This is a genomic window from Rhodanobacter sp. FW106-HT46G03, assembly GCF_058789895.1.
Window position 1 is genome coordinate 1,667,883 of record NZ_JBYTCC010000001.1, and the last position, 227,083, is coordinate 1,894,965.

The window sequence follows — 227,083 nt, forward strand, 5'->3', positions numbered from 1 at the left end:
GCGGCTGCTTGACGGAAGCGATTGCAAGGACTTGGCGGACATACGCCAAGACTCTTCCTCTACCGTCTTGCAATCTACAGAATATTCATCTACTGTGTATAGTATACATACGGTTGTGGCGATGAGGCTGCAACGGGCCGGCTATTGCCGTTCGTGCAACTGGCCCAAGACGGGTGCGTTTGAGGGCTTTCACCAATCCGGGGTAGGGGCGGATTGCGTGTTGACAGAAGGACCAAACCAAGGGGAGTAACGGATGAAGACACGTACGCTACGCAACGCCATTTCCATCGCCTTGCTTGTCACTGCCGCCGGCGCGACCTTGCCGGTTCTGGGGCAGGGGGAACTGCCCGGTGCGGTCGTACCGGGCGACGCTTCGGCGAGCAACTTGGCGGTCAAAACCGATTTCGATCTTCCCGCAGGCGAGCTTGCCGCGGCCCTCGATGCGCTGGGCAGGCAAAGCGGCTTGCGGATGCGCTATCCGCCCGAACTGGTCGCGGGTCGTACGGTGCGGGCAGTCCAGGGCCGCATGGGCTGGCGCGATGCATTGACCCGGCTGCTCGCCGGGTCGGGTCTGGAATATGAATTGGTCGACAGCCGGACCGTGGCTATCCGGCGCGGCGCGGGGCAGGCGAGGGCGACGGGTTCCAAGGCCGCTCCAACTGCAGCACCCGGCTCGGCATCCCCGGCGCCAGCCGTCACGAACATGGCGAGCGTGCAGGTTACCGGCACGCGCATCCGTGGCGGCAGCACGCCATCGCCGGTCATCACGCTCAGCAGCAAGCAGATCCAGCAGGAGGGTTTCTCGGACCTTGGTGAGGTGATCCGCAGCGTGCCGCAGAACTTCTCCGGGGGTCAGAACCCGGGTGTCGCTGCAGGGGCAGCGCAAGGTGGACCCAGCGACCAGAACATGACCGGGGGTTCGGGCCTCAACCTGCGTGGCCTGGGGCCGGATGCGACTCTCACCCTGCTCAATGGGCACCGCATGTCGTACGGCGGCTTTGCGCAGTCGGTCGATATCAGCGCAATTCCGGTCGAGGCCGTGCAGCGCCTCGAAATCGTACCGGACGGTGCGTCGGCCATCTATGGCTCCGATGCGGTGGGCGGCGTGGCCAACGTGATCCTCAAGCGCGACTTTGATGGCGTGACGGCGGGCACGCGATATGGCGGTGCCACCGAGGGTGGACTGACCACGCGTGAGTACAGCGTCACTGCCGGAACGACTTGGGCCACCGGCGGCTTCATCGTGGCAGGGGAGAAAACCTCCAACGATCCGGTCTACTCGGACCAGCGAGACTATACCCAGTCGATGTACCGGCCTTCGACGCTGTGGCAGGGCAACGATCTTCGCAGCGGTTTGCTCAGCTTGCATCAGTCGCTGGGAGATTCCACCGAACTGCACCTGGACGCGCTCAGGAGCGAGCGGAACATTCTCACAGATATGGCGTACGCCAGCACGTACAGCCCGGCCAAGATAAAGAGCGATACCACCCTGCTGGCGCCCAGTTTCGACATATGGCTGCCCGGGGACTGGACACTCACGCTAAGCGGTGCGCTGGGGAAAGAAAAGAACATTGTATCTGCCACGACGGTGAACAGGGCGAGTGGAGTGGTTACCGCGCACAGCCCCGTCACGTATAGGAACAAAAGCCTGACTTACGAGATCGGCGCGGAAGGGCCGTTGGTCACGTTACCCGGTGGCGAGGCGAGGCTGGCTGCAGGAGCAGGTTATCGGTACAACGACTTCCTGTACCTGAGCGGCAACGCGGTCAAGGCCGATGGCGAAGAGAGCAGCCGCTTTGCCTATGCCGAGTTGAACCTGCCGCTGGTGGGACCGGAGCAAAGTGTCGGAGGGATCGAGCGGCTTGCGCTGACAGGTGCGGTCCGTGCGGAAGATGGCGATTATGGAAGGGTGACCACGCCCAGGTTCGGAGTGGTCTACTCGCCCAGCGCCGATTTCTCGTTGAAGGCTTCATGGGGGAAGTCATTCAAGGCATCCACGCTCGAGCAGCGCTATTCCGCCGGGACCGCCATCTACTATCCGGCATCGACATTCGGCGTTGGTTATCCCGTGGATGCTGCGGCGTTGTGGCTGGCGGGGGGTAACGTAAACCTTCGTCCTGAGCGGGCTCGAACACGGAGTGGCTCACTGGCGTTCCATCCGGAGGCGTTGTCCAGCCTCGAGTTGGAGCTGACGTGGTTCGATATCGACTACACAGAGCGCGTCCTCAAGCCCATAAATACCGTCGACGTGTTCGGTAATCCGATCTACGCGGATTTCGTCCATTACAACCCGACCGAGGCCGCGCAAATGGCGGCGCTTGCAAGCGCCGGCACCTTCTACAACTACGTTGGCTCACCCTACGACGCCGGCAAGGTGGTAGCAATCATTGATGGGCGGTATCTCAATGCGGCCCGACAGCGGATCAAAGGGAGCGATCTGTCAGGGTCGTACCAGGTCGGCTTGGGCCTGGGCCAGTTGACGGTCCGTGGTTCAGCCAGCTGGCTGGACAGTACACAATCCTTGACAGCGGCGCAGAGGCCCTACGACCTAGCCGGCACGTTGTTCTACCCGGCGAGGGTCAGCAGCAGGCTTGGGGCGGTCTGGCAGCAGGGTGGTTTTACCGCTTCGCTGTTCGGAAACTACAAAAGCGGAGTAACCAACGTCGCCAACGGCAGGAAAGGGGCTTCATTTACCACCTTCGACGCCACGCTTCGCTACGACACCGGTGCGCGCGATGACGCATGGTCAAACTTGGCACTGGAGTTGTCGGCGCAGAATCTGTTCAACCGTGCGCCGCCGTTGTACGTCGTTACCTCTTTGACTTATACGCCTTACGACTCGACCAACTATTCAGCGGTCGGTCGCTTCCTGAGCCTCTCCGTATCCAAGCATTGGTGATGGGCACCGGGACGAGCCGGGCCGATAGCGCCGAGATCGGGGGATGGAAACCATGTTCGTGTTGAAGCGCGGCATGCAGCGTTTTTTCGTTGCGGGTGCCCTGCTGGCGGCCTGTGCGCCTGGTTGCCATGCGTCTGCTGTTTCGCCGCGCCAGCTTCTGGAGGTAGTCGATATCGCGGGTCCGACGATGTCGCCGGATGGGCGCAGCGTGGCGTTCCGGGTTGAGCGGGCGTCGGTGGCGCGCAATACCTACGACACTGCCTGGTATGTGCAGGGTCTCGATGATCCCTGGCCCAGGCGTGTCGCCGATGGCGGCGTTCCGCTGCGCGATTCGGCAGGCGAGTCGCTGCCTCCGAAGATGGTGTGGTCCCCCGATGATCGTTGGATCTACTTCCGCGCTCTGGTCGACGGAAGGATTGACGTGTGGCGTGCGGCGGTGGATGGCTCGGGCGCGGAACCCTTGACGCATGATGCGGCAGATGTGCGCGATTTTGCCCTAGAGCAGGGCGGGCGTGTCCTCAGGTATAGCGTCGGTGCGACCCGCGCGGAGGTCCGGTCGGCGGAGCAGGCCGAATACGACCAAGGCGTTCATATCGATGCTTCCGTACCGGTTGGCCAAGGATTGTTCCGCTCCGGCTTTGTCGGGGGGCGCATGGCAACGCAGCGTTTCAGCGGGGACTGGTTCGATCGGGGGCCGTTGCTGGCCGATGTGCCAGATCGTTGGATGGAGGTCGATCTCACCACGGGGACAAAGCGGGCGCTTGAGCGTTCGGATGTGCCTTCCGTACCACCATCGGATCCAGCCAAGGCCGGTGTCGAGGGCGATCCTTGGAAATCCGCGCGCGACCCCCAAAGCGGCGGAGTGGCTTGGCTGACGCGTGTTGGTAATGGAAAAGGGCAGGAATACCGCCCTGGTGTGCAGCTGTCGGCACTCCCGGGCGGACACGCCAGGAGGGCCGTCAAATGCGAGTCGGAATTGTGCGTAGGCAAAGCTATCACTGAGATTCAGTGGCGCCCTGGTCGCGACGAAGTGCTGTTTACCATCACTGATCCACGCCAAGGCCTGGGGCAGTCGATCCTTCGATGGAATGTCGATACTGGTGAGGTCGATGTCGTCGTAGCAACCGGGGGATTGGCCAACGGCGGACGCCGTGTGGCTTCAAGCTGTGGTGTCTCGGCCAAGTTTTTGGCGTGCGTGACGGCAGAGGCCAACCGCCCACCTCGACTGGAAAGGATCGATCTGGGAAGTGGGCGGCGCCATGTCCTGTTCGACCCCAATGCGGCGCTCGCCAGCGACATGACCAAGGTCTCTGTGCGTCTTCTACGGTGGAAGGACGAACAAGGACGGTGGTACACGGGGCAGTTCTATCCGGCACGGCGCGAGGATGGCCGACCAGCGCCGTTATTCGTCACCTACTACAGCTGCCCTGGCTTCATCCGAGGTGGGGTAGGGGACGAGTGGCCACTTGCCTCGATGGCACAGGACGGTATTTCGGCGTTGTGTATCAACCGGCGTCCGGGTTACACGAGAGACGCAGTGGCACGCTATGGAGATGGGATGTCAGCGGTAGCGAGTGTGGTCGACCTGCTGTCCAGGAAGGGGGCGATCGATCGCAAACGCGTGGGGATGGGGGGACTGAGTTTCGGTGGGGAAGTGACAATGTGGGTGGTCATGAAATCGGACTTGCTGGCGGCGGCATCGGTCGCCAACCCGGTGGTGTCGCCTCTCTACGACTTGATCGGAAGCATGAAGGGCGAAGCCTTCCTTGCGGGCTTGCGAAAGAACTGGGGGCTGGGATCGTTAGCTGAGACACCGAAGCGCTGGAAGGCGATCTCACCGACCTTTCAGTTGGACAGTATCCACGTGCCAATCCTTTTTCAGCATTCCGAACAGGAATACATGTATGCGTTGGACTACGAGATACCGCTGATTCGCGAACATCGGGCTGACCTCTACGTGTTCCCGAACGAGCCTCACCAGAAGTTTCAGCCGCGGCATAAGTTGGCAGTGTACGAAAGGAACCTTGATTGGTTTCGGTTCTGGCTGCAGGGTTACGAGGACCCATCGCCAACGAAGGAGACGCAGTACACACGTTGGCGTGACATGCGAGCGCGGGCCAGGCGGCGCTCGCCGTCGAGCGGTTGCCCAACAGGAAGCCAGCTTAGGCGTGATTTCTTAACCAGTTTTCGAACAAAAGGGATCAGGTTCATTTAATCCTGAAGCTGCCTGCGATGACGCGCCCCTGCCGGTCTGGGGTTCGCTCGAAACTAGCGTTGCGTGGTTGGAGCGCGTGGCGGGGCGGTGGGATGTGAGGTTGTCGCCGAACTGTGGTCGGTAGATGCTCGGGCTGCCTTTTTTCTTCCGGCGAAGGTGCCGGGGCTTGTGCGGTGTTGATTGAAGCCTTCTTGTCTCCAGCCTACGGCTAGCCCGGCCCCTCACCCCGGCCCTCTCCCCGGCGGGGAGAGGGAGAAAAGCCGCGGTGTGCGGGTGGGGCTGAGGCCAGGTTCACTCCTCACTCTCACTCGCGCTTATCGAGCTGTACGCCTCGCCGCCAAGGGCGCGCTGGACTAGGCGATTGGGCTTCGGTGACCATAGCCCCGTATGTCCGCCGCTTCCATGCCGTCCGTACGTCTGCTGCAACTGCTGCCTGAGGCGGTGGTGCAGACGGATGCGCAGTGGAAGGTCACTTATCTGAATCCGGCCTGGCATACGCTCACCGGCCATCCGGTGGAGACGGCGCTCGGCCGGCCCCTGCTTGAGTTCGTGCATCCCGACGACACCGGCACCTTGCGCTCGGGTATGCCGGTGTTCCGGCTGCGGTTTGCCGATGCGAGCTATCGGTGGGTGCGTCTGCAGCTCCACCCGGAGACGGACGCGGCAGATCGGGTAATCAGCCGCCAGGGCGTGCTGATCGAGATCACCGAGGTGACCGAGCAGGTGCTGGTGGAGGTCCGCCAGCGCTTTCTGCGCCTGCTGGAAACCATCGATGGTGTCGTCTGGGAGGCCGAGCTTGGCGTGGGCAATACTTTCCTGAGTCCCCAGGTCGAGCGGCTTTTCGGCTACAGCGTTGAAGAGTGGCGGGCCGATCCAAGCTTCTGGCGGGCACATGTGCACCCTGACGACCTGGTGGAGGCCTTGGCCGTCGACGATGCCGCATACAACGCGACGCACAGCCATGCATACGAGATGAGTTACCGGTTGATCACCAAGTCCGGCAGGGTCGTGTGGGTGCGCGACCTGTGCCGCGCGGTGGTCGAGCCGGGGCGGCCGAACCGCATGATTGGCCTGATGATCGACGTGACGCGCCAGAAGAAGACGGAACTCGAGCTGCTGCGATCCGACAACCGCTATGCGCTCGCCACCCGCGGATCCAACGACGGCATCTGGTACTGGGACCTGCGGACGGATGTCCTGCATGTGTCCGAGCGCTTCCACGAGATCGTCGGGCTGGGCGACATCCCGCGCGTGCATGACGGCGGCTGGCGCTTTTTCCAAAAGCTGATTGACCCCGATGACCACGGGCGCGTGCAGGCGGCCTATCGCCGGCACCTGGCGGGGAACAGCCCGAACTTTTCGGTGGATTTCCGCGCGTTCCACGGGGCCGGGCGGCTGGTGTGGGTCAACTGGCGCGGGGTCGCCCAGTTCGAGGATGGCGTTGCCGTGCGCATGGCGGGCTCGTTGAGCGACCTGGCCGAACGCGGCAGTTACTACGACGCCCTGACCAACCTGCCTGGCCGGCCATTGTTCCGCGATCGCCTGGCGCACGCCATCGCGCTGCACCGGAACGAGGCCGCGAAAGGCGATGACGAGCCGGCACGCGGTGCGACCACGATGTTCGCCGTGCTGCTGCTGGACCTCAACCGGTTCAAGGCCGTCAACGACACTCTCGGGCACCACGTTGGCGACCAGTTGTTGCAGCAAGTGGCGCGCCGGCTCGAATCCTGCGTGCGGCCGGCCGACCTTGTCGCGCGCATGAGCGGCGATGAGTTCAACGTGCTGCTCGAGTCCATCGACCCCGCTGAAGCAGTCGACCGCGCCAGGCAGATCGCTGCCGCTCTCGAGGTGCCCTACGAGATTGGTGGGCACACCGTGACCAGCGGCGCGAGCATCGGGTTGGTGAGCAGCGAGTCCGGCCTGGCGACCACCGATGACTACCTGCGCGCCGCGGACGCCGCCATGTACCGGGCCAAGAGCAGGTCGTTGGGTGTGTGCGTGTTTTCAGCGGAAGACAGTTGAGGGAATCGGCGGGCAGGGCCTGGCTCCGGTTCGCCTCGCGCCGCTGAGGTCGCACTCGCCTCCGCGGCTCCGGTGTCGGCCGGGGGCGCGTCGCGGGGGAATCGGTGCCAGGGGCAGTTTTTAGGCGATGATGGCGTGGCGGCACCCCGTACCTGGGCGCCGCCACGACCCGATGGTCAGCCCTGGTTGACGGCAACCACGCTGCCGTCGTTGGGGTCGGCCAGCAGATCCACCTTCTTGCCGTCCGGATTCCGGGCGCCCGCTTTCCACAGGCCCCGGTCGAACTTGACGCCGTCGATGTTCCGGTAACCCTGCGCCGTCAGCTTGGCCTTGATCTCGTTCTCGTTGAGCCGGGACGGCGCGTTGGCTTCATAGACCTTGCCGGTGGTCGGACCGATCTTGATGTGGGACCACTTGTCGTTGCCGCCACGTGCCTTGGCCTGCCATACGCCGTCCTTGAAGGTGAGACCCTTCACCTCGCGGTATCCGGCGCCGGTGATGTCGCTTCTGATGGCGGTTTCATCCAGCGCGTCCACCGACGTGCTGACGCTGGTCGTCGTGGTCGTGGTCGTGGTGCGCGTGGTCGTTTGCGCGGGTGCGGCCTGCGCCATGGCGGCGCCGCCTGCACCCAGCAGGATGGCCGCAAGGGCCGCAGGCAATACGTGGTTTCGCATGCCGGATACCTCCGTCTGACAAAGCCGGGGCCAGCTTGGATGGCGGTCTTTCAATGACGGGTGAATGCGGGCGATGCGGCTCAGTGGCGATTCATGCTTGCACGCCCTGAACGGGGACAGGTTCACTTCCTGCTGTCGGCGGTGCTGTGTGCTGGCCGTTGCGCCGCCCGCGCACCGGCAAAGCGTTGCGTTTTGGCCTCGACCGCGGCGCGGAAATCGTCGTGACCTGAGGTGCGCCGTTGCTGGAGGCAGGCGCGGATGATGGTGGGGTCATCGTCGGCCAAGACCTCATGCGCGAGGCGATGACAGGCCTTGGTGTGATCCGGTGTCGTGGCGGCAAGTGCGGTGCATGCCGGGTGGGCGTGAGCAGCGCGTCTTCCCGTTGGCCGCAGTGGATGGCACGGCCTGGCCACGTGTGGGCGAAAGGGGCGTCGTTCATGTGGGCGCGGACCGGGTTAGCGCAGGCATGGCACCACGTGGCTTTCGCCGTCGACCGGACGGGCCTTGCAGCGGCCTTGGGTGCCGTCGGGTGGGCGCCTCACTTCGCTGCGTCCTGCATCATCTTCAGCGCTTGCCCGACCGCCTTGACCACCGCGCCCGGCTGATCGATCTCGATGTCGTGCGAGCTATCCGCAACATGTACCAGCGTGCCGCGGGAGGAAGTGGCGACGATCTGCGCCTGCGTGTGGGCTCGTGCTGCTTCCAGTCCCTTGCGGTCACGCGGCAGCGCATCGGCATAGGTATTGGCCGCGAACAGCACGATCAGGGGTGTCGAGCCGTGCGTCTTCTGCTTTGACACGGGCTGCTTGAACGCCTCGACATTGGTCTGGAGTACCGACAGCACGGTGTGCCAGTACGCCGGCTTCGACTTCAGGGCCAGGTTCACCGCGTTGAGCCTGGCGCTGGCGCGTGGATCGGCTCCGCCGAGGCAGTGGCTCAGTTCCGGATCGGTGGACGGCAGTTCGTGCTTTTCGGCAGCCGCCACGCACCGGTGGATGAACGCGAAGCGCTGCACCGAGAGGGCGTCCTCGTCCTTCCGTCAGCCGGGGGCAAACCGGCCGATGTCCTGCGCGGGTGGATCGAGCAGGACCATTGCGCCCACGTCCGCCGGATAGCGGTTCGCGTACTGCCGAACGATGTTGCTGCCCAGCGAATGCCCCACCATCACCAGCGGGGTCGCGAGGCCGGCATGCTGGATCAGCGCGTGCAGGTCCGACACGTCGGCGTCGAGGTCACGCGGCAACGGCCCCTCGCTGCTGAAGCCGAAGCCGGCCCGGTCGTATGCGCAGACGCGCACGTGGGCGGCCAAGAGTGGCTGCACCTTGAACCAGGCGGGGGAATCGGTGACCGCGCCGGACTCCAGCAGGACGGTCGGTATTCCGCTGCCGGAACAGCGCAGGTTGAGATGGCGGCCATGGCCGAGGTCGATCAGCTGTGCCGCCTGCGCATAGCTGTCCGGCATGCGCTGCAACGCGGGGGCGTGACCGGCTTCGGTGGCCCGGGCCTGGCCGAACATCATGACCAGCAAAAGGGCGCCACCCGCTTTCAGGTGCGTCTTGTTCAAGGCGTGTCTCCCGTCGATGGCCCGGACAGGAGCGCCGGGCAAGCTCTTTCATCGACTTGAGGCAGTGCAGGAAGTTCAGGGGGTTTGGGGGCGACCGCGTTGGCGTAATCGGCAGGTTCCATGAAGGGCGCGCCGGATCGCTCCGGCATGCTTTCGACCCGGAAACGGGGACGAAGTCCCGTTTGATCCGCCTTGTTGCTCCGGTCATGTGGAGCAGGCAGTAAGCACGCAGCCAATCACTGCCAGACAGCAGTGGCGAACGTGGGATATCTGATGCGTACGCATTGATTCGATTGATCATCCGAAGCGAAATAGCTTGACTGATAGATCAATCCTAACGATCAACCGCCGTGAGCTGCTTTGTATTTGTCGACGCGCTCCAGATACGCCTTGTCGCCCGCTTTCGTCGGAGGTGCCCAGCCCATCGCTTCCACGCGTTTCAGGATTCGTGTGTTGGAATCGTAGAGTGCTTGGAAGTCGGCACGCTCGTCCGGCGGCAACCTGTCAGGGGTCAAGTGTCGGTCGAGGTAGCGGTGTTGGAGTTCCAAGAAGAACGCATTGGCCTCGTTGACGTAGCCGCCCGCGTTCTTCGGATCCAGCTTTACGACCAGCATGGCCAAGCCGAGCAGGTCGCCCGGCGTACGCTGGTGGGCGTAGACCGCCTCCAGGGGTTCCAGCATGCCCGCCACAGTCTCGTGCGGCGTCGTGGTGCGCATGTAAATCCCGCTCGCGATCTGCTGTGGCGTGATCTGCATTTCATTGATGTATTTGGAATCGGGCCACGAGGCCGGGCTGGTGCCCTCGATGTTGAACCAACGTCCATTGACGTCCTGGAGCCGTGCAAATTCGTGCTCCGGGGCCTGACTCAGCGTCATGGTGAGCCCGAGCTTCTGACCCAAGATCATCAACAGTGTGGGCATCGACACGCAGTTGCCCTTGCGTGTGCGGAGGTAAGTGGAGACGAGTTTGTTCTCGTAGACCTTCCCGAACGGGTCGTCCAGGTCATACGAGAACGGGTGGTGATCGTTCCACGGGCCGGACTCGTAGATCACTTCGCCCAGTGCCGTCATCACGGCCGTGGGTGGCGCGTCCTTCGGCACCCGCGCGCGCACCACGGCGGCCCAGTGGTTCAGCGTGGCGTTGAAGGCCTTGGCGTCGAACCTGGGATTGGCGGCGCGCTCGATGGCCGTTTGAACCTGCGCATAGTCGATGCGGCCATCCGGTGAGCTCGCCAGTTGCTCGATGATGTGGAGATTCGGATCATCGTGGACGGCGATGCTGCCAGGCAGATGGGCGTGGGCCCACGGGCTGATCGCCAGACACACCAGGGTACCCAGCCAGCGCATCCCCCGATGCGCCCTGCTGCCCGTGGTGGACCTCATGGGGATTTCGGTGGCGACTTGTGGAACCACGCCACGCGGACGACGGTGAACAACCCACGCGGGTTGATCGCCGAGGCAGCAGCGTAGGTGCCGGCAACTTCGGCGTCGAAGCTGCGCAGCGAGAGATCCATGACGTCGCCCGTCAGCGCGTGGTCAAACTTCATGGCCTGCGAGCCCGGCGGCAGGTGATCTGCGAAACGAAAGGGAATGGCCGTGCCCGGCGGACAATGTGGATCCATGAAGATTGCCCCGTGCCGAGGCCCCATCAAGGCGCGAGCCTGGAATCGAACCTCACCGGCGGGTGGGGACTGCCGTTGATCGTAGAGCTGGCAGACGGTCACGGTGCGCAATTCGGTGGCGCGAACGCCGCAGCCGGCCGCCAGGAGCAACACCAAACAGGCGAGTCTGCGCATCAGCATCCGTTCGACTGGCAGAAGGCATCGGTGGAGGTGTTCGCCGCCTGGTCGATGCGCGCGTTGATGTCCGCCGCCGTCGCTCGAGGCGCATAGAGGTCGTTGGACACCCCCAGCCCGCGCGCCACGCCAATCTCGGTGCGATAGGCATTCATTTCGGTGGTGTGCTCGCTTGCCCGGTCGGTTGGATAACGGATCTTGGGGTTCATGTAATCCAGCTGGTGTTGGCCTTCGTGGGCTAGGGCTTCGGCGCCGAAGGCATTGGCCAGCTGCTGCGGGCTCATCGTCGGGTTGAACTTCTGGAACACCGATGAAATCGCCGCGGCTTGCTTAACGTCTACGGTCATGAGCGTCGAGCTGTTCGCTTGGGCAACCGTGTCCTTGGCCAGGCTGCCGGCGGCGAGCGTCACGCCATTGCCGTCGCCAAGGGTGCCAATGTGCTTCGACACGGCGTCCAGGTGGGTATAGGCCGCCGAGTGCGGATTGAGGTGACTCATGGCGGAATGAAGCGTGTTCACAAAGCCGTTGATCCTCGTGCAGGTTGCCTTGTCCTTGCTGCCGCACGCATACATGCCCCTCGGATCAATGTTGATAATCGGGTTGTTGCGCGCGTAGGCGTAGCGGTTGAATGAGAAGAGATCACCAGCCTTGGGTGGCACGGGATCCGGTGTCAAGAAACGTGCTTGCGCGATCGGACAACACACGACGGCAACGGCCAGCACCAGGCCGGTCAACGATCCCTTCATCATCCCCTGCCTCCTCATCCCCTTCCGGGTGAGGATACTCCTCCAAGCTACTGGCGCAACGTGACGCCGGCGCCCTCAAGATCAAGATCGACGGTGGCTACGCATCAATCAAAATGCCCTTCGTCCGCCAGCCGTTCCAAGGTAGGGATGAGGGCACCGTATTCGATGACCTCATGGGTATAACGCACACGAGACGTCCTGACAGAGTCGACCGTCATATACCGTGTCGTTGTCTTCTGCATCGCCGGCACCTCTTCCACGGGAACCGATTTCTGCTGCACAACGGCACCTTTCTTGCGCGCCGCAGGGTCGTACAACATGCGGGCACGGATCACGTCGAAGGTGTAGCCGCGACCCATGCGATTCATGACTCGGGTCAGGCTGTTGGCTGATTCGGTGTAGGCGTTGGTCATGGGATTCTCGAAGTAGTTGAAGATCTCGTCGTGCCAGTTCGTCACGGCTGTCGTTAAGTTCCAAAGGCAGGTTGCCCTGCCAGCGCTGCTACGCCTGCTCGGCTGCCGCGCGATCCCGACTGTCCCAGATCGCCATGAGCCCCTCCTTCAACGCATGGGCCTCACCTGGCTGGGGAAAAAGCGCGAGCCACGCCGTCATCCGATCAAAGCCTTCCGTCGTCAGCTCGTGCTGGCGCTTGAGCAAAAGATGGCGCTCGCCCTTCAACTTGAGCCGTCGCCGATCCGGCAAGGTCTTGCGAAACCGCTTGCGCATCTTTTCCAGCATCTCGTTCGCCATACGCTGGATGTGGAACCGATCAACCACGATACGAGCTTGCGGCAGGGTTTCGCGAGCGACTTGCCGGTAGACGTGGTACATGTCCATCGTGACCCACTCGATAGTCACCTTGTCCGGCAACGCTCCGAAGCGGGGATGGAGGAAATTAAATTCAGATAATTCCCTACGTCTCGTTCGTGCTAATTCCCTCTGCCCTGCCGATTGACCGGTCGTCGTTTCCCACGACTGCAAGGGTTTCTGATACCTTCTACCTTATCTTTTGCGCCATGTGTTGCGTTCGCGTTCGGCGGGGTGTGGCCGCAGTCGTTGGGGCGAAGAAAAAAGCATGGCGCAGGTTGCTGGCGGCCGGTTGAATACCGGAGATACGGTCGTGAAATGCCCGTCTGCATTGCCCGGAGAAGTCGATCGGCTGAAGGCCCTGTCCGATTACGGATTGGGTGAGGATCGTCCGCTGCCCAGCCTGGATCCCGTGGTCCAGCTTGCCGTGCGTTCGTTGGGGATGCCGATGGCGGCGGTCAACATGATCGGCAGCGATCATGTGTTCTTCGCCGCCAGCTCCGGCATCGAGCCCGGCGGCGAAGGCGTGGATATGGGGCGGAGTGTGTCGTTCTGCGCACATACCATCACCCAGGACGGGGTGATGGTGGTACCCGACGCCACTCTCGACGAACGCTTCCACGACAACCCGCTGGTGACGGGGCCGACGGGGCTGCGCTTCTACGCGGGGATACCGTTGTTGTCACCGCAGGGGTATCCGCTGGGCGCGCTGTGCGTGCTCGATCAGCGGCCGCACCATGATTTCTCCGCCGCCGACTGCCAGTACCTGCGTGAGTTGGCGAAGATCGCGTCGGATCGTCTGGAACTGCGCCGTATCGAACTGTCGGCCAACACCATGCGGCCGTTCGACACGTTCGCCCGCAATTCACCGACCGCGGTGGCGTGGTTCGACGGGAGCGGCGGAATCGTCGCGTGGAACGATTCCGCGGCCGTGCTGTTCGGCTACGACCCGTCGGAGGGCGCCGGACTCCAGGTCGATGCGCTGCTGTCGGAGCCGGATCGGGCGGAGATCAAGGCGTTGATCGCACGCGCCGTGCGTGCCGGTTCGGTGGATGGCATGTCGATACCCGAGCGCATCCATGGCCTGCGCAAGGACGGCAGCGAGTTCTTGCTGGGCATCGTGCTGTTCTGCTGGAACGAAGACGGGCGGATGATGTTCAACGCGCACTTGCAGGACCGTACGGCGCGCCTGCTCAAGCAGGAGGAATTGCACCGCCTGGCCAGCACCGACGTGCTTACCGGCTTGCCCAACCGCATGGGCCTCTACCGACGCATGGAGTCGGCCTTGCTGGAGCCACGCGCATTGGCTGTGGTGATGCTGGATCTGAACGGCTTCAAGGACGTGAACGACACCTTGGGGCATGGCGCCGGCGATGGCCTGCTGTGCGAAGTCGCGCGCCGGTTGAAGCTGTGCATCGGTGCGGGAGACCTGGTGGCGAGAATGGGGGGCGACGAGTTTGCGATCCTGCTGGTCGGCGTTGCCGGCGAGCAGCGCGCGGTGGAGCTGGCGCAGCGGTTCGTGGACGCTATCGCAGAGCCCATCGTCGTGGATGGAAACGAGGTGCGGGTGTCGGCGAGTTGCGGCATCGCGATCACCGCGGAGAACGGGTTGGAGGCGCTGGAGCTGGTGGGTGACGCCGACCTGGCGCTGTACGAGGCGAAGAAGGAGCGGCGAGGGCAGGCCTGCATGTTCGTGCCCGCCTTGCGCGCGGAAGCCAATGCGCGGCGCCTGCTGGGCACCGAATTGTGCCGTGCCGTGGGGGCAGGCGAATTCGTGCTGTTCTACCAGCCGCAGATCCGGCTGGGCGATGGTGCATTGATGGGAGCCGAAGCCTTGATCCGCTGGCTCCATCCGCAGCGGGGCCTGTTGTCGCCGGCTGCCTTCCTGCCGGCGCTGGAAACCGGGTCGCTGGCGGCCGCGGTCGGCGCCTGGGTGCTGGACGAGGCCTGCGCGCAGGCGGCCTACTGGCGTGCGCATGGCGCCCCGGACTTCCGCATGGGGGTGAACCTGTTCGCGGCGCAACTGCGCCTCAACGATCTGGTCGCCGACGTCCAGGCCGTGCTGCAACGCCACAGCCTGCCGCCCTCGGCGCTCGAACTGGAGGTGACGGAAAACATCGTGCTGGACGACGACGACCTGATCCTCGATACGCTGGCGGGGCTGCGGGAGGCCGGCATCGGCATCGCCTTCGACGACTTCGGCACGGGCTACGCCTCGCTCAGCCTGTTGAGGAAATACCCGCTGACCCGGCTGAAGATCGACCGCTCGTTCGTCAAGCACGTGCACGACTCGAACCGGGATGCATCGGTGGTCCGGGCCATCGTGGACATGGCGCGCAGCTTCGAGCTGGAGGTCATCGCCGAGGGGGTCGAAAGCAACCGGCAACGCGATCGCCTCTGCGGGATGGGGTGCCAGGAAGGGCAAGGCTATCTGTTCAGCCAGCCGCTGCCGGCGCTGGTATTCAGTAACACGTTCGACATCGGCGGCGCCGGGGCATTGGCGGTCTGCGCCTAGGGCGCTGGTGGTCGCCGGCAGGTCGGCTTCGCCGGGAGCTTCAACGTGCACCGGCCAAGCGGCTGGGCGACTGACCGTGTTGCAGGACGGGGAACGCGCGCCCTCGCCGAGTCCGTGCCGGCGTTTCCAGGGTGGTACGTGACGTGCTCGATGCCCCCGCCGGACACGCACGTCATCCATCCAAGGATGTGCAACCTCATGGCGGACAGCAAGGGCGAGCCGATACCGGGCCCCGGCGGCGTCGGACCATGACGACCATCAAGGATTGCTACGCAGGCGCTTGAATCGTCGGGCCGCCGGTGGCGGCCATGCAGGGGACACGCCCGCTCGCTTCGGGCGGAGCGATCGAATCGCGGGTGGCCCGGGATGCATGCGAACGCGCGACCGGGCAGCCTGTGGGGGTTGCCGGGCGCTGTCGGGTACGGCGCTACACTGGCCGCCCAGCCTTGTGAGCGCCCGGCGATACCCATGCAAAAGCCCGACGACAGCTATGTCCGCATCGCCGTCTTGGTCATGTTGTGGTTGACGCTGTTCGCGTGCATCTACGCCACGCTGATCCACCGGCTCAGCCCGGTCCATCAGATGATGGACCTGATCGTGCCGCCCGTCGGGGGCGTCGTATATGGCGGTTTGATCATCGCCCTGATCCGGCTCCCATGGTGGCTGCAGGCCATCGTGCAGGTGGCGCTCGCCATTGCGGCATTGATGTTGATCGCACCGGCGTGGTTCTACACCCTGCACGCGGTGTCGACGCCCGGCGTACGGCTGATCGACGTGCTGCCGCCGGTGCCGTCGCTGTTCGTGATACTGCTGGTGATGGTGATGATCTTCATCCCCGGCCGCCGAGCCTTTGTGCTGGCGCTGCTTTGCTGGCTGCTGGTCGCACTGCCGGTGCTGGTCTACCTGGTACTTCATCCGCTCGAGATGTGGGCGCCGCGCGGGATGGACCTGCTGATGGCGTACGGGCCGGTCAGCATCATGGTGGTGGTGCTGATGCCGGTGCAGCGCGGGCTGGTCGGCACCATCAGGCGGATGACCTCCGAGCGTGCGCGGATGGAAGTCATGCTGCATCGCGACCCGGTCACCGGTATCCATAACCGCCGCCTGGGCGAGCGCGTGCTCAGGGCGGCACTTGGTGATGCCCGCCCTGCAGGCTTGATCATGCTGGACATGGATCATTTCAAGGCGATCAACGATACCTACGGCCACCCGGTCGGCGACCGGGTACTGCAGGCGGTCGCCGCGCGCTGCAAGGCGCTGCTGCGCGCGGACGAATGCATTTCGCGCTGGGGCGGCGAGGAGTTCATGGTGATCGTGCCGGATATCGATGCGGACGGTTTGCACCTGGTGGCGGAGCGCCTGCAGATGGCGGTCGCGCGGCTACCGGTGGCGCCGGTGCCCCAGGTCACGGCCTCGTTCGGCGCCACGATGATCGCCGGTGCGGACGACTTCGATAGCGCGCTGCGGCGGGTTGACGGCGCGCTGTATGCGGCCAAGGCGCAGGGAGGCAATCGCGCGGTGCTGGTGCCGGTGGACTTGCCTGCTGCCGGGTACGGTGGCGGGGTTGCTGCCTGACGGTCGTGCAAGTGTCGGGTTCCACGTGATTCCCTTCCGCTTCGGGCCTGATGTCTTGGCGTGGCCCGTGATGCGACCTTCTCCGGGGCGCACTTTCTGTGGGGTGGCATGCCCCGTGACAGGAGGCAGGGTCGGGTTCGTTTCCTGATCCACACAGGACGCACAAGGTCGGCGACGCTGTGGAGCGCTGCGGGGCCGATCATATGGAAGCGTCCAGGGCTACCCTCCGGATCCCTCTGTCAGTCGCGCGAATCAGAACCCCGTCGGTCGCTCCCCAGCCACGGCTACCCTTGCCTCCAGCGCCCGCCCGACGCGACCCAACGTGCCTTCCGCAAACAGCCGGCCGATCAGGGTGACGCCATAGGGCACGCGGTGCGGCTTGCTCAGCTTTGGCAGCGGGTGTTTCGGGTCGGGCGCCCAGTCGCTGCGCACCTGACTCACTTCCACGAAGCCGGTGCGCAGGGTGAGCGAGGGCTGGCCGGTCATGTTGGAGATCACCATCATCTCGTCGCGCAGCGAGGGCACCAGCAGCAGGTCCACTTCGCCCATCACGCGTTCCATCTCCATTGCCACCTTGCGGCGCAGGCGGTCGGCCTGCACGAAGTCCACGGCGGAGAGGAAGCGCGCTTCGCGGAACAGGTTGGGCCAGGCATCCGGGGTCTGCATGCGCATCTGGTCGGCGGCGCCGGAGAGCGTGAGCTCCTCGAAGGCCGCCGCGGCCTCGGCGAACAGCAGCAGGTTGAGGTCGTCGTACGGCCAGTCGGGCAGGGACATTGCGGTCGGCACCAGGCCGAGCGCGCGCAGCTGGGTTAGCGCGGCGCGGTCCAGGTCGGTGGCCGGCGCTTCCTGCATCCAGCCGGGGAAGTAGCCGACCTTGAGGCCCTCGATGGACTCGGCCGCGTCGTAGTCCAGGTGCGTGGCCACGCTGGCGCTGTCGCCGGGGTCGGTGCCGCGAATGGCGTCGAGCACCAGCAGGGTGTCCTCCACCGAGCGGGCGATCGGGCCGAGCTTGTCCATGGTCCAGCACAGGGTCATGGCGCCGGTGCGCGGTACGCGGCCGTAGGTGGGGCGCAGGCCGGTGGTGCCGCAGCGCATGCACGGGCTGATGATGCTGCCCTGAGTTTCGCTGCCGATGGCGAACGCCACCAGGCCGGCTGCCGTGGCCGCGGCCGGGCCGGCGCTGGAGCCGGAGGCGCCTTCCTTGAGCAGCCACGGGTTCATGGTCTGGCCGCCGAACCAGACGTCGTTGAGCGCCAGCGCGCCCAGGCTGAGCTTGGCCACCAGCACCGCGCCGGCCGCGTTGAGCTGGCGGGTGACCGCGGCGTCGTCCTTCGGTACGCGGTGGCGGAACGGCTCGGCGCCCCAGGTGGTGGCGATGCCGGCGGTGTCGAGCAGGTCCTTCGCGCCCCATGGGATGCCGTGCAACGGGCCGCGATAGTGGCCGGCGGCGATCTCCTTGTCGGCCTGCGCGGCCTGCGCCAGCGCGTGCTCTTCGCACAGGGTGATGACGCAGCGCAGTTGCGGGTCGAAGCGCTTCAGGCGCTCGAGGTAGATCCTGGTCAGGCGGGTAGAAGTGAGCTTGCGCGCGCGGATCCACGCACCTAGCTGCGCGACGGAGGCGAAGGCGATGTCCTCGTCCTTCGCCGGCAGCGGCGCGGCCGCCACCTTGGATGGCACGAAGCGATCCTGCGCGGGACCGAGATGCGCGCGGCCCATCGCCGGGGACCAGGTGGTGGCCGGGGCCAGCCCTTCTTCCAGCGTCACCTTGCGCGGGCCGGTGCGGCGCTCCAGCAGCGCAGCCATGGAGGTGGGCCAGTTGGCCACCGCCATGTCGCGCTGCGCCTCGCTCATGCTCACCTGCGCCAGCTTCTCCGCCTCGACGAAAGTGGCCGTGCTGAGCTTCGGCCCCACCGGCGGCGCGGTGTTGAACGCCCCCGGCGAACCGGGCGGCGGCGTGCCGGGTGCGGGATTCTGCCCGGTCTGCGCCAGCGTGCTGCCAGCCACCACGGCACCCAGCAGGCCCAGCGGCACCTGGGTGAGGAATTCGCGACGAGTCTTCATGATTCCCCCTGATGCGCCCCGCAGCGGGGGCGCGTTGTTGTGGCATCCGGCGCGGATGCGGCCCGTAGAGGCGTCGGAACCTCTTGTTTGCCGCCAGAAACGGCCCTGGCCCGCCTTGATCCTGATTTTCGGCGGGCGCCGTTGTTTACATCAAGGCCGAGGGGTCTGCTGGACGAGTACCCGAACCTTACCGCCTGCGTCGGCCACAGCGAAGCACGACCGGCCCATCGACGCGCCTTTGCCGCCCAGTTGGCGGTGTACACCGACCAGCCACCGGCCGGGCGCTGAGTGCCCTTCAGCCCCGCAGGTTGCGCACGTGCCGCCACACGTAGGTGCCGGCCAGCAGCAGGATGGCGATGCCGATGGCGGTGTCGAAGCGGTGGAACCAGGTGCCGAGGGTGTCCCAGTGCTGGCCGAGGCGGGCGCCGATCCAGGCGAGCAACCAGCAGTACGGCAGCGAACCGAGGAAGGTGTAGAGCGTGAAGCGCCACAGCGGCATGCGCGACACGCCGGCGGGGAAGGCGATGAACGTGCGCACCACCGGCAGCAGGCGGCCAATGAAGATGGTGAGCTCGCCGTGCTGGGCAAACCAGCGGTCGGCAAGATCCAGATCGTGTTTGGAGAGCAGCAGGTACTTGCCGTAGCGTTCCACCAGCGGCCGACCGCCCCACGCACCCACCGCGTAGGCCATCCATGAGCCGAGCACGCAGCCGAAGGCGCCGGCCACGCTGACCCACCACAGGCTCAGCTCGCCCTTGAACGCGAGGAAGCCGGCAAACGGCATGATCACTTCGGACGGCAGCGGGATGCAGGCGCTTTCGATCGCCATCATCAGGATCACGCCCCAGTAGTGCAGGTGCGAGATCACGGCGATCACGAAGCCCGCGATCGCCTCCATGAGTTGTCCCAGCACGGCACTGTTCCCGATGAAATGCCCGCCATTATCGCACCGGCATCGCGGCGGCCTCGATGGTGGCCCAATTGCCGCTGTCCCCCTTTGTCCCGAACGCAGCGCCGCACCGACCACGCGGCAAGGCAGCGGCGATATGTTCGGCGCACGTTGGTCTGGCGCGGATGCCAGTGGCATTCTCGGCATCGGTGATCGCCGACTGCCCCAGAGGTATTGCATGGATTTCCTGCTGCACCTTGTCGCCGTGTACGGCCTGCTGCTTGTCTTTGCGACGACCTTGGTCGACCAGGGCGGATTGCCGTTGCCGGCGTATCCGGTGATCGTGGCCACGGCGGCGTTCGCGCAAGCCGGGGGCGGGCCGTTGTGGCCGATTGTCGTGGTGGCCACGCTGGCGGCGTTGATCGCCGACGTAAGCTGGTTTGTGGGCGGAAAGCGCTGGGGTGTGCGGCTGCTGCGGCTGATGTGCAAGGTGTCGCTGTCGCCGGATTCGTGCGTGCTGATGACGCGCGGCATCTTCACCCGCTGGGGTGCCCCATCGCTGATGGTTGCCAAGTTCGTGCCCGGCTTTGCGGCCGTGGCGACCCTTCTCGCCGGCGAGGCGCGCATCCGGTGGCGCACGTTTTTGCTGTTCGACGGTATCGGGGCGCTGTTGTGGTCTGGCGTCGGGGTGCTGATTGGTGCGCTGTTCCACAGCGCCGTGCGTGAGGCGCTCGACACGCTGGCAGCGCTTGGCCGCTATGGCGTGGCGGTCATCGTGCTGGCCGCGGCGGTGTTCGTCGGCTGGAAATGGTTGAAGCGCCACCTTTTCCTGCGCGAGCTGCGCCTTGCGCGCATTTCTCCGCAGGACCTGCAGGCGTTGATCGACTCCGATGCGCCGCCGGTCGTGCTGGACGTGCGGCTGCTCGCGCGACGCGCCGAAACCGGCTGGATTCCCGGTTCCATCCACGTCAACACCATGGAAGAGGCCGCCAGCCGCGCCAGCGGCGAGGTGGTGGTGTATTGCGATTGCCCGAATGAGGCTTCCGCCGCGGCGTTGGCCGCGGATCTGCGCAAGCACGGGTTTCATCGCGTGCGCCCGCTCGCTGGCGGGTTCGAGGGCTGGCGCGATTCGGGTCACGTGATTGTCGGTGCGACCCGCAGGTGAGGAGCTGGTCCTGCGACACCCACGACGGTTTCCGTCCGGCAAGGCGTTGCGGGCAGGCGTAGAAGTGAACCTGGCCCCGTTTCAGAACTTCACGTGCGTGCGCAATCCTGCAAACGCTGCCGGTCCGCGCGCCCGGTCGTAGCCGGGGTGGCGAATCCACTGCAGGTCGGGGCTCAGCGTGAGGTGGCGCCTGGCTGTAGTACACGATTTCCTCGTGCGCACAACCCAGTGCGCCATCGCCCCGCACAAAGCCCGGGCCGCCCGGTTCCAGGTATTGACGGTGCGGCTGCGACAGCACGTTGAGCGCCTCGCGCACGATCGGGAAAATCGGCGCACCATGCGTTTCGATGTGCGGCTCGTCCGTCCGTCGCCATCGTGGCCCCCTCGTCAATCACCTGGAGATCCACCATGTCCGGCACCATTCGCTTGTTGCGTGTGTTCACCGCTCCGCCCGAGCGCGTCTATAGCGCCTTCCTCGATCCCGCCGCGCTGGCCAAATGGCTGCCGCCGGATGGCTTCACCTGCACCGTGCACGAACTGGACGCACGCGTCGGCGGCCGCTACCGCATGAGCTTTGCCCACTTCGGCAGCGGCAACGGCCACAGCTTCGGCGGCACCTACCTGGAGCTGGTGCCGAACCAGCGCATCGTCCACGACGACCGCTTCGACGACCCCAACCTGCCTGGCACCATGGTCACCACCATCGCCCTGCGCGAGGTGAGCTGCGGTACCGAGGTGCAGATCGAGCAGGCCGGCATCCCCGACCCGATCCCCACCGAGCAGTGTTACCTCGGCTGGCAGGAATCGCTGACCCTGTTGGAACGGCTGGTGGAACCGACGATTCCGGGCTGAGCCGCTGCCCCACACCAGGAGAATCCTGATGCTGAGCAAGAACACGATCTGCCTCTGGTACGACGGCACCGCCCTCGACGCCGCGACTTTCTACGCCAGCACCTTTTCGGACAGCGCCGTGGGCAAGGTGTATCGCGCACCAGGCGATTACCCGGCCGGCAAGCAGGGTGACGTGCTGACGGTGGAGTTCACGGTCATGGGCATTCCGTGCCTGGGCCTGAACGGTGGCCCCGGCGTGCCGCACACCGACGCGTTCTCGTTCCAGGTGGCCACCGACGACCAGGCCGAAACCGATCGCCTGTGGAACGCGATCATCGACCATGGCGGCCAGGCCAGCGCCTGCGGCTGGTGCAAGGACCAGTGGGGCCTGTCGTGGCAGATCACCCCGCGCGTCCTGGTCGAGGCCATCGGCGATCCCGATCCGGCCGCGGCCAAGCGTGCGTTCGAGGCCATGATGACGATGACCAAGATCGACATCGCGGCGATCGAGGCGGCACGGCGGGGGTGACGATTCCCGTCCGTCCGCGCCGGGCCGTGCTCATGCAGCGGGTGCAGTCGAAGCATCGTCATGCATGGGTGGCCTCGCCAACACATCCTTCGGCCTGCGCTCGGAGTGAACGGAGCCCCGTACCGCGCGCACCCTCCGCGGTGTCGATACCGCACCACCATCCGGAGTCTTCCGATGCCACCCGTCATCACCGCCTTTGCAAGCTCGCCCGATCACGGCCAGGGGCTCGCACGCGACATGCGCGTGCGCTGGGCGCTCGAGGAGGCGGGCCAGCCCTATGACGTCCGCCTGGTTTCGTTCAAGGCGATGAAGGAGCCCGCGCACCGGGCGCTACATCCGTTCGGTCAGATCCCCACTTACGAGGAGGGCGGCCTCGTCCTGTTCGAGTCGGGCGCCATCGTGTTGCACATCGCGCAGCGGCATGCGGGCCTGCTACCGGTCGAGGCGAGCGCCCGGGCACGCGCGATCGCCTGGATGTTCGCCGCACTCAACACGGTGGAGCCGCCCATCCTCGAACTGCAGACCGCCAAGTTCGCAGAAGGCGACAAGCCCTGGACCTCGGAGCGCCTGCCGCTCATCAAGGAACGCATCCGCCACCGGCTGGACGAGCTTGCCGTCCGCCTTGGCGATGCCGACTGGCTCGATGGCGCGTTCAGCGCGGGCGACCTCATGATGGTGCACACGCTGCAGCGGCTGAGACCCTCGGGTCTGCTGGACGAGTACCCGAACCTTGCCGCCTATGTCGGCCGTGGGGAAGCGCGGCCGGCCTGGCGGCGCGCCTTTGCCGCCCAGTTGGCGGTGTTCACCGGCCAGCCGTCTGGCGGCTGATGAGCGCGCGGCTCCGGTAGTAGGTGCTGAGGGTGTTCCAGTGCTGGTCGAAGCGCAGGCCACTCACGAACCGAGCACGCCACCGGCGGTGGCCACGTTGACCGGTTGGAATGGAACCGGGTTCACTTTCCGACCATGCCCGCGTTCGCGGGCAGCGATCGAAGAAGTGGACCCGACCCCGTTCAAACGCCAGCTTTTTCGAGCACCTGCATGATGGCTTTCATGTCGGCGTCGGCGAGCCACGGGCTGTTGCCGATGGTGAGGCTGCGGGCGGCGAAATCGCGGGCATTGGGGGTGTCGGCTTGCGGCACGATACCGGCGAGGTAGGGGTAGTCGGGCAGGGCGTGGATGAACAGGCGACTGACGCCGAGGCCGGCCGTCCATAGCTCGTCGAGCGCGCGGTTACGGGCTTGCGGGCCGGGCAGCAGCAGAGTGAAGAACGGCCAAGTGCCGGTGTCGCCCTCGGCGTCTTCGAGCACGCTGACGCCGGGGATGGCACGCAGCAGCGGCAGGTAACGGTGGGCGCGTGCGGTGCAATCGGTGAGGAAGGCGGGCAAGCGCGAGGCTGCATGGCCGCCGACGGATTGGCGCCAGTGGCCGAGCGTGTGCAGCGGCAGCGGCAGGGCGAAATCGTCGCCCACGGCGCGCACCGGATCGCCGGCGCGCAGGGCGCGGCGCAGGGGGTTGCCGTAGGCGAGGCGCAGACCGTGCGGGCGGTACAGCGCGGTGTAGCCGACGAGTTCCAGGCCGCGGCGCAGCTCCCAGCCGGCGTTGAACGGCGCCAGCTGCGCGGCGGTCCGCGCCAGGCGTTGGCGCAGATCTTCGCTGCGGGTGACGAGCAGGCCGCCTTCGTAGGTGGTGAGGCCTTTGCCCACGGCGAGGCTGAAGAAGCCCAGATCGCCGGCGCAGCCGACGCTTTCGCCGCGGCGACGGGCGCCGAGCGCTTGCGCTGCGTCCTCGATCACGACGGCACCGACGTTGTTGGCGGCGGCCAGCGCGTCGTCGACGTCGGCGATGCGGCCGCCGAGGTGGGTGGGCACGATCGCCAGCGTGCGTTCGTCGCACGCGGCGCGCAGCGCGTGCGGGTCCAGATCGAAATGGCCGCGGCGCACGTCGCAGGGCACCGGTTCCAGTCCGGCCTGATGGATGGCCAGCGGTACCAGCGGGCAGGTGTAGGCGGGGATCACCACGCGGCGGCGCAGCGGCTGGCGCTGGTGCAGCGTGGCCAGCGCAATCATCAGCGCGGCGCTGCCGGAACAAGTGACCACGGGCAGCGGCACATCGAGCTGATCGGCGATGGCTGGCGCCAGCGTGGTGCGACCGGGCAACAGGTCGCGCCAGTGCGCCGGCAGGCCGGCGGTGGGCGGCAACTCGTGGCGGCGACGCGGCAGCATGTGCGATGCGCCTCAGGCCGGGTCGGCGTCGGCTGCAGGTTCGGCCGGCGCTTCGCGGCTTTCGGCAAAGCCGAGGCAGACGATGCCGGCAATGATGAGCGCGGCGCCGATCAGCCGCACCGGCGTCAGGTGTTCGTTGAACAGCCACACGCTGAGCAGCATCACCGACACCACTTCAAGGTGGCTGGCAGCAAATGCCGGGCCGATCGGCGCGTATTTCAGCAGGCTCATCCAGGTGAAGAACGAGCCGATGTAGCCGATGATGGCGCCGTAGATCCACGGTGCGCCAAACACGCGCAGCAGCCAGGCAATGTCCGCGCTGACCGGCAGCGCATGGTCGCCGGCGTACTTGAAGCTGATCTGCGCGAGCGTGTCGAAGCTCATCAGCAGCGCAAACCCGATGAGGTAGAACCAGCCGTGTTTCATTCGGCAAACCCCACGACGGCGACGCCGAGCGTGACCAGCGCGATGCCGATGACGCGCAGACGGGTGAGTTTCTCCGCAAACAGGAACCGCCCGGCAATCATGATGGCGACGATGTTGATCGAACCCAGCAGCACACCTTCGGACAGCGGGATCAGCGACAGGAACGCGATCCACACCAGAAACTCGAAGATGTAACAGCCGATGCCCAGCCACAACCACGGGCGGCTGGCCATGTATTTCCAGCGGGCGACGCCGTCGCCGGCGCGGTCATCGCCGGCCGCCGCCTTGAAGGCGAGCTGGCCGGTGGTGTCGAACATGACGTTCAGTACCCACAGCAGGATGACGAGCGGGGAGATGCCACCGGTGGGCATGTCAGGCCGCCACGCGCTGGCGGGTGGTGTCGGCGGCCGCCACGCGGTCGAAGAAGGCGGCCGAGCGCTCGATCAGCGTGCGCCGATCCTGGTCGATGGTGATCATGTGGTAGCTGCGGTCGAGCAGCAGCAGCTCGGCCGGCGCGCTGACTTCGCGCATCACCAGCTCGGCGTTGTGCAGGCTGGCGACGTCGTCCTCGCTGGCGTGCGCGACCAGGCACGGTGAGGTGACCTGCGGCAGTTGCCGCCGCACGGTGGCGGCGAGCGAATACAGCTCCGCCAGCGAATACCACGGGTTGCCGGGCAGGCCGGCGGCCGCGCTGTCGCCGCCCAGCATGGCGCTGCTGACCTGCGCGCGCAGGCGCTCGTCGCGGATGCCGTAGGGCGGCTGCTCCATGAAACTGCGATGCCGGCCGATACCGATCGCCTTGAGCAGCGGCAGCATGAACGACAAGCGCGCAAGCCGCGGGATGCTCCAGCCGTCATAGCGGAAGGTGGCGCCGTAGACGCCCACGCCGGCCACGTACTGCGGATGGTCGGCGGCCAGCTTGAGTGCCAGCAGCGCACCCATCGACAAACCACCGACAAACAGGTGATCCACCTTGCCGCGCAGGGTTTCGGCGGCCTTTTCCACGCTGGCGTACCAGTCGTGCCAGCCGGTGGCGAGCAGGTCGTCGACGTTGCCGCAATGGCCGGCAAGCTGCATGCCGTGCACGGTGAACCCGGCATGGTTCAAACCCTTGCCGAGCAATTTCATTTCCATCGGCGTGCCGGTCAGACCGTGGATCAGCAGCACGCCGCTGGCGCCGCCTTCAAAGAAGAACTCGGTTGGCTGGATCACGAGATTTGCTGCAAGACCATTGCTGCCGGCGTACCGGCCACTGCGGCAAGCCTCGCAGCAAGCGGTTTCGTCACCCTTTCGCGTGGGGCGGGATTGGGGATTGGGGATACGGGATTCGGCGGGATGCCGGACTGTTCCTATTCTCGATTCCCGACTTATCGCGCCTGCAGGAAACGCACGATCACGCGTTGGCCGATGCGCAGTTGTGGTTGCGCCTGGTCGAAGGCGAGCACGCATTCGACGGTGCGGGCGTTGGCGCGGATCTGCGGGTCGTTTTCCAGCGTGGCGGGGCCGTAGACCTGACCGATGCGCAGCACATGCGCGTTCCAATGGCCGTTTTCGGCGTCGTCGTTGGCGACGACCTGGGCGGCCATGCCGGGTTTGATCGCGCCGACGAAGCTCTCGTTGAGCTCGGCGCGCACGATGCGCGGCTTGTCGGGCAGCAGCGTGAACACGGTGCCGGAGGACGGCGACACGCTGGCGCCGGGCTGTGCGGTGACGCTGACTACCGTGGCATTGACCGGAGCGCGCAGGGTGCGTTGCGCCAGCTCGTATTTGGCGCTGGCGAGTTTTTGCTCGGCGAGGTCGACAGCGGCCTGCGCGGCATCGCGCTCGGCCCTAGCCTGGGCGCTGGCATCACGTGCGTCGTCAGCGCTTTGCCCGTCGCCGGCACCTGCCGCGGCGGCGGCGGTGAGGCGCTCGGCGCGCTGCCTGGCGCCGGCCTGTTTGGCATCGGCAAGTTGCACCTGCGCCTTGGCCTGCTCCACGTCGGCTTGCGCCGCCTGCACGGCAAGTTCGGCCGGATGGGTGTCCAACACGGCCAGCACCTGACCGCGTTTCACCCGGTCGCCTTCGTGTGCGTCGACGCTGGCGAGCGTGCCTTCACGCGGCATCGTCAGGGCGAGCAGCCCGCCTTCGATCGCGATGCGGCCGCGCGCGACGGCGGCATAGGGCGTGGCGTCCGTGGCAGTGGCTGCCGGCGGTGCGGAGCGGGAGCAGGCGAGCAGCGCGCCGCCCGCGGCCAGTACCAGCAAGGCGCGGAACAACGCACGGGGTGAAGTGCGCATCATGATGAGGTTTTCTCCGTGGCGGCATCGCGCCGGCGGTCGCTGAGGATGCGGCCATCTTCCATGGTCAGGACACGGTCGGCGTGGGCGACGAGGCGGGGGTCGTGGCTGACGCACAGTACCGCGGTGCCGTGGTTGTGCGCGATGCGATGCAAGAGGTCGATGATGGTCTGGCCGTTGGCGGCGTCCAACGCGCTGGTCGGCTCGTCGGCAAACAGCAATTGCGGCTGTTTGGCCAGCGCCCGGGCAATCGCCACGCGCTGTTTCTCGCCGCCGGAAAGCTCGGCCGGGCGCAGGCGCATGCGGTGACCGAGGCCGACTTCCTCGAGCGATTGCACGGCGCGCTTGCGCGCGTCGTGGGTGGACAACCCGAGGTGGGTGAGCGGCAGTTCGACTTGTTCGGCTGCGGTGAGCGCAGGGAACAGATTGAAACCCTGGAACACGAACCCGGTGTGCAGCAGGCGAAAGCGCTCAAGCTCGCTGAGGCTCAACTGGCCAAGCTCGCTGTCCAGTGCGCTGACGTGGCCGGCATCCACTTTTTGCAGGCCGCTCAGGATCGCCAGCAGCGTGCTCTTGCCGCAGCCGGAAGGTCCGGAAATCAGCGTGAGTTCGCCAGCATCAATCGTCAATGACAGGCGGTCGAGCACCTGCGTGCGCAGGCGCCCGCTGTCGAATGCCTTGCACACGTCCGTGGCGCGAATCACGGTGGCGTTGGCGGGTTGCGCGCTCATCGCAGCAGGGTCGCCGGGTCGATGCGGCGCAGGCTGCGCATGGCGGCCATGCCGGAGACCGCCGCCTGGCCCAGCACCAGCACGATGCACGCGCCGGCGGAAGCCGGGCCGAGCACGACGGGTACGTCCTGGCTGCGCGCGAAAACAAGCAATAACGCACCCAGCACCACGGCGCCAACCAGTCCCAGCGCCCCCACCCAGAACGCCTGTTCCAGCACCACTTTGCGCAGCGCACTGACACCGACCCCCAGCGCGTTGAGCGTCGCATACTCGCGCGCCGATCCGTTCACCGCGCCGACCAGGGTTTGGCTGGTGATGACCGCGCCGACCAGGAACACGATGCCGGCAAGGAACAGCACGCCGGCACCGGCACCGGTGTCGAACAACCAGTAGCGCACCGAGCGCCGGGCGAAATCGGCCGAACTCCACGCCGTGTACGGGCCAAACGCCGGATCGCCCTGCAGGCGCTGCGCCACTGCCTCCGCTGCCGCCGGGTTACGCAGCTCGGCGACGAGGTAAGTCGGGCCAATGTCGGCGTCGTCGGCATCGAGCCGGCGCGCGGTGTCCAGCGAAGTGATGACGTTGATGCCGCCGAGCCCGCGCAGGCCGTGGCTGACACCGACCACGCGCACGCGATGGCCGTTGATGGTGGCGGTCTTGCCCAGCTGCACGCCCAGCTTGTCGAGGTCGGCGCGATCGACGATCACCGCGTCGGGTTCGGCCAGCCGCGTGCGCAGTGCCGGCGACAGCACCTTGGCGAACAGCAGCCCGTTCGCCGCCGGGTCGATGCCCGAGACGAACACCGATACGCCGCCGGTTTCGCCGGCGCCGCGCCAGTCGCCGTCCACCCACAGGTACGACTCGACGCGCGCGACCGCGGGATCCATCAGCACGCGCGCCTCGACATTGGCGTCGATCGAGCGGCCGGAGCCGACGCTTTGGGTGCCTGGGTAGCCGATCCATACCTCGCCGTCGGAGCCGGTGATGTAGATGCTGGTGGCGCCGAAGATGCCGAGCACCAGTGCCAGCTGCAAGAGCTGCAACAGGCCGGCAAAGCCGACCGCGATGATCGCTGGCAGGAACCGCCGCCATTCGTAGACAAGCGTCTTGCGCGCGAGGGCGACCATCAGCGTGCGGCCTCGTGGGCGGCGGTGTCCTGGTCGTGATCTGGCGTTGGCCGCGGCGCGCCACCCAGCGCCTTGTACAGGGCCACATAGGCGATGCCGCGGCTGGCGCGGGTGTCGATCAGTTCGAGCCGGGCCTGGGCCGTGGCGAGTTGCCGTTCGGCGAGGGTGAGCGGCGAATCCAGTTGCAGCTTGACGCGGGTGGCGGTGGCGGCGTCGGCATGCTCCAGCGCGCGCAGCGCCGTTGCCTGATGCTGTTCGCGTTGTTCCTGCTGCGCCAGCGCGTTGAGCGAGGTTTCGACCTCGGCCACGCCTTCGAGCACTGCCTGTCGGTAGGCGAGCACGGCGGCGCGCAGCTCATGCGATTTGGCGTGATCGGCGGCGGCACGCATGCCCCAGTCGAACAGCGGGATGTCGATGGCCGGCCCGATGGTAGCCAGACCGTTGGATACCGTGCGCTTGCGGTTGTTGTTGAGGTCGGTGGCCCAGACCATCGAGGCGTTCAAGCCGAGCTGCGGAAAGCGGTTGGCCCGGGCAATGCCCAGCTCGCCGGCGGCTGCCAGCACGTTGGCTTCGGCCTTGGCGATTTCCGGGCGCGTGCGCAGCAGCTCGGCCGGTGCGCCGTCGATCTGCCAGGCACCAAGCTCGGGCTGGGCGCCGGGCGCAAGCCAAGCCGGGTCCGGGTGGTTCTGGCCAAGCAGCACGGCCAGCCGTTGTGCCGCGGCCACGGCGGCATGGCGCGGCGCCGCGAGCGCGGCGGCGGCTTCGGCGCTTGCGGCGGTTGCGGTGTCCACGTCGGTGGCCGCGGCCAGCTTGAGGTGTGCCCGCACGGTCACGAGATCGAGCTGGCGGGCGCGCAGGTCGGCGATGTGCTGCAGCAGCTGCTCCTGCTGCTGCGCGGTGCGCAGTTCGATCCAGTTGCGCACGACCTCGGCCACCAGCGTGACGCGGGCGCCGGCGAGGTCGGCGGCGCTGGCATCGAGTTGCCCTTGCGCCTCGCGTTGGCTGGCGGTGGCACGGCCGAACAGGCCGAACTCCCAGGTCGAATCGAAACCGGCAACGAGATACGACGCCGAGGCATCCGGGTCGACCACCTGGTCGGTGCTGGCTTTTAGGCCTGGCCAGTAACGCACGCGGGCCGGGCGCAGCATGGCGCGCGCGGCGCGCAGGTGTTCAATCGCCTGCGCCACGTCCAGGTTGTGTACGAGGGCACGATCAACCAATGCATTCAATGCCGGTTCGTGGAACGCATGCCACCAATCATGCAGGTCGGTGGGAGCCGGCGCCTGGCTGGCGCGCGCTTGCTGCCACTGTGCCGGAATCGGCGGCTTGAGCTCCGGCATTTTCACGCTGCAGCCGGCCAGTACGATGGCCGCTGCCAGCGCAGCGCAGCGCCACGAACGCGCAGACGTGCGACGGCGAAGACGCGGAGGGGGAAGTGCAGCGCGTGCGGCGCCGGGGAGGGAAAACAATGCGGTCACGACGTGAGCAGGGGAAAAAGGATGCGCGGCGACCGTGCCGACTGCTTAGCATACAAGTGCCGGCACATGCTGTCAGGCAGCCGATGCGAGGTCGTCGTGCACCGGCGGGAAGCGCACCGTGACGCGCAGGCCGTGTTCCTCGGCCAGCTCGTAGACGACTTCGGCGTGGTGCCGTTCGACGATGCGTTGCACGATGGCCAGGCCCAGGCCGCTGCCTTCGGCGTGGGTCTCCGGAGCGCGGAAAAACCGCTCGCTCAGGCGCGGCAGGAGTTCGGGCGGCACGCCCGGGCCGTTGTCTTCGACCGTGAGGCACGCGCCGTCGTCGGCGCCGCGCTGCAGGCTGACGGTGACGATGCTGCCACGACCGGCATAACGGATGGCGTTGTCGATCAGGTTGTCGAGCAGGTCAAGCACGCTGGCAGCATGCCCGCGAATGCTTAGCGTGTGCTCAGTGCACTGGTAGCCAAGGTCCACTCCGGCTTCGAGCGCTTCGTGCACGCGCTGGCCGACGGCATCGGGAATCAACTGCGCCAGGTCGATCACGGCAGGCGCCTGGGTGTCGTTCGATGGCGCTTGTGCGCGGGTAAGCGACAGCAATTGCGCCGTAGTGCGCGCGGTGCGCCGGGTCAGGTCGCGGATGTGCGCGAGCGCGTCGTGCACGCTGGCCGGGTCGGATGCCGCCAGCGCGCGCTCGACATGCAGACTGAGCCCGGCCAGCGGCGTGCGCAACTGATGCGCGGCGTCGGCAATGAACCGGTCGTGCAAGGCGAGCATGCTGCGCAGGCGGGAGAACAGGGCGTCGATGGTGCGCGTGAGTGGCAGGATTTCCTGCGGTACATCCGGGGCGCCGATCGGGCTCAGCTCATGGTTGCGGCGGGCGAGGCGTTCGGTGAGCGGGTCCAGCACGCGCAGGCCGTGATTCACGCCAAACCACACCAGCAGCAGCACGGAGATGACCAGCGGCGCTTCGGTGGCGATCGCCAGCAGCAAGATGTTGCGTGCCTGCATGTGGCGATCGTGCAGGGTTTCGGCCACGGTGATGACCAGCTCGTCGCCCGGCCGGTTCGGTGCGCGGGTGGTGAGGGTGACGGCGCGCAGGGCGTGTTTGCCGACGTGGGTGTCGAACAATGTTGGCGGGCTGCCGATAGAGGATGGGGGGCTGGCCGCCGGGAGCCGATCATTGCCGGCGAGCAGCCCGCGCTGGCGACTGACCACGCTGAAGAAGCCCTCGCCGCTCGGGTCGTACTGCAAGAGAAATCGCGCTTGTGGGCTGAGTTCACCGCCAAGCTGCTCGTTGCCCATCATCTTGGCCAGCGTCAGCGCATCGCCGGCAAGGTCGCGGTCGTGCACATGGTTGGCGTAGCCGAGCGCCACGGCGTAGGTCAGCGTCATGTCCAGCAGCAACAGCACGGCGACCGGGATCAGCAGGAAACCGAGCAGACGGCGGCGCAGGCTGGGGCGACGCAGGGGGCGCTTCATGGTGTGGCTTCGCCGCTGGATTCCTCCAGCAGATAGCCCAACCCGCGGATGGTGCGTACGCCGGTGCCGCTGCCTTCGAGCTTGCGGCGCAGGCGGTGGATGGCGATGTCGAGGCCGTTGTCGGTCAGCTCCTCGTCCCAGTTGCACAAGGCTTCCACCAGCTGTGCGCGGCTGGTGACGCGGTCGGCGCGGCGGGCGAGGGCTTCAAGCAGGCCAAACTCGCGGGCGGTAAGTTCGAGTGCGGTGGTACCGACCCAGGCGCGGTGGCCGGGCAGGTCCAGCCGCAATTGGCCGAGCTTCAGTTCGGGCATGCCGTGGGTGCTCGAGCGCCGTAGCAGGGCGCGCACGCGGGCTTCGAACTCGGCCAGCGCAAACGGCTTCACCAGATAATCGTCGGCGCCCAGGTCGAGCACGCGGATGCGTTCGGCCAGCCCGTCACGCGCCGTCACCACCAGCACCGGCAACCCGGCGCCACGGCTGCGCAGGCGGCGCAGCACTTCGCTGCCATCGAGCTGCGGCAGGCCAAGGTCGAGCACCAGGAGGTCGTACTCGTGGTCGCGCAGCGCGGCGTCGGCGAGTCGGCCATCGGTGGCGTGGTCCACGGCGTGGTTGTGTTGGCGCAGCGAGGCGCAGATGCCATCGGCAATCGCGGCGTCGTCTTCGGCAAGCAGGATGCGCATGCGTCGGGTTTCCTCCTGATTTGCGGCAACGCAGACGCACAGCTTGCCATGCCGGGCGCATACGCATGCTTAGCGGATGCAAAGGCTTGCAGCGTGACCTGGCTGATGACGGCCCACGCGCCGCGGGCGCACATTTTGCCAGTCATGGGAGGGGGATGGGATGAGTTTGTCGACGAGGCGCTGGGCACGCTTCGATTTCGTCAAGCCCGGCAAGGTGGTATCGGCGCAGCTCGATCCGGAGCGGAAGCTTTATCTCGATGCCGCCAAGCCCGATGCAGGCCTGACCGCCAAGCCCGAGGCGGCGGGATTCATCCCGACGGGCTGCCGGGAAAACCATCGGCAGCCGGCGACTCAGCACGCCACGTCGGTACTTTCCCGATGCGGCGGGTAATACGCAAACACGCGTGCCCGGTCGCCGTAGAAGTCGATGTCTTCGATCGCCTCCCCGCCGAGCCGTTGCGCGACATGCTCGGCGGCCACGTTGCCCGGGCGGATCAGACTGATGACGCGCGTGGCATGCAGCGTCGTCCACGCAAAATCGAGCACGGCGGCGCCGGCTTCGGTGGCGTAGCCGTGATGGCGGTGATTGGCGCCCAGCATCCAGCCCAGTTCGAGATCGGGCCAGCCCTCCGGGTTCATCAGGCCGGCGCGGCCCACAAAGGCACCGTCGTCCTTGCGCTCCAGCGCCCACATGCCGCAGCCGCGCAGTTGCCAGTGGCCAAGCAGCATGGCGAGCGAGCGCCACGCGTTGGTACGGTCGAGCGGTTGGCCATCGCCGATGTAACGCGTGCTGTCGGCGTCGGCAAGCATGGCGGCGTAGTCGTCGAAATGGCGTTCGGCCAGCGCGGTCAGCCGCAGCCGTGCGGTTTCTATCTCCGGTATTTCCAGCATCAGCGACGACGATCGACAGCCAGCAGCGCAGCCAGTGCGCGCGTGCTGTCGACAAGACTCTCCTGCCATGACCAGCCGACAATACTCTCACCGGTCAGGGCATCGACGAAATCCTCGGCCTGGCCGGGCGGCAGCAGGTGCCGGTAGTCGACGGTGATTTCGGCGCCGGCGGCCAGCGATTGCAGCGCAAACACGAAACCCAGATGCCACAGGCCGTTGGGTGTGAAGCTGTGGTTGATGAAGCATTCGTCCGGCCAGTCGGGCGACAGCGTGTAGCGATCCTCGAACCAGCGCGCGCTGGCATAGAACTGCTCGTGCAATGTCGGCGAGGCCTCGATGTCGGCCAGCCGGTAGGTATGGTCGATCTGGTCCGGTGCCGTGATGATGCTGCCGGCGGCGACCGGTTCGTCCAGGAACAGACCCTTGCCGGCGCCCGGGATGGTGGAGGCGGCAACGTGGTAACGCGGCAGGATCATGGCTGGCCAGCGAGCGGGAAAGGCGCGCGAGTGTAACGCAGGCCGCGCCGTGGCCAGCACGGCGCAGCCATATCGCCCACGGCTTCATGCGGTGTTTTGCGCCGCGATCACGGGTGCTTTGGCGCCGGTTTTGCCGGTTTCGTCGGCTTGGTCGATTGGGCTGACTTGGCCGGCTTGGCTGCGGCGGGCGCAGTGCCAGCGCGGTCGGCCAGCAGGATCGCGCTGCGGTTGCGCTCCAGCGTGGCCTCGCCAATACCTTTGACTTGGCGCAGGTCGTCCACCGACTTGAAGGGGCCGTTGGCGGTACGCCACGCGACGATGGCGTCGGCCTTGGCCGGGCCAATGCCGTCGAGCGATTGTGCGAGGGTGGCGGCGTCGGCGCGGTTGACGTTGACCGGGGTGGCGGCCAGCAGCAGGCCGGGGGCGGCAAGGCCGAGCAGCAGGGCGATGGCAGCAAGTTTGCGATGCATGGTGTGAGCTCCAAAGTGGCAGGCGGCGAGGTGCCGCGGCGCGACTTTGCGATGTTCGCGTCGGGCGCACAGCGGGTGTCGCGGCAGCCGCGGTGTGCGCCGACAACGCGTCACGTTGTCGTCCGACGCCGGGAGGCTGTCGGGCCACTGGTACACTGGCGGTCTCGCATATTTAGGGAGCTGCTCATGGATACCGCCCGTCTTTCCCGCTGCATCAGCGGCCTGTGGGATGAGGAAGTCGTGCCCAAGCTGGTCGAGTACATCCGCATCCCGAACAAGTCGCCGATGTTCGACAAAGACTGGAAAGCCCATGGCCACATGGATGCCGCGCTCAAGCTGATGGCCGACTGGGCGCGCGGCAAGCTGGCCGCACTGCCGGGCGCGACGCTCGAAGTGCTCGAGGTGGACGGCCGCACGCCGCTCATCTTCATCGAGGTGCCGGGGCAGGGCGACGACACCGTCATGCTTTATGGCCACATGGACAAGCAGCCGGAGATGACCGGCTGGTCCGAAGGCCTCGGCCCGTGGACGCCGGTGCTCAAGGGCGATCGCCTATATGGTCGCGGCGGCGCCGACGACGGCTACGCCATCTTCGGTTCGCTCTCCGCATTGCTGGCGCTGCAGGAACAGGGCGTGCCGCACGCGCGCTGCGTGATCCTGATCGAGGCCTGCGAGGAGTCGGGTAGCTACGACCTGCCGTTCTACGTGGACCACCTCGCCAGCCGCATCGGCAGCCCATCGCTGGTGGTGTGCCTGGATTCGGGCTGCGGCAACTACGACCAGCTCTGGCTCACCACTTCGCTGCGCGGCATGACCGGCGGCAATCTTACGGTGCAGGTGCTGGACGAAGGCGTGCACTCCGGCGACGCCTCCGGCGTGGTGCCGTCGAGTTTCCGCATCCTGCGCGAGATCCTCTCCCGGCTGGAAGACTCCGCCACCGGCGCCATCAAGCCGAAGGAGTTGTACGTCGAAGTGCCGGCGCAGCGTGCCGAGCAGGCCAAACACGCCGCGCAGGTGCTGGGCAACGACATCTACGACAAGTTTCCGTGGAAGGGCGGCATGCAGCCGGTCACCAAGGATCTCTCCGAGCTGGTCTTGAACCGCACATGGCGCCCGCAACTGGCGGTGACCGGCATCGGCGGCATCCCCGCGCTGGACAGTGCCGGCAACGTCATGCGCCCGTTCACCGCAGTCAAGCTGAGCCTGCGCGTGCCGCCGACGCTGGATGCGAAACAGGCCGGCCGGTTCGTCAAGGGCTTGTTGGAAAAGGACCCGCCGTACGGCGCTACCGTCACCTTCGATCTGGAAAAGGACGGCAGCGGCTGGAACGCGCCGGCGCTGTCGCCGTGGCTGGACAAGGCGGTGGACGATGCCTCGAAGAGCCAGTTCGGCGCACCCGCCACGTACATGGGCGAGGGCGGCTCGATCCCCTTCATGGGCATGTTGGGCGAGAAATTCCCCAAGGCGCAGTTCCTCATCACCGGCGTGCTCGGCCCGCACTCCAACGCGCACGGCCCGAACGAGTTCCTGCACATCCCTACCGGCAAGAAGGTGTCTGGCGTGGTGGCCGAGGTGATTGCCAAGCATTACGCGCAGGGCGCCAAGGGCTGACACTGGCTGATCCCCCGATCCGGGAAAGAGGGGCGCCTTTTTTTCTTCTTGGGGGATGGCCACTTTCCCCCTCTCCCCCACTGGGGAGAGGGCCGTGGTGAGGGGCCGGGCTCGCGGAGTTGCCGGCAGGTGCCGTCCAGCTTCGCTGTTGCCCTGTCCAACCCCACCTCTCATCTCGACCTTCCGAAAGGAAGGGCGGGCGAACAACGGGGGTATCGATACCCATGGATCAATCCCATCTCGCCGCCAATTGGGCGGACATCCAGCGCCGCGTCGCCGATGCTTGCCGCGCCGCCGGGCGCGATCCGGCCGAGGTCAACGTGTTGCCGGTGTCCAAGACCTTCGGCGTCGACGTGGTGCGCGAAGCGATGGCGCTTGGCCTCACCCGTTTCGGCGAGAACAAAGTGCAGGAAATCCGCGACAAGGCGCGCGCGCTGGCCAACGCGCATCTGGATTGGGTGATGATCGGCCACCTGCAGACCAACAAGGCCAAGGAAGTGGCGCGCTATGCCAGCGAGGTGCAGTCGCTGGACCGACCCGAGCTGGCTGCTGCGCTGGATCACCGGCTGCAAATGGAAGGCCGCGCCATCGACGTGCTGGTGCAGGTCAAGACCTCCACCGAGGACACCAAGTACGGTCTGCCGCCGGCCGAGCTGCCGGGCTTTCTGGACAGCCTGGCCGGCTATGGGACGTTGCGCGTGCGCGGGTTGATGACGCTGGCGATCCACACCAAGGTGCCGGAGGAAATCCGTGCCTGTTTCCGCCAGCTGCGGGAGTTGCGCGATGCCGCCATTGGCCGCGGCCACCATATTCCGCGCCTGTCCATGGGCATGAGCGGCGACTTTCCGATCGCCATCGCCGAAGGCGCCACCGAGGTACGCATCGGCACCGCGATCTTCGGCAAGCGGCCGTATCCGGATTCGTATTACTGGCCCGAGGCACCGCGTTAAGCGTCGGCTTCACTTCCTGAAAACACACAAGTTATTGATTTTTCATGTGTGTACTCGAATGTGACGGGCTTCGCATACCTCCGAAACGGCGGGGTACAGTTAACCTGGATCGAACAAACGCGGGCGCATGTGTTGCTAAGGTCGAACCTTCGCCGTGTCGTTTCCCTGTGAAACGACAGCTACCGAACCCACGCCGGAGGGGAGACTGCCTGATGCAGATTCAGCAATTGACCAAGGTTGCCGCGCTCGTTTCGATGTTGCTCTTGGGCACCACTGCCTTTGCCGAAACGCGTACCGTGGCCAACCCTGCGCCGATTGCTGCCGATGGCTCGGCGGCGCTCTCGCTCAACCAGCTGCCCATCCTCAATGCATCGGCAGTGGCCGTCGCCAGCCAATTGCCCGGTATCGCCGGGGCCATTCCGGCGTTTTCCGCCGGGCATAGTGTGGCGGCGCCGACCGCGGCCAACGTGGCCAAGGCCGATCACGTCCTTGCCAAAACCGACGGCCCGCTTGCGGCCAGCAGCCCGGCGGAAACCCTGACCGACCTGCGCAAGTCGCTGATTGCCGCGGCCATGGGCCTGCGCGATGTGCGTTATGTGCGCGGCGGGCGCAGCCCCACGACCGGCTTCGATTGCAGCGGTTTCGTCCGCTATGTGTTCTCGCACGCGATCGGCGTGCAGTTGCCGGCCAATTCCGCCTCGCAGTTCCTCGCGGGCCTCAAGGTCAAGCGGGCGGACATGAAGCCGGGGGATCTGGTGTTCTTCAGCACCGGACGCCGGCATCACATCACGCATGTCGGCATCTATGTGTCGGGCGACCGTTTCATCCACGCGCCGGCTTCCGGCAAGGCGGTGCAGATCTCCAGCCTCGACGAAGCGTACTGGGCCAAGCGCTTTGTGGGCGCCAAGCGTCCGGAAGGCATGCTGGCGCACGTCGGCGGCTGAACAGGGAGCGTGGGCGGTAGAAGCCGTCCGGGCTGCAAAGCCCTCTGCGCGGCTCCGTTTCCCGCCGCTGCTTGACCCATGGAACCACTATGGGCCGGCGCAGCGTCGGAAAACGATCCTCGCGCAGAGAACTTTTCGCCTCGAACGTTTCTACCGCCCACGCTCCCAGCAGTTCATGGTGAAGGGAAAGCCGCCTGCGGGCGGTTTTTCTTTGGCGCGCGTTGCGGCCGTGACCGTTTGCACATGGCATGCCCGCACCGCACTGGCTACCCTTGTACTTTGCCCACGTTGCGCGGGCGTTGCGAACCTCTTTCATGCCGACGCGCATCCCCCCGGTTACCCGCTATCTCTTGATTGCCAACGTGCTGGTGTTTGCGTTGCAGCTGGCGCTGCATGACGCCACCACGGCGGCACTGACGCGGTATTTCGCGCTGTGGCCGCTTGGGGCTTCGCCCTATGTGGATGTGGCCGGTTTCGAGCCGTGGCAGCTCGTCACCTACGCGTTCATGCACGGCGGCTTCGAGCACATCGCGTTCAACATGTTCGGTCTGTGGATGTTCGGCGGGGTGATCGAACTCACCTTCGGCGCGCGCAACTACACCATCTACTACTTTGTGTGCGCGGCGGCGGCGGCGGTGGCGCAGCTCATCGTGGTCAAGTACTTCACCCACGGGTTCTACCCGACGATTGGTGCTTCGGGTGCGTTGTTTGGGCTGCTGCTGGCGTTCGGCATGCTTTATCCGCGCGAAAAGATGTTCCTGATCTTTTTCCCGATCCCGGTGCCGGCGTGGCTCTTCGTGATCGGCTATGCCGCGGTGGAGCTGGTGCTGGGGGTCACTGGCACCCAGGCTGGGGTGGCGCACTTCGCCCATCTGGGCGGCATGGTCGGCGGCTACGCGCTGATCCAGTACTGGCGCGGCAAGCTGCCGTGGAAGCCTTCGCAGCGGCTGATGCGCTGACGTTTTTTCTCGGGGAATGGCATGAATCAAGATCTGCAGCGTCAGCTGACGCCGCGCCACATCACTTTCATGGCGCTGGGCATGTGCATCGGCGCTGGCTTGTTCCTCGGCTCGGGCACCGCGATCCAACTGGCCGGGCCGTCGCTGCTGTTCGGCTATGTATTCGGCGGCACGATGATTTTCATCATCATGCGCGCGCTCGGCGAAATGGCTGCCGAGGAACCGGTGGCAGGCTCGTTTGGCGCGTATGCGCACAAATACCTCGGCCCGCTGGCCGGATACCTCACCGGGTGGAACTACTGGATCTTGATGATGGGCGTCGGCATTGCCGAGAGCACGGCGGTGGGCGTGTACATGAAAGCCTGGTACCCGGAGGTGCCGCAGTGGATCTGGGCGTTTGCCAGCGTGAGCATGATCGGCGCGCTGAACCTGCTGGCGGTGAAGGTGTACGGCGAGCTGGAGTTCTGGTTCTCGCTGATCAAGGTGCTGACCGTGGTGGGAATGATCCTGGGCGGCTTTGCGCTGATCTGGCTGGGCTGGGGCAATGGCGGCAAGCCGCTGGGGCTCGCGAACCTGTGGTCGCATGGCGGCTGGTTTCCACACGGGGTGACCGGCATGGTGCTGGCGCTGCCGGTGCTGGTGTTTTCCTTTGGCGGCATCGAAACCATTGGCATGGCGGCGGCCGAGGCGGCTGAGCCGAAGCGCACGATTCCGCGCGCGGTCAACTCGGTGATCTGGCGCATCCTCATTTTCTACATCGGCTCGCTGTTCGTGATCATGGCGATCTATCCGTGGAACGAGCTGGATGCGCACAGCAGCCCGTTCGTCACCACCTTCGCCAAGCTCGGTATTCCGCAGGCGGCGGGGCTGATCAATTTCGTGGTGATCACCGCCGCGCTGTCGAGCTTCAACTCCACCACTTTCAGTGGCAGCCGCATGCTGCACAGCCTGGCGATCAAGGGCCAGGCGCCGGCGGCGTTGCGGCGCACGAATGGCTCCGGCGTGCCGTTGCGCGGGGTGCTGGTGACGATGGCGTTCCTGTTGCTTGGCGTGTTGATGAACTACCTCGTGCCGCAGCGCATCTTCGGCATGATGATGTCGATCCTTGCGTTCAACACGGTGTGGACCTGGGGCATGGTGCTGGTGGCGCACTGGCGCTTTCGCCGGCTGCAGGCACAGCCGTTGGCTTTCCGCCTGCGCGTGTGGCCGCTGTCCAGCGCGGTATGCCTCGCGTTCCTGCTGTTCGTGTGGGTGATGCTCGGCTACAGCCCGGACACACGCGTGGCGATCTACGTGGGTATCGCATGGATTGCGCTGCTGGTGGCGGCGTATTACGGCTTCGGCGTCGAACGGCGCATGGGGCGCATGGGCGCCGAGGCTTGAACACCGTGACTTGTGAGTTTTTTGCTTCACTGCACGTCGCAAGCGCACCACGATTCAGGCGGCAAATCAAGCATATGGCGAGTTTCTGCCAGAACAGGCGAATCTGTCGATTCGCCTGGACGTGCCTATTCGGCGTTTGAAAAACTCACAAGCCAGGTTTCCTCGCCGAAGCGTGACTTCCGGCGGTGTCGCGGCGGCGCGGCCGGCGCAAGCATGCCGCTATGTCCGGTTTCGCCGCCGTTGCCAGTGCCCGGTCGGGCGCTGCGGCCATCCCCTGTCGAGAGAACTTCCATGCGCAAGATGCTTGTTGCCGCTATCACCCTGGCGCTCGCTTTGCCCGCCGGCACCGTCCTGGCGGCGCCAGCTGCGGCGCCTGCCACGGCTGCGGCCGAAACACCGACCCAGTTGCCGCGTGGCGTGATGCCCACGCACTACGCAGTGAGCATCGTGCCGCATGTGGATAAGCTGACTTTCGACGGCCATGTCGTGATCGACGTGACCGTGGCGACGCCGACTTCCCGCATCACCCTGAATGCGCTCGGCATGACTTTCTCGTCGGCCACCCTCGCGCCGGCCGCCGGCGGCAAGGCGCTTCCGGCGAAGGCCACGGTGGACGCAGCCAACCAGACCGCACGCTTCACGTTCGCCAAGCCGGTGACCGCGGGCAAGTACCGGTTGACGCTGGACTACACCGGCAAGATCGGCACCCAGGCCAACGGCCTGTTCGCGATCAATTACCCGACCGCCAACGGCCAGCGGCGCGCGCTGTTCACTCAGTTCGAGAACTCCGACGCGCGGCGTTTCATTCCTTCGTGGGATGAGCCCGCGTACAAGGCCACGTTCGACCTGACCGTGACCGCGCCAAAGGGCGAGATGGCGGTGAGCAACATGCCCATCGCCAGCACCGCAGATCTCGGCCACGGCCTGGCACGCGTCAAGTTCGAAACCACGCCGAAAATGTCCACCTATCTGCTGTTCTTCGGCCTGGGCGATTTCGAGCGCACCACGACCGAATCCGATGGCACCCAGATCGGCGTGGTGGCGCAAAAGGGCAAGGCCGCGCAGGCCGGGTTCGTGCTCGACTCGGCGAAGACCATCCTGCACGACTACAACGATTACTTCGGCATCAGGTACCCGCTGCCCAAGCTGGACAACATCGCCGCGCCGGGCAGCAGCCAGTTCTTTTCGGCGATGGAAAACTGGGGTGCCATCTTCACCTTCGAGTACGCGATGCTGCTCGACCCGGCGTACTCCACCCAGGGCGACCGCATGAACGTGTTCAACACCGCGGCGCACGAGATGGCGCACCAGTGGTTCGGCGATCTGGTGACCATGCGCTGGTGGGACGATCTGTGGCTCAACGAGGGCTTCGCCTCGTGGATGGCCGAGCGCGAAACCGAAAAGGTGCACCCGGAGTGGAACACCGTGCTCGAGACCGTCCGCGTGCGCGAGGGGGCGATGGGGCGCGATGCCATCGCCACCACGCACCCGATCGTGCAGAAGATCGCCACGGTGGAGGAGGCCAGCCAGGCGTTTGACACCATCACCTACGCCAAGGGCGAGGCGGTGATCCGCATGCTGGAGGCCTACGTGGGCGACGCGGCGTGGCGGCAGGGCGTGCACGATTACCTGGCCGCGCATGCCTACGGCAACACGGTGTCGGACGACCTCTGGCACGCGATGGACAAGGTCGCCGGCGGCAAGCCGATCACCCAGGTTGCCCACGATTTCACCCTGCAACCCGGCGTGCCGCTGATCAATGTCACGGCCGCCACCTGCCGCGACAACCGGAGCACCGTGAGCCTCACGCAGGGCGAATTCAGCCGCGACCAGCCGCACAAGACGCCGCTGCGCTGGCATGTGCCGGTGATCGCGCAGGTGGTCGGCCAGCCGGCAACGAGCACGCTGATCGACGGCAGCGCCAGCGTGACGCTTGCCGGCTGTGGCCCGGTGCTGGTCAACGCCGGGCAGAGCGGCTACTACCGCACGTTGTACGCGCCGACTCTGCGGGCGTCGCTGGCGAAGGATTTCACCCGCCTGGCGCCGATCGACCAGCTCGGCCTGCTCGGCGACAGCTGGGCCGAAGGTATGGCCGGACTGGAGCCGGTGTCCGATTTCCTCGATCTCGCCCACGCGGTGCCTGCCGACGCCAGCCCGGAGCTGTGGTCGCGCGTGGCCGGCAGCCTGGTCGGGCTGGATGCGTACTACCGCGGCGACAAGCCGCGGCAGACGCGCTTCCGCGCTTACGCTGTCAAACAGTTGCGCCCCGAGTTCGACCGCATCGGCTGGGTGCCCAAGCCGAACGAAAGTACTTCAGCCACGCTCCTGCGCACCCAACTCATCGGCGCACTCGCGCAACTGGGCGACGCGCGGATGCTGGCCGACGTACGCCAGCGCTTCGCCGCCGCCAAGACCAATCCCAAGGCGCTGCCGGCCGCACTGCGCCAGAGCGTCTACATGATTGTCGCCGAGCATGCCGACACCAAGGCCTGGGACGAGCTGCACGCCCAGGCCAAGGCCGAGAAGACGCCGATGATCAAGGATCGGCTGTATCGCCTGCTGGGGATTGCCGACGACCAGGCGTTGGCCGAGCGTGCGCTGGCACTGGCCCTGACCGACGAACCGGGCGCCACCAACAGCGCCGGCATGATCAGCGCCGTGGCCTGGCATTTCCCGGATCTGGCGTGGAACTTCGCCATGGCCCATCGCGAGCAGGTCGCCAAACTGGTGGATTCCAGCGCCAGCAGCCAGTTTTATCCGCGGCTGGCCAGCGCCTCGTTCGATCCGTCCATGATCGACAAGGTCAAGGCCTACGCGGCCAGCCTGCCGGCTTCCGCCCGCCGCCCGGCCGAAACCGCCATCGCCAACATCGAGTACCGCATGATGATCCGCAAGGACCGCTTGCCGGCGGTGGATGCGTGGCTGGCGAAACATTGATCGGCACGTGCGACTGAAGGCGTCCGCCTGACGCCTCGTGTGCAGGCGGAAGTCATTGGGGTGATTCGGGGGGATTGGGGAGTCATCCCGAATCCCCCCAACGCATCACGCCGACTTCAGTGCCGCCGCGATGCGATCCAGCGCCGTCTCGACCATCTTGCGCGGCGCGCCGAAGTTGAAGCGCATGAACCCGCTGCCGCCCTGGCCGTAGTCGGCACCTGGGTTGAGGCCGAGGCCGCAATGCGTGATGAAGAAGTCGCGCAGTTCGGCGTCGGTCTTGCGCAAGGCGCGGCAATCCAACCAGGCGAGGTAGCTGGCTTGGGGTGGCACTGCGTGGATGGCGTTGCTGGCGGGCAGCCGTGCGATCAGGAGATCGCGTGTGGCGCCCAGATACGTTTGAAGTGCATCCACCCACGCGTCGCCTCCGCGCCATGCGGCTTCGGCGGCGGCGACGGCGAAGGGGTTGGCGCCTACGAGGTGCAGGGCTTCGAGCTGGTGGGCGACGGCCGCGCGCAGTTCGGGGTTGGCGGTGGCCAGCACGGCAAGGCCGAGGCCTTGCAGGTTGAAGGTCTTGCTCGGCGACAGCAGGGTAATGACGCGATCTTGCGCGGTCGCCAGCGCGGCCAGCGGCTGGTGCACGTGGCCGGGCAGGGCGAGGTCGCCGTGCACCTCGTCGCTGATGACCGTGATGCCGTATTGGCGGGCGATGCGCAGCAGTTCGGTCAGCTCGTCGCGCGACCACGCGCGGCCGACCGGGTTGTGAGGATTGCACAGCATCAGAGTGCGGGCGCCGGCGCGTGCGCATTGTTCGAGCTGCGCGAAATCCATCGTGTAGTGCCCGGCTTCCTCGTGCAGTTGGTTGTCGACCGGCTGGCGTCTGCACGCGAGCGCCGCCTCGACAAAACCGCCGTAGACCGGCGGCTGCACGATCACGCCGTCACCTGCTTGCGTGCAGGCCTGCAGGGCGGCGGAGAGTGCGGCCAGCACGCCGTTGGCGGGCAGCAGCCAGTCGGTTTCGACCTGCCAGTGATGGCGGCGTGCGCACCAGCCGACCAGCGCGTCCAGCATGCCGGCGGGCCAGGTGGTGTAGCCGTAGATGGGGTGTTGCGCGCGGGGGATGAGCGCTTGGGTGACGCACTCCGGCGCGGCGAAATCCATGTCGGCGATCCATAGCGGCGCTACGTCGGCGCGGCCGAATTTTTGCGCGCGCAAGTCATATTTCAGCGCGTGGGTACCGGCGCGATCCACCGGCTGGTCGAAATCGAAGCTCATCGTGTCTCCCAATGCAAAACCGGGGCAACGCGAACGTTGCCCCGGTACGGATGCAGCCTTTCAACGACAGCTTACGAGCGCCGCCGCCAGAACGTCACTTCCGACAGCGTGTGCTGGAACTTGCGCCGCGTCTCGCGGATCACGAACGGCACCGACTGCGGCTCGCCCAGGCGCTCGAAGTGCTTGCCCAGCACCGCGTCCAGGCCATCGAGCGTGGTGAAGCTCTCGCCATCCTTCTTGAACCCGCCGAGCCAATCCGCGCGTGGCGTGTGTTCGGCCAGCCAGGTGTAGGGCGAGGTGATCATCAAGAGGCCGCCAATGTTCATCCGCTCGTGGATGGTTTCGAGGAACTGCGTGGGGTTGTACAGGCGGTCGATCAGGTTGGCGGCCAGCACGAAGTCGTACTCGGCAAACGTGGGCTTCAGGTTGCACGCGTCGCCCTGCCAGAACTCGACCTTGGCCGCCGTGCGGGCCAGCCCGAGCTCGTCGAGGTTGTGCGATTTGTACTCGACCAGCTCGCCTTCGTCGTGCAGCAGATACCGCAGGCTGTCGCCACGCGCCAGCGCCACGCCCTGACCAATGAAGCGCGCGGAGAAATCGACGCCGGTGACGTGGTCGAAATGCCGCGCCAGCTCGAACGTGGCGCGGCCCGACGCGCAACCCAGGTCGAGCGCGGTATGCCGCGGCGTGTCGCCCAGCTTGGTCAGCGCCAGCTCCACCAGCGCCTTGGAGAAGTTCGGCACCCCGAAGTAGGTGTCGCCATAGTGGAACTCGGCGTACTCGGAGAGCAGCTTGTCGGTTTCGTAGTGCGAGGCCGGCGCCGGCTTCATATTCTTCGACACCACGTAGCGGAAGCCCGCGTGCTGGAAGAAGTGCCGGCGGAACGCGTAGCGCGATACCGGCTCGGCCTCGTTGCCGGTGGCGATCCACGAGCCGCCCTTCATCAGGTTGTGGCGACCGTCGAAGCACGGCGTGGTGAAGTCGTCGTACACCGGGTGCACCTGGAAGCCCTCGAATGGATAGATCGGGGTTTCCGTCCATTGCCAGGCGTTGCCGGTGACATCGTAGAAATCACCCTGGCGGAAATGATCGACCGGGCACGACGAGGCCCAGTGCGCGAGGTTGATGTTGGCGTCGGGCGCGTCGTTGCCGCGCCGGCTTTCGTCGTACAGGCGATACCACTCGTCCTCGGTCGGCAGCCGCACCGGCTGGCCGTCGCGCGCGGATTTCCAGCGGCAGAACGCCTTGGCCTCGTGGTAGTTCACTTCCACCGGCCAGTTCCACGGCATCGCCACTTCCTCGGTCATCAGCCGCAGGCGCCAGCCGTCGGCGGCGCGCCGCCAAAACGTTGGGTGGGTGGCCTTGGCGAACTGTCGCCAGCCGTTGCCTTCCTCGTCCCAGTACTCGGCCAGCGTGTAGCCGCCGGCCTCGACGAAGGCGAGGAACTCCTGGTTGCTGACCAGGTAGCGCCCGGCCTCGAATGCCGGCACCTCGGCCTCGTGGTGGCCATACTCGTTGTCCCAGCCGTACAGCGCGCTGGTGATGTCGCGACCGAGCGCGACGTGGCCCGCTTCGACCTTGACCAGCGCATTGGCCGGCGCCGGACCGGTGTCGCGACAGGGTTTCCAGGCCGGGTCGGACTTGACGTACTTGAGCTGGTGCTGGCGGATCAGCACCGAGGAGGTTTCGATGTGGATGCGCTCGTGCTCGATGCCCATGATGATCGGCCACCACGGGTTGTCCCAGCCCAGCGGCAGCGTGAGCGGTGCGGTATCGATCAGGTGGGTGACCAGCGCGCGCACCTTGTTGCGGTAGGCGCGCACGTCGGCCACGCTCGGCCAGTCGTAGTGCGTGTCGTCCAGGTCGTCCCAGCTCATCTCGTCCACGCCCACCGCGAACACCGACTCCAGATGCGGGTCGATGCGCTCCTCGATCATGTGGGTGAGCAGGAGCTTGTTGACGAAGAACGTTGCGGTGTGGCCGAAGTAGAAGATCAGCGGATGGCGCAGCGTGATCGACGGCTCGTAGTACGCGGCGTCGGTGGCCAGCGTGTCGAACAGCGATTCATAGCGGTCGAAGGTGCTGGTGAAGTAGTCGCGGAGTGTCTTGCGCAGGCGCTCGGGGTCGGTCTCGTGCAGGTTCGGGCTGCGCGCCAAGGGCAGCGTGGTGGTGCCCGAATCGGTTGTCTGGGTGGAAAGTTTCACGGCAAGAACCTCGCGATCGTGAAGTGAAAAGAATGGGGGGCAGGCGCGTGCGGCGCTACGGCGAGACTGCGCGGCGCGACAGGCGATACACCGCGGTGTGGAACGCGCTGAGGCCGCGCGCGCGGAATTTCGGTTCGGACGCGAGGATGTCGCGCCGGTCGAGCACGCTGGTATCCCAGGCGTGGCCAAGCAAGGCTTCCACGTCACCTTCTTCCACCGAAAACGGCGGGCCGTCCATTTCGCGCTGCGGGTACTCGAGCGTGACCATCAGGCCGCGGCAGCCCGCCGGCAGCTTGCCGTACACCTCGTGGGCGTAGCGCTGGCGCAAATCGGCCGGCAATGCCACCACGGCGGCGCGATCGTAGACGCCGGTGCAGGAGGCCAGCGTTGCGGCGTCGAGGCCGAACACGTCGCCCTGGATGATGTCGATGCGGTCGGTGGTGTAACGCGTGCCGAACGGCGTTGCGTGGCGTTCGGGCGCCAGCCCGTGTTCGTCGAAAAACTGCTCCACTGCGATCGGCGACAGCTCCACGCCAAGCACGCGATACCCGTGCGCGACCAACCAGGCCATGTCGGGCGACTTGCCGCACAGTGGCACGAACACGCGGCTGTCGGCCGGCAAGTCGAGATCGGGCCAGTGCTTGATGAGCAGCGGCAGCGGCTCCTTGAGATGGAAACCGATGTGTCCCTCGCGCCAGCATTGCAACCAGAAATCCGCCTGCATCAATCGTGCTCCATCCGTTCCAGACATGCCGCATCACGCCATGCGACCACGATGCGCCGCGCGCAAGCTCTGATTTTCATCAAGCCCGCGCCCGGCGCCGGTCAACGCATCAATACGCCAAGACTGGTGATGAATGGATGGAAATCAAGTGCGCCGGGACGTCAGGCGGCCGCATCCACCAACACCACTTCCGCGTCGGTGGTGGCGACCACGCGCACGCCGGGCTCATCGTGGAGCGCAGCGCCATCGCCGGCATCGATGGTGACCGCGTTCACCGTGGCCTTGCCACGCGCCGGTACGAGGTACGCATAGCGCCCCGTGGCCAACGGGTACTCTACCGTTTCACCGGCGCGCAGGGTCGCGCCCAGCACGCGGGCGTTGGTGCGCAGCGGCAAGGCATCGGCGTCCCCGGCCATGCCGCTGGCCAAGACCACGAAGCGACCCGCGCGATCGCCCTTGGGGAACGGCCGCGTGCCCCACGTCGGCGCCTCGCCGTGCGTATCGGGCATGATCCAGATCTGGAAGATGCGCGTGGGCACGTCCTCGCGGTTGTATTCCGCGTGCCGGATGCCGGTGCCCGCGCTCATCACCTGCACGTCGCCTGCCACCGTGCGTCCATGGTTGCCGAGGCTGTCCTGGTGGGTGATGGCGCCTTCGCGCACGTAGGTGATGATCTCCATGTCCGCGTGCGGGTGCGGCGGGAAACCCGTGTTCGGCGCGATGGTGTCGTCGTTCCACACGCGCAGCGAACCCCAATGCATGCGCATCGGGTCGTGGTAATCGGCAAAGGAGAAATGATGCCTGGTGTCGAGCCAGCCGTGGTTGCCGCCGCCGAGCAGGTTGAAGGGTCTGCGTTCGATCATGTGGCCATCCCCAATGGAAGATGGCCGCCAGCATGCGCGGGAGTGCGGCGCAGCGGAAGCGCCGCGGGGCGAACGGACCGTTTCCGCCCGCGCTCCCAACTAGACGCGCAGGCCGCCCAGTGACAGCGCCAGCCCGACGCAGGCGCCGGCGCACACCACCACCAGCACTGTGCGGAACGCATGCAGCAGCAAACCCGCCTTGCCGCCGCGCACGCCGAGATAGAACGCCACCAGCGAGGCAATGAACAGCGCCGTGCCGACGGTGACGCACAGCGGCTGCGTGCGCAGCGTGCCGACGATCACGCCCAGATTGCCCAGATTGAACAGCCACCATTCACCGGCACGCCAGCGTGCCGATGGCAGGTGTTCGGGCAACAGCCCCTGGCCTAGCGCCAGCACCATTTGCGCCACACCGGTGACCAACACCAGGAACGCCACCATCCACACCAGCGGCTGGGTGGGCGCGCGGGCAATCACTGCAGCGATCAGCCCGCCCGCGATGAGCGCCGATACCGCCGCAAGCGCGAACCAGCGAATGGCGTGCAGGCGCTCGCGCAGCGCCGCGGGAAGGTCGATATGCATCGGTTTCAGTTCCGCCGAAGGGTGCGGCTGGTCATTGTTTCACGGCGTGATCGGACTGGCGGCCGCTGCGACTTTGGGTACCAGTGCGGCAACTTGGGCATGCCAGCGATCCAGCGCGTCACCGTCTTCGTCGTCCACCTCGATGCATGGAAACCACGGCTTGGCGCCACAGGCGCGCAGCCATTCATCGAGCGCGTGACCGAAGCCGCAGAAGTGGTCGTAGGCGCGGTCGCCCAGCGCGAGCAAACCGTATTGCAGGTGTTCCAGCGGCGCTGGATCGATCATGCGCTCTTCGGCAAAGGCCTCGGCCATGTCGGGTGGATCGCCATCGCAGGTGGTGCTGGTGAGGAACAGCGCCTGCGGCGTGGCGGCGAGCTTCTCGATGTCGAGGTCGTTGAGCTCGACCAGTTCGGTCTCGATGCCGGCCGCCAGCAGCTGCTCATGAGTGGCGTTGGCGAGATCCTCGGTAACCCCGGTTTGCGTCGCATAGGCCAGCAACACCGGGCTCGGGGCAAAGTGGGCGGCAGCGACGGCCGGCACGGCGTTGGCATCGCGCTGGATGCTCGATTCGCCGATCAGCGCTTTGACCCAGTTGAGTTGAAACATGCCCATGACGTCGTGTGTGAGTGGCGGCGGCACCTGCGAAGCGATGCGTTGCAGGCAATTCAGCCGTCCATCTTAAGGCCAGGCGGGCGGCGTTTGGTGATATGGGTCAGCGGCGACCGGAATCAACCGACGATGGAAATCTACGCATACTGGCCACATAGTTGCCAACAGCAAGGTTGTGGCGGAGGTTTTCATGGCTACCGGCTGGGCCGGCGATGGCGCCGTGCAGGATCAAATCGATGCCACCGTGGCCGACGGCGTGCAGCGCGCACGTCGGCAGATCGCGCGCGGGCCGGGGCGCTTGCGCTGCGAAGAGTGCGACGCACCGATTCCCGAGGCGCGGCGCCAGGCGGTGCCGGGCGTGCGCCTGTGCGTGGCCTGCCAGGAGGCGCGCGACGCGGAACACGCAGCCAACCTCTACAACCGGCGCGGCAGCAAGGACAGCCAGTTGCGTTGAGGCGAAGCGTGCGATTTGCCGGCGTATTCAGGCAACGCTGGCGTGCATGCGGGACACTCATGGTTTTCGTCCGTACCGGAACCCCTCTTGCCCGAGTCCCCGCACCCGCATTTCCGCTGGCGCCATGCGCTGGCCCTCGCGCTGGCCGGCGCATGTCCGGCCGCGCTCGCTGCCAGTCCGGCGGCCGTCACCATCCATGTGCGCAGCGATCGCATGACGCTGCAATTGGCCAAGGCGCCGCAAATCTATGTCGCCGGCACCTTCAACGACGATGCCGTGGACCAGATCGGCGCGCTGCTGGCATCGGGCAAGGTATCCGCCGGTTCGGACGTCTATCTGGATTCCACCGCGGGCGACATCAGCGCCGGCATGGAGCTGGGCCGGCTGTTTCGCCAGGCCCGGGTCAATACCCACGTCGGGGCCTGGCGCGCATCGAATCGACGTACGCAGCCGGCGCTGCCAGCCACCTGCCTGGATGCGTGTGCCTATGCCTACCTGGGCGGCGTGTATCGCTGGGCACCGAGCGGGCGTGACCGTATCGGCCTGCATGATGATGCGTTGCCGGATGCGGCAACGACGGTAACCGGCGAACCCAGTCCGAAGGGCCGGCTCGATTACCTGGAGGCGATGGATGTGCGCGCCGAGTGGTTCGCGCACGTGTTGACCGCGTCCGACCACGGCACCGTGTGGTGGGATGCCAACGAAATGGCCCCGTGGCTGGTGGCCAACAACGGCCGGCAGGCATTGGAAGCCACCTACCACCCCTCGCCCGCCAGCCCGGAGCTGGTGCTCTCGCAGACGGTCAAGGGCGGCCAGAACCGCATCACCCTGCAGTGCGCGCCGCAGCAAGTGGCGGTGACTGCGCATTACAGCGTTGGTTACCAGCAGGCTACGCATGTGGCGGCGCGGGCCATGTATGCCTATTTCGAGATCGACCGGCAGGCGCTGGAGAAGCGTGCGGGGGCGCTGCCGCAGGTCGATGGCAGCGCGCTGGTGTTCACTCGCGAGCTGCCGTTTGCGGAGCTGGCGACGTTGCTGCACACACTGTCGTTCGGGGCCTGGATCGAAGTGACCGGCAGCCCGGTACGGCTCGGCTTCCAGCTTTCCCCTGCGGTGGCCGCGGCGCGCACGGCGCCGTTTCTTGCCGATTGCGCCGCCATGCAGCCGGGTTACCAGCCGCCGCCTGCCGATGAGCCGGCCAAGCCGTCGTTCTGGGACCGCCTGTTCGGCCGCGTTTCCTGAAGTCCGGGGCGGGAGCGGTCACACCTCCAGGGTGGCAAGGTCGCCTTTCTCTTCGAGCCAGGTCTTGCGGTCGCCGGAGCGCTTTTTCGCCAGCAGCAGATCCATCACCTTGGCGGTGCCATCGTCGGCTTCGATCGTGAGTTGCACGAGGCGGCGGGTATCCGGGTGGATGGTCGATTCACGCAGCTGCGGCGGATTCATTTCGCCCAGCCCCTTGAAGCGGGTGACGGTGACCGCGCCGCGCATTTTTTCGCGCTCCACCTTTTGCAGCATGGCCTGCTTTTCCGCTTCGTCCAGGCAGTAGAACACCTGCTTGCCGACGTCGACGCGGAACAGCGGCGGCATTGCCACGAACACGTGGCCCTCGCTCACCAAGTGCGGGAAGTGGCGCAGGAACAGCGCGCTGAGCAAGGTGGCGATGTGCAGGCCGTCGGAGTCGGCATCGGCCAGCACGATGATCTTGCCGTAGCGCAGGCCGGACAGGTCGTCGGTGCCGGGATCGCAACCAATCGCCACCGCGAGGTTGTGTACCTCTTCGGAGGCGAGCACCGAGTTGGATTCCACCTCCCAGGTGTTGAGGATCTTGCCGCGCAGCGGCAGGATCGCCTGGAACTCCTTGTCGCGCGCCTGCTTGGCGCTGCCGCCGGCGGAGTCGCCTTCGACCAGGAACAGCTCGGTGCGCGCCAGATCGGTCGACGTGCAGTCGGCGAGCTTGCCGGGCAGGGCAGGGCCCTGGGTGATCTTCTTGCGCACCACGTGCTTGGCGGCCTTGAGCCGCGCGGTCGCGCGTTCGATCGCCAGCTGCGCAATGCGCTCGCCGTCGTCCACGTTCTGGTTGAGCCACAGGCTGAAGACGTCGTGGATGACGTTCTCGACCATCGCCGCGGCGTGGCGTGACGACAAACGCTCTTTCGTCTGTCCGGCAAACTGCGGGTCGAGCAGGCGCGCGCTGAGCACGAAGCAGATGCGCTCCCAGATGTCCTCGGGCGCGAGCTTCACGCCGCGCGGCAAGAGGTTGCGGATGTCGCAGAACTCGCGGATGGCGTTGGTCAACCCGGAGCGCAGGCCGTTGACGTGGGTGCCGCCTTGCAAAGTGGGGATCAGGTTGACGTAGCTTTCCTGCACCAGCTCGCCTTCCGGCAGCCAGGCGAGCGCCACGTCCATGCCCTCGGTGTCGCGCGCCACGTGGTGCACGAAGAGATCGGCCGGAATCGCCGTGCTGCCGTCCAGCTCGCCGCGCAGGTAATCCTTGAGGCCATCCTCGTAAAACCATTCCTCATGCTCGCCGCTGGCCTCGTCGGTGAGCTTCACCGTGAGCCCCGCGCACAGCACGGCCTTGGCGCGCAGCAGGTGCTTGAGCTTGCCGAGCGAGATCTTCGGCGAATCGAAATACTTGGGGTCGGCCCAGAAGCGCACCGTGGTGCCGGTCTTGCGCTTGGGCGCCGAACCGATAATTTCCAGCTCGCTGGCGCGGTCGCCGTTTTCGAACGCCATGCGGTATTCGTTGCCGTCGCGCTGGATGGTCACTTCCAGCCGTTGCGACAGCGCGTTCACCACCGACACGCCGACACCGTGCAGGCCGCCGGAAAAGTTGTAGTTCTTGCCGCTGAACTTGCCGCCCGCATGCAGCCGGGTGAGGATCAATTCGACGCCGGGGATGTGCTCCTCCGGGTGGATGTCCACCGGCATGCCGCGGCCATCGTCGCTCACTTCGGCGGAACCGTCGGTGTGCAACACGACCTCGATCGTCTTCGCATAACCGGCGAGCGCTTCGTCGACCGAGTTGTCGACCACCTCCTGCACCATGTGGTTGGGGCGGGTGGTGTCGGTGTACATGCCCGGCCGGCGCTTGACCGGGTCGAGACCAGAGAGAACTTCAATATCGGCGGCGTTGTAGCGGCTGCTCATGCTGGATGCTTCGATTCCAAAAGGGACGCAGGAAGGTTTACAGCGGGGCGCAATGCCATTCGAGCCAGGCCAGGTCGGCGCCGGTCAGGAGCGGCGCGAGCGCGGCGCGCACGGTGGCGTGGTAGTCGTCGAGCCACCCGCGCTCATCGGGGCTGAGCAGGGACGGCTCGAGGATGCGGCGGTCGAACGGGCACATCGTCAGCGTTTCGAAGGCGAGGAAATCGCCGAACTCGGTATGGTCGGCGGCCACCACTACGGCAAGGTTTTCATGCCGGATGCCGTGCCGGCCCGGCTTGTACAGGCCCGGCTCGATCGAGGTGATCATGCCCGCCTCGAGTGGCACCAGCGGTGCACCTTCCACCGGAGGGCGGATCGACTGCGGGCCTTCGTGCACGTTCAAGAAATAGCCCACGCCATGGCCGGTGCCGTGGCCGTAATTGCAGCCGCTGGCCCACAGCGGCGCACGTGCGAGCGCATCGAGCTGCGGGCCGCTGGCGCCCTGCGGAAACCGCGCACGGCTCAGGTTGATCATGCCCTTGAGCACCAGCGTGGCGTCGCGGCGCTGCTCGGGCGTAGTGTCGCCCATGGCCAGTACGCGGGTGATGTCGGTGGTGCCGCCGAGATACTGGCCGCCCGAATCGATCAGCAGCAGGCCCCTGGCTTGCAGCGCCGTGTGCAGCTCGGGTGTGGCACGGTAGTGCGGCAGGGCGCCGTTGGCCTGGTAACCGGCAATCGTCTCGAAGCTTTCACTGACGAATTCGGGTTGCGCGGCACGTGCGGCGTGCACGATGCGATCCACGTCCAGCTCGGTGAGCGCTTCGCCGGCCACGAGTCGGGCTTCGATGTCGCGGAACGCATGGGCCAGCGCGGCGCCATCGCGACGCATCACTTCGCGCACGTGGTCGAGCTCGGTGGCGGTTTTCACTGCCTTGAACGCAGTGCTCGGGTTGGCTGCCTCGACCCGTTTGGTCTGGGCCGGGATGCTGTTGCTCACCGTGCAGACCACGTGCGCCGGGTCGTACAGCAGGGTGGCACCGGCGCCCAGCTGCGCGACGGCACGGGTCACTTCGGCGTAGCCGGCCACGTTGATGCCATCGGCGGAGAGCGCCGCGAGCAGGGCATCGTCAAACTTCATGCGTTCGGCGAACAAGACGCTCGGCCCGTCGCTGGCGACCAGCAGATGGGCGAGAAATACCGGGTTGCAGTCGACATCGCTGCCGCGCAGGTTGGTGAGCCAGGCGATGTCGTCGAGGCTGGAAACCAGATGGTGGGTGACCCCGTTGGCGCGCATCAGGGTGCGCAGGCGGTCGAGCTTTTCCGCCCGCGGCGTGCCGGCATGCGCCGGGTCAAGCTCGAACACCGGCTGCGACGGCAAGGGCGGACGCCCGGTCCAGGCCATGCCGGGCAGGTCGAGGTCGGTGCGGATGCGCACGCCGTGGCGCACGAAGTGCGCGTCCATGTTGCGCAACGTGGCGAGCGAGACGCAGTCACCTGCCACCGCGAGCGTGTCGCCTTCGTGCAGCTGGCTGGCAAGCCAGTCAAGGTGCTCCGGCGTGTGCGGTACGCGCAGTTTCATCAGCGTGATGCCGCTGCCGGCCAGTTGCCGTTCGGCCTGCGAGAAATAGCGCGAATCGGTCCATACGCCGGCGCGGTCGGCGGTGACGATCAGGGTGCCGGCGGAGCCGTCAAACCCGGAGAACCAGGCGCGCGCCTGCCAGCGGGCAGGCAGGTATTCGGAGAGGTGCGGATCGGCGCTGGGGACGACGAGGGCGGCAATGCCATGTTCGTGCATGGCCGCGCGCAAGGCCACAATGCGCGCAGGGATCGGCGTATTCATGCGCGGCATGGTAGCAGGCAGGCCAGCAACGCCATGCCTGAAGCGTGCGCATCGGAGCGCGCCGGCGAACCTCGCCGCGTGGGCGAACTCTCGCTAGAATACGTATTTCCAGCACGGCTGCATTCCATGACTCCCCTGATTTTCGTCACCGGCGGTGTCGTGTCCTCGCTAGGCAAGGGCATCGCCGCGGCGTCGCTGGCCTCCATCCTCGAAGCGCGTGGCCTGTCGGTCACGCTGATGAAGCTCGATCCCTATATCAACGTCGATCCGGGCACGATGAGCCCGTTCCAGCACGGCGAGGTATACGTCACCGACGACGGTGCGGAGACCGATCTCGACCTGGGCCACTACGAGCGTTTCGTCCACACCCGGCTCGGTGGCAAGAATTCGATCACCACCGGCAAGATCTACGAAAGCGTGATCCGCAAGGAGCGGCGCGGCGACTACCTCGGCGCCACCGTGCAGGTGATTCCGCACATTACCGACGAGATCAAGCATTGCATCCACGAGGCCACGCGCGGCCACGACGTGGCGCTGGTCGAGATCGGCGGCACCGTGGGCGACATCGAATCGCTGCCGTTTCTGGAGGCGATCCGCCAGTTGCGCATCGAGCACGGCCCGTCCAAATGCCTGTTCATGCACCTGACGCTGGTGCCGTTCATCAAGGCGGCGGGCGAGATCAAGACCAAGCCCACGCAGCATTCGGTGAAGGAACTGCGCTCGATCGGCATCCAGCCCGACGTGCTCCTGTGCCGCAGCGAGCAGCCGTTGCCGGAGGCGGAGCGGCGCAAGATCGCGTTGTTCACCAATGTGCCGGAAGAGGCCGTCATCAGCGCGGTCGATGTCGACGTCATCTACAAGATGCCGATCTGGCTGCATCAGCAGGGCCTGGACGACATCGTGGTGCGCCGCCTCGGGCTGGATGCCAAACCGGCCGACTTGTCCGCGTGGGAAAGCACGGTGGATGCGGCAGTGCATCCCAAGGACGAGGTCACCATTGCCATCGTCGGCAAGTACGTCGAGCACAAGGATGCCTACAAGTCGCTCGGCGAGGCCTTGCGCCACGGCGGCATCAAGCAGCGCACGCGGGTCAACCTGCGCTGGATCGATTCCGAGCAGGTCGAGGCCGAAGGCGCCGAAAAGGTGCTTGGCGGCGTCGACGCCATCCTGGTGCCGGGCGGTTTCGGCAAGCGGGGTTTCGAGGGCAAGGTGCTGTCGTCCAAATACGCGCGCGAGAATGGCGTGCCGTATTTCGGCATCTGCTATGGCATGCACGCGGCGGTGGTCGATTTCGCCCGTCACGTGGCTGGCCTCAAGGACGCCGATTCCAGCGAAAACGAGCGCAATACCGCGAACCCCGTCATCGGCCTCATCACCGAATGGCGCACGGCTTCCGGCGAGGTCGAGACGCGCGACGAACAATCCGATCTGGGCGGCACCATGCGCCTGGGCTCGCAGGAGTGCCGCCTGAAAGCCGGCACCTTGGCGCGCGAGTTGTATGGCAAGGACGTGGTGCGCGAGCGCCATCGCCACCGCTACGAGTTCAACAACCGCTACCGGCAGATGTTCGAGGATCTCGGCTTGGTGATCGCCGGCAAGTCGATGGACGATCTGCTGGTCGAGATGATCGAGCTGCCGCGCAACCAGCACCCGTGGTACCTGTGTTGCCAGGCGCACCCCGAGTTCACCTCCACGCCGCGCGATGGGCACCCGTTGTTCATCGGTTTCGTGCGTGCCGCACGCGAGTACCGCAGCGTGCGCGACGGCGCGAAACTGGCGCAGGAGCGCGTTGCATGAAGCTGTGCGGCTTCGAGGTCGGGCTTGACCATCCGCTGTTTCTGATTGCCGGCCCGTGCGTGATCGAATCCGAGCAGCTGCAGGTGGATACCGCCGGCACGCTCAAGGAAATCACCACGCGGCTGGGCATTCGCTTCATCTTCAAGTCGAGCTTCGACAAGGCCAACCGTTCCTCCGGCACGAGCTTCCGCGGGCTGGGCATGGCCGAGGGGCTGCGCATTTTGGGCGAGGTCAAGCGCCAGGTCGGCGTGCCGGTGCTGACCGATGTGCACGAGTACACCCCGTTCGACGAGGTGGCCGCGGTGGTCGACGTGCTGCAGACGCCGGCGTTTTTGTGCCGGCAGACCGATTTCATCCAGAAGGTTGCGCGCGCCGGGCGTCCGGTGAACATCAAGAAGGGCCAGTTTCTGGCGCCGTGGGACATGCAGCACGTAGTGGCCAAGGCCAAGGCGGCCGGCAACGACCAGATCATGGTGTGCGAGCGCGGCGCGAGCTTCGGCTACAACAACCTGGTTTCGGACATGCGTTCGCTGTCCGCGATGCGCGCAACCGGCTGCCCGGTGGTGTTCGACGCCACCCATTCGGTGCAGTTGCCGGGCGGGCAGGGCGCCAGCTCGGGTGGCCAGCGCGAGTTCATTCCGGTGTTGGCGCGTGCGGCGGTGGCTGCCGGCGTGGCCGGCCTGTTTGCCGAAACCCACCCGAATCCGGCCAAGGCGCTTTCCGATGGGCCGAACGCGTGGCCGCTCGGCAAGATGGAAGCCCTGCTGGAAACCCTGATGGAACTCGACGCGGTGACCAAGCGCCACGGCTTTCTCGAAAATTCCCTGTGACGGTTCGCCGCCACTTTTCCCTGCCCGTTGAGGATTACTGCCGCATGAGTACCGACATCGCCCGCATCCACGCCCGTGAAATCCTCGACTCGCGCGGCAACCCCACGCTGGAAGCCGAGATCACGCTGGCCGACGGCAGCTTCGGCCGTGCCGCGGTGCCGAGCGGTGCTTCCACCGGCACCCGCGAGGCGGTGGAGCTGCGCGACGGCGACAAATCCCGCTACGGCGGCAAGGGCGTGCGCCATGCGGTGGAGCACATCAACGGCGCGATTGCCAGTACGCTCAAGGGCTTCGATGCGGCCAACCAGGGTGGCCTCGATGCGAAGCTGATCCAGCTTGACGGCACGCCGAACAAGGGCAAGCTGGGCGCCAACGCACTGCTCGGCGTGTCGATGGCGGCCGCGCATGCGGTGGCTGCGCAGCGCAAGCAGCCGTTGTGGCAATACCTCGCCGGCATCAACGGCACCACCGGCAAGCCCGGCGCGCTGCCGACGCCGATGATGAACGTCATCAACGGCGGCGTGCATGCCGACAACCCGCTGGACATGCAGGAATTCATGATCGTGCCGGCCGGCTTTGAGCGCTTTGCCGAAGCGCTGCGCGCCGGCGCCGAGGTTTTCCACGCGCTCAAGGCGCGCCTGAAAAAACACGGCTTCAACACCGCGGTGGGCGACGAAGGCGGCTTTGCGCCAGCGCTGCGCACGCATGAGGAAGCCATCGAGATCATCCTCGAAGCAGTCACTGCGGCGGGTTATACGCCGGGCAAGCAATTCTGGATCGCGCTCGATCCGGCCTCGTCCGAGTTCTATGCCGATGGCGTGTACGACCTCACCGCCGAGAACCGCAAGCTCGACGCCGCCGGCATGGTCGAGCTGTATGCGGGCTGGTGCGCGAAGTACCCGATCGTCAGCATCGAGGACGGTCTGGCCGAAGGCGACCAGGCCGGCTGGAAACTGATCACCGAGCGCCTGGGCAATCAGGTGCAGTTGGTGGGCGACGATCTCTTCGTCACCAACCCGACCATCTTCAAGCAGGGCATCGACCACCACATTGCCAACGCCATCCTCATCAAAGTCAACCAGATCGGCACCCTGTCGGAGACGCTCGAAGCCATTGCCATGGCGCACGCGGCCAGGTACGCCGCGATCGTGTCGCACCGCTCGGGCGAAACCGAGGACACCACCATTGCCGACATCGCGGTGGCCACGACGGCGACGCAGATCAAGACCGGTTCGCTCAGCCGCACCGACCGCATCGCCAAGTACAACCAGCTGCTGCGCATCGAGGAGGCGCTGGGCGCCGAGGCGCATTTTGCCGGGCGCAAGGCGTTTGTCAGTCTTGCCCGTCTGCCCGGCTGATCGCCGCTGTCCATGCTGCGTTGGGTCGCGCTGTTGTTGCTTGCCCTCCTGATCGGACTGCAGATGAAACTGTGGTCCGCGCACGGCGGCATGCACGAGGTCGATGCAATGCGGGTGTCGATCAAGAAGCAGGTCGACGAGAATACCCGCCTGCAGCAACGCAACCAGGCGCTGGCCGCCGACGTCGCCGACTTGAAGCACGGCGACCAGGCGATCGAAGCGCGCGCACGTACCGGGCTCGGTCTCATCAAGTCCGGCGAAACCTTCTACCAGATCGACAATCAACCTGCGGGCGCCAGCAGCACCTTGCCGCTGCCCCCGCCGGTGCGCCCGGGGGCGCCGCAACAGTGAGTGTGGAAACCGTGTGGTGCGTGGTGCCGACAGCCGGACAGGTGGTGCCGCTGGGCAGCGACCTTCCGCCCACCCGCCTGCCGCTTGGCGGCAGCACGGTGGTCGAACAGACGCTCGGCTGTCTCGCAGCGCACCCGCGGGTGGCGGGCCTGATGGTGGCATTGGATCGCAACGACGCACACGGGTTGGCGGTTGATCACCTGCACGGCAAGCCGGTGCTGACCACCGATGGCGGCTTTTCGCGCTGTGATGCCGTGCTGGCCGGGTTGCGCGCCTTGCCGGAGGCGGTCGGCGAGCGCGACTTCGTGTTGGTGCACGATCCGCTGCGCCCGTACGTGCGTGGCGCCGACATTGAGCGATTGATCACCGAGGCCGCGCCGGCCGGTGGCGGCCTGCTGGCCCTGCCGCTGCGCGACATGCTCAAGTGCGCCAACGACCAGCGCTGCAGCGAGCTCACCGAGCGGCTCGACCGCCGCTGGCTTGCGCTCACCCCGCAGATGTTCCGCCGCGGTGAGCTGACCCGCGTGATGCAGGCCGTCGCCAATCGCGGCTGGACGGTCAGCGACGAGGCGATGGCGATGGAGATCGCCGGCTTTCGTCCGCTGCTGGTCGAAGGGGCGGCCGACAACATCCGGGTGGTATCGCCGGACGACCTCGCCTATGCCGGTTTTTTGTTGGCCAGGAAGGCGTAAGCCCGCCTGACACCGGGAACGATCATGAGCGAAACCGAACTTCCGTTTGCCTGCGGCATGCCGCCGCTGCGTGCGCACTTGCGCAGCACGCCGGAGGATTTCCAGGTTGAGGAAATCCTCGGCTACGACGCCGACGGCCATGGCGAGCATGCCTTGCTGTGGGTGGAAAAACGCGACACCAACACCGACTGGGTAGCGCGCGAACTGGCGCGCTTCGCCGGCGTACCGCCAGTGGCCGTCGGTTATGCCGGGCTGAAGGATCGCCACGCTGTAACCCGGCAGACCTTTTCGGTGCAGCTGGCCGGCAAACCCGACCCTGACTGGGCGGCGTTCCCGCACCCTGAGGTGAAGGTGCTGGCCGCCACCCGCCACAGTCGCAAACTGAAGCGCGGCGCCTTGCGCGGCAACCGTTTCGTGCTGGTGTTGCGGGAGGTGCAGGGCGACCACGCGCGCGCCGAGGCCGTCCTCGGCGAGATCGCCCAGCGCGGCGTGCCCAACTATTTCGGCGAGCAGCGGTTTGGGCGCGAGGGCGGCAACCTTGTGGCGGCGCGCGCCATGTTCGCCGGGCGCCGGGTCGAACGCAGCAAGCGCGGGTTCCTGTTGTCGGCCGCGCGTTCGCAGATCTTCAATGCCGTCCTGGCGCGCCGGGTCGAAGCAGGCAGCTGGGACGCGCCGCTCGACGGCGAAATCTGGTCGCTCGCCGGCTCGCGCTCGTGGTTCGGCCCGGAGCGGTTCACCGCGGAACTGCAACGGCGCCTGGCCGAAGGTGACATCCATCCTTCCGGCCCGCTGTGGGGGCAGGGCGAGCCGCCTGCCACGGGCGAGGCTGGTGCACTCGAGCGCGAAGTCGCGGCCGCCCATGCGGATCTCACCGAGGGCATTGCTGCCGCCCGCATGGATCAGGAGCGCCGCCCATTGCGCCTGTTGCCGAAGGCGTTGCACTGGCGCTGGCTTGCCGACGCTGCGCTCGAACTCTCCTTCGAACTGCCAGCCGGCGCGTACGCGACGGTGGTAGTGCGCGAACTGGCCTCATCGACCCCTATTTGAACCGGCCATCGGCGCGATGCGCTGCATGACCTTGCCGTCGCTATCGAGAAAAGCCATGCTCGGCGTGCCGGTGTCGGGTACTTCCAGCAGCAGTCGCGGATGCCCCGCGCCGTCCATCAGGGCGAGCCTGGCGACGCCATCGCCGTCACGCCCGACCCAGATTCGCCGGTGTCCTTGCCCGTTCTCCTGGCTGTCCGATACGGCGAGGCCGGCCATGCGGTCCTCATGATCGTCCACCCCGAGCAACTGGACGATCTGGTTGGCGTTGTAGCGGTCGAACGACAGGCTGCCACCGGAATCCACCACCTCGCCTTTGGCGTTGCGATGCCCACCGAAGATCAGGCCGCCAGTCTCCGAACCCTCGTCGTTGTAGAACAACAGGCCCGCCTGCGGGCGGTCGAAGGCGTGTTCGTGGCCTTTCACGATGATGCCCGGCAGGTGTGCGTGGTCGGAGATCACCATGCGCAGCGTACCGTCTGGTTCGACGATGTTGATGCGTTGCACGTCCAGGGTGTCGAGTTTCGTGCTCGTCGCGCCGCCGCCCAGGACGGTGACGGCGAAGACGGCGGTAAGCACGCCGGTGTAGATCACCAGGAAACGCTGGCCGAGTGGGCGCATGGAAGATCCTCGTTGTCGTGGCAGTGCGGCGGCTCGGCGCTGCCGGGAAGTCAGTCCGAGCGTAGCAACACAATGACTGCACCGGTGCCGCCCTGCGCGGGCCGCGCCGAGGCGAACGCGATGACGTCGTTGCGTCGCCGCAGCAGGCGATCGGTCAGCGCTTTCAGCACCGGGCCGGCGGCTTTCGAGCGCAGCCCCTTGCCGTGGATGATGCGCACGCAGTGCGTGCCGGCAGCGTGGGCTTCGGCAAGGAACGCAGCGATCGACGCTTGCGCGGCGGCGACGTTCATGTGGTGCAGATCGATCTCGTCCTGCACGCTGTATTGCCCGCGTTTCAATGCGCGCAGCACTTTTGGCGGGTAGCCATCGCGCAGATAGCCCAGTTCCTCGCCGATCTCGATCGCGGCCAGATCGAAGCTCAGGTCGAGCAGCTCGCCCGGCACGGCAGCTTCATCGGCTTCGAGCATGCGCGGCCGCGGAGCCGGCCGCGGCGGCGGGTGCGGCACGGCTTCGGTTTCGATCCGGCGCACCGCGCCGATCGCCGCGCGAAACAGGCGGGCATCGGCATCGGTCACCTTCGGCGGCGCGCGGCGCTTCATGGTTCGATGCTAAAAGTTCGAGCCGGGGAAATCACGTGGAAGCCGTTCGGGCCGAAGCCCGGCAGGCATTCCCGGCGTGCACTGCGTTCGTGAAACCCGCACCGCGCTCGGGTAAACTCGGGCGTTCAGGGGCGCCATTTGGCGGCGCGGTCACGCGATTCAAGCGGAGCAGCATGCGGGTATTGGTCAGCAACGACGACGGAGTTGATGCGAAAGGCATCCACGTGCTTGCCGCGCGGCTGGCCGAACTGGGCGAAGTCATCGTGGTGGCGCCCGATCGCGACCGCTCCGGCGCCAGCAATTCGTTGACGCTCGATCTGCCGGTGCGCGTCTCGCGGCTGGACGATGGCCGCTATCGCGTGGCCGGTACGCCAACCGATTGTGTGCATCTCGCCCTGTCGGGTTTGCTCGATCGGGAACCCGACATCGTGGTTTCCGGCATCAACAACGCCGCCAACCTGGGCGACGACGTGATCTATTCCGGCACGGTTTCGGCGGCGATGGAAGGCCGCTTTCTCGGCCTGCCAGCCATTGCGATCTCGCTGGTGAGCAGCGATCACCGCGGCGAGCATTTCGAATCGGCGGCCAAGGCGGTGCTGTTGCTGACGCGCCGCCTGGTGGTCGATCCGCTGCCAGCCGACACCATTCTCAATGTCAATGTGCCCGATCGGCCGTGGGCCGAGATCCACGGTTTTGAAGTGACCCGGCTCGGGCGCCGCCATCGCGCCGCACCGTGCATTGCGCGCACCGATCCGCGCGGCAACCCGATCTGGTGGATCGGCCCGGTTGGCGAGGTGGATGACGATGGTCCCGGCACCGATTTCAACGCGGTACGGCGCGGCTACGTGTCGGTGACCCCGATCCATGTCGACCTCACGCGCTTTCAGGCGCTGGAGAAAGTCAGCAGTTGGATGCAGTCGCTGACCGCAGACATGGCGACACGGGCGGATCGGGTCACATGATGATGAACATCCATCCGCTGCCACCGTCCGCCTTGAAGGGCGAAGGTCTGACCTCGCAACGTGCGCGCGATCGGCTGGCGGCGCAGTTGCGGGAAAGCGGCATTCGCGATGCACGCGTCATCGACGTCATGCGCAACACGCCGCGCCATCATTTCATCGACCAGGCGCTGCATGCGCGCGCCTACGAGAACACCGCGCTGCCGATCGGGCAGGGGCAGACGATTTCCCAGCCGTGGGTGGTGGCACGCATGACCGAGGCACTGCTCGAGCATTTCGATGCCCGCGGCGAAAGGCCCGGGCGGGTGCTCGAAATCGGTACCGGCTCTGGCTACCAAACGGTGATCCTCGCCGCACTGATGGCGCAGGTGTATACGGTCGAGCGGATCGAGGAGCTGCTGCGCCAGGCGCGGCGTCGTTTTCGCCAGCTTGGTCTCACCAACATCCGTTCCCGTTACGATGACGGCAAGCTTGGCTGGGCCGACGAGGCGCCGTTCGACGCAATCATCCTTACCGCGGCTGGCGACACCATTCCCACCCGCATCCTCGAACAGCTCAGCCCGACCGGCGTGCTGGTCGCCCCGGTTGGCTCGCCCAGCAGCCAAACGCTGCTGCGTTTGCGCGGCGACGGCCAGGGCGATTTCGCGCAGGAAGAACTCGGTCCGGTGAGCTTCGTGCCGCTGCTCGGCGGTATTGGCTGAGCACCCCACAGGAAACCCGCTTCATGCAGTTGTTCGGCAAGTTGTACGCACACGCGCTCACGTGGGCGCGCCACCCACGCGCGCTGTACTACCTGAGCGGCCTGAGCTTTGTCGAAGCGTTCATTTTTCCGGTGATGCCGGAAGTGATGCTCGCGCCGATGATGCTGGCCAAGCGCCAGCGTGCGTTTTTCTACGCCAACGTCAGCCTGCTGTTTTCACTGCTGGGTTCACTGGTGGGATATGCCTTGGGCTATTGGGCGTTCACGGCGCTCAAGCCGCTGCTCGACACCTTGCATTTGCTTGCGCCGATCGAGCAGGGCGTGGCGAGTTTGCGGACGCAGATGGTCGAGCACCCGTGGGGCCTGTTCGGCGTGCTGATCCTGGCCGCCTTGCAGCCGGTGGTGCCGATGAAGGTCGTCACCTGGGCATCCGGCATCGTCGGGGTGCCGATATTGCCGTTCCTTGGCTGCATCGCCATTGGCCGCGGCAAGCGGGTGTGGCTGCTGGCGTTGCTCATCTGGTTGTTCGGTGAGCGTGCGGAGCGGCTGCTGCGCGACTACATCGAGTGGATCGGCTGGGCCGTGTTGGCATTGCTCGGTGCGCTCCTGGTTTGGTGGATCTGGGGCCATTGACGGCATGAAAACCGGGCGGCCTCTCGTTATGCTTTCGCGCATGAATCGACACTATGCGTGGCTTGCTGCGATGGTGATGGCATGCGCTCTCGCGGCATGCAGCACGGTCGTGGTCGAACCGGCCAGCGGCGGGGCAGCCACAACGACGGTTGTCCACGCTGCCACGCCAGGCGATACCTACCAGGTGGCAAAAGGCGACACGCTGTATGCGATCGCGTTCCGCAAAGGCGTCGATTTTCGCGACCTTGCCAAGTGGAACAACATCGCTGCGCCGTACACCATCTGGCCGGGACAGCAGCTTCGGCTCGGGCCTTTGCCCAGTGGTGCGCATGCTGCCGCAAACCGCGCAACGGCATCGAACGCAGTAGCCGCGGCGACGTCTTCCGCGCCGACGGCGCCTGCGGCACCAGTGTTTGAAACCGTACCCGCTCCGGCGCCGACCAAGGCGACTCCGGCGCAAGGCGCCCCGGCGGCAACCGCAGCATCTGCATCGCGTCCGACAGCAACGGCGGCGGCGCCAACCTCGACGGTTGCTGCGCGTGCAACGCCGCCAGCATCAGAACCGACCACCGTGGTTCCGGTCGCGGGTGAGCCCAAGCCGACAACGCCGCCGCCGGCGCCCGCGCCCGCCGTTGCCGGCGGCAGTTCGCGCAGTGCAGGGGGTGTGACTTGGCGCTGGCCGGCGAGCGGCGAGGTCATTACGCGTTTCACGCCTGGGGACGCCATACCGGGTATCGAAATTGCCGGCAAGGCCGGCGACCCGGTGCGCGCAGCGGCGGATGGCGTGGTGGTGTACAGCGGCAACGGCCTGGTCGGCTACGGTGAGCTGGTCATCATCAAGCACAACGACAGCTTGCTGTCGGCCTACGGGCACAACAGCAAACGGCTGGTGAAAGAGGGACAGCGCGTAACCGCCGGGCAGGAGATTGCGCGGATGGGGTCGAGTGGCGCTGCCCGCGTGGAGTTGGGATTCCAGATCCGCAAGGACGGCAATCCGGTCGATCCGCTCAGCTACCTGCCGGCGCGCTGAACCCGACTCAGTCGACGGGCAACATGAAGGCCGCGATCACGTGACGGCCTTCGCTCGCCAAGAGGTTATAGGTGCGCGCGGCCGCGGCGTTGTTCATGATTTCGATGCCGACGCCCTTGCGCAGGAATTCCGCGCTGAACTCGGCAGGTGGAAACACCTGCTGCACGCCGGTGCCCAACAGCACCACTTCGGGCTGCATCGCCAGCAGCCCGGCAATGTGCGTATCACCCAGTGCGGCAACCTCGTGCACCGGCCAGTGTTCTTCGACGTGATCGGGCGCGAGCACGAAGCTGTCGGTCAGTTCGCGGTCGATCAGCGTTACCCCGCGTGCGGCGACACGGCGGACGAACAGGTAACCATCGGGACGTTCGAGCGAGAGTTCCATCAGCGTGGCAACGCAATCTTCGGTTCATCGGCGTTGCGGCGAAACACGATCGCCACGTGGCCGATCTGTTGAATCTCTTCGGCACCCGTGCCTTGCAGCAGGGTTGCCAGCTGTGTCTGGCGTGCATCCTTGTCGCCGCCGGAGAGCTTTACCTTGACCAGCTCGTGGGTCTCCAGCGCCAGGCCGAGCTCTTTCACCACCGCCGTGCTGGCGCCTTTGTTGCCAAGCAAAATCACCGGCGACAAGCCGTGGGCGAGGCTGCGCAAGTAGCGGATTTGGGTGGAAGAAAGGGCCATGCGGAAGCATTCGTTCGCGAGTCGTCGACAGTCAAGGGTATCATGGCATCCCGTTCCCCCGTAGCGATGGCAGTCCATGGCCCGCAGCAAGAGCAGCGCCGGCTGGCTGCGCGAACATTTCAACGACGTTTACGTCAAGAAAGCCCAGGCCGAGGGCGCGCGCTCGCGGGCGATCTACAAACTGGAAGAGCTGATCGATCGTGACCAGCTGCTGAAACCCGGCATGACCGTCGTCGATCTCGGTGCGGCGCCTGGCGGCTGGTCGCAGCTGGTACGCCAGCGGCTGGGCGACGATGGCCGCGTGTTCGCCTTGGACATTCTGCCGATGCAGGGCATTGCCGGTGTGGATTTCCTCGAAGGTGATTTTCGCGAGGAAAGCGTGTTGCGTGAGCTGGAATCACGCCTGGATGGGCGCAAGGTCGACCTTGTGCTATCCGACATGGCGCCCAATATGAGTGGTGTGGTGATGGCCGACCAGTTCCGCGCGATGGATCTGGCCGAGCTGGCACTGGATTTTTCCCGGCAGTGGCTGCAACCGGGCGGCGCGTTCCTGATCAAGTTGTTTCAGGGCGCCGGCTTCGACGATTACGTGCGCAGCTTGCGCGCGAGTTTTGCTCGCGTGACGATGCGTAAACCAAAGGCCTCCCGCGCGCGTTCGCGGGAGGTGTACGCGCTGGCAACCGGACACCGACCGGCAGCCAAGCCAACGGGCGAGAACCACGCATGAACGAAACCGCAAAAAACGTGTTGCTCTGGGTCATCATCGCGGTGGTGTTGTTCACCGTGTTCCAGAGCTTCAGCCCGCGCGCCGGCGGTTCCTCCAACATGGCGTATTCGAGCTTCGTGCAGAGCGTGGACAACGGCAATGTGTCCAGCGCCGTCATCAGCGCCGATTCGCCGCCGACCATCAGCGGCAAGCTGAAGGATGGTTCGGGCTACCGTACGGTGGCGCCAATGCTCGGTTTTTCCACCAATCAGGTGGTAAAGCAGATGCAGGACAAGGGCGTCGAAGTGCGTCAGGATCCGGCTGAGGGCTTCTCGCTGCTCGGGCTCTTGGTGAGCTGGCTGCCGGTGCTGCTGATCGTCGGCGTGTTCATCTGGTTCATGCGCCAGATGCAGTCCGGCGGCGGTGGCCGCGGGGCGATGAGCTTCGGCCGATCGCGCGCGAAACTGCAGGGCGAAGACCAGATCAAGGTCAACTTCAATGACGTGGCCGGTTGCGACGAGGCCAAGGAGGAGGTCGGCGAGCTGGTCGAATTCCTGCGCGACCCGTCCAAGTTCCAGAAGCTTGGCGGCAAGATCCCGCGTGGGGTGTTGATGGTTGGCCCGCCGGGAACCGGCAAGACGCTGTTGGCGAAGGCCATCGCCGGCGAGGCCAAGGTGCCGTTCTTCTCGATTTCCGGTTCGGATTTCGTCGAGATGTTTGTCGGCGTGGGCGCCAGCCGCGTGCGCGACATGTTCGAGCAGGCCAAGAAACATGCGCCGTGCATCATCTTCATCGACGAAATCGATGCGGTCGGCCGCCACCGTGGTGCGGGCCTGGGTGGCGGGCACGATGAGCGCGAGCAGACACTCAACCAGTTGCTGGTCGAGATGGACGGCTTCGAAGGGACGGAAGGCATCATCGTGATTGCCGCCACCAACCGGCCCGACGTGCTCGACCCGGCCTTGCTGCGTCCAGGTCGTTTCGACCGCCAGGTCGTCGTCGGCCTGCCGGACGTCAAGGGGCGTGAGCAGATTCTCAAAGTGCACATGCGCAAGGTGCCGCTGTCGAGCGACGTCGACGCGATGACCATTGCGCGTGGTACGCCGGGCTTTTCCGGCGCCGACCTCGCCAACCTCGTGAACGAGGCGGCACTGTTCGCGGCCCGCGAGAACGCGCGCGAAGTGCGCATGGTTCACTTGGAAAAGGCCAAGGACAAGATCCTGATGGGCACCGAACGGCGCTCGATGGCGATGAGCGAGGATGAGAAAAAGCTCACCGCCTACCACGAGTCCGGCCATGCCATCGTCGGCCGGTTGATGCCCGAGCACGATCCGGTCTACAAGGTCACGATCATTCCGCGTGGCCGTGCGCTCGGCGTCACCATGTATCTGCCGGAAGGCGACAAGTACAGCATGAACAAGGTTGCGATCGAATCGCAGCTGTGTTCGCTATATGGCGGCCGCGTGGCCGAGGAGCTGATCTTCGGCGCCGACAAGGTCACCACCGGCGCCTCCAACGACATCGAGCGCGCCACCAAGATGGCACGCAACATGGTCACCAAGTGGGGCCTGTCCGACGAGCTCGGCCCGATCACTTACGGCGAAGAAGAGGATGAAGTCTTCCTCGGGCGTTCGGTGACCCAGCACAAGAACGTGTCCAACGAGACCGCACGCAAGATCGACGAGGTGGTGCGTGAGATCCTCGATCGCGCCTATCAACGCAGCACCCAGCTGCTGACCGACAACCTCGACAAATTGCACGCGATGGCGCAGGCACTGTTGCAGTACGAAACCATCGACGCGCACCAGATCGGTGAAATCATGGCTGGCCGCGACCCCGGCCCGCCGGCCGATTGGAATCGCGACGCCACGAGTGGCTCGACGCCACCACCGCCGCCTCCACCGAAGGGCGGGGCAGACAACTCCGTCGGCAAGGTGGGCGACCCGGCAGCACAGAATCGCGGTGATCTTTCGCACTGAGTTGCAGCCGTCTAGACGGCCATCTGCATGCGCTGGCCGCGAGCGTAGCGGCGGTACCAGCGCAGGTTGGTTGGTTGCTCAATCAGCAAAGCCGTGCTGCATCATTAGGTTGTACGGCGGATCTAAAGTTTTTTTGCGAAAGGTGTTGACGTTCCGCGTGTGACCCTTAATAATCTCGCTCCTCGCTTGAGCGGTACCGAGGTTGGTACGGCTCGACGAAGCAGTTAAGTGTGCGCCCGTAGCTCAGTTGGATAGAGTACCTGGCTACGAACTAGGTGGTCGGGAGTTCGAATCTCTCCGGGCGCACCATTTTGTATTGCGTGACGAGGCGCATGCGCGTCGGCACGCAACCGCAAGGCTTGGCAGGAGGCCAACTGCGGTGATGGTGGGCAAGGTGCCCTGAACGGTGTTGCGGGTTGCTTGACAGTTTGCCATCCGCAGCACTTCAAGGTTCCGAAGCAAAGGCTGTCGCGGGCTCGTTCGGGGTATAGCTCAGTCTGGTAGAGCGTTGCGTTTGGGACGCAAAAGTCGGGGGTTCGAATCCCTCTACCCCGACCACTGCATCAGCCGCAAGGGCCTTGCGCCCGTAGCTCAACCGGATAGAGCATCGGCCTTCTAAGCCGACGGTTACAGGTTCGAGTCCTGTCGGGCGCACCAGTCACGGTTTCATGGTGGGCGTAGCTCAGCTGGTAGAGTCCCGGATTGTGATTCCGGTTGTCGTGGGTTCGAATCCCGCCGCCCACCCCAAAATTCAAGTTTCAGGGCCGTTAGCTCAGCTGGTAGAGCAGTTGACTCTTAATCAATTGGTCGTAGGTTCGAACCCTACACGGCCCACCAATTTTGCAGACGCCGACCTTCGTGGCCGGCGTTTTGCGTTGGGGCGTGGGCAGGTCGTCGCGCGGTGCACGGACGCTTGTGCTGTGCGTTTGTGCAACCGTACAATGACACGCTTTAGCGCCGGTTATCATCGACTTAGGTGGCCGTATCCCGCGGGCGGTCGATTGCTCCGGTGCACCATCAGGCGAAAGTGGCGGAACTGGTAGACGCACCAGATTTAGGTTCTGGCGGGTAACCCCCGTGCGGGTTCGAGTCCCGCCTTTCGCACCAGGTCGTGGCAGGTTTTTCGGCGCGCGTCGGCGGTCATGCCACGACGACGGGCGCCATCACACATCGGGTTCCAGGAGACGACATGCAGGTTTCGGTTGAAAACACGGGCACGCTCGGGCGCAAGCTCACGGTGAAGTTTCCCGCGGAGCGCTATGAGACCCAGGTGGATGCGCGCATTGCCGAGCTTGGTCGCACCGTACGCCTCAAGGGGTTCCGCCCCGGCAAGGTGCCGGTCAGGGTCATTCAGCAGCGTTTTGGCGAACAGGTGCGTGGCGAGGTGCTGTCCGACCTGATCGGCAGCACGCTGCGCGAAGCGGTGACGCAGGAAAAGCTGCAGCCGGTTGCGAACCCGGCCATCGATACCACCGGCAAGCCGGAGAATGGCGAAATTGCCTACACCGCCACCTTCGAGGTGATGCCGCAATTTCCGGAGATCGACGTCGCGACGTTGGAAATCAAGCGCCCGGTAGCAACCGTGGGCGACGCCGATATTGAAAAGATGCTGGAGACGTTGCGCCAGCAGCGGCGCAGTTTCGAGCTGGTTGACCGCGCTTCGGCCGAGGGCGATTTCGTGATGTTCGAGTATGCCGCGCAGGCGGGCGATTACCGCTTCCCGGCCGAGGGGTTGGAACGGGCCGGCAGCGTGCTGGGCGCCGGCAACCTGTTCAAGGCGCTCGATGACGCGCTGGTGGGCCGCAAGGCGGATGACAGCTACGAGGCGGAGATCGCGTTTCCGGCCGACTTCCGCAACGAGAAGCTGGCGGGGCAGACCGCGCACGTCAGTTTCAAGATCGTCAAGGTGCAGGAGCCGAAGCTGCCGGAGGTGAATGCGGAGTTTGCGAAACTGTTCGGCATCGCTGATGGCGACCTTGAGCATTTCCGCAAGGAGGTGCGCGCAAACCTGGACCGCGAGCTCAAGGCGGCGCTGATGGGGCGGCTCAAGGCCGAGGTGGCGGAACAGCTTGCCAGTGCGTATGCCACGCTCGAGGTGCCAAATCTGATGGTGCAGTCCGAGGCGCGCGCCTTGGCGGCAAACAACGTGCCGCGCGGCCAACAGCCACCGCAGGCGCTGGTTGATGCCGCGGTACCGGCGGCGCGCAAACGCGTGGTTGCGGGCCTCGTGATGGGCGAAATCGCCCGCAAGCAGGAGCTCAAGATCGACCGCAAGCGCGTGGCCGAGCAGCTTGCGGCCATCGCTTCGACCTACGAGGAGCCGGAGAAGGTGGTTGAACTTTACAACGGCGACCCCCAGCTGATGAGCGGCCTGCAGAATCGCGTGATGGAAGACCAGGTTGCCGAATGGGTGGCCGATCACGCCAACACGTCGACCCTCGACTTGAGTTTCGACGAGGTGATGCGGCCCGGCGCCTGAAACGCCGGCGCTGCACGCGGTTCGGGCAGGTGGCACACTTCACGCAGGGCAACCGGAGACTCGCGCAAACCATGGAACCTATCCACAATCTCAACTTGGTGCCGATGGTCGTCGAGCAGACGGCGCGCGGCGAGCGCTCGTACGACATCTATTCGCGACTGCTCAAAGAGCGCGTCATCTTTCTGGTGGGCGAGGTCGACGACCAGGTTGCCAACCTGCTGGTGGCGCAGATGCTGTTTCTTGAATCGGAGAACCCCGACAAGGACATCCATCTGTACATCAACAGCCCGGGCGGCGTGGTTACCGCGGGGCTCGCGATCTACGACACCATGCAGTACATCAAACCCGACGTCAGCACGATGTGCATCGGCCAGGCGTGCAGCGCCGCATCGTTGCTGCTGATGGCCGGTGCACACGGCAAGCGGTATTCGCTGCCCAATTCGCGGGTGATGATCCACCAGCCGTCGGGCGGCGCCCGTGGGCAGGCGACCGACATCGAGATCCAGGCGCAGGAAATCCTCTACCTGCGTCGACGTCTCAACGACATTTATGTCAAGCACACCGGCCAGCCGTTGGACCGGCTCGAGCGCGACATGGAGCGCGACAACTTCATGAGCGCCGAGGCGGCACGCGAGTACGGTCTGATCGATTCCGTGCTCGACAAGCGTGCGGTGGAATCGGTGAAGTCCGCCTGAGTCCGGCGTCAAAAAATACGGCTCTTGCAACGGGCTTCGCGTCTGCAGGCAGGCGCGGAGCCCTGTGCTATTCTCGGGCCGCGATCGAGGCAACCCCAGTTTTGCGAGCGGAATTGAAAGTATGAGCGACGACCGGCAGGGCCGATCCAGCGACGGCGGCAAGATCCTGTACTGCTCCTTCTGCGGCAAGAGCCAGCACGAGGTGCGCAAGCTGATCGCCGGTCCGTCCGTCTTCATTTGCGACGAGTGCGTCGAGCTGTGCAACGACATCATTCGCGAGGAGCTGGAAGAAAAAGCGGCATCGACCCGGACCCAGCTGCCCAAGCCCAAGGAGATCCGCGAGTCGCTCGATCAGTACGTGGTCGGGCAGGCGCGCGCGAAGAAGGCGCTCGCGGTGGCGGTGTACAACCACTACAAACGCATGGAGTCGCGTCAGAAGGGCGACGACGTCGAGCTGGCAAAGTCCAATATCCTGCTGATCGGGCCGACCGGTTCGGGCAAGACGCTGCTGGCGGAAACGCTTGCACGGCTGCTCAATGTGCCGTTCACCATTGCCGATGCCACCACCCTGACCGAGGCTGGCTACGTTGGCGAAGATGTCGAGAACATCATCCAGAAGCTCCTGCAGAAGTGCGACTACGACGTCGAGAAGGCGCAGTCGGGCATCGTCTACATCGATGAGATCGACAAGATCTCGCGCAAGAGCGAGAACCCGTCGATCACGCGCGACGTGTCCGGCGAAGGCGTGCAGCAGGCGTTGCTGAAACTGATTGAAGGCACTCTGGCCTCGGTGCCGCCGCAGGGCGGGCGTAAGCATCCGCAGCAGGAGTTTCTGCAGGTCGACACCAAGAACATCCTGTTCATTTGCGGTGGCGCGTTCTCCGGTCTGGAGAAGGTCATCCAGCAGCGCTCCGAGACCACCGGCATCGGTTTTGGCGCCGAGGTGCGCAGCAAGGATCGCACCCAGAATCTCGGCAAGGTGCTGGCGGATGTCGAGCCGGCGGATCTGGTGCGCTTCGGCCTGATCCCGGAGTTCGTCGGCCGCTTGCCGGTGGTTGCCACACTCGATGAGCTGGACGAAGAGGCGCTGGTGAAAATCCTCACCGAGCCGAAGAACGCCGTCACCAAGCAGTTCAAGAAGCTGTTCGAGATGGAAGACGTCGAGCTCGAGTTCCGGCCGGAGGCCTTGCAGGCGATCGCCAAGAAGGCACTCAAGCGCAAGACCGGTGCGCGCGGTTTGCGCACGATCCTGGAGCAGGTGTTGCTGGACACGATGTATGAGCTGCCGTCGATCGAGCACGTCAGCAAGGTCGTGGTGGACGATGCGGTGATCGAGGGGCAGGCCGCGCCATATCTCATTTATCGCGGCAATCTGCAGCCACGGGTGACCGCCGACGGCGGCGCTGCCTGAGCAACCCGACAGCGATGGCAACGATGGCCCCGACGCTTGCGCCGGGGCCATCGTGTTTTCGGGGTGACGGGTTGTGTCGCACCCGGTTTGCCTCCACTTGACGCTACATGGTGCCCGGCGCAGTGTCGGGTTGCCCCCTCCTGATTTCGTGGAAGAGATTCGATGGCCAAGACCACTCCTGCGCCCACCGCCAGCGAGGCATTGCCGGTATTGCCGCTGCGCGACGTCGTGGTGTATCCGCACATGGTGATTCCGTTGTTCGTCGGGCGCGACAAATCGATGCGTGCGCTCGAACGAGCGATGGATGGCGAACGCCAGATCCTCCTGGTGGCACAAAAGAGCCCGGACACGGATGATCCCGTCGAAGCCGACCTGCACCAGATCGGCACGCTCGCCAGCGTGCTGCAGTTGCTCAAGCTGCCGGATGGCACGGTGAAGGTGCTGGTCGAAGGCCAGTCGCGGGTGGCGATTGAGGATTGCCGCGAGGTCGACGGCATGCTGGTAGCGCATTCGCGCGTGATCGAGCCGGTCTACACCGCAAAGGAGCGCGAGCTGGACGTGGTGTCGCGCACGCTGATTTCACTGTTCGAGCAATTGGTCAAGCAAAGCCGCAAGTTGCCGCCGGAAGTGCTGGCAAGCCTGTCCGGTATCGAAGATCCGTCACGGGTTGCCGATTCGATCGCCGCGCACCTTACCGTGCGCATGGCGGACAAGCAGAAGGTATTGGAGACCGCGAACGTCGGCGAGCGGCTTGAACTGTTGATCGGACTCGTCGATGGCGAGATGGATCTGCAGCAGGTGGAGAAGCGCATCCGCGGCCGCGTCAAGTCGCAGATGGAGAAAAGCCAGCGCGAGTACTACCTGAACGAGCAGATGAAGGCGATCCAGAAGGAGCTGGGCGACGGAGAGGAAGCGCCGAACGAAGCCGAAGAGTTGCAGAAGAAAATCGAAGCTGCCGGCATGCCCAAGGCGGTGCTGGCGAAGGCGCGGCAGGAGTACGGCAAGCTGCGCCAGATGTCGCCGATGTCGGCCGAAGCCACGGTGGTGCGCAACTACCTTGACTGGCTGATCGGCGTGCCGTGGAAGAAACGCGGCAAGGTACGCAAGGATCTCGCCCTGGCCCAGCAGGTGCTCGATGCCGACCACTTCGGGCTGGAGAAGGTCAAGGAGCGCATCCTCGAATATCTGGCCGTGCAGCAACGCGTGTCGGTGATGAAGGGGCCGATCCTCTGCCTCGTCGGCCCGCCGGGCGTCGGCAAAACCTCCCTCGGGCAATCCATCGCGAAGGCCACCAACAGGAAATTCGTGCGCATGTCGCTGGGCGGCGTGCGCGACGAGGCGGAGATTCGCGGCCATCGACGCACCTACATCGGCTCGATGCCGGGGCGCATCGTGCAGAATCTCAGCAAGTGCGGCAGCAAGAACCCGCTGTTCGTGCTGGACGAGATCGACAAGATGTCGATGGATTTCCGCGGCGACCCTTCGTCTGCGCTGCTCGAAGTGCTCGACCCGGAGCAGAACCACGCGTTCAACGACCATTACCTGGAAGTCGACCTCGACCTCTCCGAGGTCATGTGGATCGCCACCGCCAACTCGCTGGACATCCCTGGCCCATTGCTCGACCGCATGGAGGTCATTCGGCTGCCGGGGTACACCGAGGACGAAAAGCTCGCGATTGCGCAGCGCTACCTGGTGCCCAAGCAGCTCAAGGCCAACGGCCTGAAGCCGGCCGAGCTCGCGGTGGCCGACGATGCGCTGCGCGACATCGTGCGCTACTACACGCGCGAGTCGGGCGTGCGCAACCTGGAGCGCGAGATTTCGAAGATCTGCCGCAAGGTGGTGAAGGAGTTGATGCTGGGCGAGGTCAAGCAGGCGAAAGCAAAACGTGCCGGTGCCGCCAAGCACAAGACGCGAGCGAAAGTCGCGCGCGTGACCGGCGTGCGGGTGGATTCGGGCAACCTCGACAGCTACCTCGGCGTGCGTCGCTTTGATTTCGGGCGCAAGGAACAGCAAAACGAGGTGGGGCTGGTGACCGGCTTGGCGTGGACGCAGGTCGGCGGCGAGCTGCTCAGCATCGAGGCGACGGTCATGCCGGGCAAAGGGGCGCTGGTGCACACCGGCCAACTGGGCGACGTGATGAAGGAGTCGATCCAGGCCGCGTTGTCGGTGGTGCGCGCGCGGGTGGACCGCATGGGCATCGACCCGGAGTTCCACCAGAAGTACGACATCCACGTGCACGTGCCGGAGGGCGCGACGCCGAAGGACGGCCCCAGCGCCGGTGTCGGCATGTGCACGGCGCTGGTGTCGGCACTGACCAAGATCCCGGTGCGCTCGGAAGTGGCCATGACCGGCGAGATCACGTTGCGCGGCCGCGTGTTGCCGATCGGCGGGCTCAAGGAGAAATTGCTGGCGGCCCACCGCGGCGGCATCACCACGGTGATCATCCCGGACGAGAACAAGAAGGATCTTGCCGAAATGCCGGCCAACGTGCTGGCGTCGATGGATATTCGTCCCGTGCGCTGGATCGATGAGGTGCTGGACATCGCGCTGGAGCGGCCATTGGAGCCGAATGCGGCGCGCGAGGCGACCGGTGATGTGCCGCACAAGGATGCGGCCAGTGACGACGACGCTGGCTCGCACCCGCGCGCGCATTGAGGTGTCTTGTACCGCCGGTTCGGGCCTGCCGGGCAGTCATCAAGTACAGGCGGTATGCAAGCCGCATTGCAACATGGACAAACACCTGAAAAGCCTTGTGCCAACTTGTGTTGCGATGGCCGGCGAGGCGCTGGTATAAAGGCGGAGCCGCCATCCCGGCACCCGTTGCGGGTGCTCAAAAATGCGGGGTTGCGTTCCGGCAAACCAGCGCTTCGACATCCACGCGGTGGCGCGTTTCCGCAGGGCGAGCGTCGCCGTCAAAAGACCAACAAGGGAGTATTCGATGAACAAAACCGATCTGATCACCGCCATCGCGGAAAAAGCCGAACTGACCAAGGCTGACGCAGGCCGCGCACTTGAAGCGTTCTTTGATGTCGTGCAGAAATCGCTCAAGAAGGGCGAGGACGTTGCCGTCGTCGGCTTTGGCACGTTCACGGTGCGCAAGCGCGCGGCCCGTACCGGCCGCAACCCGCGCACCAACGAAACGATCAAGATCAAGGCGTCGAAAGTGCCCGCGTTCAAGGCTGGCAAGACGCTGAAGGACGCCCTAAACTGAGCGGCTTGTGCTCGGTCGCGGGTGCTTAGCTCAGCGGTAGAGCGCCGCCCTTACAAGGCGATGGTCGCAGGTTCGATCCCTGCAGCACCCACCAGAAGACTGTGGAGCGGTAGTTCAGACGGTTAGAATGCTGGCCTGTCACGCCGGAGGTCGCGGGTTCGAGTCCCGTCCGCTCCGCCACGGTTCGCAAGGGCGCCCGAGTGGCGCCCTTGTCGTTTGACGGCCTCGCCGTCGCCCTTTACAGCACGTGCGCCGCGCGCACCGAACAACCAGGCAGGAACAGGCAATGCTGCAGGCAATGCGTAACAAGATGCATGGGTGGCCTTCCATCATCGTGCTCGGCGTGGCGGTTTTCGCGATGACGTTCTTCGGCGTCGAGGGTTACATCATGTCGCGCGCCGACACCTACGTGGCAAAGGTCGGCAAGCAGGAGATCAGCCAGCAGGATTTCCAGGACCGCATGAACCAGTTGCGCCAGCAGTTGAGCGAAGAGCAAGGTGACAACTTCGATGCCGACGCGTTCGAGAAGGCGGCGACGAAACAGAAAGTGCTGGACGGCATGATCGACCAGCAGCTGCTGCTCAAGGCCAATGAGGATTGGGGCATCCGCGTACCGGACGAAGCGGTGCGCGATTACATCGCCGCCATCCCGGCGTTCCAGCTCAATGGGCACTTTGACGCCACGACCTACCAGAACCTGCTGGCACAGCAGCGCAAGACGCCGGAGATGTTCCAGCGGGATGTGCGCTCGACCTTGGCGACGCAGGCGCTGCCGAATGCGATCGACGCCGGCACCATCATCACCGACGCCGAGGTCGATCAGTTTCTGAACCTGCGCATGCAGCGGCGCGACCTGACCTACGCGGTGCTGCCGCAGCAGGCGCCGGCCGATGCGGCGGTGACCGATGCGCAGATCGAGGCGTACTACAAGGCGCACATTGCCGATTACACCAACCCGGAAAGCGTGTCACTGCAGTACATCGAGGTGAACGCGGCCGACCTGAAACCTGCGGCCGCGCCGAGCGATGCCGATCTGTTGAAGCGCTACGAGAGCGAGAAGCAGCGCTTCGTGCAACCCGAGCAGCGCGAGGTGTCGCATATCCTGGTCAACCTGCCCGCCAATGCCACTCCGGCGCAACAGAAGGCGGCTCTGGCCAAGGCCGACAAGATTGCTGCGGCGGCGACGCCGGCGAACTTTGCGCAGCTCGCCACGCAGGATTCCGATGATCTTGGCTCGAAACGTCAGGGCGGCGATCTGGGCTGGTTGCAGAAAGGTGTGACCAATGCGGCGTTCGAGAACGCGTTGTTTGCGCTGAAGCAGGGGGAGATTTCCAAGCCGGTGCTGACGCCGGACGGCTACGACATCCTCTGGCTGCGCGGTGTCCGCAACGGTGAAGCCAAATCGTTCGCCGAAGTGCGCAACCAGCTGATTGCAGAGGCAACGACAGGCGACAAGGATCGGCAATACAACGAGGTGGCCGGCAAGCTGTCCGACCTCAGCTACCAGAATCCATCGTCGCTGGAGCCAGCCGCGCAGGCGCTCGGTCTGCCGGTCAAGACTACCGAGCTGTTTTCCCGCCATGGCGGGCAGGGGATTGCGGCGAACCCCAAGGTCATCAAGGCGGCGTTCGGCAACGATGTCCTGAGCCAAGGCAACAATTCCAACCTGATCGAGCTGGGCAGCGACAACGCGGTCGTGGTACGCGTGGCCAAGCATGTTGCCGCGGCGCCGAAACCGTTGGCCGAGGTGCGTGACGCCATCACCAAGACCATGCTCAACCAGCGCATCGAAAAGGCGGGCAAGCAGCTGGCCGACAGCCTTCTGGCGCGTGTGCAAAAAGGCGAGGCGTTCGCGACTGTCGCCGCGTCGGCGAAGGCACCGGTGCACGAGCAGGCGGAGGTCCTGCGCATTCAGCCGGATGTGCCGGCTGCGTTGCGTGGCGAGGCGTTCCTGTTGCCGCACCCGGCCGATGGCAAACCGCAGTACGCGGCGGTGGACATGCACGATGGCAGCTTTGCGCTGCTGGCAGTCACCAAAGTACAGGGTGCCGACTTGGCAAAGGTGACCTCAAACGAGCGTGAGCAATTGCGGCAACAGATGGCTCAGGCCTATGGCGCGGTAGCGACGCAGGAGCTTCTCAAGTCGTTGCGCGCGACCACTGAAGTCAAGATTGCGAAAGACCGCCTGTAACGCCGGGTACCGACGCAAACCAGAGGGCGGCCTATAGGTCGCCCTCTGGTTTTTGGCCTTGGGCATTCGGATGGCGAGAACCCGGCGCGCGGGGCAACGCGTTGTCTTGCCATGACTCGCGTGATGTCTGATCCGCCTGACCCGGGCGGGCGAAGCGATGCGACCGCGGTTTTTTACATAGCGACCGCCCCCCGCGGGTAACCTCAGTGCGGTCGGGCGATCTTCAACACCTGGCCGGTTTTCAGCCGGGCAGTTCGCAGATGGTTCCATTGACGTAGCTCGCGGACGCTGACGGCGTAGTTGCGCGCAAGTTGCCACAGCGTTTCACCCGGTTTCACCCGGTGCGTGCGCACGGCCGCATGGTGTGGGGGAACCGTGATCGCTGGATCAACGGGTGCCGGTGAGGCGTCGGCGAGCACGTTGTCCTGCCGCAGGTCGGCGGTGGCACCCGCAGGCTGATCGAGCAACATGGTGCGAAATTGCCGGGCGTGTCCCTCGGGCATGACCAGATACGACGCCACCTTGTGGTCGGCGATGTCGTTGAGGAAGCCGGCGTTGAGGTTTTTGAGGTGATCGAGCGACATGCCGGCCTGATCCGCGGCGAGCGCGAGTGGCATCGAATGCGGCAGCGGCACGGATACCAGATGCTGCGCCGGCGGGAGCGTGGGCAGGGTCACGTGGAACCGTGCGGGTTCGCGCACGATGCAGGCCATGGCGAGCAGGCGCGTCAGGTGCTCGCGAGTGACGTCGCGCACCGGCCAACGCGGTATCACCGGTACATCCGGGGGATTGCCATGGCGCTGCACCATCCGCTGTGCATTGAACTCCCCGGAGTTGTAAGCGTAGGCCGCAACGCGCCAGTCGTGAAATTGGTCGTGGTACCCGGCGAGCAGCTTCATGACGGCTTCGGCTGCCGATTGCACGTCGAGGCGGGCGTCGTAGCGTGAATTCACGCGCAGCCCCATAGCACTTGCAGTGGCCGGCATGATCTGCCACATGCCGGCTGGCCGGCCGTGGCGACCCCGTATCGGGCGAAAGCCGCTTTCGATCCAGGGAAGCAGCACGAACTCGCCGGCAACGCCATGTCTGGCGGCGACCTGCTGCACATAGGTGAGCTTGGGCAACGCCGCGCGCACTTCCTGCTCGAAGCGTTGCGGATTGCGCGTGTAGCGATGTGCCTGTGCGAGCACCGCTGGATCGGCGTCGCAGTCCGGCATGGCAAAGCTCCCGCGCAGGCGATCCCAGACATCGCCGGCGTCGGGCTCGGGTGTCTCCAACCCATCGGCGGGTAGGATCCCCGGCACCAGCGTTGGTGCCGGAGCGGCGCTGATCGGTGTCGCGGGACGTGGCGCCGGGGTGGTGGCGCAGGCGGCGAGCACGGCCGACAGGGCGAGCGGCAGCAGCCGCAGGCAGCAGGAGGATTGGTTCATGCGTGGAAGACATCCTTTGCGGCGCGCAGGCACGCGAAGCGTGCAGTGCGATCCGCCGGTGGCTGATGATGTCGACGGCACCAGTCGATGACGGCAGGCACGTCGATGCGCAAGAAGGGGTTGGTGGCCAGCTCGCTGGCCAGCGATACCGGCAGGCTCGGCTGGTGGTTGTCACGCAGGCGGCGCACTTCGGCGAGGCGGGCTGCGAGCGCCGTATTGCCGGGTTCGACGGTTTGTGCGAAGCGGCCGTTTGCGACGGTGTACTCGTGGGCGCAGCACAACTGCGTGTCGCCGGGTAGTGTGGCGAGGCGATCGAGAGAGGTCAGCATTTGTGCCGGCGTACCCTCGAACAGGCGCCCGCAGCCGAGGCTGAACAACGTGTCGCCCGCAAACAGCACGCCGGCGCCGTAGTAGGCGACGTGGCTGCGGGTATGGCCGGGGACCGCGATGACTTCGAAGTCCACTTGCGGCGCAGCCAGTCGCACATGGCCGCGGTCCGCGACGTGCACGCTGGCACTGGGAATACGCGCATCGTCCGGCGCATAGACCGGCACCGGGTGGTTCGCCAGCAAGCCGGCGACGCCGCCGATGTGGTCGTCGTGGTGGTGGGTGAGCAGGATGGCGCGCAGTTGCCAACCGTGCTTGATCAACGCGTGCTCGACCGGTGCCGACTGACCGGGGTCGACGACAATGGCCTGGCCATTGTCGTCATGCAACAGCCAGATATAGTTGTCGGCCAGCGCCGGTAACGGCAAGAGATGCACGGCACGCTCCGTCTGCATGGGATGGGTGCCGTCACGCGACACCGCCTGCCAGATTGCTTCGCCCGGTAACGGCGAACCCGCACTTGTAGCGATCCGCGCGCGATCGGTCAGCGGCACGCATCGACCCTGCGTTGCACGTGTCGCACTCTGGCGACGCGGCCGACTCACGCGGGCATGGCACCCTGCGCTTCACGCTTCAGGTGAAGGCGGCGCCCACGAGCCAACTGGTCGACTATAAGCAGGTCGTCCGCTGTGCTCGTTAGATTCGCGTTAAAACGGAATTCCCCATTCAGCGTTTGCCGAGCGTGTCACACCGACCGAGCCTGCTCGCCATTCCGGCACAGCCGCTACACTTCCTGCTTGCTTTGGTTGCGGGGCGGAGACGGGTGTCGGGTGGAAAGCATGGCGCGTCAGAGTGGCAAGAATATCCACGCAAGCGCGGTGCTGCGGGCGTCGCGCGAACGGCAGCGGCGGGCATTGGTGCCGATATTGCAACGCGAAGCTGCGCGCCGTGCGCTGCAAGTGGGGGTTGCCGCGGAGGATGCTGCGCCGCCTTTGCTCGGCGTGGCGTGGACGCGCTTGTGGCTGGCCGGTGGCGATTATCGCGGCGAGCTTCAGGCGCGCGCCGATGGGGCGTTGCCGTTCATCGACGAGGCTTTTGACCTGGTCTGGTTGCAGCATGCGCTGGAGCCGGCGCCGCGGTCGGCGTGCCTGCTCGGCGAGGCATGCCGGGTACTCGCGGCGGGCGGCGTGCTGGCGATCACGGCAGTGCACCCGCTTGGTGGCTGGGCGCCGTGGTTTCACTGGCGCGCACGCGGGCAGCACCAGACCATGCAATGGCCTTGGCGGCTGCGCGAAGCGTTGTTGGACGCCGGGCTGGATACCGTAGCCGTGCATCGACTTGGCCCGTTCTGGCCGCATGGCGAAGGTACCGACAGTTGTTTCGGTGGCGTCTACGTGCTGCTTGCACGCAAACGCCGGCAACTGGCCATACCGATCAGTTTGCGCCCGTCGCTGGCTGGCGCCCCGGCCAACGTGCGGTGGTCGCCCGGTACCCGCCGCCAACATCTTTCTTGAGGACAATGCGTGACGATAGATGAAGTGGAAGCCTTTACCGATGGCGCGTGCCTCGGCAACCCCGGGCCCGGCGGCTGGGCCGCCTTGCTGCGTGCCAAGGGACAGGAGCGGATGCTGGCCGGTGGGGAGGCAGCCACCACCAACAACCGGATGGAGTTGCTGGCAGCGATCCATGCGCTTGAGGCGCTCAATCGCGACTGTGCAGTGCGGTTGACGACCGATTCGCGTTACGTGATGCAGGGCGTCCAGCAATGGATGCCGAAGTGGCAGGCCAATGGCTGGCGTACTGCGGACGGCAAGCCGGTGAAAAATCGCGATCTGTGGGAACGATTGTCGCTCGCCACCGGGCGGCACCGGGTGCGCTGGTTCTGGGTCAAGGGTCACAACGGGCATACCGAAAACGAACGCGTCGACCAGGCCGCGCGCACGCAGGCCGAGCAGCAGAAGGTGCCGGCATGAGGCAGGTGGTGCTGGATACCGAAACGACCGGCCTCGAAGTGCGCCAAGGGCATCGCCTGGTGGAAATCGCCTGCGTGGAAGTGCTCGAACGCCGGGTGACCGGCAAGTACTGGCAGACCTACCTGAACCCGGAACGGGCGATGGACGAGGGGGCCAGCCAGGTCACCGGCTATCGCGATGATTTCCTGCGCGACAAGCCGTTGTTTGCGGATCAGGTCGATGCGTTCCTGGCCTTTGTCGGCGACTCCGAGCTGGTGATCCACAATGCGGCGTTCGATGTCGGGTTCATTGATGCCGAGCTGGCACGTTTGGGCGCGCACTACGGGCGTATTGGCGACCGTTGCAGCGTGCTCGACACCTTGGCCATGGCGCGCGAACGCTATCCGGGACAGCGCAACAGCCTGGATGCGTTGTGCAAGCGTCTCGGTGTCGACAATTCGCGGCGCGACCTGCATGGCGGCCTGATCGACGCGCAGTTACTGGCCGACGTGTACCTGATGATGACCTCGGGGCAGGTTGCGCTGGACCTGGGTTTCGACGGCGGATCGGCGGCGGTAACGGTAACGACTGCGGCCACCGTGCTCACGGCGCGGCCGCGGGTGTTGCGCGCCACGCCAGCAGAGTGCGCCGCGCACACCGAACGCCTGGATGCGATGGACAAGAAAGTCGGCACTTGCGTGTGGCGCAAGGCTGACGAGGCGGCGCCGCCGGTGAATGCCGCGGTGACTGGTTGATCAGCTTGCGCGCACCAACACCGCGGTGAGGTTGTCGCGCCCGCCGCTGGCCAGCGCGTCGAGCAGCAACTGATCGATGCATTCCTGCGCGGCGAGATCCTTGCGCATGGCAACGTGTGCGATGGCATCGGTGGCGAGCTCCTCACTCAAGCCGTCAGTGCACAGCAAGAAGCCGATGTCAGCCTGCACCACACCGTGCGCCATGCCAACCTGCAATGCCTCTGGCGCGGTCACACCCAATGCCTGGGTCAAGCCACCGGAAGCGGCGTGCCGCGCCATGTGGCGAGCGTCGAGCTGCCCGGTGTCAACCAGTGCACGCGTCAACTTGCGGTCGTGTTCGAGCGGTGCGAATTCACGCGCCACGGCGTAGATGCGGCTGCCGCCGACCCAGGCGGCATCAAAACCCTGGTCGTGCAGCCACAATGCCGCCACCGTGCTGCCCATCGGTCGCGGGTCGGTGGCGTCGCGCGTGTGCGAGCGCAGCGCCCGGTCGGCGCCGTGGATCGCCTCCACCAGGCTGTGGCCGCGGCTGACCAGCTCGACCACGGCATCGCGTACCAGCGCCGAAGCGACTTCTCCATGCAGATGGCCGCCCATGCCGTCGGCCACCAGAAACAGGCCCAGCGCGGCATCCGCGTAATACGTATCTTCGTTGCGAATGCGATGCAGCCCGGAGTGTGTGCCATGTCCAAATTCGATCATGGCGGAAGCATGGCGGATGAGCGGGAAGGGTGCAAAGGATTGGCCACAAGCGCCTGCCAGATGTGCCCGATGCCAAGGGCAGCACGAGGCGAAAGACGGTTCGTGGTGCACGCTCGCGACGGCGCCAGCATGCCAAGACGCCACATCGCTGGTGGTGTTGGGCCACGGCCCGTCATCACGTTCGACCTGGCGCGCCCAGTGGCACAGTGCCTGCGCCGTGCAGCCGCTCTTGCCGGCGCTCGACTCGCCCGCCACCCATTGCGAGGTGTGTTCGCTGCGATCCTCGAACACCATCCATGCTGCCCACTCGTGAACTTCCCTGGCGTACGTCGGGGGACTTCTTCGTGGTTTCCATCGCTCCATCCTTTCAATAGTTGGAGCCTCCGGAAATCCCGGGCAGTTCACCATCGTTGATCGGCGGCCCCGATCTGCATGGCAGGCAGGTGATCGGAGCAGGGTGCGGTCTGGATCATTGGACATGCCCTCGAGCTTGCAGCCTGCAGCAGCCCGGCGATTGCCGGTCGATGGGTCGCGTGTAGCGACTGAACCGGAATGTGGAAGCAGTGCCACGCAATATATTGCGACCGTTTGATCGAGAACGGGCGCACGTTTCCCGCTGCATGCGGCCGCTATAGATGACGTCCGAACCGTGCAGTCCGCCATATCTCATCGGTATGGCGCCCTGCTCGATGTTGGGATCCAGCACGGCTCGTTTTGAAAGCTGGGTGTAAGAATTGCGGCGCAAGGTCGCCGCACTTCCGTCGTGGGGAGTCACCGCAGGGACGAGGTGGTTCGACGGGATGTTCCGGTCTGCGTGTTGCGCTGCGGTTGCTGCCGCGGCCGTCGCGTCGTATGCGCGATCGGGCCTTTCGTAAGTCATCGCATTTACTGGAGGGAACTCATGTCCAGAAGGTCATATGTGTTTGGTTGCCATGTGCTTTGCGTGGCGATCGGCCTTGGTTTGGCCAGCGCAGCTCAAGCGGATACGCGATCCGCACCCGATGTGACACCCGCGATACACCACGACACGCTTCATTCCTTGCGGGGGGTGATGCCGCGTCCCGACGACTTCTCCAGAAGTGGCCGCAACCATCCGGCGCGTCCGTTGCCGTGGCTGGATGGCCCAGGCACGGCGAACGACGGCGCGCTGCAGATCGGCGCCACTGGGGCGTTCGCTCCCGTTGCCGGTTCCGGTGTCGACGGTGTGGGCAACGGCTTCAGCGGGCCGCAGGGCGTCTTCAGCGTGAACAGTGCACCGCCGGACACCAATGGCGCGGTGGGTGCCACCCAGTACGTACAGATCGTCAACACCGGCTTTGCGGTGTTCGACAAGGCGACCAAGAACGTGGTGTACGGTCCGATGCCCACCAACGCGCTGTGGAAGGGCTTTGGCGGCCTGTGCGAAGCCGACAACGACGGCGACGCCGTGGTGGTGTATGACAAGACGGCCGGCCGCTGGATCATCTCGCAGTTCGCGGTGACCAATGCCGGCACCAGCAGCGCGCCGTACCTGCAGTGTGTGGCGGTGTCGCAGACCAGCGACGCCACTGGCGCCTACAACCGTTATGCCTTCAGCTACGGCACCGTCTTCCCGGATTACCCGAAGATGGGCGTGTGGCCGGACGCGTACTACGAAACCTTCAACATGTTCAGCGGCAACACCTTCGCCGGGGCCAAGTTGTGCGCGTATGACCGCAACGCGATGCTGCAGGGCCTGCCGGCAACGCAGCAGTGCTTCCAGTTGTCGACGAGCTACGGCGGCGTGTTGCCGGCCGATCTCGACGGTTCCACCGCGCCGCCGGCGGGTTCGCCCAACTACCTGATGAACTTCACGGCCGGGCAGTTGAACCTGTGGAAGTTCCACGTCGACTGGAGCAACACCGCCAACACCACATTGACCGGCCCGGTGGCCATTCCGGTGGCGTCCTTCTCGGCCGCCTGCGGTGGCGGTACCTGCATCCCGCAGGCGAGCACGAAACAGAAGCTGGATTCGTTGGCCGATCGTCTGATGTTCCGCTTGGCCTACCGCAACTTCACCAGCTACGAGTCGCTGGTGGTCACGCAGTCGGTCCAGGTGGGGACGAGCCGGCGGAACCCGTACACCGGCATCCGCTGGTACGAGATCCGCAACCCGGGCACCACGCCGGTGGTGTACCAGCAGTCCACCTACTCGCCGGATACGACCTACCGCTGGATGGGTTCGGCGGCGATGGACAAGCAGGGCAACATCGCATTGGGTTACAGCGCCTCGAGCAGCTCGATCCATCCGGCCATCCGCTACACCGGCCGCCTGGTGACCGATCCGCTCAACACAATGCAGGCCGAGAACAGCATCATCGAGGGTCTGGGTTCGCAGAGCGGCAGCAACTTGTCGCGCTGGGGCGACTACAGCGCCATGACCGTCGACCCGGTTGATGACTGCACGTTCTGGTACACCAGCGAGTACTTGAAGAACACGGGCGCCTTCAATTGGAGCACGCGTCTGGAGTCCTTCAAGTTCAGCACCTGCCAATAAGTGCGTAACACATCCCCACCCGTGTCTTGGGTGGGGATGTTTCTGCTCCGCCCAGCAGGACGGAGCCATCGTCGCTCTCTAGCGCATCCCCGAATCGCACACGATCTGTACGCGGGTCAGCTGGCCATCGCGCACCCGCGCAGGCGTGACCGGGCAGCGGGGAAGTGCGGCGCCCTGCACGTCGACGACCACATCGTAGGTGCCCACTGGTACCGACACGGTAAACCGGCCCTGATCGTCGCTGGTGGCATGCGCCACCTCGTGCCCGTCGGACCTTCGCACCCGCACCACCATTTTCGCCAAGGGCGCAACGCTTGGCGCACCGATATGCTGCGGTCCCGGCCGGGCCGGCGATACGCTGACTGTGCCATCCAGCCCGGTAGCGCCATGCGCGGCCATGGTTGGGCTTGCCATCACGAAGGCCAGGATGGCCAACCCCTTGAGCGTCAGCATGAGGCACCTCCAGTACACCCGGGTTTTGAGTATCTGCTTCGTGGGTGCAATGTTCCAAGGCTGCACCGGCAGGGGGGCGTCGCAAGATGTTTCGGCGGCCGCGTATCTCAGCAAAGCAGCTGCTGTCGTGCCGCACGTGCGATCACGATCTCCTCGTTCGTCGGGATCACATACACCCGGATGGCGGCGTCTTCCCGGTCGATGCGTTGCGCATGCCGCTGGTTGGCCTCTGCGTCCAACGTGATGCCCAGCCAGCCCAGTCGCGCGCAGATGCGCCGCCGCATGCCGGAAGCGTGTTCGCCGATGCCTCCGGTGAACACCAGTGCCTCCAGGCCGCCGAGCAGCGGAGCTTGCGCGGCAATGGCGCAGGCCGCGCGTTCGGCAAACATCTCCAGGGCTTCGCTGGCACGCGGGTCGGTGCTGGCCTCCAGCGTCCGCACGTCGGCGCTGATTCCGGAGACGCCCAGCAGACCCGAGCGGTTTCCCAGAAGATCCGCCAGTTCCTGCGGGCTCATCCCGCGTTCCTGCAACAGGAACAGAAGTATCCCCGGATCGATGGCGCCGCAGCGCGTGGCCATCATCAGACCGTCGAGCGGGGTAAGGCCCATGCTGGTGGCGACGCTGCGCAAACCGCGCATGGCGCACACGCTGGCCCCATGGCCAAGGTGCGCCGCCACCACCTTGTCGTGTGCCGCGGCGCCGGCAATGGCCGGCAGCACGCTCGCGACGTATTCATAGGAGAGCCCGTGAAAGCCCGCGCGCACGATGCCGGATTCACTCAGGGCGCGTGGCAGGGCATACCACTGCGAAAGCCTTGATTGAGTGCGGTGGAAGGCGGTGTCGAAGCAGGCAATCTGCGGCGTGCCGGGCAGCCATGCGCCCATGCTGCGGATCGCCGCGATCGCGGCTGGCTGGTGTGCAGGGGCGAGCGGTACCAGCGCTTCCAATTTGGTCAGCGCGGTTCCATCGATGCGCACAGGACGGTCGAATTGCGTGCCGCCGTGCACCACGCGATGACCGACCGCGACGATGCGCAGATCCGGACAACGCCGCTGCAAGGCCTCGAACAGCCAGCGGGCGGCTTCCTGCATATTCGCGGTTGCGGGCATGGCCGGGGTGTCCGGGAGGACACCCGCAGGCACCTCGACCGCCGCACACGCCTCGTGCCCGATGCCCGTGACGTTGCTGCGCAGGATGGGATCCAGCGACGCGGCGTCGAATGCCGCCAGCTTGATGCTGGACGATCCGATGTTCAGCGCGAGGATGGCCTCCTTCATGGCCGCACGCCCCTGCGATGGGCCGCGAGCAGCCGGGCTAGCGCGCAGGAGACGATGCGCGACCGTACCGTGTCGGAGCGGCTGGTCAGGGCTATCGGTACGCGTGCCCCGACGACAATCCCCGCCGGGACCGCGCCTGCCAGGTAGGTCAGCTGCTTGGACAGCATGTTGCCGGTCATCAGATCCGGTACCACCAGAATATCGGCGTGTCCGGCGACCGGCGACCGGATTTCCTTGATGGCGGCGGCCGCGGCGGACACCGCGTTGTCGAAGGCGAGCGGGCCATCGAGCACGCCGCCGGTGATCTGGCCACGATCCCGCATCTTGCACAGCGCTGCGGCATCGACAGTCGAGACGATGCGTTGGCTCACCGTTTCCACCGCCGACAGGATCGCCACCTTCGGCATGGCGATACCGGTGGCATGCGCAAGATCGATGGCGTTCTGGACGATGTCGCGTTTGGCCTCGAGGTCGGGCGAGATGTTGATGGCGCCGTCGGTCAGGTAGAGCAGCTTCGGGTAGCTCGGTACGTCCAGTGCAAATACATGGCTGACGCGGCGGTCAGTACGCAGGCCGTGCTCGGGATCGACGACTTCGGCCAGCAATTCGTCGGTGTGCAACGCCCCTTTCATGAGCGCCTCGGCGGTACCGGCACGCACCAGCGCAACGGCACGGGCGGCGGCCGCGTGACTGTGCGGCACGTCATCGATCGGGCAGTCACCCAGGTCGAGCGAGGCTTCTTCTGCAGCGCGCAGGATTTTCGCCCGTGGCCCGACCAGGGTCGGCCGGATCAGGCCGACCCTGGCGGATTCCAGCGCGCCGCGCAGTGACAACGCATCGCAAGGGTGCACCACGGCGGTTGGCATCGGACCGTGCGCCGCGGCCGCTTCCAGCAACGCGTCAAACGGCGAGGGGCGGGGCGTGCCGCGGGCATCGGCTGACAAAGCGGCGGTCCTCATGGAGGCTGCCGCCAGCCTGCGTCTTTCCACTGCGGTGGCTTTGATGAAAATCAATTGGGGCGTCGCCCGCCGAAGCTGCACGCACGGCATGGCCCAGCCGGAAGTGCGCGCATGGATATGGAGCTCTCCTGCGGCGAGCAGGTTGCGCCGACCATCGTGGCCTAGACCGCCGGTGGTTCGTCCGAGCTGCGCCATGCCGGCTCGCCCAGGCCGTACTGGACAGCGAGCTTTCGGGCCGCGAGCCGTTGCGGTTCATCGGGCGGGTGGGTCGCCAACAGCGGGTAGGCGATGGGGGTGTCCATCCAGGGCTGGATCGCGGCGCGCATCGCGATCTGCGCCGGCCACGACTGGTGCTCCAGCGTGTCTTGCCAGTGGCCATTGCCGCTGTGGTACAACACGTTCAGGGCGTAGCCGGATGAGTGTACCGTGCGCCGGCCGTCCGCCGCCGCGATCGCATGGGCATGGTTCTCGCCGCTCAGGGGGTCGGCGGCATCGGCCACGTCGTTGGCCAGCAGCGCAAGCCGGGGTTGCGAGGTGATCGCGGTCAGCTGCGTGTGGCGCAGGCCGTGACGGCTGGCATCCTGCAACAGTTCCTGCGGCATGGCGCGCAGCATGGCGGACGCCACGAGCCCGCGCGTATCGCGCCGGCAGGCGCCCCGCGATGTGGCAAGCGCGACGCTACCGCCCAGGCACCCTTCCGCCAGCGCACGCGCCACGGCCGCCGTCCGCGCGCGCCCGGCGTCGCTGTCGTATTCCAGCCCGAGCAGGGCCAGCGCATCGGCGATGCCGACGAGGCCGATCCGAAACTGTGTCGCCGCACGGCCGGCCAGCAGCGCGGCATTGTCGAGGGCGCGCACGGCGAGAGCCGCGGCATCGGCCAGTGCGTCGAGATCGATGACCGCGCGCCGCGGACTTCCAGGCGAAAGGAAGCACGCCACGTTCAACACTGCATGCAGCGCGCCGACGCGCCAGCCGACGCGACCGGTGCCAGCCTCGGCGAGCACGCGCTCGTCGGGAAGCAGCCGCCAGCTGGCCAGCGCATCCATGAAGCGCCCCTGCCATGCGGCTCTTTCATCACCGCCCTCCACCGATGCCAGTGCGCCAGCCACCCGCTGCCAGGTGTCCTCGATGGCGATGTCGTGCAGCACGGTGCGCTCGCGCCAGCGGAACCAGGCATCCCAGGCCTCGACGGCAGCAAGATCGATGAACGGGGACAACCGGCGCGGCTCGATCATGGGCAGGAAAACGCATGGGCTGTACCGACTATCTGGAACCGTCATGTGGGCGGTTTGATGTGCATCAAACCGGCGTGCCGCGAAGGCGCCGCTGTTACGCACTGTTACAGAGCGTTGCCTGGCCGACATCGTGCCGTTGCGGCGGTGTTCTAGCTTTGGTGGCGCACGCAACCACCACCGGGAGTACGGCATGGATATCTCGTATGCGCCCTCCGCGCCTGAAGCGACGAATCGACCGATCTCCCCGAACGCGATGCCCCTCGACCTGGATATCGCACAGTTGCAACGGCACATGGTCGTGATGCGCCGGAAGGTGCGGGCAGGGCAGTACCTCTACCGCAACGGCCAGCCGTTCCATGCCCTGTATTTCGTCCATGCGGGGTTTCTGAAGACCTGCGAGCTGTCGGAGGACGGCCGCGAACAGGTGACGGGGTTCCGCATGCGCGGCGACCTGCTCGGCGTCGAGTCCATCGGCCTCAGCATGCATACCTGCGATGCCATCGCGCTGGACGATGCCGAGATCTGGGAACTGCCGTATCCGCCGGTGCTGGATGCGCTGCGGCACATCCCCGAGCTGCAGGTCCGGCTGGCGGCGGCGCTGGCCGAGGAAATCCGGCGCGACCGCGTGTGGATGCTGACGATCGGGACTCTGCCCGCCGAACAGCGCGTGGCGGCATTCCTGCTGGACCTCGCCGCGCGCCTGGCGCGTCTCGGCTTCAGCGCCCGCCACTTCATCCTGCGGATGGGACGCGCCGACATCGCGAGTTTTCTCGCACTCAAGCACGAGACCGTGACGCGGGCGCTGTCCCACCTGGAGCGGCTCCAGTACATCTCGGTGCTTCGTCGCGAGATCAAGCTGCTGGATATCCCGAAGCTGCGCGCCTGCGTCGGCACGTCCTGTACGCTCCAGTGAGCGGCTTCACGCACTATCCAGCAGCCGGCGCACGGCCTCGATCAGTTGTTCCCGCCGGTAGGGCTTGCGCAGCAACGCGAAGGGCGCCACCGGACCTTCCAGCCCACCCGGTCGCCCCCGGTAGCCGGATGTGAGCAGCACCGCAAGTCCGGGCCGGAGTCGGCGCGCCGCGTGCGCGAGTTCCACCCCGTCCATGCCGCTGCCCAGCATCACGTCGGAGAACAGCAAGTCCACGGCCGGGTTTCCGGCAAGCCGTTCCAGCGCCTCGTGGGCGTTGCCCGCCGGGATGACCTGAAAGCCGAATGCCTCCAGGAGCCGGGCCGCGACGGTGCGGACGTCGGCTTCATCTTCGACCACCAGGATGGTGGCGCGCTGCCCGGGCGAGGCAATCTGCACTGGCTTTGCCGCCACTGCGGGCTCGGTCGGCGCCTTCGCGACGGGCAGCAGCAGCTCGACGCGGGTGCCGTAGCCGAGCCGGCTGTCGATCGACAGCCGGCCGCCGGACTGGGTCGCGAAGCCATAGACCATGCTGAGGCCGAGGCCGCTGCCCTTGCCGGCATCCTTGGTGGTGAAGAACGGCTCCAGCGCGTGCACCAGCACATCCGGCGCCATGCCGGTACCGGTGTCGTCGATGCCGAATGCCACGTAGCGGCCGGGCGGAAGCTCCCCTGCGCTGGAAGCGTCCTCGATCATGGTTTCGCGCGCGACGATGCGCAGCCGCCCTCCGCGTGGCATGGCATCGCGCGCATTCAGCGCGAGATTGACCAGCGCCGTATCCAGCTCGTTCGCATCCGCGTACACATCCGGCACGTCGGCCGCGCATTCGACTTCGACCGCAATGGCCTCGCCGAGGGTGCGCCTGAGCATGTGCCCGAGCTCGTCCAGCAGCGGCTTGGGCACGACCGCGCGGGGTTGCAGCGGTTGTCGGCGGGCGAACGCCAGCAGCCTGCGGGTCAGGTCGGAGCCGCGGGCCACCGCGCGCAACGCGCTGTCGGTGATCTCCAGCAGGTCCGGGTGATCGGCCAACTCGGCTTCGAGCAACTGCAGGTTGCCCGAAATCACCGTCAGCAGGTTGTTGAAGTCATGCGCAACGCCACCGGTCAGCTGGCCGATCGCGTCGAGCCGCTGGGCATGCGCCAACTGCTCCTCGCTGCGGCTGCGCTGCACGGCGGCCGTCAGCAAATTGGCCACCGATTGCAGGAAGCCAAGCCGATCCTGGTCGAAGCCGACCGGCGTCGCGGCGAGCACGACCAGCACCCCCAGCGGCTCGTGGCGCCCGAACAGTGGGACCAAGGCAACGTCGTGGAAGCCAGCCTCGGCCAGCCTGTCCAGCAGGCCGGCATGCGCCCCCTCGGGCAGCGAGTCCGCAGTGATCGCACGGCGGCTCCCGTCGCCGAAACTGCCGCGCACGAAATCGGTCTGGCCAAAGATGGCCGCAATCGCCTGGGCGGTCTGGTCGTGCAGCCCCGTGGCGGCACGTACGCCAAGCCGCCGGCCATGCCAATCGGTGGAGAGGATGGCGACGGCCGGCACATCCAGCGCCGCCGCGACGAGTTCCGGTATCCGGCTGATGGCCAGTTCGTAGTCCGGCGATTCCAGTGCGAGCCGGCCGATCTGCGCGAGAAAGCTGTCGCGCCGTGCGCGGGCAAGGGCCTGGCGTACCCGTCGCGTTTCGGAGATGTCGCGGATCGAGGCGATCGCGACGGTACCGATCTCGGTGGTGGTGACCGGGCTCAGGCCGATCTCGACGGGAAACGCCTCGCCATCGCGCCGGATGCCCATCAGCTCGTAGCCGATGCCCATCGGGCGCACGCGCGGATGGATCATGAAATCGCGGCGATGCAGGTGGTGGGCCTGCCGCAGGGGTTCCGGCAGCAGTGCTTCCATGGGCTGCCCGAGCAGCGTCTCGCCCTCATAACCGAACATGCGTCCGGCCTGTGCGTTGGCCAGCACGATGACGCCGTCCTGGCCCACGGCGATCATCGCCTCGGGGGAAATGCCGAACCAGGTACGCAGCATGGCCAGGCTGATGGCGACGGGCAACGAGGTGGCCATTCATCGCACCGCCTGGACGCGGGCCGCGAAGAGGTAGCCAACGCCCCGCACCGACTTGATCAATTCGGGATTCGCCGCATCGGATTCGATCTTGCGGCGCAGTCGTGCGATCTGCACGTCGATGGCGCGATCGAACGGACCGGCGTCGCGGCCGTGGGTGTGTCCCATCAGCTCGTCGCGCGACAGCACCTGGTTCGGATACTCGACGAACACGCGCAGCAGCTCGTACTCGCCAGTGGTCAGCGTGATCACATCCCCGCGGGCGTTGCGGAGCGTGCGCCCCAGCGGGTCCAGGCTAAAGCCGGCGAAATGGAACACCGCCGCGCCGGATTGGCCGATGGCCACGGCAGCCGGGAGGCTGCGGCGCAGCACGCTGCGCACGCGCGCCAGCAGTTCCCGCAACTCGAACGGCTTGGTCACATAGTCGTCGGCCCCCAGCTCCAGGCCGACCACGCGATCCACCGATTCGCCGCGGCCAGTGATGATGATCAGCGCGCCGTTCCAGTTCCGCCGCAGTTGGCGCGTCAACTCGAGGCCATCCTCGCCCGGCAGGCCGAGATCGAGCAGGACCAGATCGACGGCCTGGCGCGCCAGCACGGCGTGCATCCCGGTGCCGTCGACCGCGGTGCTGACCGTGAAACCCTGGCCCGCGAAATAGCGTCGCAACAGACCCAGCACGTCGGTATCGTCGTCCACGACCAGCAGATGAAGATGGTCAGGCATGGCGCCCGCTGCACACAGAGGTACGGTCGCGGAAGCTTATCGCAATGCCACGGTGGGCGCGGTGGCGGGCCGGGTGGGCCTTTCCGGAGGGAAGTTGACATGCATCAACCGGGCCTTGCGGCCGCGCGGAATAGTGGCATGAGCCGGCCAGGTCGAATCGCCGTGCCTGGCGCGCAGGATGCAGCCCTCCGGCGTGATCGCGAACCATGGATGCAACCGACATGTGCAAGCACATTCTGGTTCCCATCGATGACGACGAGGGCTCGCGCCGGGCCATCGGGCAGGCCGTCGCGTTGGCGCACCGCCTTGGCGCACGCATCACCGGCTTGCACGTGATGATGGAATTCAACCGCATCGGCGTCGTCGAGGAACTGATCGAGCCGCCGCCGGATCGATTGCGGGAGCTGGCCAAGGCGCATGCCGACAAGCTGCTTGCGCCGCTTGCGCACGAGGCCGGGCGCGCCGGGGTGGCGTGCGACTTGATCGCAATGCGCGGCAACGCGGCGTGGCGAACCATCGTCGCAACAGCTACGGAGCTGGATTGCGACCTGATCGTAATGGCATCGCACGGTCGGCGCGGCATCGCGAAACTCATGCTCGGCAGCGAGACGCAGCAAGTCCTGATCCACACCGGGATAGCGGTGCTGGTAGTGCACTGAGCGACGGGTGACGTCACTGCGACCGCGGATGAGGAGCAGGCTTCCATGATCGAACTTTCCTCGTTCCATGCTTCGGCACTGTGGCCGCACCTCGTCGCGTTCTATGCCGCCACCTTGCTGCCGCTGATCGTCGGCCTGCCGCCGATCATCGCGATCATGGAAAGCGTGTACGTGATGACCGAGCGGGAAATCTGGCGGCAGATCGCCCGCTTCTGGGGCAAGCTGTTCGGCATCGTGCTGCTGATGTGGGCGATCGGCTCGATCGTGCTGATCGTGCTGCATGGCGTGGACCCCAACCGTTTCACCCGCCACCTGCATGGGGTACCGGGGCCGGTGTCGACCTTGCTCGTGACGCCGTTCGTGTTCGTTGGTGGGGTATACCTCTGGCGCCAGTTCAACGACTGGCTGAATCCGAAGCGACGGCAGCACTTGCTAGTCACCTGGCTGTGGATGGCGCTGTCGACCTTGGCGGTGCTCAAGATCGCGGTCGGCTACGGCTTGATGGACAACCCGTCTGGCGCCTACCTGGATTCCGGCAGCCTGCAGGTCTGGATTCGCGACGTGCCGTCGGTGCTGCTCAATCCCGCGGCACAAGCACGCTTCCTGCATCTGCTCGGCTCCAGCTATCTCACGGCGGCGACGCTGGTGCTCTCCGCCTCCGCGTGGTACCTGCTGCGTCGACGCAACGTGCAGTTCGCGCGCCGCTCGCTGACCGTCGCGGCCAGCTTCGGCCTGGCTGCGGCACTTTCGCTGGCCGTGCTCGGCGACAACGCCGGCTACGCCGGTTCGCCGGGCCAGCAGATGCGGGTCGCCGCGATCGCGGCGGAGTGGCAGACGCAGCCGGCGCCAGCGTCGCTCATGGTGTTCGGGCTTCCCGACCCGGGCAGCCGCGCAACGCGGGCCGCGCTGCGCGTCCCGTGGATGCTGGGACTCGGCGTGACGCATTCCTGGCGGAAGCCGGTGGCGGGGTTGGACGAACTCGAGGCGGCGAACACGTCGCGCATTCGCCGCGGCCTGTTGGAACTTGCGGCGTTGGACGCCAAAGGCGTGCCCGCGCGCGAGTCCGGTGCCACCCCTGACCTGGGCTATGGTTTGTTGCTGCGCCATGCGCAGCACCCGCTGCAACGGAATGACGACGCGATAGCCGCTGCGGCTCGCGACACGATCCCGAACGTGCCACTGCTGTTCTGGTCCTTCCGGGGGATGGCGCTGCTGGGGGCGTACAGCATCGTGCTGTTCGGTGTCGCGTTCTGGCTGGCGTCGCGTCGGCGGCTGGACCGGCGAGGTTTTCTCCGCCTTGCTGCCTGGAGCCTGCCCGTGCCATGGGTGGCAGGCGCGCTGGGCTGGCTGGTGAGCGAGGCGGGCCGTGGTCCCTGGCTGATCGACGGATTGCTGCCCATCACCGGAACGTTGGTGACAACGTCGGAGGCGATTATCGGCGCGATCGCGTGCACCACCATGGCTGGCCTGTTCGTGGTTGGTGCGATCCTGTCGATGCGCCTGGTCCGGCTTGGCCCGGACGGGATGAAAATCTGGCGGCCGGACTCCGACGTGTCGAGAAAATTCTGATCCCGCCCACGCAACGAAGGAGGACGGACAATGTGGTATTTCGCATGGTTCCTGGGCGTCGGCCTCGCCTGTGCATTCGGCATCCTCAACGCGATGTGGTTCGAGCTGCGTGCCGACGATGAACGCGACTGGGCGGCGGTCGCCAACGATTATTGAGAATGCCGTCCGGCGGGGTGGGCACCGCGTTATGCCGGCTGTGTGGCCGTGCTTTCCGCGCCCGATGGCGGGCTCGTTGCAACGCGAGCGAATAGGCTGCTGTCTTCGGATCCTCCGGAGAGGATGCGCCGCCAACGCCGCGGTAATGGGCTACGGCGTGAAAGCCGGACTTGCCCGCCGGGAGCGCCGTCAGACTGTCTCCGACATGCCGTGGTAAATCTCTTCTTCCTGGGCAAAGTGCAATCTCAGGATGGCGTCCAATCCATAGAGGGTGCGTTGCAAATCCTGGAGGACCTCGGGCGACGACGCCCCAGGATGCAGGTCTTCGACCGTGTGCTGGAACAAGCGGACGAGCCGATGCACCTCGCGATGGGTGTGACTCAGGGAAGCAAGGGGGTCATCGCCGCCCAACATGCGCTCCAGTCGCGGGTACAGGTTTTTTTCATCGTCGCGCTCATGCGGAAGGAGCTTGGTCCTCAGCAATCCATCCAGCTCTGCCAGCTCGGCATGGATCGCCGCTTCGGGCAAGACCGGAAGGTGGTCGGCGCAAATACGAATGCGGTCGAGCACCGGGGTGAGTTCAAGATGCTCGGCAGCCAGACGGGCGCCTTCGGCGGTATCCAGTCGTGCCCGGGTTTCGCCGGCCGGGGTGGTCCGCAGCACGCGCAGTGCATTGAGGATCACTGCCACGTCGATGCCTTCCTGCAGAAAGGCACCGGCCACGGGCGGGAGAAAGCCCAGTGCCGCGAACACCATGGCAACCAGCGACAGGCCCATCCCCGCAAGCACGCTTTCCAAGGCGATCCTTCGCGTGCGGTGGGCGATGACGAGCGCCTCGGCCAGGCGATCCAGCCGGTCGACCAGCAGCACGATGCTGGCCGCTTCGGAAGACGCGGCGGCACCGCGTGCACCCATCGCCACGCCGACATCGGCTGCGGCGAGCGCAGGCGCGTCGTTGATGCCGTCGCCGACCATGATCGTGGTGCTCGTCCGCCCGGCTGCCTCGATGGCGGCCAGCTTGTCGCTTGGCGTCTGGTCCGCCAGGACTTCGTCCACCCCGAGGGATTCGCCGATGATCTCGGCGATGTCGCGGTGATCTCCGGTCAGCATCACGATGCGCCGGATTCCGGCACGCCGCAGCAGGCGGATGGCACGCGGGGTATCGAGCCGTATTTCGTCGCCCAGCAACAGGGCTCCCGCCATGGCGCCATCCACGGCCACGAACACCCCGGTGGAGCCTTCGCGGCGCACCCGCCGGTACAACAGGTCGGCCCAGTCCGCGGCGGGAGCGAACCGCGAGACGAAGCCGTAACTGCCGATGACGACGCGACGGCCGTCGATCGTCCCGGCCAGGCCCGCTCCAGGCTCTTCACGAACATCGGCGGGCTTCGTCAGGGCCAGCCCCCGTTGCCTTGCGAACGACACGATGGCTGCGGCAAGCACGTGCTGGGACATCTGCTCGATCGACGCCGCCATTCGCAGCAATTCATCCGGCCCCATGGAATCGGCGGCTTCGATCGCCGTCAGGCGCGCATGCCCCGCCGTAAGCGTCCCCGTCTTGTCGAAAAAGAGGCTTTCGCCACGGGCCAATCCTTCCAGGGCACCACCGCCCTTGACGAGCACGCCGCGCGCCGCGCATCGCGACATGCCGGAAACGATCGCGACGGGCACGGCAAGGACGAGCGGGCAGGGCGTGGCGACGACCAGCACCGCCAACGCGCGGACGGGATCGCCCGTCAGGGCCCATGCGAGCCCCGCAACCACCAGAGCCAGCGGCAGGAACAGCAATGCGTAGCGATCGGCCAGGCGCGAGGATGGCGCCTTCGCCTGCTGGGCGGCTGCGACCAGCCTGACCACCCCGGAAAACGTGCTGTCAGCCGCAGAGGTCGTGGCCAAAAGATCGAACGGGCCGCTCGCATTGAGCACGCCGCTGCGGACCAGTTCGCCCTGGAGTCGCCGAACCGGCAGCGACTCGCCGGTGAGTGCCGACTCGTCAAGCACCGCGCCTTCGGATTCCACCAGGCCGTCGACTGGCACGACCTCGCCACTGCGGACGAGAAGGCGATCACCCGGTGACACCTGGGCGACGGGAATCTGCACGAGCTCATCGCCCAGGTACTTGTTGGCCGAATTCGGGGCACGCTTCAACAGCGCCGACATCTCGCGCCTTGCCTTGCCTTCGGCGTAATCCTCCAGCGCCCTCCCGCTGGCGAACATGAGACCGATGACGGCGGCGGCAAGCGCCTCGTCCAGGACGATCGCCCCGATGATGGCAAGCAGCGCGATGACGTCGACACCGGCATTGCGCCGGATCAATTGAATGACGCTGGAAACACCGATCGAAATGGACACGAGCGCCGCGCCCACCGTCCACGCAAGGCTGGCGACCGCCTCATGGCCGGCGATGCGCATGACCAGGCCAAGGAGGAGTGTCGATGCGCTGATGGCGACCAGGATGCGATGGATCATGGGGGGCGAATCCGGCAATGGGGCAGCGGTGATGGGGTTTCTTGTACCAGTCGGAAGCTCGGCGCGTCATGTGCTTCTCATCCACTCCATGTGACGGGAAAGTCAGCGCGTTGGCTGCGGAGAAATCACTGTGTGCAACAACGTGGGGCGCGGGCCGGGCATGGCGACACGGGCGTCTTCGGTGCAGTCGGTCGTGGAATTGCCGGTCGAAGCATTCCCGGTACCCGCGGCACACCTCGGTGGCAGCGATTGCCATGGGCAAATCGAGGCATACCGGCATGCACGCGGGAAGCTTGCCGTCGACGGCGCCGTGATGCGGGTAACACAGGATTCCCTGCGCGCTTGAGCGCGAACGTGGGAAGGATCACGTCGCCGTTGCGCCTGAAGATTTGGGCGGATGGCACGATGCAGCTCGTCCACGCGGAGGATGCGCGCGAGGTCGCGCGTTGCCGAGGTGGCCTGGTGCGGCCGTGGAAGCCTGCCGCACCAGGTGGGGGATACGCACGCCGTGCTCGAGATGGCGTGGGCGAACAGCAGCGCATCGACGGACGCCGGCTCGAAGCCAAACGGTTCGAACTTCAGGTGGTCCTGGTCACCACCCTGGAACAGTCCGCAATCGACCGGTACGTGCGTACCCCCGCAGGCAATGCGATGGCATGAACCGGTGACCTGCCTGGTCGCGGCGAGGGCGCACCGGGTCATGCGTGCGTTCAGGCCGTTTCAGCGGCACACCAGTACCGGTATCGAGCTGGTCTGCAGCACTTTTTGCGTCTCGCTGCCGAGCAGCAGCTTGTTGAAGCCGCGCCTGCCGTGCGACGCCATGACGATCAGGTCGCATTGCCGGTGCTGTGCTTCCTCCACGATCGCCTCGCTGGGCGGGTCGCGGACGACATGGCTGCTTTCGCAGGGAACGCCGGCCTTGGCCGCCAGACCACTCACCTCGGCAAGATAGCGTTCCGCGCGCTCCACGGCGCCCTCCATGTACACCGCCTGGGTGGCGGTGATCATCTCGGCCACGTAGCTGATCGCGTGGAAGGGTTCGATGACGTGCAGCGCAAAGACGCTGGCGCCGCAGGACTTGGCCAACTCGATGCCCAGCTTCACGCCATGCAGGGACAAGTCGGAACCGTCGGTGGAAAGCAGGATGCGCTTGAACATGGGTCGTTTCTCCTCGGGATGGCGGCTACCGGCAGCTGTAGCCTCCGTCGATCACCAGTTCGCTGCCAGTGACGAACTTCGCCTCCTCCGAGGCCAGGTAGACCACGCCCCAGGCGATGTCGTCCGCCTCGCCCAGGTGGCCGAGCGGATGCAGCGCCGCCAACTCGCGCTGGTGCGCCGCGGCGTCGCCGTGAAGCGTGGTGAGGTGGTGCTCCACCATCGGCGTCCAAATGAAACCGGGGTGGATCGAGTTCACCCGGATGCGGTCGGCGGCATACAGCAACGCGTCGGTCTTGCTCATCAAGCGCACGGCGCCTTTGGACGCGTGATAGGGCGGTACATCCGGCGCGCCGACCAGGCCGTAGATGGACGACAGGTTGATGATGCTGCCGCCGCCGGCGGCGCGCATCGGGCCGATGGCGTGCTTGGTGCAGAAAAACACGCCCTTCACGTTGATGGCCTGCACGCGGTCCCACTCGGCTTCGGTCAGCTCGTGGGTGGGCTTGTTGGCGCCGGAGATGCCGGCGTTGTTGACCATCACGTCCAGACGGCCGAAACGGGCGACGGTGGCTTGCACCGCCCGCGCCACTTCGGCCTCGACGGACACGTCGGCATGCAGGTAGCAGGTGCGTTCGCCCAACTGGCGTTCGAGCGCTTGCCCGGCGGCGTCGAGCACGTCGACGATGGCGACGCGCGCGCCAGCTTCCACCATGCGCTGCACACAGGCGGCGCCGATGCCTTGGGCGCCCCCGGTAACCAGGGCGACTTTGCCATTGAGCCGGTCCACGGGCTTCTCCCTTGCAATGTCGGGCTTGCGGTGTCGAGCCGAGGGTGCGCCCCGGCCGCCAGCCGCTTGTTGACGATTGTCAATGCCGCGGCAATACCGGCATGTCGGCATGCTCGATGACGTGGTGCACCACATCATGCGGGTGGTGGCTTTTGCCTGGGCGCAGACAGCGCCGGGCAACGGGCGATCGTCAGCGACGCATCCCGGGGCCCCGGCGATGATCACGCACGACGTTGATCTGGATCACCGTTCCCCGATACGCGGCGCCTAGGTTGGGCGATGACCCGCACGTAATGCGCGAGTCTCCCCAACTCCCTCCATGAGGACCCATGCCATGGCCAATCTTGTCCACTGGAATCCCTTCAAGCCGCTGAGCCGGCTTGAATCCCGCCCACCCATGTTCGAGGACCTGTTCCATGATTTCGGCCTGCGCCCGCGCTGGCAGCAGGAGCTGGAAGCGCCGGAGATGCGCATCGACGTGGTGGAAAACGACCAGGCCTACACGGTCAAGGCGGAAATCCCCGGCGTGGAGAAGGACGCCATCGACGTGTCCGTCGATGGCAACCTGGTGTCCATCACCGCCGAGGCCAAGCGTGAGAGCAACAAGGACAAGGACAAGGAAAACGAGCGCGACCTCTACACGGAGCGCTATTACGGACAGTTCTACCGCTCGTTCAGCCTGCCCACCGAAGTGGACAGCGGCAAGGCCGAAGCACACTACGAGAACGGCGTGCTCATGCTGACGTTGCCGAAGAAAGCGAACGGCAGCGCCCGCAAACTGGCGGTCAGCTGAGTGTGCTCCTGTCCGCTCGCCGGCCATCGGAAACGACCGGCGAGCGGGGAAATGGCCCTCGGCGGCGCGACGCATGCCGAGGGCAGCACGGATCGGCGCGCCCCGGGCCGGCCGCGACCCATCCACGTTCCACCTGTGGAGCCGCGCCATGACCATGACCCTGATACGGGAGGTCCTGCTCTGGTGCGTATGCCTCAACTACGCCGCCTTGCTGATCTGGTCGGGTGCCTTCATCTTCGCGCGGAGCTGAATGTACCGATTGCACAGCCGCTGGTTCAGGATTTCGAACGAGACTTTCGACGCCGTGCATTACGGCGGCATGGCGATCTACGAGATCGGCATCCTGCTGTTCAACCTCGTCCCCCGGTTGGCCCTCTGGCTTGCACGTGGCAACTGGCTGCGCCGACTGCCGCCGTGACGCGACCCCGTCGCCGACGCGGATCGGCCTGTCCGCACCTGACCCTCATCGGTCGCACCCGCGGGGCAGGCCGTCTACTTCACCTCGTCCGCCGGCCTGGGGGCCGCGGCGCCGGGCTTGCCTGCTTTCATGCCGGGCTGGCTGATCCGGAAACTGCTGATCGCGACACCGACATCGAAGCCCTTGCCCTTGCCGGCAAGCACCAGCGATACCTTGCCCTTGGTCAGCGCCTGGGCCGTGCCCGCCTTGGCCACGCCAACGTCGCCACTGACCGCCAGATAGCTGCCCAGCACATCCTCGATCCTGGCGACGTGGGTGAAGGTGCCCTTGCCGTCGGTGATCTTCCATTTCCCGGCAGTGATGCCAATGCCTTTTGCGCGGATGGCAACCGGCATCGACGAGCCGTCCTTGCAAGTCACGATGCCTTCCCCGACCGCGCTGGAATATAGCGCCGACCATTGCTTCGAATTGAATTTGAGACTGCACTCCAAGTCACGGTCGGCGGCCGAGGCAATCGGCAACAGCGCCACCATGGCGGCGGAAGCAAGCAGCAACTGCGCAATCTTTTTCATGACCGACTCCTGTGCGGAAGGAAATGGCGCCGACCGGGGGCGCATTTCACCGTAAATCGGGCCGGCAAGCACTTGTTGATCCCAATCAACGTTTTGTCGATCGCCCATGCCGCGTTTGATGCCAAAGACGCAAGCCATGACATGAGTGAAATGATTGCCGGGACTATGGTGAATTGATCGACCAGAACCAATGCCATTGCTGCATCACTCCCTGGTTGGAAAGATACTTTTCCGACTGCGCGGCGACCGGCAGAAAAGAGTTTCCGCGGTGCATGCCACCGGGTTCGATTCCGGTTGATCGCGATCAATATCGGCAGGGGAGGCGGAGGCAATGTTCGCCTCGTCATGAGCGAAACCCCGCACCCGACCGAGCCAGCCGCGGACCCACGGCTGGCATCCCTCGAATCGCTGTTCGAGCTGCTCAACAGCACTTCGAACGGGTTGGCCGACGCCGAGTCCAGGCGTCGCCTTTCCACGTACGGGCCCAACGAGACACGGACCGACGGACGTACCCGGTACATTCGGACATTGCTCGGGCTGCTGGGCGATCCCCTGGTCCTGATGCTGCTCGCCGCGGCAGTGATTTCGGGAACCCTCGGCGACCCCGTGGGGGCGACCATCATCCTGGTCATGGTCCTGCTCAGCGTGGCGCTCAATTTTGCGCTGAGCTACCGCTCGCAACGTGCATCCGAGCGGTTGCGCGCAGAGATCGCCCCTACGGCCAGCGTTTGCCGTGACGGCACCTGGCGGGAAGTGCCGCGCCGGGAACTGGTGCCGGGCGACCTGATCCGCCTCGCTGCGGGCGACCGGATACCTGCGGACGCGCGTCTGCTTGAAACCCGGGATCTGCACGTGCAGCAGTCGGCCCTGACGGGCGAATCCCTGCCGGCGCAAAAGCTCGCCTGCGAGCGCCCGCAAGGCACCGACGCCGATGCGCAGCACCTGGTGTTTCTCGGCACCTCGGTGGTCGCGGGCACGGCCACCGCCATCGTGTTCGCCACCGGCAGGGACACTGCGTTCGGCGATGTCGCGGCACGCTTGTCGGAGCGTCCGCCACCCACCGAATTCGAGCGCGGCCTGGCCGGGTTTGCGCGGCTCATCATGCGCACCGTGTTCGCGCTGGTGCTGGTCGTGGTGCTGGCCGGCATCGTGCTGCACCGGCCGATGCTGCAGACCTTGCTGTTCGCGCTGGCATTGGCCGTGGGGTTGACCCCCGAGTTCATGCCGATGATTACCACCGTCACGTTGGCACGCGGCGCGGTGCGCATGGCGCGCCACCGCGTAGTGGTGAAGCATCTCGCCGCCATCGAGGATTTCGGCAGCATGACCGTGCTGCTGAGCGACAAGACCGGCACGCTCACGCGCAGCGAAACCAATGTTGCGGCCATGACCGATCCACTTGGCGCGCCGTCCGGACACACCGGATTCCTTGCACGCCTCAACAGCGCATTCCAGAGCGGCATCCACAGCCCGTTGGACGAGGCGATCCTGAAACGATGCGCATTGCCGCCGGGCGCCGTTCGGAAAATCGACGAAATCCCGTTCGATTTCGAGCGCCGCCGCCTTGGTGTGGTGATCGAACACGATGGCGAAATCCTGTTGATTGCCAAGGGCGCGCCGGAATCGGTGCTCGCGCAATGCACGCAATACGAAAAGGACGGTGCGCTGCATCCCTTGGACACCGGCGCGTCCGCCGCTATCAAGCGCACCTGCGACGCGTTCGGCCGGCAAGGGCAACGCGCCCTGGCCATCGCCTGGCGCAAGGTCGAACGACAGCCGCGCTACACGGCGGCAGACGAAGCCGGGATGGTGCTCGCCGGTTTCGTCGCGTTCGCCGATCCCGTGCTGCCCGGGGTGGCGGATTCCCTGGCAACGCTCGCCCGCGACGGGGTGACGGTGAAGATCCTGTCCGGCGACAACGAGCTCGTCGTCCGGCATGTTTGCGAAGAGGTCGGGCTGGATACGCGCGAAGTGTTCACGGGCGCGCAGCTCGATGCGCTCGACCAGGATGCCCTGAGCGCCATGGCTGCGCGCGTCAGCGTCTTCGCACGGGTCAGCCCCGCGCAGAAACACCGGATCGTGCTGGCGCTGAAATCCCGCGGCGCCGTGGTGGGCTTCCTTGGCGACGGCATCAACGACGCCCCTTCATTGCACGCCGCCGACGTCGGCATCTCGGTGATGAACGCCGTGGACGTGGCGCGCGATGCGGCCGACATCGTGCTGGGTGAGCGTGACCTCGGAGCGCTGCATGCCGGGGTGATCGAGGGCCGCATCGCGTTCGCCAACGTGACCAAGTACCTGCTGATGGGAACCAGCTCCAACTTCGGCAACATGCTCAGCATGGCGGTGGCGGCTCTGGTGCTGCCGTTCCTGCCGATGCTGCCCACCCAGATCCTGCTCAACAATTTTCTCTACGACCTGGCGCAGATCACCATTCCGGGCGACAACGTGGATGCCTCGCAACTGGCCGCGCCGCGCCGCTGGAGCATCGGCCTGATCCGCCGATTCATGCTGGGCGTGGGGCCGATCAGCTCGCTGTACGACTTCCTCACCTTCTACGCCTTGCTGGTGTGGCTGCACGCCTCGCCGGCGGAGTTCCACACCGGCTGGTTCGTGGAATCGCTGGCCACGCAAACGCTGGTGCTGTTCGTGATCCGCACCGCCGGCAACCCCTTGCGCAGCCGGCCGAGCAACGGGCTGATCGCCAGCGTGGTGGCCGCGGTGGTGGTCGGCCTCGTGATTCCGGCGACGCCGCTGGCCGCGGATCTGGGTTTCGTCCCGCTGCCGCCGGCCTTCTTCGTGTTCCTGTTGGCAGCCACGGCGACGTACCTGGTGCTGGTCGAGCTGGTGAAGCGCCGCTTCATGGGCGGCGTGGCCGGAGCGGGGCCCGCCCCGGTACCGGCCAAGTCACCGGCCTAAGCGGCCCGGAAACGGCCGGCTTTCAGGCGCCCGCTCGCGTGGGCGCCTGCGTCAACGCACGACGAGCACCGGCACCTTCGAACCGGCCAGCACCTTCGTCACCACGGAGCCGAGGAACAGGCTCTTCAGTACGCCGCGGCCGTGTGAACCCATCACGATCAAGTCGTAGCGACCGCGCCGTGCAAACTGCACGATTTCGGTTCCCGGATCGCCCACGAGCAGGCACTCGTCGAACACATGCCCCGCCTTGGTCAGTTCGCGCCTGGCCGGTTTGAGCGCGGCGTTACCGCTGTCGCGGTGAAATTGCGCAACGCTGTCGACATCCAGCCGCCCGGCGATCGACTTGCGCAGCGGCAGGTCCACGTTGAGCAGGGTTACAACGGCATCGGCAGGCCAGTGCCTGGCCAGGTAACGGACGGCACGCGTGCAGCTGGCGCTCCCGTCCACGGGCAGCAGTATTTTCATGCGTACGCCTCCGCGCGGCGGATGTCATGGTGCCAGCAAAGCGGAACGGTCGCTGCGCGATGTTGACCTGCATCAACGGGCGGTCAGCTTTCGGCCAACGACGGGCACCGGTGGTGCCGGGTATATCGCGCGCTTTCCGGCTGCGCGACGCAGGCAGCGAAGAAGATGCCGCAGGTTCACGCCTCCACCACCAGCAGCGGCATTTCGCTGTGCTGGAGCAGATGCCGCGTGACGCCGCCGAGCAGCCACTCGTTCATGCGCGAATGGCCCCACGCGCCCATTACCAGCAGATCGGCGCCATGGCCGCGCGCACGGTCGTGGATGGATTGCCCGTTGTCGTCCTCTTCGTCGAGGGTTTCCCATTGCGCCCGTAGCGCGTGCCGTTCCAGCCAGCGGTCAAGCGCCAGCCGGATCCGCCGCTCGTTTGCCTGGATGCGCGATACACCATCCAGCACCACGATCTCGTCGGCGCGCAGCAGCAGCGGAGCCGCCGCGCGCACTGCGCGCGCCGCCTCGGTAGAGCCGTTCCAGGCGATCGTCACCTTGTGCACGCCGTTCTCGCCCGGCCACTGATCGGGCACGAGCAGCATCGGCGCCGCTTCGGTGGACAGTACGCGACCCAGCGGATTCAGGCCGGATGTCAGGCGGGCGGCTTCACGCGCCAAGCGCCCCAGCACGAGGTCGGCAAGGCTGGCGCGTCGGGACAGCACCGCCTCGTGGAGACCGCGATGCGCTTCCCAACTCCCCTCGACGCCGTGCCTCCGGCACAACTCGCGCCACCAGTCGCGGCGGCCCCGCGCCGCCTGTTCCCGTTCCTCCAGCACGAGCATGGCATCCGGCATCACCATGACTTCAGCCGTGCTGAGCGTTACGGCCTGCAGGCCGGTGAGATGCGCGCCGTGCTGGCGGGCGAGGGCGAAGGCGAAACGCAGCAACGCAACGTCGTCGTGCTCCGGATCGATGTCGACAATGAACTCGAGCATGGCATTCCCCGGGGGCTGATCCTGCGTCTCGGCATTACAAGCCAGCAGGCGGCCGTCAGGTTGATATGGGTCAATCGGCTGCGCGCCTGCCACAGCACCCGCCCGCTGCCACCCAGGCGGATTGGGTCTCATCCGCTTCGACCGCCAGCTCCATCGGCCGCCGGCTGGCAAATCCGATCATCTCGCGCAGCTCGTTGGCATCAGCGCATCAGAGGGCGGGACCAGCCATGCATGGCCGGCCTTGCATCCCTTGGTGCGCCTGCCACCCCGGTGGTTGATGTGGATCACCCGGCCTCGCACCTCGAGCGGGATCTCGCCCGCCGGAAGGAACTCATGGCTGATGCCGGCGTTGTTGACCGCGATGTCCAGGCGTCCACAGGTTTCTTTTGTCTCCTTGACCAGTTCCACGTGGTACTGCGGGTCAGACACGTCGCCAGCTAGCGTCCACCATAAAACTTGTCCACGAACGAATGGCGGAAACCCTGGTGGCAAGCCAGGCAGCTTTGCTGGGTCCTGGAGAAAGCCGCAATGACGGCTTGACCGTCCTTCCGTTTTGCAGCCTCGCCCATGGCGTTGGCGGCATCGTGCACCTGGCCATCAAAAACCCGAAACTTTCCGGCGTCTGCTCCAAGCCAGGCAAGGATGCGCATTTTTTCCGACAAGGGCGGTTCGGCATGCTTGGCGATCTTTGGCGCCAACTCGGCAACCAGGGCCCAGTCCTCGCTGGAGATCGCACCGGTGACGGCTTGCATGTCGCGCCCCATCCCTTGCATCACGCTGCGAAGGACCATCGGGTTTGCGGCCTCGATGGATTGCGCACCCAGCCCGGTGGAGGTGACCACCAAGGCTGCCAACAAGGCGATCGTGGAAAACGGGTGGGGAGGCGGAAAGTGGCTCACGGGTTTCTCCATGGCGGACGTTGATGAGCGGCCCTGTGGGCGGCGAATGGTTGCGGGGCTCAGAACTCGAGGCTCAGGGAAATCGATCCGAACCCATGGCGGCCTGCCTGCTGGTCGAATTCACGGGTTCTCCAGACGCGCATCACGGCGAGCCGCATGCCACGTCCGGCAACGATCCATTGGCTGCTGATGCCCAGCGCTGCCTGTGCGACCCACGGCCGCCGGCTGACGCGGTGGCTGCTCCGGAACATGTTTCCGTCGAGCGAGAAATCCCAGGCGACGGCGCTTGCCTCCAGGTTCAAGAAGGCATGCGCCCCGGGTTTAGGCGCCCGCGCCGATTGCGGCCGTGTCGTGCGCAGGCCGGCATCACCCGAGGGCGGACGGTTTTCCGCACCAGGGCGGATCGGATAGCTGCCGAAGTCGTTCGGGATGTTCCAGCCCGCACGCAATTCCACGCCGGTGCTGGCGGAGGTTTCGATGTTTCCGACCCGCAGGGCATAACTGCCGATCGCGTCACTGCTCCATCCGGGACGGACGGTGCCTTCCGCGTACGGCTTGAACTTGCGTTCCATGGCGATCTGGAACGCCGGTTCGTTGCGCAACTGATTGTTCCAGCCCTGAAAGCGCTCGATGCCGCGCACCCGGTGCACCAAGTTCTGGGACTGTTCGGCCAGTGACCAGGGGCCGATCACGCCCAGGGTCAGCTCACGCACGTCCAGCATTTCGTAACCGGCGGCTCGTGGATGGATACGGCGATTCCACGCCAGCCCCATGTAGAGCAATCCGGCATATGGCCGGTCATCCGGAATCACTTCGGTGCGGGTCCTGTCCCCTGGCGTGTACATGGCCTGACCAAAACGCACGACGAGATTCTGCGACGATGACCGGACGCCGGCATCGCGCCAAAAGTCCGGGTCGGCCCAGCCGATGAAGCGGGCGTACCAGCCGATCGGCCGGGGCAGGCACTCGTGACGGAGTGCGCCTCGCAGATCGTGCGAGACGGCCGTCAGCGCCACGCCATTGGTGTAATTGCGATCGGTGCCGGTGAACAAGTCGTTTTCCAGGCGCAGGGTGCCACCCCGCCAGCGCAGCGATTGCTCTGGCAGGCACGGGTGGGGGTCTGAAGCGACCGGGGAGTCGGAACCGAGAGCAGAAATTGGGCTGAGCAACGCGCCGGCAGCCCACAACGCAAGAAACCACAGCGGCGGCCGGGCTTTTGTGCTGCGCAAACTCCGATGAGGTGCGTCGTCACGCATCATGCTGGCGCGTCACCTGCTTCTACGCCGCCATGAAAGCGTTCGAGGGCACTGACGATTTCCTCGGCTTCGTCCACGCAGGTGAACAAGTCGAGATCGGATGGAGAGATGTAGCCTTCGTCGAGCAGCAGATCGAAATCGACCGCGCGTTGCCAGAACGCGCGCCCGACCAGCACCACCGGAATCCGCTGCATCTTTCCGGTCTGGATCAGGGTCAGCACCTCGAACAGCTCGTCGAGCGTTCCGTAGCCGCCGGGGAAAGTCACCAGCCCCTTCGCGTGCAGCAGGAAATGCATCTTGCGCAGCGCGAAATAGTGGAAGCGGAACGCTAGTTCCGGGCTCATGTAGGGGTTGGGAACCTGTTCGTGCGGCAGCGTGATGTTCAGGCCAATCGAGCGCGCGCCAGCCTCGAAGGCGCCGCGGTTGGCGGCCGCCATGATGCCGGAGCCGCCGCCCGTGACGACGACGAAATCGGCGCGACCCTGCTGCTGGAAGCGCGTCGAGATCAGGCTCGCGAAGCGCCGTGCCTGCTCGTAGTGGCGTGCCTGTTCGACCCGGCGCCGGGCGCGGGCGAGCTCCTGCTGCAGCCCGGCATCCCCGGGCGCCGCGAGTGCCCGCTGCTCCAGCGCACCGAAGCGGGCGGCAGCGGTGTCGGCATCGCTCACGCGCGCGCTGCCGAACACCACCACCGTCGACCGGATGCCCTGCGCATGCAGGGTGCGCTCGGGTTTGAGCAGTTCAAGCTGCAGCCGCAGGGGGCGCAGCTCATCCTGGCCAAGCAGGTCGGCATCTTCGTAGGCGAGGCGGTACGTCGGCGACTCGAGGATCGCGCGCAAACGCTCGGCGGAACCGCTTTCCGGTTTCATCGCCCGTGCTCCGGAACATCCGGCCAGCGCAGCGCGTAGCCCGGTTCGGGCACCGTGACCTGCCAGCCGAGTTGCCGCTGCAGGAGTTCGGCGAAGGTCTGCGCGGTGGGCGGTTCCCCATGCACCACGAAGGTTCGTGCGGGGGCCTGGGCGAAACCCCGCGCCCAGTCCAGCAGCGCCTTTTGGTCGGCATGCGCCGAGAGGCCGCCCACGTTGTGGATCGCGGCCCGTACCGGGATGTCCTCGCCGAACAGGCGCACCCGCTCGGCGCCCTCGATCAGGCGCCGGCCCAACGTGCCCTGCGCCTGGAAACCGGAAAACAGCACGCTGCATTCGCGGCGTGGCAGGTTGTGGCGCAGATGGTGCCGGATGCGCCCTGCGTCGCACATGCCGCTGGCGGAAATGATGATGGCCCCGGAGCGGATCCGGTTTAGCGCCATCGACTCCTCGACACTTCCCGTGAAGTGCAGATACGGGAGATCCTCGCCGCGCGCGTGCCATTCGGCCAGCTGCCGGGCCTGTTCATCGAACAGCTCCAGATGCTCGCGCGTGATGCGCGTGGCCTCGGTGGCCATCGGTGAGTCCACGAACACCTTGAGCTGGCGCAGTCGCCCCTCGCGGGTGAGCCGGTGCAGGTGGTAGAGCACCTCCTGGGTACGGCCGACCGCGAAGGCCGGCACGATGACGTTGCCACCACGCGCGAACAGGGTTTCCTCGACGATGCGGACCATGTCCTCTTCGGTCGCCAGGAAATCCTCGTGCAGGCGATCGCCGTAGGTGGATTCGATGACCAGGATGTCGGCGTCCGCGATGGGTGTCGGATCGCGCAGGATGGGGCGTCCCGGCTGGCCCAGATCGCCGCTGAACACGAGCTTCGTCGGCTTGCCGCGTTCGGTGGCCCAGACCTCGATGATGGCCGAGCCGAGGATGTGCCCAGCATCGCGAAAGCGCACCCGCACCCCGACGCCAGGGGCGAACTCGCGGTCATGGGCGATGCCTCGCATCTGCCGCAGGCACTCGCGTGCATCCTGCAAGGTGTACACGGGGGGCGCCACGGTTTTCGCTTGGGACCGCCTGGCCTCCCGTTGCGCATCGCCCTCCTGGATGTGGGCGCTGTCGGGCAGCATCACCCCGACCAGATCGACGGTCGCCGGCGTGGCGTAGATGGGCCCCTTGAAGCCTGCCCGCGTGAGCTTGGGCAGCAGCCCGCTGTGGTCGATGTGGGCGTGGGTCAGCAGCACGAAATCGATGGACGCCGGATCGAACGGGAAGGGTTCGCGGTTGCGCACCGCCGCCGCGCGCCCACCCTGGACCATGCCGCAATCGACCAGAAAGCGCAGGTCGGCCGTTTCCACCAGAAAGCACGATCCGGTGACCTCGCGTGCTGCACCCAGGAAGCTCAGTTTCATGGATGTTCACTCCCGCATCGTCTGCTGTATTGGGCCGGTGCCCAGGCCGTGGTGCGTGGCGGTTTCATCGTGGCGCGTCAGGGGGTAGAAGCCGCGACGGAGGCGGCGGCGGACGGGTCCCAGCCGCCGCCCAGCGCCTTGTACAGCGCCACCAGTTGCACGGCCGCGTTGGTATGCGCGCGTGCGGTGGCGAACTCGGCCTCGTCCAGGCTGCGCTGGGCGGCCAGCAGTTCGACCAGGGCGATGTCGCCCGCCGCGTAGCGTGCCTTGGCGTGACCGTAGCTCGTGCGCGCAGCATCCAGTGCCATGCCGCGGCGCTTCAGGGTCTCCAGCCCGCCGCGGTAGTCGCCCAGCGCGCGCTCGGCGTCGCCCAGCGCGGCCAGCACGGCCTGCTCGTATGCGAGCGCGGCCTGCCGCTGCCCGGCCTCGCGTGCGCGGATTTCGGCGCGCACGCGGCCGCCGTCGAACAGACGCCAGGAAATCATCGGCAGGATGGAAAAGCGCGAGCTGGAGGCATCGAACCAATCGCCCGCGCTCAACGCCTGGAACCCGCCGCCGACACCGATGGAGAGCTTGGGAAACAGCTCGGCCGTGGCCACGCCCACGTCGGCGGAACTGGCCGCCAGACGCCGTTCCGCCGCCAGCACGTCGGGGCGCCGGCGCAGGATGTCGGCGCGCTCGCCCACCGGCAGCGCCGGCAGGGTGCCGGGTGTCAGCGGGCCGTCCAGCAAGGCGAGCTCCCGCTCCGGCGGGGCACCCAGCAGCACGCCCAGGCCGAGGACGGCGGCACGCTGGCGCGCCTCGATATCCGGCAGGAGTGCGTTCGCCGCGGCCCATTGGGCGTACACGGTTTCCACGTCGGCCGCCGACGCGTCGCCCAGCGCTTGCCGCTGGCGCACCAGTTCCAGGGTCTGCTGCAAGGTGTCCAGCGTGGCCTGTTGTGCGTGCAATTCGGAGCGGGCGCCGACGGCGGTGAACCAGGTGCGCGCGACCTCGGCCACGATGCGCATGCGCACGCCCTGCGCCTCGGCCTCGGTCGCCTGCAGGCGGGCACTGGCGCCTTCCAGGGCGCGCCGTTTGGCGCCGAACAGGTCGGCCTCCCAGGCTGCGTCGAAGCCCGCGTCGTAGATGGTCTGCGTGGCGTCCAGGCCGGGGATCTTGCCGACGGGCAAGGGGCCGTTCCGGCTTTGCCCGCGCCGGTTGACGCTGGCGCCGACACCCACGGTCGGCAAGGCCGCGCCGGCCACCCGATCGCGCAGCGCGCGTGCCTCGTCGATGCGGGCCGCGGCCTGGCGCAGGTCCAGGTTCTGGGCCAGCGCCGTGGCCACCAGGCGATCCAGGGTGGGATCGTCCAGGGTCGACCACCAATGGCTCAGGTCTGCGGGCCGGGCGTTGCCGGCCGACGGCAAGGTCCAGCCGCTGCCGAGGTCGACCGGTGGCGGTTTGCGGTAATCGGGGCCGACGGCCGCGCAGGCGGTCAGCAGCAGGCCGGACAGGGCCAACGCGAGCGTGCGCTTGTGCCCGGAGGTCATGCCGGTGCCGGCTGCACGCAGGACGGAGATGGCGGGCTCGGGTTTCATTGCAGGCGTCCTCGGACGAATACGGTGGCCATGGTCAGCGTGGTGAGGGCAATGACCGCCAGCGGCCACAGGCTGGCGAGGATCTCGCCGGGCGGCATGGCCTTCAAAAAGCTGCCCTCGACGATGACCAGGAAGTGGGTCAGCGGAATGGCCTGTGCCAGCCATTGGAAAACGACGGGCATGTTCTCCACCGGCGTCGCAAAGCCGGACATCAGCACCGCCGGCACGCCGATGGCAAATGCGCCGAGGATGGCCTGCTGCTGCGTCATGCTGACCGCGGAAATCATCAGGCCGATGCCGACCACCGACAGGATGAACAGCACGAGGCTCGCGAGCAGCAGCGCGAACGAGCCGGTGAACGGGATGCCAAACAGGAACACGCCCGCGCCGATCATGAACAGGCCCAGCAGCGTGCCGATGGCCAGCGCCGGCAGGGATTTGGAAATGATGATTTCCGGCGTCGAGGTGGGCGAGACCAGCAACTGGTCGAAGGTGCCGAGCTCCCGTTCGCGCGCAATCGACAACGAGGTGATCAAGAGCGAGCTGAACAACGCCAGGATGCCGGTCAGGCCGGGCACGATGTACCAGCGGTAGACCAGGTTCGGATTGAACCAGTGGCGCACCAGCACGGGCGAGGGTGCCCGTGCATCGGGCACCACCTCGGCGCCGACATCGGCGGCGATGGTCGACAGGTAGGACACCGTGATCTGCCCCGAATTGCTGCGCCGGCCATCGACCAGCACCTGCGCGTGGCCGCTCCCGCCGGCAGCGATCGTGCGCGAGAAATCGGCGGGAATGGCCAGCGCCGCGATCACCTCGCCACGGTTGATCAGCTCGTGCAATTGCTGCCGGTTGTCGATGCGTCGTACTTGGGAGATGAACTGGGCACTTTCCAGCCGCTGCACCAGCTCGTGCGACCAGCGGCCCGCGTCCTGGTTGTAGACGGCGATATCGACGTTGCGCACATCGAGGGTCGCGGCAAAGGCGAACACCAAAAGCTGCAGGATCGGCGGCACGAACACCACCATGCGGCTGCGCGGGTCGCGCAGGACGCTGAGTACTTCCTTGATGAACTGGGCGCGCAGGCGGGTGAACGAGAAGGCGGCGGTCGACATGGGTTCACTCCAGGTTCTTGCGCGTGGCGCGCTTGGCGATCACGAAGAACAGCGCGCCGATCGCGGCCATCGCCGCCAGGTTGGGCAGGAACACCGCCCAGACGTCGCCGGCCAGGAACACGGTCTTGAGCGAATCGACGAAATAGCGCGCCGGAACCACCCGGGTGATGGCGCGGATCGGCGCCGGCATGGCGTCGATCTCGTACAGAAAGCCCGACAACATGAAGGCCGGCAGGAAACCGGTGAACAGCGCGATCTGCGCTGCCAGGAACTGGTTGCGTGCCAGCGAGGAAATCAGCAGACCCTGGCCCAGCGCCGGCACCATGAACACCGCCGACAGCAGCAGCAGCGCGGCCAGCGAGCCTCGCATCGGCACGCCGAACACGAATACGGCCAACCCCGCCGCGACCAGCGTGGACAGCATGCCGAGCACGAAGTACGGCAGCAGCTTGCCGATCAGGATCTCGGCGATCGAAGCAGGCGTGGACAGCACCGCCTCCATGGTGCCGCGCTCCCATTCGCGCGCCACGACCAGCGCGGTGAGCATGGTGCCGATGATGGTCATGACGATGGCGATCGCGCCGGGGATCAGCGCGCGGCGGCTTTCCAGCTCGGGGTTGAACCAGTAGCGCGGCTCCAGCACGACGGACTGGGGCGGCGCCGCAACACCCAGCCCGGCACGCCAGGTCTGCACCACGCCGCGGGCGTAGTTCTCGACGTAGTTGGCGGTGTTGGGGTAGGAGCCGTCGGTGATGATCTGCACCAGCGGCTCGCTGCCGCGCTGCGCCAGGCGCTGCTCGAAATCCTGCGGAATCACCACGTAGCCGCGCAGGGCACCGGACACCAGCTTGTCGGCCACTTCGCGCCGGTCATGGGCGAACTCCACCTGCAGAAAGCGGGTACCGGAAAACGCGGCGGCCAGCGACTGCGCCGAGGCGCCGGGGGATTCGAGCACCACGCTGACGCGGACGTCCCTGGCATCCAGCGACACCGCATAGGCGAACAGCAGCAGCAACACCACCGGCAGCACGAAGGCGATCAGCAGCGTCGAGGGATCGCGCAGCGCCTGGTGGCTTTCCTTGGTGACCAGGGCCATCAGGCGCCGCAGGTTGAAGCCGCGCAGGTCGGGCTGCTGCGGGCCGCCGCCCTGGTGCTTCATGGGAGCGTTCATGGGGCGGCCTCCATCTCGCGCGCGGCCGACTCGACCAGGTGGATGAAGGCGTCCTCCATGGTCGGATCGGGCTTTTGCGGGCTCGCCGTCATGCGCTTGAGCGCGTCGGGCGTGTCCAGCGCAATCAGCCGCGCGCGCGAGAGCATGGCAACGCGGTCGCAGTATTCGGCCTCGTCCATGAAGTGGGTGGTGACCATGATGGTTACGCCCTTGCGCGCAAGTCCGTTGATGTGGGTCCAGAACTCGCGCCGGGTGATGGGATCCACCCCTGAAGTGGGCTCGTCCAGGAACAGCACCGGCGGGCGGTGCATCAGCGAGCAGGCCAGTGCCAGGCGCTGCTTGTGCCCGAGCGGAAGCGAGTCGGGCGTGGCGGCCAGCCAGCCGCCGAGGTCGAAGGTTTCGATCATCTCGGCGATGCGCTCGCGCCGAGTATCGCCTTCCAGCCCGTAGACCCCAGCCGAGAACTCGAGGTTCTGCTGCACCGACAGCAGGCCGTAGAGCGAGAACTTCTGCGCCATGTAGCCGAGCCGGCTCTTGGCCGCACCGGTGGCGCGGCGCAGGTCGAGCCCCACCACATGCGCCTCGCCCGCCGTGGGTTTGAGCAGGCCGCACAGCATCTTGAAGGTGGTGGACTTGCCGGCGCCGTTGGGGCCGAGCAGGCCGAAGATTTCGCCCTTGCGCACCTCGAAGCTGACGCTGTCGGTGGCGGTGAATTCGCCGAAGCGCTTGGTGAGGTCGCGGCACGACACGGCAATGTCCGAGCCCAGCTCGACCGGCGCCAGCCGCTCGGCCAACGTGGAAGTGCCGCCGGGGCCGCCGCCGAGCAGGTCGATGAAGGCGTCCTCGAAGCGCGCCGGCACCGGCGTCAGCGCCACCCGCGCCCGATCGGCCAGGGCCTGCACCGGTGCCGTGTCGGCACCCGCGCGCAGCACCACGCGCACGCCGGCGCCCTGGATCACGCCATCGCTCACGCTGGGCAGATCGAGCGCCTCGGTCAGGATTGCCCGGCGCTCGGCGCCGACGTTCTCCAGGCGGAAGCTGCGGCCTTCGAGCTGCGCGGTCAACTCTTGCGGCGGCCCGTCGAACAGCAGCTTGCCCTGGTTGAGCAGCAGCACGCTTTCGCAGCGCTCGGCCTCGTCGAGATAGGCGGTGGACCAGACCACGGCCATGCCCTCGTCGGTCAGCGCCTGCACCATTCGCCACAGATCCTGGCGGCTGACCGGGTCGACGCCCACGCCGGGCTCGTCCAGCAGCAGCACCTTGGGCCGCGCCATCAGTGCGCAGGCCAGGCCGAGCTTCTGCTTCATGCCGCCGGAGAGCTTGCCGGCGAGGCGCTCGGTGAAGGGGCCAAGCCGGGTGAAGTCGAGCAGCTCGGCAAACAGCTCGGCGTTGCGGTTGGCGTCCATGCCACGCAACCGTGCGTACAGGCGCATGTTCTCCATCACCGACAGGTCTTCGTACAGGCCGAAGCGCTGCGGCATGTAGCCGCTGGCGACGTGGATGGCGTCGTTGTCCCTGACCACGTCGAAGCCGGCCAGGGTGACGCGACCGGCGTCGGGCACCAGTAGGCCGGTCAGGATGCGCATCAGCGTCGTCTTGCCGGCGCCATCCGGGCCGACCAGGCCGGTCAGCCGTCCATACTGGATGTGTGCGCTCAGGCCGCGCAGCGCCTGCACCTGGCCGAAATGCTTGTCCACGCCGTCGATGACGACGGCGGCATCGGTATCGAAGGCCGTGCCGTTCGGCGTGGCGGCGATGGCAGCGCCCGCAGGCATCTCAGCGCTTCCCGGTGGGTGTGGCCGTGCCGGGCGGGGCATCGAGCGTGATGGTCACCGGCATGCCCTGGCGCAGGCCGGCGTCGCTGTCGGCGCCATCGACGACGATGCGCAACCGGTACACGAGGTCGGTGCGCAGGTCCGTCGTCTCCACCGTCTTGGGCGTGAATTCGGCGCGCGGCGAGATGAAGCCGATGTGGCCGCGATAGACCTTGTCCGATGAATCGCTCTTGACCTGCACCGCTTCGCCGGGGGCGATGCGCCCCAGGTCCGGCTCGCCGACATAGGCGCGCACGTAGACCGGCTTGTCCAGGCTCAGGCTGTAGACCGTGCTCTGGCTAGCCACCATGCTGCCGGGCTCACGCACGCGGGCGATCACGGTGCCGTCGCTCGGCGCGACCAGTTCGGTGTCCGCCAACGCCGTGGTGGCTTGCGCCGCGGTGGCCTGGGCGGCCGCCAGGCGTGCTTCGGCCGCGGCGATGTCTTCCTGGCGAAAGCCTTCGGAGGCCTGCGACAGGGCCGCCTTGGCCGCGGCGACGCCGGCGGTTGCCTGATCGCGCGTCATGCGGGCGGCATCGACCGTTCGTTGGCTGCTGGCGCCCGATGCCAGCAGGCCGCTTTGGCGCTGGAAGTTGCGTTCGGACTCGGTGGCCAGCGCCTGTGCCCGCTTGAGTGCTTCGCGTGCCTGCGTGATCTCCTGCGGACGCAGGCCGCGGCGCAGCTTGGCCAGCTCGGCCTGCGCCACCTGTACCTGCGCCTGCGCGGCGGCCAGGGCATCCCGATACGGCTGTGCATCCAGCGCGGCCATGCGGGTACCGGCACGCACCGTGTCGCCCTCGTCGAAGGCCATCTGCAGCACGCGGCCGGGCTGGCGGAACGCCAGTTGCACCTCGCGGATGTCGACGTTGCCGTAGAGGCGCAACGTATTTTCCTTGCCGTGGTCGCGCGATAGCCAGAACACCAGCGCGCCGCCGAGCGCGAGGATGACGACCGCGATCGCGATCCGGCGAATTTTTGGGGCGGGGAGGGTTGGAGTCGTCATGGCAGGGTTCCCGCTGGAGAAAAGGTTCAGTGTTCGTGCCCGGCCGGCGCGTCCGCTGCCGAGCGGCGCCAAGCCAGAGTCGCAATGCCCACCCACACCAGAATGCGCAACGTCATGGCAACCGGCGTGCGCGGCTCCCAGGCACCACCCAGAAGCACATGCACGCCGAAAGCCAGGAACCCGAGGGCGGTCGCCACCGCGATGGCCGTCGCCAGCCAGACGGCCCAGCGCCGGCGCCGCCACAGGCCGACGCCTGCGATGATGTAGGCGAACCCGGCCAGGAAATTGAGCCAGAGCACAAAAGGCACGTAGTGGCCGGCGGCCCGGCGCGCTGCACCATCGAAAAACAGCACTGCACCGCCCTCCCGAAGGGTGAGCAGGCCGAAGCCGATAGCCAGCAGGGAGAGCAGCCAGCCCCAGGCGGTACGCTGCGGTCGGGCGGCCGGGTTCATGGCCGTTGCGTGATGCCACGCAGGTAGATGGCGAACACGGTGGACGCCTCGCTTCGGATGTGACCGACCTTGCCGGCCAGCAGCGACTGCATGACCAGCCCTTGGATGGTGCCAATGAACAGCACGGCCGCAGCCCTCACGTCCAGATCCGCGTCCAGCTCGCCCCGCGTCCTGCCTGTCTCCATCACACGACGCAGGCGCTGTTCGTACTGGCGAAGCAGGGTCTGGACCATCCGCTTGGCGAGCGTTTCGCCGGGACGCTGCAGCTCCCCGAACAGCATGCGCGGCACACCCGGGTGTTTGGCTACGAAGTCGATGTGCGTCATGAACATGGATTCAAGCGCCGCAACCGGCGACGCCGCGCCTTCGGCCGCCATGTCCAGGCGGACCAACAGGCGCCCGCTGACCCAGGCCATCGTTGCCTCCAGGATCGCGTCCTTGGTGGGGAAGTGGCGGAACAGCGCGCCCTGCGTCAAACCCATGCGATCGGCAATGGCGGTGGTCGTGATATCGGCCGGGTTCTGCTCTGCCGCCAGAGCGACCACGGCTTGCACCGTGGCCGCGCGCCGTTCTTCGGCGGATAGGTGTTGCGGGCGTGCGGTCACGTTCAGGTTCCATGTAGTAAGTAACTGGTTACTACCCTACCACCTGGAAATAGCTTGGTGCAAGACCGTAAACCACAGTACTGGATGAAGGTTTCATCTCTTCCTGTAATCAACGGATAAGTAATAAGTTACTTGCGCTGTCGGGAGTGAGATGAAGGTTGTCGACGTGCATGACAAACCCCGCCGCGCCCCAAGCGTCCCGCACGGTTGCAGCCCGAGAAAGAGCGGGTTCGGCGAGGGCGGCAGAGCAGGGGCGCGTTCGATGGTGGGCAAGGCGGTTTCCCGCATGGGGCGCATGGCCGTCGCCGGGCGACGGCGGCGGGAAAGGGACGCTCCTTCCAGTCGCTGCCAGAACCGGGCCTGTTCGCAGACCAGCGGCCACGCGGCCAGCCGGCCCGGCGCGAACCGGTCGCGCCGTTGGCGCTGACCAGCGCGCCGCGCGCATCGTATTCGGGTAGGAGCGGATCGTAGTGGTGTCGACGGCCGAGCTGGAGAAACTGATGGAGGCATCTATCCAGGACGCGAGAGCGGAGCCTGCGTTCTTCCGTGCGCTTCTCGATGCCACCTTGTATGTGTGCATACCCCGAAGGTCGAGCCGCCCGGAAAACGCCAGTTGGTGATGTTCAAAAGCCCGGATGACGGCCGGTTCGTGGTCCCGGTTTTTACCGACAAGGCCAAGGCCGATTGGGCTGCGCGCGGGAACGTTCGCGTGCTGGAGCTAAAGGGCCGGGAACTCCTCGAGCAGATCCGCGGTTCGACGCTGATGCTCAACCCGAATGACACCAGGTGCACGTTGTACCCGCAGAAGATTGAGCGACTCTTGCGCGACGGCGAGGTCGCGCCGGTACAGAAATGGACGGCTGATATTGATGGCAAGAGCGAGCAAAGCATCTACAAGCTCGATCAGTTGCCCAAAGCGTTGGTGAGGGAGCTGCAGGCCGCTCTCCCCGGTATCCGGGAAGTCGAGGTGGCCTACGTCGCCGGGCTCAAGTGGGCGAAGGGCACCGAGCCGGACAGCCTGGTCATCGCGCTAGGTGGTGACCAGAAAGTTGCGGAGCGCAGCGTTCGCACCCTGTTGACTGCCCTGTACGATGTGTCTCGACGCATCGACCGGCCGATCGATGTGATGCACTTCGACAGCCACGATCCGCAACCCGAGTGGATCGACAGGTTCAGGATACAGCCGGTCTACCGGCGCCAGCCGATGAAGCCCAATCCGGCGCATGCTGGTTACAACTGATGAGGTCGCCTGCTTGCGCGAGGGCTTGGTGACAGGCAGGATTCGACCGGTTGCGGATGTCCATCTGGCGGCCTGGCCGATGACCTAAGGGCTTACGCGTCGCGTCCGAACTAGGTGCGGGCGACGGGTCTGGACAGGAGTTCGTGCGGTCAGGCTCCTCTCGGCCGAAGCCTGGGTGATTAGGCCAAGTTATCGAGGGTAGAGAAACTGTCTATCCGACATCCGCCAAGGTGCCCTCAAGGAGGGCGCGGTGCGGATATCTGTGCTCGGTAAGGCGCAGATGGAAAGGTCGAAACTTCCGCCATTCGGGCCTATGATCCGTTCGTTGCAGCGGTGTCGGAAGGACAGGGGCCATGGGAATCTCTATCGATGGGATTGTCAGCACCAAGTTGGGGCTGGCATCGCATCAGAACGCCGTACCGCTGCTACGGCAACTGACCATCACGAGTAACGACCAAGCAGGTCTTGACGACCTGACTCTAGAGCTCGAGCCAAGCCTACCGTTCGCTGCTGCGAAGACATGGCGTATCGACAGACTCGGCCCGGATTCCTCGTTAGCGATTACGGATCGCGATGTTGATCTTAAAGAGGGCTATCTGGCGGATCTGACCGAAGGGATGCATGCGTCGGTGCACCTTCGCCTATGCTCACAGAGCGCCGTCGTCGCCGAACGTCACTTCCAGATCGAATTGCTTGCTCGGAATCAGTGGGGTGGCGCTGGCAGCATGCCGGAGCTTTTGGCCGCATTCTGTACGCCCAACGATCCCGCGGTCGACAGGGTGCTCAAGAGTGCGTCGGATGTTTTGCGTCGTGCGGGCCGACCTGACGGCATTGACGGATATAAGGAGGGCTCCCGCCAACGCGCCTGGGAACTGACATCCAGCGTTTGGTCTGCTGTCTGCGGGTACCGAATCAGTTATGCATTGCCCCCGGCAAGCTTCGAGCAGGAGGGGCAAAAGATTCGGTCACCGTCGCGAGTGCTCGATGGCTGCGTTGGTACCTGCATGGATACCGCACTCTTATTTGCAGCTGCCTTGGAGCAGGCAGGACTCAATCCTATTGTTTTGTTGACTAAGGGACATGCATTCACGGGTGTCTGGCTACAGCCACAGGAGTTTTCACAGGTACTCAATGAAGATGCCTCATCGGTGCGAAAGCGCATTGAACTTCAGGAACTGCTGGTCTTCGAAACTACGTTGGCCACGCAATCGCCCGCTCCAGGATTCAGCCATGCGGTAGATGTCGCCAAGCGGGAGCTGACCGACGATGACTTCGTGATGGCAGTCGATTTGCGCCGAGCACGTATGCAGAAGGTGCGGCCACTGACCGTAACTGCAAAGGTCGCCTGCGAGACACATGGCGAGCAAGCTCCGAAGGTCAGCGATGCTCTGGAATCGGCGCCCGAACTGCCGGCCTTTGACGTCGAGGTCAAAGAAGAGCCTGCCACCGCAGCAGACAAGCTGGAGCTTTGGCAACGAAAGCTGCTCGACCTGACTACACGAAACCGCCTCCTGCATTTACCTGAAAGCGCCAAAGCAATTCGCCTGATCTGTCCGGATCCGGCAGAACTCGAGGACGTCCTCGCAGCCAACGTGAGCATTCGCATTGCCCCCATGCCTGACCTCGAAGTGGGCGGTCGGGATAGCGAAATCTACGAGAAGCGCAATCGTGAAAGTCTCGAGGAGGCAGCCTCCCGGCAGGCCATGACACGCCATGAGGTGCTCTCCCGAATGGAGAAGGACAAACTCGATGCGGCTCTCGTCGATCTTTACCGTAAAGCACGCTCGGATCTCGAAGAGGGAGGGTCCAACACTCTCTTTCTCGCTATTGGTTTCCTGCACTGGAAAAAAAGCAAAGACGACCCCAAGAGCTACCTTGCCCCTCTGATCTTGCTGCCCGTACATCTGGAGCGGCGCAGCGTGTTGTCCGGTGTGAAGATGTCCATGTTGGATGATGAGCCGCGGTTCAACTTGACACTTTTAGAACTGCTTCGTCACGACTTCCAGCTCAATATTTCCGGCCTGAGCGGCGACCTACCAACGGACGAAAGCGGCATTGATGTCGAGGGAATCTGGAATATCGTGCGCCGCGCGGTGCGCGATATGCCCGGCTTCGAGGTCACCACCGAAGTCGCCCTGGGGACGTTTTCCTTCGCGAAGTACCTGATGTGGCGCGACCTGATCGATCGTTCCGAACTGCTGATGCAGAACGACGTGGTGCGGCACTTGCTGAACCACAAACTTGGTGGGTCCATGCTGGAGTCGGCGGGGGAGTTCCCTAAGCCCGACGATCTGGATAGAACCGTCGATCCCCGCGAGCTGTTCACTCCTCTACCCGCTGACTCTTCGCAATTGGCGGCCGTAGTTGCATCCGCTAAGGGGCACAGCTTCGTGCTGGACGGACCACCAGGTACCGGTAAGTCGCAGACCATCGCCAACATGATCGCGCACAACCTCGCGTTAGGGAGGCGCGTGTTGTTCGTGGCCGAGAAGATGGCTGCATTGGATGTAGTAAAGCGGCGGCTGGAAAACAAGGGCATCGGCCAGTTCTGCCTGGAACTGCATTCAAGCAAATCCTCCAAGATGCACGTGCTTCAGCAACTTGACCGCGCATGGACGTCTCGCGACACCCTGTCGGAAGCGGAGTGGGATACGCAGGCCCAAAGGGTCCGATCACTTAGGGACCGCCTCAACGAAGTGGTCCAGGTGCTACATAGGCACTGGCCCAACGGCTGGTCGGTATATGAGGCTATCGGTCGAGTCGTAAAGGATGCCACGCCGGCCACTCCTCGACTGTCGTGGCCCGAGGGTACGGATCATGACGCCGCTCAGATGGAACATTTGCGGGAGGTTGCCCGGCGCTTGGATCTAAACAGAGACGCCGCCCGCGGCGTCGGCGCACGAATGACGCTGGTAACTCGGACCGAGTGGTCCAATGCCTGGCAAGAAGTCATGGTAGGAGCGGCTCATCAGGTACAAGTCGCACTCAAGGCTTGCGATGAAGCTTGTGCACAGGTCGTACAAAAGACTGGGCTGTCGGTAGGCGGTTCGGTGCCCGCGGCCGCCAAACTGCTCGAATTTGTCCGCCTTCTGCCAGACGCGCATGGCATAGATCTGCATTTCGCCTTCTCGCCGGCGTTGAAGTCGATTCGTTCAGCTGCTCAGCAGGCGGCGTCGCTACTGAAGGACTATGGGGCTCTGGAGGATCGATTGTCGCAGCGCTACGCGCCGGAGGCCGTCCGCCGCATCAACGTCGAATCGCTACGAAGTGAATGGGCCGAGGCGTCAAGGAAGTTTTGGTTCCTTGCCACGCTGGCCAAGAAAGGAGTGGCCAAAGCGCTCGCAGGTACTGCAGGAACGTCCGCTCCACTCAACGTGGAAGCAGACCTCCCACGGCTCGTCGCGATGGAAAAACTTGTGGCCAAGGTTGACGCCCTGGGATGCACCCTCCGGGATGTGCCAGGGTGGTCTGCACTGGGCACCGATGTGACGCGCATGGCGTGTGCGACCAAATTGGCGGATAGCCTTTGTGCGAATCTAATTCCGCTGGCCAATTCACCTGAGCAGCTGGTGAAGCTTCGCCACGTAATGCAAAACCTGGTGATTGACGGTAATGACCTGTTAGCGCCGAATGGTCCCGTTGCCGAGGCTATCGGCCAGCTCTCGGATCGGTACAAAGCTCTTTCCGATGCAACCGAGCGATTTAACAAAGCTGCGGGCAGTGAAGTCGACCTTTATCGACAGGTACCGGAGCTGTTCGCCAACGTCCAGGCGGTGGTCGAGGGCGAGAACGCCCTTCATGCTTGGTGCAGTTGGCGTCGCGTACGCCAAGAGGCAATCACTTGCGGATTACAACCTTTGGTTGAAGCGGTAGAGCAAGGGACGCTTCCTGAGGGTTCAGTTACCCATAGCTTCGAGGCAGCATATGCCCGCTGGTTTGCTTCCAAGATGATCGATGCGGAGCCGCTTTTGTGCCACTTCGTGCCGGCCGAACAACAGAGTGACATCGACGCATACGCTGCCGCCGTGGACGGCTTACGCGCACTCACCTCGGCTTACATTCGCGCCAAGCTCTCAGGCAACATCCCGGACAAAAATGGAGTTACAAAGCGCGGCGGCTTTGGCATCCTCAAGTATGAGTTGCAAAAGCAGCGTCGTCACAAGCCGGTTCGACAGCTGGCCCAAGAGATGGGCCAGGACTTCACAGTCCTGGCGCCGTGCATGTTGATGAGTCCAATGTCGATTGCTCAGTACCTGCCAGCTGATCACGAGCTGTTTGACCTGGTTATTTTTGATGAAGCTTCCCAGATAGCTCCTTGGGACGCGGTGGGTTCTATCGCACGTGGCAAGCAAGTGGTCATTGCGGGCGATCCACGACAAATGCCGCCTACCAGCTTCTTCAATCGAGGTTCGAGTACGGGTGAGGACGATACCGACGAGGATCTGGCGAGCATCCTTGACGAATGCATCGGTGCCGGTGTGCCACAGCACAGCCTGACCTGGCATTACCGTAGTCGGCACGAAAGCCTTATCACGTTCTCCAATTATCACTACTACGATGGAAGTCTGATCACCTTTCCGGCGGCTGATACACGCGCGAGTGCCGTTTCCTGGCACAAGGTCGATGGCATATATGCGCAGGGTAAGGGTGGACGGCGGAATCAGATTGAGGCCAAAGCTATCGTAGCGGAGGTGGTCAAGCGGCTTACAGACCCTGAATTTATCGCATCCGGCCAGTCCATCGGAATCATTACCCTTAATGTCGAGCAGCAACAGTTGGTCGATGATCTTCTCGACCGAGCGAGGTGCGACCATCGGGAGATCGAACCGTTCTTCAAGGGCGATCTGCCCGAACCCGTTGTCGTCAAGAATCTGGAGACCATGCAGGGCGACGAGCGTGACTTGATCATCCTGGGTATCGGAATCGGTCCTACCGAGCCCGGCGCTAGCGTGATGTCCATGAATTTCGGGCCGCTCAATCGCGAAGGCGGCTGGCGCCGTTTGAACGTTGCCGTGACGCGTGCTCGTCGCGAGATGATGGTGTTCACTTCGTTCGATCCTTCAATGATTGACCTCAACCGTACGTCGGCGCAGGCCGTACATGATCTGCGCCACTTCATCGAGTTTGCACATCAGGGGCCGAAGGCCATCGCCGCCGCCGTGCGTGGCTCCGTGGGAGGTTACGACTCGCCGTTCGAACGGTTCGTTGCCTTGGGGCTGCAGGCGAAGGGGTGGGAAACCCATTCTCAGATTGGCGTGTCGCGCTTCAGGATCGATCTGGGCATCGTGCATCCGGATCGACCCGGCGACTATTTGGTTGGCATCGAGTGCGATGGCGCAACTTATCACAGTGCAGCGACGGCGCGGGATCGCGACAAGATTCGGAGTGAGATCCTGCGTGGTCTCGGCTGGCAGCTGATACGTGTTTGGTCAACCGAATGGTGGGTTGATCGCGACGGCGCCCTTGAACGACTGCATAGAGCCATTGGCTCTGAACTGGAGAGGCAACGTTCTCGGACGGCTGAATTGCAGCGAGCCAGAGCGCTCGAAGCGGCGGCAGCAGCGAAAGCGATGGAAGCCGAAGGCGCCGCGATTGCGGACAGAGATGCAGAGCGAGACCAAGATACTGAAATACTTGCCTGTAAGCCAGAGGTGAAGAAGGATGATGGCGGCCTGGCGGTAGAAGCCACGCGTTTGGTTGCTCGCGGTCCGAGCGCAGATGAGGCCGCGCCTATAAAAAAGGTCTACCGCATGGCCAATCTCTCCAGCCTGAAATCATCACTACAACCGAGCAACTTCCACGATGCGTCCTATGAATCTACGCTCGAGAAGTGCATCCACGAAGTTCTGGAACAAGAGGCCCCGATTCTGGACAAAGTACTTGTTGATCGGGTCGCACGCGCGCACGGTTTCAAAAGGTCAGGCCGCCTTATTTCCGAGCGTGTCCTCGACTTAGCTCGGTGCCACTGTCACTTTCAGCCGGATCCAGAGCCGGAGCATGGATATTTCGTGTGGCTGGCCGCTGACGATCCTGGTCGCTGGAACATCTATCGTGTACCAGAGCAAGAGGAAGACGTTCGCGTTATCGAGGAGCTGGCGCCTGAGGAAATCATCGCTGCAGCGAGATCGATCCGGACCGGTGACCTCGTCGTTGAAGTTGCGAGGACTTTCGGGATCCGAAGGCTTTCCGCCGCCGCCAGAGGCCGCCTTGTGAGGGTACTAGGCCCAGGCGCCGAACCCTAACAGCTCACGCCCCAACGCTTGAGAAGGAGCGGATTGGCCCGTGTTATCGAAGGTGCGCATCCCGGGTTCCGACTGTGCGTGCCAGAATATGCAGTCTCGCAGTATGCGACAAGCATCAAGCAAGCTTAGGACACTGAATCTGGAGAGCGACCATGATTTTCGTATCGATTGCCAGTGACGAGCGTTCCCTGCAGGATGCCAACCCCGACTGGATCACTCAGCAAGTAGAGCGTCGTCGACGGGATGGCTTGCAGGTCTGCGTGACAGTGATCATCAAATCAGGCGGGCTTGATATGCGCTTGTCGACGCCCGAGTGTGTCAGCCGCGGAGGCAGTCGCGCTCCAACCGCTCAAGAGGCTCACGTTTTCAATCTTTGGACCAAGTTTCATTTGAACCAGCCCGGTTGGTCCCCAGGGAACCTCATCGCTTTCTTGCGGCAGCTAGATCGTTGACGTATCGCCTACAAGGCTTTTAACAAGTGCTGTACCTTTTTGGGCGCAACACAGCGCGGCCAGCATGTCCGGCAGCATTGGCATGACATCATCAACCACCTCTACTTCCGGCCGATTCGGAAGAACGAGGACGCTTCACTAAGCGGCCAGCCGGCCCGGCTCGAACCGGTAGCCGTTGGCGCTGACCAGCTCACCGCGCGTCGTTAGCGGCCAGCCGGCCCAGCTGGCATGGAGCGTCCGGTAATCCCCCCATTTTTAGCAGACGCCAGAAGTGGGGCTATGCGGCCAAGGCCAACTTCTGCATGGGGTGATCCCGCCGAGCGCCATGTTCGGCCGCTCATGGTTGTAAGTCCATAGCCAACGCGTGGCAGTGGCCTGGGCCCGACCATCTGCCGCAGCATCATCCATCTGCACAATGGACGTATCCATGCCGAGCCACGTGCGGAGGGCAGAGGGCTACGCGTGGTGTTTGAGCTGCCTGCTAGCGATGAACGTGTACAGAGTCTCGTGTAGACCAATGTCCTTTCTAGGAGGAAGAGTGGGTGATTAGCCTGTGTTATCGAGGGTAGGCCAGGGCCATGGAGTCCGAGTGGCGTAGCCGCTAGGTCGCGCCGTGGCCGCTGCCCGTCATCGAAAAGTTCTGCCACCCACTTCATGCACACGTTATTGGCTAGTTTTGCCCAACCCCCAAAAATGTAAAGTACGCAGCTATCAAGTTTGCCGGCGTTTTCGAGGCGCACGTTTCTCGGCCAACCGAGCCTCTGCGGCATTCGCCCGGGCTTCAAGCGACTGCATCGCGGTCCCCAAGCCTTCCAATTGCCCGCGAGCTGCAGCCAGTTCGACCGCCGTCCGATCCCGATCCGTGATAGCAGTGGCTAGTGCTTCCAGACGGGTGTCACGCTCAGCCAGCTCGCGCTGATGACGTCCCGCATCCAAACGTAGCTCCGCCAAGTTAGCCTGCTGTTGCTCCAGTCGCTCTCGCGCTTTGGTCAGCTGGCTTTCCGCGCGCCGCTGACCTTCCCGTGCGGCGTCGATCTCCTGCAGCATGCGCGCTTGCGCAGACTCCATCCGCTCATTTGCTTTATCGCGTTCGGCCTGAAAAGCCGCATCCCGGCGTGCGATTGCGGCCTGGAATTCTTCGGCCTGCGCGGTTTGCGTCTGACGGATGCGTTCAATCTGGTCGGCGGTATCGTTCTGAAGTGCAGTGAGCTTCTGCTGCAGCGCCTGCCCATCCCGGAGCGCTTGATTCTTCCCGGTGACCTCGGACTCCACGCGCGCTTGCAGCACGGCGATCTGCTGTCGAAGTGCTTCGCACTGTTCGGTCATTGCCGCCGACGTCGCCAGCGCATCGTCGCGTGCCTGCGAGACCGCAGCCTGCTGCTGCTCCGCCTCTGCCAAGGCAATTTCCAAGGTGCCACGCTGCTCGGTAAATACCGCTTCGCCCTGTTCGACAGCGGCCACCCAAAGGGCACGCATGGCATCAGCCACGGTCGCCGGGAGATCGGCGCCGAGGGCATCCGCTTTGATACGTTCTTCTTTCCACAACTTCAACTCATCATTGATGGTGGTTCGGCTGCCCTGCTGAATGGCGGTATAGATCTGGTCGACCGTGATTTCGTGGGGACGTTTGCCGCCGGCAACGAGCTGGGCGGCAGCCTCACGGGTACGTTGGCGGGTATCACTGACACGGCTCATGGGCAGTTCCAGTCGCTCGGAGGGTCGATTTCGAAGAACAAAAATACTGTATATCACAGTATTACGTTATAAGTATCATGATTAATCCGAGTAATTTACGATAACTCCCATAATCGAAAGTTGTTTGGCAGTACCCTGCGTTTCCCGTGGTGTCGGACATCGGAAAGCATGACTGAGCCTGCAGTGACCCTTCTAGCGTTGCCCCAAGCCTTGCCGCCCGCCCTGTCGGGATGCGCTGGAACCAACCGCGCCCCGGCCAGCGTGGCGCGGCAGATCGCCGCCAACGACGACGTGGCCGCGATCGGTCTGTGGCTGGCGGAATATCACGACTCGCCGCACACCTTCCGCAGCTACCGCAAAGAGGCCGAGCGGTTGCTGCTCTGGGCCACGCAAGTGCGTGGCAAGCCGGTATCCAGCCTGACGCGGGAGGATGTGATCGCTTATGAGGCGTTTCTTGCCCAGCCACCGGCGGCCTGGTGCGACGTCGGTCTCGCCCGTCGCGGTGAGCATCGGCGACTGTTCGTCGGGCCGTTGGCCGAGCGTAGCCGCCGCCAGGCCTTGGGCATCCTGGCGGGACTGTTCAATTACCTCGTGCGTGCGGGCTATCTCGCGGGCAGTCCCTTCGTGCTGCAGCGCCGCCGGGCTCGCCGCGGCACCCGACGCACGATCGAACGGTATCTGGACCGCGCCCTCTGGGAAGAGGTGCTCCGCGTCGTCGACGGCTGGTCGCAAAGCACCGCACGGGAACGGCAGCGCTACGAACGCGCTCGCTGGGTGCTTCGTTTTCTCTATGAGACTGCGCTGCGGGCTGCCGAAGCGGCGGCCGCCGGCGAAGGTGATTTCCAACATATTCGGGGGCGGTGGTGGCTGCATACCGTGGGGAAAGGTGGCGTCGAAGGCACCATTCCCTTGGGCGATGGTCTCATGGACGACTTCGCACGCTATCGGCGCTTCCACGGACTGCCCGCATTGCCTTCGGGCGACGGCAACATCCCGGCCATTCTTGGCATCGCTGGACGATCGTCCCCGCTGACACCCACGGCGGTCTACCAGATCGTCAAAGACACCTTCCGGCGCGTGGCCGAGACGCTGCAACGGCAGGATGAGGTCAAGGCTGCACGAGTGCGTCGCGCATCGACGCATTGGTTGCGACATACAGCCGCCACGCACCAGGCCGAGGACGGCACACCCATCCATCACATTCAGCAGAACCTCCGCCACAGTTCCATCGGCACGACGTCGATCTACGTTCATGCGGAAGAAGATGCGCGCCATGCCAGCACCACCAGAACACGCATCGGGGCCGCGGTGCCTCACGGAGACGTGCCATGACTGACCCCGGCGATCGCTTTGGCATGCCGGCGAGCGCATTCCAGGCTGCCCGGGAAAGCCACGGTTTGGATAGCCCGGTTTTTCGGATGGGCATGTACGTATCTACCCGCCAAGAGGTGGCGACGTTGCCTGCCACCCAGCTCTTGCCGATCGTGATCGACTGGATGTGGGAAAGCCCGTCGGAGTTGATTCCGAATAGCGATCAGATTGCGCAACTGCGGGCCATACTTCTGGCACGAGCTGACGCCGCCGAGCCCGAGATACGCGAACTCGTCGTGGCCTGTGAGGAGTATTTGAAGGTGTAACCACCTTGCCTGAAGCAAAGTGGACGTTCGGCCGCAATTTCAACGTCCGTACACACGATGGGGCGCACGCTACCACTGTTGCGTCTGGCAACGCTTCATTGGAGCAGCCATATGATCACTTCACGCAAATCATTACTTTCGACGCTTGGCTCCCTGGCGCTCGCGTTGGCCTTCAATGGCGTCGCCTTGGCCCAAAGCAGCACGCCCACGAGCGGCATGGACAAGATGGGTGCGATGCACTCGGACATGAAAGGCATGCACCACAACATGATGGGCATGCACATGATGCCGGCGACCGTGACGGCAGCGGATGCGAAGACCGGCGTGGTCGAGGTGACCACCGAAGGCATGGCCCTGAAGGTGCATTTCCCACCGTCCGCCATGGCTGGCCTGAAAGCCGGCGACAAAATCACCTTGCACATGGGTTTCAGCAAGCCGTGAATCCCCTTGAACCCACCTCCAGAGTTGAGAGGGCCAGATCGCCCGAGTAAGCTCAACCAATGAGATTTTCGTTGCGTCAACTTGCGCGTTCACGTCGCCTCCGGGCGATGAGCGTGTTGGCGTGGCTGATGCTCGTGATCCAATCCGTGGCGGCCGCTCCCATGAGCATGCCGATGGCATCGCATGCCCAGGCCGAGCATGCGATGGTCGCCGCGGCCGCAGCACACGGCATGCATTGCCATCACGCGGCAACGTCCACAGCGCCTGATTCCTGCTGCCATCACTCGGCGAACTGCTGCGATGGTGCGGTTGGCCAGTGCGCCTGTGCCGCGATGTGTGCCACGGCGCTTCTGTCGAGGGCGGCATTGATGCCGGCTTCGATGGCATTGACGGCAACCTACGCGATGCCCTCGGGCATGACCGCCCCTTCGGGGACGAACGCGCCCCCGCTCCGACCGCCGGCGGTCTGACTCTCCCCTCGTTTCGATGAGCATGGCTCACGACGGTCGCGTGTCGACCCTCGTAGCCATCGGCTGTGATCGGCATCACCACGAGGATGCCGCCTGCCTTGGAGAGGCCCCCATGAAAATCCTTCCCCCGCCCGCGATGGACTTGTCGCGGCGTCGTTTCGTCCAGGGTGTCGCCTTCGGTGGCACCATCGCCGCCCTCGGCCTGTTGCGCCCGTCAAAAGCCTGGGCGCTGAACACTGCGGGGCAACCTGCCATCCTCAGCGGCACCGACTTTGCGCTCGACATCGCCGAGACGCCGGTGAACTACACCGGGCGCCCGCGCCTGGCCACCACCGTCAATGGCGGCGTTCCGGGGCCGACCCTGCGCTGGAAGGAAGGCACCACCGTCACGATGCGCGTGACCAACCGGTTGCGGGTGCCCACGTCCATTCACTGGCACGGCATCATCGTGCCGTTCCAAGAGGACGGCGTGCCGGGCATCAGCTTCCCCGGCATCGCGCCGGGCGAAACCTTCACCTACCGCTTCCCGGTGCGCCAGAGCGGCACCTACTGGTACCACTCGCACTCGGGATTCCAGGAACAGACGGGACTGTACGGTTCGCTGGTGATCGAGCCGGCCGGACCGGAGCGCCACCCAAGCGATCGCGATTACGTGGTGATGCTCAACGACTGGACGGACCAGAACCCCGAGCACATCCTCGCCACGCTGAAGCGCCAGAGCGATTACTACAACTTCGCGCAGCCCACTGCGCCCGAATTCTTCCGCGACGTGCGCGAACAGGGCCTGCGTCAGGCACTGGCCGAACGCAAGATGTGGAATCAGATGCGCATGAACTCCACCGATCTCAGCGACGTCTCAGGCTACACCTATACCTACCTGATGAACGGCGCCGCGCCGGCCGGCAACTGGACCGGCCTGTTCAAGCCCGGCGAGAAGATCCGACTGCGCTTCATCAACGGTTCGTCGATGACGATCTTCGACGTGCGCATTCCGGGCCTGAAGATGACCGTGGTCAGCGCCGATGGCCAGGATGTGGCACCGGTGCCGGTCGACGAGTTCCGCATTTCGGTGGCGGAGACCTACGACGTGATCGTCGAGCCGCAGGAAGACCGGGCGTTCACGATCTTCGCCCAGTCGATCGACCGCACCGGCTACGCGCGCGGCACCTTGGCGCCGCGGCCCGGCATGGAAGCGGCGGTGCCAGCGATGGATCCGCGCATGCCCGTGAGCATGGTGGACATGATGGGTGCCATGGCCCAGGGCGGCGGCCACGGTGGCATGTCTGGGATAGCGGGCATGGCCGGGATGCAGGACATGCCCGGCATGGACATGAGCGGGATGGCCACACCGGCCGCCCCCGCGGTGCATCACGCCCGCACCGAATATCACAACCCGGGCGTCGACATGCACGTGGACATGCCGCGCACCAACCTCGATGACCCGGGTACCGGCCTGCGCGACAACGGCCGTCGCGTGCTCACCTATGCCGACCTGCACACGATTGGCGGCTCCATCGACCCCCGCGAACCGACCCGCGAGATCGAGCTGCACCTCACCGGCAACATGGAGCGCTACATGTGGTCGTTCGACGGCGTGAAGTTCTCCGATGCCAAGCCGGTCCATTTCCGCAGCGGCGAGCGGCTGCGCCTGGTGCTGGTCAACGACACCATGATGAATCACCCGATCCACCTGCACGGTATGTGGAGCGAGCTGGAGAACCCGGACGGCCAATTCCAGGTGCGCAAGCACACCATCAACGTGCAACCCGCGCAGCGCATCGCCTACGGGGTGAGCGCGGACAACCTCGGCCGCTGGGCCTACCACTGCCACATGCTGTATCACATGGAAGCGGGCATGTTCCGCGAGGTGGTGGTGTCATGAGCCCGACCTCGCGAACCACTCACTTGAATCGCTCCGCGCTGCTCGCGGCGCTGTGGCTGGCACTACCGCTGGCGGCCAACGCGCAAAGTGTCCCCGCGTCGAGCAGCACCGCCCCAATGGACATGAGCAACATGCCCGGCATGAGCATGCCGGCGGCCTCGTCCAGCGCGCCCAGACCCGCGACGCCATCGAAGGTGAAACAGTCGGGCAAGAAGTCTTCGCCAACGCAGCCGGCGTCGTCGTCGCACGACATGGGTCACCCTGCGATGCCCGCCATGCCGATGCCACCCAAGCCCGCCGCCAGCTCCGGTATGGGCGACATGAAGGGCATGAAGGGGATGAATCACAGTGCGATGCAAGGCATGCCGATGCCCGCCACGCCGGCTTCGTCGGCGGCACCCGCCGGCGACATGTCGGGGATGGATCACGCGTCGATGCCCGGCATGAGTCCGGAGGACATGAAGGGGATGGATCACGCTGGCATGGCCGGCATGGGCGCGATGCCGGGCATGACGATGGGCCCGATGCAGGGCGGCAGCCCACCACCCAATGCGCGCAGCCCCGACTACTCCGACGGCGTTGGCTACGGCTCCATGCAGGGCATGGACATGGCCGACAACACGCCGCTGGGCATGGTGTTGATCGATCAATTGGAGGCCTTCCACGGCCGTGACGCGAACGGCCAGACCTGGGAAGCCGAAGGCTGGTACGGCAACGACACGAACAAGCTGTGGGTACGGACCGAAGGCGGGCGCAGCCGCGGCAAGCTGGACGATGGTGACCTCGAAGCGTTCTGGAACCACAGCATCGCCACCTACTGGGGCACCCAGCTCGGTGTGCGCCAGGATCTCGGCGAGGGCCCGAAGCGGACGTGGGCGGCGTTCGGCGTGCAGGGGCTGGCCCCGTACTGGTTCGAGCTGGAGGCCACCGGTTACGCCGGTGCCAACGGCCGCACCGCCGCGCGCCTGCGGGCTGACTATGAGTTGCTGTTCACCCAGCGGCTGATCCTGCAGCCCGAGGCCGAGGTCAACCTGTACGGCAAGGACGACCCGCAGCGCCGCATCGGCAGCGGCGTGTCCGACGTGCAGTTCGGCCTGCGCCTGCGCTACGAGTTCCACCGCCAGTTCGCGCCCTACATCGGCGTGAACTGGGTCCGCCGCATCGGCACCACGGCCGACTATGCGCGGCAGGATCATCAACCCGTACTCGACCGGCAGATCGTGGCCGGCGTCCGCATCTGGTTCTGAGGGGCACCCATGAAAAAACACACTGCGCACGTCATCACGGTCACCGTCACCTTGGGCGTGTTGGCCATCGGCGCCGGCGCGTTCGTCTATTCCGGCCTGTACAACATCGGGGCGGACGATCACCACACCAAGCCGGTGTTTGCCGTCCTGCAGACCCTGCGCGACCGTTCGATCCACATGCGCTCGAAGGATCTGACCGTGCCAAATCTCGACGACCCACAACTGATCCTGAAAGGCGCGGGCCAGTACGCGGCGATGTGCACCAGCTGCCATCTGTCCCCCGGCGTGAACGACTCCGAGTTGCGGGTCGGCATGTATCCGCAGCCGCCCAACCTTTCCAAGGTGCACGTCGATCCGAAGGACGCTTTCTGGGTCATCAAGCACGGCATCAAGATGAGCGCGATGCCCGCGTGGGGCAAGGCGGGCCACGACGATCCCACCATCTGGAGCATGGTCGCCTTCCTGGAGAAGCTGCCCGGCATGACGCCGGCCGAATACAAGGCGATTGTGGCGAAGGCGCCGCCGGATGAGGACATGGACATGGATGAAGGCGGTAGCCACAGTCACGGGGACAGCGATGCGCATGCTCACGATGCGGCAGCCATGGGTGGCATGGACATGAAGGGCATGGACATGTCTGGCCAAGGCGCCGCTTCCGCACCCTCGCCCGCGACGGTCGGCTCGGTCGGCACGAAGCCCCTTGGCGACGGGCACACCCATCCGTAACGGACTTCACATGGCACGCACCCGATCCACGCCACGTAAACCGCGCCCTTGGCGCCTGCGCGACCTACGTCGCGCAGGGCTGACACGCGGGCTGCTGCTGGTCGGTGCGCTGTTCATGCTGGGCCTGCAAACGGCCCTGGCGGCCTACGCCTGCACGATGCCGCCGGCCATGATGGGGTCGGTCATGGCGATGGGCACGGGCGCGGGAGACGCCGCCATGCGTGGCACCTGCCCAGAGATGCAACATGCGGCGAGCGACCACGTCCTGTGCGCCCAGCACTGCGTCCGACAAGTGTCCGCGCCCAGTGATAGCCGCCCTCTGACGGTGCCGCCCAACCTGCTGGCGGCATTGCCGTCTGCGGTGCCGTTCGTCGTCCCGCCCATGCCGGCGGCTTTCGTCCCCGAACGCTACTACCGGCTGCGAGCGCCACCGCCATCGGCCACGTTGTTGTTCTGCTCCCTGCTGATCTAGCGCCTCCCGGCCATCGCCGAGGTGCCGTCGTGCCCACATGGCGCGACGCCTGTTCGATCACGGGAGTGAATTCTCATGCCGTTTTCCTGTTTGGCCCGCCGCCGGTGCGCGCGGGTTCTGCTCATCGTCCTGGGTGGATCAGTGGCCGTCGCTGCGGCCCAAACCGCGGACGTGCCGCCGCTGACGCTCGATGCCGCTGTTCGGCAGGGCATGGTCCGCGCACCGCTGCTCACCGCCCGCAACGCCGCCCTCAACGCGATGCGCGACGAGGCGGTGCGCGCCGGCCGCTTGCCCGATCCGTCGCTGACGTTTGGCGTCTCCAACTTTCCGGTCACCGCTCCGGGCGCCTTCAGCCTGCGCTCGGACAGCATGACCATGCGCACCGTCGGCGTGATGCAGACGATTCCCTCGCATGCCGCACGTGCAGCGGATCGTTCGCTTGCAGCGGCGCAGGTCGATGCCGCCGAGGCCGAGCACACGGCCACCGCACAAAGCGTGCGTGAACAGGTGGCTGATGCCTGGATCGGCGTGTGGGCGGCCACGCAGCAGCGCGCCTTGCTGGAGGCGTTGCGCGACGAAAGCGCCCTCGCCGTGCAGGTCGCCAAGGCGCGGTTGCGCGGCGGTACCGGCAGCGCCGCCGACGTGCTGGCCGCGCAAGCCCAGGCGTTAACGCTGGCCAACCAGATCGAAGCGGCCGACGCCGACGTGCAGGCGGCTCGCGCGTCCCTGCAGCGCTGGTTGGGCGGCGTGCCAGCCACGCTGGCAGATGCCCCGGACTTCGACCAACTACCGGTCGCGCCGGATCAGCTCGAACAGCACATCGACCGGCAGGCGCCGATGCAGGCGTGGCAATCGCGCGAACAGGTGGCCGATGCCGCACTGGCGCAGGCGCGTGCCTCGAAGCATCCGGACTGGAGCGTGAGCCTCATGTACGGGAAACGTGCGCCCTTCCTGTCGGACATGGTGACGTTGCAGGTCGGGGTGAGCCTGCCGCTGTTCACCCGCAACCGGCAGGACCGCGATATCAGCGCGAAGCAGGAGCAGCGCGACGCGGTCGAGTCGGCGTATGAGGATGCACGCCGCGCGCAGCGCGAAACCGTCGCGCGCGACGTCGCCGCCTGGCAGGGCTGGGGCCGGCAGATCGCGCGTGATCGCGAGGCGCTGCTGCCGTTGGCGCGCGACCGCGCCCGGGTGGCCCTGGCGGACTACCGCGGCGGCGGCACGCTGCAGCCGTGGCTGGACGCGCGCCACGACGAAATCGCGTTGCGCCTGAGCTATGTCGACGCACTCGCCACACGCGCCCGTACCTGGGCCGCGCTCGCCTACCTGTTGCCTGCGCAACCCGCCTCTTCGGAGAACACACCATGAAACGTGGATGGATGATCGTCGGCGCCGCGTTGCTGGCGGCGGCGCTGCTGGCGCTGGGTTATGTCGGTGGCCGTCATGCTGGCTCAGCGTCGATGCCAACCAGTTCCGCCACGAGCGCGAACAATACGCAACACAAGGTGCTGTACTGGTACGACCCGATGACGCCGCAGCAGCATTTCGACCATCCGGGCGCATCGCCGATGGGGATGGAGATGGTGCCGAAGTATGCGGACGAGAGTGGCTCCGGGGATCACGACATCGTGCGGGTTTCTGCGGCCGAAGTGCAGAACCTTGGCATGCGCACGACAAAGGTCGAAGTCGGCCGATTGACTGACACCGTGCAGGTGCCCGGCACGGTCGCCTGGGATCAGCAGCTTGCGGTGACCGTGAACGCACGTACCAACGTCACGCTTGAAAAGCTTTACGTGCGCGCCCCGTTCACGGCAGTGAAGGCCGGTCAGCCGTTGGCTGAGGTGCTCGCGCCGCAGTGGAGCGCGGCGGCGGCGGAGTATTTCGCACTGACCGGTGCCGAGTCCGCGGATGCGCGGTCGTTGCGCGCGGCGGCACGCGAACGTCTGCACGTGTTGGGCATGGACGATGCGACCATTCGGGGCTTGCGTGCGAGCAGGGGCACGATCACCTTGCGCGCGCCGATCGATGGCGTGGTCAGCCAACTCGATGTACAGGAAGGTCAGCAGGTCGGCGAGGGCATGCCGATCATGAGCATCAATGGGCTCGACAAGGTTTGGGTCGATGCCGCCATTCCGCAGGCGCAGAGCGGCGGGATCACGGCGGGCACTCCGATCACTGCGACCGTGACTACGCTGCCGGGTGAAACCTTTCAAGGCGAAGTGGAAGCCCTGCTGCCCGACGTGAGTGCGGCAACCCGCACGCAACGCGCGCGGATCGTGCTGGACAATCCCAAACATGATCTTGCGCCCGGCATGTTTGCCGACGTGCGCATCCAGGGTGCGGCCAGTATGCCGCATCCGCTGGTGCCAACCGAGGCGGTCATCGCCGATGGTGTCCATACCCGCGTGATCGAGGCATTGAGCGATGGGCAGTTCAAGCCGGTACTGGTGCGCACAGGCCGATCATCGGGCGACATGACGGTCATTCTCGCCGGCCTACAGGGTGGCGAACGCATCGTGACTTCGGGACAGTTCCTGATCGACTCGGAAGCGAGCCTGTCCGGCGCGTTGACACGCATGGAAGCGGGCAACACTGGCGCGCCTGCTGCGGGAGCAAGCAGCGCGAAGGCAAGCGCAATGCCCGGCATGCAAATGCCGGCCGCATCGAGCGGTAGCAATCCTGGCAAGCCCGAACCTTCATCGCCGGTCGCGCCCACGAAAGGGAAGGCAAGCAACGCCATGCCCGGCATGGACATGCCCACGCCAGCGGCGTCGGCATCGAGCGGTCGCGGAGATTCGCCATGATCGTCAAGCTGATCCGCTGGTCTATCGCCAATCGTGGCTTGGTGTTGCTCGCCGCTATAGCGCTGGCGATCGCCGGGACGATTTCGCTGCTGCGCATCCCGCTCGATGCGATCCCCGACCTGTCGCCGACCGAGGTGATCATCAAAACCTCCTGGCCCGGGCAGCCGCCACAAATCGTCGAGGACCAGGTGACCTATCCGATGACGACCACGATGCTGGGGGTACCGGGGGCGACCGCCGTGCGCGGTAGTTCGATGTTCGGCGACTCTTTCGTGTACGTCGTATTTGCCGACGGCACCGACCCGTACTGGGCGCGCAATCAGGTGGTGGACTACCTGAGTGAGGCAGCCAGCAAGCTGCCTCCAGGGGTCACTCCAGTCATCGGCCCCGATGCGGATGGCTCGGGCTGGATCTACGAATACGCGCTGGTCGACAGCAGCGGCAAGCATGATCTTGGCCAGTTGACCGCACTCCAGAACTGGTTCCTGCGCTATCGGCTGAAGACCGTGCCGAACGTCGCGGAAGTCGCGACGATAGGCGGCATGCAGAATGCGTGGCAGATCGTGTTGGACCCGGCGGCGCTGGCGGCGCGGGGTCTGACCGTGCAGCAGGTCGAGAGCGCCGTCAAAGCCACCAACGGCGCCACCGGTGGTTCGGTGATCGAACAGGGCGAGGCCGAGATGATGGTCACCAGTGTTGGTTATCTCCAGACGCGTGATCAGTTCGCCCAGATTCCGATCGCGACAGCCAAGGATGGCACCCCTGTCCTGTTGCAAGACGTGGCGAGAATCCGGCGCGGACCCACCGAGCGTCGCGGTATCGCCGAGTTGGATGGCCAGGGCGACGTCGTGGGCGGCATCGTGATCATGCGTTACCACAAGAACGCACTCGAAACCATCAAGGCGGTCAAGGCGCGCCTGGCCGAATTGCAAAAGAGCCTGCCGCCGGGCGTCAAGATCGTCACTACCTACGACCGTTCCCAGTTGATCCACCGGGCAGTGACGAACATCGGCGAGAAACTGATCGAGGAATTCATCATCGTCGCCTTGGTGTGCCTGCTGTTCCTTGGGCACCTGCGCTCCTCGCTGGTCGCGATCATTACGCTGCCGCTGGGTATCCTCACCGCTTTCCTGGTGATGGATGCCCAAGGGGTCTCGGCCAACCTGATGTCGCTGGCCGGAATTGCCATTGCGGTCGGCGAAATGGTCGATGCCGCGGTGGTGATGATCGAGAACACCCACAAACACCTGGAGGCTTGGCGTGATGCCCACCCGGGCCAACGCGAACCGGGTGCCGTTGAACGCTGGAAGCTCGTGACGGCGGCGATGACCGAAGTCGGGCCGGCGTGTTTCGTGAGTCTCCTGGTCATCACCTTCTCGTTCGTGCCGGTGTTCGCCCTGGGCGGTGAGGAAGGCAAGCTGTTCGACCCGCTGGCCTTCACCAAGACCTATTCCGTCGCCGCCGCCGCGGCGCTTTCGGTCACGCTGGTTCCCGTGTTGATCGGGTACCTGGTGCGCGGTCGCATCCGTTCGGAACACGCCAATCCCGTCAACCGGTTCGTGCGTTGGATCTACCAGCCGATGTTGGCCTTCGCCATGCGCAGGCCATGGCCAGTGATCGCGATCGCGGTCATCGTGTTGCTGACCGCCCTGCTGCCGGTGTCCCGCCTCGGCACCCAATTCATGCCGCCGCTCGATGAAGGCACCTTGTTATACATGCCGACCGCGTTGCCCGGTCTGTCCGCCGGCAAGGCGGCGCAGTTGCTGCAGCAGACCGACCGTATGCTGAAAACGGTACCGGAAGTCGCGCATGTGTTTGGCGTAGCCGGCCGGGCCGAAACCGCGACGGACAACGCACCGCTCAGCATGTTCGATTCCACGATCACCTTCAAGCCGGAAAGCGAATGGCCCGCCGGCATGACGATGGACAAGCTGAAGGCGGAACTCGACCGTGCGGTGAAGGTACCGGGCTTTTCGAACCTGTTCGTATTTCCGATCCGTGCTCGCACCGAGATGCTGGCAACCGGCATCAAATCCCCGATCGGCATCAAGGTGCTGGGACCCGACGTCGCCGAGTTGCAGCATCTCGCCGTACACATCGCGCGCGTGGCGCAAGGCGTCCCCGGCATCACGTCGGCCGTGGCCGAACGCGCTAATGGCGGGCGCTACGTGCATGTCCAGATTCGGCCCGACGCGGCCGCCCGCTATGGGCTTTCCCAACAGGACATCCAATCGTTGATCGCCACGGCGGTAGGCGGTGCGCCGATCAGCCAAACCATCCAGGGCTTGCAACGATTCCCGATCGTGCTGCGCTATCCGCGTATTGCGCGCGATTCGGTGGCCGCGCTGAGCGCACTGCCGATCGTGGCGCATGACGGGGCACAAGTGACGCTGGGGCAAGTCGCAGACCTCCATGTGACCGACGGGCCGCCGGCGCTGGACAGCGAAGCGGGCGTCCCATCGACCTCTGTGTTCGTCGATACCTCCAGCAACGACCTCGGCGGCATGGTCGCCAAGCTTCAGCACGCGGTGGCGCAACAGGTGACGCTGCCGGCTGGCTATACGCTCGACTGGGCCGGACAGTTCCAGGCCCTGCAGCACGCCAAGCAGCGCATGAACTTGGTGGTACCGACGACGATCCTTATTGTGTTTCTGCTGGTGTACCTGATCTTCCGCGATGCTGCGCAGGCCCTGATCATCGTTGCGACCGTGCCGCTCGGTCTGGTCGGTGGTCTGTGGTTGGTATGGCTCTTGGGCTATGCCGTGTCGGTCGCGACCGTGGTGGGTTTTATAGGCCTCGCCGGCATTACCTGCGAATTTGGCATCGTGCTGGTGCTGTACCTGCGAGAGGCGTGGCAGCGCCGGATGGACGCGGGGGAACTGACCTATGCGGCACTCGATGAGGCAGTCCACGAAGGTGCGCTGCTGCGCGTGCGCCCGATCGCGATGACCGTGGTGGTGATCCTCGCGGGACTCTTGCCGATCATGGTGTTTGGCGGCACAGGTTCGCTGCTCGCTCGCAGTATCACCGCGCCGATGGTCGGCGGCATGGTCACCTCGCCGGTCCTGTCCATGTTGATGATTCCGGCGGCGTTCCGGTTGCTCGAACGCCGGCGGTTGGGCAAACGCAAGAAGCAACATTCATTGCAATCCGAGGAGAACACACCATGAAAACACGTTCCATTTTGCTGAGCGCCATCCTGATGACAGCGATCACGCCCGCCTTCGCGCAGGCGACGTCAGGTACCCAGGGCACGAAGATGAACCCGAACATGCAGAACATGCCGATGCACCCAAATGACTCCGACATGAAGATGATGAACTGTATGCAGATGCACCAAGGCATGAAGATGGACAAGAACATGCCAATGGGCAAGAACATGCGTTGTGCGAATCAGACGGCACAAGGCACGGGTGTTATCGAGGCAGTGGATACAGCCAAGAGCACCGTCACGATCAAGCATCAGGCGATCGCGTCGATCCATTGGCCGGCGATGACCATGACCTTCAAGGTCGACCCGCCGGCACTACTGCAGAAGGTGAAGGTGGGTGAGCAGGTGCAGTTCACCCTGCATCCGGCCGGCATGGCCAGCACGGTGACGGCGATCAGCCCGGCAGGTTGATCGGGAACCGCCGCCAACCGGCGCTTGCCTTCGGCAGGGGCCAACCGGCGGCGGTGGCGGTGCGGCCACGTGCCTCGTGGGGTTTGTGGCCGCGTCTATCACGGCAGTCCGATAATTTTGGAGTACAACGATGAAATCGCACGCTGCGTATCTCGGCACCGCCCTACTATTCACGGGCTTGACCATCGGCACGATCGCGCACGCGACCAATACTTACGCCGACGGCTGGATTGGTCATGTTAACGGACGGCAGCTGGACATCTGCTACCGGGTTACGCCACTGCCCGCCGTCGGCACGCGGCTGCAGGTCATGAGGGTGGCTTACGTGATTCCCAGCAAAGGCGTGCCCCTTGAACACTTCGCCGCGAGCGGGCAAGCCACGGTAACGTCGATCACGGACGCGCATTGCGTGCGGGCCGAACTGATCCAGGGCACGGCGCAATGGTCAGATCACGCGCGGCCCATGCCCTGAACAGGCGCGACGACGAGGCAGCCAAGGCGGCATGCTCCGCGACGGGCCATGGCGGAGTGGCGAAGGCGTGGTTACACCATCCAGCCGATGCACTGCACCGGCGTCATGCCTGTCGCATCCTGCCTGCCGCCATTTCAGCGAGCATGCAGCGAGGCGATCAGCGGGCAGGACACGCTGCGCTGACGCGTACCGCATTGCTCGACAAGCGCAGCGAGGGCCTTCTCCATGCGTGCGAGGTCGGCCAGCCGGTGGCGTACATCGGCCAGCCGCAGCGCGGCCAGACCAGCCGCTTCCGTGCAATGGGTGCCGTCCTCCAGCCGCAGTAGCTGCGCCACCTCATCGAGGCTGAATCCCAACCGCTGCGCGGATTTCACGAACTTCACCCGCGCGACCTCCGCGTTTCCGTAGCGACGAATGCCGCCCGGCGGACGGGCGGGCTCCGCCAACAGGCGCTTGCGCTGGTAGAAGCGGATCGTTTCGACATTGACCCCGGCTGCCTTGGCGAAGGCGCCGATGGAAAGCGTTTCCTGCGTGGAGGGCATGGGCTTGACTCCGTACTTGACTACGGGAATACCTTAGGCCGTCAGCATTCCGCGCGAAAGGAGAACCCCCATGTCCCTGCTCACTCGGCTCGCCGACAAGGCCGGACTGATCGGCAGTGTCGTTTCGGCAGCGGCCTGCGTGAATTGCTTTCCCGCCCTGGCCGGCCTCGGTGCGGCGATCGGGCTGGGCGTACTGAGTCCGTATGAAGGTCTGTTCATCCGCATCCTGTTGCCGGCGTTTGCCGCCATCGCGCTGCTCGCCAATGCGCTGGGCTGGTTCAGTCACCGGCAGTGGCCGCGTGCCGTGCTCGGTATGCTAGGTCCGCTGCTGGTGTTGGTGGCGGTAGGGGTGATGCGGGCCAGTGGCCATCGCACCGGATGGCTGCTCTATCCGGGGCTGCTGCTGATGGTGGCGGTCTCAGTCCGCGATCTGCTGGCGCCGGCTCCCAGCGCGTCCTGCCGCACGGCCAGCGATACGATGGATGCCCAGTGAATCGACACGATAGACAGGGGCGCAGCGAAGACCCTGCCGACACTTTCCATTCATTTCTCCGGCGAAACGCATGACGACCGAACTCATCCTGCAGAGCACACTAACGTGTCCACATTGCGGCCATCAGGTCACCGAGACCATGCCGACTGACGCGTGCCAGTTCTTCTACGACTGTGCGGGTTGCGGCGAGATGCTCCAGCCGAAAGCCGGTGACTGCTGCGTGTTCTGCTCCTACGGCAGTGTGCCATGTCCGCCGATCCAGCAGCAGAAATCCTGCTGCGGGTAGCGATTGGCAGATCACCCAGCCCGTCAGGCTGTTCGGGCTTTACTACGCGACTGGGTACGCGTGCTTGTCGCTTGCCCTGCACCCTTTACAGGCACGCAACTCTTTCCGGTGGCGCAGCAGCAGTTCTCGGTGAGGTAGCCGATCAAGTCGTCCATGGCCGCCATCGAGGCCGCGTAGTAGATGAAGCGGCCTTCCTGCTGGCTGGTGATCAAGCCGGCGTGCACCAGCTCTTTCAAATGGAAAGAAAGCGTGGTGTTCGCCACGCCAAGGCGCTCGGCAATGGCGCCAACCACCAGGCCATCTGGCGCGTGCTCGACCAGCAGGCGATAGATGGCCAGGCGGGATTCCTGGGCCAAGGCGGAAAGGAGCGTGATGGCTTGCTTGGTCTGCATGGCGGTGCGGGGATCTTCCAAGGCTTGGACAGTGTACGGGGATGCGCCCTCGGCCGGGTCAGGCGGACTGTGAGGATGCCGCGGAATCCAACCCTTCGATGCGGCTGCTGAGCGCGAGGCGGTCGAGCGCCTCGATGCGCAGATTCATCAGCAAGCTGATCCGCTGCTGCAACAGATTGCGCGCCAACAGGAACGCCTTGTAGACCGTTTCCCGATCGCCTGAGGCTTTGGCTGGATCGGGAATATTCCAGTGCGCAGTGATCGGTGCGCCTGGCCACGCGGGACACGCCTCGCCGGCCACCTGGTCGCACACGGTGATGACGAAATCCATGATAGGTGCGCCGGGGAGAAGGAATTCGCTCCAGCTTTTGCTCCGCAGCCCTTCGGTCGGCAGGGTGACGGCGCGCAGCACTTCCAGCGTCTGCGGGTAGATGAAACCCTTGGGACGGCTCCCTGCGCTGTAGCCGCGGAAACGGTCTTCGCCGCGATGGTTCGTGATGGCCTCGGCGAGGAGGCTGCGTGCGGAGTTTCCGGTGCACACGAACAGGACGTTGTAGTGACCTTGCATGGCGTGCTCCGATCAGGTTGTCTGGGCTTCGTACCAACGCTTGCTGGTGGTGACGATGCGGACCACGGACAGCATCACCGGCACCTCGATCAGCACGCCCACCACGGTGGCAAGCGCTGCGCCCGAATGCACGCCGAACAGGCCCACCGCCGTGGCGACCGCCAGCTCGAAGAAGTTGCTGGCACCGATCAGGGCCGAGGGTGCCGCCACGCAGTGCGGGACGCGGAACGCGCGATTGAGGACGTAGGCCAGCGCAGAGTTGCCGTAGACCTGGATCAGGATCGGCACCGCCAGCATCGCAATCACCAGCGGCTGGGCGAGGATTTGCTGCCCCTGGAAGCCGAACAGCAGCACCAGGGTCAGCAGCAACGCGCCAAGCGAGATCGGCCCCAGCCGGGCCAGCAGGCGATGGAGTGAGTCCTGGCCACCATGAGCCAGTACGACACGACGCAGGATGACGCTGATCAGCACCGGTACGACGATGTAGAGCACCACCGAGAGGATCAGCGTGCTCCACGGCACGGTGATCGCCGAGATGCCGAGCAGCAACCCGACGATGGGCGCGAAGGCCACCACCATGATCGCGTCGTTCAAGGCCACTTGGCTCAGCGTGAAGTTGGGCTCGCCGTTGCACAGGTTGCTCCACACGAACACCATCGCCGTGCAGGGCGCCGCCGCCAGCAGGATCAAGCCCGCGACGTACGAATCCAGCTGGTCGGCCGGTAGCCACGGTGCAAACACGTGGCGGATGAAGATCCAGCCCAGCAGCGCCATCGAGAAGGGCTTCACCGCCCAGTTGATGAAGAGCGTGACGCCAATCCCTTTCCACTGGCGGCGCACGCCAGCCAGCGCACCGAAGTCGATCTTCAGCAGCATGGGAATGATCATCAGCCAGATCAGGACAGCGACAGGCAGGTTGACCTGCGCCACCTGCATGTTGCCCAGTCTCGTGAACATACCGGGCAGCAGGTGGCCGAGCAGCGTGCCGGCGACGATGCACAGCAGTACCCAGACGGTCAGGTAGCGCTCGAAGAAGCCGATGGAGTTCTTTTTCACAGGGGTGGCGGCACAGGCCTCGCCCACCGGCAGGAGTGTCTCGCTCATGCCGCATCCTCGTCTTCGTCGGTGAGCGTGCCGATGCGATCCAGCGCCTGCTTCAAGGCCTCGCGATCCATTGTCTCCACCGGCAAGTCGACCAGCGCGGTGATCCGGTAGAGGATGAGCGTGTGGGCGCGACGGAACGCCTCCAGCAAAGCGCCATGGCCGTGCGCAGCGGCCGGATCAGGAAGGCCCCAATGGCTTTTGACGAAATCACCAAAGAGCACCGGGCAAGCCTCGTTGGCCGCGTTGTCGCATACGGTGATGACGATATCGAGCGGCGGCGCACCCGCTTCCGTGAAGCGATCCCACGACTTGCTGCTCAGGCCGTCGACTGAAATGCCCGCCGCCTGGAGTTCCTCCAGCGCGTAAGGGTTGACCTTGCCCGTAGGTTGGCTGCCGGCGCTGAATGCCTCGAAACGGCCCTTGCCCAGGTGGTTGAGCGTGGCTTCGGACAGGATGCTGCGGGCGGAGTTGCCCGTGCAGATGAACAGGACGCGGCAGGGATTCATGACGGCTCTCGTACAGATGCCCGGATCGAGGAAAAAGGCAGTGTGTTGGCGATGCACGCAGCTAACAGTTTTCGCGTGACCGTCTTGTTTCGACACTTCCATATTCGTAGAATCATCGCATCAATGCAATACCGGACCCGCCCGTGACCGAAGAACTCCCGCACGTCGATGCCGCCCTGCTCGACACCCCCAGCCTCGCGAAACTGGCACTGCCGGAGGGTGCCGACCATCCGCCGCGCATCCTCATCCTGTACGGTTCGCTGCGGCCGCAATCGTTCAGCCGCAAGCTCGCCCTGGAGGCGGAATGCATCCTGCGCCGGTTCGGCGCCGAGACTCGTGTGTTCGATCCGCACGACCTGCCGATCCTGGACAGCGTGCCGGCCAGCCATCCCAAGGTGCAGGAGCTGCGTGCCCTGTCGCTGTGGTCCGAGGGCCAGGTCTGGGTCAGCCCGGAGCGGCACGGCAGCGTCACCGGCGTGTTCAAGAACCAGATCGACTGGCTGCCGCTCGAGGACGGCAGCGTGCGCCCGACACAGGGACGCACATTGGCGGTCATGCAGGTCTGCGGCGGGTCGCAGTCGTTCAACGTGGTGAACGCGCTGCGCGTGTTGGGACGCTGGATGCGCATGGTGACGATCCCGAACCAGTCGTCGGTGGCCAAGGCCTGGCAGGAGTTCGACGAGAACGGCCGCATGAAGCCCTCGCCGTTCTACGACCGCGTGGTCGACGTGATGGAAGAGCTGTTCAAGTTCACCCTGCTGGTGCGCGACCGCAGCGACTACCTGGTGAACCGCTACAGCGAGCGCAAAGGTGCAGCCGAGGCACACGCCTTGTTGGCTGCCGCCGGTGTGACCGAAAAAGCGGCATCGGCCCCGGTCGTGGTGGAACCAACCAAGGCCAGTTGCTGCGCCGGTGGAGCTTGCTGACGATGAGTACGGCGACACCGATGACTGCCACGATCTATCACAACCCGGATTGCGGCACTTCGCGCAACACGCTGGCCCTGATCCGCCATGCCGGCATCGAGCCCACCGTGATCGAATATCTCAAGACGCCTCCGAACCGCGACCAGCTGATCAAGCTCATCGACGAAGCCATGCTCAAACCGCGCGAAGCCTTGCGTGAGAAGGGAACCCCTTTCGCGGAGCTCGGGCTAGGCGCTGCCGGAATCACCGATGACGTCATCATCGATGCCATGTTGAAGCATCCGATCCTGATCAATCGTCCCTTTGTGGTCACGCCACGTGGCACACGGTTATGTCGTCCCTCCGAAGTCGTACTCGACATTCTTCCGCCGGTGACGCAATCGTTCGTCAAGGAAAACGGTGAGGTAGTAATCGCTGCCCATGGCCAGCGGATCTGATCAAAAGCGGCCAAGTGAAATTGTCTAACAGCGCGACTGTCGTTTAGGATCGGCGAATGTATCGGTTCGCGCCACCACTGCTGACTCGCCTGCGCCGCCACCGCGGTCTGTGGGTATTGGCCGTGGCGGTGCTGCTGATCAAGTTCGTCAGCGGGTCGTTCTGCGTAGCCGATGGGGCCGGAGTGCGATTCGCTGCGGCGACCGCGGCTGCCCCGACCACCCTGGTGGCGGATACCGCCGTCAGCACGACATCGGCTGACGATGCGAACAGCTGTCTCCTGGGTGAAGGGAGCAACTGTCATTGTGCCTGTGCGCATTCGGTGACATTGCCCACCAGTGCACCGCTTCCCATCGCCCGGTTGGAAGCCCACTTCGCACCGCTCACCCTCCATTCGGGATTCATGCCGGCTACGACCGGCTCGCTGCTGCGCCCTCCGATCGCCTGAAACCGCTCCGTTACGCGATACCACCGCCTGTGCGGTGCGTCGCTTCGTGACCGTTTTCAGGAGATCGCTTCATGTCTGTTTTTCGTTCGGTGCCGATCGGCGCCGTGTGTCTGTTGTACGCGGCAATGCTCAGTGCCGCCCCCGCATCCCATTCCTCCCCCCCAGTAGCTCCCCCACCCACATCGTTGGCGACGTCTCCCTTGCAGGAGGCGGTGCGCCGGATCTGGCAGGCCAGTCCCGAGGTCCAGGTCGCGCGGGCCGACCTTGACGCGACCCAAGCTCGTGCGCGTGCTGCTGCGCAGCCGCTGTACAACCCTTCGCTGTCGCTCGATGCCGAGAACGCCGACGTCAATCGACGCACGGCTGGCCTCAGTCTGCCGTTGGATCTGTCCGGCAAGCGTCGTGCCCGGGCCAGTCAAGGCGAGGCCGACCTGCTGGCCGCCGAGGCGACCTATAACCTGGTGCGTCGTGACGTCGCCGCCCGCTGGTTGAAGGCGTGGTCGACGGCCGCACTCGCCGCCCGACAGAGCGAGTTGGGGCAACGTCGTCTGGCGTTGATGCAGCGCTTCGATGACCTGGCCGCGCAGCGACTGAAGGTCGGCGACATCAGCAGCCCCGAGCGCGATCTGGCCGGCTTGGCCTTGGGCGAGGCGCAGGTGCAACAAGCCACGCTCGCGAGCAACGAAGCGGCGGCCCGTGCCGCGTTGCTGGCCATCAGTGGCGATCAAGGGGCCACGCTACCATCGCTGCCCAAGGGTCTGTCACCGGCGGCAGACAGTGTCACGCCGTTGCCCGTCGATGAGCTGCCCGAACTGCGGCAGTCGCGTGCTCAGCAAGCGAGCGCCGAAGCGGGCGTGCAAGTCGCCCGCCGGGCACGCATTCCCGATCCCACGCTCAGCCTGACCGGTGGACAGGTGCGCAGCGGGCCGCGCACCGATCAGGTGATTGGCCTGAGCGTGTCCATTCCCTTGCCGGTGCTCAACACTGGCCGCGCTGAAGTCGATGCCGCCCGAGCGGAAGCCGATGCGGCTGCGGCCGGCGTGCGTTCGCGCCAATTCGTACTGCGAGCAGGCCTGCAGGAAGCACAGGCCCGCTATGCCGCCTTGCGGCAGGCCACCGAGGCGTTCCGCAGCGGCCGTGCCGCCGCGTTCGAGGATCGCACCGCATTGCTGGAAAAACTCTGGCGCTCCGGCGAAATCAGTACCTCCGATTACCTCGTACAGCTCAAACAAAGCCTGGACACCGCGTTGTCCGGCCAGGAACTGGAAAGCCAGACTTGGCAGACCTGGTTCGACTACCTCACCGCTGCGGGCCGTCTCACCGACTGGCTCGATGGCCGCACTCAGGATGGCCCTGCTCAGGACGGCCTTAATCAGGATATCTCCCGATGAATCTCTCTCTTTTGAAACGCAGCCTGCTGGGCATGGCGCTCCTGGCCGCGCTGGCCGGTCCCGTGATCGCACAGGAACCGGTAGCGGCCAATCCCCTCGCACTCGACGCCAAGGCGATCAAGGACGCCGGCATCGTGCTCGCCAAGGCCGCCCCACGTGCCTTGACCGACGAACTCAAAGCGCCCGGTGAAGTGAAGGCCGATGCGTATTCCACCGTGCTCGTGTCGCCGCGCGTGGAATCACAGGTGCTGGCCCGCAAGGCCAAGCTCGGCGACGTGGTGAAGGCCGGCGCGCCGCTGGTGGTGCTTTCCAGCGTGCAGGTGGCCGAGACGCAAGGTGCCTTGATCGTGGCCGAACAGGACTGGCAACGGATCGCGTCGCTCGGGCCGCAGGCGGTCTCGGCACGGCGCTATAACGAAGCGAAGGTGCAGCGCGATCAGGCGCGCGCCAAGCTGCGCGCCTACGGGCTGTCCGACGGTCAGATCGGCGGTCTGTTGCGCAAGGGTTCGGCCGGCGCGGATGGCAGCTTCGAGCTACTGGCCCCGGCTGGTGGCCGGGTCACGACCGACGAGTTCCTGGTCGGTGAGCGCGTGGAACCGGGCCGCACGTTGTTCACCCTGGTCAAGGAGGATTCGGTCTGGGTCGTCGCCCAGATGGCGCCAGCGGATGCCGAACGGGTCAAGCCGGACGCCGACGCTCGCATTCTCGTGCATGACACGGCGATCCCCGGCAAGGTCGTGCAGCGCTCGCATCAGACCGATGAGCGCACGCGCACGGTGCCGGTACGCATCGAAGTCGATAACCGCCAGGATCTGTTGCATCCGGGCGAACTGGTCGAGGCGCGCATTGCCACCGGCAGCGCCGTGCAAAAGCTGGCCGTGCCCGCCGAAGCGATCGTGCTGCTGCAGAACCAGCCGACCGTATTCCTCGCCAAGGGCAACGGCCAGTTCGAGCCGGCGCCGGTCATGGTCGGTGACACGCGTGATGGCTGGACGGTGATTACGCAAGGCCTCAAGGCTGGCGACACCTACGTGCGCAAGGGCGCCTTCGCCCTGAAGGCCCGCTTGTTGCGCTCGCAGCTGGGAGAAGAATGATGCTGGAACGTCTGGTTGAATTCTCCCTGCGCTACAAGGCGCTGGTGCTGATCGCCTTCGTGGTGATCGGCTTCCTCGGTTTCCAGGCGGTGCGTCAGCTGCCCATCGACGCGTTTCCCGATGTCACACCGGTGCAGGTCAATGTCTACACCGAGGCATCGGGGCTGGCGGCGGAGGATGTCGAACAACTCCTCACCACGCCGGTGGAATCGGCGCTCGCCGGCCTGCCCAAAGTGGAGCAGATCCGCTCGGTGAGCTTGTTCGGGCTGTCCTATGTGTCGGTCTACTTCGACGACAGCATGGACATCTACTTCGCTCGCCAGCTGGTCAACGAACGGTTGCAGCAGGTGGGCGATCGCTTGCCGGCCGGCTACGGCAAACCGGAGATGGGACCGAACACCTCCGGTCTCGGCCAGGTGTTCTGGTACACCGTCGAACGCGCCGACAGCACCTTGAAAGGCGCCACGGCCGGTACGGCACCGAACGACATGGATCTGCGCACACTGCAGGACTGGACCATCCGTTTGATCCTGCGCACCGCACCGGGTGTCGATGACGTCAGCTCATGGGGCGGCCAGGAAAAGCAGTTCCAGGTGCGCATCGACCCGATGAAACTGATCGCGCACAAGCTTGGCTTCAAAGAGGTGATCGAGGCGCTGCAGGCCAACAACGCGCAAGTCGGCGGCAACTTCGTCGATGTCGGCCGCGAGCAGTACCTGGTACGTGGACTGGGCCTGATCCAGAACGCGAAGGATCTGGGCAACATCGTGCTCAAGACCGAAGACGGCACGCCGGTCTACGTGCGTGACGTGGCCACCATCACCGAGGCGGGTGCGCCCCGCACCGGTGCCGTGACGCGCGATGGCAAGGAAGTGGTGATGGGCCAAGCGCTGGCTCGCATTGGCGAGAACGCCAAGAGCGTGGTCGATGCGGTCAAGGCCAAGCTCGACACAGTGAAGCAATCCTTGCCGCCGGGCGTGGTCGTAAAACCGGTGTACGAGCGCACTGAACTGGTCAACGCGGCGGTGGGCACCGCGGTGCGTGCGCTGGTGGAAGGTTCGATCCTGGTGGCACTGGTGCTGTTCCTGTTCCTGGGTGAGTTTCGCAGCGCGCTGGTGGTCGTCGTGGCGTTGCCGTTGGCGATGCTGATCGCCTTCATCTGCATGAATCAGGTCGGCCTGTCGGCCAACCTGATGTCGCTGGCGGGCCTGGCGATCGGTATCGGCATGATGGTGGACGGCGCCGTGGTGATGGTGGAAAACGCCTACCGCATCATGGCCGAGCGCAAGGCGCATGGCGGCCCAGTGGATCGCACGTCGGCTGTGCTGGCGGCCGCCCGCGAGGTGGCCAACCCGATGACGTTCGCGATCGGGATCATCATCGTGGTGTTCCTTCCGCTGTTCAGCCTGCAAGGGCTGGAAGGCAAGATGTTCAAGCCGATGGCGTTCAATATCAGCTTCGCGATGGCCGGTTCGCTGATTCTCGCCTTGACGCTGATCCCGGTGCTCGCCGCGCTGGTGTTGAAACCCAAGGAAGAAAAGGACACCTGGCTGGTGGCGTTCCTGAAACGCCACTACGCCACGGTGCTCGCCTGGGCGCTGGCGCGCCGCAAGCTAGTGCTGGGCATCGCCGCCGGAGCCTTGGTCGGCAGCCTCGCGCTGTTCCCGTTCCTCGGCAAGGAGTTCATGCCTAACCTGAAGGAAGGCGCCATCATGTGGCGCATTACCTCGATTCCGTCGGCATCGCTGGACGAATCGATCGCCATCTCCAAGCAAGTGTCGACACTGGTCAAACAAAAGTTTCCGGAAGTGGAAACCACGCTGGCGATGATCGGTCGCGCCGAAAAAGGCGAAACGGCGGATGTGAACTACATGGAGGTGTACACGCCGCTGAAACCGAAGGATCAATGGCGCAAGGGCGAGACGCTGGAAAGCATCGAGGAAGCGATGCAGAAGGAACTGTCGGCGGCGCTGCCCACCGCGGTGGTGAGCTACACGCAGCCGATCCAGATGCGCATCGAGGAACTGATCTCGGGTGTGCGCGCCACGCTGGCACTGAAGATCTATGGCGATGACCTGGGCGAACTTGATCGCTTGAGCAGTCGCATCAAGAACGTGTTGGCCGGGGTGCCTGGCGTCGCCGATCTCGCGCTGGAGGCGAACATCGGCAAGCCGCAGATCCGCATCAAGGTGGATCGCGATGCGCTGGCCCGTTACGGCTTGAACGCCGACGACGTGCTCACCGTGGTGAAGAACGGCATCGGCGGCGAGCCGGTGACGACCTTACTCGACGGCGTGAAACGCTTCGACATCGCCGTGCGGCTGGACGATGCGGACAAGGCCTCGTTGCCGGCGATCAAGCGCATTCCGATCCGCACGCCCAGCGGCGCACTGGTGCAGCTGTCGCAGGTGGCTGAGGTCAGCGATGCGGAAGGCTACTCGTTCATTCGTCGAGAACAACTGCAGCGCTATGCGGTGATCCAGATGGATGTTCGCGGTCGTGACATCGACGGCTTCGTCAAGGAAGCCAATGCGGCCATCGCGCAACAGGTGAAGTTGCCGACTGGCTATTACAGCGAATGGGGCGGCGCGTTCGAGAACCAGCAGCGGGCGTTGAAGCGATTGTCGCTGATCGTGCCGGCGACGATTTTCTTCATCTTTGTCTTGCTCTACACCGCGTTCAACTCGGTGAAGCACGCCACGCTGATCTTGGCCAACGTGCCGTTTGCCACCATCGGCGGCATCGTCGGCTTGGCGATCACCGGGCAATACCTGTCGGTACCCTCGGCCATCGGCTTCATCGCGGTGTTCGGCGTGGCGATGTTGAACGGCATCGTGCTGGTGAGTTTCTTGAACGAACAACGTGAGAAAGGCTTGCCTGTGCGCGAGGCAGTGATCCGCGGTACGGCCCTGCGCATGCGCCCGGTGATGATGACCGCGAGCGTAGCGATCCTGGGCCTGGTGCCGATGCTGCTCTCCAGTGGCGTGGGTGCGGAAACCCAGCGCCCGCTCGCCACCGTGGTGGTCGGTGGTCTGATCACCTCGACCTTGCTGACGCTGGTGCTGCTGCCGGTGCTCTACGACTGGATCGAAGAACGCGCCGCCCGGCGCCTCGCCAAGGAGAAGACCCCATGAAAGAAGTGAAGGCATTCATCCATCGCGGCCGCGTGGTCGACGTCATCCATGCGCTGGAAGATGCGGGGTTTCGTTACCTGTCGGTGAGCGACGTCAAAGGCCTGCTGACCGCGCTCAACGGCCAGGAACAGGTCTATTCGATGGAACTGGGCGAACGGGTGACCCGGCAGATCAAGCTCGAAGTGTTCTGTGAGGACGATCAGGCCGAACGGGCGGTGCAGTTGATCCGCCTGCACGGGCGCACCGGTCAGAGTGTGGCCGGCTGGGTCTACCAGAGCACGGTGGATCGGGCGTGGCCCATCGACGGTCAAGGGGCTGAATGAAGAAGACGGGCGGGTCACTCCCGCCCGTCCTTCCCGATGTCATGTCATAACACTTTGGCGCTCACGTAGAGTGGCCGCCGCACTGGAGACTCCTATGGGCACAACCAAGCCCCACGAACATGACCATCATCACGACCATAGCCATGGCGTGGCACCGGATGCGGACAAGAAGTACCTGACCATCGCGCTGTTGCTGCTGCTCGGCTTCATGGCGGTCGAAGTGGTGGTCGGCATCCTGGCCAAGTCGTTGGCCCTGATTTCCGATGCCGGGCACATGCTCACCGATGTGGGCTCGATCGGACTGGCGCTTGTCGCGATGCGTCTGGCCAGCCGCCCGGCCAGTGGCAGCTACACGTTCGGACTCAAGCGGGTCGAAATCCTGAGCGCCCAGGCGAACGGGCTGACGCTGTTGTTGCTGTCGGTCTGGTTCATCGTCGAGGCGATCCGCCGGCTGATCGACCCGCCGGTGGTGGAAGGTCTGCTGGTCACGGTGATCGCGGTGGTCGGTATTGGCGTCAACCTGCTCGCCGTGTGGGCGATGAGCAAGGCCAACCGGCAAAGCCTCAACGTGGAAGGCAGCTTCCAGCACATCCTCACCGATCTCTACGCCTTCATCGCCACTGCCATTGCCGGTGCCATCATCTGGTGGACGGGTTGGAATCGCGTGGACTCCCTTGCCGCACTGGTCGTCGCCGGATTGATGCTGAAAGCCGGTATCGGACTGGTGCGCGACTCGGGCCGCATCTTCCTGGAAGCGGCACCACGCGGTCTGGACCCAGTATCCATTGCCGAGGCGATCCGTGCCATGCCGGCGGTGACTCGGCTGGACGATCTGCACGTGTGGGAAGTGACCTCGGGCATGCCGGCACTGTCGGGCCACATCTACGTGAATCACGACATCGACTGCCACGATGTGCGCCGAGAGATCGAAGCGATGCTGCATGATCGTTTCGCCATCACGCACACCACCTTGCAAACCGATCACGCGACCACGGACGAATCGGCCCGCGCGACAGGCTGCACGTTCACCTCACCCGGCGCAGCGCACTAGACCCTCGCTTCGCAGCGGGGCGAAACCTTATCCCTGAGATGGCAATGGCGCGATGGCTGATGTCACGGACCGGCGAAACCACAGCCAGCCACTGAGCATGGCCAGTCCGCCCATCCCGAGGGCTCCCAGCATATCGCCGGGGTAGTGCACGCCCAAGTAGATCCGTGCCCAGGCCATCGGCAGGCCGAGCAGTGCGATCCCGATGCCCCAAGGCCGGCTGCATTGATTCAGCAACAGTATGCCGGCCACCACCCATTGCACAGTCAGATGGTCGCTGGGAAAGCTGCCGGTCGCCGCATGAGACACCCATGCTTGACCGACTCCAGCGACAAAGGGACGTGCGCGATCCCAAACCAAGCCGATGATCAGGTTCGCGAGCAATGCTGCAGCGGCGGCACCCGATGCTTTCAGGGCGATCAAGCGCATCGACTGGCGAGGAACCATCAGCATCCACCCAAGAAGGAGAGCTGTCAGGATCAACGGTCCATCGGCCAGGACGCGCGCCACATGAAGCATCGCTGGCGACGGTGGCACCGGCGAATGAATGGCGTTGAACAGTCGAAGGTCAACGGCGTAAACCATCGAGCCAAATCCCGAGATCGGCGACGTCATGGCTTGCCGTTCGGTGCAATGGCGGCGATCCGTGCGTCCTTCGCTTCGCGCAGAATGCCCAACGCCTCCTTCAGCACGTAGCAGGCGATGGCCGTACCGATCACCAGATCAGGCACGGCGCTGTGCAGAAGAAGCACCAGCACACCGGACACGATCACCGCCAGATTGGCGATGACGTCGGCCCGCGTGCATATCCAGATGGCGCGCAGATGCACTTCACCGTGACGAAATCGCGCCAAGAGCCTCAGCACCGTGGCATTCACGATCAAGGAAACGAAGGCAACGCTCATCATCCATAGGCCTTCCGGGTGGCTACCGGTCACCAGACGCCAGAGCACCCCCACCAGTACGCCGACGCCAAGAACCACCAGCAAGGTTCCATTCCAGTGCGCGGCCGACGCCTTGAAATAGGCGCTGCGTGTCCACGCCAGCAAGGCGATGCCGTAGGCGCAGGCATCGCCCAGCATATCCAGCGAATCAGCGACCAGGCCCATCGATTGGGCGATCAGGCCGGCCACGACACCGACCACGAACATGGTGGCATTGAGACCGAGCGCGATGCGCAGGATGCGGCGTTCCGCCTCGCTGGCGGCTTCGGCGTGGCAACCGCAGTCGCTCATGCGCGATCCTCTTCCGGGCGTGTAGTGGTGGATGCGGGCAATGCGTCGGGAGCGCTACGGCCACGAAGCATATTGAACATGAAACCCGCACTCAGCATCAGGACCACGGCGATTTGTGCGAGCAGCGTCTGCCAGGTCGGATAGATGCCGAGCAGTTCAATGTGCGGCACCGGGGCGACCGTCACCGACACCCAGCCAGCTTCCTGCAACGCGGCGATGCCCTTACCCGCGAGAACGACGGCCAGCACGGCGATCAGGATCGAACTCGCCGCGAAGAACTTGCCGATGGGCAGACGCCGACTGGTGCGCAGCAGGAGCCAGGCGATCAGTCCCAAGGTCACCGCGCCGGCCGCAATGCCGCCCAGCAGCCAGACTTCCTGGCCGTCGTTCCAGAGCGCGGCGTAGAACAGGATCGTCTCGAACACTTCCCGATACACCGAAATGAAGGCGAGGCCGAACAGGAACCACGCCGAACGTCGGTCGAGTGCCGCGGCCATCTTTTCCTTCAGGTAGGCCTGCCAGCGTCCACCAATACTCTTTTGGTGCATCCACAAGCCGACACTGAGCAGCACCACGGCGGCGAACAGCGAAGACAGGCCCTCGGTTAGTTCGCGACCGGCGCCACTGATCGAGATGGCATAGCTGGCCAGTGCCCAGGTGATCCCGCCGGCCACCAAGGCAAGAATCCAGCCGGCATGCACGTAACGCACTTCCACGCGTCGATCTGCCTTGCGCAGGAAGGCCAGCAAGGCGACGACCACCAGCAAGGCTTCCAGACCCTCGCGAACCAGAATCGTGAAGGCGCCGAGGAACGTGGCGGCCGGATCGCCCGCCGCATCCGCCGTGACCTCCTGCGCCTGCGCAAGCAGGACATCCACGGCGTGGGCCTGCTGGGTCACCGCCGGCAGCGCGGCCTTGCCCGACACCGCTGTGCGATAGGCGCCCATGGCCGTTTCGATGCGGGCGCGTAGCGCGCCATCGCGTGCGTTGAGCTGGGGTTCGATGGGTTCGACGCCATCGAGATAGGCCGACAATGCCAGTTGTGTGGCTTCCTTGGCGTCGCCGGCACGATAGGCCGCCAGGCTTGCAGCAAGTCGCCCCCGCGCAAGCGGAAGCCCCGTCAACGCCTGTTGCATCGCCTGCGGATGCGCACGCAGGTAACCGATGATCGCGCGGGCATGTTCGGCACCCAGTGCAGGAGCCAGTTGCGACACGCGTGCTTGCGACAACTCCTTCAGGTCCGCGATCTGCGCACGCGCGGCCGTATCGTGCTGCCAGAGGGTCGCACCGGTCGTGGCTTCGCGGGTATAGGCTAGCGACCCCACGTAGTACGCGAGTGCCCATCGCTCGTCCGACGACAGCCGGGACGAGTAACTGGCCATCGGCGTTCCCTCGACACCGTGGCTGATCACTTCGTACAGGGACAGCGGGCTGCGCTGGTCCGCACGCGCCTGGTCAGTGAAGTCCACCGGTCGCGGATTGAGCTGCAGCCCCACGGGACCATCGCCATGCCCGGTGGCGCCGTGACACATGGCGCACTGGTTCTGGTACAGCGTTGCGCCCTGCGTCAGATCGGGCGCTTGGGCCGGCGCGGTGGGTATCGGGTACGCCTTCAGCAAGGCATCGGCCAGGGCATGTGCCTCGATCGCCACCTGCGCTGGCGAGGCCTTCGCATCCACTGAAGCGATGAGCTGGTCGGCCTGGGACAACAACGCGGGTGTACCGGGCGTCGGCGGCAACGCCTGAAGGCGGCGATGCACGGTGGCTGTGAACTCCCGCATCTCGGCGTATTCAGACGCGCTGAGCACCGCTCCGTTCTTGACCGCGCCGGCGTAATCCGTGGCCAGATAGTCGATCATCTGCCATGTCTGCGGCACGGTTGAACTGACGTCTTGAGCATGCGCCCGCGGGAGTGGGAGTGCCCAAAGCAGAAGGGCGGCCACGGAGAGGTTGCGCAATATGCTGCGAATACGAGTCGTTATCATTCATGTATCGTACTCGACCTTGGCGAAACCGCCAATGCAATGCCTCCCGGCAGAACCCAAGAAACATGGTTGAAGGCGATCCCACCTCGCCAGCTCCAAGGCGTGATGGGCGAAAGGCTTGATTTTCAGTGATGGAACCTTCTACCCAACTCTCCGCAGAAGGAAACCTTGATGCCGGTCAGCTACGTTACCGAGGGACAACGCGACAATTACGGCCGGTACAACGGCAACCCGTCCAGCGACGAACTGGCACGCTACTTCCATCTCGACGATGCAGATCGCACCTACATCGCGCGCAAGCGCGGTCATGCGAATCGTTTGGGCATCGCATTGCAGCTGACGACGCTGCGCTACTTGGGAACATTTCTGGACGATCCGCTGGATCTCCCTGCGCTGGTGTTATCCACCGTTGCCAGGCAGCTGGATATTACGGACACGGATCCCTCCCTCGACGACTACCGGACAGGTGAACTCCGGTGGGATCATCAGCGCGATATCTGTCGTCAATACGGCTTCGTCGAAATCACCGAACCGCCTATCGGCTTTCGATTGGGTCGCTGGCTGTACGCACTCTGCTGGACGGGAACGGAGCGGCCCAGCGTCCTGTTCGAGCGAGCCATGACATGGCTGTTGACGCACAAGGTACTGCTTCCCGGGCGCAGCACACTCGAACGATTTGTCGCTCGCGTGAAAGCCCGCGTCGAAGAGCATCTTTGGCGGCGTCTGGGAACCCGTCTCTTGGACAGGCAGCGCGAACGCCTCGAACAGTTGTTGATCGTGCCAGCCGGCAGCCGCTACTCGCTGCTGGATCAGCTGCGATCGGGCCCCACGCGCGTCAGCGGACCGGCACTCATTCAAACGCTGATGCGACTACGGGAGGTTCGTGAGCTCGGCATCGACCTGCCCAGGGTGTCACACCTTCCGGCCAGTCGCGTCATGGCACTGGCTCGCTTTGCGGGAGCCGCCAAAGCCAGCGCCGTGAGCCGCTTGCCCGACGTTCGCCGCCTTGCCACTCTCGTAGCGTTTGTGCATTGCCTGGAAGCCACCGCGCATGATGACGTCGTCGAAGTTCTTGAAATGCTGCTGCGGGATGTTTTTTCCACAGCGCGCAAGGAGGATCGGAAAACACGCTTGCGCACGCTGAAAGACCTGGATCGTGCGGCCACGCTGCTGGCCGATGCTTGCCAAGTGGTGCTGGACAGCACGCTCCCGGACAAGAAACTACGCAAAGCCTTGTTCGCCAAGGTGCCGCGCGACGTCCTCGCCCAGGCGCTCCAGGAAGTGAGCAACCTGGTACGACCGCCCGACGACGTGTTTTACAGCGAGCTGAGCGAACGCTATCGGCGCATCCGGCGCTTTCTCCCCTTTGTGCTGGAGAATCTGCGTTTCGGCGCGAGTCCCGCAGGCGAGGCTGTGGTCGCCGCCTATGAATGGCTTCGCTCGCATCCCGGGCGATTCAAGGCCGACGACGACGTCCCGCGTGATGTCATTCGCAAACGCTGGCAGCGCTACGCGATTCGCGACGACGACAGCATCGATCATCGGGCCTACACTTTCTGCGTGCTCGACGAATTGCATACGTCGTTACGCCGGCGCGACGTGTTCGTCGCCCCCAGTTGGAAGTATGCCGACCCGCGCGCAGGGCTGTTGAGCGGCAACGAATGGGAGACTGCGCGCCCCATCATCTGCCGCACGCTCAGCTTGTCTCCAACGCCCTCGTCGGCACTCGTCGCGATCACCAAAGAACTCGATGAGACCTACCGCGCGGTAGCGTCCCGACTTCCGGACAATCCTGCGGTGCGGTTCGAAGGCGAGAACGACCTGGTCGTCAGCTCCCTCGACAAGCTCGAAGAACCAGCGTCTTTGCTGGCCTTGCGCGCTGCGGTTAATGAGCGTTTGCCACGCGTGGACATTGAAGAGGTATTGCTGGAGATTGCGGCCCGTACCGGTTTCACCGATGCCTTCACCCATCTCACCGAGCGGTCTGCTCGTGCTGCGGAGCTTCCGATCAGCCTCTGTGCCGTATTGCTGGCTGAGGCGAGCAACACGGGCTTCGAACCCCTCGTTCGTGCCGACATCGCTGCACTGAAACGATCGCGTCTGTCGTGGGTCGACCAGAATTACCTCCGCAACGACACCCTGGTTGCGGCCAATGCCATCCTGGTGGCGGCTCAGAACCGGTCGATTCTGGCCCATCAGTGGGGTGGTGGCGACGTGGCGTCAGCCGACGGGATGCGTTTCGTCGTGCCCGTGCGCACTGTGCATGCGGCCGCCAATCCGAAGTATTTCGGTCGGGAACGCGGCGTGACCTGGTACAACCTGATCTCCGACCAGTTCAGCGGTCTCAACCACATCACCGTGCCGGGCACGCTGCGCGACAGCTTGATCTTGCTGGGCGTGGTGCTCGAACAGCCCACCGAATTGCAGCCGACGCAGATCATGACCGACACCGGCGCATACAGCGACGTGGTGTTCGGGTTGTTCAGGCTGCTGGGGTACCGGTTCTGTCCCCGATTGGCGGACGTCGGCGGCACGCGATTCTGGCGCATCGATCCCGAGGCCGACTACGGCGACCTCAATGCCGTTGCCCGCCAGCGGGTGAAACTGCCATTGATCGAGGAGCAGTGGGACGACATCCTGCGGCTGGTGGGCTCGCTGAAACTGGGTCGTGTACCAGCCAACGGCATCATGCGAACCTTGCAGATCGGCGACCGTCCAACCCGTCTGGCCCAGGCCTTGGCTGAGTTCGGACGGATTGAAAAGACCCTGCACACACTGACCTATATTGACGATGAGGCGAAGCGGCGTAGCACGTTGACCCAACTCAACCGTGGCGAGGGGCGTCACAGTGTGGCGCGCGCCATTTTTCACGGAAAACGCGGCGAACTCCGGCAACGCTATCAGGAGGGTCAGGAGGACCAGCTGGGCGCGCTGGGCCTGGTGCTCAACATCGTCGTCTTGTGGAACACCATCTACATGGAGGCGGCACTGGATCAGTTGCGTCAAGACGGTTTTCCCGTACGGGATGAGGACGTCGCACGGCTGTCGCCGCTCAGCCATGACCACATCAACATGCACGGCCGATATTCCTTTGCCGTGCCCGAGGCAGTGGCCCGCGGAGAACTACGCCCGCTACGAGATCCCAACGATAGGGAAGGCGATTGAGAGGATGAGTGCCCCCGGAGGGGTGTTTGGCTATCTATATGGTTTCTATGGATAAATAGACCTTATCCCGGTTTTTCGTTCCATTGCTCCCCAAACCCCATCTTGCTGCGTCGCCTTGTCTGCATGATGGTGCTGCTGGGCGTGACCTCGGCCTGCGCCGCGGCGCCCGATACCACCCAGCCGCTGCCGCTGACCCGGATCACCGACGTGCCGCTCGGCGGCGGTACCACGCGGATGGACTACGCAAGCCTCGACCCGGGGCGGCACTTGCTGTTCATCGCGCACCTGGGCGACAGCGCGGTGATCGTGTTCGACACGCAGGCACGGAAGGTGGTGGCGCGGATCGCCGGCATCAGCCACGTGCATGGCGTGCTGGTGGTTCCGGCGCTCGACCGCGTCTACGCCACCGCCACCGGCACCGACCAACTGGTCGCCATCGACGAGAACACGCTGAAGGTGGTAGCGCGCGCGCCGGCCGGGGTCTATCCGGACGGCATGGCGTATGCGCCCGAGGTGCACAAACTTTATGTTTCGGACGAAGCGGGCGGTACCGACACCGTGATCGACGTGCGCACGAACACGCGTGTAGCGACCATTCCGCTCGGTGGCCAAGTCGGCAACAGCCAGTACGACCCCGTGTCCGGGCACATCTTCGCCAACGTGCAGACGCGCCGGCAGCTGGTCGAGATCGATCCGGCGGCCGATCAGGTGATCGCCCGTATCGATCTGCCCGGCGCCGAGGGCAACCACGGTCTGCTGATCATGCCTGCGCAGCGGCTGGCTTTCATCGCTTGCGAGGACAACGCCAGGCTGCTGGTGTTGAACCTCGCCAGCCACCGCGTGGTCGCCACGTTCGCGGTGGGCGACGATCCCGACGTGCTGGCCATCGACCCCCAGCTTGGCTGGGTGTACGTCGCGGGCGAAGCAGGCATGGTTTCCGTTTTCAAAACACAGGACGGTATGGTGACCAAGATCGGCGAAGGCATGCTCGGTCCGAATGCGCATGTAGTGGCTGTCGATCCCATGTCGCACCTAGCCTATTTCCCGCTCAAGAATCTGCGCGGGAAAACAGCACTACGCATCATGGATGCTCGGCTCAGTACCGCCGCCACTTCGACGTCAATGCTGACATCGCCGAAGTAGCGGTAACCAAACGCCCGCTCGCCGCCGCACGTTTCAAACCGAAATCCGAGCACGCCGCGTGCGCGCCATGCCGGTCCAATCTTGCTGAGATTCGACACTGATTTGGTTCAGTGATGGCCTACTCGAATCGACTTTCTGAGGAAGGAAACCCCCGATGCCTGTCAGCTATGTCACCGAGGAACAGCGCGACAGCTATCGTCCATGCCGCTGCCAACCCGAAGTACTTCGGTCGGGAGCGCGGCGTGACCTGGTACAACCTGATCTCGGATCAGTTCAGCGGTCTCAACGACATCACCGTAATCGTGTGATTGCGGGTATTTCCGATAGCATGCTCGTCGTCGATGATGGGATCCACCACGAGTGAATCGCCGAACGTCTGAGCAAAATAAGCGGCTGGTCATCTTGTCGGACGCCGAGCAGGAGGCCCTGTACGGCCTGCCGGAATTCGACGATGCGCAGCGGCTGGAATACCTGGCCTTGACCGAACCCGAACTCGCGCTCGCCAGCAGCCGGACCGGCATGCATGCGAAGGCTTATTGCGCCTTACAGATCGGCTACTTCAAGGCCAAGCACGCCTTCTTCCGTTTCGACTGGGGCGAGGTCGAAGATGATTGCGCCTTCGTGCTCAGCCGCTACTTTCATAGCAAGCGATTCAAGAGCGAATCTATCACCAAGCATGAGCACTACGCTCAGCGCGCGCAGATCGCCAAGCTGTTTGGCTACCAGCCATGGGCAGGGAACTTCTTGCCGCCGCTTGCGCAGCAGGCCGCACAAATCGTCCAGCGTGACGTGACACCCAGCTTCGTCGCCGCCGAGCTGATCATCTGGCTCAACGAACACAAGATCATCCGGCCCGGCTACGGCACCTTGCAAGAGCTGGTCAGCGAAGCCCTGTCCACTGAACGCCTGCGTTTGGGCCGGCTATTGGCGGAAGTTCTGGACGAATCGGCCAAGGCTGCACTGGCCCAGCTCTTGGTGCGCGACGACACCTTGTCTCAACTGGCGGCGCTCAAGCAGGACGCCAAGGATTTCGGCTGGCGTCAGATGATCCGCGAGCGCGAAAAGCGCGCCACGCTGGAGCCGTTGCACAGGGTCGCCAAGGCACTGCTGCCCACGCTGGGCATCTCGCAGCAGAACTTTCTCTATTACGCCAGTTTGGCAAACTTCTACACTGTCCACGACTTGCGCAGCCTCAAGCCGGATCAGACCCATCTCTACCTGCTGTGCTACGCATGGCTGCGCTACAGGCAGCTCACTGACAATCTTGTCGACGCCATGGCCTACCACATGAAACGCCTGGAAGACGAGAGCCGCGCCGGTGCCAAGCAATCGTTCGTCGCCGAGCAGCTTCAGCGGCAACAGGAGACACCGCGCGTCGGACGACTACTGTTGCTCTACGTCGACGATACCTTGGTCGACACGACGCCGTTCGGTAACGTGCGGAAACAGGCCTACAAGATCCTGCCGAAGGATTCGCTTCAGCTCATCGGTCAACGCATGAGCGTCAAACCTGCGAACAGGCTGACGCTGCATTGGAAGGTGGTGGACAGTCTGGCTGAACGCATGCGTCGTCACTTGCGACCGCTGTACATCGCACTCGACTTTGCCAGCACTGACCCGAGCAACCCATGGCTTGCGGCGCTGACTTGGGCCAGGGACGTGTTCGCCAAGCAGCAACGTCTGTCGCAACGGCCGGTTGCCGAATGTCCGGCAGCCACGCTTCCGGAACGGCTTCGCCCATACCTGCTCACCTTCGATGACGATGGCCAACCGAACGGCTTGCACGCCGACCGCTACGAATTCTGGTTGTACCGCCAGATCAGAAAACGTTTCCAGTCGGGTGAGATCTACATCGATGACAGCCTGCAACACCGCCATTTCTCCGACGAACTGGTTTCATTGAGCGAGAAGCCAGATGCACTCGCGCAGATGGATATCCCTTTCCTGCGGCAGCCGATCGATGATCAGCTCGCGGCCCAGGCGACCGAGTTGCGTACGCAATGGCTGGCGTTCAATCGCGAGCTGAAACAGGGCAAGCTGAAGCATCTGGAATACGACAAGAGCACGCAGACGCTGATCTGGCGCAAGCCCAAGAGTGAAACCCCGAAAGTGAGCGAACAGTCGTTCTACGAGCAGCTGCCGTACTGCGATGTCGCCGACGTGTTCCGTTTCGTCGAGGGCCAGTGCCAGTTCCTGTCGGCGCTCACGCCGCTGCAACCCCGCTACGCGAAGAAGACTGCGGATGCTGACAGCCTGATGGCCGTCATCATCGCCCAGGCCATGAACCATGGCAATCAGGTCATGGCGCGCACCAGCGACATCCCGTACCACGTCCTGGAAAGCACCTACCAGCAGTACCTACGACAGGCGACGCTGCACGCAGCCAATGACCTCATTAGCAACGCCATCGCCGCGTTGCCGATCTTCCCGCATTACTCGTTTGACCTCGATACGCTGTACGGCGCCGTCGATGGCCAGAAGTTCGGCGTCGAGCGGCCCACCGTGAAAGCCCGGTACTCGCGCAAATACTTCGGGCGCGGCAAAGGCGTCGTCGCCTATACGCTGTTGTGCAACCACGCCCCGCTCAATGGCTATCTCATTGGTGCGCACGACTATGAAGCGCACCACGTGTTCGACATCTGGTATCGCAACACGTCGGACATCATGCCGACGGCGATTACTGGCGACATGCACAGCGTCAACAAGGCCAACTTCGCCATCCTGCGCTGGTTTGGGTTGCGCTTCGAGCCGCGCTTCACCGACCTCGATGACCAGTTGAACAATCTGTATTGCGCCGACGATCCTGCGCTGTACGAAAAGTGCCTGATCCGACCAGTCGGACAAATTGATCGACAACTCATCGTCAGCGAGAAGGCGAACATCGACCGGATCGTCGCCACGCTGGCCCTGAAGGAGATGACGCAAGGCACGTTGATCCGCAAGCTGTGCACCTACACCGAGTCGAACCCGACGCGGCGCGCGATCTTCGAGTTCGACAAGCTCATTCGCAGCATCTATACGCTGCGCTACCTACGTGACCCGAAACTCGAACGAAGCGTCCATCGCTCGCAGAATCGCATCGAGTCGTACCACCAGCTGCGCTCGACCATCGCCCAGGTTGGGGGCAAGAAGGAATTGACCGGGCACACTGATATCGAAATCGAAATCAGCAACCAGTGCGCTCGGCTGATCGCCAACGCGATCATCTACTACAACTCGGCCATCCTCTCGCGGTTGCTGACGAAGTACGAGGAGAGCGGCAACATCAAGGCGCTGGCATTGATCACCCAGATGTCGCCGGCAGCTTGGCGGCACATCCTGCTCAACGGCCATTACACCTTCCAGAGCAACGGCAAGGTGATCGACTTGGATGCGCTCGTGGCCGGGGTGGAACTGGGCTGACGGAAATTCCGGTGGTTCCCCAGCTTGCATCAAGGACAGTGTCACCTGCTTCAACGTAACCGCTCCGTGTCCAGGATGTATGCAATTATTATTATAAACAGTATGTTACGATATTTTTCGGAAATTTTGAGGATTCCGGCTTAGACCCCCAATGCGTGGCATTCGTGGGCGTGCTCTGGCGCACCTTGTCCACGATCGCTTGGACCTGCGCGTCGTCCACCGTGCGCGGGCGCCCTGCACGCGGCGCATCGGTCAGGCCGGCCAGCCGGTACGCCGCATAGCGCCGTCGCCATTTGGACACGGTCTGGATCGTCGTCTGCAGGCGCTCGGCGATGCGCGTGCCCGAGTGACCATCGGCGCAGCCCAGCACGATCCGGATGCGCAGCTTCTCGTCCTCCGGGCCTTTGCGAATGCGCAGGCGGGCCTTCAGTTCGGTGCGTTCGGCATCCGTGATCTCAAGCTTCGCAACGGGGCGTCCAGGGCGGGCCATTGGGATAGTTTCCAACAAAGGAAACGCTTCGACAGCCATGCCTCAACATAGTTCAATTTATTTGTGAGACACCACACTAGCGGCTAGGAGAAGAAAATCGCACGGCATGCCGTGGGCAGCTAGGCATGCGGCCAGCGGCGTGAGTCGCATCAAGCAGTCGCTCAAAGCCAGGGCGAAAGCCGCGAGGCTTGGTTGGCTGAGACACGTGCTACGCCTCGAAAACGCCGGCAACATTGAACATTGAAAGAGCACTTTACATTTTTGGGGGTTGGGCAAAATTAGCCTTATTGAATGCGTCGCTGCAATCGCGAGCCAAGGGCGAAGACTAGTCGCGCTGTCACCGGTCGCCGGACCGCCATCTGCGCGAGCTCACCGGCACGCGTCGCTGTGTCGGTGGTGCGGTGGTGGACGTGCAGGGCACCAGCTACCGGCAGGTGGGCGCCATTGCCAACCCGGTGCATTGCGTTGGCGATATGGCCGACCGGCTGTTGCGCTAGAACAGCGACAGTTGCCGCCGCGCGGTGTCGCGCCTCTGCCATTCGGCGGCTTGGATGACGTGTTGCAGGTAGTGCTGTGAGATGCGGCCGCGCTGCATTGAGCCACCCGGGGCTATCAGGAACTGCTGGCGCACGCGCCAGCCGTTCCATTGCCGCGTCAGGTCGGCCGCTCCTTGGTACAGGTCTTCTTGCCACTGCCGGATATGGGCCAGCTTGAGTTGCCGGCCGTTCGGCATCCATAAGGCGCCATCTTCCAAGCGCCAGTTCGTTTCACTCCATAGACCGCGCATCGTTGCCCCTGTTTTTTGCGGCCATGGCGGCCGCGGCGGCGATGGTAGTGAGCACTGCTAGATTGCGCATAATGTGTATTATGTCAATAACCAAATGCCTCGCAGCAAAACTGGCGCGAGCCTTGCTCGTGCATTCGGACTCAGCAAAGGAGCTGCGCGATATGGCACGTCACCCGAAGCGTATGCCTTGGCGGTATGACGAGAAAACCCAGACCTTCACCACACCGGCCGGCAAGGTCACATTGCAAGAGCTGGCCGAAGCGCGATACGCGCTAGGCGTTGGCCGGGTCGGATCGATGCCCATTCCCCCGGGTTTCCGACCGGCCAGATTGAATTGATGGAGTCCGGCGCCCCGTTATTTTGGCGTGCGGGCTTTGCGGCGCGCTTCGCGCAGCGGCAACAGCTTGGCTCGCAACTGGATTTCCAGGCCGCGGTCGACGGGTTCGTAGAACACGGTGCCGTCGAGGGCGTCCGGTAGGCATTGCTGATCCAGCGCGATGCCGCCTTCGACGTCGTGGTCGTATTGGTAGCCCTTGCCGTAACCCAGGCCTTTCATCAGTTTGGTTGGGGCGTTGCGCAGGTGCATCGGTACTTCGAGCGTGCCGGTATCACGCACGGCGGCACGAGCCTTGTTCCATGCCTGGTAGGCGGCGTTGCTCTTGGGCGCGACGGCGAGCCAGATGGCGAGTTGCGCGAGGCCGAGTTCGCCTTCCGGGCTGCCGAGGCGCTCGTAGGTGTCCCAGGCATCGAGCGCCATGCGCCACGCGCGCGGCTCGGCCAGGCCGACGTCTTCGACGGCCATGCGCGTCATGCGACGCGCGAGGTAGCGCGGGTCGCAGCCGCCGTCGAGCATGCGCGCCAACCAATAAACCGCGGCGTCCGGGTCGGACGAACGCACGGATTTGTGCAGCGCCGAGATCTGGTCGTAGAACTGTTCGCCCTGCTTGTCGAAACGGCGGGTGCGGTCGGCAAGCACCTGCTGCAGCGTGGTGTCGTCGATGCGGCCGCCGTGCGCCAGCTCGGCGGCAATTTCCAGCAGGGTCAACGCACGGCGCACATCGCCGTCGGCGGCCTCGGCAATGAGCTGCAGTGCAGCTTGGTCGACTTCGAGCTGCAAGGTGCCCAAGCCGCGTTCGGCATCCACCAGCGCATGCTTGAGCGCCGCGACAATATCGTCGACGCCGACCGGTTCCAGCACATGCACGCGGCAACGCGAAAGCAGCGCGGAGTTCAGCTCGAACGAGGGGTTTTCCGTAGTGGCACCGACAAACAGGATCACGCCGCGTTCGATATGCGGCAGGAAGGCATCCTGTTGCGCCTTGTTGAAGCGGTGCACCTCGTCGACGAACAACACCGTGCGCCTGCCCTGCGCAAAGTTGGCTTCGGCTTCGGCCAGCGCCTTGCGGACCTCGGGCAAGCCGGACAATACGGCGGAGATGGCACGGAAGTCGGCATCGGCGTAACGGGCCACAAGCAGGGCGAGCGTGGTTTTGCCGCAACCCGGCGGTCCCCACAACACCATCGAATGCAAGCGGCCGGCTTCGATCGCGCGCCGCAAGGCGCAATCGGGGGCGACCAGCCGACGCTGGCCGACCACTTCGTCGAGGGTGCGCGGCCGCATGCGCTCGGCAAGCGGTTTCAACGCCTCGGGCTCGGCAAACAGGGAATTGCTGGGCTGGGCGGGATGCGGCATGCGGCCATGATACGGCAGCCTCGGCGGCGTACCGGGCGAGGCGCTTGGGCGAATATATCGTCCCTGCCCCACGTCGGCTTGGGCGACTGCCTGCGGCAGCCGCATGCACCTCGACAATGGCAGGAGTCGCAACACTCGGCCGCGCTTTCTGCGCCACTCGCCGCCGACCGACTTGGCCCACTCTCGTCGTCAGTCGTCTACCAGCTCCGCCGCAGGCACGTATTGACGGTAGAGGCCGTAGCCGAGGCCGCAGATGCCGGTCAGTGCCGCGGGTACCAGCAGGCTGTGCTCTTGCATTACGCGGAACAGCAGCGCGCCCGCGGCACTGCCCAGCACAAAACCGGCAGCCACCATCACGCACACCCGCAGTCGCAGGCGATCCACCGGCAATCCACGCAACAGGTGCCCGATGTAGATGCCCAGGTCGGTGAAAAAGCCGGTGAGGTGGGTGGTTCGGATCACCATGCCGCTGTAGGCACTGACCATGCCGTTTTGCAGCCCCACCGCGACCGACGCCAGATACAGGCCGGTGTCGCTTGCGGCGTCGAGCAGCGGCACCGCGGCGAACAGCAGCGCCGATTCCAGCAGCAACGCCACGCCGTAGCGGCGGCCAAGGCGCAACGTGCTCTGCTGCACGATCAGGCCGCTCAGCATGGCGCCGAGGATGAAAGCCAGGATCGCCAGCGACCAGTGCCACAGTTCGTTGGTATTGGCGTCGCCCAGTGCGATCCCGAGCAGACTGGCGTTGCCCGTCATGTTGCTGATGGATTCGTGCCGAAAGCTCAGGTAGCCGACGGCATTGACGAGACCCGCGATCACGGCCAGTACGAACGCCCCGAACCAGGCCCAACGTGGCAGACGCCGCAGCACCGGCATGGGGTCAGCCTCCGGGCCGCGGCTGCGCGCCGTCGCGGGCGTCAACGCCCGACAGCGGCCGATGATGCGGAACGGCCGTCACCACCGGCCTCAGTCCTTGAGCGGCTGCACTTGCAGCACCGGGGCATCACCAATCACGTCGGCGCCTTTCGGCGGCACGAAGGTGAACACGGCAGGCGCAATATCCACGTTGCGCTTCCAGTTGGAAAAGTTGATGACGGTGGTGGAGCCGAGCTGGTCCTTGAACGTCATGCGCGCGAGCCCGCCTGCGTTGAACCCGAGGTCCGCGTAGGCGAACTGCGGATCGCGCGCGGTCGAGGTCAGGCGCAGCCACGCCAGGCCGTCATGCTCGCCGCGTTCGGCCACCTTGAATTCCTTGTCCATCTGTTTGAGGTCGGTCAGCACGGTCAGCGGACTGTGTGCCTCTTCGCTGGATTGCACGCGCACCGTGACCTGCTCCAGCTCGGGGTCGTACATCCATACCCGGCTGCCGTCGGCAACGATGGTCTGCTTGTACGGCATGGTGGTTTCCCAGCGGAACTGGCGCGGCGCCTGCAACGCCAGCGTGCCTGAGCTCACCTTGCCGGCGTGCCCGTTGGGATCGATCAGGGTCTGGGTGAAGTTGCCGGTGAGCGAGTGCAGGTTGCTGGCAAAAGTGTCGAGCCGCGCGCGGGCGGTGCCGGTGGCAGCCTGCACGGCAGCGGCGGCCAACATGAGGCCGACGGCCAGGGCGAATTTCAGCGGTTTCATCGAATGTCCGTGCGGGGTGGCAACGCGCTATTGTGCCGGGTTGCGGCTTAATCCATCCGCCCTGCCCTCAATCAGGCACCGGCAGGCATGAGGTCTCTTTGACCTCCTCCATCACGATGTAGCTCTTGGATTCGCGCACGTGCGGCAACGTGAGCAAGGTGCTCCCCAGGAGCTTGCGGTAACTCGCCATTTCGCTGATGCGCGCCTTGATGAGGTAGTCGAAATCGCCCGACACGAGGTGGCATTCGAGCACGTTCGGCAGGCGCAGCGCGGCGCGGCGGAACTCCTCGAAAATGTCGCCCGATTTGTAGGCGAGGCTGATCTCAACGAACACCAGCAGGTTTGCCTTGACGTATTGCGGATCGAGCCGCGCGTAGTAGCCCATGATGACTTTTGCGCGCTCGAGCCGGCGCACGCGTTCGGTGCATGGGGTGGTCGACAGACCCACGCGTTCGCCCAGTTCGGTAAACGACACGCGACCATCCTCTTGCAGGATACGCAGGATTTTGCGGTCGATCTTGTCGAGTTCGCGCGGATGGGGGGGCATCAAGACTTCCTGCAACAGTATTGGCAGGTGGTGTATTTCACCACAACCGAGGACGAATATGGTGAAACTCACTACATCACTGCACTTACACTGCGCGTTTCCTAGCCTGTCACTCGACAGATGCAGGAGATGCTGCGCCGGGGGGCGCGAAGGAAAGTCATGCGCGTCTTGATCCTGGGTAGTGGTGTCATTGGCGTCACCAGCGCGTGGTACTTGCGCCAGGCCGGGCACGAGGTGACGGTGGTGGATCGCCAGCCGGCGGCAGCGCTGGAAACCAGTTTCGGCAATGCCGGTCAGCTGTCGTTCGGCTACACCTCGCCGTGGGCCGCGCCAGGGGTGCCGTTCAAGGCCATCAAGTGGCTGTTCCAGAAGCACGCGCCGTTGTCGATCCGGCCGCGGCTGAGCTTCGTCGAGTATCGTTGGCTGTGGCACATGCTGCTCAACTGCAACGCGAAGAGTTACGCAGTGAACAAGGCGCGCATGGTGCGCATGTCCGACTACAGCCGTGCGTGCATCAACGCGCTCGCGCAGACCGCCGGCATCGATTACGAAGGCCGCCAGCTCGGCACCACGCAGCTGTTTCGCACCCAGCACCAGCTCGACGCGGCAGCGCAGGACATCGCGATCCTGCGCGACTACGGCGTGCCCTACGAAGTGCTTGATCGCGCGGGCATCGTCAAGGTGGAGCCGGCGCTGGCCACCACGGTCGACAAATTGGTCGGCGCCTTGCGCTTACCGGAGGACCAGACCGGCGATTGCCAGTTGTTCACCACCAAACTGGCCGCGGCATCCGCTGCCGCGGGCGTCGTGTTCGAGTTCGGCAGGACGATCCAGGCGCTGGTGCACAGTGGCGACCGCATCGACGGCGTGCGCATCGACGGCCAGACGCGCAACGCCGATGTCTACGTGGCAGCACTTGGCAGTTACACTCCCGCGTTGGTTGCGCCGCTGGGCCTGCCGTTGCCGGTGTATCCGCTCAAGGGGTACTCGCTTACCGTGCCGATCACCGACCCCGCGCAGGCGCCGACATCGACCATCCTCGACGAGAGCTACAAGATTGCCGTGACCCGTTTCAACGACCGCATCCGCGTCGGCGGCATGGCCGAGGTGATGGGCCACGACCTGTCGCTCAATCCGCGCCGGCGGGCCACGCTGGAAATGGTGGTCGACGACCTCTACCCGCATGGCGGCGACCTGTCCAACGCCACGTTCTGGACCGGCCTGCGCCCCGCCACGCCGGATGGCACGCCGGTGGTCGGCGCCACGCCCTACAAGAACCTTTACCTCAACACCGGCCACGGCACGCTCGGCTGGACGATGGCGGCGGGCTCGGGGCGTTACCTCACCGACCTGATCGACGGCAAAGAGCCGGAAATCAGCACCGAAGGCCTGGACATCTTCCGCTACCTCGGTTCCAACACGGCCCGCCACTGATGCGCCCCGCCAAGGCCCTGATCGACCTCGACGCCCTGCGGCACAACTACCGCCTTGCGCGCCGGTTGAACGGCGGCAAGGCACTGGCCGTGGTCAAGGCCGACGCCTACGGGCATGGTGCCGTGGCCTGCGCGCGTGCGCTGGCCAACGAGGCTGACGGCTTTGCCGTGGCCTGCATCGAAGAAGCGCTGGAGCTGCGCGCCGCCGGCATCCGCAACCCCATCCTGCTGCTCGAAGGCTTCTTCGGGACGGACGAGCTGCCGCTGATCGTGGAACACGATTTGTGGACGGCGGTTGCCTCGCCGCAGCAGGTGGAAGCGGTGCTCGCCTATCGCGGCGAGGCGCCGCTGCACGTGTGGCTGCTGCTGGACAGCGGCATGCACCGACTGGGCCTGATGCCAGATGCGTTCCGCGCGGCACACGCAAAGCTTTCGGCCCAGCCGAACATCTCGCCGCTCACGTTGATGACCCACTTTGCGCGTGCCGACGAGCTGGACTGCCAGCGCACGTTGGAACAACGCGAAACCTTCCTGCGCGCCACCCAGGGCCTGGCTGGCGAGACCAGCTTGTGCAACTCGGCGGCTTCGCTGGCCTGGCCGCAGGTGCGCAACGACTGGGCGCGGCCCGGACTGATGCTGTATGGCGCCGATCCCTTTTTCCCGCAGGCCAACACCAACGCCGCGCAGCTCAAGCCGGTCATGACGGTGAGCTCGCGGGTGTTCGCTGTGCGCGAGATCCCGATCGGCGAGCCGGTAGGTTACGGCGCGCGCTTTGTCGCCGAACGCCCGACCCGCGTGGGCGTGGTGGCCATGGGCTACGCCGACGGCTACCCGCAGTTCGCGCCCAACGGCACGCCGGTGATGATCGATGGCCTGCCCGGCCAGCTGATCGGCCGGGTATCAATGGACATGCTCACCGTCGACCTTACCGACCACCCGCTGGCAGGCATCGGCAGCAGCGTGCAGCTGTGGGGTACGGCGCCGTTGGCGGTCGATCTTGCACGGCGCTGCCATTCCAGCGCCTACGAACTTTTGTGCGGGTTGAAGCGCGTGCCACGCACGTATCTCGACGCCTGAACGCGCCAAGCAGACCAGAACGCCGCTCTCGGCTTGAAGCTTGACCACGCGCCCGTGGAGCGGGCTTCAGCCCAACAGGTGTCTCGCCAAAAGCCTTGGTCGGGACGAATCCCGACCCACGCTCAATCGCGCGGCGGTGGCGGCGCCAACACCTCGCGGTTGCCGTTGTGCTGCGGCGCGCTGACCACGCCGTCGGTTTCCATCTGTTCGATCAAGCGCGCCGCGCGGTTGTAGCCGATGCGCAAGTGGCGCTGCACGCCCGAGATGGACGCCCGCCGGGTCTGGGTGACGATCGCCACCGCGCGATCGTAAAGCTGGGCGTCGCCGCCCTCGTTGCCGTCGCTCTCCTGCGGCAGCCCGGCCTCGTTGATGAACTTGCCGTCGGCGGTGGCCTGCACCTCTTCCAGCACGCCTTCGATGTATTGCGGCGCACCCTGCGCCTTGAGCCAATCGACCACGCCGTGCACTTCGTGGTCGTCGACGAACGCGCCGTGTACGCGCTCGGGGGTCGCTGTGCCGGGCGGCAGGTAGAGCATGTCGCCATTGCCGAGCAGCGCCTCGGCGCCGGACTGGTCGAGGATCGTGCGCGAGTCGATCTTGGACGACACCTGGAACGCGATGCGGGTCGGGATATTGGCCTTGATCAGGCCGGTGATGACATCCACCGAAGGCCGCTGGGTGGCCAGCACCAGGTGCACGCCGGCGGCGCGCGCCTTCTGCGCCAAGCGCGCAATCAGCTCTTCGACCTTTTTGCCGACGATCATCATCATGTCGGCGAATTCGTCGATGAAGATGACGATGCTGTACAGCGGCTCAAGCGGTTCGGCGGCGAGGTTCGGCGCCTCGGGGTTGGGTCGGAACAGCGGATCGAGCAGCGGCTGGCCGGCGTTTTCGGCCTCGCGCACCTTCTTGTTGAAGCCCGACAGGTTGCGCACGCCGACCGCCGCCATCAACTTGTAGCGGCGCTCCATCTCGGCCACGCACCAGCGCAGCGCGTTCGCGGCCTCCTTCATGTCGGTGACCACCGGCGCGAGCAGATGCGGGATACCCTCGTACACCGAGAGTTCCAGCATCTTCGGGTCGATCATGATCAGCCGCACGTCCTTCGGGCCGGCCTTGTACAGCAGCGACAGCACCATCGCATTGACTGCCACCGATTTGCCCGAACCGGTGGTGCCGGCCACCAGCAGATGCGGCATCTTCGCCAGGTCGACCACCACCGGACGCCCGCCGATGTCCTTGCCGAGCGCCAGCGCCAGCGGCGATTTCATCTGGTCGTACTTGTCCGAGCGCAGGATCTCGGAGAGATACACGATCTGTTTCTTCGCGTTGGGGATCTCCAACCCGATCACGTTCTTGCCGGGGATCACGTCGACCACGCGCACGCTCACCACCGACAGGCCGCGCGCAATGTCCTTGTCCAGGCTGGACACCTGCGAACCGCGTACGCCGGCCGCCGGCTCCAGCTCGAAACGGGTGATGACCGGGCCGGGGTAAACGCCGACGACCTTGGCCTCGACGCGGAAGTCGTGCAGCTTCAGCTCGACCTGGCGCGACAAGACTTCGAGAGTCTCCTCGGAATACCCCGGCCCCTGCTCCGGCGCTTCGTCCAGCAGCGACAGCGGCGGCAGCTCGCCGGGCACGGATGGCCCGGTGAACAGCGGAATCTGCGTCTGTTGCTTGGCGCGCTCGCTTTTCGCCACCGGCGCGGGGGGCGTCTCGATCCGCACCGGCTCACGCTTGGCCTGCTTGCCGGCGTCGAGCTTCTTGACCACCTCGCGCTCGGCACGCGCCTCGCGCGCCTTGAACGCATCCGGCGCCTGGCGCACCTTGCCGCGCAACCAGTCGCTGGCCGCAAGGGTGAGCTTGCCGGTCCAGTCCATCACCTTGAACCACGACAGCCCGGTGGCCACGGTGACCGCACCCAGAAACAGCGCAAACAGCAGCAGCGGCGCGCCCGCTCCGAAGGCCGCGTGCAGCCCGTGCGCCACCGCGCGGCCGATCACGCCGCCGGCGCCTTCCGGTGCCATCAGGCTGCGCGGAAAATTGAATTCCCACAGCCCCGGCGCAATCACGAAGAACGCCACGGCGCCGATCAGGCGCAGCGAGGATTCCCACGGATGCTTGGGCTGCACGCCACGCTGGCGCAGTACCTCGACCCCAGCCAGGAGCGGCAGCAAGGGAAAGAAATAGGCGATGCCGCCAAACAGGTAGCGGAGCAGGTCGGCCACGTAGGCCCCTACCGTGCCGCCCCAGTTGTGCACTTGCACGGCGCTGCCGGCGTGCGACCACCCGGGATCCTGCTCGTGATAACTGAACACGCACACCAGGAGATACAACGCGACCGGCAACAGCAGCAACGCGCCCGCCTCGCGCAGACGCCGCTTCGCCTCGTCACTCAGGGCGATCTTGGGTTTTGAGGTCTTGCTGTCTGCGCCGTGCGCCACCGTCGACGACTTCCTGCGAATCCACGTGCGGGCAAGTCTACACAGGCCGTGCACGCTGCAGTAGTGGCGGCATCGCCGTTTTGACCCGGCGGCTTGAATCGGGGCGCGCCGCTCCCCATGCTTGCGGGTCGATGCGGTCGCTGCGGCGACTGCCCAACTGCAAGGATTTTGCGCATGACCAACCCCACCAAGCACGCCCGTTTGCTGATCCTCGGTTCCGGCCCGGCCGGCTACACCGCAGCGGTGTATGCCGCGCGCGCCAACCTCAAGCCGGTGCAAGTCACCGGGTTGCAGCAGGGCGGCCAGCTCACCACCACCACCGACGTCGACAACTGGCCGGGGGACGTGGAAGGCCTGCAGGGTCCGGAGCTGATGCAGCGCATGGCCAAGCATGCGGAGCGCTTTGCCACCGAAACCGTGTTTGACGAGATCAGCAAGGTCGACCTCTCGCAGCGGCCGTTCAAACTCACCGGCGACTGGGGCGAGTACACCGCCGATGCCCTGATCATCGCCACCGGCGCCACCGCGAAATACCTCGGCATTGAGAGCGAGGAGAAGTTCAAGGGCAAGGGCGTCTCCGCTTGCGCCACCTGCGACGGGTTCTTTTTCCGCGACCAGGAGGTCGTCGTGATCGGCGGCGGCAACACCGCGGTCGAAGAGGCGCTGTACCTCGCCAACATCACCAGCAAGGTGTACCTGGTGCACCGCCGCGACAGCCTGCGCGCCGAGAAGATCATGCAGGACAAGCTGTTCGAGAAGGCCGCCGCCGGCAAGATCGAGCTGGTGTGGAACCACACGGTGGAAGAGGTGCTGGGCGACGACAGCGGCGTCACCGGCGTGCGCGTCAAGGACGTGCACAGCGGCGCCACGCGCGACATCGCCGCCACCGGTTTCTTCGTCGCCATCGGCCACACGCCGAACACCAAGATCTTCGAGGGCCAGCTTGAGATGCACAACGGGTACCTGAAGATCCACAGCGGCCAGAACGGCATGGCAACGATGACTTCGGTCGAAGGCGTATTTGCCGCCGGCGACGTCGCCGATCATGTTTACCGGCAGGCGATCACGTCGGCCGGCTTCGGTTGCATGGCGGCACTGGATGCCGAGCGCTGGCTCGATCAGCAGAAGCCGGCGGCATAAGCGTGGACGCCGCATGCCCGATCTGCGGGCAGGTTCATCCCGATGCCCTGCCCGAACTCGCGTTTCGCCGCCCCGACGCGGTCGAGGCGCTGGAGCCGGACGAACGCGACGGCGCCGTGCAGGAGTCCGACTACTTCTGCGCGCTGCGCGGCGAGCGCTATTTCGTCAGCGCCGCGCTGGGTCTGCCGGTCGCCGGCCGCGCGGACTACACGCTGCGCGCGTGGGCGGAACTGGACGAAGACAACTTCTATCGCGTGCTGGCATTCTGGGAGGACGAGGGCCGTGTGGATCGCCCCACGTTTGATGCCGTACTCGCCAACGCCATCCCCGGCCTGCCGGAGACCACCGGCCTTGCCGTGGCGTTGACCGTCGTCGGCCCGGCGCAACGGCCGACGCTGCGCATCATGGACGCCGCCCACCTGCTGCACGCCGAGCAGACCGCGGGCATCACGCCGCATCGCGCCGGCGAATACGCGGCGATGATCGACGGGCGCCTGCGGGTGGATGCGCCGGCCGTTACGCCGGCGGCCAACGACTGACCCGCACGCGTCGTGATCGAAGCCCGCTTTCACGACCAGCTTGCCGACATCGACGCCACTGAGTGGAATGCGCTGGCCGCCGACCCCAACCCGTTCACCACCCACGCGCTGCTTGCCGGCATGGAAGCCACGGGTTGCATCCAGCCGCGCTGGGGCTGGCAGCCGCATCATCTGACCCTGCACGAAAACGGGCGCCTCGTCGCCGCCGCACCGCTGTACCTCAAGACCAACTCGCACGGCGAGTTCACCTTCGACTGGAGCTGGGCCGATGCCTGGGAGCGTGCCGGCGGACGCTATTACCCCAAGCTCCTGTGCGGCGTGCCGTATTCGCCGGTAGCCGGGCCGCGCCTGCTGGCATGCGGCGACCCGCGACTGCAGCGAGCACTAGTGCAGGCCATGCGCAACGAGGCCGAGCGCCTGCAGCTGTCTTCGGTGCACGTGCCGTTTCTCACCGACATGGAAGCTGCCGCGTTCGACGACGACTGGCTGGCACGCAGCGATGTGCAGTTCCAATGGCGCAACCGCGGCTGGGCCACGTTCACCGAGTTTCTTGCAGCGCTCAACCACAAGAAACGCAAGAACCTCATGCACGACCGCACCGGCGTGGCGGCCAGCGGCCTGCGCATCGAATGGCGGGCTGGTGCCGACCTTCCCGCGCAGGACTGGCGCGAAGTGCACGCGCTGTACCTGCACACGTTCCAGCAGAACGGCAACCGCGCCACGCTGACGCCCGAGTTTTTCGCCTACCTCGGCACGCTGGGCGACACCGCGCAACTGGCGCTGGCACGCGACGGGCATGGCATCGCCGCGATGGCGCTGTTTCTGGTGGGCGGCACGGTACTTTATGGCCGCTACTGGGGCTGCCGGGTCGAGGTGCCGGGGCTGCATTTCGAGCTGTGCTACTACCAGGGCATCAACTACGCCGTCACGCACGGCCTGCAACGCTTCGAGCCGGGCGCACAGGGTGAACACAAATTGGCACGCGGCTTTCTGCCGACCCGCACGCATTCGCGGCACCTGATCCTGCACACGGGTTTTCGTTCCGCCGTGCGGGCGGCGCTACGCCAGGAAGCCGCGGCCGTCGACCGTTACGCCGAGGAGTGCATGGCGCGCAGCCCCTATGCGCAGGAACCGCCACCATGATCCATCTGCCGCAACTGGACGCGCACGTGGCACGCTTTCCCGATCCGGACACCGCGTTGCGGGAGCCAAATGGCCTGCTGGCGATCGGCGGCGACCTGAGCCCCGAACGCCTGCTCGCGGCCTACGCCCAAGGCATTTTCCCGTGGTTCGGGCCGGACGAGCCGCTGCTGTGGTGGTCGCCCGACCCGCGCTGCGTGTTCCGTACCGAAACCTTGCGCGCCGACCGCAGCCTGCGCCGACAATGGCGCGGCAAGCACTGGCGGCTCACCGTCGACCGCGCGTTTCGCACGGTGATGGAAGCCTGCGCGGCGCCGCGCCACGGCGAGCCGGGCACCTGGATCGTGCCGGAGATGATCGACGCCTATTGCCGGCTGCATGTGCTGGGCCACGCGCACAGCGTCGAGGCGTGGGACGGCGAACGCCTCATCGGCGGCGTGTACGGCGTGGCCATCGGCAAGCTGTTCTGCGGCGAGTCGATGTTCAGCGCGGTAAGCGGCGGCTCGAAAACCGCGTTGATGGGCCTGGCCACGCTGCTGCGTGCCTTGGGTTGCCCGCTGCTCGATTCGCAGGTGGCCAACACCCACACGTTGCGCCTCGGCGCTGTCGAGATTCCGCGCGCCACCTATTTGCATGAAGCGGCCCGACTTGCCGCCCTGCCGGGTCGCGTCGGAAGCTGGGCCCGGTATGCGTCACAGCTTGCACCGCCGGACGCGGCCCACCGGTAGCCCCGCTCCGGCCTTTTGCTCGCGCCACCTATACTGCCGGCATGAATTACCGCCATGCCTACCACGCCGGCAATTTTGCCGATGTCCTGAAACACGTCGTGCTGCTGGCGCTGCTCGATGCGCTCAAGGCCAAACCCGCACCGTTCGCCGTGATCGATACCCATGCCGGTAGCGGCCGCTATGCGCTGGGCGGCGCCGAAGCCAGCAAGACCGGCGAATACAAGGATGGCATCGCGCGCCTGTTGTACCCCGACTTGCACGCCGGCCACGCTCCGTCGCCCGCGTTGCCGTCGCTGCTTCGCCGCTGGCTCGACGGCATCCTTGCGGTGCCCGGCAACGAGCAGGGCTTGGCGGTTTATCCCGGCTCGCCGTGGCAAATCGCGGCCGCCTTGCGTGACGGCGACAGCGCGCAACTGTGCGAGCTGCAGCCGGAGGAAGCCGCGCGCCTGCGCAGTGCGCTGCACCACGATCACCGCCTGCACGTGCACGAGCGCGACGGTTACGCCGCACTCAAGGCGCTGCTGCCGCCGCCGGAACGCCGTGGCCTGGTGTTGATCGATCCGCCGTATGAGGCACAGGAAGCCGAGTTCGACCTCATCACCCGCACGCTGAAGGAAGCGCTGGTGCGGTGGCCCACCGGCATCTATGCGGTGTGGTACCCGATCAAGCGCCGTAGCCAGGTGCAGCCCTTCCTGCGCTGGCTTGGCCATTGCAGTGCCAAACGCGTGCTGCGCGCCGAACTGTTGGTGCATCCGGACGACACGCCATTGCGTTTGAACGGCTCGGGCATGGTCGTGCTCAACGCGCCGTGGAAACTGGACGAAACCCTGCGCGAACCGCTGCGTGCACTGGCCCGGCTGTTGCAGCAGGATCGCCCCGCCACCGTCACGCTCGACTGGCTGCGCACGGAGGCAAGCGATGCCGCTGCTCCCCCGCCGCTGTCGCGCGCGCCGCGCCGCCGCTAAGCTGCGGACATTGCGCTCAAGGAGTACCGCCATGCGTCTTGCCGCCCTGCCCTTACTCCTCGCCCTGCCGGTGTCGTTGCTCGGCCTGGCGGCCTGTGCGCCGGCACCGATCTACAAGGCCACGCCCGCCACCATCGTCGCCACGCCGGCGCAGGTGGCGCAGACGCCCGAACGCTACGCGAGCGCACAAGTCATCTGGAGCGGGCGCGTGGTCGGAGTGAAAAACTTCGCGGACCACAGCGAAATCGAAGTGCTGGCCTACCCGCTCGACAGTTCGCAACGACCCAAATTCGGCGCCGGCGGCAGCGGCCGTTTCATCGCCACCGCCAAGGGCTACCTCGAACCGATGAATTACCCGGAAGGCGCGCCAATCACGGTCGAAGGGCAGCTTGCCGGTACCCGCGGCGGCAAGGTCGGCCAAGCGGATTACCTGTTCCCGCTGGTGCAGATCACGCAATCGCACGTGTGGACCGCCGAGGAAATGCGCGGCGGCCATCCGAACGTGCATTTCGGTGTGGGCCTGGGAGTGGGGATTCGCTGAACCGGCGAGTCACCCGGAGCAATATCCGCAGGTGGGTGACGTTGTCGGGGGAGCCGGCCTGACTGGGTCGCTTTCGGCGTGCCGACGGGTGGCACCGCGACCATCACGCGGGAGACCGGTGATCGATCAGGGGTGGCGTGCACGCCACACGTCGACCAGCAACAGCACCCCTCCTGGCAGGCAGGCGACCAGGCTCAGCAGGCCGTAGGCGGTGGCGATGGCGACGCCGCTGGCGGCGCCAAGCCCGGTCGCCGCGAACAGCCAGCCGGCGGCGCCTTCGCGCGGGCCGAAACCCGCGATGTTGAGCGGGATCGCCGCCGCGGCCAGTACCACCAACGCAAGCGGCAGCAAATCATGGGGGGCATGTAGCGTGCCGGTCGCTGCCGCCGCCACCCAGAAGAGCAGCACATAACCGCCGATCGCCAGCACCGAGGCCGCGGCGCCGGCAGCCCATGCATGCCAGCCGATGCGTCGCCATGCGGCGACGATGTCCCAGCGGTGTTCGCTTCCGTGGCGGCGGTGGGCCAGTTGCCAGGCCAGCGCCACCGCCAGCATGCCGACGGCAATCCACGGCCACAGCGCACGTTGCACCGGCAGCGGCAACGCTAGCAGCGCGACCAGCGCCAGCATCGACTGCACGACCTGGCCCAGCACGCGTTCCAGCAGCACGGCCTGCAGCGCACGCGGCAGGTTGCCGATCGCCTGCCCGCGGCGCAGCCCGCGATGGACATCGCCCAGCACGCCGCCGGGCAACGTCGCGTCCAGGAACTGCGAGCGGTAGTACGCGCCGATCGCCGCACACAGCGTCAGCTCGCCGCCCAACGCCTGCACCAGCCGCCGCCAGCGCCATGCGCACAGCACCGTCGTGCCCGCCGTGACCGCCAATGCGATGGCGATCGGAACGACACCGAGCGCACGCACGCCGGCGAGGAACGGCCCGGTGCCAAGCCGGTCGACGATGACGGCGAGGATGCCGAGGCCGATGGCGAGGCGCAGCCGCTTCCACCACCGCGCCGGCAGCGGGCTCATGCCAGCAAGGCCTGCTCGATCTGCGCGACCGTCGTGTCCCAGCGCTGCAGCGTCGCACGCCGAACGCGCGCGGCCTCCTGCCAGCGCCGGCGCAACGCAGGGTCGGCGAACCAGCCGCGCAGGGCGTCGGCCAGTGCGGTCGCCTCGCCAGCCGGGACCAGCTCGCCGGGACGCCGGCCATCAGCGGTCTGTCCCAGCGCCTCGGAAACACCACCGACATTGCTCGCGATCACGGGCACGCCATGTGCCAGCGCCTCGGTCACGACCATGCCGTAGGACTCCTTGCGCGAAGGCAGCACCAGGAGGTCGCTGCCCGCCCATGCATGTCCGAGTGCGGAACCATGCAGGGCTCCGTGCCACGCGACGCGCCCGGCCATGCCTTGCGCCGTCGCCCGCTGCTGCATCGCCTGCGCGAAATCCGGCGCGGTATCCATGCTGCCCACGCATGCGAGTCGCCACGGCACGTCGCGCAAGGTGGCAAGGGCATCCAGCAGCACGTCGTGCCCCTTGAGTGCGGTAACGGCCGCCAGGCACAGGAGACGGGTTCCGTCCCTGCCGACCGCGACCTGCGGCGCCGGATCCACGCCCGGCAGCGCGACGACGACGTGCTCCGGCGCCACGCCGCCCTGCGTGCATGCCCAGTGCCGTGTCCAGTCGCTGGTGGCGATGACCCACCGCGCGCAGGCAAGTGCCCGCCGCTCGCGCGCCGCGACCATCGCCGCGTCACCGGCCACCGGCGGCACCCCGAGCGGCATGTGCAGCAGCACGACGATGCGCAGGCGCGCAGCCTGTGACGCCAGCACGTCGGGTACGCACGAGGCGATCAGCCCGTCGATCAGTACCACGGTGCCCGCCGCGAGGCCGGCGAGACGGCCCGCCAGCGTGTCACGGGCTTCTTCGTCAGGCTCCGGCCAGGTGCCACCGCACGCCATCATGCGTACCTGCCAGCCACGCGGCCGCAAGCCATCGCGCACGCGCTGGTCGTAACGATTGCCGCCGCTCGGACGCTTCACGTCGTCGATGCCAGCCGGCACGACGAAGACCAGCTCGCTCACAGCGGGCGCTCGTAGCTCGCCCACGCGATGTGGGATTCGTGCAGGGTGACGACCAGGCCCGACAGGCCCTTGGCCCCCTCGCCCAGCTCGCCGGCGGCAATGCGCGCCGCCAGCCGGTCGGCAACCACCTGCGCCAGCGCCTCGGTGGTGGTGTTGCGCCCGGCGAGTTCCGGCAGTTCGTCGAGGTTGTGGAAGTTGAAATCGGCCAGCACCGCACGCAGCGCCTCGCCCGCCCTGCCGATGTCGACGACGAGGCCGTCGACATCGAGTTGCACCCGGCGGAAGGTTGCATCGACCACATAGGTGGCCCCGTGCAGCTGCTGTGCCGGGCCGAACACGGCGCCGCGCAGGCTGTGCGCAATCATCATGTGGTCACGAACGGTCACGCTGAACATGGCGACTCCTCACGGGTAGGCGATGACGTGGCACAGTGCCGGCAGACTGCGGTCGGCGAGGCGCGGCATCACCGCCGGCAGTTCGTCAAAGCGCGACGTGCCAGTGAGCAGAACATCGAACGCCGGGTCGCGCAGAATCTCCAGCGCCAATGCCAGGCGCTGATGCAGACTACGATGGCCGCGGCGTGCTGGCGCAACCTGGCTTACTTGGCTGGCGACGATGCCAAGTCGGCGCGAATGGAAGGCGCCGCCGAGCGCCAGTTCGACGGTGTGGTTGCCGTACCAGCTCAGCTCGACGACACGCCCCTCGAAGCCAAGCAGGTCGAGCGCGAGCTGGAGCCCGGCACTGCTCGCGCTGGCGTGGAACACAACGTCGCATTCATGCGGCGCGTCCGTTGGCAGCGCGAAGCCGACGCCCAGCGCCTGCGCTACCGCCGCGCGCGACGGATCGACATCCACCAGCGTCACGTCCGCACCCGGCGTGTTCGCTGCGAGGCGGGCCACGCAACAGCCGACCACGCCGGCGCCGACGATCGCGATCCGGTCGCCGACCAGCGGCGGCACGTCCCAGACCGCGTTGACCGCGGTTTCCAGCATGCCGGCCAGCACCGCGCGACGCAGCGGCACGCCCTCGGGCGCCGGCACCACCGCCGACGCCGGCACCACGTAGCGATCCTGATGCGGGTACAGGCAGAACACCGGTTTGCCGCACAGCGCCGATGGTCCCTGCTCGACCGTGCCGACGCTCAAGTAGCCATATTTGATGGGGCCGGGGAAATCCCCCTGCTGGAACGGTGCACGCATGGCGGCGTACTGGTCAGCCGGAACGCCGCCGCGAAACACCAGCGATTCGGTGCCGCGGCTCACTCCGGAAAACCGGGTGTGCACGAGCACTTCGTCCGTGCCGCAGGCCGGCAGCACCTCGGTGCGGATCTCGCCGGTTCCCGGCGCGCTCAGCCAATAGGCCCGCGCGACTTGCTTGGCAGAGTTCATTCGTTCGTCCGTCTGCGCTCACTACACTGCAACTGTAGCGATGGCGTGTGTGCATCGACAGAGGTTTGCGGCCCATGCGCGGGTCCCGGGATAGCGGCGCGACGGTCACGGTGGTCGTCGGCCTGATCGTCGGCGGTGCGTTGCTGGCGGTGCTTGCAGCGACGGTCGGACTGTCGCCGTCTGGATGGCTGATCGGCATCGCGTCCACGTTGGCGGTTTTCTTGCTGTACGCCAGCGTGCTGGCGCGCAGCGGCCGCAGGTGGCCGACACCGGCCGATCGCGTGACCGCACTGCGGGCGGTGCTGGTTGCCGGGATATCGGCGCTGGTGGCGAGCCATTGGCCGGTCGGCGGCGATCCACGGGCGCTGGTGGGCCTTGCCATCGCCGCGCTCCTGCTGGACAACGTCGATGGTCGGGTGGCGCGGCGCACGCACCTGGCGACGCCGTTGGGCGCCCGCTTCGACATGGAGGTCGATGCCTGGCTGATTCTCGCGCTGAGCGTGCACGCGATGCCGCGTGTGGGCGCCTGGGCGCTGGCGATCGGTGCGGCGCGCTATGCGCTGCTGCTCGCCGCGCGCGCGTGGCCATGGCTGCGCGCGGAAATGCCGCCGCGGTATTGGAACAAGGTGGTGGCCTCGATCCAGGGCATCGCGCTGGTGATCGTGGCGGCTGGCGTGCTGCCGCGTGCGGGCAACCAGATCGTGCTGATCGTGGCGGGGGCCCTGCTTGCAGAGTCGTTCGGCCACCAGGTTGCGTGGCTGCGTGCGCACCGCGCTAGCCAGCTTGCAGCCGATGTCGGGCCACGCGCACCGACGGGCACGGCGGGCTTTTTCGTCGCCGCCGGTGTGCTGTGGCTGGCGTTGATCCTGCCGGACTGGCCGCACGCACCCGTACCCGCGGCGCTGCTGCGCGCGCCGGTGGCCTTGATCGCCCTTGCTGCGCTCGCACTGATGTTGCCGCGTCGTCTGCACGGCTGGCTGGCCATGCTGTTTGGCCTGGCGCTGGCGGCCATGGCGTGGCTCAAGCTGCTCGATCTCGGTTTCCAGCAGGCATTCGAGCGGCCATTCGATCCGCTTGCCGATGGCGCGTACGTGGTGCCCGCGTTCGGCGTGCTGGTGGATACCTTCGGGCGCCTGGCCGCGATCATTGTCACTGCGGCGGTCGGGCTGGCCGTCATCGCGATTCCGGTGGTGCTGGTGCACGCGACCCGTCGTGTCGTCACCGCCGTGCGCCGGTGGCCACGTCCAACGGCCGCGCGCGCCGTTGGCGCCCTGGGCGCGCTGTGGCTGGTGCTGGCGGTGGCGGACGTGCGGGTGCCGAACGCGCCGGGTCCGGTGGCATCGGCCGATACGCTGACGCTCGCCGCCCACCACGTTCGCGGGGTGGCAAGTGGCTTGGCCGACCATCGGCGCTTCGCGCGCTCGATCCGTGCCGACCGCCACGCGACCGTACCAACGAGCTGCCTGCTTGCCGGCCTGCGCGGCAAGGATGTGCTGCTGGTGTTCGTCGAGAGCTACGGCCGGGTCGCGGTATCGGGAACCGCGTTCTCCCACGATGTCGATGCGAGGTTGCACGCGGACACCGCGACCCTGGCAAACCGAGGCTACGCGGTGCGCTCGGGGTTCCTCGTCTCGCCCACGTTCGGCGGCGGCAGTTGGCTCGCGCATTCGACGCTGCAGTCGGGCCTTTGGGTCGACAGCCAACGCCGCTACGACCAGCTCATGGCGAGCCAGCGCCTGACCCTTGCTCGGGCATTCCGGCAGGCCGGCTGGCGCACCGTGGTCGACGCCCCTGCAGACACCGGCCGGTGGCCGCAAGGCCTGCTGTTCTACCGGTACCAGATGCTCTACAACGGCCGCAACGTCGGCTATCGCGGCCCGGCTTTCAGCTACGCGCCGATGCCGGACCAGTACACGCTGCTCAAGCTGCGCGACAACGAACTGGCAAAAACCGCACGCAAGCCGGTCTTCGCCGAGGTCGACTTCGTCTCCAGCCATCACCCGTGGACGCCACTGCCGCGGCTGGTGCCGTGGTCCGCGGTGGGCGACGGCAACGTGTTCGCTCCGATGCCGGCGCAGGGGCTGACGCCCGATGCCGCGTTTCGCAACCCGGCGACGGTGCAGCGTCTCTACGGCGCAAGCATCCGCTACAGCATGGATGCGCTGGTGTCCTGGCTCGCGCGCTGGCCCGATCCGAACTTGGTCGTCATCGCGCTGGGCGATCACCAGCCGTGGGGCATCGTCTCGGGCACCGACCCCGGCCACGAAGTGCCGGTCAGCGTCATCGCGCAGGATCCCGCCATCATGTCAGCCATTGCCAGGTGGCACTGGCCCCCCGGCCTGCTGCCCGCAACAGACGCACCGGTGTGGCCCATGAGCGCATTCCGCGACCGGTTCTTTGGCGCGTTCGGTACCGCGTGCCCGGCCCCGGCTCAGCCGGCGCAGCGGTCGGACAAGGCGTAGCGCAGCACGGCGACGTCACCGAGCGCGGCGACATCGAGCAACCGTGCACGGCGCCCCGGGCACCATGGGAAAGCACCAGCACGCACGAACCGTGGCGCCCGCGTATCGCCGACGAAGACCGGGGCCACGGCAATTTGCAGTTCATCGGCCATGCCCTGTTGCAGAAACTGCGTGAACACGCGCCCGCCACCTTCGACCAGCAGGCGCTGTACGCCGCGCGCGTGCAGATCGGCCGCCACGGCCGTCATCGCGGGTTCCGCACCCAGGTCGACCACGATGGCGTCGGCACCGAGAGCGCCACGCAAACCATCGGCTGCCGCATGCGCGGCATACACCAGCGCAGCCGCTCCGGCAGCCGCGAAGAAGTTTGCGTGCGGCGACAAATCCCCACTGCGGGTCGCCGTCACCCGCAACGGCGTAGCGGGCAGGCCGCGGATCGCCCGCGCCTGGCGTCGCGCAGGGTCGCGCAATTGCAAGTGCGGGTTGTCGCGGCGCAAGGTGTTGGCACCAATCAAGATCGCGTCGCATTGCGCCCGCAGCGCATCGACACGATCGAGATCGACGGCGTTGGACAGCAGCAGGCGGCGTGGACCTGCATCGTCGAGGTAGCCGTCAAGGGACACGGCACAGCTGAGCAGGATGTATGGCCGCGCTGCCACGGATTGCCCCACCAGGCGGCGCGTGTGCGCCATCGGCACCCATTCCACCACGTCGCCCGCTACCCTATGCGGCAACGCCGCGGAGAAACATGACAAAACCGCGCTTCCCTTGTATTTTCGCTGGTAGTGCACCATGCTGCACTGCACACAGTACGCTAGAGTATTGACATGATTTCAGCGAGCATGCGCAGCTACGCTTCCCGTTCTTCATTGCCCCCGCGCAGCCGTGAACGCTTCTCGGCGCCGACGCTCACGGTGCACACCGCACGCGGTGAGCAGGTGAGCAGCCGGGATGGCCGTGAGCTTTGGCTGCGCGAAATTGCGCCAAGCGACGAGGCCGCCCTGCAGCGCTGTTTCCACCGGCTGTCGCCGGAGGACATCCGGCGCCGGTTCCTGCATGCGATGTCCGAGCTGCCGGCGCCGATGGCGCGTCGCCTGTGCAACATCGACACCGCGCGCGAGACCGCGCTGGTACTGGTGGACGAGACGGTCCGGCCGGCCGAGATTCGCGGCGTCGGTCGCATCTACGTCGACCCCACCACGGATAGCGCCGAGTTCTCGGTGATCGTCGAGCGGGCGTGGAGCCGGATGGGCCTTGGCGCCCTTTTGATGCAGCGACTGGTCGACGACTGCCGGCTGCGCGGCCTGGCCGAGATCTGGGGCTACGTGCTGCAGGAAAACCGCCCGATGCTGGATCTGTGCAAGGAGCTCGGCTTTACCCAGCACCTGATTCCGGACGAACCCGGCACCGCGCAGATTCGCCTGCGGCTGTAACCGGGGGCAGGTGCACGCTGCGCGCGCACTACAATGATCGGCTTTGATTCTGCGGCCGCCACATGCGGCCCTTGCGTGTCCATGTCCGAGCCGATTCCGCACCCGCCGCTTCCCGCTACTCCCAAGCAACGCCGCTATTGGACGCCACCGCACGGTTCCGGCCGTGCGTTGCTGCTGGCCGAAGCCGCGCGCGCGCACCATGGGCTGGTGGTGGCCGTGGCGCGCGACACCCAACGCGCCACCGCGCTGGAGGACGAGCTGCGGGTGTTTGCCGGCGAGCTGCCGGTGCTGCATTTCCCGGATTGGGAAACCCTGCCCTACGACGCCTTCAGCCCGCATCCGCAGGTGGTGTCGCAGCGCATTGCCACCCTGTACCGCCTGCCCAGCGTCGAGCGCGGCGTGCTGGTGGTGCCGATGGCAACGCTCATGCAGCGCATCGCCCCGCGCAGCCACATCGACGGCGCCGGGCTGGTGGTGGCCAAGGGGCAGAAATACGACCTCGGGGTCGAACAGCGTCGGCTCGAAGCGGCCGGCTACCGCAACGTGCCGCAGGTGACCGAGCCGGGCGACTTTGCCGTGCGTGGCGCGCTGATCGACATTTTTCCGATGGGCGCGCCGCTGCCCTATCGCATCGAGCTGTTCGACGACGAGATCGACTCGATCCGCAGCTTCGACCCGGAAACCCAGCGTTCGGCCGATATCGTGGAACGGGTCGAGCTGCTGCCGGCGCACGAGTTTCCGCTGACCGACGAAGCGGCAAAAACCTTCCGCACGCGCCTGCGCGAGCGTTTCCCGATCGACGTGCGGCATTGCCCGATCTACCAGGACATGAAGGAGGGCGTGACGCCGGGCGGCATCGAGTACTATTTGCCGCTGTTTTTCGACGCCACGGCCACCGTCTTCGACTACCTCGCCGGGGACGCGCTGTTCGTGCTGGGTGAAGGCGCCAACGAAGCCAGCGAAGCGTTCTGGACCCAGGCCGCCGAGCGCTACGACCAGCGCGCGCACGACATCGAACGCCCGGTGCTGCCACCCGCCGAGCTGTATTTGTCGCCCGAGCAGTTGCGCGCCGAGCTCAACCAGCGCCTGCGGGTGGAAGTGGTGGCGCCGGAGCACCCGCACGTGGTCGACAGTGGCACTCTGCCGGCGCCTGAGCTGCCGCTCAACCGCAAGGGCGAGGAACCGGGCACCGCATTGCGCACGTACCTCGGCAGCTACCCGGGACGGGTGCTGATCGCCGCCGATTCCGCCGGCCGCCGCGAAGCATTGCTGGATGCGTTCTCCGGCATCGGGCTTGCGCCGCAACCGGTCGAAGGCTGGCAGGGTTTTCTCGATGGCGCCGTGGCGCCACCGCGCTTTGCCATCACCCTCGCCCCGTTGGAGCAGGGGTTTGCGCTGAGAAAACCGGCGCTCACCGTGCTCACCGAGCGCGAGCTTTACGGCGAGCGCGTACGCACCGAACGCCGCCGCCGGCGCGGCGCCACGCGCGATCCCGAAACCATCATCCGCGACCTGACCGAGCTGTCGGTGGGCGCGCCGATCGTGCACGTCGACCACGGCGTGGGCCGCTACCAGGGCCTGCAGAGCATGACGCTCGGCGGCATGGAGGGCGAATTCCTCGTCATCGAATACGCCAAGGGCGACAAGCTCTACGTGCCGGTGGCGCAGCTCGGTCTGGTCAGCCGCTATTCGGGCACGGCACCGGAACTCGCGCCGCTGCACTCGCTCGGCGGCGATGCCTGGGAGCGCGCGCGCAGGAAGGCAGCGGAAAAGGTGCGCGACGTCGCTGCCGAGCTGCTCGCGATCTACGCCCAGCGCGAGGCACGTGGCGGTGAGTCGATGACGATCGACCGCCCGCTGGTGGATGCCTTCGGCGCGAGCTTCCCGTTCGAGGAGACCCCCGACCAGGAACAGGCGATCGACGCCGTGCTCAGGGATCTCGCCGCGCCGCGCGCGATGGATCGGGTGATCTGCGGCGACGTGGGTTTCGGCAAGACCGAGGTCGCCCTGCGCGCCGCGTTCGCCGCCGCCACCGCCGGCAAGCAGGTGGCGGTGCTGGTGCCGACCACGCTGCTCGCGCAGCAGCATTACCAAAACTTCGCGGACCGCTTTGCCGACTGGCCGGTGCGCGTCGACGTCCTCTCACGTTTTCGTTCCACCAAAGAGGTTGCCGCGACGCTCAAGCGCCTCGCCGCAGGCGAGCTCGACGTCATCATCGGCACCCACAAGCTGCTGCAGGGGGACATCCACTTCAAGAATCTCGGCCTCGTCATCGTCGACGAGGAGCAGCGTTTCGGCGTGCGCCAGAAAGAACAACTGAAAAAGCTGCGCGCGGAGGTGGATCTCCTGACCCTCACCGCCACGCCGATCCCGCGCACGCTCAACATGGCGATGAGTGGCCTGCGCGACCTCTCGCTGATCACCACCCCGCCGGCACACCGCATGGCGGTGCGCACCTTCATCACCACCTGGAACCCGGCGACCATTCGCGAGGCGTTCCAGCGCGAGCTGCAGCGCGGCGGCCAGGTGTATTTCCTGCACAACGAGGTGGAATCGATCGAGCGCGTGGCACGCGAGCTCGGCGAGCTGGTGCCGGATGCGCGCATCGGCGTCGCCCACGGCCAGATGCCCGAGCGCGGGCTGGAACAGGTGATGGCCGATTTCCACCGCCAGCGCTTCAACGTGCTGGTGTGCACCACCATCATCGAGACCGGCATCGACATCCCCACCGCCAATACCATCGTGATCGACCGTGCCGACCATTTCGGCCTGGCGCAATTGCACCAGTTGCGCGGCCGCGTCGGGCGCTCCAACCACCGCGCCTATGCGTATCTCATCGTGCCCGACCACCGGGCGATCACGGTGGATGCCCAGAAGCGGCTCGAAGCGCTGGCCTCGCTCGAGGAATTGGGCGCCGGCTTTACCCTGGCCACGCATGACCTGGAAATCCGCGGCGCCGGCGAGTTGCTCGGCGAGGAGCAATCCGGCCAGATCCAGGAGATCGGTTTTGGCCTGTACACCGAGCTGCTCGACCGCGCGGTGCGTGCCCTGAAGAGCGGCAAGGTGCCGGACTTCGACCTGTCCTCCGAGCACGAAACCGAGGTGGAATTGCACCTGCCGGCGCTGATCCCGGACGACTACCTGCCCGACGTGCACACCCGGCTGACGCTGTACAAGCGCATCGCCAGTGCGCCGGACGACGAGCGCCTGCGCGACCTGCAGGTGGAAATGATCGACCGCTTCGGGCTGCTGCCGGAGGCGACCAAGACGTTGTTTGCGCTGTCCACGCTGAAACTGATGGCGACGCCGCTGGGTATCCGCAAGCTCGACTTCGGCATCAACGGCGGGCGCCTCACCTTCCGCGACAAGCCCGACGTCGACCCGATGGCCATCATCCGCCTGATCCAGCAGAAGCCGCGCGTGTACAAGCTGGACGGCAAGGACAAGCTGCGCGTCACGCGCGAATTGCCCGACGCCGCCGAGCGCATCCGCGCCGCACAGGACGTGCTGATGGCCCTGGGGGCGCGACGGCCAAGCTGACCGTCACGCGATGCCGGGCTCAGCGGCGTACGGCTGCGCTCGCGTCGCGCGCCGCGCGAAACTCCGAGTCGGTCGGCCAGTTGGGCCACTGCCGCGAGTTGGCCAGCTTACTGCCGAGGTCGTAGAGCACGCCGAGATCGTGCGTCATGCCGGCGAAACTCCAGCTTGCCTGCCACTCGTCGGAAGGCTGGTGGTAGTGCTCTTTGGTGTACACCGCGGCCTGCGCCTCGCCCGCGGCCTTGCCGCCATCGACGAGATCGTCCCCCGAGGCGAACGACAGCGCCGGCACGCCGCGTTTGGCGAACGAAAAATGGTCGGAGCGGAAAAAGTATCCGGCCTCCGGGTGCGGATCGGGCGAGTAGTACAGGCCATGCTGTTTTGCCACCGCGATAAGGTCATCCAGCAGTTCGAACATTGCACTGCCGGAAATCGAGAAGTTGCGCGCACGACCGCCCGGGTCGAGCGCATCCATGTTGATCACGCCCACGGTGGTTGCCAGCGGATACAGCGGATGGCTGGCGTAATACGCCGAGCCAAGCAGGCCCTTTTCCTCGGCGGTCACGGCGAGAAACACCACGCTGCGCTGCGGCCGCGGCGCATGCGCAAACGCGCGGCCCAGCTCGATCAGCGCCGCGGTACCGGTCGCGTTGTCCACCGCGCCGTTGTAGATGCGGTCGCCCTTGGCGTCCGGCGCGCCAATGCCGAGATGATCCCAGTGCGCGCTGTAGATCACGGTTTCATTGGGGTGCCGGCTGCCTTCGATGCGGCCGACCACGTTCTGCGAAGTGATGCGGGTTGCCGCCACGTCATAGCGTGCCGAGAAGCGCTCGCCCTTCAGCGTTACCGGGCGGAATGCACGGGTCTGCGCCTGCTTTTTCAACGTCTCGAAATCGAGGCCGGCATGCTGGAACATCGCCACCGCGAGATCGCGCGTGATCCAGCCTTCGAGCCGGGGGTGCGCCGCCGCCGGGTCGTCGCGCACGATGTCGAACTGCACATTGGTGTTGGAGTTCTTCACCGTGGCCCAGCCGTAGGACGCCGGTCCGGTTTCATGGATCACCAGCATGCCGAGTGCGCCCTGGCGCGCGGCTTCCTCGTACTTGTAGGTCCAGCGCCCGTAGTAGGTCATGGCCTTGCCGCCGAAATCGCCCTGGCCGGTTTCGTAATCGGGGTCGTTGACCAATACCAGCGCGATCTTGCCCTTGAGATCGACGCCTTTGTAGTCGTCCCAGTGCCGCTCCGGCGCATCCACGCCATAGCCGACAAACACCAGCGGGGCGTCCTTGACGTCGACCGTGCGCGAGCCATCCATTGCGGCACAGATCGCGATCTCCTTGCCCTGCGTCAGCGTTTCCGCCTTGCCATCAATATTCAGCGCAACCTTCGGCGTCCCGGTGATCTCGAACCGGCCGAGCGGCACCGGTTGCGTCCATGTGCGTTTGCCGGCGACCAGCGCGCCGCCAGGCTGCAAACCGGCCGCCTGCATCTGCGCGATGAGGTAGGCGACGGCCTTCGTTTCACCCGGCGTGTTCGGGCCACGGCCGGCAAACGCATCGGAAGAAAGGGTTTTCACTTCGGCGGAAAGCCGTTGCGCATCAAACGCCGAGGCACTGCTGCGGTCGGCCGCCAGTGCCGGCGCCATCAACGTCAACGCACCAAGCGCGGTCAAAAGCCATTTCACGGTGGCAACTCCGAGGTGGGTGTGGGGCGATGATGCGGCACAAGCCCACCGGGTGTCAGCCGCATCGGGCACACTGCCGCCTGATGCGGCAACCACGAATGCCGGGCAAAGCGCGTCACGGCATCGACGCGCCAAGGCGGGTGCCATTGCATCGTCGGCAGCGCGCCACTCTCGCCACGCACTTCGCACCAGTGCTCGCCGGTACGCCGCTGACGACAGCGCGGTACTGCTCATCGATGCGGGTTGGAGGAACTTGAGCAGCCCGCGTTCGAAGGGCGGCAGTTATTTCGGTTTGCGGAAGCGGTAGATGAACTGGTCGGTGTGGCCGCGGATCGACTGGTCGAACACGTTCTTGGTGTGCGGGTCATTCGGGTTGTGCAGCGCTGTGCTTTCGCCGTCGAACACGAACCCCGCCGCTTCGACCTCCTGCTTCACCGTGGCGGGGTCGATGCGATGCAGGGTGTTGGTGTCCGCCAGGCCGGTACCCGCGGCGGCCGCGTGGTCGATCACGAGAAACACGCCGCCCGGTTTCAGCACGTCATAGATCGCCTTGTCGAACTTGGCGATATCGACCGGGCCCATGAAGGGATCGTGATAGTCGTGGTAGTTCTGCGAGGTGAACACGACATCCACCTTGGTCGGCGCAGTCGGCGTTTGCGCCGGCTGTTTCAGCAGGCTGACGTTGCCGTAGTGCGGCGTCGCGGCGAGCTTCGTCCATTGCGCGAACCCCTTGGCCGAATACTTCGCCGTCTCATTTGGCCACACCGTATACACATGTCCCTTCGCCCCCACGATGCCGCTGAACACGCGCGTCCAGTAACCCGCACCGGGGTCCAGCTCGAGCACACTGTCACCGGGCTTGACGCCGGAAAACAGCATCACCGCCGTCATCTGGCGGCGCGCGTCATCCTTGGTGTCGCTGGCGCGCGCAGGGTCGGCGATGGCTTTGGCGACATAGCCCGGCACATTGCCCGGAGCCGCCGCCTGTGGCTCGGCAGGTACCGCCCATACCGGGAGCGGCGACAACAGCATGGCAACCAGCAAAGTGAAACGCATGGCAATCTCCTGCACCGGCACCGGGGGCTCGATTGTGCCTCGGATAGCATCGCCGATACCAACTCCGGCCCATGCGCCGTGGCTGGCACGCGCGTCCGCTTCGTACGCCATGTTGCCCGGTCGCCAGGGTGTCGCGCCGCAGCACGCCACACCTCACCTTCGGCGCATCCGTCAAGCACGTCGCCAGCAAGAGCGTTGTGCAGCACATCACGATCGGCAGCGGGCGGTGCCAACGTTTGCTTGCGCCCGCTGGTCTGGTTAGAGTTCGTTCATGGTCGCGGGGAACGGCCGTTGGGGGTACTCATGCACATGCTGCCTACACGCTCTGCGGTGGAACGCGGGGTTCGACAGGTTGCAGGGATGCTTGGCGGGAAGCTGTTCGGCCACCAGGTGCCGATGAGCGTCATGACTTGCGCTTCGGCCCTTGCCTCATGGCAGGACGGCGCCCGTTCGCGTCGCGCCGACGAGGACGCACGGCGTACGCAGCGGTCCCGGGTGGGCGACTGAATCAGTCTTCCTTGGTGTCCAACACGGCCACGCCGTGATCGGGCTGGTGGCGCGGCAAAGTCAACCGCACCAGCACGAAAGCGGCCGTGGCGCAGCCGGCAATGCCGGCCACCATGGGCAGCGCGCCGTTGCCGGCAAACGGTGATATTGCCGCAATGACTACCGCACCGGTAACGAACTGCAAGGTGCCCATCAACGCGGAAGCCGTACCGGCAATCGGGCCGTGCCGATCGAGCGCCAACACGGCCGTGATCGGTATGGTCAGGCCCAAAAATCCGTAACCGATCAGGAGCAGACCGAGCAACAGGTCAAGGCGGTCGAACCCGATCAGGTACAGGCCGAACAGCCCGAGCATGGTCGCCACGTGGCCAACCACCGCAACGCGCACCACCCGCCGCAGCCCGTAACGCGTACCGAGCCAACCCGTGCATTGGGCCGCGCCGATGAACGAGGCGGCGTTGAGCGAAAACGCGATGCTGTACTGCGTCGGCGTCAACCCGTAGTGCCCGATCAGCACGAACGACGAGTTCGCGAGATAGGTGAAAAAGCTCGCCGTACCCGAGGCCCCAATGAACACCAGCCCGATGAACGTGCGATCACGCAGCAGTAGCCGGTACCCGGCCAACGCCGAGCGCAGGCTGCTGCGTGTCCGCTGGGCGGCGGGCCGCGTCTCGGCCAACGCAGCGCGCACGAGCAGTACGCCAAGCAGTGCGGCCGCAGCCACGACCCAGAAAATGCCGCGCCAATCGGCCAACCGGATGACCATGCTGCCGGTGAGCGGCGCGAGGATCGGCGACACGCTGAACACCAGCATCAACAGCGCCATCAGCCGGGCGGCGTCGACGCCGGTGTAGAGATCACGCACCACGGCGCGCGGGATCACCATGCCGGCGCATGCGCCCAGCCCCTGCATGAACCGGAATGCGACCAGGCTGTGGATATTCGGCGCCAGCGAGCAGCCGATACTGGCGAGCACGAACACGCCAAGTCCGACATAGAGCGGCGGTTTGCGGCCAACCATGTCCGACAACGGACCATAGACCACCTGCCCCAACCCGGCAGCCACGAAAAACGCCATGAGGCTCGCCTGCGCCCCTGCCACGTCGGTGTGCAGCCCGCGCTGGATCGCCGGCAGCGCCGGCAGATACATGTCGATCGCGAACGGGCCGATAGCCGACAGCAGGCCAAGCACCAGGGCAGCGCCGAACAGGCGGCGGGAAGGAGCAGCGAAGGTCAGGGCGTCGTATCCGTCAGGGTGCCGGGGAGGCCGGGGGGCATGTGCTGTCGGCGGATTGCCGCAGTGCTCCATCTTGTCACAGCTGGCATGGCGCGCCGCCCCGGCCCCGGCGTCCCTCAGTGCCTCGCCGCAATGATCTGTCCGAGGTAATCCGCCGTGCCGGCAATGCGCTCCAGGTGCGGATAGCGCAGCCCGTCGTGGTAATCGATGCTCACCGTCTGCAACTGGTCCTGATACTTCAGCAGCAGCGCAATCGGCGCCTGGTTGCCCTTGGCGGCGGCAATGGCCTCCTTGAGCGCGTCACGCGAATACGCCTGCCCGTTCACCGCCACCAGCTTGGCGCCGGTACTGATACCAGCCTTGAACGCCGGGCCATTCCAGCGCACGTCGTTGATCTCGCCGTGCTTGTCCAGCGTGAGGCCGATCGACCACGCGAAGTTGAAGAGGTGGCGCGGCGATTCGCGGCGCGCGTCGTACTGCTTCTCGTAGGCGCTCGGCGTATCGGTGTACACCAGCTTCCAGCCGGCGGCGGCCAGCCCTTCGGTGAGCGGCGGGTCGAGTGCATCCACGCGCGCCTTGAGGAACCCGGCCCAGTCGAATGGCGCGACCGCGTTCAAAGCCGCAACCACGTCGTCGAAGGTGTAGGTCCTGGTCACGTAGCTGCCGTTGTCGACGCCGAAGAACGCTCGCGCGAAATCGTCCAGCGACCGCTGGTCATGCGTGAGCGCACGCAATTTCGCATCCACCGCCAGCCACATCATCTGGCCGCCGGAGTAATAGTCCTCGCTCATCTGCCAGCTGCGGTATGGCAGGGACTGGCGATGTGCGGCGGTGGCGTCGTTGGTGGTGTCCTCCAGCGTGCGCCACTGGAAGCCCGGGCGGTTCACGTCGTAATTGGCCGCCACCATCGCCAACGCATCGCGGAACTGTTCGGGCGTCCACAGACCGGAACGCGCGGTGAGCACGAAACCCCAATACTGGGTCTGGCCCTCGTAGACCCACAGCAGCGAATCGCCCATCGGCACGTTGAAGTTCGGCGTGGCGAGATCCGCCGGGCGCCGGAACTTGCCGTTCCACGAGTGCACGTATTCATGTGCCAGGAGATCGCGATTGGGCGCGTTGTCGGCCCATGCAGTGAAGTAGTCCGCGCCCATGCCGTCTTCGCTCGACTGGTGGTGTTCCAGCCCGTTGCCGGCCAGTACGTCGGAGAGCGAGAACAGGAAATCGTAGTGGTCGTAATGGTGTGAGCCGAACAGCTGCACCGCCTGCATCGCCAGCGCCTGATGCGCCTTGAGCTGCTCCGGCGTGATCGCGAGGTACTTCGGTGCATCCGCCACCACGTCCAGATGCACTGGCGCACCATCCGGCGGGGTGAGATTCACGCGCTTGAAGTAACGGCCAGCGTAGATCGGGGAGTCGACCAGGTTGTTGTAGCTCACCGGCTTGAACGTGGTGGTGCCACCAGTGTGCGTAGCGGTTTCCAGCGCACTGCCGAACTGCCAACCGGCCGGCAGCGTCACGCTTGGTGCCACCTTGATGTCCCGCGAGTAGTACCCCGCGGGATACAGGCTGACCTTGTCCCATTCGAGCATCAGCATGCGATCGGTCATTTCGAACCCGCCGCGGCGCGGGGAGAGGTATTCGAACGTGGCGTCGAGGCTGCTCACCCCGGCCGGCACATCGAGGTGAAAGGCATACACGTCGTATTTGTCGCGCATCCACGCCACCGGCTTGCCGTTGGCGCTGAGCTTCAAGCCGGCCAGCATCGCGATCGGGCCACTGGGCGAATGGTTGCCCGGGATCCACTGCGGGTACAGCAGCGTGAGCTTGCCGGGTTTGACCGGAATGGTCTCGTGCACGCGGAAAATGCCTTGCCGGGTGTCGCCGGCGTCCACACGCAACGTGATGGTGCCGGGGTACGGCGCGTCCTGCGGGGCCGGCACCTGTGCCTCGCGTGCCACCTGCGCCGCTGCGGGCAGAGTCGTCATGCCCATCGTCACCGCCACGGCAAGACACGCGGCCAGCGGCGAGCGCAGCAAGGATGCAAACGACATGACGATCCCCTCCTGGTATGAAAGATCGCGCCAACTTAGCACCGCACCACCGGCGAGCGCGGGTGCCATGAGGCATGCCATCATGCCGACAGGTCTTGGCTGCGCGAGGAGCATTTCCATGTCGCACAGTGCCACTGATGTCGTGGATTTCTGGCGCACCGCAGGCGCCGGCAAATGGTTCGCGAAAGATGATGCCTTCGACCAGGCCTTCCGCACGCGATTTCTCGACCTGCACTTCGCGGCCGCGCGGCGCGAGCGGGACGACTGGCTGGCAACGCCGCCGGGCGCCCTGGCACTGCTGATCCTGCTCGACCAGTTTCCGCGCAACGCCTTTCGCGGCACCGCGCACATGTTCGCCACCGACCCGCTGGCGCTCGGCTTTGCGCGACTGGTCGTTGCACGCGAACTGGATCGGCAGGTCGAGCCCCTGCTGCGCGTGTTTTGCTACCTGCCCTTCGAGCACAGCGAAGCGGCGGCCGACCAGGAGCGTTCAGTGGTGCTGTGCGACGCCCTGCGCGGCCACGACCAGTGGGCGCACATGCACCGCGACATCATCCGGCGCTTCGGCCGTTTCCCACACCGCAACGCGGTGCTCGGGCGCGAGACCACGCCCGAGGAACAAGCCTTTCTGGAGGCCGGCGGCTTTACCGGCTAGGAACGTTTGTGTGGGTCGGTACTTTTCGAATCCCGAATCCCTTATCGCTCCAATCCCGGCCTTCAAGCCAGCTCGTGCGCCGCGGCCACGACGTCGGCCTCGCCGGGCAGCACCAGGAATGCCGCGCCGCCAAGCGGCGTGAAGGTGTCGGCGCCAACCACGCGGCGTAGCGGCGTGGCACCGAGCCCGGCTTCGGCAACGGCGGTGATGATGCCCTCGCCCACGCCGGCGCTCTTGCGGCCTTCGTCCAGCACGATGATGCGCTTGGCACCTCTTGCCTGCGCGGCAATGAAGTCATCGTTCAGCGGCACCAGCCAGCGCAGGTCGACCACGCGCACCTTCCATTTCAGTTCCTGCTCGATGGTCCGTGCCGCGCGCAGCGCCATCGGCACGCCGTTGCCGTAGGTGAACACGACGAGGTCCTTCGCCTTGGGCGCGTACACGCGGCCAGCGCCGAGCGGCATCGCCTCGCCGGGCGCCGGCCAGGCGAACTGCCACGCGCCGTCGCCGGGTTCGTACAGATCCTTGGTCATGTACAGCGCGATCGGTTCGAGGAACGCGCATACGCGACCGTCGACCTTGGCCAGCGCCATCAGCGTGCGCAGCATGGTGGCCGCATCGTCGCCACGGCTCGGACAGCCGACGACGATGCCGGGAATGTCGCGCAGCGCGGTGATCGAGTTGTCGTTGTGGAAGTGTCCGCCAAAACCGCGCTGGTAGCCGAGGGATGCCACCCGCACCACCATCGGGTTGCGGTATTGGCCATTGGAGAAGAACTGCAGACTGGCCGCTTCGCCGCGGATCTGGTCGGCGGCATTGTGCAGGTAGGCGAGATACTGGATTTCCGGGATCGGCAGGAACCCCATGTTCGCGTAGCCCTGCGCCAGCCCGAGGATGGTGGTTTCGTCCAGCAACGTGTTGAAGATGCGCGTGCCGTGGAAGGTTTTGTAGAGGCCCTTGGTGACGGTGTACACGCCGCCCTTCTGCGCCACGTCCTCGCCGAAAATCAGCGTCTCCGGGTATTTGGCCATCAGATCGTGCAAGGTCTGGTTGATCTGGATGGCCAAATGGCGCGGCGGCTGGTTCTCGGGCAGGTGCTCGGTGCCGCCGAATGCTTGGTTGCGCGCGTCGGCGTAATCGGCGCGCTCGGCCTCGGCACGCACCGCATCCGCCGTGTACGGCGCAAGCGGCGCCATCACTTCGTCCAGCGTAGTCAGCTTGGGGCAGTGGTCGGCGGCTTCGGCCGCGGCAAAACAACGCTTGCGCGTGGCCTCGTACAGCGCCAGCAGTGCCTCTTTCGTATACAGCCCCGATTCGAGCGCCATCGTGGCCGAGCGCAACAGCGGGTCGGTCGCTTCCAGCGCCACCAGCTCCTCGATGCTGCGCCATTCGATCTCGAAATCGGTACCGGCGTGGCCGGTGAGGCGCGTGGTACGCAGGTGCAGGAACGTGGGACGACGGGTGCGGCGGCAGTGCTCGATGGCGGCCTGCACCTGCGCATAACCGGTGGCGAGATCGAGGCCGTCGGCAAAGAAATAATCGAGGTTGTCGCGGTGGCTGAAATTGCTCGCCACCCAGCCGCTCGGCGTCTTTACCGAAATGCCGATACCGTTGTCCTCGCACACGAACAACACTGGCGCGGGCAGTTTCTGGTAGGCCGTCCAGCCCGCGGCATTGAAGGCAGTCTGTGCGGTGGCGTGGTTGCTCGACGCATCGCCGAACGAGCACACGACGATTGAATCCTCTGGAATGGGAAGCCGGTGGTGCATGCGCCTGGCGTGATCGATCGCGATGGCAGTGCCGAGCGCCTTGGGCAGGTGCGAAGCGATGGTCGAGGTCTGCGGCAGTACCCACAGGGGTTTGGAACCCCACACCTTGTGCCGGCCGCCGGAGGCCGGATCGGCTGCGCTGGCCGCAAACGACAGCGCCGCGTCGTGCACCGGGTCAATGCCGGACACCTGGCGCGAGCGCTCGACCATGAATGCGCCTGAGCGGTAATGCAGAAACGCCGGGTCGGTGTGCCGCGTGAGCCGCGCCACCATCGCGTTGCCTTCGTGGCCGGCGGATCCGATGGTGTAGAACACCTTGTTTTGCACGCGCAGCACGCGCGCCATGAGGTCGAGATGGCGCGAGATGAGTTGCGATTCGAACAGTTCGCGGAAGCCCCCGGCGTCCAGTGCGCTGTCCGGCTGGATAGGTGCGTCGTCCGCCGGACGCATGCGTGCCTCGCCGTGCCAGCTTTCGACAAACTCGATGAAGTTGCGGTCGACGATCTCGGCGCGATTGAAACCTTTTTGGCGCGCGGCAACGGGCGTGGACATGGATGACACCTGCAATCGGGAAACGCCGCCACGCGGCGGCGAGGAGAATGCCGGGTAGCGTGGTCAACGACACCCGGCGCAAGGCACGTTGTACGGTGGTGTCAGAACGCGTTGACGCCGGTCAGCTCACGGCCAACCACCAGTTGGTGCACCGTCTGCGTGCCTTCGTAGGTCACCACCGATTCCAGATTCAGTGCGTGCCGGATGGCGGCGTGCTCGGTGGTGATGCCGGCGGCGCCGAGGATGTCGCGGCACTCGCGCGCGACGTCGAGCGCCATGCGCACATTGTTCCACTTGGCCAGCGACACCTGGGTCGCAGCCATCGTGCCGGCATCCTTGTAGCGGCCAAGCTGCAGCGAGAGGAGCTGCGCGGTGGTGATGCGCCGCGCGATGTCGGCCAGGCGCAACTGGATCGCCTGGTTGGCAGCCAGCTTGCGGCCGAACAGCTCGCGCTCGGCGGTGTAAGCCAGCACTTCGGCCAGACACGCCTGCGCGGCGCCGATCGGTCCCCAGCTGATGCCGTAACGCGCCTGGTCGAGACACGAAAGCGGACCGCGCAAGCCCTTAACGTTCGGCAACCGGTTCGCGTCAGGCACACGCACGTTGTCGAGGAACAGCGCGCTGGTGACCGAGGCGCGCAGGCTCATTTTCTTGTGGATTTCCTGCGCCGCGAAGCCCTTGGTGTCGGTCGGCACCAGGAAACCGCGGATGCCGTCGTCGGTCTGCGCCCAGACCAGCGCGATGTGCGCGAGGTTGCCGTTGGTGATCCACATCTTGGCGCCGTTGATGACCCAATCGTCGCCGTCGCGCCTGGCGCGGGTTTTCATGTTGGCCGGGTCGGAGCCACCGTGCGGTTCGGTCAGGCCGAAGCAACCGATGATCTCGCCCGCGGCCATTTTCGGCAGGTAGTGGCGCTTCTGCTCTTCGCTTCCGAACGCGAAGATCGGGTACATCACCAGCGAGCTTTGTACCGACGCGAAGCTGCGTAGGCCGGAATCCCCGCGTTCCAGCTCCTGGCAGATAAGCCCGTAGGCCACTCCGCTCATCCCGGCGCCGCCGTATTCACTCGGGATCGTCGCGCCAAGCAGGCCGAGGCCAGCGATGTCCGGAATCAGTTCGGCGGGGAAGCGTGCCGCGTCGAAGCAGTCGCCGATGATCGGCAAGACCTTCTCGTCGATGAAGCGGTGCACGGTGTCCTGCACCATGCGCTCCTCGTCGCTGAGCAGCGAACGTACGTCGTACAGATCAAGCGGGTTCAAGCGGGCAGCGGCCATGGACGGCACATCCGGAAAGAGAGTCTGCCAATTTTATCGGCGCATGCCTCGCGGGTCATGCCGGGGTGCAGCAGGCACCGGCGTGCAACGTGCGATCATGACGCGCCTCCCCGCCCTGCCCGCCTCGCATGTTCAAAGGTGTCTTGCTCGGTTTTGCGTGTTTTGCCGCGTTTTCCATCAGCGATGCCTTCGTCAAGGCGATCCGCGGTGGCGTGCCGCCGTATGAATCGGTCTTCATCGGTGCCGTGCTCGGTTTGTTGGCACTGCCGTTCATCAAGGGCGAGGGCGACCGCTGGCGCGACACCTTCGTCTCGCGCCGCCCGGCCATTTGGTGGACGCGGGCGCTGACCGGCGCGATCGGCAACATCACTTCGGTCATCGCCTTCACGCTGCTGCCGATGGCCGAGGTGTTTGCGCTGATCTTCCTGATGCCGATCTTCGTCACCCTGCTGTCGGTGGTGTTTTTGCACGAGCGCGTCGGCTGGCGCCGCTGGACGGCGGTTGTCGTCGGCTTCATTGGCGTACTGGTGGTGCTGCGCCCCGGCTTTCGCCATCTGGGCGTGGGCCACTTCGCGGCGATTGCCTGCGGGCTGGCAGGCGCCGTCTCGTTGGTGGTGCTGCGTCTGGGCGGTGCGGATGAGAAACGCGTCAGCCTGTATGGCGCCAGCATGATCGGCCCGATCGTCGCCGGCGGCGCCTTGATGGTGCCGCAACTCATGGCCCCCGACACCGTGCAGTGGGGTTTGCTTGCCGGCTATGGGTTGTTGTCCGGCCTGGCCGGCGTGCTTTTGATGTACGCGACCAAACTTGCCCCTGCCAACCGGGTTGCGCCGACCCAGTACAGCCAGATGCTGTGGGCCATCGCCTTCGGTTACTGGCTGTTCGACGACCACCTCGACTGGCCGATGGCGATCGGCATTGCGCTGATCCTCGGCAGCGGGTTGTTCACACTGGTCCGCGAGGAGCGCCGGACAACCTGGTGGCGTCGCACGAAACTGCTCTGATGCCAGCCGCGGCATACTGGTGCTTTCGATGACCTGCCCTGCATGACCATGCCCACCGACTCCAGCGTGACCTGCCCCATTGTTGCCGGCCTGTGGCGGCTGGCCGACTGGCAACTGGACGTGCCGTCCCGCGTGCGCTGGATCGAGCAGGCGCTGGATCTCGGCATCACCCGCTTCGACCACGCGGACGTCTACGGCGATTACCGCGTGGAAAGCCTGTTCGGTGAGGCACTGAAGGCCGTGCCTTCGCTGCGCAAGCGGATGCAGATCATCACCAAATGCGGTATCCGCCTGCACACGGATTCCCGTCCTTGCCGCGTCGACTACTACGATTCCTCAGTGGGCTATGTGCGTGCGCAGGTCGAGCAATCGCTGCGCAACCTGCACGTGGAGCAACTGGACCTGGTACTGATCCATCGCCCCGATTACCTGATGGATGCCGACGCCCTGGCCGACACGTTCCGCGCGTTGACGCGCGAGGGCAAGGTCGCGCGCTGGGGCGTGTCGAACCATTCGGCCAGCCAGTTTGCCCTGCTGCACGCGCACCATCCGCTGGCGACCAACCAGATCGAGCTGTCGACACTGGCAACCGGCGCCCTGGACGACGGCACGCTCGATCAGGCCCAGCAACTCGGGTTGCCACCGATGATCTGGTCGCCGCTGGCGGGTGGACGGTTGTTCACCGGGACGGATGCACAGGCCGTGCGCGTGCGCGCGGAAATGACGCGCATCGCGGCACACCTCGACATCAGCCTCACTACGCTGGCGTTCGCCTGGCTGCTGCGCCACCCGTCGCATCCCCAGCCGATCACCGGCAGCCGGCGCATCGACCGCTTGCGCGAGGCGGTTGCCGCGTTGGACGTGAAACTTGACGCCGAGGATTGGTACGCGATCCTGATCGCGAGTCGAGGTTGTCCAATGCCGTGAGGCCGGTACCCAGGGCCCCACCCACAACGATCAGCTGTTGCCCACGCCGCTTGGCACGTGCCCGGTCGCCACATGCTTGCGTGCGGACTCCACGTTGGCCGGCGAATCGTCGAAAAAGATGTCGGCGCCGAAAGCGTCGAGAAACGGCCCCTTGTCGCGTCCGCCGAGGAACAGCGCCTCGTCGATGCGCACGCCCCAGCGGCGCAGGGTAAGAATCACCCGCTTGTGCGCCGGCGCCGAGCGTGCAGTCACCAACGCAGTACGGATCGGCGAGTTTTCTGCCGGAAATGCTGCCTGCAGGTGATGCAGCGCGGTGAGGAAACCACGAAACGGGCCGACCGAAAGCGGCTCGGTGGCATGTTCCACTTCGTTGCGATGAAACGCTTCGAGGCCTTCCTCGCGCGACACCCGTTCGCCTTCGTCGCCGAAGATCACCGCATCGCCGTCGAACGCCACGCGCAGCTGTTCGCCGGCCCGCGACGGCGCCGTGCCCGGCAGGATGGTGGCGGCCGCCACGCCGGCCTTGAGTGCGCGCGCCACGTCTTCCGCGTTCGCCGACAAGAACAGGTCGGCGTTGAACGGCGCCACGTAGTCCGACGTCGGCGCCCCGCTGGTGAACGCCGCGCGACTGATGTCCAGCCCGTAATGCTGGATCGCGTTGAAGATGCGCAACCCGGTGTCGCCCGAGTTGCGCGACAGGAGGATCACTTCCACCGGCGGCACATCGGCCGCGAGCTTGTTCAAGCCCAAGAGCTTCTGCACCAGCGGAAACGCCACGCCGGGCTTCAGGATCTCGTCCTCGTGCGCAATCTGGAACGACCGATAAGCGTCCAACCCCTCGCGCTGGAACAGCGCGTGGCTCGCGCCGAGGTCGAACAGCGCGCGCGAAGAAATTGCCACCACCAGGCGCTTGTCGGCGCTGGCGGCCGGGTCGTGGACGGAGATCTGGGCCATGCCGGCATTCTGGTTGCGCGGCGAGGGGAAGTGCAAGGAGCTGGGATTCGGGAGTGGGGATTTGAGATTCGTAAAAGTGGCCGCTCGCGAGTTTGCACCTTGGTGGGTCGGGCTTCAGCCCGACTGCCGCCGCATGGGCAGGCTGGAACCCACCGCCACGAGGACAACCCCGCCTCGCGGGGGAGTTGTTCTTCCGAACTCCCAATCCCACTCCCGAATCCCGGTCTCCCAATCACTCCACCGCAAATTGCTCGTCCAAGATGCGTTGCTCCAGGTTGTGTTCCGGGTCGAACAGCAAGCGCACGCCGCGGCCTTCGGCCTGCGCCACGATGACTTCGCGCACGTCGCGCACTTCGTGGAAATCCGCGGTGGCGCTGACCGGGCGTTTGCCGGGGTCAAGAATGCGCAGGCCGACGCGGGTGCGGTGCGGCAGGATGGCACCGCGCCAGCGGCGTGGGCGGAACGGGCTGATCGCGGTGAGCGCGAGCACGTTGGCGTCCAGCGGCAGGATCGGGCCGTGCGCGGAAAGGTTGTAGGCGGTGGAGCCGGCCGGCGTGGCCACCATCAGGCCATCGCAGATGAGGTTGGGCAGCTTCACGGCGTTGTTGAGCCGCACTTCGAGGTGCGCGGCCTGATTGCTCTGACGCAGCAGCGAGACCTCGTTGAACGCGATCGCCTCGCGCTTGTCGCCGTCGGCGGAAAACGTCGTCATTTCCAGCGGGTGCAGCTCCGCCGTATGGGCACGCGCAATGCGCGCCGGCAAGTCGTCGACGTGATGCATGTTCATCAGGAAACCAACGCTCCCAAGCTTCATGCCATACACCGGCACTTCAAGCGTGTGGTAGGCGTGCAGCGTGCGCAGCATGAAACCGTCGCCACCCAGCGCGACGATCAGCTCCGCTTCCGCAATCGGCGTCTCCCCGTAACGTTTGGCAAGCTCGCGTCGCGCCTGCTGGGCAACGTCGATGTCACTGGCAACGAAGGCGATATGCATGGGGGCCGGGATTCGGGAGACGAGATTCGGGATTCGGAAAAGCAAGCATCCCGCGGTTGCCATCGCTTCGGCAAGGCAGCCTCATTGGCGACACGCGAGGCGCATCGCCACAACCTGCTCCGCGCCGCTCAATCCGGCGCGGAGCAACCGCTGTCACGAATCTCGCATCCCCCATCCCGAATCTCCGCCCTCACCCCACCTGCGCCAGCTGTGCCAGCCGGCGGACGGCGACCGAGGCGATCGGATAGTCGGCGTCCTGGGTGAGGATTTCGGCAAGCATGCCGCGGGTGTGCTTGAGCGTCGGGTCGTCGCGGTTGAGCCAGGTCTGCACCGGCGAGGCATCGTGATCGGCGCCGGCGAGCGACAGTACCTGCTGCGCCAAGGCGCGATGCTGGTGGCTGAGCTCGTCCAGCAGCGAGCCGCGGGCCTGGGCGTGCCAGTGGCCTTCGACCGGCAGCGCCTCGATCTGGCCGCGCAGCCATTCGAGGTCGAGCACTTCGCCCAGCTCGTAGAACACGTGGGCCACCTGCTCCATCGGACGCTTGGCCTGCTCGGCGACATCCACCATGTCCAACGCCGCACGCAGTTCGGGCAGGCGCGCCATGCGCAGGGCGAGTTCAGCCGGCAGGCCAAGGCTCTCCCATTTCTCGCAGGTGCTCTTGAAATCGACCTTGCCGGCGTCGGTCAGCACCGCCGGCAGCGCCTTGCGCAACGTGCTGACGCCCGATTGGAAGCGCGCGACGTTGGCGGCGATATCCAGCGTGCCGTTCGGCCGGTTGAGCAGCCAGCGCGTCATGTGGCGCAGCTGCGACCACACCTGCATCACCGCGTCGATCTGGGTATTTTCCGCCACCTTGCTGTCCAGCGTCTCGATCTGCGCCCACAGGTCGCGCGCTTCGAGAATCTCGCGCGCGGCGGTGTAGGCCTTGGCGATCGCCGCCGGACCTTTGCCGGTGTCCTCCTGCATGCGCAGCATGAAGGTGGCGCCCATGCGGTTGATGGTGGAGTTGGTCACCATTGTGGAGATGATTTCGCGCTTCAGGCGGTGGCGCTGCATGTGCGCCGCATATTTTTCATGCAGCGGCTCGGGGAAGTAGCGCACCAGCTCCTTGGACAGATACGGGTCCTCCGGCACATCCGAATCAAGCAACTGCTGGAACAGGCGGATCTTGTCGTAGGACAAGAGGATCGCCAGTTCCGGCCGGGTCATGCCCAGCCCGTGCGCCTTGCGATCCTGCAGCTCGGCGTCGCTCGGCAGGTTGGTGACCTGGCGATCGAGCTGGCCCTCGGACTCCAGCGTGCGGATGAAGTGCGCCATCGAGCCGATGCGCTTCACCGACTGGTGCTCCAGGAGCGTGATCGCCTGGTTCTGCCGGTAGTTGTCCCACAGCACGAGGTGCGCCACCTCGTCGGTCATCGCGGCAAGCTGGCGGTTGCGATCGTCCTCGCTCATCTCATTGCGATGCACCGCGTCGTTCAACAGGATCTTGATGTTCACCTCGTGGTCGGAGGTGTCGACACCGGCGGAGTTGTCGATGAAGTCGGTGTTGAGCAGCACGCCTTTCTGCGCGGCTTCCATGCGGCCCTTCTGGGTCATGCCGAGGTTGCCGCCCTCGCCGATGATCTTGCAGCGCAGCTCGCTGCCATCCACACGCAGGCCGTTGTTGGCGCGGTCGCGGGCATCGGCGTGGGTTTCGGTGCTGGCCTTGACGTAGGTGCCGATGCCGCCGTTGAACAGCAGGTCGACCGGCGCCTTGAGCAGCGCGTTGATGAGCTCGTTCGGGGCCATGTGCTCGACGCCTTCCGGCAAACCGAGCGCAGCACGCGCTTCGGCCGAGACCGGGATCGACTTCAGGCTGCGCGGCCACACGCCGCCACCGGCGGAGATCAGCGACTTGTCGTAGTCGTCCCACGAGGAGCGCGGCAGCTTGAACATGCGCTGGCGCTCGGCCAGTGTCCGCGCCGGATCGGGGCTCGGGTCGATGAACACGTGGCGATGGTCGAACGCGGCCAGAAGCTTCATGTGCGGCGACAGCATGGCGCCGTTGCCGAACACGTCGCCCGACATGTCGCCGATGCCGACGCAGGTGAAATCCTCGTTCTGGCAGTCGCGGCCCAGCGCGCGGAAGTGGCGCTTGACCGACTCCCACGCACCGCGCGCGGTGATGCCCATGCCCTTGTGGTCGTAGCCGTGCGAGCCGCCGGAGGCGTAGGCATCGCCCAACCAGTAGCCATGCTCGATCGAGATCGAGTTGGCGATGTCGGAAAACTTCGCCGTGCCCTTGTCGGCGGCCACCACCAGGTACGGGTCATCCGCGTCGTGGCGCACGCAGTCATGCGGATGCACGACCTTGCCTTCGACCAGGTTGTCGGTGATGTCCAGCAGGCCGTTGTTGAACAGCTTGTAGCAGGCAATGCCTTCGGCCTGCACCGCGTCGCGGTCCCCGCCTACCGGCGACTGTTTGACGAAGAAGCCGCCCTTGGAACCCACCGGCACGATCACGGTGTTCTTCACCATCTGCGCCTTGACCAGGCCCAGCACCTCGGTGCGGAAATCCTCGCGGCGGTCGGACCAGCGCAGGCCGCCGCGCGCCACCGGCCCGAAGCGCAGGTGGATGCCTTCGACCCGCGGCGCGGACACCCAGATCTCGCGGAACGGCACCGGCTTGGGCATGCCCGGCACGGCGTGGGAGTCGAGCTTGTAGCTGATGTAGTCGCGGTACTGCCCGTCCCACTGCTGGAAATAGCTGGTGCGCAGCGTGGCGTGGATCAACGCGACGTAGCTGCGCAGGATGCGGTCGTCGTCGAGGCTGGCGACGTTTTCCAGCAACGTGTTGATCGCCGCCTCGTAGGTCTTGACCTGCTCGGCGCGCGGCTGCGCCAATGCGGCAACCAGGTTGTCCACCAGGTTGGGGTTGGCCGTCTGCACGTTCCGCGGAATCAGCGCGGACATCTCGCCACGCAGCAGCTCACCGGCGGCCTTGAGCGCGGAGGCATCCAGCGACTCGCGCTGCGGGTCGAACTTGGCGAGAAACAGCTCGACCAGCAGGCCGGCGATGGCCGGGTAGCGGTTGAGCGCGCTTTCCATGTAGGCCTGGGAGAACGTGGTGCCCACCTGCAGCATGTACTTGCAGTAGCCGCGCAGCATCGCCACCTGGCGCCAGTCGAGCTTGGCGCCGAGCACCAGGCGGTTGAAGCCGTCGCTCTCGGCCTTGCCGCGCCAGACGTGCTCGAACGCGTGCTCGAACAGCGAGCCGACCTGCTCCGCCGTGAAGGTGAGCTTGCCGACCGGCTGCACTTCGAAATCCTGAATCGACAGCGCGAGTTTTTCGCCGCCAATCTCGTACACGTGCTCGGTCAGCACGCGCAGGCCGAGGTGCTCAAGCTGCGGCAGCACTTCGGACAATGCGATGTCGCCCGCCGAGCGGTAAACCTTGAAGCGCAACGTCTCGGGCGCCTTCGGCGGATGGTAGAACGACATCCGCAGCGCGTCGTCGCCTTCCAGCAGCGAGAGCTGGTAGACATCCTCGGCAGCCACCGCGGCGCTGGCATCCTCGACGTAGCCGGCCGGCAGCGCGGCGACGAAACGGTTGGCCAACACCACGCCGTCGTGTTCGCCACGCGCGCGGATCAACTCCTCGCGCACGTCGTCCTGCCAATTGCGCACGATCGCGGCCACGCCCTTTTCCAGGGCGGCCAGATCGTACTGCGGCAGATCGCCCACCTTGGGACGCAGCACGATGTGCAGGCGCGCCAGCGGGCCTTCGCCCATTTGCACCGAGGAGTCGATCTGCCCCGCCCGCAGGGTTTCGCCCAACAGGGTTTCGATCCGTTCGCGCACCGCAGTGTTGAAACGGTCGCGCGGTATGTACACCAGGCAGGTGAAGAACCGGCCGTAACGGTCGCGGCGCATGAACAGCCGCGTGTGCGCACGCTGGCGCAACTCGAGGATGCCGTTGGCCAAGGCATACAGCTCATCCTCGCTGGCCTGCATCAGCTCCTCACGCGGCAACGTTTCCATGATGTGGCGCAGCGTCTTGCCGGAGTACGAATCGCGTTTCAGGTTGGAACGCGCCAGTACCGCCTCGACCTTGTGGCGCAGCAGCGGCACATCCTGCGGGCGCGTCATGTAGGCATTGGAGGTGAACAAACCCAGGAAGCGCTGCTCGGCCACCGAGCGGCCATCGGCGCCGAAACGCAGCACGCCGATGTAATCCATGTAGCCGGCGCGATGCACGCGCGAGCGCGCATTGGTCTTGGTCAGGATGATGGCGTCGGTCGAACCGCTTTGCGGCAATTCGCTGGCAGCCAGTGTCTTCAGTGAGCGCGGGGCCATCGCGCGCTCGCTCTTGCGCAGGATGCCGAGACCGGAGCCGTCGACGGCACGCAGCACGCGATCGCCATCGGCGTCGGCGACTTCGTATTCGCGATAGCCGAGGAAAGTGAAATTGTCGGCCGCGACCCAGCGCAGGAATTCGCTGGCCTCGCTGGCCGAATCGGCGTCCATCGCCGGCTTGCGCTGCGGCAGCTCGCCGGCAATGGCCAGCGCCTTGTCGCGCATCGCCGACCAGTCGGCCACGGAAGCGCGCACGTCGTCCAGCGCCGCCGTCACCCGCGCGATCAGCGCCGATTGCTCGGCGGCATCGGCCACGCGGTCGATCTCGAAATGCATGACCGACTCGGCCTGCCCGGCCGCATCGAAGCCGGCCAGCTTGCCGGCGCCATCACGTCGCACCTTCACCACCGGGTGGATGACCGCGTGGATCTGCAGCCGCGTCGCAATCGCCATGCTCACGGTGTCGACCAGGAACGGCATGTCGTCGGTCACGATCTGCAAACGGCTGCGTCCGACGTGATTCGCTTCCGGGTTGAGCACGCGCACCGTCGCCTGCCCCGGCGTGCGCTGCTGCATGAAGTCCAGCAGGCCACCCACCAGGGCGGCCCACTGCGCCGGCGTGTGCAGATTGCGATCGCCCTCCGTACTGCGCGCAAAGAACGCGCCGATAAAAAATTGCGCCTCTTCAAGGCGCTGGGGGGAGAGCTTGGCTTGCTTCAAGACCTCGAGTACGGCGGTCTCCAGCGAAGCATCGTGGGCTGCGCGAATGGCATTCATGGCATCTACTGTGGAGTGGGAACGAATTGACGCGATAAAGCCCCAAAAGGATACGCTGTGCACAACGGTGAATCCACCGCGCAAGGCTGTTGTGCATAGCCGCATAAACCCTGCAGATTCTTGCTGTTGCGCAACATGTCTGTGGCCGTGTGGAGACGCTAGATCGCGGCTGGTGTGGCCTGCGTGTTTTGACGCCACGCAGCGAGCACGCCTGAACCGTGCCGGACTTCACTAAATTGTGTACTGTGCAGTATAGTTGGTGGCTCGTTGGCACCGCGCCCATCGACTTGCAGGCTTTCGCAACGAGCCCTTGACCTTCGGCACACGACATCCGGCTGGCGGAGCCGCAACGTTTACCTTTCGACGGACATGCGCGTTCCGCCGGTGATTCCCCCTTCACGCTTCGGTTTGGAGTCCCCATGAAATTTTCCTTTCTGCGCGCATCCGTCCTGTGCGCCGGTTTGTTTGCGCTGGCCGCTTGCGGCAACAAGAACGCCGGGCCGGCGCAGGCTCCAGCGCCGGATGTCGGTACGCTTGCGGTGCAGCCACAGAGCGAGCCGCTGACCAAGGATTTCGTTGGCCGCTTGTCGGCCTACCGCAGCGCCGACGTGCGTGCCCGCGTGGCGGGCCTGGTGCTCAAACGCAACTACATTGAGGGCAGCGACGTAAAGAAGGGCCAGCTGCTGTTCGAAATCGATCCGGCAACGTATCAGGCGGCGCTCAACGCCAGCCTCGCCAACCTTGCTGCGGCAAAGGCCACCTATGCGAATGCGCATGTGATCGCCGAACGCGACCGCAAGCTGGTGGCCAAGGGTTATGTGTCGCGCGCGCAGTTGGATACCGACGAGGCCGCCGAACGCAGCACCGCGGCCGCTGTGCAGCAGGCCCAGTCGAGCGTGGCCACCGCACGCATCAACCTCGGCTACACCAAGGTCACCGCGCCGATCGACGGCCGTGCCGGTCAGCAGCAGGTGACCGAAGGCGCCTTGGTCGGCAACGGCACCAGCGACGCCGGCGCCAACGCCACCTTGCTGACCACGGTCGACCAGATCGACCCGTTGTACGTGAACTTCACGATGAGCGTGGGCGACATGGAGCAGCTGCGCCAGTCGCAACAAAAGGGCAGCGTGACCCTGACGCAGCCCGATCAGTCCAGCGTGCAGGTGACCTTGCCCGACGGCAGCATTTACGGCCAGCCCGGCAAGCTTGATTTCACCTCTGCCACGGTCGACCCGGCCACGGGCTCGGTCAATTTGCGGGCACTGCTGCCCAACCCGCAACACACGCTGCTGCCGGGCATGTACGTCACGCTCAACGCCCGCCTGGGCGAACGGCACAAGGTGTTTGTGGTGCCGCAGCAGGCGGTGTTGCGCGACACCGTCGGTGCCTACGTCTACGTGGCCGGCCGCGATGGCAATGCCAAGCGGCATGACATCACGGCGGTGAGCATGCACGCCGGCAGCTGGATCGTGACTTCCGGCCTCGCCGCTGGCGACCAGGTGATTGTCTCGGGCGTGCAGAACGTGCACGACGACGCTCCGGTCAAGGCCTCGCCATGGAAACCGGAACCGGCCACCTCCGGCACCCCGGCCGGCGGCAAGTAACGGAGATCGACCATGCCGAGTTTTTTCATCGACCGCCCGATTTTCGCGTGGGTGGTGGCCATCCTGATTTCACTGGGTGGCGTGCTCGCCATCCTCAACCTGGGCGTGGAGTCCTACCCCAACATCGCACCACCACAGGTGACGGTGACGGCGAGCTATCCCGGCGCCAGCGCGGATACCACGGAAAAAACCGTGACCCAGGTGATCGAGCAGCAGCTCACCGGCGTCGATCACCTGCTCTACTTCAGCTCCTCATCGGCGTCCAACGGGCGTTCGCACATCACCCTTACCTTTGCGACCGGTACCGACCCCGACATCGCGCAGGTGCAGGTACAAAACAAGGTGGCGCTGGCCACGCCGCGCCTGCCGAGCGAAGTGACCCAGCAAGGCGTGGTGGTGGCCAAGGCCAACTCCGGCTTCCTGATGCTGGTGGCGCTGAAATCCGACAACCCGTCGATCAACCGTGATCGGCTGAACGACATTGTCGGCTCGCGGGTGCTCGACCAGATTGCCCGCGTGCCGGGCGTAGGCAACACGCAACAGTTCGGCGCCGAGTACGCCATGCGCATCTGGCTCAACCCGGACAAGCTGCAGGGCTATCACCTCTCCGCCACCCAGGTGCTCGCCGCCATCAAGGAGCAGAACGTGCAGTTCGCCGCCGGCTCGATCGGCGCCGATCCCGCGCTGCCAGGCCAGGGCCTGACCGCCACCGTGAATGCCGAAGGGCGGTTCACCAGCCCCGATGAATTTCGCGACATCATCCTGCGCGCCAATCCGGACGGCACCACGGTCAAGCTCGGCGACGTCGCCACGGTCGGCTTTGGGCCGCAAACCTACGGTTTCGACACCACCTACAACGGCAAGCCGATCGGCGCGTTCGCCATCATGCTGTTGCCAGGCGCCAATGCACTCGACGTTTCCACTGCGGTGCGCGCCAAGATGGACGAGCTGGCGGCGAGCTTCCCCGCGGGCGTCACCTGGTTCACGCCATACGACAGCACCACGTTCGTCAACATCTCGATCGACGAGGTGGTGCGCACGTTGATCGAGGCCGTCATCCTGGTGTTCCTGGTGATGCTGTTGTTCCTGCAGAACATTCGCGCCACCATCATTCCGACCCTGGTGATCCCGGTCGCGCTGCTGGGCACCTTCCTCGGCATGCTGGTGCTCGGGTTCACCATCAATCAGCTGACCCTGTTCGGCATGGTGCTGGCGATCGGCATCGTGGTCGACGACGCGATCGTGGTGATCGAAAACGTCGAACGCATCATGACCGAGGAGGGCCTCTCGCCCAAGGAGGCCACCCGCAAGGGCATGGGCGAGATTACCGGGGCGGTGATCGCGATCACCGCCGTGCTGGCCGCGGTGTTCATTCCGTCGGCGTTGCAGCCGGGCTCGTCGGGCATCATCTACCGTCAATTCGCGCTGACCATCGCGGTGTCGATGCTGTTCTCCGCCTTCCTCGCGCTGAGCTTCACTCCGGCGCTGTGCGCGAGCTTCCTCAAGCCGGAACACGAGAAGAAGAAAAACTTCGTGTTCCGTGCGTTCAACGCCGTGTTCGAGCGCGCGCGACGCTCCTACACCGGGCACGTTGGCAGCACGGTCAAGCATGCGCCGCGGTGGATGCTGGCGTTTGTATTGATCACCCTCGTGGCCGGGTTCCTGTTTACCCGCCTGCCTGGCAGTTTCCTGCCGGAAGAAGACCAGGGTTACGCACTGGCGATCATCCAGTTGCCGCCGGGCGCCAGCAAGGCGCGTACCAGCGCGGTGATGACGCAGGTGCGGCAGATCTTGAGCAAGGATCAGGATTTCGACGGCATCGTGGTGGTGACCGGCTTCAGCTTCATCGGCTCCGGCGAAAATGCGGGCATGGGCTTCATCAAGCTCAAGGATTGGTCGCAGCGCAAGGACACCGCGATGGACTTCATCCAGCGCGCCAACCGCGAGTTGCACGTCATCCGCGACGCGCGCATTTTCGTCAACAACGTGCCGACCATTCAGGGCCTCGGCCAGTTCGGCGGCTTCGACATGTACCTGCAGGATCGCGGTGGGTTTGGCCGTGATGCGCTCACCGCCGCACGCAACACGCTGCTGGCCAAGGCGGCGCAGGATCGCAACCTGATCGGCGTGCGGCCCAATGCGCTGGAGGATGCACCGCAGCTCAAGTTCAGCGTGGATCGCGTGCAGGCGCAGTCGATGGGGTTGTCGGCCACCGACGTCTACAACGCGATCAGCCTGATGTTGGCACCGGTGTACGTGAACGACTTCACCTACGGCGGACGCGTCAAGCGCGTGATGATGCAGGCGGATGCGGCCTACCGCATGAGCCCGGAATCGCTGCAGCACTTCTTCGTGCCGAGCAGCAGCCGGAAGGATGCCAGCGGCCTGCCGGCGATGATTCCGCTGTCGAACGTGGTGCACGCGAAGTGGCAAATGGGCTCCCCCTCGCTGACCCGCTACAACGGCTATTCGGCGGTGGAGGTTGTCGGCTCGCCGGCGCCCGGGCACGCCTCCGGCGAAGCGATGAACGAGATGCAGAAGATCGTCACCAGCGATTTGCCGCAGGGCTTCGGGTTTGACTGGACCGGCCAGTCGTACCAGGAAATCCTCTCGGGCAATGCGGCGACGTTGTTGATGGTGTTGTCGATCCTGATCGTGTTCCTCGCCCTGGCCGCACTGTACGAAAGCTGGTCGATCCCGGTGGCAGTGCTGCTGGTGGTGCCGCTGGGCCTCCTGGGCGTGGTGGTGTTCACCATGCTGCGCGGCCTGCCGAACGACCTCTACTTCAAGATCGGTCTGGTGACGGTGATCGGCCTGGCGGCGAAAAACGCGATCCTGATCGTGGAATACGCGGTGGCCGAGCAGGCTGCCGGACGCACGTTGCGCGAGGCAACGGTCGACGCCGCCCGCCTGCGCCTGCGCCCGATCCTGATGACCTCGCTGGCCTTCATCCTCGGCGTGTTCCCGCTGTTCGTCTCCAGCGGCGCCGGCGCCAACGCCCGCCACGGCATCGGTACCGGCGTGATCGGCGGCATGCTGTTCGCCACCTTCCTCGGCGTGCTGCTGATCCCGGTGTTCTACGTGGTGGTGCGGCGCCTGCTGGGCGACAAGCTGGATGGCGACACGGTGCCTGCGCCTGGGCCGCAGGTGTTTGATTCGGACCCGCGGTAGCGGGCGGGATACGGGATTGGGGATTCGGCACAGCAACAGCATCGCGTCCCCGAATCCTGTACCACCTCCCGATCAGAACAAGAAAGCCCCGGCCTTGCGGTCGGGGCTTTCTTGTCACTCAATCGCGGCACGCGCAGCGGTGCATGGCCCTGCACCAGCTGCCACAGGGCCGCTACGCTCTTGGGTGCCACCCATCCCGTATCCCGAATCCCGGCCTCACCGCAACCCGGTCTCGTTGCGCGCAATTACGATGCGCTGGATTTCGCTGGTGCCTTCGTAGATTTCGGTGATCTTGGCGTCGCGGAAGTAGCGCTCCAGCGGCAGCTCCCTGGAGTAGCCCATGCCGCCGTGGATCTGCACCGCCTGGTGGGCGATCCACATCGCGGCTTCCGATGCCGTGAGCTTGGCAATCGAGGCTTCGGTCCCGAAGCGGCCGCCGGTCTTTTCGGCTTCGCCCTTGGCCCAGGCCGCGCGCAGCGTGAGCAGGAAAGCGGCGTCAAGCTTGCATTTCATGTCGGCAATCTTGGCCTGCGTCATCTGGAAGCTGCCGATCGGCTTGCCGAACGCCTTGCGCTCGACAACCCACTTGAGCGTGGCCTGGTACGCCGCACGGCCAATGCCGATGGCCTGCGAGGCGATACCGATGCGACCGGCATCAAGCACACTCATGGCGAGTGAAAACCCCTTGCCTTCGGTGCCGAGCAGGTCATCCTTCGACGCCACGTAATCGGTGAACTCGATCTCGCAGGTGGCCGAGGCGCGGATGCCGAGCTTGGGCTCGGTCTTGCCGGCGCGGAAGCCGGCCTTGTGCGTGTCGATCAGGAACGCCGACACGCCCTTGGCGCCGACGCCCGGCGTGGTCACCGCAAACAGCAGGATGTAGCGCGCGACCGGGCCTGAGGTGATCCAGCTTTTCTTGCCGTTGATGACCCAGTCGCCATCGGCGTTTTTTGTGGCGCGGGTGTGCATCGCCGAAGCATCGGAGCCCGATTGCGGCTCGGTCAGCGCATACGCGCCAATGGCCTCGCCTTGCGCAATGGCGCGCACGTAGGTCTGTTTCTGCGTTTCCGTGCCGTGTTTCAGAATGGCGTTGCAGAACAGCGAGTTGTTGACGCTCATCACCGTCGCGGTGGCTGCGTCGGCGCTGGCGATCTCGATCATCGCCAGCACGTAGCCGATCGGGTCCATGCCGGCGCCGCCATATTCGGTCGGCACCTCGATGCCCATCAGCCCGAGCTGGCCCATCTCGCGGATGTTGTCCAGCGGGAACTCACCCTTGGCATCCAGCTCGGCTGCCACCGGCGCAATGCGCTTCTGGGCAAAATCACGGGCGATGGCCTGAATGGACAACTGGTCTTCGGTAAAACTGAAATCCATGGGGACTCCGATCCACAACGCGATGAAGAAAAGTCCCCGATTTTAGCGTTGCGCAACGCTGAACCTTGTGCGGATGCAGCACGCACGCCAAATCTCGCAACGGTTTCCTGGGCCACCGCCACTGCACCATTCACCTTGACGCACGTCAGGCTGCGGTCTAGCCTTCGTATCTCTTTATCGCGATAGATATAAAACGATGGACTTGGCGACCGCCTCCGCCGTACTGCGCCTGCTCGCCGACCCTACGCGCGTGCGCCTGCTGGCCCTGCTCGAAAGCGAAGAACTGACTGTGGCCGAACTGGCGGCGGTGCTGCATCTCGCGCAACCCCGCGTTTCCACCCACCTGGCCAAGCTCAAGGAGGCCGGCCTGGTGCGCGATCGCCGCGCCGGCGTCTCGGCGTACTACCGCGCCAACGTCGACACCGACGACAGCGACGCCGCCGAGCAATCGCTGATCGCGTCGCTGCGTACCAACATCAATGATGCACTGCTGCGCGAGGATGCCGCCCGCCTGCCGGTGGTGCTGGCCAGCCGCGCGCGCGCCGAAGGCTGGGCCGACACCGTGGCCGGCGACATGGAGCGGCATTATTCACCGGGCCGCACCTGGGAAACACTCACCCGCGCCCTGCTGCAGTTGCTCGGCACCGGCGACGTGCTCGACATCGCCTCCGGCGACGGCATCACCGCCGAGCTGCTGGCGCCGCATGCGCATTCCATCGTGTGTGTGGATTCCAGCGAGCGCGTGGTCGAAGCCGCGAAAAAACGGTTGGCGGCATTTACCAACGTCGAGGTACATCGCGGCGACATGCACGCCCTGGAGCTGGGCGAGCGCCGTTTCGATTTGGTGCTGATGCTGCACGCGCTGACCTACACCAACCACCCGGCCAAGGTCGTGGCCGAGGCCGCCCGCCTGCTGCGCCGCGGCGGCCGCCTGCTTGCCGTCACCCTGGGCAAGCACGACCACGGCACCGCGGTGGCCCCGTTCGACCACAAAAACCTTGGTTTCACCCGCGCCGAACTGGAGCGCCATGCGCTCGCCGCCGGGCTCAAGGTAGTCAGCTGCAACCGCCTGAGCCGCGAGCGCAAGGCCCCGCATTTTGAAGTCATCAGCCTGCTCGCCAGCAAGCATTGAGGAACCCGATGAACACCCTGCCCTGGTTGCACCCCGACCGCGTTGCGTTGCTCGAAGCCGGGCTGGCACGCCGCATTCTTATCCTGGATGGCGCGATGGGCACCATGATCCAGGCCCATCGCCTGGATGAATCGGGCTTCCGCGGCGAGCGCTTCAAGGATGGCCTGGATAGCCATGTCCACCACGACCACGCCGGCGGCTGCGACCTGAAGGGCGACAACGACCTGCTGACGCTGACCCACCCCGACGTCATCCGCGAGATCCACGAAGGCTATTACGCGGCCGGCGCCGACTTGGTGGAGACCAACACCTTCAACGCCACCCGCATCAGCCAGACCGACTACCACCTGCAGCACCTCGCGCGCGAGCTGAACCTCGAAGCCGCGAAGCTCGCGCGCAGCGCCGCCGACAAGTTCAGCGCGCAAACGCCGGACAAGCCGCGCTTCGTCGTCGGCGTGCTCGGCCCCACCAGCCGCACCGCGTCGCTGTCGCCCGACGTCAACGACCCCGGTTTTCGCAACGTCACCTTCGAGGAACTCGCCGAGGGCTATGCGGAATCGGCCGGCGGCCTGATCGACGGTGGCGCCGACGTCCTCATGGTGGAAACCATCTTCGACACCCTGAACGCCAAGGCTGCGCTGTACGCGCTCTCCGAGGTGTTCCGCACGCGCGGCGCGCGGCTGCCGATCATGATCTCCGGCACCATCACCGACCGCTCGGGGCGCACGCTCTCCGGGCAGACCGCCGAGGCGTTCTACTACTCGGTGCGCCACGCCAACCCGCTCGCCGTCGGCTTCAACTGCGCGCTCGGCGCCGAAGACCTGCGCCCGCACATCCAGACCCTGGCCGGCATTGCCGACTGCCGCATCACTACCCATCCCAATGCCGGCCTGCCAAACGCGTTCGCCGAGTACGACGAGACACCCGAACACATGGCCGGCGTGATTGGCAGCTTTGCCCGCGAAGGCCTGCTCAACATCGTCGGCGGCTGCTGCGGCACCACCCCGGCGCACATCGCGGCGATTGCCACCGCAGTCGCCGACTGCGCACCACGCGCCCTGCCCGCGCTTTCCACGGAGGCCGCGTAATGCCCCGCTACACCTGCCTTTCCGGCCTCGAACCGCTGGTCATCACGCCGGACATGCTGTTCATCAATATCGGCGAGCGTACCAACGTCACCGGCTCGGCCCAGTTCAAGAAGCTCATCAAGGAAGACCGCTACGCCGAGGCGGTGGAAGTGGCGCGCCAACAGGTGGCCAACGGTGCCCAGATCATCGACGTCAACATGGACGAGGGCATGATCGACGCCGAACAGGCGATGGTGAAATTCCTCAACCTGATCGCCGCCGAGCCCGACATCGCGCGCGTGCCGGTGATGGTCGACTCCTCCAAGTGGAGCGTGATCGAAGCCGGCCTGCGCTGCCTGCAAGGCAAGGGCGTGGTCAATTCCATCTCGCTCAAGGAAGGCGAGGAACCGTTCCGGCGCGAGGCGCGGGAAATCCTGCGCTACGGCGCCGCCGCGGTGGTGATGGCATTCGACGAGAACGGCCAGGCCAGCACGGTGGAGGAGCGCCTGCGCATCTGCGAACGCTCCTACCAGCTGCTCACGGAAGAAGTCGGCTTTGCGCCGGAAGACATCATCTTCGACTCCAACATCTTCCCGATCGCGACCGGCATCGAGGAACACGCCAACAACGCGGTCAACTTCATCGAAGCCGCCAAGCTGCTGCGCCAGCGCTTTCCGCTGTCGCACCTTTCCGGCGGCGTCTCCAACGTGTCGTTCTCGTTCCGCGGCAACAACACCGTGCGCGAGGCGATCCACTCGGTGTTCCTCTACCACGCCATCAAGGCAGGCATGGACATGGGCATCGTCAACGCCGGCCAGCTCGCGATCTACGACGAGCTGGAGCCCGAGTTGCGCGAGCGGGTGGAAGACGTGGTGCTGAACCGCCGCGCCGACGCCACGGAACGCCTGCTGGAAATCGCCGAGCGCTACCGCGCGCAAAAAGGCGAGGCCGCGGTCGAGACGCTGGCGTGGCGCGAAAAAGATGTGCGCGACCGGCTCACCTACGCGCTGGTGCACGGCATCGACCAGTACGTGGTGGAAGACACCGAAGAAGTGCGGCAAACCTGCAAGCGCACGCTCGACGTGATCGAAGGCCCGCTGATGGACGGCATGAACGTGGTCGGCGACCTCTTCGGTGCCGGCAAGATGTTCTTGCCGCAGGTGGTGAAATCCGCGCGCGTGATGAAAAAGGCCGTCGCCTACCTGTTGCCGTTCATGGATGAGGAAAAGAAGCAATCCGGCAACACCAGCCGCTCCAACGGCAAGATCGTGATGGCCACGGTCAAGGGCGACGTGCACGATATCGGCAAGAACATCGTCGGCGTGGTGCTCGCCTGCAACAACTTCGAGGTGATCGACCTCGGCGTGATGGTGCCGGCGCAGAAAATCCTCGACACCGCGATCGCCGAGCACGCCGACATGATCGGCGTCTCCGGCCTCATCACGCCGTCGCTGGAGGAGATGGCCAACGTCGCCAAGGAAATGAAGCGACGCGACTTCCACATTCCGCTCCTGATCGGCGGCGCCACCACCTCGCGCGTGCACACCGCGATCAAGATCCAGCCCAACTACGACACCGCCACCGTGTGGGTGAAGGACGCCTCGCGCGCCGTGGGCGTGGCGCAATCGCTGGTGTCGAAGGAGCTGGTTGGCGATTTCCTTGCCAAGGTGCGCGCCGATTACGCCGAGGCGCGCGAGCGTCACCGCAACCGCGGACCGGCCAAGAAGCTGGTGACGATCGACGCCGCGCGCGCGCATCGTTTCAATTGCGACTGGGCGGCCTACGAACCGCCGCAGCCGCGGAAACCCGGCATCACCGTGTTCGACGACTACGACCTGGCCACCATCCGCCAGTACATCGACTGGACGCCGTTCTTCAAGGCGTGGGAACTCGCCGGACATTTCCCGGCCATCCTTACCGACCCCGTCGTCGGCAAGCAGGCCAGCGAGGTGTATGCCGACGCGCAAAAAATGATGGATCGCATCGTCAACGAGAAGTGGCTCACCGCGCGCGCGGTGATCGGCTTCTGGCCGGCGGCGAACACCGGCGACGACGTCGAGGTGTACACCGACGACACCCGCAGCGAAGTGCTCGCCACCCTGCACAGCCTGCGCCAGCAGGCGGACAAGCCGGCCGAGCGCCCGGACCTCTGCCTCGCCGATTTCATCACGCCAAGGGAATACTGCAAGCGCGACTGGATCGGCGGCTTCGCCGTCACCGCCGGGCTCGGCATCGAAGAGCACCTGAAGCGCTTCATCGCCGAGTACGACGACTACTCCTCGATCATCCTGAAAGCGTTGGCCGACCGCTTGGCCGAAGCCTTCGCCGAACACATGCACCAGCGCGTGCGCCGCGAGTTCTGGGGCTTCGTGCCCGACGAAACCCTCGACAACGACGCGTTGATTGCCGAAAAGTACCAAGGCGTGCGCCCGGCCCCCGGCTACCCCGCTTGCCCCGACCACACCGAAAAAGCCACGCTGTTCAAGCTGCTCGACGTCACCGCGAACACCGGCATCGAACTCACCGAAGGCTTCTCGATGTACCCGGCCGCCGCGGTCTCCGGCTGGTACTACTCCCACCCTGACAGCCAGTACTTCGTCGTCGGCCGCCTCGGCAAGGACCAGATCACCGACTACGCCAAACGCAAGGGCTGGACCCTCGCCGAAGCCGAGCACTGGCTCTCATTCAATCTGGACTATGAGCCTGAGTAGCCGTGATCCGGGAGTCGGGATTCGGGTAGAGCAGAACCGCGCGAGATGCGGAGCGTCGCGTGCTTTGCCGAATCTCCAATCTCCAATCTCTAATCACGAATCACGGCTCACGGCTCACGGCTCACGGCTCTTCAATCACTCTCTTGTGCCGAAGATGCACCACGAGGTTGTACCCCGACACGAACACCGGGAAGAGGTTCGACAGGATGCCGACGGAGTCGTTCTTGCCGATGGTGAAGTAGGCCAGGAGCATCACGCTGCCCAGCACGGACAGCCACCAGAACGCCAGCGGCATCACGACTCGCTTGTACTTGCGGGTGTAGTAGAGCTGCACGAACCAGCGGCTGGTGAACAGCGCCATGCCGGTGTAGCCGACGATTTTCCACGGCGTAAGGTGGAACTCCTGCAAGGCTTGCAGGATCTGGGCAAGGTCGTGGGGCATGGTGCGTGGCGCCTGATGTAAAGGCCGGCATTTTACGGCACGCGGCCTCCGCGGTTGACCGCGGTCGATGTGCCCCGTATAGTTGCGCGCTCTCGGCGGGCGGTTAGCTCAGCGGTAGAGCACTGCCTTCACACGGCAGGAGTCACAAGTTCGATCCTTGTACCGCCCACCACCGAATCGACGACGCGAGGCCCGGTTTATCCGGGCCTCGCGTCGTCTTGCGCGTCGCCGGCATGCAGCCGCCGCCACCGACGACCACGGCGCGCGTACTACAATGCACGACTTGCTTCACGGCGCGACGCTGTTTCGGGCAGGTCGTGTGCAGGGGCTGATTCGGCCGCGGGCAACTGGCGGCCACCCACCGATGCCTGCGGGCAGTTTTCCTTGGAGTTGTCGCAGCAATGATTTTTGAAACCATCGCCGGCACCGGCCACGAGCAAGTGGTGTTCTGCCAAAACCAGGATGCGGGCCTCAAGGCCATCATCGCGATCCACAACACCGTGCTTGGCCCCGCGCTGGGCGGCCTGCGCATGTGGCCGTACAAGACCGAGCAGGAAGCCGTGAACGACGTGCTGCGCCTGTCGCGCGGCATGACCTACAAGAACGCGGTGGCCGGCCTGAACCTTGGCGGCGGCAAGGCCGTGATCATCGGCGACCCGGCAAAAGACAAGTCCGAAGCGCTGTTTCGCGCGTTCGGCCGTTTCGTCAACTCGCTCGGCGGGCGCTACATCACCGCCGAAGACGTCGGCATCGACGTCAACGACATGGAATACGTGTTCCGCGAAACCGAATACGTCACCGGCGTGCACCAGGTGCATGGTGGCTCGGGCGACCCCTCGCCGTTCACCGCCTACGGCGCGTTGCAGGGCCTGATGGCCACGCTGCATTTCCGCCACGGCAACGAGGACGTGGGCAAGTACAGCTACGCGGTGCAGGGTTGCGGCCACGTCGGCGGCGAGCTGATCAAGCTACTGCGCGAACAGGGCGCCAAGGTGTTCGTCACCGACATCAACAAGCAGGCGGTGCAGCGCTGTGTGGACGAGCTGGGCTGCGAGGCAGTCGGCATCGACGAGATCTACGACGTCGACGCCGACGTGTTCTCGCCGTGCGCGCTGGGCGGCACGGTGAACGAGAACACCATCGACCGCATCAAGGCCAAGATTATCTGCGGGCCGGCCAACAACCAGCTTTCCACCGACGCGATCGGCGATGAGCTGAACCGCCGCGGCGTGCTGTACGCGCCCGACTACGCGGTGAACGCCGGCGGCGTGATGAACGTGTCGCTCGAAATCGACGGCTACAACCGTGAACGCGCGATGCGCATGATGCGCACGATTTACTACAACCTCGGCCGCATCTTCGAAATCAGCAAGAACGAAAACGTGCCGACCTACCGTGCGGCAGATCGGCTGGCCGAGGAACGCATCGCGGCGGTTGGCAAGATCAAGCTGACCTACATGGGCAACAACCATCCGCGCTTCCAAGGGCGCATGCGCGGGCAGTAACCCGATTGGCTGCACAGAGTAAGAGGCCGCCGCGGGGCGGCCTTTTGCATTTGCATCCGCACAAAAGCCGGCCTTCACGTCTCTGTTACAATTGCTGGGCCTGTCCAGCGCGCGTTCCACAGGGGGAACCACGGCCGAGCATGCGTCGCATTGCGCTCGCAATCGCCTCGGCCTGCCGCTGTCACGACACCTGCGGCGCCCGTGCGCTGCGTCCAGGAAGGCCAGCCGTCAGCATGGAACATCAGGAGCTACACCGCGCATGAGCACCCTTCTTGCCGCCGACATCACCGACAGCGACCTTCTTGCGCGCCTGCGCGAAGTGCTGCAGGACATTTTCGAGGTCGAACCAGCCCAGGTCACGCCGGCGGCCAACCTGTTCACCGACCTCGGGCTGGACAGCATTGACGCGGTCGACCTTGCCATCCAGGTGCAGGAGATGACCGGCATGCGCATCAAGCCCGAGGACTTCAAGAGCGTGCGCACCGTGGGCGACGTGATCGGGGCGGTGCGGCAACTTCTGGTGCGTTGAGCGGGACCTGCACATGCCTGACGTCATCGGCCACTGCGTTTCCTGTGCCGTGATTCCGGTCTACGACCACGGCACCACGGTGGGCGCCACAGTCGACGCGCTGCTTGCGCATGGGCTGCCGGTGATCCTGGTCGATGATGGCAGCCACATGGCAACCCGCGCCGTGCTCGACGCATTGGCGTGCCGCGACGGTGTGGCCCTGCTGCGTTTGCCGACCAACTGCGGCAAGGGCGCGGCCGTGGCCGCCGGCCTGGGTGCGGCCCGCGAGCGCGGATTCAGCCATGCGCTGCAAGTGGATGCCGACGGCCAGCACGACACTGCCGACGTGCCGCGCTTCCTGGCCGCGGGCCACGCGCAACCGGAAGCGCTGATCTGCGGTGTACCGCGTTACGACGCCAGCGTGCCGCGCGGGCGCCTCTATGGCCGCTACCTCACCCACGTCTGCGTGTGGCTGGAAACCTTGTCGCTGGCGATCAAGGACTCGATGTGCGGTTACCGGCTTTACCCGCTCGCTGCCAGTTGTGCGGAAATCGCGGCACACACGCCACCGGCACGGATGGATTTCGACACCGAAATCGCCGTGCGGCTGTATTGGCGCGGGCTGTCCATCGTCAACCTGCCGACGCGCGTGATCTACCCTGCGAACGGGTTGTCGCACTTTCGCCTGTGGCGCGACAACCTGCGCATCTCGGCCATGCACACCCGCCTGCTGCTTGGCATGCTGCCGCGCGCCGTGCGGCTGCTGCGTCGCTGTCCACTTCGGGAGCCTGCATGCGCCGCCTGATCCTTGTCCTGCTCGCCTGCCTGCTTGCCCCGTTCGCGCAGGCACAAGGCAGCGCGCCACTGCTGCACCAGGTCCTGGACGAACTGGGCCAGCACCCGGCCGTACGCGCCGATTTCATCCAGACCCGCACCGCCCCGGCACTCGATCAGCCGCAGGTCAGCACTGGCCACCTGTTGTTCGTGCTGGGCCGCGGCATGCTGTGGCAAACCGTGACGCCCTTTGCGCAGACCCTGGCGCTGACTGGCACACGCACGGCCAGAGTTGATGCTGACGGCCGCCTGCATGCGATGCACGGCGACCGTGGCGTAAGCCAGGTGTCGCAGATGCTGCAAGGCATGCTGGGTGGCAAGGTGGACGCAGCGCTGCGCCAGTTCGACGTGGTGGCCAGCGGCACATCTGCCGACTGGGTGCTGCGGTTTACCCCGAAGCAGGCGCGTGTGGCGCGGGTGCTGACCAGCATCACGCTGATCGGCGACCGCTACCTGCAAGGCATCAC

196 protein-coding genes, 9 tRNA genes and 3 pseudogenes (2 of these 208 only partly in view) are annotated in these 227,083 nt (G+C 65.5%); 111 read left to right on the top strand and 97 right to left on the bottom strand.

The window, feature by feature from the left end; translation table 11 throughout:
- Window positions 1–42, bottom strand: partial view of a helix-turn-helix domain-containing protein gene (locus tag AC3WP6_RS07030; RefSeq protein ID WP_492627066.1) — the 5' end (the start) only. The gene continues 210 nt to the left of window position 1, outside the view; the window shows 42 of its 252 coding nt (coding positions 1–42); it begins with the start codon at window positions 40–42; its stop codon lies off the left edge, out of view.
- A gap of 211 nt (window positions 43–253) precedes the next feature.
- Between AC3WP6_RS07030 and AC3WP6_RS07035 the strand changes: the two genes are divergently transcribed.
- The 3 genes from AC3WP6_RS07035 (at window position 254) to AC3WP6_RS07045 (ending at window position 7,136) form a co-directional block, all read left to right on the top strand.
- The gene (locus AC3WP6_RS07035) at window positions 254–2,899 is read left to right on the top strand and encodes a TonB-dependent receptor domain-containing protein (RefSeq protein WP_492627067.1); all 2,646 of its coding nucleotides are present in this window, start codon (window positions 254–256) and stop codon (window positions 2,897–2,899) included.
- A gap of 52 nt (window positions 2,900–2,951) precedes the next feature.
- Complete coding sequence (locus AC3WP6_RS07040) at window positions 2,952–5,114, top strand: Atxe2 family lasso peptide isopeptidase (protein WP_492627068.1); 2,163 nt, start codon at window positions 2,952–2,954, stop codon at window positions 5,112–5,114.
- Between the two features lie 387 nt (window positions 5,115–5,501).
- Window positions 5,502–7,136 carry a diguanylate cyclase domain-containing protein gene (locus AC3WP6_RS07045; RefSeq protein WP_492627069.1) on the top strand — a complete coding sequence of 545 codons (1,635 nt, stop codon included), beginning with the start codon at window positions 5,502–5,504 and terminating at the stop codon, window positions 7,134–7,136.
- 176 nt (window positions 7,137–7,312) lie between these two features.
- Here the strand turns inward: AC3WP6_RS07045 and AC3WP6_RS07050 are convergent, their stop codons facing one another.
- The 8 genes and pseudogenes from AC3WP6_RS07050 to AC3WP6_RS07085 form a co-directional block, all read right to left on the bottom strand.
- A complete protein-coding gene (locus tag AC3WP6_RS07050; RefSeq protein ID WP_492627070.1) occupies window positions 7,313–7,810 on the bottom strand; it encodes a PepSY domain-containing protein in 498 nt (165 codons plus the stop codon).
- Window positions 7,811–7,932: 122 nt separating this feature from the next.
- A complete protein-coding gene (locus AC3WP6_RS07055; RefSeq protein WP_492627071.1) occupies window positions 7,933–8,094 on the bottom strand; it encodes a hypothetical protein in 162 nt (53 codons plus the stop codon).
- 254 nt (window positions 8,095–8,348) lie between these two features.
- Entirely contained in the window at window positions 8,349–8,825 is a 477-nt protein-coding gene (locus tag AC3WP6_RS07060; RefSeq protein ID WP_492627072.1) for a hypothetical protein, read from the bottom strand.
- A gap of 24 nt (window positions 8,826–8,849) precedes the next feature.
- Window positions 8,850–9,374: an alpha/beta fold hydrolase gene (locus AC3WP6_RS07065; protein ID WP_492627073.1), complete on the bottom strand. Its 525-nt coding sequence runs from the start codon at window positions 9,372–9,374 to the stop codon at window positions 8,850–8,852.
- A gap of 341 nt (window positions 9,375–9,715) precedes the next feature.
- Window positions 9,716–10,756, bottom strand: coding sequence for a transglutaminase family protein (locus AC3WP6_RS07070; protein ID WP_492627074.1), 1,041 nt, complete (start codon window positions 10,754–10,756; stop codon window positions 9,716–9,718).
- Complete coding sequence (locus tag AC3WP6_RS07075; protein ID WP_492627075.1) at window positions 10,753–11,169, bottom strand: hypothetical protein; 417 nt, start codon at window positions 11,167–11,169, stop codon at window positions 10,753–10,755. The genes AC3WP6_RS07070 and AC3WP6_RS07075 overlap by 4 nt, the downstream gene beginning before the upstream one ends.
- Window positions 11,169–11,918, bottom strand: coding sequence for an RHS repeat-associated core domain-containing protein (locus AC3WP6_RS07080; RefSeq protein ID WP_492627076.1), 750 nt, complete (start codon window positions 11,916–11,918; stop codon window positions 11,169–11,171). Before AC3WP6_RS07080 ends, AC3WP6_RS07075 begins: the two co-directional genes overlap by 1 nt.
- A 101-nt stretch (window positions 11,919–12,019) precedes the next feature.
- Window positions 12,020–12,806, bottom strand: a pseudogene (locus AC3WP6_RS07085) (ISL3 family transposase); the annotation flags it as partial.
- A gap of 184 nt (window positions 12,807–12,990) precedes the next feature.
- Here AC3WP6_RS07085 and AC3WP6_RS07090 point away from each other — a divergent pair.
- Complete coding sequence (locus AC3WP6_RS07090) at window positions 12,991–15,237, top strand: putative bifunctional diguanylate cyclase/phosphodiesterase (RefSeq protein ID WP_492627077.1); 2,247 nt, start codon at window positions 12,991–12,993, stop codon at window positions 15,235–15,237.
- A 468-nt stretch (window positions 15,238–15,705) separates the two neighbouring features.
- Window positions 15,706–16,812: a GGDEF domain-containing protein gene (locus tag AC3WP6_RS07095; RefSeq protein ID WP_492627078.1), complete on the top strand. Its 1,107-nt coding sequence runs from the start codon at window positions 15,706–15,708 to the stop codon at window positions 16,810–16,812.
- A gap of 252 nt (window positions 16,813–17,064) precedes the next feature.
- On the opposite strand, the gene AC3WP6_RS07100 is transcribed toward AC3WP6_RS07095, so the two are convergent.
- Together AC3WP6_RS07100 and AC3WP6_RS07105 are read right to left on the bottom strand one after the other, a co-directional pair.
- Entirely contained in the window at window positions 17,065–18,873 is a 1,809-nt protein-coding gene (locus AC3WP6_RS07100) for an amidase (protein ID WP_492627079.1), read from the bottom strand.
- A 295-nt stretch (window positions 18,874–19,168) separates the two neighbouring features.
- Window positions 19,169–19,786, bottom strand: a complete 618-nt coding sequence (locus tag AC3WP6_RS07105; RefSeq protein ID WP_492627080.1) for a DedA family protein — start codon at window positions 19,784–19,786, stop codon at window positions 19,169–19,171.
- 214 nt (window positions 19,787–20,000) lie between these two features.
- Here AC3WP6_RS07105 and AC3WP6_RS07110 point away from each other — a divergent pair, with 214 nt between their 5' ends.
- A complete protein-coding gene (locus AC3WP6_RS07110) occupies window positions 20,001–20,927 on the top strand; it encodes a rhodanese-like domain-containing protein (RefSeq protein ID WP_492627081.1) in 927 nt (308 codons plus the stop codon).
- 81 nt (window positions 20,928–21,008) lie between these two features.
- On the opposite strand, the gene AC3WP6_RS07115 is transcribed toward AC3WP6_RS07110, so the two are convergent.
- Window positions 21,009–21,266, bottom strand: coding sequence for a carbohydrate porin (locus AC3WP6_RS07115; protein ID WP_492627082.1), 258 nt, complete (start codon window positions 21,264–21,266; stop codon window positions 21,009–21,011).
- Between the two features lie 69 nt (window positions 21,267–21,335).
- On the opposite strand from AC3WP6_RS07115, the gene AC3WP6_RS07120 reads away from it, so the two are divergent.
- The 3 genes from AC3WP6_RS07120 to AC3WP6_RS07130 all read left to right on the top strand — a co-directional run bounded on the left by AC3WP6_RS07120 (window position 21,336) and on the right by AC3WP6_RS07130 (window position 23,115).
- Complete coding sequence (locus tag AC3WP6_RS07120; RefSeq protein WP_492627083.1) at window positions 21,336–21,779, top strand: SRPBCC family protein; 444 nt, start codon at window positions 21,336–21,338, stop codon at window positions 21,777–21,779.
- Between the two features lie 28 nt (window positions 21,780–21,807).
- Window positions 21,808–22,287, top strand: a complete 480-nt coding sequence (locus AC3WP6_RS07125) for a VOC family protein (protein ID WP_492627084.1) — start codon at window positions 21,808–21,810, stop codon at window positions 22,285–22,287.
- Between the two features lie 174 nt (window positions 22,288–22,461).
- Window positions 22,462–23,115 carry a glutathione S-transferase family protein gene (locus AC3WP6_RS07130; protein ID WP_492627085.1) on the top strand — a complete coding sequence of 218 codons (654 nt, stop codon included), beginning with the start codon at window positions 22,462–22,464 and terminating at the stop codon, window positions 23,113–23,115.
- Window positions 23,116–23,297: 182 nt separating this feature from the next.
- Here AC3WP6_RS07130 and AC3WP6_RS07135 read toward each other — a convergent pair whose 3' ends face one another.
- The 10 genes from AC3WP6_RS07135 to AC3WP6_RS07180 all read right to left on the bottom strand — a co-directional run bounded on the left by AC3WP6_RS07135 (window position 23,298) and on the right by AC3WP6_RS07180 (window position 32,709).
- Window positions 23,298–24,509 (bottom strand): DegT/DnrJ/EryC1/StrS family aminotransferase, encoded by a 1,212-nt coding sequence (locus AC3WP6_RS07135; protein WP_492627086.1) that lies wholly within the window; start codon window positions 24,507–24,509, stop codon window positions 23,298–23,300.
- A gap of 12 nt (window positions 24,510–24,521) precedes the next feature.
- On the bottom strand, window positions 24,522–24,935 hold the full coding sequence (locus AC3WP6_RS07140; protein ID WP_492627087.1) for a DMT family transporter: 414 nt from the start codon (window positions 24,933–24,935) through the stop codon (window positions 24,522–24,524).
- Entirely contained in the window at window positions 24,932–25,306 is a 375-nt protein-coding gene (locus tag AC3WP6_RS07145; RefSeq protein WP_492627088.1) for a DMT family transporter, read from the bottom strand. Before AC3WP6_RS07145 ends, AC3WP6_RS07140 begins: the two co-directional genes overlap by 4 nt.
- Before the next feature lies 1 nt (window position 25,307).
- Entirely contained in the window at window positions 25,308–26,147 is an 840-nt protein-coding gene (locus tag AC3WP6_RS07150; RefSeq protein ID WP_492627089.1) for an alpha/beta hydrolase, read from the bottom strand.
- Between the two features lie 155 nt (window positions 26,148–26,302).
- Window positions 26,303–27,217, bottom strand: a complete 915-nt coding sequence (locus AC3WP6_RS07155; RefSeq protein WP_492627090.1) for an efflux RND transporter periplasmic adaptor subunit — start codon at window positions 27,215–27,217, stop codon at window positions 26,303–26,305.
- Window positions 27,214–27,945: an ABC transporter ATP-binding protein gene (locus AC3WP6_RS07160; RefSeq protein ID WP_492627091.1), complete on the bottom strand. Its 732-nt coding sequence runs from the start codon at window positions 27,943–27,945 to the stop codon at window positions 27,214–27,216. Before AC3WP6_RS07160 ends, AC3WP6_RS07155 begins: the two co-directional genes overlap by 4 nt.
- A complete protein-coding gene (locus AC3WP6_RS07165; protein ID WP_492627092.1) occupies window positions 27,942–29,072 on the bottom strand; it encodes an ABC transporter permease in 1,131 nt (376 codons plus the stop codon). Before AC3WP6_RS07165 ends, AC3WP6_RS07160 begins: the two co-directional genes overlap by 4 nt.
- Window positions 29,072–30,550 (bottom strand): efflux transporter outer membrane subunit, encoded by a 1,479-nt coding sequence (locus AC3WP6_RS07170; RefSeq protein WP_492627093.1) that lies wholly within the window; start codon window positions 30,548–30,550, stop codon window positions 29,072–29,074. Before AC3WP6_RS07170 ends, AC3WP6_RS07165 begins: the two co-directional genes overlap by 1 nt.
- A 72-nt stretch (window positions 30,551–30,622) precedes the next feature.
- Window positions 30,623–32,029, bottom strand: a complete 1,407-nt coding sequence (locus tag AC3WP6_RS07175; protein ID WP_492627094.1) for a sensor histidine kinase — start codon at window positions 32,027–32,029, stop codon at window positions 30,623–30,625.
- Window positions 32,026–32,709 carry a response regulator gene (locus AC3WP6_RS07180; protein WP_492627095.1) on the bottom strand — a complete coding sequence of 228 codons (684 nt, stop codon included), beginning with the start codon at window positions 32,707–32,709 and terminating at the stop codon, window positions 32,026–32,028. The genes AC3WP6_RS07175 and AC3WP6_RS07180 overlap by 4 nt, the downstream gene beginning before the upstream one ends.
- Window positions 32,710–32,869: 160 nt before the next feature.
- Between AC3WP6_RS07180 and AC3WP6_RS07185 the strand changes: the two genes are divergently transcribed.
- Window positions 32,870–33,100, top strand: a complete 231-nt coding sequence (locus AC3WP6_RS07185; protein WP_492627096.1) for a hypothetical protein — start codon at window positions 32,870–32,872, stop codon at window positions 33,098–33,100.
- On the opposite strand, the gene AC3WP6_RS07190 is transcribed toward AC3WP6_RS07185, so the two are convergent.
- From AC3WP6_RS07190 to AC3WP6_RS07200, 3 genes are all read right to left on the bottom strand, one after another.
- Complete coding sequence (locus AC3WP6_RS07190; RefSeq protein ID WP_492627097.1) at window positions 33,061–33,600, bottom strand: GNAT family N-acetyltransferase; 540 nt, start codon at window positions 33,598–33,600, stop codon at window positions 33,061–33,063. The two genes, AC3WP6_RS07185 and AC3WP6_RS07190, sit on opposite strands and share 40 nt — an antisense overlap.
- Entirely contained in the window at window positions 33,600–34,076 is a 477-nt protein-coding gene (locus AC3WP6_RS07195; protein WP_492627098.1) for an SET domain-containing protein-lysine N-methyltransferase, read from the bottom strand. Before AC3WP6_RS07195 ends, AC3WP6_RS07190 begins: the two co-directional genes overlap by 1 nt.
- A 107-nt stretch (window positions 34,077–34,183) precedes the next feature.
- On the bottom strand, window positions 34,184–34,546 hold the full coding sequence (locus AC3WP6_RS07200; RefSeq protein ID WP_492627099.1) for a ComEA family DNA-binding protein: 363 nt from the start codon (window positions 34,544–34,546) through the stop codon (window positions 34,184–34,186).
- Window positions 34,547–34,732: 186 nt separating this feature from the next.
- Between AC3WP6_RS07200 and AC3WP6_RS07205 the strand changes: the two genes are divergently transcribed.
- The 6 genes from AC3WP6_RS07205 to AC3WP6_RS07230 all read left to right on the top strand — a co-directional run bounded on the left by AC3WP6_RS07205 (window position 34,733) and on the right by AC3WP6_RS07230 (window position 43,330).
- On the top strand, window positions 34,733–36,157 hold the full coding sequence (locus AC3WP6_RS07205) for a M20 family metallopeptidase (protein WP_492627100.1): 1,425 nt from the start codon (window positions 34,733–34,735) through the stop codon (window positions 36,155–36,157).
- A 224-nt stretch (window positions 36,158–36,381) separates the two neighbouring features.
- Window positions 36,382–37,107: a YggS family pyridoxal phosphate-dependent enzyme gene (locus tag AC3WP6_RS07210; RefSeq protein WP_492627101.1), complete on the top strand. Its 726-nt coding sequence runs from the start codon at window positions 36,382–36,384 to the stop codon at window positions 37,105–37,107.
- Between the two features lie 212 nt (window positions 37,108–37,319).
- Window positions 37,320–38,051 (top strand): C40 family peptidase, encoded by a 732-nt coding sequence (locus AC3WP6_RS07215; RefSeq protein ID WP_492627102.1) that lies wholly within the window; start codon window positions 37,320–37,322, stop codon window positions 38,049–38,051.
- A gap of 314 nt (window positions 38,052–38,365) precedes the next feature.
- Window positions 38,366–39,010 (top strand): rhomboid family intramembrane serine protease, encoded by a 645-nt coding sequence (locus AC3WP6_RS07220; RefSeq protein ID WP_492627103.1) that lies wholly within the window; start codon window positions 38,366–38,368, stop codon window positions 39,008–39,010.
- A gap of 21 nt (window positions 39,011–39,031) precedes the next feature.
- Window positions 39,032–40,393 carry an amino acid permease gene (locus AC3WP6_RS07225; protein WP_492627104.1) on the top strand — a complete coding sequence of 454 codons (1,362 nt, stop codon included), beginning with the start codon at window positions 39,032–39,034 and terminating at the stop codon, window positions 40,391–40,393.
- Window positions 40,394–40,684: 291 nt separating this feature from the next.
- Window positions 40,685–43,330: a M1 family metallopeptidase gene (locus tag AC3WP6_RS07230; protein WP_492627105.1), complete on the top strand. Its 2,646-nt coding sequence runs from the start codon at window positions 40,685–40,687 to the stop codon at window positions 43,328–43,330.
- A 105-nt stretch (window positions 43,331–43,435) separates the two neighbouring features.
- Here AC3WP6_RS07230 and AC3WP6_RS07235 read toward each other — a convergent pair whose 3' ends face one another.
- From AC3WP6_RS07235 to AC3WP6_RS07260, 6 genes are all read right to left on the bottom strand, one after another.
- Complete coding sequence (locus AC3WP6_RS07235; protein ID WP_492627106.1) at window positions 43,436–44,602, bottom strand: MalY/PatB family protein; 1,167 nt, start codon at window positions 44,600–44,602, stop codon at window positions 43,436–43,438.
- 71 nt (window positions 44,603–44,673) lie between these two features.
- Window positions 44,674–46,806 (bottom strand): 5-histidylcysteine sulfoxide synthase, encoded by a 2,133-nt coding sequence (gene ovoA / locus AC3WP6_RS07240; protein WP_492627107.1) that lies wholly within the window; start codon window positions 46,804–46,806, stop codon window positions 44,674–44,676.
- A 55-nt stretch (window positions 46,807–46,861) separates the two neighbouring features.
- Complete coding sequence (locus AC3WP6_RS07245) at window positions 46,862–47,530, bottom strand: thiopurine S-methyltransferase (RefSeq protein WP_492627108.1); 669 nt, start codon at window positions 47,528–47,530, stop codon at window positions 46,862–46,864.
- 161 nt (window positions 47,531–47,691) lie between these two features.
- Window positions 47,692–48,393: a pirin family protein gene (locus tag AC3WP6_RS07250; protein ID WP_492627109.1), complete on the bottom strand. Its 702-nt coding sequence runs from the start codon at window positions 48,391–48,393 to the stop codon at window positions 47,692–47,694.
- Window positions 48,394–48,492: 99 nt separating this feature from the next.
- Window positions 48,493–48,975 carry a hypothetical protein gene (locus tag AC3WP6_RS07255; protein WP_492627110.1) on the bottom strand — a complete coding sequence of 161 codons (483 nt, stop codon included), beginning with the start codon at window positions 48,973–48,975 and terminating at the stop codon, window positions 48,493–48,495.
- Between the two features lie 39 nt (window positions 48,976–49,014).
- Entirely contained in the window at window positions 49,015–49,581 is a 567-nt protein-coding gene (locus AC3WP6_RS07260; RefSeq protein WP_492627111.1) for a flavodoxin domain-containing protein, read from the bottom strand.
- Window positions 49,582–49,774: 193 nt separating this feature from the next.
- Between AC3WP6_RS07260 and AC3WP6_RS07265 the strand changes: the two genes are divergently transcribed.
- Window positions 49,775–50,038 (top strand): DksA/TraR family C4-type zinc finger protein, encoded by a 264-nt coding sequence (locus AC3WP6_RS07265; protein ID WP_492627112.1) that lies wholly within the window; start codon window positions 49,775–49,777, stop codon window positions 50,036–50,038.
- A gap of 87 nt (window positions 50,039–50,125) precedes the next feature.
- On the top strand, window positions 50,126–51,280 hold the full coding sequence (locus AC3WP6_RS07270) for a hypothetical protein (protein ID WP_492627113.1): 1,155 nt from the start codon (window positions 50,126–50,128) through the stop codon (window positions 51,278–51,280).
- A gap of 18 nt (window positions 51,281–51,298) precedes the next feature.
- Here the strand turns inward: AC3WP6_RS07270 and parE are convergent, their stop codons facing one another.
- Window positions 51,299–53,188 carry a DNA topoisomerase IV subunit B gene (gene parE, locus AC3WP6_RS07275; protein ID WP_492627114.1) on the bottom strand — a complete coding sequence of 630 codons (1,890 nt, stop codon included), beginning with the start codon at window positions 53,186–53,188 and terminating at the stop codon, window positions 51,299–51,301.
- Between the two features lie 37 nt (window positions 53,189–53,225).
- On the bottom strand, window positions 53,226–55,025 hold the full coding sequence (locus tag AC3WP6_RS07280) for an aminopeptidase P family protein (protein ID WP_492627115.1): 1,800 nt from the start codon (window positions 55,023–55,025) through the stop codon (window positions 53,226–53,228).
- Between the two features lie 126 nt (window positions 55,026–55,151).
- Here AC3WP6_RS07280 and pyrG point away from each other — a divergent pair, with 126 nt between their 5' ends.
- The 6 genes from pyrG to truD are packed head-to-tail and all read left to right on the top strand — an operon-like array spanning window position 55,152 to window position 61,100.
- Complete coding sequence (pyrG, locus tag AC3WP6_RS07285) at window positions 55,152–56,822, top strand: CTP synthase (protein WP_492627116.1); 1,671 nt, start codon at window positions 55,152–55,154, stop codon at window positions 56,820–56,822.
- On the top strand, window positions 56,819–57,652 hold the full coding sequence (gene kdsA / locus AC3WP6_RS07290; RefSeq protein WP_492627117.1) for a 3-deoxy-8-phosphooctulonate synthase: 834 nt from the start codon (window positions 56,819–56,821) through the stop codon (window positions 57,650–57,652). The genes pyrG and kdsA overlap by 4 nt, the downstream gene beginning before the upstream one ends.
- 44 nt (window positions 57,653–57,696) lie before the next feature.
- Window positions 57,697–59,010, top strand: a complete 1,314-nt coding sequence (eno, locus tag AC3WP6_RS07295; protein ID WP_492627118.1) for a phosphopyruvate hydratase — start codon at window positions 57,697–57,699, stop codon at window positions 59,008–59,010.
- A 12-nt stretch (window positions 59,011–59,022) separates the two neighbouring features.
- A complete protein-coding gene (ftsB, locus tag AC3WP6_RS07300; protein ID WP_492627119.1) occupies window positions 59,023–59,361 on the top strand; it encodes a cell division protein FtsB in 339 nt (112 codons plus the stop codon).
- The gene (locus tag AC3WP6_RS07305) at window positions 59,358–60,053 is read left to right on the top strand and encodes an IspD/TarI family cytidylyltransferase (protein ID WP_492627120.1); all 696 of its coding nucleotides are present in this window, start codon (window positions 59,358–59,360) and stop codon (window positions 60,051–60,053) included. Before ftsB ends, AC3WP6_RS07305 begins: the two co-directional genes overlap by 4 nt.
- Before the next feature lie 24 nt (window positions 60,054–60,077).
- Window positions 60,078–61,100, top strand: coding sequence for a tRNA pseudouridine(13) synthase TruD (gene truD, locus AC3WP6_RS07310; protein WP_492627121.1), 1,023 nt, complete (start codon window positions 60,078–60,080; stop codon window positions 61,098–61,100).
- On the opposite strand, the gene AC3WP6_RS07315 is transcribed toward truD, so the two are convergent.
- A complete protein-coding gene (locus tag AC3WP6_RS07315; RefSeq protein WP_492627122.1) occupies window positions 61,083–61,718 on the bottom strand; it encodes a hypothetical protein in 636 nt (211 codons plus the stop codon). The genes truD and AC3WP6_RS07315 overlap by 18 nt on opposite strands.
- A gap of 50 nt (window positions 61,719–61,768) precedes the next feature.
- Complete coding sequence (locus AC3WP6_RS07320) at window positions 61,769–62,317, bottom strand: Smr/MutS family protein (RefSeq protein ID WP_492627123.1); 549 nt, start codon at window positions 62,315–62,317, stop codon at window positions 61,769–61,771.
- 173 nt (window positions 62,318–62,490) lie between these two features.
- Here AC3WP6_RS07320 and surE point away from each other — a divergent pair, with 173 nt between their 5' ends.
- From surE to AC3WP6_RS07340, 4 genes are all read left to right on the top strand, one after another.
- Complete coding sequence (gene surE, locus AC3WP6_RS07325; protein ID WP_492627124.1) at window positions 62,491–63,279, top strand: 5'/3'-nucleotidase SurE; 789 nt, start codon at window positions 62,491–62,493, stop codon at window positions 63,277–63,279.
- A 2-nt stretch (window positions 63,280–63,281) separates the two neighbouring features.
- On the top strand, window positions 63,282–63,977 hold the full coding sequence (locus AC3WP6_RS07330; RefSeq protein ID WP_492628654.1) for a protein-L-isoaspartate(D-aspartate) O-methyltransferase: 696 nt from the start codon (window positions 63,282–63,284) through the stop codon (window positions 63,975–63,977).
- 23 nt (window positions 63,978–64,000) lie between these two features.
- Window positions 64,001–64,609: a YqaA family protein gene (locus tag AC3WP6_RS07335; RefSeq protein ID WP_492627125.1), complete on the top strand. Its 609-nt coding sequence runs from the start codon at window positions 64,001–64,003 to the stop codon at window positions 64,607–64,609.
- A gap of 664 nt (window positions 64,610–65,273) precedes the next feature.
- On the top strand, window positions 65,274–65,639 hold the full coding sequence (locus AC3WP6_RS07340; protein WP_492627126.1) for a murein hydrolase activator EnvC family protein: 366 nt from the start codon (window positions 65,274–65,276) through the stop codon (window positions 65,637–65,639).
- A gap of 7 nt (window positions 65,640–65,646) precedes the next feature.
- Here AC3WP6_RS07340 and AC3WP6_RS07345 read toward each other — a convergent pair whose 3' ends face one another.
- Window positions 65,647–66,024, bottom strand: a complete 378-nt coding sequence (locus AC3WP6_RS07345; protein WP_492627127.1) for an Mth938-like domain-containing protein — start codon at window positions 66,022–66,024, stop codon at window positions 65,647–65,649.
- Window positions 66,024–66,320, bottom strand: a complete 297-nt coding sequence (locus tag AC3WP6_RS07350; RefSeq protein WP_492627128.1) for a YhbY family RNA-binding protein — start codon at window positions 66,318–66,320, stop codon at window positions 66,024–66,026. The genes AC3WP6_RS07345 and AC3WP6_RS07350 overlap by 1 nt, the downstream gene beginning before the upstream one ends.
- A 76-nt stretch (window positions 66,321–66,396) precedes the next feature.
- On the opposite strand from AC3WP6_RS07350, the gene rlmE reads away from it, so the two are divergent.
- From rlmE to AC3WP6_RS07430, 16 genes are all read left to right on the top strand, one after another.
- Window positions 66,397–67,047 (top strand): 23S rRNA (uridine(2552)-2'-O)-methyltransferase RlmE, encoded by a 651-nt coding sequence (gene rlmE / locus AC3WP6_RS07355; RefSeq protein WP_492627129.1) that lies wholly within the window; start codon window positions 66,397–66,399, stop codon window positions 67,045–67,047.
- Entirely contained in the window at window positions 67,044–69,005 is a 1,962-nt protein-coding gene (ftsH, locus tag AC3WP6_RS07360; RefSeq protein ID WP_492627130.1) for an ATP-dependent zinc metalloprotease FtsH, read from the top strand. Before rlmE ends, ftsH begins: the two co-directional genes overlap by 4 nt.
- Before the next feature lie 232 nt (window positions 69,006–69,237).
- Window positions 69,238–69,314 (top strand) — tRNA-Arg (locus AC3WP6_RS07365).
- A gap of 172 nt (window positions 69,315–69,486) precedes the next feature.
- Window positions 69,487–69,563 (top strand) — tRNA-Pro (locus AC3WP6_RS07370).
- A gap of 22 nt (window positions 69,564–69,585) precedes the next feature.
- Window positions 69,586–69,662 (top strand) — tRNA-Arg (locus AC3WP6_RS07375).
- Between the two features lie 14 nt (window positions 69,663–69,676).
- A tRNA-His gene (locus AC3WP6_RS07380) sits at window positions 69,677–69,752 on the top strand.
- 14 nt (window positions 69,753–69,766) lie between these two features.
- Window positions 69,767–69,842 (top strand) — tRNA-Lys (locus AC3WP6_RS07385).
- 184 nt (window positions 69,843–70,026) lie between these two features.
- A tRNA-Leu gene (locus tag AC3WP6_RS07390) sits at window positions 70,027–70,112 on the top strand.
- Window positions 70,113–70,194: 82 nt separating this feature from the next.
- Entirely contained in the window at window positions 70,195–71,484 is a 1,290-nt protein-coding gene (gene tig, locus AC3WP6_RS07395; protein ID WP_492627131.1) for a trigger factor, read from the top strand.
- A gap of 71 nt (window positions 71,485–71,555) precedes the next feature.
- Window positions 71,556–72,179, top strand: a complete 624-nt coding sequence (clpP, locus tag AC3WP6_RS07400) for an ATP-dependent Clp endopeptidase proteolytic subunit ClpP (protein ID WP_492627132.1) — start codon at window positions 71,556–71,558, stop codon at window positions 72,177–72,179.
- Between the two features lie 121 nt (window positions 72,180–72,300).
- A complete protein-coding gene (clpX, locus tag AC3WP6_RS07405) occupies window positions 72,301–73,590 on the top strand; it encodes an ATP-dependent Clp protease ATP-binding subunit ClpX (RefSeq protein ID WP_492627133.1) in 1,290 nt (429 codons plus the stop codon).
- 162 nt (window positions 73,591–73,752) lie between these two features.
- Window positions 73,753–76,245, top strand: coding sequence for an endopeptidase La (lon, locus tag AC3WP6_RS07410; protein ID WP_492627134.1), 2,493 nt, complete (start codon window positions 73,753–73,755; stop codon window positions 76,243–76,245).
- A gap of 226 nt (window positions 76,246–76,471) precedes the next feature.
- Complete coding sequence (locus AC3WP6_RS07415) at window positions 76,472–76,801, top strand: HU family DNA-binding protein (RefSeq protein ID WP_492627135.1); 330 nt, start codon at window positions 76,472–76,474, stop codon at window positions 76,799–76,801.
- A 19-nt stretch (window positions 76,802–76,820) separates the two neighbouring features.
- Window positions 76,821–76,895 (top strand) — tRNA-Val (locus AC3WP6_RS07420).
- 9 nt (window positions 76,896–76,904) lie between these two features.
- Window positions 76,905–76,981 (top strand) — tRNA-Asp (locus tag AC3WP6_RS07425).
- Between the two features lie 106 nt (window positions 76,982–77,087).
- The gene (locus tag AC3WP6_RS07430; protein WP_492627136.1) at window positions 77,088–78,992 is read left to right on the top strand and encodes a SurA N-terminal domain-containing protein; all 1,905 of its coding nucleotides are present in this window, start codon (window positions 77,088–77,090) and stop codon (window positions 78,990–78,992) included.
- Window positions 78,993–79,195: 203 nt separating this feature from the next.
- Here the strand turns inward: AC3WP6_RS07430 and AC3WP6_RS07435 are convergent, their stop codons facing one another.
- Together AC3WP6_RS07435 and gloB are read right to left on the bottom strand one after the other, a co-directional pair.
- Complete coding sequence (locus AC3WP6_RS07435; RefSeq protein ID WP_492627137.1) at window positions 79,196–80,422, bottom strand: transglycosylase SLT domain-containing protein; 1,227 nt, start codon at window positions 80,420–80,422, stop codon at window positions 79,196–79,198.
- Window positions 80,419–81,186, bottom strand: coding sequence for a hydroxyacylglutathione hydrolase (gloB, locus tag AC3WP6_RS07440; protein WP_492628655.1), 768 nt, complete (start codon window positions 81,184–81,186; stop codon window positions 80,419–80,421). The genes AC3WP6_RS07435 and gloB overlap by 4 nt, the downstream gene beginning before the upstream one ends.
- 402 nt (window positions 81,187–81,588) lie before the next feature.
- Between gloB and AC3WP6_RS07445 the strand changes: the two genes are divergently transcribed.
- The 3 genes from AC3WP6_RS07445 to dnaQ are packed head-to-tail and all read left to right on the top strand — an operon-like array spanning window position 81,589 to window position 83,456.
- Entirely contained in the window at window positions 81,589–82,263 is a 675-nt protein-coding gene (locus AC3WP6_RS07445; protein WP_492627138.1) for a methyltransferase domain-containing protein, read from the top strand.
- Window positions 82,264–82,278: 15 nt separating this feature from the next.
- Window positions 82,279–82,722 carry a ribonuclease HI gene (gene rnhA, locus AC3WP6_RS07450; protein WP_492628656.1) on the top strand — a complete coding sequence of 148 codons (444 nt, stop codon included), beginning with the start codon at window positions 82,279–82,281 and terminating at the stop codon, window positions 82,720–82,722.
- Window positions 82,719–83,456 (top strand): DNA polymerase III subunit epsilon, encoded by a 738-nt coding sequence (gene dnaQ, locus AC3WP6_RS07455; RefSeq protein ID WP_492627139.1) that lies wholly within the window; start codon window positions 82,719–82,721, stop codon window positions 83,454–83,456. The genes rnhA and dnaQ overlap by 4 nt, the downstream gene beginning before the upstream one ends.
- Here dnaQ and AC3WP6_RS07460 read toward each other — a convergent pair whose 3' ends face one another.
- Window positions 83,457–84,158: a PP2C family protein-serine/threonine phosphatase gene (locus tag AC3WP6_RS07460; RefSeq protein WP_492627140.1), complete on the bottom strand. Its 702-nt coding sequence runs from the start codon at window positions 84,156–84,158 to the stop codon at window positions 83,457–83,459.
- Window positions 84,159–85,209: 1,051 nt separating this feature from the next.
- On the opposite strand from AC3WP6_RS07460, the gene AC3WP6_RS07465 reads away from it, so the two are divergent.
- Window positions 85,210–86,673: a hypothetical protein gene (locus AC3WP6_RS07465; RefSeq protein WP_492627141.1), complete on the top strand. Its 1,464-nt coding sequence runs from the start codon at window positions 85,210–85,212 to the stop codon at window positions 86,671–86,673.
- 78 nt (window positions 86,674–86,751) lie between these two features.
- Here the strand turns inward: AC3WP6_RS07465 and AC3WP6_RS07470 are convergent, their stop codons facing one another.
- From AC3WP6_RS07470 to AC3WP6_RS07485, 4 genes are all read right to left on the bottom strand, one after another.
- Window positions 86,752–87,126 carry a carboxypeptidase-like regulatory domain-containing protein gene (locus AC3WP6_RS07470; RefSeq protein ID WP_492627142.1) on the bottom strand — a complete coding sequence of 125 codons (375 nt, stop codon included), beginning with the start codon at window positions 87,124–87,126 and terminating at the stop codon, window positions 86,752–86,754.
- 107 nt (window positions 87,127–87,233) lie between these two features.
- Window positions 87,234–88,403 (bottom strand): acetate/propionate family kinase, encoded by a 1,170-nt coding sequence (locus AC3WP6_RS07475; protein WP_492627143.1) that lies wholly within the window; start codon window positions 88,401–88,403, stop codon window positions 87,234–87,236.
- On the bottom strand, window positions 88,400–89,557 hold the full coding sequence (locus AC3WP6_RS07480; protein ID WP_492627144.1) for a bifunctional enoyl-CoA hydratase/phosphate acetyltransferase: 1,158 nt from the start codon (window positions 89,555–89,557) through the stop codon (window positions 88,400–88,402). The genes AC3WP6_RS07475 and AC3WP6_RS07480 overlap by 4 nt, the downstream gene beginning before the upstream one ends.
- Entirely contained in the window at window positions 89,524–90,597 is a 1,074-nt protein-coding gene (locus tag AC3WP6_RS07485) for a ribonucleotide reductase barrel domain-containing protein (protein WP_492627145.1), read from the bottom strand. The genes AC3WP6_RS07480 and AC3WP6_RS07485 overlap by 34 nt, the downstream gene beginning before the upstream one ends.
- A gap of 190 nt (window positions 90,598–90,787) precedes the next feature.
- Between AC3WP6_RS07485 and AC3WP6_RS07490 the strand changes: the two genes are divergently transcribed.
- A complete protein-coding gene (locus tag AC3WP6_RS07490; protein WP_492627146.1) occupies window positions 90,788–91,510 on the top strand; it encodes a Crp/Fnr family transcriptional regulator in 723 nt (240 codons plus the stop codon).
- 6 nt (window positions 91,511–91,516) lie between these two features.
- Here AC3WP6_RS07490 and AC3WP6_RS07495 read toward each other — a convergent pair whose 3' ends face one another.
- Together AC3WP6_RS07495 and AC3WP6_RS07500 are read right to left on the bottom strand one after the other, a co-directional pair.
- Window positions 91,517–93,565 (bottom strand): PAS domain S-box protein, encoded by a 2,049-nt coding sequence (locus AC3WP6_RS07495; RefSeq protein ID WP_492627147.1) that lies wholly within the window; start codon window positions 93,563–93,565, stop codon window positions 91,517–91,519.
- The gene (locus AC3WP6_RS07500; protein WP_492627148.1) at window positions 93,566–94,288 is read right to left on the bottom strand and encodes a response regulator; all 723 of its coding nucleotides are present in this window, start codon (window positions 94,286–94,288) and stop codon (window positions 93,566–93,568) included. It abuts the gene before it with no gap.
- Between the two features lie 221 nt (window positions 94,289–94,509).
- On the opposite strand from AC3WP6_RS07500, the gene AC3WP6_RS07505 reads away from it, so the two are divergent.
- Genes AC3WP6_RS07505 through cydX form a run of 3 tightly spaced genes read left to right on the top strand, consistent with a single transcriptional unit; the run spans window position 94,510 to window position 96,672 of the window.
- A complete protein-coding gene (locus AC3WP6_RS07505) occupies window positions 94,510–94,947 on the top strand; it encodes a universal stress protein (RefSeq protein WP_492627149.1) in 438 nt (145 codons plus the stop codon).
- A gap of 45 nt (window positions 94,948–94,992) precedes the next feature.
- On the top strand, window positions 94,993–96,516 hold the full coding sequence (locus AC3WP6_RS07510; protein ID WP_492627150.1) for a cytochrome ubiquinol oxidase subunit I: 1,524 nt from the start codon (window positions 94,993–94,995) through the stop codon (window positions 96,514–96,516).
- Between the two features lie 30 nt (window positions 96,517–96,546).
- A complete protein-coding gene (gene cydX / locus AC3WP6_RS07515; protein WP_492627151.1) occupies window positions 96,547–96,672 on the top strand; it encodes a cytochrome bd-I oxidase subunit CydX in 126 nt (41 codons plus the stop codon).
- Window positions 96,673–96,861: 189 nt separating this feature from the next.
- On the opposite strand, the gene AC3WP6_RS07520 is transcribed toward cydX, so the two are convergent.
- Window positions 96,862–99,141: a heavy metal translocating P-type ATPase gene (locus AC3WP6_RS07520; RefSeq protein WP_492627152.1), complete on the bottom strand. Its 2,280-nt coding sequence runs from the start codon at window positions 99,139–99,141 to the stop codon at window positions 96,862–96,864.
- A 342-nt stretch (window positions 99,142–99,483) separates the two neighbouring features.
- Here AC3WP6_RS07520 and AC3WP6_RS07525 point away from each other — a divergent pair, with 342 nt between their 5' ends.
- A complete protein-coding gene (locus AC3WP6_RS07525) occupies window positions 99,484–99,801 on the top strand; it encodes a hypothetical protein (RefSeq protein ID WP_492627153.1) in 318 nt (105 codons plus the stop codon).
- 60 nt (window positions 99,802–99,861) lie between these two features.
- Here the strand turns inward: AC3WP6_RS07525 and AC3WP6_RS07530 are convergent, their stop codons facing one another.
- Entirely contained in the window at window positions 99,862–100,299 is a 438-nt protein-coding gene (locus tag AC3WP6_RS07530; RefSeq protein WP_492627154.1) for a universal stress protein, read from the bottom strand.
- A 25-nt stretch (window positions 100,300–100,324) separates the two neighbouring features.
- Window positions 100,325–101,086, bottom strand: a complete 762-nt coding sequence (locus AC3WP6_RS07535) for a glucose 1-dehydrogenase (RefSeq protein ID WP_291775448.1) — start codon at window positions 101,084–101,086, stop codon at window positions 100,325–100,327.
- A gap of 334 nt (window positions 101,087–101,420) precedes the next feature.
- On the opposite strand from AC3WP6_RS07535, the gene AC3WP6_RS07540 reads away from it, so the two are divergent.
- From AC3WP6_RS07540 to AC3WP6_RS07550, 3 genes are all read left to right on the top strand, one after another.
- A complete protein-coding gene (locus tag AC3WP6_RS07540; protein ID WP_291775454.1) occupies window positions 101,421–101,879 on the top strand; it encodes an Hsp20/alpha crystallin family protein in 459 nt (152 codons plus the stop codon).
- Window positions 101,880–102,027: 148 nt separating this feature from the next.
- On the top strand, window positions 102,028–102,129 hold the full coding sequence (locus tag AC3WP6_RS07545; protein WP_367188325.1) for a DUF6868 family protein: 102 nt from the start codon (window positions 102,028–102,030) through the stop codon (window positions 102,127–102,129).
- Entirely contained in the window at window positions 102,130–102,297 is a 168-nt protein-coding gene (locus AC3WP6_RS07550; RefSeq protein WP_291775457.1) for a DUF6868 family protein, read from the top strand.
- Window positions 102,298–102,371: 74 nt separating this feature from the next.
- Here the strand turns inward: AC3WP6_RS07550 and AC3WP6_RS07555 are convergent, their stop codons facing one another.
- On the bottom strand, window positions 102,372–102,941 hold the full coding sequence (locus AC3WP6_RS07555; protein ID WP_492627155.1) for a hypothetical protein: 570 nt from the start codon (window positions 102,939–102,941) through the stop codon (window positions 102,372–102,374).
- Between the two features lie 273 nt (window positions 102,942–103,214).
- Here AC3WP6_RS07555 and mgtA point away from each other — a divergent pair, with 273 nt between their 5' ends.
- The gene (mgtA, locus tag AC3WP6_RS07560) at window positions 103,215–105,788 is read left to right on the top strand and encodes a magnesium-translocating P-type ATPase (RefSeq protein WP_492627156.1); all 2,574 of its coding nucleotides are present in this window, start codon (window positions 103,215–103,217) and stop codon (window positions 105,786–105,788) included.
- A gap of 51 nt (window positions 105,789–105,839) precedes the next feature.
- Here the strand turns inward: mgtA and AC3WP6_RS07565 are convergent, their stop codons facing one another.
- The 14 genes from AC3WP6_RS07565 to AC3WP6_RS07630 form a co-directional block, all read right to left on the bottom strand.
- Window positions 105,840–106,253, bottom strand: a complete 414-nt coding sequence (locus AC3WP6_RS07565) for a universal stress protein (RefSeq protein ID WP_291775466.1) — start codon at window positions 106,251–106,253, stop codon at window positions 105,840–105,842.
- Window positions 106,254–106,429: 176 nt separating this feature from the next.
- Window positions 106,430–107,329, bottom strand: a complete 900-nt coding sequence (locus tag AC3WP6_RS07570; protein ID WP_492627157.1) for a universal stress protein — start codon at window positions 107,327–107,329, stop codon at window positions 106,430–106,432.
- An 84-nt stretch (window positions 107,330–107,413) separates the two neighbouring features.
- Window positions 107,414–107,644, bottom strand: coding sequence for a hypothetical protein (locus AC3WP6_RS07575; RefSeq protein ID WP_291775473.1), 231 nt, complete (start codon window positions 107,642–107,644; stop codon window positions 107,414–107,416).
- Window positions 107,645–107,673: 29 nt separating this feature from the next.
- Complete coding sequence (locus AC3WP6_RS07580; RefSeq protein WP_492627158.1) at window positions 107,674–108,078, bottom strand: cytochrome c; 405 nt, start codon at window positions 108,076–108,078, stop codon at window positions 107,674–107,676.
- 116 nt (window positions 108,079–108,194) lie between these two features.
- Window positions 108,195–109,394, bottom strand: coding sequence for a lipid A deacylase LpxR family protein (locus AC3WP6_RS07585; RefSeq protein WP_291775478.1), 1,200 nt, complete (start codon window positions 109,392–109,394; stop codon window positions 108,195–108,197).
- Window positions 109,391–110,257 carry an LOG family protein gene (locus tag AC3WP6_RS07590; protein WP_291775481.1) on the bottom strand — a complete coding sequence of 289 codons (867 nt, stop codon included), beginning with the start codon at window positions 110,255–110,257 and terminating at the stop codon, window positions 109,391–109,393. Before AC3WP6_RS07590 ends, AC3WP6_RS07585 begins: the two co-directional genes overlap by 4 nt.
- Window positions 110,254–111,666, bottom strand: coding sequence for an MBL fold metallo-hydrolase RNA specificity domain-containing protein (locus AC3WP6_RS07595; RefSeq protein WP_291775484.1), 1,413 nt, complete (start codon window positions 111,664–111,666; stop codon window positions 110,254–110,256). Before AC3WP6_RS07595 ends, AC3WP6_RS07590 begins: the two co-directional genes overlap by 4 nt.
- Before the next feature lie 77 nt (window positions 111,667–111,743).
- Entirely contained in the window at window positions 111,744–113,246 is a 1,503-nt protein-coding gene (locus AC3WP6_RS07600) for an efflux transporter outer membrane subunit (RefSeq protein ID WP_291775487.1), read from the bottom strand.
- Entirely contained in the window at window positions 113,243–114,361 is a 1,119-nt protein-coding gene (locus AC3WP6_RS07605; protein ID WP_291775490.1) for an ABC transporter permease, read from the bottom strand. Before AC3WP6_RS07605 ends, AC3WP6_RS07600 begins: the two co-directional genes overlap by 4 nt.
- A gap of 4 nt (window positions 114,362–114,365) precedes the next feature.
- On the bottom strand, window positions 114,366–115,532 hold the full coding sequence (locus AC3WP6_RS07610; protein WP_291775493.1) for an ABC transporter permease: 1,167 nt from the start codon (window positions 115,530–115,532) through the stop codon (window positions 114,366–114,368).
- Window positions 115,529–117,307: an ATP-binding cassette domain-containing protein gene (locus AC3WP6_RS07615; protein WP_291775496.1), complete on the bottom strand. Its 1,779-nt coding sequence runs from the start codon at window positions 117,305–117,307 to the stop codon at window positions 115,529–115,531. The genes AC3WP6_RS07610 and AC3WP6_RS07615 overlap by 4 nt, the downstream gene beginning before the upstream one ends.
- Window position 117,308: 1 nt before the next feature.
- Entirely contained in the window at window positions 117,309–118,349 is a 1,041-nt protein-coding gene (gene hlyD / locus AC3WP6_RS07620; RefSeq protein WP_291775499.1) for a secretion protein HlyD, read from the bottom strand.
- 26 nt (window positions 118,350–118,375) lie between these two features.
- Entirely contained in the window at window positions 118,376–118,801 is a 426-nt protein-coding gene (locus AC3WP6_RS07625; RefSeq protein ID WP_291775502.1) for a hypothetical protein, read from the bottom strand.
- Window positions 118,798–119,406, bottom strand: a complete 609-nt coding sequence (locus AC3WP6_RS07630) for a TetR/AcrR family transcriptional regulator (RefSeq protein ID WP_291775505.1) — start codon at window positions 119,404–119,406, stop codon at window positions 118,798–118,800. The genes AC3WP6_RS07625 and AC3WP6_RS07630 overlap by 4 nt, the downstream gene beginning before the upstream one ends.
- A gap of 574 nt (window positions 119,407–119,980) precedes the next feature.
- On the opposite strand from AC3WP6_RS07630, the gene AC3WP6_RS07635 reads away from it, so the two are divergent.
- From AC3WP6_RS07635 to AC3WP6_RS07650, 4 genes are all read left to right on the top strand, one after another.
- Complete coding sequence (locus AC3WP6_RS07635; protein WP_492627159.1) at window positions 119,981–120,646, top strand: SseB family protein; 666 nt, start codon at window positions 119,981–119,983, stop codon at window positions 120,644–120,646.
- Between the two features lie 353 nt (window positions 120,647–120,999).
- Complete coding sequence (gene proA, locus AC3WP6_RS07640; protein ID WP_492627160.1) at window positions 121,000–126,888, top strand: anti-phage protein ProA; 5,889 nt, start codon at window positions 121,000–121,002, stop codon at window positions 126,886–126,888.
- Between the two features lie 152 nt (window positions 126,889–127,040).
- Window positions 127,041–127,340 carry a hypothetical protein gene (locus AC3WP6_RS07645; protein ID WP_492627161.1) on the top strand — a complete coding sequence of 100 codons (300 nt, stop codon included), beginning with the start codon at window positions 127,041–127,043 and terminating at the stop codon, window positions 127,338–127,340.
- A gap of 408 nt (window positions 127,341–127,748) precedes the next feature.
- Entirely contained in the window at window positions 127,749–127,853 is a 105-nt protein-coding gene (locus AC3WP6_RS07650; protein ID WP_492628657.1) for a hypothetical protein, read from the top strand.
- Between the two features lie 198 nt (window positions 127,854–128,051).
- Here AC3WP6_RS07650 and AC3WP6_RS07655 read toward each other — a convergent pair whose 3' ends face one another.
- Entirely contained in the window at window positions 128,052–129,035 is a 984-nt protein-coding gene (locus AC3WP6_RS07655) for a DNA-binding protein (RefSeq protein WP_492627162.1), read from the bottom strand.
- Between the two features lie 168 nt (window positions 129,036–129,203).
- Here AC3WP6_RS07655 and AC3WP6_RS07660 point away from each other — a divergent pair, with 168 nt between their 5' ends.
- The 4 genes from AC3WP6_RS07660 to AC3WP6_RS07675 all read left to right on the top strand — a co-directional run bounded on the left by AC3WP6_RS07660 (window position 129,204) and on the right by AC3WP6_RS07675 (window position 133,465).
- On the top strand, window positions 129,204–130,367 hold the full coding sequence (locus tag AC3WP6_RS07660; protein ID WP_037101598.1) for a tyrosine-type recombinase/integrase: 1,164 nt from the start codon (window positions 129,204–129,206) through the stop codon (window positions 130,365–130,367).
- On the top strand, window positions 130,364–130,672 hold the full coding sequence (locus AC3WP6_RS07665) for a hypothetical protein (RefSeq protein ID WP_008214621.1): 309 nt from the start codon (window positions 130,364–130,366) through the stop codon (window positions 130,670–130,672). The genes AC3WP6_RS07660 and AC3WP6_RS07665 overlap by 4 nt, the downstream gene beginning before the upstream one ends.
- A gap of 111 nt (window positions 130,673–130,783) precedes the next feature.
- Window positions 130,784–131,113: a hypothetical protein gene (locus AC3WP6_RS07670; protein ID WP_008214623.1), complete on the top strand. Its 330-nt coding sequence runs from the start codon at window positions 130,784–130,786 to the stop codon at window positions 131,111–131,113.
- A 582-nt stretch (window positions 131,114–131,695) separates the two neighbouring features.
- A complete protein-coding gene (locus AC3WP6_RS07675) occupies window positions 131,696–133,465 on the top strand; it encodes a copper resistance system multicopper oxidase (protein WP_037101601.1) in 1,770 nt (589 codons plus the stop codon).
- Between the two features lie 19 nt (window positions 133,466–133,484).
- Here AC3WP6_RS07675 and AC3WP6_RS07680 read toward each other — a convergent pair whose 3' ends face one another.
- Window positions 133,485–133,718: a hypothetical protein gene (locus AC3WP6_RS07680; protein ID WP_008214630.1), complete on the bottom strand. Its 234-nt coding sequence runs from the start codon at window positions 133,716–133,718 to the stop codon at window positions 133,485–133,487.
- Between the two features lie 22 nt (window positions 133,719–133,740).
- On the opposite strand from AC3WP6_RS07680, the gene AC3WP6_RS07685 reads away from it, so the two are divergent.
- The 8 genes and pseudogenes from AC3WP6_RS07685 (at window position 133,741) to AC3WP6_RS07720 (ending at window position 142,808) form a co-directional block, all read left to right on the top strand.
- Window positions 133,741–134,712, top strand: coding sequence for a copper resistance protein B (locus tag AC3WP6_RS07685; RefSeq protein WP_008214631.1), 972 nt, complete (start codon window positions 133,741–133,743; stop codon window positions 134,710–134,712).
- Between the two features lie 9 nt (window positions 134,713–134,721).
- Window positions 134,722–135,390: pseudogene (locus AC3WP6_RS07690) on the top strand (c-type cytochrome); the annotation flags it as partial.
- Between the two features lie 58 nt (window positions 135,391–135,448).
- Complete coding sequence (locus tag AC3WP6_RS07695) at window positions 135,449–135,910, top strand: hypothetical protein (RefSeq protein ID WP_008214637.1); 462 nt, start codon at window positions 135,449–135,451, stop codon at window positions 135,908–135,910.
- 141 nt (window positions 135,911–136,051) lie between these two features.
- Window positions 136,052–137,278, top strand: a complete 1,227-nt coding sequence (locus AC3WP6_RS07700; protein ID WP_369501528.1) for a TolC family protein — start codon at window positions 136,052–136,054, stop codon at window positions 137,276–137,278.
- Between the two features lie 11 nt (window positions 137,279–137,289).
- Window positions 137,290–138,714 (top strand): efflux RND transporter periplasmic adaptor subunit, encoded by a 1,425-nt coding sequence (locus AC3WP6_RS07705; RefSeq protein WP_492628658.1) that lies wholly within the window; start codon window positions 137,290–137,292, stop codon window positions 138,712–138,714.
- Window positions 138,711–141,884, top strand: coding sequence for an efflux RND transporter permease subunit (locus AC3WP6_RS07710; RefSeq protein ID WP_008213331.1), 3,174 nt, complete (start codon window positions 138,711–138,713; stop codon window positions 141,882–141,884). Before AC3WP6_RS07705 ends, AC3WP6_RS07710 begins: the two co-directional genes overlap by 4 nt.
- On the top strand, window positions 141,881–142,336 hold the full coding sequence (locus tag AC3WP6_RS07715; protein WP_008213329.1) for a copper-binding protein: 456 nt from the start codon (window positions 141,881–141,883) through the stop codon (window positions 142,334–142,336). The genes AC3WP6_RS07710 and AC3WP6_RS07715 overlap by 4 nt, the downstream gene beginning before the upstream one ends.
- A gap of 130 nt (window positions 142,337–142,466) precedes the next feature.
- Window positions 142,467–142,808 carry a hypothetical protein gene (locus AC3WP6_RS07720; RefSeq protein WP_369501527.1) on the top strand — a complete coding sequence of 114 codons (342 nt, stop codon included), beginning with the start codon at window positions 142,467–142,469 and terminating at the stop codon, window positions 142,806–142,808.
- 134 nt (window positions 142,809–142,942) lie between these two features.
- On the opposite strand, the gene merR is transcribed toward AC3WP6_RS07720, so the two are convergent.
- Window positions 142,943–143,350, bottom strand: a complete 408-nt coding sequence (gene merR / locus AC3WP6_RS07725; RefSeq protein WP_369501526.1) for a mercury resistance transcriptional regulator MerR — start codon at window positions 143,348–143,350, stop codon at window positions 142,943–142,945.
- A gap of 70 nt (window positions 143,351–143,420) precedes the next feature.
- Here merR and merC point away from each other — a divergent pair, with 70 nt between their 5' ends.
- Complete coding sequence (merC, locus tag AC3WP6_RS07730) at window positions 143,421–143,843, top strand: organomercurial transporter MerC (RefSeq protein ID WP_369501524.1); 423 nt, start codon at window positions 143,421–143,423, stop codon at window positions 143,841–143,843.
- A gap of 70 nt (window positions 143,844–143,913) precedes the next feature.
- Window positions 143,914–144,129: a GDCCVxC domain-containing (seleno)protein gene (locus tag AC3WP6_RS07735; protein WP_037100775.1), complete on the top strand. Its 216-nt coding sequence runs from the start codon at window positions 143,914–143,916 to the stop codon at window positions 144,127–144,129.
- Window positions 144,130–144,152: 23 nt separating this feature from the next.
- Here the strand turns inward: AC3WP6_RS07735 and AC3WP6_RS07740 are convergent, their stop codons facing one another.
- From AC3WP6_RS07740 to AC3WP6_RS07755, 4 genes are read right to left on the bottom strand one after another with little or no spacing between them, the layout of a single operon-like run.
- Window positions 144,153–144,521 (bottom strand): ArsR/SmtB family transcription factor, encoded by a 369-nt coding sequence (locus AC3WP6_RS07740; RefSeq protein ID WP_008213358.1) that lies wholly within the window; start codon window positions 144,519–144,521, stop codon window positions 144,153–144,155.
- Window positions 144,522–144,579: 58 nt separating this feature from the next.
- Entirely contained in the window at window positions 144,580–145,089 is a 510-nt protein-coding gene (locus AC3WP6_RS07745) for an arsenate reductase ArsC (RefSeq protein WP_008213359.1), read from the bottom strand.
- Window positions 145,090–145,101: 12 nt separating this feature from the next.
- Window positions 145,102–146,130 (bottom strand): ACR3 family arsenite efflux transporter, encoded by a 1,029-nt coding sequence (gene arsB / locus AC3WP6_RS07750; RefSeq protein WP_369501533.1) that lies wholly within the window; start codon window positions 146,128–146,130, stop codon window positions 145,102–145,104.
- 59 nt (window positions 146,131–146,189) lie between these two features.
- Complete coding sequence (locus tag AC3WP6_RS07755; protein WP_008213361.1) at window positions 146,190–146,699, bottom strand: arsenate reductase ArsC; 510 nt, start codon at window positions 146,697–146,699, stop codon at window positions 146,190–146,192.
- A gap of 143 nt (window positions 146,700–146,842) precedes the next feature.
- On the opposite strand from AC3WP6_RS07755, the gene arsH reads away from it, so the two are divergent.
- The 8 genes from arsH to AC3WP6_RS07795 all read left to right on the top strand — a co-directional run bounded on the left by arsH (window position 146,843) and on the right by AC3WP6_RS07795 (window position 155,501).
- Complete coding sequence (arsH, locus tag AC3WP6_RS07760) at window positions 146,843–147,625, top strand: arsenical resistance protein ArsH (RefSeq protein ID WP_008213362.1); 783 nt, start codon at window positions 146,843–146,845, stop codon at window positions 147,623–147,625.
- Between the two features lie 20 nt (window positions 147,626–147,645).
- A complete protein-coding gene (arsC, locus tag AC3WP6_RS07765; protein WP_008213364.1) occupies window positions 147,646–148,062 on the top strand; it encodes an arsenate reductase (glutaredoxin) in 417 nt (138 codons plus the stop codon).
- Window positions 148,063–148,118: 56 nt separating this feature from the next.
- Complete coding sequence (locus AC3WP6_RS07770; protein ID WP_008213366.1) at window positions 148,119–148,508, top strand: hypothetical protein; 390 nt, start codon at window positions 148,119–148,121, stop codon at window positions 148,506–148,508.
- 212 nt (window positions 148,509–148,720) lie between these two features.
- Window positions 148,721–149,899: a TolC family protein gene (locus tag AC3WP6_RS07775; protein ID WP_369501521.1), complete on the top strand. Its 1,179-nt coding sequence runs from the start codon at window positions 148,721–148,723 to the stop codon at window positions 149,897–149,899.
- Window positions 149,896–150,993 (top strand): efflux RND transporter periplasmic adaptor subunit, encoded by a 1,098-nt coding sequence (locus AC3WP6_RS07780; protein WP_369501519.1) that lies wholly within the window; start codon window positions 149,896–149,898, stop codon window positions 150,991–150,993. Before AC3WP6_RS07775 ends, AC3WP6_RS07780 begins: the two co-directional genes overlap by 4 nt.
- Window positions 150,993–154,127 (top strand): efflux RND transporter permease subunit, encoded by a 3,135-nt coding sequence (locus tag AC3WP6_RS07785; protein ID WP_027489458.1) that lies wholly within the window; start codon window positions 150,993–150,995, stop codon window positions 154,125–154,127. The genes AC3WP6_RS07780 and AC3WP6_RS07785 overlap by 1 nt, the downstream gene beginning before the upstream one ends.
- On the top strand, window positions 154,124–154,450 hold the full coding sequence (locus AC3WP6_RS07790; RefSeq protein WP_492627163.1) for a P-II family nitrogen regulator: 327 nt from the start codon (window positions 154,124–154,126) through the stop codon (window positions 154,448–154,450). The genes AC3WP6_RS07785 and AC3WP6_RS07790 overlap by 4 nt, the downstream gene beginning before the upstream one ends.
- 94 nt (window positions 154,451–154,544) lie before the next feature.
- On the top strand, window positions 154,545–155,501 hold the full coding sequence (locus tag AC3WP6_RS07795) for a cation diffusion facilitator family transporter (protein ID WP_008209840.1): 957 nt from the start codon (window positions 154,545–154,547) through the stop codon (window positions 155,499–155,501).
- 27 nt (window positions 155,502–155,528) lie between these two features.
- On the opposite strand, the gene AC3WP6_RS07800 is transcribed toward AC3WP6_RS07795, so the two are convergent.
- Genes AC3WP6_RS07800 through AC3WP6_RS07810 form a run of 3 tightly spaced genes read right to left on the bottom strand, consistent with a single transcriptional unit; the run spans window position 155,529 to window position 158,718 of the window.
- A complete protein-coding gene (locus tag AC3WP6_RS07800; RefSeq protein WP_008216069.1) occupies window positions 155,529–156,113 on the bottom strand; it encodes a phosphatase PAP2 family protein in 585 nt (194 codons plus the stop codon).
- Window positions 156,110–156,733, bottom strand: a complete 624-nt coding sequence (locus AC3WP6_RS07805) for a cation efflux transmembrane domain-containing protein (protein ID WP_027489457.1) — start codon at window positions 156,731–156,733, stop codon at window positions 156,110–156,112. Before AC3WP6_RS07805 ends, AC3WP6_RS07800 begins: the two co-directional genes overlap by 4 nt.
- Window positions 156,730–158,718, bottom strand: a complete 1,989-nt coding sequence (locus AC3WP6_RS07810) for an FTR1 family protein (RefSeq protein ID WP_081660199.1) — start codon at window positions 158,716–158,718, stop codon at window positions 156,730–156,732. Before AC3WP6_RS07810 ends, AC3WP6_RS07805 begins: the two co-directional genes overlap by 4 nt.
- 171 nt (window positions 158,719–158,889) lie before the next feature.
- Between AC3WP6_RS07810 and AC3WP6_RS07815 the strand changes: the two genes are divergently transcribed.
- The 4 genes and pseudogenes from AC3WP6_RS07815 to AC3WP6_RS07830 all read left to right on the top strand — a co-directional run bounded on the left by AC3WP6_RS07815 (window position 158,890) and on the right by AC3WP6_RS07830 (window position 166,428).
- On the top strand, window positions 158,890–161,883 hold the full coding sequence (locus tag AC3WP6_RS07815) for a Tn3 family transposase (RefSeq protein ID WP_492627164.1): 2,994 nt from the start codon (window positions 158,890–158,892) through the stop codon (window positions 161,881–161,883).
- 102 nt (window positions 161,884–161,985) lie between these two features.
- Complete coding sequence (locus tag AC3WP6_RS07820) at window positions 161,986–163,026, top strand: hypothetical protein (RefSeq protein WP_492627165.1); 1,041 nt, start codon at window positions 161,986–161,988, stop codon at window positions 163,024–163,026.
- Window positions 163,027–163,223: 197 nt separating this feature from the next.
- Window positions 163,224–163,325, top strand: a pseudogene (locus AC3WP6_RS07825) (Tn3 family transposase); the annotation flags it as partial.
- A 61-nt stretch (window positions 163,326–163,386) separates the two neighbouring features.
- Window positions 163,387–166,428 (top strand): Tn3 family transposase, encoded by a 3,042-nt coding sequence (locus AC3WP6_RS07830; protein WP_369501232.1) that lies wholly within the window; start codon window positions 163,387–163,389, stop codon window positions 166,426–166,428.
- 91 nt (window positions 166,429–166,519) lie between these two features.
- Here AC3WP6_RS07830 and AC3WP6_RS07835 read toward each other — a convergent pair whose 3' ends face one another.
- The 6 genes from AC3WP6_RS07835 to AC3WP6_RS07860 all read right to left on the bottom strand — a co-directional run bounded on the left by AC3WP6_RS07835 (window position 166,520) and on the right by AC3WP6_RS07860 (window position 171,571).
- Window positions 166,520–166,957, bottom strand: a complete 438-nt coding sequence (locus tag AC3WP6_RS07835; protein ID WP_492627166.1) for a helix-turn-helix domain-containing protein — start codon at window positions 166,955–166,957, stop codon at window positions 166,520–166,522.
- 454 nt (window positions 166,958–167,411) lie between these two features.
- On the bottom strand, window positions 167,412–167,705 hold the full coding sequence (locus tag AC3WP6_RS07840) for a hypothetical protein (protein ID WP_492627167.1): 294 nt from the start codon (window positions 167,703–167,705) through the stop codon (window positions 167,412–167,414).
- A gap of 355 nt (window positions 167,706–168,060) precedes the next feature.
- Window positions 168,061–169,398 carry a replication-associated recombination protein A gene (locus AC3WP6_RS07845; RefSeq protein ID WP_492627168.1) on the bottom strand — a complete coding sequence of 446 codons (1,338 nt, stop codon included), beginning with the start codon at window positions 169,396–169,398 and terminating at the stop codon, window positions 168,061–168,063.
- A 189-nt stretch (window positions 169,399–169,587) separates the two neighbouring features.
- Entirely contained in the window at window positions 169,588–170,274 is a 687-nt protein-coding gene (locus AC3WP6_RS07850) for a YoaK family protein (RefSeq protein WP_492627169.1), read from the bottom strand.
- 90 nt (window positions 170,275–170,364) lie between these two features.
- Entirely contained in the window at window positions 170,365–171,024 is a 660-nt protein-coding gene (gene lolA, locus AC3WP6_RS07855; protein WP_492627170.1) for an outer membrane lipoprotein periplasmic chaperone LolA, read from the bottom strand.
- Between the two features lie 67 nt (window positions 171,025–171,091).
- Window positions 171,092–171,571 (bottom strand): Lrp/AsnC ligand binding domain-containing protein, encoded by a 480-nt coding sequence (locus AC3WP6_RS07860; RefSeq protein ID WP_492627171.1) that lies wholly within the window; start codon window positions 171,569–171,571, stop codon window positions 171,092–171,094.
- A 159-nt stretch (window positions 171,572–171,730) separates the two neighbouring features.
- Between AC3WP6_RS07860 and AC3WP6_RS07865 the strand changes: the two genes are divergently transcribed.
- The gene (locus AC3WP6_RS07865) at window positions 171,731–173,005 is read left to right on the top strand and encodes a D-amino acid dehydrogenase (protein WP_492627172.1); all 1,275 of its coding nucleotides are present in this window, start codon (window positions 171,731–171,733) and stop codon (window positions 173,003–173,005) included.
- On the top strand, window positions 173,005–174,081 hold the full coding sequence (gene alr, locus AC3WP6_RS07870; RefSeq protein WP_492627173.1) for an alanine racemase: 1,077 nt from the start codon (window positions 173,005–173,007) through the stop codon (window positions 174,079–174,081). The genes AC3WP6_RS07865 and alr overlap by 1 nt, the downstream gene beginning before the upstream one ends.
- Before the next feature lie 122 nt (window positions 174,082–174,203).
- Here alr and AC3WP6_RS07875 read toward each other — a convergent pair whose 3' ends face one another.
- Entirely contained in the window at window positions 174,204–176,528 is a 2,325-nt protein-coding gene (locus tag AC3WP6_RS07875; protein WP_492627174.1) for a DNA translocase FtsK, read from the bottom strand.
- Window positions 176,529–176,702: 174 nt separating this feature from the next.
- Here AC3WP6_RS07875 and trxB point away from each other — a divergent pair, with 174 nt between their 5' ends.
- From trxB to AC3WP6_RS07905, 6 genes are read left to right on the top strand one after another with little or no spacing between them, the layout of a single operon-like run.
- Window positions 176,703–177,668, top strand: coding sequence for a thioredoxin-disulfide reductase (gene trxB / locus AC3WP6_RS07880; protein ID WP_492627175.1), 966 nt, complete (start codon window positions 176,703–176,705; stop codon window positions 177,666–177,668).
- 2 nt (window positions 177,669–177,670) lie between these two features.
- Window positions 177,671–178,207 (top strand): DUF2199 domain-containing protein, encoded by a 537-nt coding sequence (locus tag AC3WP6_RS07885; RefSeq protein ID WP_492627176.1) that lies wholly within the window; start codon window positions 177,671–177,673, stop codon window positions 178,205–178,207.
- A gap of 12 nt (window positions 178,208–178,219) precedes the next feature.
- Window positions 178,220–179,350, top strand: a complete 1,131-nt coding sequence (locus AC3WP6_RS07890) for a GNAT family N-acetyltransferase (protein WP_492627177.1) — start codon at window positions 178,220–178,222, stop codon at window positions 179,348–179,350.
- On the top strand, window positions 179,347–180,075 hold the full coding sequence (gene aat / locus AC3WP6_RS07895) for a leucyl/phenylalanyl-tRNA--protein transferase (protein WP_492627178.1): 729 nt from the start codon (window positions 179,347–179,349) through the stop codon (window positions 180,073–180,075). Before AC3WP6_RS07890 ends, aat begins: the two co-directional genes overlap by 4 nt.
- 41 nt (window positions 180,076–180,116) lie before the next feature.
- Entirely contained in the window at window positions 180,117–181,040 is a 924-nt protein-coding gene (locus tag AC3WP6_RS07900; protein ID WP_492627179.1) for a 23S rRNA (adenine(2030)-N(6))-methyltransferase RlmJ, read from the top strand.
- A 31-nt stretch (window positions 181,041–181,071) separates the two neighbouring features.
- Window positions 181,072–181,581 carry a Slp family lipoprotein gene (locus tag AC3WP6_RS07905; protein ID WP_492627180.1) on the top strand — a complete coding sequence of 170 codons (510 nt, stop codon included), beginning with the start codon at window positions 181,072–181,074 and terminating at the stop codon, window positions 181,579–181,581.
- Window positions 181,582–181,707: 126 nt separating this feature from the next.
- On the opposite strand, the gene AC3WP6_RS07910 is transcribed toward AC3WP6_RS07905, so the two are convergent.
- The 4 genes from AC3WP6_RS07910 to AC3WP6_RS07925 are packed head-to-tail and all read right to left on the bottom strand — an operon-like array spanning window position 181,708 to window position 185,053.
- Window positions 181,708–182,610 (bottom strand): lysylphosphatidylglycerol synthase transmembrane domain-containing protein, encoded by a 903-nt coding sequence (locus tag AC3WP6_RS07910; RefSeq protein WP_492627181.1) that lies wholly within the window; start codon window positions 182,608–182,610, stop codon window positions 181,708–181,710.
- Window positions 182,607–183,665, bottom strand: coding sequence for a glycosyltransferase family 4 protein (locus AC3WP6_RS07915; RefSeq protein ID WP_492627182.1), 1,059 nt, complete (start codon window positions 183,663–183,665; stop codon window positions 182,607–182,609). The genes AC3WP6_RS07910 and AC3WP6_RS07915 overlap by 4 nt, the downstream gene beginning before the upstream one ends.
- Window positions 183,662–184,060, bottom strand: coding sequence for a 6-pyruvoyl trahydropterin synthase family protein (locus AC3WP6_RS07920; protein ID WP_492627183.1), 399 nt, complete (start codon window positions 184,058–184,060; stop codon window positions 183,662–183,664). Before AC3WP6_RS07920 ends, AC3WP6_RS07915 begins: the two co-directional genes overlap by 4 nt.
- 9 nt (window positions 184,061–184,069) lie before the next feature.
- A complete protein-coding gene (locus AC3WP6_RS07925; RefSeq protein ID WP_492627184.1) occupies window positions 184,070–185,053 on the bottom strand; it encodes a zinc-dependent alcohol dehydrogenase in 984 nt (327 codons plus the stop codon).
- 74 nt (window positions 185,054–185,127) lie between these two features.
- On the opposite strand from AC3WP6_RS07925, the gene AC3WP6_RS07930 reads away from it, so the two are divergent.
- A complete protein-coding gene (locus AC3WP6_RS07930; protein WP_492627185.1) occupies window positions 185,128–187,515 on the top strand; it encodes a CDP-alcohol phosphatidyltransferase family protein in 2,388 nt (795 codons plus the stop codon).
- Here the strand turns inward: AC3WP6_RS07930 and AC3WP6_RS07935 are convergent.
- Window positions 187,485–188,270 carry a RibD family protein gene (locus AC3WP6_RS07935; RefSeq protein WP_492627186.1) on the bottom strand — a complete coding sequence of 262 codons (786 nt, stop codon included), beginning with the start codon at window positions 188,268–188,270 and terminating at the stop codon, window positions 187,485–187,487. The genes AC3WP6_RS07930 and AC3WP6_RS07935 overlap by 31 nt on opposite strands.
- Before the next feature lie 72 nt (window positions 188,271–188,342).
- Here AC3WP6_RS07935 and AC3WP6_RS07940 point away from each other — a divergent pair, with 72 nt between their 5' ends.
- Both AC3WP6_RS07940 and mfd read left to right on the top strand, forming a co-directional pair.
- Entirely contained in the window at window positions 188,343–188,948 is a 606-nt protein-coding gene (locus tag AC3WP6_RS07940) for a GNAT family N-acetyltransferase (protein WP_492627187.1), read from the top strand.
- Window positions 188,949–189,029: 81 nt separating this feature from the next.
- Window positions 189,030–192,488: a transcription-repair coupling factor gene (mfd, locus tag AC3WP6_RS07945; RefSeq protein ID WP_492627188.1), complete on the top strand. Its 3,459-nt coding sequence runs from the start codon at window positions 189,030–189,032 to the stop codon at window positions 192,486–192,488.
- Window positions 192,489–192,507: 19 nt separating this feature from the next.
- Here mfd and AC3WP6_RS07950 read toward each other — a convergent pair whose 3' ends face one another.
- The 4 genes from AC3WP6_RS07950 to AC3WP6_RS07965 all read right to left on the bottom strand — a co-directional run bounded on the left by AC3WP6_RS07950 (window position 192,508) and on the right by AC3WP6_RS07965 (window position 199,023).
- Complete coding sequence (locus AC3WP6_RS07950; RefSeq protein ID WP_492628659.1) at window positions 192,508–194,130, bottom strand: M28 family metallopeptidase; 1,623 nt, start codon at window positions 194,128–194,130, stop codon at window positions 192,508–192,510.
- Between the two features lie 321 nt (window positions 194,131–194,451).
- Window positions 194,452–195,225, bottom strand: a complete 774-nt coding sequence (locus AC3WP6_RS07955) for a class I SAM-dependent methyltransferase (protein WP_492627189.1) — start codon at window positions 195,223–195,225, stop codon at window positions 194,452–194,454.
- Between the two features lie 508 nt (window positions 195,226–195,733).
- Complete coding sequence (locus AC3WP6_RS07960) at window positions 195,734–196,924, bottom strand: multidrug effflux MFS transporter (protein WP_492627190.1); 1,191 nt, start codon at window positions 196,922–196,924, stop codon at window positions 195,734–195,736.
- A 161-nt stretch (window positions 196,925–197,085) separates the two neighbouring features.
- Window positions 197,086–199,023: a M61 family metallopeptidase gene (locus AC3WP6_RS07965; RefSeq protein ID WP_492627191.1), complete on the bottom strand. Its 1,938-nt coding sequence runs from the start codon at window positions 199,021–199,023 to the stop codon at window positions 197,086–197,088.
- Between the two features lie 82 nt (window positions 199,024–199,105).
- Here AC3WP6_RS07965 and AC3WP6_RS07970 point away from each other — a divergent pair, with 82 nt between their 5' ends.
- Window positions 199,106–199,678, top strand: a complete 573-nt coding sequence (locus tag AC3WP6_RS07970; protein WP_492628660.1) for a DUF924 family protein — start codon at window positions 199,106–199,108, stop codon at window positions 199,676–199,678.
- 62 nt (window positions 199,679–199,740) lie between these two features.
- On the opposite strand, the gene AC3WP6_RS07975 is transcribed toward AC3WP6_RS07970, so the two are convergent.
- Both AC3WP6_RS07975 and AC3WP6_RS07980 read right to left on the bottom strand, forming a co-directional pair.
- Window positions 199,741–201,999 (bottom strand): thiamine pyrophosphate-dependent enzyme, encoded by a 2,259-nt coding sequence (locus AC3WP6_RS07975; protein WP_492627192.1) that lies wholly within the window; start codon window positions 201,997–201,999, stop codon window positions 199,741–199,743.
- A 101-nt stretch (window positions 202,000–202,100) separates the two neighbouring features.
- Window positions 202,101–203,273, bottom strand: coding sequence for an acyl-CoA dehydrogenase family protein (locus AC3WP6_RS07980; RefSeq protein WP_492627193.1), 1,173 nt, complete (start codon window positions 203,271–203,273; stop codon window positions 202,101–202,103).
- Between the two features lie 128 nt (window positions 203,274–203,401).
- On the opposite strand from AC3WP6_RS07980, the gene AC3WP6_RS07985 reads away from it, so the two are divergent.
- Complete coding sequence (locus AC3WP6_RS07985; RefSeq protein WP_492627194.1) at window positions 203,402–204,277, top strand: DMT family transporter; 876 nt, start codon at window positions 203,402–203,404, stop codon at window positions 204,275–204,277.
- A gap of 42 nt (window positions 204,278–204,319) precedes the next feature.
- Window positions 204,320–205,204 carry an aldo/keto reductase gene (locus AC3WP6_RS07990; RefSeq protein WP_492627195.1) on the top strand — a complete coding sequence of 295 codons (885 nt, stop codon included), beginning with the start codon at window positions 204,320–204,322 and terminating at the stop codon, window positions 205,202–205,204.
- 30 nt (window positions 205,205–205,234) lie between these two features.
- Here the strand turns inward: AC3WP6_RS07990 and AC3WP6_RS07995 are convergent, their stop codons facing one another.
- The 3 genes from AC3WP6_RS07995 to AC3WP6_RS08005 all read right to left on the bottom strand — a co-directional run bounded on the left by AC3WP6_RS07995 (window position 205,235) and on the right by AC3WP6_RS08005 (window position 212,265).
- A complete protein-coding gene (locus tag AC3WP6_RS07995) occupies window positions 205,235–206,158 on the bottom strand; it encodes a 5'-nucleotidase (RefSeq protein WP_492627196.1) in 924 nt (307 codons plus the stop codon).
- A 232-nt stretch (window positions 206,159–206,390) separates the two neighbouring features.
- Window positions 206,391–207,152, bottom strand: a complete 762-nt coding sequence (locus AC3WP6_RS08000; protein ID WP_492627197.1) for an NAD kinase — start codon at window positions 207,150–207,152, stop codon at window positions 206,391–206,393.
- 190 nt (window positions 207,153–207,342) lie between these two features.
- Window positions 207,343–212,265 (bottom strand): NAD-glutamate dehydrogenase, encoded by a 4,923-nt coding sequence (locus tag AC3WP6_RS08005; protein WP_492627198.1) that lies wholly within the window; start codon window positions 212,263–212,265, stop codon window positions 207,343–207,345.
- 419 nt (window positions 212,266–212,684) lie between these two features.
- On the opposite strand from AC3WP6_RS08005, the gene AC3WP6_RS08010 reads away from it, so the two are divergent.
- Window positions 212,685–213,869: an efflux RND transporter periplasmic adaptor subunit gene (locus AC3WP6_RS08010; protein WP_492627199.1), complete on the top strand. Its 1,185-nt coding sequence runs from the start codon at window positions 212,685–212,687 to the stop codon at window positions 213,867–213,869.
- Between the two features lie 12 nt (window positions 213,870–213,881).
- The gene (locus tag AC3WP6_RS08015) at window positions 213,882–217,040 is read left to right on the top strand and encodes a multidrug efflux RND transporter permease subunit (protein WP_492627200.1); all 3,159 of its coding nucleotides are present in this window, start codon (window positions 213,882–213,884) and stop codon (window positions 217,038–217,040) included.
- A 216-nt stretch (window positions 217,041–217,256) separates the two neighbouring features.
- Here AC3WP6_RS08015 and AC3WP6_RS08020 read toward each other — a convergent pair whose 3' ends face one another.
- A complete protein-coding gene (locus AC3WP6_RS08020) occupies window positions 217,257–218,417 on the bottom strand; it encodes an acyl-CoA dehydrogenase family protein (RefSeq protein WP_492627201.1) in 1,161 nt (386 codons plus the stop codon).
- A gap of 196 nt (window positions 218,418–218,613) precedes the next feature.
- Between AC3WP6_RS08020 and AC3WP6_RS08025 the strand changes: the two genes are divergently transcribed.
- From AC3WP6_RS08025 to metH, 3 genes are read left to right on the top strand one after another with little or no spacing between them, the layout of a single operon-like run.
- Window positions 218,614–219,549 carry a metalloregulator ArsR/SmtB family transcription factor gene (locus AC3WP6_RS08025; protein WP_492627202.1) on the top strand — a complete coding sequence of 312 codons (936 nt, stop codon included), beginning with the start codon at window positions 218,614–218,616 and terminating at the stop codon, window positions 219,547–219,549.
- 8 nt (window positions 219,550–219,557) lie between these two features.
- On the top strand, window positions 219,558–220,637 hold the full coding sequence (locus AC3WP6_RS08030; RefSeq protein ID WP_492627203.1) for a homocysteine S-methyltransferase family protein: 1,080 nt from the start codon (window positions 219,558–219,560) through the stop codon (window positions 220,635–220,637).
- Window positions 220,637–223,327, top strand: coding sequence for a methionine synthase (gene metH / locus AC3WP6_RS08035; RefSeq protein ID WP_492627204.1), 2,691 nt, complete (start codon window positions 220,637–220,639; stop codon window positions 223,325–223,327). The genes AC3WP6_RS08030 and metH overlap by 1 nt, the downstream gene beginning before the upstream one ends.
- 121 nt (window positions 223,328–223,448) lie before the next feature.
- On the opposite strand, the gene AC3WP6_RS08040 is transcribed toward metH, so the two are convergent.
- A complete protein-coding gene (locus AC3WP6_RS08040; RefSeq protein WP_492627205.1) occupies window positions 223,449–223,769 on the bottom strand; it encodes a lipid-A-disaccharide synthase N-terminal domain-containing protein in 321 nt (106 codons plus the stop codon).
- A gap of 97 nt (window positions 223,770–223,866) precedes the next feature.
- Here AC3WP6_RS08040 and AC3WP6_RS08045 point away from each other — a divergent pair.
- The 5 genes from AC3WP6_RS08045 to AC3WP6_RS08065 form a co-directional block, all read left to right on the top strand.
- A tRNA-Val gene (locus tag AC3WP6_RS08045) sits at window positions 223,867–223,941 on the top strand.
- A gap of 229 nt (window positions 223,942–224,170) precedes the next feature.
- Entirely contained in the window at window positions 224,171–225,274 is a 1,104-nt protein-coding gene (locus tag AC3WP6_RS08050; RefSeq protein ID WP_492627206.1) for a Glu/Leu/Phe/Val dehydrogenase dimerization domain-containing protein, read from the top strand.
- A gap of 259 nt (window positions 225,275–225,533) precedes the next feature.
- Window positions 225,534–225,803, top strand: coding sequence for an acyl carrier protein (locus AC3WP6_RS08055; protein WP_492627207.1), 270 nt, complete (start codon window positions 225,534–225,536; stop codon window positions 225,801–225,803).
- Between the two features lie 13 nt (window positions 225,804–225,816).
- Window positions 225,817–226,587 (top strand): glycosyltransferase family 2 protein, encoded by a 771-nt coding sequence (locus AC3WP6_RS08060; protein ID WP_492627208.1) that lies wholly within the window; start codon window positions 225,817–225,819, stop codon window positions 226,585–226,587.
- Window positions 226,575–227,083, top strand: the 5' portion of a protein-coding gene (locus tag AC3WP6_RS08065; RefSeq protein WP_492627209.1) for a LolA family protein. It continues 103 nt past the right edge of the window; the window shows 509 of its 612 coding nt (coding positions 1–509); the start codon lies at window positions 226,575–226,577; its stop codon lies beyond the right edge, outside the window. Before AC3WP6_RS08060 ends, AC3WP6_RS08065 begins: the two co-directional genes overlap by 13 nt.

What these genes read in the sequence shown, in the direction of transcription:
- AC3WP6_RS07035 (WP_492627067.1), top strand. Translation starts at nt 254, where the DNA reads ATGAAGACACGTACGCTACGCAACGCCATTTCCATCGCCTTGCTTGTC.
- AC3WP6_RS07040 (WP_492627068.1), top strand. Translation starts at nt 2,952, where the DNA reads ATGTTCGTGTTGAAGCGCGGCATGCAGCGTTTTTTCGTTGCGGGTGCC.
- AC3WP6_RS07045 (WP_492627069.1), top strand. Translation starts at nt 5,502, where the DNA reads ATGTCCGCCGCTTCCATGCCGTCCGTACGTCTGCTGCAACTGCTGCCT.
- AC3WP6_RS07050 (WP_492627070.1), bottom strand. Translation starts at nt 7,810, where the DNA reads ATGCGAAACCACGTATTGCCTGCGGCCCTTGCGGCCATCCTGCTGGGT.
- AC3WP6_RS07070 (WP_492627074.1), bottom strand. Translation starts at nt 10,756, where the DNA reads ATGAGGTCCACCACGGGCAGCAGGGCGCATCGGGGGATGCGCTGGCTG.
- AC3WP6_RS07075 (WP_492627075.1), bottom strand. Translation starts at nt 11,169, where the DNA reads ATGCGCAGACTCGCCTGTTTGGTGTTGCTCCTGGCGGCCGGCTGCGGC.
- AC3WP6_RS07080 (WP_492627076.1), bottom strand. Translation starts at nt 11,918, where the DNA reads ATGATGAAGGGATCGTTGACCGGCCTGGTGCTGGCCGTTGCCGTCGTG.
- AC3WP6_RS07090 (WP_492627077.1), top strand. Translation starts at nt 12,991, where the DNA reads ATGGCGCAGGTTGCTGGCGGCCGGTTGAATACCGGAGATACGGTCGTG.
- AC3WP6_RS07095 (WP_492627078.1), top strand. Translation starts at nt 15,706, where the DNA reads ATGCAAAAGCCCGACGACAGCTATGTCCGCATCGCCGTCTTGGTCATG.
- AC3WP6_RS07100 (WP_492627079.1), bottom strand. Translation starts at nt 18,873, where the DNA reads ATGAAGACTCGTCGCGAATTCCTCACCCAGGTGCCGCTGGGCCTGCTG.
- AC3WP6_RS07110 (WP_492627081.1), top strand. Translation starts at nt 20,001, where the DNA reads ATGGATTTCCTGCTGCACCTTGTCGCCGTGTACGGCCTGCTGCTTGTC.
- AC3WP6_RS07115 (WP_492627082.1), bottom strand. Translation starts at nt 21,266, where the DNA reads ATGGTGCGCCGATTTTCCCGATCGTGCGCGAGGCGCTCAACGTGCTGT.
- AC3WP6_RS07120 (WP_492627083.1), top strand. Translation starts at nt 21,336, where the DNA reads ATGTCCGGCACCATTCGCTTGTTGCGTGTGTTCACCGCTCCGCCCGAG.
- AC3WP6_RS07125 (WP_492627084.1), top strand. Translation starts at nt 21,808, where the DNA reads ATGCTGAGCAAGAACACGATCTGCCTCTGGTACGACGGCACCGCCCTC.
- AC3WP6_RS07130 (WP_492627085.1), top strand. Translation starts at nt 22,462, where the DNA reads ATGCCACCCGTCATCACCGCCTTTGCAAGCTCGCCCGATCACGGCCAG.
- AC3WP6_RS07135 (WP_492627086.1), bottom strand. Translation starts at nt 24,509, where the DNA reads ATGCTGCCGCGTCGCCGCCACGAGTTGCCGCCCACCGCCGGCCTGCCG.
- AC3WP6_RS07140 (WP_492627087.1), bottom strand. Translation starts at nt 24,935, where the DNA reads ATGAAACACGGCTGGTTCTACCTCATCGGGTTTGCGCTGCTGATGAGC.
- AC3WP6_RS07145 (WP_492627088.1), bottom strand. Translation starts at nt 25,306, where the DNA reads ATGCCCACCGGTGGCATCTCCCCGCTCGTCATCCTGCTGTGGGTACTG.
- AC3WP6_RS07155 (WP_492627090.1), bottom strand. Translation starts at nt 27,217, where the DNA reads ATGATGCGCACTTCACCCCGTGCGTTGTTCCGCGCCTTGCTGGTACTG.
- AC3WP6_RS07160 (WP_492627091.1), bottom strand. Translation starts at nt 27,945, where the DNA reads ATGAGCGCGCAACCCGCCAACGCCACCGTGATTCGCGCCACGGACGTG.
- AC3WP6_RS07165 (WP_492627092.1), bottom strand. Translation starts at nt 29,072, where the DNA reads ATGGTCGCCCTCGCGCGCAAGACGCTTGTCTACGAATGGCGGCGGTTC.
- AC3WP6_RS07175 (WP_492627094.1), bottom strand. Translation starts at nt 32,029, where the DNA reads ATGAAGCGCCCCCTGCGTCGCCCCAGCCTGCGCCGCCGTCTGCTCGGT.
- AC3WP6_RS07180 (WP_492627095.1), bottom strand. Translation starts at nt 32,709, where the DNA reads ATGCGCATCCTGCTTGCCGAAGACGACGCCGCGATTGCCGATGGCATC.
- AC3WP6_RS07185 (WP_492627096.1), top strand. Translation starts at nt 32,870, where the DNA reads ATGAGTTTGTCGACGAGGCGCTGGGCACGCTTCGATTTCGTCAAGCCC.
- AC3WP6_RS07190 (WP_492627097.1), bottom strand. Translation starts at nt 33,600, where the DNA reads ATGCTGGAAATACCGGAGATAGAAACCGCACGGCTGCGGCTGACCGCG.
- AC3WP6_RS07195 (WP_492627098.1), bottom strand. Translation starts at nt 34,076, where the DNA reads ATGATCCTGCCGCGTTACCACGTTGCCGCCTCCACCATCCCGGGCGCC.
- AC3WP6_RS07200 (WP_492627099.1), bottom strand. Translation starts at nt 34,546, where the DNA reads ATGCATCGCAAACTTGCTGCCATCGCCCTGCTGCTCGGCCTTGCCGCC.
- AC3WP6_RS07205 (WP_492627100.1), top strand. Translation starts at nt 34,733, where the DNA reads ATGGATACCGCCCGTCTTTCCCGCTGCATCAGCGGCCTGTGGGATGAG.
- AC3WP6_RS07210 (WP_492627101.1), top strand. Translation starts at nt 36,382, where the DNA reads ATGGATCAATCCCATCTCGCCGCCAATTGGGCGGACATCCAGCGCCGC.
- AC3WP6_RS07215 (WP_492627102.1), top strand. Translation starts at nt 37,320, where the DNA reads ATGCAGATTCAGCAATTGACCAAGGTTGCCGCGCTCGTTTCGATGTTG.
- AC3WP6_RS07220 (WP_492627103.1), top strand. Translation starts at nt 38,366, where the DNA reads ATGCCGACGCGCATCCCCCCGGTTACCCGCTATCTCTTGATTGCCAAC.
- AC3WP6_RS07225 (WP_492627104.1), top strand. Translation starts at nt 39,032, where the DNA reads ATGAATCAAGATCTGCAGCGTCAGCTGACGCCGCGCCACATCACTTTC.
- AC3WP6_RS07230 (WP_492627105.1), top strand. Translation starts at nt 40,685, where the DNA reads ATGCGCAAGATGCTTGTTGCCGCTATCACCCTGGCGCTCGCTTTGCCC.
- AC3WP6_RS07235 (WP_492627106.1), bottom strand. Translation starts at nt 44,602, where the DNA reads ATGAGCTTCGATTTCGACCAGCCGGTGGATCGCGCCGGTACCCACGCG.
- AC3WP6_RS07245 (WP_492627108.1), bottom strand. Translation starts at nt 47,530, where the DNA reads ATGCAGGCGGATTTCTGGTTGCAATGCTGGCGCGAGGGACACATCGGT.
- AC3WP6_RS07250 (WP_492627109.1), bottom strand. Translation starts at nt 48,393, where the DNA reads ATGATCGAACGCAGACCCTTCAACCTGCTCGGCGGCGGCAACCACGGC.
- AC3WP6_RS07255 (WP_492627110.1), bottom strand. Translation starts at nt 48,975, where the DNA reads ATGCATATCGACCTTCCCGCGGCGCTGCGCGAGCGCCTGCACGCCATT.
- AC3WP6_RS07260 (WP_492627111.1), bottom strand. Translation starts at nt 49,581, where the DNA reads ATGTTTCAACTCAACTGGGTCAAAGCGCTGATCGGCGAATCGAGCATC.
- AC3WP6_RS07265 (WP_492627112.1), top strand. Translation starts at nt 49,775, where the DNA reads ATGGCTACCGGCTGGGCCGGCGATGGCGCCGTGCAGGATCAAATCGAT.
- parE (WP_492627114.1), bottom strand. Translation starts at nt 53,188, where the DNA reads ATGAGCAGCCGCTACAACGCCGCCGATATTGAAGTTCTCTCTGGTCTC.
- AC3WP6_RS07280 (WP_492627115.1), bottom strand. Translation starts at nt 55,025, where the DNA reads ATGAATACGCCGATCCCTGCGCGCATTGTGGCCTTGCGCGCGGCCATG.
- pyrG (WP_492627116.1), top strand. Translation starts at nt 55,152, where the DNA reads ATGACTCCCCTGATTTTCGTCACCGGCGGTGTCGTGTCCTCGCTAGGC.
- kdsA (WP_492627117.1), top strand. Translation starts at nt 56,819, where the DNA reads ATGAAGCTGTGCGGCTTCGAGGTCGGGCTTGACCATCCGCTGTTTCTG.
- eno (WP_492627118.1), top strand. Translation starts at nt 57,697, where the DNA reads ATGAGTACCGACATCGCCCGCATCCACGCCCGTGAAATCCTCGACTCG.
- ftsB (WP_492627119.1), top strand. Translation starts at nt 59,023, where the DNA reads ATGCTGCGTTGGGTCGCGCTGTTGTTGCTTGCCCTCCTGATCGGACTG.
- truD (WP_492627121.1), top strand. Translation starts at nt 60,078, where the DNA reads ATGAGCGAAACCGAACTTCCGTTTGCCTGCGGCATGCCGCCGCTGCGT.
- AC3WP6_RS07315 (WP_492627122.1), bottom strand. Translation starts at nt 61,718, where the DNA reads ATGCGCCCACTCGGCCAGCGTTTCCTGGTGATCTACACCGGCGTGCTT.
- AC3WP6_RS07320 (WP_492627123.1), bottom strand. Translation starts at nt 62,317, where the DNA reads ATGAAGCGCCGCGCGCCGCCGAAGGTGACCGATGCCGATGCCCGCCTG.
- surE (WP_492627124.1), top strand. Translation starts at nt 62,491, where the DNA reads ATGCGGGTATTGGTCAGCAACGACGACGGAGTTGATGCGAAAGGCATC.
- AC3WP6_RS07330 (WP_492628654.1), top strand. Translation starts at nt 63,282, where the DNA reads ATGAACATCCATCCGCTGCCACCGTCCGCCTTGAAGGGCGAAGGTCTG.
- AC3WP6_RS07335 (WP_492627125.1), top strand. Translation starts at nt 64,001, where the DNA reads ATGCAGTTGTTCGGCAAGTTGTACGCACACGCGCTCACGTGGGCGCGC.
- AC3WP6_RS07345 (WP_492627127.1), bottom strand. Translation starts at nt 66,024, where the DNA reads ATGGAACTCTCGCTCGAACGTCCCGATGGTTACCTGTTCGTCCGCCGT.
- AC3WP6_RS07350 (WP_492627128.1), bottom strand. Translation starts at nt 66,320, where the DNA reads ATGGCCCTTTCTTCCACCCAAATCCGCTACTTGCGCAGCCTCGCCCAC.
- rlmE (WP_492627129.1), top strand. Translation starts at nt 66,397, where the DNA reads ATGGCCCGCAGCAAGAGCAGCGCCGGCTGGCTGCGCGAACATTTCAAC.
- ftsH (WP_492627130.1), top strand. Translation starts at nt 67,044, where the DNA reads ATGAACGAAACCGCAAAAAACGTGTTGCTCTGGGTCATCATCGCGGTG.
- tig (WP_492627131.1), top strand. Translation starts at nt 70,195, where the DNA reads ATGCAGGTTTCGGTTGAAAACACGGGCACGCTCGGGCGCAAGCTCACG.
- clpP (WP_492627132.1), top strand. Translation starts at nt 71,556, where the DNA reads ATGGAACCTATCCACAATCTCAACTTGGTGCCGATGGTCGTCGAGCAG.
- clpX (WP_492627133.1), top strand. Translation starts at nt 72,301, where the DNA reads ATGAGCGACGACCGGCAGGGCCGATCCAGCGACGGCGGCAAGATCCTG.
- lon (WP_492627134.1), top strand. Translation starts at nt 73,753, where the DNA reads ATGGCCAAGACCACTCCTGCGCCCACCGCCAGCGAGGCATTGCCGGTA.
- AC3WP6_RS07430 (WP_492627136.1), top strand. Translation starts at nt 77,088, where the DNA reads ATGCTGCAGGCAATGCGTAACAAGATGCATGGGTGGCCTTCCATCATC.
- AC3WP6_RS07435 (WP_492627137.1), bottom strand. Translation starts at nt 80,422, where the DNA reads ATGAACCAATCCTCCTGCTGCCTGCGGCTGCTGCCGCTCGCCCTGTCG.
- AC3WP6_RS07445 (WP_492627138.1), top strand. Translation starts at nt 81,589, where the DNA reads ATGGCGCGTCAGAGTGGCAAGAATATCCACGCAAGCGCGGTGCTGCGG.
- dnaQ (WP_492627139.1), top strand. Translation starts at nt 82,719, where the DNA reads ATGAGGCAGGTGGTGCTGGATACCGAAACGACCGGCCTCGAAGTGCGC.
- AC3WP6_RS07460 (WP_492627140.1), bottom strand. Translation starts at nt 84,158, where the DNA reads ATGATCGAATTTGGACATGGCACACACTCCGGGCTGCATCGCATTCGC.
- AC3WP6_RS07465 (WP_492627141.1), top strand. Translation starts at nt 85,210, where the DNA reads ATGCCGCGTCCCGACGACTTCTCCAGAAGTGGCCGCAACCATCCGGCG.
- AC3WP6_RS07470 (WP_492627142.1), bottom strand. Translation starts at nt 87,126, where the DNA reads ATGCTGACGCTCAAGGGGTTGGCCATCCTGGCCTTCGTGATGGCAAGC.
- AC3WP6_RS07475 (WP_492627143.1), bottom strand. Translation starts at nt 88,403, where the DNA reads ATGAAGGAGGCCATCCTCGCGCTGAACATCGGATCGTCCAGCATCAAG.
- AC3WP6_RS07480 (WP_492627144.1), bottom strand. Translation starts at nt 89,557, where the DNA reads ATGGCGCAGCTCGGACGAACCACCGGCGGTCTAGGCCACGATGGTCGG.
- AC3WP6_RS07485 (WP_492627145.1), bottom strand. Translation starts at nt 90,597, where the DNA reads ATGATCGAGCCGCGCCGGTTGTCCCCGTTCATCGATCTTGCTGCCGTC.
- AC3WP6_RS07490 (WP_492627146.1), top strand. Translation starts at nt 90,788, where the DNA reads ATGGATATCTCGTATGCGCCCTCCGCGCCTGAAGCGACGAATCGACCG.
- AC3WP6_RS07495 (WP_492627147.1), bottom strand. Translation starts at nt 93,565, where the DNA reads ATGGCCACCTCGTTGCCCGTCGCCATCAGCCTGGCCATGCTGCGTACC.
- AC3WP6_RS07500 (WP_492627148.1), bottom strand. Translation starts at nt 94,288, where the DNA reads ATGCCTGACCATCTTCATCTGCTGGTCGTGGACGACGATACCGACGTG.
- AC3WP6_RS07505 (WP_492627149.1), top strand. Translation starts at nt 94,510, where the DNA reads ATGTGCAAGCACATTCTGGTTCCCATCGATGACGACGAGGGCTCGCGC.
- AC3WP6_RS07510 (WP_492627150.1), top strand. Translation starts at nt 94,993, where the DNA reads ATGATCGAACTTTCCTCGTTCCATGCTTCGGCACTGTGGCCGCACCTC.
- cydX (WP_492627151.1), top strand. Translation starts at nt 96,547, where the DNA reads ATGTGGTATTTCGCATGGTTCCTGGGCGTCGGCCTCGCCTGTGCATTC.
- AC3WP6_RS07520 (WP_492627152.1), bottom strand. Translation starts at nt 99,141, where the DNA reads ATGATCCATCGCATCCTGGTCGCCATCAGCGCATCGACACTCCTCCTT.
- AC3WP6_RS07530 (WP_492627154.1), bottom strand. Translation starts at nt 100,299, where the DNA reads ATGTTCAAGCGCATCCTGCTTTCCACCGACGGTTCCGACTTGTCCCTG.
- AC3WP6_RS07540 (WP_291775454.1), top strand. Translation starts at nt 101,421, where the DNA reads ATGGCCAATCTTGTCCACTGGAATCCCTTCAAGCCGCTGAGCCGGCTT.
- AC3WP6_RS07545 (WP_367188325.1), top strand. Translation starts at nt 102,028, where the DNA reads ATGACCATGACCCTGATACGGGAGGTCCTGCTCTGGTGCGTATGCCTC.
- AC3WP6_RS07550 (WP_291775457.1), top strand. Translation starts at nt 102,130, where the DNA reads ATGTACCGATTGCACAGCCGCTGGTTCAGGATTTCGAACGAGACTTTC.
- mgtA (WP_492627156.1), top strand. Translation starts at nt 103,215, where the DNA reads ATGAGCGAAACCCCGCACCCGACCGAGCCAGCCGCGGACCCACGGCTG.
- AC3WP6_RS07565 (WP_291775466.1), bottom strand. Translation starts at nt 106,253, where the DNA reads ATGAAAATACTGCTGCCCGTGGACGGGAGCGCCAGCTGCACGCGTGCC.
- AC3WP6_RS07585 (WP_291775478.1), bottom strand. Translation starts at nt 109,394, where the DNA reads ATGATGCGTGACGACGCACCTCATCGGAGTTTGCGCAGCACAAAAGCC.
- AC3WP6_RS07590 (WP_291775481.1), bottom strand. Translation starts at nt 110,257, where the DNA reads ATGAAACCGGAAAGCGGTTCCGCCGAGCGTTTGCGCGCGATCCTCGAG.
- AC3WP6_RS07595 (WP_291775484.1), bottom strand. Translation starts at nt 111,666, where the DNA reads ATGAAACTGAGCTTCCTGGGTGCAGCACGCGAGGTCACCGGATCGTGC.
- AC3WP6_RS07600 (WP_291775487.1), bottom strand. Translation starts at nt 113,246, where the DNA reads ATGAAACCCGAGCCCGCCATCTCCGTCCTGCGTGCAGCCGGCACCGGC.
- AC3WP6_RS07605 (WP_291775490.1), bottom strand. Translation starts at nt 114,361, where the DNA reads ATGTCGACCGCCGCCTTCTCGTTCACCCGCCTGCGCGCCCAGTTCATC.
- AC3WP6_RS07610 (WP_291775493.1), bottom strand. Translation starts at nt 115,532, where the DNA reads ATGAACGCTCCCATGAAGCACCAGGGCGGCGGCCCGCAGCAGCCCGAC.
- AC3WP6_RS07615 (WP_291775496.1), bottom strand. Translation starts at nt 117,307, where the DNA reads ATGCCTGCGGGCGCTGCCATCGCCGCCACGCCGAACGGCACGGCCTTC.
- hlyD (WP_291775499.1), bottom strand. Translation starts at nt 118,349, where the DNA reads ATGACGACTCCAACCCTCCCCGCCCCAAAAATTCGCCGGATCGCGATC.
- AC3WP6_RS07625 (WP_291775502.1), bottom strand. Translation starts at nt 118,801, where the DNA reads ATGAACCCGGCCGCCCGACCGCAGCGTACCGCCTGGGGCTGGCTGCTC.
- proA (WP_492627160.1), top strand. Translation starts at nt 121,000, where the DNA reads ATGGGAATCTCTATCGATGGGATTGTCAGCACCAAGTTGGGGCTGGCA.
- AC3WP6_RS07645 (WP_492627161.1), top strand. Translation starts at nt 127,041, where the DNA reads ATGATTTTCGTATCGATTGCCAGTGACGAGCGTTCCCTGCAGGATGCC.
- AC3WP6_RS07655 (WP_492627162.1), bottom strand. Translation starts at nt 129,035, where the DNA reads ATGAGCCGTGTCAGTGATACCCGCCAACGTACCCGTGAGGCTGCCGCC.
- AC3WP6_RS07660 (WP_037101598.1), top strand. Translation starts at nt 129,204, where the DNA reads ATGACTGAGCCTGCAGTGACCCTTCTAGCGTTGCCCCAAGCCTTGCCG.
- AC3WP6_RS07665 (WP_008214621.1), top strand. Translation starts at nt 130,364, where the DNA reads ATGACTGACCCCGGCGATCGCTTTGGCATGCCGGCGAGCGCATTCCAG.
- AC3WP6_RS07670 (WP_008214623.1), top strand. Translation starts at nt 130,784, where the DNA reads ATGATCACTTCACGCAAATCATTACTTTCGACGCTTGGCTCCCTGGCG.
- AC3WP6_RS07675 (WP_037101601.1), top strand. Translation starts at nt 131,696, where the DNA reads ATGAAAATCCTTCCCCCGCCCGCGATGGACTTGTCGCGGCGTCGTTTC.
- AC3WP6_RS07680 (WP_008214630.1), bottom strand. Translation starts at nt 133,718, where the DNA reads ATGTCGTGCGACGACGACGCCGGCTGCGTTGGCGAAGACTTCTTGCCC.
- AC3WP6_RS07685 (WP_008214631.1), top strand. Translation starts at nt 133,741, where the DNA reads ATGCCGATGCCACCCAAGCCCGCCGCCAGCTCCGGTATGGGCGACATG.
- AC3WP6_RS07695 (WP_008214637.1), top strand. Translation starts at nt 135,449, where the DNA reads ATGGCACGCACCCGATCCACGCCACGTAAACCGCGCCCTTGGCGCCTG.
- AC3WP6_RS07705 (WP_492628658.1), top strand. Translation starts at nt 137,290, where the DNA reads ATGATCGTCGGCGCCGCGTTGCTGGCGGCGGCGCTGCTGGCGCTGGGT.
- AC3WP6_RS07710 (WP_008213331.1), top strand. Translation starts at nt 138,711, where the DNA reads ATGATCGTCAAGCTGATCCGCTGGTCTATCGCCAATCGTGGCTTGGTG.
- AC3WP6_RS07715 (WP_008213329.1), top strand. Translation starts at nt 141,881, where the DNA reads ATGAAAACACGTTCCATTTTGCTGAGCGCCATCCTGATGACAGCGATC.
- AC3WP6_RS07720 (WP_369501527.1), top strand. Translation starts at nt 142,467, where the DNA reads ATGAAATCGCACGCTGCGTATCTCGGCACCGCCCTACTATTCACGGGC.
- merR (WP_369501526.1), bottom strand. Translation starts at nt 143,350, where the DNA reads ATGCCCTCCACGCAGGAAACGCTTTCCATCGGCGCCTTCGCCAAGGCA.
- merC (WP_369501524.1), top strand. Translation starts at nt 143,421, where the DNA reads ATGTCCCTGCTCACTCGGCTCGCCGACAAGGCCGGACTGATCGGCAGT.
- AC3WP6_RS07735 (WP_037100775.1), top strand. Translation starts at nt 143,914, where the DNA reads ATGACGACCGAACTCATCCTGCAGAGCACACTAACGTGTCCACATTGC.
- AC3WP6_RS07740 (WP_008213358.1), bottom strand. Translation starts at nt 144,521, where the DNA reads ATGCAGACCAAGCAAGCCATCACGCTCCTTTCCGCCTTGGCCCAGGAA.
- AC3WP6_RS07745 (WP_008213359.1), bottom strand. Translation starts at nt 145,089, where the DNA reads ATGCAAGGTCACTACAACGTCCTGTTCGTGTGCACCGGAAACTCCGCA.
- AC3WP6_RS07755 (WP_008213361.1), bottom strand. Translation starts at nt 146,699, where the DNA reads ATGAATCCCTGCCGCGTCCTGTTCATCTGCACGGGCAACTCCGCCCGC.
- arsC (WP_008213364.1), top strand. Translation starts at nt 147,646, where the DNA reads ATGACTGCCACGATCTATCACAACCCGGATTGCGGCACTTCGCGCAAC.
- AC3WP6_RS07770 (WP_008213366.1), top strand. Translation starts at nt 148,119, where the DNA reads ATGTATCGGTTCGCGCCACCACTGCTGACTCGCCTGCGCCGCCACCGC.
- AC3WP6_RS07780 (WP_369501519.1), top strand. Translation starts at nt 149,896, where the DNA reads ATGAATCTCTCTCTTTTGAAACGCAGCCTGCTGGGCATGGCGCTCCTG.
- AC3WP6_RS07785 (WP_027489458.1), top strand. Translation starts at nt 150,993, where the DNA reads ATGCTGGAACGTCTGGTTGAATTCTCCCTGCGCTACAAGGCGCTGGTG.
- AC3WP6_RS07790 (WP_492627163.1), top strand. Translation starts at nt 154,124, where the DNA reads ATGAAAGAAGTGAAGGCATTCATCCATCGCGGCCGCGTGGTCGACGTC.
- AC3WP6_RS07795 (WP_008209840.1), top strand. Translation starts at nt 154,545, where the DNA reads ATGGGCACAACCAAGCCCCACGAACATGACCATCATCACGACCATAGC.
- AC3WP6_RS07800 (WP_008216069.1), bottom strand. Translation starts at nt 156,113, where the DNA reads ATGACGTCGCCGATCTCGGGATTTGGCTCGATGGTTTACGCCGTTGAC.
- AC3WP6_RS07805 (WP_027489457.1), bottom strand. Translation starts at nt 156,733, where the DNA reads ATGAGCGACTGCGGTTGCCACGCCGAAGCCGCCAGCGAGGCGGAACGC.
- AC3WP6_RS07810 (WP_081660199.1), bottom strand. Translation starts at nt 158,718, where the DNA reads ATGATAACGACTCGTATTCGCAGCATATTGCGCAACCTCTCCGTGGCC.
- AC3WP6_RS07815 (WP_492627164.1), top strand. Translation starts at nt 158,890, where the DNA reads ATGCCGGTCAGCTACGTTACCGAGGGACAACGCGACAATTACGGCCGG.
- AC3WP6_RS07835 (WP_492627166.1), bottom strand. Translation starts at nt 166,957, where the DNA reads ATGGCTGTCGAAGCGTTTCCTTTGTTGGAAACTATCCCAATGGCCCGC.
- AC3WP6_RS07840 (WP_492627167.1), bottom strand. Translation starts at nt 167,705, where the DNA reads ATGCGCGGTCTATGGAGTGAAACGAACTGGCGCTTGGAAGATGGCGCC.
- AC3WP6_RS07845 (WP_492627168.1), bottom strand. Translation starts at nt 169,398, where the DNA reads ATGCCGCATCCCGCCCAGCCCAGCAATTCCCTGTTTGCCGAGCCCGAG.
- AC3WP6_RS07850 (WP_492627169.1), bottom strand. Translation starts at nt 170,274, where the DNA reads ATGCCGGTGCTGCGGCGTCTGCCACGTTGGGCCTGGTTCGGGGCGTTC.
- lolA (WP_492627170.1), bottom strand. Translation starts at nt 171,024, where the DNA reads ATGAAACCGCTGAAATTCGCCCTGGCCGTCGGCCTCATGTTGGCCGCC.
- AC3WP6_RS07860 (WP_492627171.1), bottom strand. Translation starts at nt 171,571, where the DNA reads ATGCCCCCCCATCCGCGCGAACTCGACAAGATCGACCGCAAAATCCTG.
- AC3WP6_RS07865 (WP_492627172.1), top strand. Translation starts at nt 171,731, where the DNA reads ATGCGCGTCTTGATCCTGGGTAGTGGTGTCATTGGCGTCACCAGCGCG.
- alr (WP_492627173.1), top strand. Translation starts at nt 173,005, where the DNA reads ATGCGCCCCGCCAAGGCCCTGATCGACCTCGACGCCCTGCGGCACAAC.
- trxB (WP_492627175.1), top strand. Translation starts at nt 176,703, where the DNA reads ATGACCAACCCCACCAAGCACGCCCGTTTGCTGATCCTCGGTTCCGGC.
- aat (WP_492627178.1), top strand. Translation starts at nt 179,347, where the DNA reads ATGATCCATCTGCCGCAACTGGACGCGCACGTGGCACGCTTTCCCGAT.
- AC3WP6_RS07900 (WP_492627179.1), top strand. Translation starts at nt 180,117, where the DNA reads ATGAATTACCGCCATGCCTACCACGCCGGCAATTTTGCCGATGTCCTG.
- AC3WP6_RS07905 (WP_492627180.1), top strand. Translation starts at nt 181,072, where the DNA reads ATGCGTCTTGCCGCCCTGCCCTTACTCCTCGCCCTGCCGGTGTCGTTG.
- AC3WP6_RS07910 (WP_492627181.1), bottom strand. Translation starts at nt 182,610, where the DNA reads ATGAGCCCGCTGCCGGCGCGGTGGTGGAAGCGGCTGCGCCTCGCCATC.
- AC3WP6_RS07920 (WP_492627183.1), bottom strand. Translation starts at nt 184,060, where the DNA reads ATGTTCAGCGTGACCGTTCGTGACCACATGATGATTGCGCACAGCCTG.
- AC3WP6_RS07925 (WP_492627184.1), bottom strand. Translation starts at nt 185,053, where the DNA reads ATGAACTCTGCCAAGCAAGTCGCGCGGGCCTATTGGCTGAGCGCGCCG.
- AC3WP6_RS07930 (WP_492627185.1), top strand. Translation starts at nt 185,128, where the DNA reads ATGCGCGGGTCCCGGGATAGCGGCGCGACGGTCACGGTGGTCGTCGGC.
- AC3WP6_RS07940 (WP_492627187.1), top strand. Translation starts at nt 188,343, where the DNA reads ATGATTTCAGCGAGCATGCGCAGCTACGCTTCCCGTTCTTCATTGCCC.
- mfd (WP_492627188.1), top strand. Translation starts at nt 189,030, where the DNA reads ATGTCCGAGCCGATTCCGCACCCGCCGCTTCCCGCTACTCCCAAGCAA.
- AC3WP6_RS07950 (WP_492628659.1), bottom strand. Translation starts at nt 194,130, where the DNA reads ATGGCGCCGGCACTGGCGGCCGACCGCAGCAGTGCCTCGGCGTTTGAT.
- AC3WP6_RS07955 (WP_492627189.1), bottom strand. Translation starts at nt 195,225, where the DNA reads ATGCGTTTCACTTTGCTGGTTGCCATGCTGTTGTCGCCGCTCCCGGTA.
- AC3WP6_RS07965 (WP_492627191.1), bottom strand. Translation starts at nt 199,023, where the DNA reads ATGTCGTTTGCATCCTTGCTGCGCTCGCCGCTGGCCGCGTGTCTTGCC.
- AC3WP6_RS07970 (WP_492628660.1), top strand. Translation starts at nt 199,106, where the DNA reads ATGCCGACAGGTCTTGGCTGCGCGAGGAGCATTTCCATGTCGCACAGT.
- AC3WP6_RS07975 (WP_492627192.1), bottom strand. Translation starts at nt 201,999, where the DNA reads ATGTCCACGCCCGTTGCCGCGCGCCAAAAAGGTTTCAATCGCGCCGAG.
- AC3WP6_RS07980 (WP_492627193.1), bottom strand. Translation starts at nt 203,273, where the DNA reads ATGGCCGCTGCCCGCTTGAACCCGCTTGATCTGTACGACGTACGTTCG.
- AC3WP6_RS07985 (WP_492627194.1), top strand. Translation starts at nt 203,402, where the DNA reads ATGTTCAAAGGTGTCTTGCTCGGTTTTGCGTGTTTTGCCGCGTTTTCC.
- AC3WP6_RS07990 (WP_492627195.1), top strand. Translation starts at nt 204,320, where the DNA reads ATGACCATGCCCACCGACTCCAGCGTGACCTGCCCCATTGTTGCCGGC.
- AC3WP6_RS07995 (WP_492627196.1), bottom strand. Translation starts at nt 206,158, where the DNA reads ATGGCCCAGATCTCCGTCCACGACCCGGCCGCCAGCGCCGACAAGCGC.
- AC3WP6_RS08000 (WP_492627197.1), bottom strand. Translation starts at nt 207,152, where the DNA reads ATGCATATCGCCTTCGTTGCCAGTGACATCGACGTTGCCCAGCAGGCG.
- AC3WP6_RS08005 (WP_492627198.1), bottom strand. Translation starts at nt 212,265, where the DNA reads ATGAATGCCATTCGCGCAGCCCACGATGCTTCGCTGGAGACCGCCGTA.
- AC3WP6_RS08010 (WP_492627199.1), top strand. Translation starts at nt 212,685, where the DNA reads ATGAAATTTTCCTTTCTGCGCGCATCCGTCCTGTGCGCCGGTTTGTTT.
- AC3WP6_RS08015 (WP_492627200.1), top strand. Translation starts at nt 213,882, where the DNA reads ATGCCGAGTTTTTTCATCGACCGCCCGATTTTCGCGTGGGTGGTGGCC.
- AC3WP6_RS08020 (WP_492627201.1), bottom strand. Translation starts at nt 218,417, where the DNA reads ATGGATTTCAGTTTTACCGAAGACCAGTTGTCCATTCAGGCCATCGCC.
- AC3WP6_RS08025 (WP_492627202.1), top strand. Translation starts at nt 218,614, where the DNA reads ATGGACTTGGCGACCGCCTCCGCCGTACTGCGCCTGCTCGCCGACCCT.
- AC3WP6_RS08030 (WP_492627203.1), top strand. Translation starts at nt 219,558, where the DNA reads ATGAACACCCTGCCCTGGTTGCACCCCGACCGCGTTGCGTTGCTCGAA.
- metH (WP_492627204.1), top strand. Translation starts at nt 220,637, where the DNA reads ATGCCCCGCTACACCTGCCTTTCCGGCCTCGAACCGCTGGTCATCACG.
- AC3WP6_RS08040 (WP_492627205.1), bottom strand. Translation starts at nt 223,769, where the DNA reads ATGCCCCACGACCTTGCCCAGATCCTGCAAGCCTTGCAGGAGTTCCAC.
- AC3WP6_RS08050 (WP_492627206.1), top strand. Translation starts at nt 224,171, where the DNA reads ATGATTTTTGAAACCATCGCCGGCACCGGCCACGAGCAAGTGGTGTTC.
- AC3WP6_RS08055 (WP_492627207.1), top strand. Translation starts at nt 225,534, where the DNA reads ATGAGCACCCTTCTTGCCGCCGACATCACCGACAGCGACCTTCTTGCG.
- AC3WP6_RS08060 (WP_492627208.1), top strand. Translation starts at nt 225,817, where the DNA reads ATGCCTGACGTCATCGGCCACTGCGTTTCCTGTGCCGTGATTCCGGTC.